This is a genomic window from Amycolatopsis sp. N2S4-7 (assembly GCF_058119595.1).
This window is the reverse complement of the sequence record NZ_CP172299.1, coordinates 1978140-2207386: the sequence shown is the minus strand read 5'-3', so window position 1 is coordinate 2207386 and position 229247 is coordinate 1978140. Positions and strand designations below refer to the sequence as shown.

Sequence of the window (229247 nt, the reverse complement as noted above, 5' to 3'; positions counted from 1 at the left end):
GACACGTCACGGAAAGAGCGATTGAAATGACCCACACCCTGGAACGCCCGCCGACCCGGCCGCCCAAGGCCGCCGAACCGATGCTCGCGGGCGAAAAATCCGGCACCGAAACCTTCCTGGTCAAGCTGTTCGCGGTGGTGCCCCTGCTCGCGCTGGCCGCGGCGGTACCGTTCGCCTGGGGCTGGGGCCTCGGGTGGACCGACGTCGCCCTGACGGTCGGGTTCTACTTCCTGACCGGGCTCGGGGTCACGATCGGGTTCCACCGCTACTTCACCCACGGCGCGTTCAAGGCCAACCGCGGCCTGCGGATCGCGCTCGCCGTCACCGGCAGCATGGCCATGCAGGGCCCGGTGATCGGCTGGGTCGCCGACCACCGCCGCCACCACGCCTACGCCGACCGCGACGGCGATCCGCACTCCCCCTGGCGCTACGGCACGTCCGCCGCCGCGCTCGCCAAGGGTTTCTGGCACGCCCACATGGGCTGGCTGTTCGACCGGGAGAAGACCAACGCGCAGCGGTTCGCCCCCGACCTGCTCGCCGACCGCGACATCGCCCGGATCGACCGCTGGTTCCCGGCGCTCACCGTGCTCACCCTGCTCGCCCCGGCGTTGATCGGCGGCCTGGTGACGATGTCCTGGTGGGGCGCGCTGACCGCGTTCTTCTGGGCGAGCCTGGTGCGGGTGGCGGTGCTGCACCACGTCACCTGGTCGGTGAACTCCCTGTGCCACATGATCGGTGAGCGGCCCTACGCCGCCCGCGACAAGTCCGCGAACTTCTGGCCGCTGGCCATCGCGTCCATGGGCGAGTCGTGGCACAACTCCCACCACGCCGACCCCACCGGCGCCCGCCACGGCGTCCGCCGCGGCCAGCTCGACATGTCCGCCCGGCTGATCTGGCTGTTCGAGAAGCTCGGCTGGGCCACCGACGTGCGCTGGCCCCGGCCGGAACACCTGGCGCGCAAGCTCAACCCCGGCTACACCGCGGCGCCCCGCGGGTTCGGCAAGCTGGAGCGCGGTCTGTTCACCGAGACACCGGCACGGCGGCAGCCCGGCCAGGGGAGCCGGTCATGACCGCCGTTCGCGAGGAGGTCCGCCTGCAGCTGAAACCGGCGGCCGGCGGCGGGTACGTCGACGGAGCGTGGTGGCCGCGCTCCCGCGACGCCGGCGCCGAGTTCGCCGACCTGACCACGGCGGTGCGCGACCAGGTGGGCCAGGTCGAGCGGATCAGCTACCCGCTGGGTGACGGCTGGGAGATCACCCGCCGCAAACTCGTGGTGGACGGCCGCCTCGTGCGGCTGGAAGGGTTCCACGCCATGCCGGCGCACACCCTGGCTCTCATCGGCACCCAACAGCGGCGGCTGACCCTGCTCGTCATCGCACCCGACACCCCGCAGGACACCGCCACCACCGCCCTGAAGACGGCCGCGGAGCCGGACAACACCGCAAGTCCCGAGGACATCCTCGCCGCGCGGAGCAGGGCGCCGGAGCGGGCAAACGGGTAGCGAGCCCCGCGTTGCCCGGCACCGGAGCAGGGCGCCGGAGCGGGCAAACGGGTAGCGAGCCCCGCGTTGCCCGGCACCGGCGCATAGACTGGGCACAACGCCCCAGACCTCGGCGATCCTGGTTTTCCCGGCACCGGCTTCCGGCCGGCGCCCGGCCCGGACGGTGAGGCGCACGATGGTGGGACGCGTGGTGGTGGCCGTTCTGCTCGGCCCCGTCAGTGCCCTGGCCGCGATCGGTGCGCTGACCCTGCCGGGGGACGTCCTGTTCGGCTGGATCCTGCTGGGAGCCGGCGCGGGGATCCTCGTCGCTTTCGGCGCTTCGCGGCTCCGGCGTGGGCGGGACACGGCGAGCGGTCCCGATCTCCCGGTGGGCGCGGCCACGGCGGCGGCGTTCGTCACGGTGTGCCTGGTCCTCGCCGGCTTGCTCGAGACCGCGGGTGGCGCCCTGACCGCGACCGTCCTGGTCCTGCTCGTCGCCGTCGGCCTGGGGGCCGGCTACCACCACCGCGTCGCGCCGCCCACCGCACCCGAGCCCCACGACCGCTCGGTCCCGAGTCCCGTGCCGCCCGCCCCGGTGGCCGACCTGGCCACCGAGGACCTGTGCGTGGCCTGGCGGCGCAGTTACTTCCTCCTGCTCCTCGCCGCCGACGAGCAGGCGCGCCGGCGCGTCGTCCAGCGCCGGCAGGAGTTCCTCGACGAGATCGAACGACGGGACCGCCGCGGGTTCCTCCGCTGGCTCGACAGCGGCGCCGAGGCCGGCAGCGATCCCAGCCCGTACCTGACCACGCGAAGCTGACGACCGGGAAGGACATCATGTGGGTCGACGGCGTACTCCTGGCGTCGGCGGTGTCGGGCGACCGCACCGCGACGGGCGCGTTGCTGGGTCTGCTGCACCCGGGCGTGCTGCGGTACTGCCAGGCCCGGCTGGGGGAGTTGCGGCACCGCGACAGCGACGCGGACGACTGCGCCCAGGAGGTCCTGATCGGCGTGCTGCGCGCGCTGCCGGGCTACCGGCACGGTGCCGGCAAGTTCCTCGGTTTCGTCTACGGCGTCGCCGCGCACAAGGTCGTCGATGCGCACCGGCGCCGCGGTGCCGACGTCAGCCTCCCGGTTCCGGAGTTCGCTCCGGAACCCACCGGACAGCGGGGACCGCTTCGCCACGTCGAAGACCTCGAGCGGCGGCAGCGGCTGCACCACCTGCTCGACCTGCTGGCGCCGCAGCAGCGCGACGTCGTGGTCCTGCGGGTCATGGTCGGCCTGTCCGCCCCCGACACGGCCGCGGTGCTCGGGGTCGCCAGCCCGGGCGCGGTGCGGGTGAGCCAGCACCGGGCGTTGACCGCGCTGCGCCGGCACATCGCCGCCGCGCCGGTGCCGTGATGGCCCGGCCCAGCCCGCTGTTGCGGGTAGGGTGGGTGACCGCAGCCGCGACAGCGGCGCTGATCCGGACCTGGTCGTGTCCGAGTTGGTGTGGCGATCACGAACGCCGACTCGGAAGGAAACCGATGCTGGAACGCGTTGTTCGGAGGTCGTGGGCGCCCGGTGGCTGAGGTCGAGGTCCTGCGCGCGAGCGTGCTGGCGGCCCTGGGCGAGGTGGGTGCCGACAGCGGCGTCGACGTCGTCGGGCGGGTGTGCCGGGCGTGTGTGCGCCTGCTGCCGGTGGACGGCGCGGCGGTGTCGGTGATGGTCGACGCCGGGCACCGCGAGATCGTCTACGCCAGCGACGCGGTGAGCACGGCGCTGGCGGAGCTGCAGTTCTCCTTGGGTGAAGGGCCGTGCTTCGAGGCGTACACGCTCGGTGGCCCGGTGCTGGTGCCGGATCTGGCGGCGGGACCGCCACCGGCGTGGCCGGTGTTCGCCGCCGAGGCCGCGGCCCACCCGGTGGCGGCGTTGTTCACGTTCCCGGTGCAGATCGGTGCGGTCCGGGTGGCCACCCTCGACACCTACCGTTCGACGCCGGGCTCGCTGAGCCCCCGCGAGCTCTCGACGGCGCTGCAGGTGGCCGACATCTCGGCGCTTGCCCTGTCGGGACTACGCGCCGGAGGCGGACTTTGGCTCGACGGGGACGGGCGGTGGATGGCGGGCGCGGGGATGCGGTACCGGGAGGTGCACCAGGCCACCGGGATGCTCATCGCGCACCTGGACCTGCCTGCGTCCGCTGCCTTGGCCCGGCTGCGGGCGTACGCGTTCGGGCACGGCCGTTCCCTGCTCGAGGTCGCGGCCGACGTCGTGGCCGGGCGGCTGCGGCTCGACGAGGAGTTCGGGTGAGGATCACCATGGAAGCAGTCGACGAACCAGGAGATGGTGGGCATGGCCGACCGTGAACGACAGGTGACCCGGGCGTTCGTCGCGTTGGCGGACACGCTGGTCGACGATTACGACGTCGCCGACCTGCTGCACACACTGGTGCAGCAGTGCGTGGAGCTGCTCGACGTCGCCGCGGCCGGGCTGACCCTGGCCGACGAGCGGGGCGGCTTGCAGCTGCTCGCGTCCTCCACCGAACAGGCGCGGCTGCTGGAGCTGTTCCAGCTCGACATCGACGAAGGGCCGTGCGTCGAGTGCTTCACCACCAGCACTCCGGTGCTGGTGGCCGACATCGCCGCGCAGGCCGCGCGGTGGCCGCGGTTCGCCACCGAGGCGGCCAAGGACGGATTCGCGTCGGTGCACGCGGTGCCCTTGCGGCTGCGCAAGCAGACGATCGGGGCGCTGAACCTCTTCGGGCAGAACCCCGGGGAACTGTCGGCCGACGACGTCGCCCTGGCGCAGGGCCTGGCCGACACCGCGACCATCGGCATCCTCCACGAACGAGCCTTCCGCCAAGGCGAGGTCCTCTCCGTGCAGCTGCAGACCGCGTTGAACAGCCGGGTGATCATCGAGCAGGCCAAGGGGGTGCTCGCCGTCAGCGGGCAGCTGAGCATGGACGCGGCCTTCCGGGCCCTGCGCGGCTTCGCCCGGCGGAACAACCTCCGGCTCAGCGACGTCGCGCGCGCGCTGGCCGACCGCGATCTCGCTCCCGCGGTCGTGCTGGCCCCCTCGGAGACGAGCCACCTTCGCTGACCGGGGTCCGGTGCGGGCACCGCTGAAAGGTGCCGGACGGTCCACCCCGCGGTGACCAACGGCCCTCGTGCCCCGGACGCGGTGCCGTGATGCTGGAGGCGGCCGACCGGCCTTCGACCCCCGGGAGTTCCCATGCGGTTCCGTGATCGCCGGGAAGCCGGCGAGCGGCTGGCCCTGCGGTTGCGACCGCTGCGCGGTGACCCGGCCGTGGTCCTCGGCCTGTCCGAGGGCGGGCTGGTGGTGGCCGGCGAGATCGCCGACGTCCTCGGTGCGCCGCTGGACATCCTGCTCACCGGCCGGATCGAGGCCGCGGGACCGCCGCCGACGACGCTCGGCGCCGTCGGCGAGGGCGGCTTGGTCGTCTGGGACCACGACGCCATCCGCCGGTTCGACATCGAGCCGGCGGAGCTCGCCCGGCTCCTCGGCGAGGCGCGGGCCGGACTGGCCCGGCAGGTCGCCGTCTACCGGCGCACGGTGGCACCGGTGGCGATCGCCGGCCGCACGGTCGTCCTCGCCGACGACGGCGCCGCCACCGGCACGACCGCGCACACGGCGATCCGCGTCCTGCGGGCCCGTCAGGTCCGCCGGATCGTGCTGGCGGTCCCGGTCGCCCAGACCGACGTCGCCGACCGGCTCGCCCGCGAGGTGGACCAGTTCGCCTGCCTGCGCCCGGTGGCCTGGCTGCACGCCGTCGGCAACAGTTACCGGAAGTTCTCCGCGGTGGCCGACACCGAGGCGCTCGAACTGCTGCACCGCGAACCCCGCCTGCCGACCGAGGTCCACCGCTGACGTCCACAGTGGACTGAGAGTCAGCCCGGGAGGCGCACGGCGATTTCGTCGCCCAGCGCCGCGCCACCCGCCAGCTCGAGGTCGTCGCCGCTCCAGAACCGGCCGGCGTCGTACCAGTTCGGCCGGCGGTCCCGGGGCAGCAGGCCCATGGCTTCGTAGGTCAGGGCGACGATCTCGGCGCAGTAACCGCTCTCGAGGTCGGCTTCCCGGGTGTCCCGCTTGCGGCGGGGCAGCCGGCCGCCGAGCCAGCGCGACGCGAGGCGCGCGGTCGACGGGAACGGCGTGCCGTTCAGCCGCGCGATCGTGCGCAGGACGGCGTCCTCCGCCTCCCCGGTGACCGGGTGGTCGAGCTGGCGCAGCCAGACCTGCTGGTGGTACTTCTCGGCCCACACGAGCACCGCCCGGCGCAGGTCGTGCAGCTGGGCGCCCCGCTGGTGGGTCCCGGACCAGACGTCCGGCAGGGACCGCCCCAGCTCCGCGTGCCACATCAGCGGCGGCAGGTCCTCGATCACCACGGCCATGCCGACGTGGTTGACCGGGCTGTTCGTCACGACGCGGATCGTGCGGTCGGCCGCGGACCGGCCCCGGAACAACCACAGGTCACCCGTGCGCGTCACGGCCACGGCTTCGTCGAGATCCAGCTGGTTCCCCGGCACGGGCAGTAGCCTAGGCCGATGCGCTGGTGGAAGACAGTGGGACTGGCCGGGCTCGTCGGGGTCGCCGCGACCGGGGTGGTGATCGCCCGCGAGGAGCGCCGGCGGCGGGCCTACACCCCGGACGAGATCCGCGAACGGCTGCACGCCCGCCTGGATGCCTCGGCACCGGCGGCCGACGACCGCACCGGCGGCTGACCGGCTTCCCGGCGCCGCGCGGACGTCATTCCGGGGAGCGGGCTTCCTCTTCCGCGTCGGCGGACCGGTTCCGGGCGTTCGGGCCCGTCAGGCCGGGGCGGAACGGGATGCCCAGTGCCGCGAAGACGCCGAGCATCTTCGCGTTTCCCGCGTCCACGTCGGCGACGAGCATCCGCACGCCTTCGTGTTCCGCCGAGACGACGAGCTGTTCGAGCAGCAGGGCCGCCACCCCGAGCACCGGGCCGTGGCCGTCGACCACCAGCGCGACCTCCGCCTCGGCCGGGTCGGCGAGAACGTCGTAGCGGGCGACGCCGGTCAGCCGGGAGTGCACGAAGCACCCCACCGCGGTGTGCCCGACACCGGAGCTGTGGGACAGCTGCGTCGAAAGCTCGGTCAGCGCGGCCACGCCGAGACCGAAGAACCGCAGGTGCCGGTCGCGCCCGGAGAGGCGGCCCCGCAGCGCGAGGACCGCGGCGGCGTCGCGAGCTTCCAGCTTGCGCACCCAGGCGACTTCGCCGTCCGGGAGCAGGGCTCGTGCCGGTGGGGTGGCGGTGGACATGGACTCTCCTCACGGGCCCGGGTCCACAGTGCTCTGTCCTTTTCGCACAGAACACTGCGGAGTCCGTGGGCGCGGGTCAGTGCTCTTCGGCCCGGGTTCCGTTCACGGCCGCTTTCGGCGGCACGATCGGGGCCGTGGCAGCCGGTTTCGGCTGCGTCGCGGCGGCGCTCTCGCGGGCCAGGAAGGAGCCCAGCTCGCCGATGGTGCTCATCAGCGGGGCGGGGAACACGACGGTGGTGTTCTTGTCCACGCCGATCTCCACCAGGCTCTGCAGGTTGCGCAGCTGCAGCGCGAGCGGGTGCGCCATCATCGTGTCCGACGCGTCGCCCAGTGCGGCGGCGGCGAGGGATTCGCCTTCGGCGCTGATGATCTTGGCGCGCTTCTCGCGTTCCGCTTCGGCCTGCCGGGCCATCGCCCGTTTCATCGTGTCGGGCAGCTGGATGTCCTTCAGTTCCACCAAAGTCACTTCCACTCCCCAATCGAGCGTGGTGACGTCCAGGATCCGGCGGATGTCGACGTTGATGCTGTCGGTCTCGGACAGCGTCTCGTCCAGCGTGTGCTGCCCGACGACCTTCCGCAGCGTCGTCTGGGCGATCTGGTCGATCGCGGCGTAGACGTTCTCGATCGCGACAACCGACTTCACCGCGTCGCGCACCCGGAAGTAGGCGACCGCGGACACGTCGACGCTCACGTTGTCACGCGTGATGATGCCCTGGGACTGGATCGGCATCGTGATGATCCGCAACGGCACCCGGCGCAGGACGTCGACGACCGGGATGATCAGCCGCAACCCCGGCTCGCGCACACCCACCACCCGGCCGAGCCGGAACAGGACACCCCGTTCGTACTGCTTGACGATCCGCACCGCGGAGGCCAGCAGGAGCAGCAGCGCGGCGGCGATGACGATGATCACGAGAACGTTCATGGTGCTCCAGACTTCGCGGCTTCGCGCGGGAGAAGGTTCAGCCCGACAGCTTCACCTGGTTGTCGACCGCGGTCACCCCGGGGCCGAACCACGCGGTGTGCTCGGCCGAACGGCGTTCGGCCGGGGTGAGGACTTGGCCGGTCAGGGTGACCTGGCCGTCGTCGATGCCGACCTCGACGTGCTGGGCGAACCCCGGCGCGTGCCGGGCGAGCGCCGCGATGATCTGTGCCTTGGTCTCGGCCGCTGTGACTCCCGGTGAAGGCCGCAGTGTGATCAGGTTCCGCACGCCGGTGACACCGGGGAGCACGGCCACCGCCCGGCGGGCGGCTTCGCGCTGGTGGTGCCAGTCCACCGAGCCGCGCAGGGTGACCACCCGGTCGCGCACGTCGACCTGCACCGAGTCCTTCGGCACGAGGACCGTGTGGCGGTCGAACACGGCCATGGCGTCCCGGGCGAGATCCGCGTCCGCGGGAGCGTCGGGGCCGTGCCGGACGAGGATCTTGTCCGCGGTCGTGGTCACGCCCTGGACCCGGGTCGCGGCGCGCAGCGCCTCTTCCTTCTCCGGGTAGGTGCCCACGTGTCCGGACAGCGTCGCGACACCGCCCGAGACGGTCACGCCGATCCCTTCGGCGTTGACGCTGGGCGTCCAGGCGAGTTCATCGGTGACAGCGGTCTTGAGGTGATGATCGGGCCTGTGCTGGATCTCTGTCATCCCTCGAGCGTGGTCCGCCCGCGCCGCGCGGCCTAGTGCCGCCGGACCTTTCTCGCGGGGTCGTTCGGCGCGGGCGGGCGTAGCCTGGGGGAGTGGATGACCGCACGAAGCACGACCTGCCCGTCATCACGGTCTTCCTGGTCGACGACCACGAACTCGTTCGGCGCGGGGTCGCCGAACTCGTCGACGACGAACCCGACCTGACCGTCGTCGGGCAGGCTTCCTCGGTCGCCGAGGCCATGGCCAGGGTCCCCGCGCTGCGCCCGGACGTGGCGGTGCTCGACGTGCGGCTGCCCGACGGGAACGGCGTGGAGCTGTGCCGCGACCTGCGCGTGGCGCTGCCTGGTCTCCGGTGCCTGATGCTGACCTCCTTCACCGACGAAGATTCGATGGTCGAAGCGGTCCTGGCCGGTGCCGAGGGGTACGTCATCAAGGATGTGAAGGGGTTGCAGCTGGTCGACGCCATCCGCCGGGTGGGGTCCGGCGAGACCCTGCTGGACGCCCGGGCGGTCGCCGCGCTCGTGACCGAGCTGCGGGCGAAGACCGGGAAACCGGGCCCGTTGGCGGGGCTGAGCGAGCAGGAGCTCGTCCTGCTGGACCTGCTCGGGGAAAGCCTGACGAACCGGCAGATCGCCGAGCGGATGTTCCTCGCGGAGAAGACCGTCAAGAACTACGTGTCCCGCCTGCTGGCGAAGCTCGGCCTGGAGCGGCGGTCCCAGGCGGCGGTGCTGGTCACCGGGATCCACGACGCGGAGCGCCGTCCCGGCGGCTAGCGGCGAACGGGTGCTCGTCGCTGATCACGACGTCCTCGAGCGGTGTCCGCGCGGAGGAGGGCACCGCGGTGCCGTGGCCGAGGCGCAGCATGATCTGGGGCCAGAGCCCGCCGCCGAGCAGCTGCCGCAGTTCACGCCGGGTCGCCGGCAGCGCCATCGCCTGCGAGGAGAGGGCCGCCGAGATCCCGGCGGTGGCGGCCGTCAGCAGCACCCGCTGCATGGCCTGGCCGGCCTGGAGCCGGCCGAGAGCGGTGTCGTGCAGCGACCCGATGACCACGACCAGCCGGTCGGGTTCGAGGTCGAGGTCACTCCCGCCGCCGGGCCCGGGCGTCGCCGGCGGGACTTCCGTGTGGCGCATGATGTCGCGCAGCTGCGGCACCTGGTCGGCGGTGATGGTGGCCAGCCAGGCGCGTTCCACTTCGGCCGCCCGCCGGAGCTGCCGCTGCACCGCGTCGGGGACGACGGCGGCGGTGAACGGACGCCGGTTGCTCTGCCGGCCGGCGATGGCCGCCACGAGGTCCCCGTCGTGCGGGGCGATCGTCTCGTACCCGTGCGGCCGCACGACGGCGAGCAGGTCGGGCCGCCCCGCCGTGGGGAACAGCCGGACGTCGGCGTGGCTGCCCTGCGCCTTGATCGCCAGCCGGAGGTTGAGCAGGGCCGCGCCGCAGTCCAGCATGCGTTCCCGCTGCTGGCTGTCGGTGCCGGTGGTGAGCGGATCCGCGTACAGCTCGACGGAATCCGGGGTGCACTGGAACCGCCACGGCCGGGCGGACCGCAGGGGCGGGGGAGCCGTGGCCGCGAGGAGGACGGCGTGCACCTGGCTCGCGCTCAGGTGGCCGACGGGCATGACACCGGTCTTCATGGACAGCTCCGAACTGTGGGACTACTGGTTGCACTTTCACCGTCTGCCCGGGCCGCGGGCTCCGCCAAGTGCCGAACGGCCTCCGCCGCCGGGCGAAGGTCGCCGGTTGCGAACCGGTTCGGTCCGGCCGGATCCGCCCCCGCGCCGGGCCGTTGTGTCACAGTGGTGACATGCCCGAGGAAACGACGTCGGGCCGGGACCGGATGGACGCGCTGCCGACGGCAGTCCTCGCCTTTTCCGCCGGTCTGGAGCTCGAGACGACGCTGCACCGGATCGTCACCGCCGCGGCCGGCCTGGTCGGCGCGCCGTACGGTGCGCTGGCCCTGCTCGACGAGGACGGCCGGACGACGGCGTTCGCCGTGACCGGCGTCGACGACGCCACGCGGGAGCGGATGGGGCCGCCACCGGACGGCCACGGGCTGCTCGGCGCGCTGGTGACCGGCCGGGCTCCGGTGCGCCTGGCCCACCTGGGGGCCGGTGGGTTCCCGCCGGAGCATCCACCGATGCGGGCGTTCCTCGGCGTCCCGTTGCTGGTGCGCGGCGAGATCCTCGGACGGCTGTACCTCGGTGGCGAGCAGCCGTTCACCGCCGACGACGAACGGGCGACCGTGGCACTGGCGGCGGCGGCCGGGATCGCGGTCGACAACGCGCGGCTGTACGAGGAGAGCCGGAGCAGGCAACGGTGGCTGGAAGCCACCGGGGAGATCTCCGCCGAGCTCCTGGGCGGCACGGACGTCCACGAGGTGCTGCACCTGATCGCGACCCGGGCCGCCGAGCTCACCGGCGCCGACGACGCGCTCATCGCGCTGCCCGAGTCGCCGGGTGGGGCACTGGTCGTCACGGTGTGCGCCGGCCCCGACGCCGACGTGCTGGCCGGCCGCCGGATCCCGCTCGACGGGTCGACCTCGGGCGCGGTACTGCGCGACCACGTGCCGCGCAGCGTGCCGAACCTGGCGTTCGACCTGGCCGACGGTCTCGGCGTGGACCTCGGGCCGGCACTGGTGGTGCGGTTGCGGTCCGGCTCGAGGTCGGGCGCAGCGGTGCTCCTGGCGATCCGCGGCCGGGGGGCGGCGCGGTTCGCCGAGCACGAGCTGCAGCTCGTGTCCGCCTTCGCCGACCAGGCCGCGCTGGCGCTGCGGGACGCCGAAAGCCAGGCCGGCCGCCGGGAGCTGGACGTCGTGGTGGACCGCGACCGGATCGCCCGCGACCTGCACGACCACGTCATCCAGCGGCTGTTCGCGGTGGGCCTGGGGATCGAGGGCACCCGCCGCCGGTCCGATTCGCCGGCGGTCACCGGCCGGCTCACCCAGCACATCGACCAGCTCCAGGACGTCATCGAGGAGATCCGCAGCGCGATCTTCGCCCTGCACGCGCAGCCGGGAGCCGGGCAGGGCCTGCGGGCGCGCCTGCAGAACGCGATCACCGACACGACCGCCGACTCCGCGATCCGCACGACGGTGCGGCTGTCGGGAGCGTTCGACCGGGTGCCGGCCGGACTGGCCGAGCACGCCGAGGCCGTCGTCCGCGAAGCGGTCACCAACGTCCTGCGGCACGCGCGGGCGGCCGAGCTGGGGGTCACCGTGTCCCTGGACGACAACCTGGTCGTCGAGGTGTCGGACACGGGGATCGGGATGCCGGAAGCCGTGGCGCACAGCGGGCTCCGCAACCTCGAGCAGCGCGCCGCGGAGGCGGGCGGATCACTGCGGCTCGACCGCCCGGCCGGCGGCGGCACCCGTCTGCTGTGGACGGTCCCGGTGCCCTGACGCCGGGCGATCCGTGGACGGCACCAGCCGGGTGGTCCGCCCAGGGTGTGGTCACCCGAGCTGCAGGTCAGGTGCCGGACGCTCCGCGTTGTCGTGGTCACCGCGGCCCACGATCGCGAGACCGGACTCGTCGTCATGAGCCCGCCACGGTCGTCAAGCCGTCGGGGCCGGTTGCCTGTCGATCGGCGAAAGGGTCCGCCGGCGCGGGGTTCCCGGTGACCGCCACCGCCGTGACCGCGGCCAGGAACCCGACCGCGGCGAAGATGTAGAACCCCCACGGAGAGGCGACACCGGCCGACAGCAGCGCGCCACCGATCAGCGGTCCGCAGATCGCGCCGAGGCGGCCGGTGCCCGCGGTCCAGCCGAGTCCGGTCGCCCGGTTCTGCTCCGGGTAGACCTGCCGGGTGCAGGTCGACGTGTGGCAGTCCAACGACGACGGCTACTTCGCAGAGCGGACCGGGCCGCCGCCCGGTACCCGGGCCGTGCCGGCCGCGCGTGACATGCTCGGCACCGACATCGGGCTGCTGGTCCCGCGGGTGGCCCTGGCGTGCGTCGTCGGAGCGCACGGCATGCAGAAGCTGTTCGGCGGCACCGGGATACCCGGCTTCGCCGAGGTTCTCGCGGGCTACGGCTTCACCAGCCAGCCCACGTTGCCGGCGTGGGTCACGGGGCTGAGCGAGACGTTCGGGAGCCTGCTGTTCCTCTCCGGGCTGGCCAGGCCGCTGGGCGCGCGGCAGTGCTCGGCGTAGCCGTGAACATCGTCTACATCCGCGCGCCGACAGGCTTCTTCCCAGCCGGTACGAAAGGCGGGTTCGAGTTCCAGCTCCTCCTCGACGCGGTCGCGCTGGGACTCCTGTTCACCGGGCAGGCCGGTACTCGGCCGGCGCCGTCCTCCCGGGGGGACGGCTTCCGCTCCGCTACGCGGTCGCCGGCCTGGTGCTTTCGGTCGTCACCTCGGCCGGGGTCGTCGTCCTGTTCCGGTGAGCCGGCTCGCGCGGTCCGGCCGTCCTCGAGCACCTCGGCGAGCCCGCGGTCAGGTGATCCGGATCAGGTTCCAGGACAGTGGTGGCAGCGTGATCGCCAGCTCGCCGCCGTCGACGGGACCGCCTTCGGCCGTGTGGGGCACTACCCGGGTGGGGTTGTCCTCCGTGTTCGCGGCCAGCGGATCGCCACTGCCGAGGTACGTGTGGGACGCCCGGGACAGGGTCGGGAGGGCTCGTACCTCGACGGTCAACCGCAAGGGTTCCCGCTCGTCGCGGTTGACCGCGAACACCACGACTCCCTCGTCGTTGCGGACCGCCACCGCGTCCAGGACCGGCACCTCGCCGAACGCCGCGGTCTCGTAGCTCGGTGACGTGATTGCCGGCCGCAGGACCAGGCCGCGGCCGTGGTGGCTTGTCAGGGCGAACGGGTGGAAGATCGTCTGCCGCCAGGCGGGACCGGCCGGTTCGGTGCGGATCGCGCCGATCGCGTTGACCAGCTGGGCCAGGCAGGCGATGCGCACCCGGTCGGCGTGGCGCAGGAGGCTGATCAGCATGGTGCCGACCACGACCGCGTCGACCACGTTGTACTGGTCTTCGAGCATGCGTGGCGCCTGTTCCCAGCCGCGCTCCACGGCCGTGTCCTGCGAGTACCACACGTTCCACTCGTCGAAGGCGAAGTCGATGCGTTTGCGATGACGCCCTTTCGCGCGCACGTGGTCCGCCGTCGCGATGGCTGCGTCGAGGTAGGTGTCCATTTCGGTCGCGCAGGCCAGGAAGCTCGCGCGGTCACCGCCCCGCTCCTGGCTGTAGGAGTGCAGGGAAAGGTAGTCGACCTGCTCGTAGCAGTGTTCGAGCACGGTGGCGTCCCACGCGGGGAACGTCGGCATCCGCGCGCCGGACGAGCCGCACGCGACGAGTTCGATGTCCGGATCCACCAGCCGCATCGCCTGTGCCGTGCGGGCGGCCAGCCGCGCGTACTCCTCGGCCGTCTTGTGCCCCAGCTGCCACGGGCCGTCCATTTCGTTGCCCAGGCACCACACCTTCACCGCGTGCGGGTCGGCCGTTCCGTTCGCGCGCCGCCGGTCCGACCAGTACGTCCCGCCGGGGTGGTTGCAGTACTCGACGAGGTTCGCCGCCTCCTCCGCGCCGCGGGTGCCGAGGTTCACCGCGAGCATCGGTTCCGCGCCGACCCGGCGGCTCCAGGCGCAGAACTCGTCGGTGCCCACCGCGTTGCTCTCCACCGACTTCCACGCCAGGTCGAGCCGGGTGGGCCGCTGCTCCCGAGGGCCGACGCCGTCCTCCCAGTGGTACCCGGACACGAAGTTCCCGCCCGGGTACCGCAGGATCGGCACCCCCAGCTCCCCGACGAGCTCCGCCACGTCGCCGCGGAAACCGTGCTCGTCGGCCGTCGCGTGCTCCGGCTCGTGGATGCCGGTGTAGACGCAGCGGCCGAGGTGCTCCACGAACGAGCCGTAGAGCCGCGGGTCGACTTCGCCCACGGTGAAGGCCGGATCAACCACGAGACGCGCTTGGGACATGGGTTTCCTTCCGCTGGACGACGAACGCCGGACGCCTCATCCCGCCTGCCGCACCGACATCACCGCCCACGGCGGGAGGTCCGTGTCGATCTCGAGCGTGCCGTCGGCGGACGCGGTGAGCGTGAACCTGCGGAGCGAGCCGGCGACGCCGCGCAGGTACTCGCTCTGCGCGCGGGACAGGTTGACGGGCGAGCCGAGCCGGTACCAGGCTTCGGCGACGTTCCCGTGCTCCCAGTCCAGGACCTCGACCAGGAAAGGGGTTCCGGGCTCGAGCCCGCTGATCGAGTGCCGGATCCGGCGAGCCGGTCCGCGGTCCGCCAGCGCGCGGGTGGCCGGGTAGGTGCCGGCCGAGCCGGCGGACTTCATGGCCATCTCGTCCGGGTAGTTGAAGAACAGTGCCGACACGGCCGAGGTCCGGCTGTCCCGGGTCACCACGCCGTCGGCCGTCGCGAGGAGCAGCCGGTCGCCGAGCCGCCCGAGCATCCGGAACGCGTGGAACGTCGGCTTGGGGATGCCGTTCTCGTTCACGAGGCCGAAGCCGCCGTGGAACGGCCCCAGCCCGGCACCGCCCTCCTCGAACACGTCGGTGAAGGTCCAGTAGGAGATCGAATCGGCGAGGGTGGCGCACTTCAGGTACGCCCGCGTGATGAAGGTCGCGGCGAACAGCGTGTCGTGGATGAAGTCGCGGGCCGACGGCGACGTCGACCACTCGGTGATGTGGATCTCCGCGTCCGGGTACGCGCTGTTCGCCACGAGGTCGCGCAGCAGGGTCAGGTCGTCGAACGTGGCGTCGGCGTACCGGGCGATCTGGACGGCCTCGCCGTCGGCGCCGTAGGCGAAGTCGGTCGGGTACAGGTGCGTCGAGATGAAGTCGACGGGCAGCTCGCGCTTGGCGCACCAGTCGATGAAGTCCTCGACCCACACCGGCCGCCAGTCGAGCGAGTCCACATCGGACGCACTGGCGGTCGCGTGCATCGCCGAGCGGTCCTCGACTTCGCCCGAGTAGCGGTCGTCGGGCACGAAGACGCTCGTCGCGGGCCCGCCCACCTTCAGCTGGGCATCGATCTTCCGGATCGCCGTCACGGTCTGCTCGTAGAGCTCGAAGTACTCCGTCTTCGTCCCGGTCCAGAAGTGCGGGACCAGGTTCGGCTCGTTCCACACCTCGAACCGCCATTCGCGCACTTCCTCGAGCCCGTACCGGTCGATCCAGTGCTCGACCGCCCGCGTGACCAGCTCGACCCAGCGCGCCATGTCCTTGGGCGGGCTGCAGTGCGCGCCCCACCAGAACACCGTCTCGGTCACCGTCGCCAGCTCGCGCGGCATGAAACCCAGCTCGACGAACGGACGGGCACCGGTCTCCAGGATGAAGTCGAACACCTTGTCCACGTAGCTGAAGGTGTACACGGGCTCGGGGAGGGGCGCGTTGCCCCCGAATCCGTGACCGTAGCTTTCCCGGTACACGAACATGTCGTCGTGGAAAACCCCGTGGAAGCGCAGGTAGCGGAAGCCGCAGGCGTCGACAACCTCGCCGAACTGCCGTTGCCAGTCCGCCCGCAGTGCCTCGTTCGCTCGTCCGGCGCCGACGCACTCCGCCCAGACGTGGGGGAGCGCGGTCTCTTCGGGCAGGTCACCGTCGATCCGGTAGCGGGGGTCGTGGGTCATGGCCTCACTTTTCTTTGTCGAGTCGGTGGTGACGACGTGCTAGCCCTTGACCGCGCCGAGCGCGACGCCCGACTGCCAGTACCGCTGCAGGCACAGGAACGCGATGATCAGCGGGATGATCGTCAGCAGCGCGGCGGTGATCACCAGGTTCTGGATCAGCGCGCCGTTCCCGGCCGTCGAACCCAGCTTGTTCCACTCGTTGAGCCCGATGGTCAGCGGATACCAGCCGGGGTCCTTGAGCATGATCAGCGGCAGGAAGTAGTTGTTCCAGATCGAGACGAACGAGAAGAGCAGCACCGTCACGCTCGCCGGAGCGAGCATCGGGAGCGCGATCCGCAGGAAGGTCCGGAACTCCCCGGCGCCGTCGACCTTCGCGGCTTCGAGCAGTTCCGTCGGCACGGCTTCCGCCGCGAACACCCACATCAGGTACAACCCGAACGGGTTGACGAAACTCGGGACCAGCACGGCCCACGGGGTGTTGGTGAGGCCGAGCTTCGCGAACAGCAGGAACTGCGGGATCGCCAGCGCGATGCCGGGCACCGCGATCGACCCCAGGATGACGAACAGGAGCAGGCGCTTGCCGCGGAAGTGCAGTTTCGCCAGCGCGTACCCGCCGAGGGCCGCCAGGAAGGTCGAGACGACCGCGCCGACGACGACGTAGAGCACGGTGTTGAGCAGCCAGCGGACGAAGATCCCGTCCTGGTAGCGGAAAACACCGGTGATGTTGTCCCACAGGGCGAACCGGCCGCCGGGCGCGAGCCCGAACGAGGAGACGAAGTCGGCCTGCGACTTCGTCGCGTTGACGACCAGCCACACCAGCGGCAGCAGGCTGTACAGCGCGAACAGCCCGGTCACGGCGGTCAGGGTCACGCTCTTCTTCGGGTTCTCGACGGTGTGCAACCGCCGGGTTCTAGGTGTCGAGGGCATTCCTCAGTCCTCTGATCTGGACGACGTAGGCGACCGCGATCGTGAGCGCGGCCATGACGAGCGCGAGCGCGGCCGCGTAGCCCTGCTGGGATCCGGTGAACGCCAGGTTGTACGCGTAGAGGTTGGGGGTGTAGTGGGTGGTGATCCCGCTGGTGGCCACCATGGACGGCAGGATCTGCGGCTCGTTGAAGATCTGGAACGTGCCGATGATCGAGAAGACGACCGCGATGACCACGGACCGCCGCAGGGCGGGCAGCTTGATCCGCCACACCACCTGGAACTCGTTCGCCCCGTCGAGCGCGGCGGCCTCGTACAGCTCGCGCGGGACGGCCTTGAGCACCGCGTGGAAGATCAGCATGTTGAAGCCGGTGAACGCCCAGGTGACCATCACGCCGATGGAGATGAGCGTGGTGCCCGGGGTGAAGGGGTCGAGGTCCGTGCCCAGCGCCTCGTCGAGGCTGCCGAACAGGCCGTACTTGACGCCCAGCAGGAAGCCCCACATCAGGGTGGACACCACGGCCGGCACCGCGTACGGGAGGAAGATCGACACCCGCAGGAACCGGGTCCCGTGCAACCGCCTGGAGTCCAGCGCCAGCGCGAGCGCCATGGCGAAGATCAGCATGAGCGGCACCTGGACGAGCGTGAACGCCAGCACCCGGCCCACGCTGTCCCAGAACTGCGCGTCCCGGAACAGCTTGGTGTAGTTGGCGAAGCCGGTGAACCGGGTGCCGCCGACGAGCTTCCGCTGGAAGAGGCTGAGGAACGCGGCGTAGATCACCGGGATGACGTACACGAGCGTGAACAACAGCGCGAAGGGCGCGATGAACACCAGCCCGATCTGCTTCTTGCCGCGTTTCCGGGCCGGCACCCGGTGTCGTCTCGTGCCCGGCGGCGCCACGGCCGTGGCGGTGGCGGTGGATGGGCCCATGTCCGCGGTGCTCCTTTCGGTCCGGGGAAGCCGTCAGTCCACCTGGAAGCCCTGTTCGTTGCCGTAGGCGATCATGCGTTTCTTCCACTCCTCGAGGATCCCGGCCAGCGAGCCCTGGCCCGTGGTGTAGAGCGGCGCGACGATGTCGCTGTAGGTCGACCGGGCCCACTCGAAGAACGGCGGGTACTGCCAGCCGCTCGCGACGGTCTTCGAGGCTTCGGCCAGCACGGGACCGACCTTCTGGCCGCCGAAGTACTGGTCGACCTTGCCCGGGGTCTCCGAGGTGAGCACCGCCGTGTTCGGCACGAAGGCACCGGCGTCGACGCGCGGCGCGAGACCGCCGCCGTGCGTGAAGTACTCGAGGAACTTGAACGCCGCCTCCTTGTTCCCGGAGGCCGCCGGGATGCCGAAGCCGCTTCCGCCGTTCTCGGCGCCGACTTTTTCGCCCGGCTGCCACTGCGGCATCAACGCGACCTTGAACCGGCCGGCGGCCTGGGGCGCGCGCTGCGGCAGGGACGAGGTCAGCCACCCGCCCATGGTCTGCGAGGCGAGGCTGCCGTCGTTGAGCGTGCGGTTCCAGTCGTCGGACCACGCCGTGACCTTGGTGTTGAGCAGGCCCTCGTCGAGCATCTTCTGCCAGAACGCCACGGCTTTCGTCGTGGCGGGCTGGGTGAAGTCGATGTGCACCTTGGTCCCGTCCACCCGGAACGGGCGCCCCCCGGCCTGCCAGATGAGCGAGAGCAGGAAGAAGAGGTCCCCGGTGTCCTGGGCGATGTAGTGGTCGCCGCCGAGCGCGCGGATCTTCTTGGCGGCCTCGTAGTACTCGTCCCACGTGGCCGGGGGCTGGTGCAGACCGGCCTTCGCGAAGGTGGTCTCGTTGTAGAACAGGACCGAGGGACCGTAGTCGGAAGGCAGCGCGAAGACCTTGCCTTCGACCGTGACGTCGTTCCACGCGGCCTCGACGTAGTCCTTCTTGAGGTTCTCGGCGCCGAGCCCGCCGAGGTCTTCGAGCTTGCCGGGGATGGCGAAGTAGGGCACCGCGAAGTACTCGAACATGGCGAGGTCGGGCACCCCCGAACCGGCCTGGATCGCGTTGTCGAGCGCGGTGTACTCGTCGAACGACGAGCCGGCGTTGACCACCTTGACCTTGATGCCGGGGTTCGCCGCTTCGAACCCTGGCACGGTCTTCGCGACGGTGTCGTCCCAGCTCCAGACCGTGAGGTTCGCCGGACCTGCACCGCCGCCGCCCTCCGGCCCGCTCGAGCAAGCGCCCAGTACGAGCATCGGCACGAGCGTCACGGCCAGGATGCGGGCTTTCGTGGGGACCCTCATGAGCCGCCTCCTCCTTGAGATGACTCGAAAATGTTTCGCATCATTTTCGGATGCTGGAGGCAAGCTACCCGGCATTTTTCTGCCCCGTCAAGGCTTGTCTGGGCGGCAGGTTGTGTCCACTCGACGGCTGTGTAATCTGGGCCGGGTTCGAAAAAGTTTCGACGAGACGGAGTCATGATGAACGGGCGATCTCGGTCCGAGCGGGCCACCCTGGCGGACGTCGCCCGGCTGGCCGGCGTCTCGCCGGCGACCGCCTCGAAGGTCCTCAACGGACGCAGCGACGTGGGGCCGGGCACCCGGGACGTCGTCCTCGCCGCCATCGCCGAACTCGGCTACAAGCCGACGACGGCCCGGCGGGACCTGCAGCGGGAGCGGACGCTCGTCACCGTGCTCGACATCGTGGAGTCGCGCTACGCCGGGACGGTGCTCCAAGGCATCCTCGTCGCCGCGACCGCCGCTCAGGCCGAGCTGCTCCTGCGCCTGCCGCCCCCGGACTGGACCGGTACGAGCCGGACCGCGGCCCGGGCTTGGGTCGCGGAGCTGCAGGCGTCCGGGGTCGCCGGCGTCGTCGCGCTCGCCGTCGCGGTGCCCGACTCGGTGCTCGTCGCCGCGGAAGAGGCGGAGCTGCCGGTGGTGACCATCGACCCGATCGACACGACCGACTCCCGGGTCGTGAGCATCGGCTCCACCAACTGGGCGGGCGGTCGCTCGGCGACCGAGCACGTCCTCGGGCTCGGCCACCGCCGGGTCGGCTGGATCGGCGGTCCGCTCGGCTCCGCCCCCTCGGCGGAACGCTTCCACGGGTACCAGGCCGCGCTGCACGCGGCGGGCCTCACGCTGGAGCAGGCGTTGATCCGCCACGACGCGTTCTCCGTCGAGGCGGGACTCCGGCACGGCCGCGAAATGCTGGCGCTCGGCGAGCGGCCCACGGCGATCGTCGCGGGCAACGACGAAATCGCCGTCGGCGTGCTCGCCGCGGCCCGCGAGCTCCACATCGCCGTTCCGGAGGAGCTGTCGGTGACCGGCTTCGACGACACCCCGCAGGCGCAGTGGACCACGCCCCGGCTGACGTCGGTCGGGCAGCCGCTCGCCGGGATGGGCCGGATGGCCGTCGAGACCGTCCTCGGCATGGCGGGCGGCCTCCGGCCCGCCTCCCGGCACCTCGAGCTGGCGACGACCCTCAACGTCCGCGACTCCACCGGCCCCGCGTCACCGGCCTGATCGCCCAGGGTGCGTTCCGGCGGTCGTGGCGGCGGCTCATCGCGGGGCGAACAGCTGCTGGGCCACGTTCATGCAGACATCGGCCCCGTACCGGTGCTCGGTGCCCTGGTCCGGGTAGTGCACCATGACCGCGAGCACCCAGTGGTCCCAGATCGCCAGGCAGTTCACCGCCCACCAGGTGCCGTGCCGCGTCCAGCCGTTCTTGACCGCCAGGCGCTCGCCCGCGAGGGCAGGCGCTTCCGGGATGCCGAACGCGTTGCCCGCCTCGACCGACCGCATGAGCTCCAGCAGCTTGGTCCGCCACGGTGGGCCCACCCCCGGGCCGCGGGCCACGCACCGGCCCAGCAGCGTCGCGTCGGCCGCCGACATCGTGGTCTTGGACCACCAGCCCGGGTGGCTCCGCGTCTCGTGCAACCCGCAGGTCCGGATCATCCGCCCGATCGAGTCGTCCCCGCCGAGCCGCAGGTACAGCGTCTGGGCGGCGTGGTCGTCACTGACCCGGATCATCCGGGTCAGCAGGCCCTCGTCGTCGGCCGAAAGCCGCGACTCGCGTGAGGCCAGGAAGTCCACGGCGAGCCAGATCTTGACCATGGATTCGGTCGTGTTGCGCGAGGTTCCGTCGCCGACCACGACCCCGGAGCCGAGCTCGCGCAACGCCCACGACCACTCGCCCCGGACCTCGACCGCCACCTCGGCGTCCTTCGGGCTCGGCGCGGCCGGACGCGTCATCGAGAACTGCGGCGAGGTGTTCGACGGCGGTGGCGAGGACAGGGGTCCCGGCGCCGCGGTCACGTTCGCGGGACGGAGGCAGATCGCCGCGGTGAACGCACCGACGATGACGGCCAGCAGGACGACGATCACGGCAGTACGCATCGAAATTCCTTCGACAGGGCGACACGCGACGGTGGTGAGACGACGAAGGGGCGCTGCCGCGCCCCTTCGGCTATTCCGCTGAACCGGGAATGGTCACCGGTTCAGCCGCACCGAATCCAGCAGCTCCAGTGCGGCCTGTTTGTTGGCCGGCGAGCTGTCGAGTTCGATGGTGTAGGCGCCGAGCGTCCGGCGCTGGTGCACGGGGAGCGGGTCCCCCGGGGAAGCGCTGTCCGAGGCCCGGCTGCTCAGCGAAACGAACATGGAGAAGCACCGGCTGTCGAGCGGGGCCCTCACCGCGTCGGCGTCGGGGCAGAGGACGAGGGTGTTGGTCTCGGGCTCGCTGGTGAACGTGACGACCTTCTGCCCGTCAGGGACGTGCACCGACTTCAGCGGCGAGGCGATCACCGGCGGGGTGGTCCCGACCTTGCCCAGCAGGGCGAGCATCTGCTCGGCCGTCACCGGTTTCGTGGTCCTCGCCCAGATCCATCGACCCGGCCCGTCCTGCCACATGACCGACTGCGGCTGGGAAATCTGGCCGGCGGTCGAAGGCTTCGCGGTCAGAGCGCTCTTCGGTGCGGTGCTTTCCCGGACTTCGATTTCGAACGCGTACTCGTGGTCCTGCCCGTAGTGCAGGCTGGCGAAGTGCGGCTGGACGGCCCAGTGCACCAACTCCCAAGAACGGTCCTCGAGACTCACCGGCGGCGCGGCCGGGGGCACCTTCTCGCCGGCCGGTGGCTCGGCCGGCACGGCGGGCAAGCGGCTCGCGGGCGTGGCCGGTGCCGGGGTGTCCCGGTTCAGCACCCCGAAGGTGCCCGCACCGATGGCGGCCACCGTGAGGGTCACCGCGGCGACGCCCACCGTCCGGCGCCGCCGGATCCGGCGGGTGGCGACGGTGAGCACGTCGGCGGGATCGGGCGCCAGGGATTCCTGAGCGCGCAGTGCGCGGCGCAACTCGTCGAGGTCGGTCAACCCACGTTCTCCTTGTCTTCGTCGAGCTGGATGCGCAGCGAGTTCAGGCCGCGCGAAATGTGGCTGCGCACCGTTCCGGTCGCGCAGCCGAGCACCGCCGCGATCTCGTCGTCGTCGCGGTCCTCGTAGAACCGCAACACGATCGACGCTCGTTGCGCGCGGCTCAGCCGTGCGAGCAGGCCGGTGAGCTGGTCGGCGTCCGCGATCCGCCGCGCCGGATCGGGCGCGGCCGGCTCCCGGAACCGGGCCACGTCCGAGGTCGGCTGCACGGACCGCTGGTACCACTGGCGGTGCCACGAGAGGTAGCCGTTGACGACCACCTTCCGCAGGTACAGATCGGGCCGATCCGCCGCCGCGATCCGCCGCCAGCTTTTGTGCGCGCGCACGAGAGCGTCCTGCACCACGTCCTGAGCCAGTTCCCGGTCACCGGTCAGGACGGCGGCGAAGCGCAGCAGGCTGGGCAGTTGTTCCCGTGCGAACTCTTCGAAGAGCACACCACTTAAGATGCCGCCCGCTCGCGATCTGTTGCAGTTGCGCCCGAGATCTCGGGCTCGCGCTGTGAGAACAGCCACCGTGTCGGAACGGGGCCGTGGTGGGTACGCCCCACGGGACGTGCGGCGAAAGGGAGGACACGCGTGTTCGACGGGTGGGGGCGGCTGGTGCCCGCGGTGGTCGTCGCGGCGACGGCGTTCGGGCTCTCCCTCGTGGTCGAGCACCTCTTCCGCCGGGTGGTCCGGCGGCTGGGCCGGCGTTCCGCGGTGCTGGCCGAGCTGACCGTGCACGCCCACCGGCCGCTCCTGTGGTTCGCCGCGGTGGTCGCGGTGCGCAGCGCCGCCGCCTTCGGCCTGCCGGACGGGCCGTGGCGGGAGCCGGTGAGCCACGGGCTGGGGCTGGCGTTGATCGGGGCCGGGGCGTGGCTCGTCGCCGGGACCTTGACGTCGCTCGAGCGGGCCGCGCTGTCGCGGCTGCGGGTCGACGTGCCGGACAACCGGCACGCCCGCCGCCTGCAGACGCAGGTCACCCTGGTCCGCCGGATCACCGTCGCCGGTGTCGCGCTGATCGCGTTCGGGGCGATGCTGATGACCTTCCCGGCCGCCCGTGCCGCGGGCACCAGCCTGCTCGCCTCGGCCGGCGTCGTCGGCGCGGTGGCCGCGCTCGCCGCGCAGTCCTTGCTCGGCAACGTGTTCGCCGGGATGCAGATCGCCTTCAGCGACGCCATTCGCCTCGACGACGTGGTGATCGTGGAGAACGAGTGGGGCCGCATCGAGGACATCACGTTGACCTACCTGGTGATCCACCTGTGGGACGACCGGCGGCTCGTGATGCCCACGTCCTACTTCATGTCCCAGCCGTTCGAGAACTGGACCCGGCGCGAAGCGGCGCTCCTCGGCACGGTCGAGCTGGATCTGGACTGGTCGGTACCGGTGGAGGAGATGCGCGAGGAGCTGCGCCGGATCCTGGGCGAGACCGACCTCTGGGACGGCCGGGTCAGCGTGCTGCAGGTGACCGACGCGGTGAACACGCTGATCCGGGTCCGTGCGCTGGTGAGCGCGGCCGACGCGCCGACGTTGTTCGACCTGCGCTGCCTGGTCCGCGAACAGCTGGTGCAGTGGGTCCGCCGGACCCATCCGGACGCGCTGCCCCGCCTGCGCACGGAACACCTGCAGGCGTCGCCGGCCCCGAAACCCGCCGAGCCCGCCGATCCCGCCCCGGGCCGGGGCTCCCGCCTCTTCGGCGACAGCGCGGACGGCAGAACCCGGGAGCGCACCTTCAACGGCCGGTGACGGCGGCCGTCACCGAAGACGCGCCGAGGAGAGCCAGCTTGTCGGCGTCCGAGGAGCCCGCTTCGGGGTGGTAGATGACGAGGCTGAGGCCGTCGGTTCCGCTGATCGCGAGCCGCTCGCGGTGCAGGCGCAGCTCGCCCACCTGCGGGTGGGCGAACGGGACCGAGGCGGCGCGCTGGGTCGCCACGTCGTGGCGGTTCCACAGCGTGCGGAAGCGTGGGCTCGCCACCGAAAGCTCGCCGATCAGCTCGGCGAAGCGCTGGTCGTCCGTGTCGGTGCCGACCGACTGGCGGAGGCCGGCGGCGTAGCACGCCGTGGTCCCGTCCCAGTCCAGGTGGAGCGCCTGCTCCGCCGGGTCGAGGAACAGGTCGAGCAGCTGGTTGCCGCCGGCGGCCAGACGCGGGGACAGCGCAGTCGCCAGAGGGTTGGCGGCCAGAATGTCGAAGTAGCGTCCCTCGACGAACGCCGGGTGCGGCAGGGTCGGCAGGAGCCGCAAGGTGCCGTCCGGCACGGTCTCCGGCCGCGGTCTCCGGCGGGGCTTCTCGGCAGCGAGGCTCAGCAGGTGGGTCAGCTGGTTGTCGTCGAGCTGCAGGACGCGGGCGAGGGACTCGAGGACCTGCACGGACGGGTGGCGGTCGCGTCCTCGCTCGAGGCGCAGGTAGTAGTCGACGCTGATGCCGGCGAGCATGGCGACCTCTTCGCGCCGCAGGCCGGGGACCCGCCGACCGCCGAGATCGGGGAGACCCGCCTGTTCGGGCGGGACGAGCTCGCGGCGGGCGCGCAGGTATTCACCCAGGTGGTTGGGCTTGCCGGTCATGAAATCCACCGTAACCGGCCGGTTCCCGGGGCTGGGAGGACCTGGCACTACCCGGGTCCGCCGGGGCACTGGTCCGGTTCCGGAACGCCGGGTTCCCTCGGCAGCGGCAGCAATCGTCCTACTCCCGGGAGAACAAGCATGAGCTCGCAGGTGAACCGGCAGATCGTCCTGGCCGCACGGCCGCACGGCATTCCGAAGGCGAGCGACTTCGAGATCGTGGAGTGCCCCGTGCCGGTGCCCGGCGCCGGGCAGGTGCTCGTCCGGAACGTCCTGGTGTCGCTGGACCCGTTCAACCGCATCTTGATGGGGAACGCGAACAGCGACCAGCCCCCGATCGAGCTCGGTGACCCGATGTTCGGCTTCACCGTCGGGGTCGTCGAGCGGAGCGACCACCCGGGCTTCCCGGTCGGCGTCCACGTCGCCGGCAGCACCGGGTGGCAGGACTACGCCGTGTCCGACGGGGCGGACCTGCGGGTGGTCGATCCGGACGCGGCGCCGTTGGCGGCGCACCTCGGCGTGCTCGGGGTGACCGGGCTGACCGCGTGGGTCGGGTTGACCAAGATCCTCGACCCGAAGCCGGGCGGAACGCTCGTCGTCACCGGCGCGGCCGGCGCCGTCGGTTCGGCCGCGGCGCAGCTCGGGAAGCTGCGGGGCCACCGGGTTGTCGGGATCGCGCGCGGCCCGGAGAAGACGCGTCACCTGCTCGAGGACCTCGGCCTGGACGCGGCCGTCGACCACGCGGCGCCCGGCTTCGCCGAGCAGCTCGCCCGCGCGGTGCCCGGCGGGATCGACACGGTCTACGACAACGTGGGTGCTTCCCTGCTGCCCGCGGTGCTGCCGCACGTGAACCGGGGCGCGCGGCTCGCCGTGGGCGGCGTGATGTCGCAGATCACGCGAACCGGCGCCGACGGAGGACCGGACCACCTGCCGGACCTGCTGCGGGCGGCGCTGTACAGGACGCTCACCATCCGCGGCTTCGACGTGACCAAGTTTTACCACTGCTACCCGGAGTTCCTCGCCGACGTCAGCCCGGCGGTCGCGGCGGGGAAGCTCCACCACCGGGCTCACGTCGTCGAAGGGCTCGAGACCATCCCCGTCGCGTTCCCGGACATGTTCACCGGCCGGATCGCCGGCAAGATGATCGCGAAGCTCCGCTGAGGCGCGTTCAGTACGGGTTGCCGGGCACGTTGAGGCGTATCTGGTAGAGACCGAAGGCGCCGGAAACCCCGGAGGTGAGGTACAGGGTCCGCCCGTCCGGTCCGCCGAACGCCGCGTTGGTGGTGTTGCGGCCGGCGGAAATGGTGCCGAGCTGGGCGCCCGACGGCGAGAAGACGTGGACGAGCCCTTCGTCGTAGGAGGCCCAGTACAGGTTGCCCGCGCAGTCGATCGTCGCGCCGTCGGGGGTCCGCATGCTCGCGAACGTCGTGCGGTTGCCGGTGGTGCCGTCGGGGAAGACGGTGTACTTCACGATCGCGTCGGCGCCGGTGGCCCCCACGTAGAGCGTCTTGCCGTCGGGGGACAGGACGACGCCGTTCGGCTGCGGCAGCGTGTCGTCGACGAGGCTGACCACGCCGTCGCGGACGCGGAAGACGCTGGTGCGGCCGCCTTGCTCGTCGGCGCGGTTGCCCCGCTGGTAGTTCGGGTCGGTGAAGTAGGTGGTGCCGTCCCGGCCGGTGGTCAGGTCGTTCGGCGAGTTGAACGCGCGGCCGAGGTAGCCGGCCGCGACGGTCGTCCGGCTGCGGTCGGCCAGGCTGTAGGAAGAAACGGTGCGGTTGTCGTGGGTGGCGGCGAGCACCCGCGTGCCGTCGGCCGTGATCGCCAGTCCGTTGCTGTCCGAGCCGTCGATGAACGTCTCGAAGGTGGCCGGCGGCGTGTACCGGAGCACCGCCGACGGCTGCACGCCCTGGGGACCGGTCGGGTTCTGCATGTGCGACAGCAGCAGCGTGCCGGTCCGCCGGTCCCAGGTCGGTCCTTCGAGGAAGGTGAACCCGCTCCGGATGAGCTGGGACGCCACCGCCTGGCCCGGCAACGGCGGACCGTAGGTCCCGTCCGGTGGGCACGGCGAGGCCGTGGTGGTGCCGGACGCGGCGGGCGGCACCACGCCCGCGATGACGATCGCCGCCGCCGTCACCGTCCACATGCGACGGGGTGTCCTGCGGTGAGCCATGACGGCTCTCCTTCCGTGAGGGGGGTTCACCGTCCGAGCTCGACCTTGAAGATGCTTTCGTTGCTGTTGTCGGCGATGCTGTCCTTGTCGCCGTAGTTGCTGGTGGTCAGCCACAAGCCGCCGTCGGCGGACGGTTCGACGGTCCGCAGCCGCCCGTACGTGCCGTTGAGGTACTGCTGGACGTCGGTCAGGCTGTCACCGGAAATTTCGGCCCGGTACAGCCGTGCTCCGCGCAGGCAGGCGATGTACAGGGCGTCGCGGACCACGGCGATGCCACTGCACGAACCTTCGGCGACGGGGTACGTGCGCTTGGGCGCGATGAAGCCGGCTTCGGCGCAGCTGCCCGTGGTGCCTTCGCAGCGGGGCCAGCCGTAGTTGCCGCCGCGGACGATCAGGTTGGTCTCGTCCATGACGTTGTTGCCGAATTCCTGTTCCCACAGCCGGCCCTGGGAGTCGAAGGCCAGCCCCTGCGGGTTGCGGTGGCCGTAGCTCCACACCGGGGTGCCGAAGGGGTTGTCCGCCGGAATCGTGCCGTCGGGGTTGATGCGCAGCACCTTGCCGGCGAGGTTGGCGAGGTCCTGGGCCCACTCGCCGTTCTGGCCGTCGCCGGTCGAGATGTAGAGCTTGCCGTCGGGCCCGAAGCGCAGCCGGCCGCCGTTGTGGTACTTGTTGCGCGGGATGCCGGTGAGCAGCACCTGCGGGGTGCCGCTGAGCACACCGCCGGTGTAGCGGACGCGCACCACCCGGTTGTCGGTCGAGCTGGTGTGCATGACGTACAGCCACGGGTCGGCCGCGAAGTCGGCGGCCACGGCCAGGCCGAGAACCCCGCCCTCGCCGTCGGTTCCCGCCACGCCCGGCATCCGCCCGGCCACGGTCTTCGTACCGGTGGCGGGGTCGAGGCGGACGATCTCGAAGGCGTCGCGGCGGCCGTAGAGCACCTGTCCGTCGGGCAGGGTGGTCAGGCCCCACGGCAGGTCGGTTTCGGTGGTGACCTTGGTGACCGAGCACAGCGCCGTGGCGCAGGAGGTTCCCGTCGTCACGGTGACCGCGGTGCTCGCGGCCGAGCGGTTGGCCTGGGCGTCGCGCGCCCGCACCTGGTACCGGTAGCGGGTGTTCGCGGCCAGGCCGCTGTCGGTGAACGACGTCGTGGCCGCGCCGCTGGTGGACCCCGCCGCGGTGCCGTTGCGGAGCACCTCGTAGCCCGTGACGCCGACGTTGTCGGTGGAGGGCGACCAGCGCACGGTGACGGTGGTGCCCGACGCCGTCGCCGTCACGCGGGTGGGAGTGGTGGGCGGCTCGGTGTCGGCCTGGCACTGCGGCACGGTGACGGTGACCGTGGTGCTGGCCTGGGAGACGTTGCCCGCGGCGTCGCGGGCGTTGACGTACAGGCCCCAGGTGGCTCCCGGCACGGCGGTCAGCTGGGCCGACAGCGCCGTGCCCGGCACCGAGGTCATGAACTGGCCGTCGTGGTAAATGTCGTAGAAGGCCACGCCGACGTCGTCGGACGACGCCGACCACGAGAACGTCAGCCCGGTGCACGTCAGGTTCGAGGCGCGGGGGCCGGCCGGCGTGGTCGGGGGCGTGGTGTCGGCGTCGGCGGCCGAAGCGACCGGCGACGGAAGCACGACACCCAGGCCCAGCAGCACCACTGTGGTCACCGCGCGGAGGCCCGTGCGGTTCCTTCTCGGAGTAGCTCGCATGGTGTTCCTCTCTCAGGGACGCGAAGCCACTGGGAGCGCTCCCAGGCACCGTAGCGCAAATCGTTTGCCGCCGACAAGGCCGGTGAGCGGGTATCCAACCACGCTCAGATCCAGCCACGCCGGGTGGCTTCCATCGCGATCTGGAACCGCGTCCGGGCCCCGGTCCGCTGCATCAGCTTGGTGACGTGGCGCTGCACCGTCCGTTCGCTCCAGCCGAGCGCCCGGCCCACGGCCTTGTCGGTCACCCCGGAAGCCAGCAGCGCCAGCAGTTTCGACTCGTCCGCGGAGAGCTCGCCGGGATCGGCGGTGCCGAACCGCACCGGCACGCTGCGCGTCCACACCGACTCGAACAGCGCGATCAGCGCGTCCAGCAGCGGTGACGGGTGGATGAGGTACGACGCGGTGAGCGCGGGATCGCCCGGGCGCATCAGGGGGATGATCGCGAGGCGGTTGTCGGCGATCGCCAGCTTCATCGGGACGTCGCCCGCGATCCTGGCCTGCTCGCCGTGCCGCACCCCCAGCTCGATGTCGTCGAGCAGCCCCGGCAGCTCGACCGCGCTCTTGTCGTAGACCACGCGGTACTTGACCCCGCGTTCCAGCAGCGCGAGCTCCACGTGGTTGGGCTCGCCGTGCCCTTGCGGAGCCGCGTACGGCGGCCGGTCGAACCCGCGCATCTGCACCCGGATGTCCTGCTGCATGCTCGTCCAGCGGTCGTTGACCTCGTCCCGCCCGGAGATCACCTCGACCAGTTCGCCCGGGTGCGCGAACCGCGTGCTCGCGCGGTAGGTCTCCATCAGCGTGCCGATGTGGCGGCGCGTGTCGCGCAGCGCGGCCTCGCGCTCGCGAAGGACCGCCTCGATGGCCCGGTCGGGCGGCACGACCACGTACCGGGTCGGGCGTCCGGCGGAGCGCGTCGCCAGGCCGGCCTCGACGAGTGCCTGCAGCGCCCGCCGGGTCGCGGGCAGCGAGCGGTGCGTGTCCTGGGCGAGGTCGGGGGCGGTCGCCTGGGTGCGCCGGACGAGCGCGTTGTAGGTCGCCTCGTCCGCGCCGCTCAGCCCGATCGGCTCCAGCACCGTCGTCGCCCCTCCCTTGTGTCGGGTTTCCGACACCTGACCGGAATCCGCCGCCTCGGTGAGCTTGTCACGCGGTGATCATTCCTGCACCGTTTGGAAGTCGACGGCGCGCAACCTCACACGGGGCGCGCCGTCTCGCTTGTCCGCCGCGAACTGACGGAACGAAGGAGTCTCCCCATGTCCCTGTCCGCCGTGCGGACCCGTGGCCGGCACCTGGTGCTCGCGGTGCTCGTCACCGCCGGGGCCCTCGGTGCCGGGCCGGCGGCGGCCGCCGCCGGCCCGCCGCCCGCGGCCGCCCACTCGAAGATCGCGAAGGAACTGCTCGACCGGATGGCCGGTGCCCGATCCGGCCCGGAGGCGAAGTTCGAGGCGGTTGTCGTCCTCAAGGACCGCGGTCTGCGGCCGTCGGCGCCGGCGGCCGCGCGCAAGGCGCTCACGGATTCGGCGACGGCCATGCAGGCCCCGGTCGTGGACCTCGTCGGGGCCCGCCGGGACCAGGTGGTGGGCACCTTCTGGCTCAAGAACATGGTGCTCGTCCGCGCCACCCCGGACACCCTCGCCGCGGTCGCCGCGTTGCCGCTGGTCGACCGCGTGATCCCCAACTTCACGCTGCACTCGCCGACCGAGCCCCGGAGGCCGCAGGCGGCGGCGGACCCCGCGGTGGCCTGGGGCGTGCAGAAGATCGGCGCCGACAAGGTCCAGCGGGACGGCGGCACCGGCGCCGGGGTACGGGTGGCGATCCTCGACACCGGCATCGACACCCAGCACCCGGATCTGGCGGGCAAGCTCGTCAGCGCCGATCCGGCGAACCCGGAGCACCCGGGTGGCTGGCTCGAGTTCGCCGCCGACGGCTCCCCGGTCCACTCCACCCCGCACGACAGCTCCTACCACGGCACCCACGTGGCGGGCACCATCGCCGGCGGGCACAGCTCGGGCACGCAGATCGGTGTCGCCCCCGGCGCGGAACTGATGGCGGGGCTCGTCATCCCGGGCGGCACCGGCACCCTCACCCAGGTGGTCGCCGGGATGCAGTGGGCGATCGCGCCGTACGACGCCGACGGCAAGCCGGCGGGCGAGCCCGCGGACGTCGTGAGCATGTCGCTCGGCGAAGAGGGCTACAGCAGCGAGATGGTCGAGCCCGCCCGCAACATCTACCTGGCGGGCGCGTTCCCGGCCTTCGCCATCGGCAACGAGTGCGTCGCGGGCGGTTCGGCGGCGCCCGGCAACGTCTTCGAAGCGACCGGCGTCGGCGCGACCGACGCCGACGACAACGTGCCGGACTTCTCGTGCGGCGGGGTCGTGCGGAAGAAGGACTGGGCCGACGCCCCGGCGAACTGGCCGGACAGCTACGTCGTGCCGGACCTGTCCGCGCCCGGCGTCGACGTCCTGTCGTCGCTGCCCGGCGGTGAGTACGGCCTGCTGAGCGGCACGTCGATGGCGACCCCGCACGTCTCGGGCACCGTCGCGCTGATGCTGCAGGCGAACCCGCGCCTGACCCCGGACGAGACAGTGGACATCCTGACCGGCACGGCGTTCTTCGACGACCGTTACGGCGCGCGGCCGAACACCCGCTTCGGCGCGGGCCGGATCGACGCGGCCGCCGCCGTCGCCGAGGCGCGCCTCGCCAGCGGCATCACCGGGACGGTCACCGCGGACAAGCCCCGGGATCCGTTGCGGGGCACGACGATCACCGTGGCGGCCACCGGCCGGTCGTACACCAGCGACGCCGAGGGGCACTTCAAGATCCGCGTGCCCGCGGGCACCTACGACCTGACGCTGTCCCGCTTCGGGTATCACGACCAGCGCGTGCGGGCCGTGGTGACCGGCGGGAAGCTGACGGACCTGCGGGTCGCGCTGAAGCCGACGCCACGGGGCGTCATCACCGGCCGCGTCACCTACGGGCCGACGGGCTCGACGGTGCCGGGCGCGACCGTGCGGGTGGCGGACGTGCTCGACGAGCTCACCGCCGTCTCGGACGGAAACGGCCGCTACACCATCAAGGACGTGCCGGAAGGCAGCTACCGGGTGGCCGCCTCGGCAGCGGGGATCTCCGCCGCGAACCCGCGGCAGGTCACCGTGAACCCGAGGTGGCCCGCCGCGGCCGATTTCGCGCTGCCGCGGCCGCCGTCGACGCAGCGGGCCTCGGTGACCCGCGACGGCGGGCAGGTCCACGCCGAGACCTTCTGGCCCGCCATGAGCGGCGACGGCGGGGTGATCGCGTTCGCCAGCATGTCCGGGGAGATCGCGCCCGGCGAGGCGAACGACGACATGGACGTCTTCGCCAGGGACACCCGCACCGGCGTGATCGAACGGATCTCGGCCGCGGCGGACGGCACCGGCGCGGACGCGTGGGCGATCAGCCCGACGATCAGCCCGGACGGGCGGTACGTCGGCTTCCTCAGCGGCGCGACCAACCTCGTGCCGGGGGACGTCAACGGGGTGCCCGACTCCTTCGCGCACGACCGGCGGACGGGGGCGAACGAGCTGATTTCGGTGTCCTCCGACGAGCGGCAGGCCGACGGTCTGTCCGGGCAGCCGGTCTTCAGCGCCGACGGCCGGTACGCGGTGTTCCTCAGCCAGGCCACGAACCTGGTGCCGGGGGACACGAACGGCAGGCAGGACGTCTTCCTGCGCGACCGGGTGGCCGGGACGACCGAGCGCGTCTCCGTGGGTGCCGCCGGCGTGCAGGCGGACGGCGACTCGCTGGAACCGAGCGTCAGCGCCGACGGGCGGTTCGTCGCGTTCGAGAGCGGAGCGGAGAACCTGGTGCCCGGCGCCGCCAACGACCACCGGGACGTCTTCGTGCGCGATCGGCGGACCGGGACGACGGAGGTGCTCCCGGCGCCGGCCGGGGTGGCGGTGACCCAGCCGTCGATCAGCGCGGACGGCCGGATGGTGGCCTACGCGAACAGCGGCCCCGACGCGCCTTCGCAGGTCTCCGTGTACGACCGGCAGACCCACGCGAGCACGCTGGTGTCGCAGGCGGCGAGCGGGACCGGCGGGGCGGACGCGTACACGGCGAGCCCGAGGATCAGCGGTGACGGGAACTACGTCGCGTTCTTCAGCTTCGCCGCCAACCTCGTCCCCGGCGACGACGGCACGTCGGACGTGTTCGTGCGCGACCTGCGGGCGCGGACGACGGCCAAGGTGTCCGGCGGGCTGGGTGGCGGGCTGGGCGACGCCTACAGCGACTTCCCGTCGATCAGCACCGACGGCAAGTACGTCGCGTTCGAAAGCGAGGCGACGAACCTCGTCGAGGACGACACGAACGGCTACTCGGACATCTTCGTCCACGACCGGGCACCCGGTCCGGAGCCGCGGTTCGCGGTGGCGGACCTCCACACCGAGGCCGGCCACGGCCGGGCACCGGTGCGGATCACGGCGTCGGTGAAGGACGTCGGCGAGGTCGCGGGGACGTACCAGGCGGTGCTGTGGATCGACGGCGCGGTCGCCGCCGAGCGTGCGGTGTCCGTGCGGAGGGACCAGACCAGCCGGGTCTCGTTCGAGGTGCGCGACCTGCCGCGCGGAACCCACGCGGTGCGGCTCGGCACGCTCACCGGCTCGGTGACCGTGGGCCGGTGAGGGAGAGGAGCCGGGAGAGCGGTGCCGCGCTCCTGGCTCCTCCTCTCACCACCGGCGGAGGCGGTGGCCGGCGTCACCCCAGAACGAGGTGAGCCGGACACCGTCTTCGGTGACGAAGAACCAGGCTCCGACGACCACCCCGCCGAGACCGAGCACGTTGGTGAGCACCGGCAGCACGTACGGCAGCGTGTCCGTGCCGCCGAGCGTGTCCAAGGCGATCAGGCGCAGGGTCGACGGCGTGGCGATCAACGCCCCGAGCAGGACCAGCCCGAGCCAAGCCAGCTTCCACCGCCGGCGCCCGGCGGCGCTGAACACCCGCACGCGCAACCGGCTCTCGCACGAGCCGCAGGCCACCGCGGCTTCGGCTACGCCGGTGGCGGGCCGCGGGACCGGGATGTCGCTCAGCGAGTACCGGACGGTGGTCGTGGCCACGACGACGTACTCGCGATGCCGCTCGCCGTGGATGCAGGCCAGCCGCACCTGCGGGTACTCGCCTGTCCTGGCCACTGCTGCCTCACCACCCCCGTGCTGCGCGATGCTCGGCAGTATCGGGCGGGATCCCGGGGACCCGTCCCCGGCCACGCGCCCCATGCTCGGCGCATGCAGCTGGAGGGTGCGCCGGCCACCACGGGGCGGAGCAGGATCGGTTTCGGAGCCGCGCTGGCTCGCGCGGTGCGCCTGAGCTTCCGGTTCCGGGGCCGGGCCTCGCGGCCGGAGTTCTGGTACTTCTTCCTGGCCTACGCGGCGCTGTTCCTGGCGATCGGGAGCATCGAGGCGGCCTCGGGCGAGGAGTGGGTGTACACGGTCGGCACCGTGCTCTACCTGCCGTGGCTGGTGCCGTTCGTCAGCGTCGGGGTCCGGCGGCTGCACGACGTCGGACGCACCGGCTGGTGGAGCGTCGGCATCGTCTCCTGCATCGGCTGGCTCTTCCTCCTCGCGTTCTGGAGCGAGCGGGGCAAGCCGGGGGAGAACCGGTTCGGCCCGCCGCCGAGGTGACGCGGGGTCAGCGAGGTGTCACGGCGTTTCGTAGACTGCTCGCGTGCACAAGGGGCGAGTCGTGGCCGGCCGTTATCGGTTGGAGGAGGAGCTCGGCCGCGGTGGCATGGGCGTCGTGTGGCGGGCGGTCGATCTCGAGCTCGGCAGGCAGGTGACGCTCAAGCGGGCGCTGGGTGAGGACGCGGGGCAGATCCGGCGTGAGGCGCGGATCGGGGCCGGGCTGCTGCACTCGAACGTCGTCACGGTCTTCGACACGGTCGTCGACGGGGACGACCGGTGGCTGGTCACGGAGTACCTGGCCGCCCGGAGTCTCGAGGAGCTCGTCGACGACGGCGGGCCGCTGCCGGAGGACCGCGTCCGGCGGATCGGCGCGCAGCTCGCCGCGGCGCTCGCGGACATGCACTCCCGCGGCATCGTCCACCGCGACGTCAAGCCGGGCAACGTCCTGGTGACCGCGGACGACGTCGTCAAGCTGACCGACCTGGGCATCGCCCGCTGGACCGAGGTCACCCGCACCGGCGGCGCCCAGCTCACCGGCACCCTGGGGTACGTCGCGCCGGAGGTGGCCGACGGCGCCGAAGCCGGGCCCGCTTCGGACGTCTTCTCCCTGGGGGCCACCCTCTACGCCGCGATCGAGGGGCGGTCACCGTGGGGCTCGGGCGAGGACGGCCCGTTCGCGCAGATGCGCCGCGCCGCCGCCGGACGCCCCGCGCCCGCCGAGCGCGCGGGACGGTTCGCGCCGGTGCTCGCCGCGCTGATGGCCCGGCACCCCGCCGACCGGCCCAGCGCCGCCGAGGCGGTCGCGCTGCTCACGGCGGACGCGCCCGTGCCTCTACGTCGACCCGGTGGCCGTCTGCGCCGCCGGCTGCTCGCCGGGGCCGCGGTGGCGGCCGTGGCCGCGCTGGTCGCCGGGTTCGTCCTCGGCCGGCCCCTGTGGACGACCACCGACGGCGCAGCGGCCGGGCCGACCACCCACGGCGCACCGGCCGGGGCGAACACCCTCGGCGCCGACCCGGCCGCGACCGACCCGTGCGCGGCGATCTCGCTCAACTCGCTCACCGCGTTCGGGGAGCCGTTCGTGGACCCCGAGGTGCTGAACTTCGGCAGCTGCGTGGTCACGACCACGCTGGTCGGCAAGAACGGGCAGGTGCAGACCCGGCTCGATCTGACCGGCCCGCTGCGGTACCCGCCCCGGCCGCCGGTGCCCGGCAAGATGGGCGAAATCGAGTATCCCGAGATGCACGACGGCTCCTGCGAGCGCGCCATTTCGCTGGCCGACGCCAACCGGATCGTCGTCACCTCACACCCGCTGGACGACCGCGCGAAGGACGCGCCGCTGTGCTCCTTCTCGGAGTCGGTGCTGTCCGGCGTGCTGACCACGCTCGCCAACGGGCCCCTGCCGCGGCGCGCCCAACCGCTCCCGGACTGGTCGCTGGTCCACGTCGACGCCTGCGGCCTGCTCGACGACGCCACGACGTCGGGCGTGCTGGGCCAGGCCAAGAAACCGGACCGCGGGTTCGGCGGCTGGGGCTGCACCTGGGAGCACGATCCGCGCACGATCAGCGTGGAGTACAGCCGGGAATGGCCGATCGAGGCGGACGAGGAGGTCCCGGGCGACCGGATCCGCGTGGGGAACCGCAACGCCGTCGTCGCGCCGGTGGCGGGCGGGCACCCGGAGTGCGCCGTCATGGTCGTGCACCACGTCTACACCCCGGCGCTGCCGGTGCTGAACGGCACCCCTCCGGAGCGGGAGGAGGTCGCCAAGGTCTCCGTCGAGGACACCGCGGCGGCGGGTGGGGACGCGCTGTGCGCGACCGCGCGCTCGCTGGCGGAGGTCCTCGTCCGGCAGCTGCCGTGAACCGGGGACCGGTCCCCGGTGGCCTCGGCTAGAAAGGGGCGGAGCCGGGAACCGGCGCGGGAGGGACGGGACGAGAAGTGGCGATGCGGGTGCTGGCCGGTGTGGCGCTCCTGGTGGTGGCCGTGGCCGGTCCGACGGCCGAGGGGGCCGCCGGACCGGTGGCCCGGACCTGGCGGGTCGGGCCGCACGGGCAGTACGCAGGAGTCCAGGCCGCCGCCGACCGGGCCCGCCCGGGTGACACGGTCGCGATCGAGGCCGGCACCTACCCGGGCGGGCTGACCGTCCGCCGCGACGGCGCCCCGGGCCGCCCGATCCGGTTCACCGGCACCGGCGGCACCGCGGTGCTGACCGGCGCCGGCGGCCTGGCCGTGGGCGGGCACAGCTGGCTGGAGTTCACCGACGTGACCGTGGCCGGCTCGACCGGGTTCGCCGTGTACGCCGAAGGCGGGCACGACCTCGTGTTCGACCGCTTCGGCGTCGACGGCTCCCGTGACGGAGGGCTCGTGCTGGTCGGGACCCGGCGGGTGCGCGTCGCGCACTGCGATATCCGCGGCACCAACTCCCGCGGCACCTCGGCCGACCACGAGGCGCTGAGCATCGCCTCGGGCTCGTCGGACGTCGAGGTGTCCGGCTGCCGCGTGCACGACAACGGCGAGGAAGGCATCGACGTCAAGTACGACGACGCCGCCCGCGTGAAGATCCACCACAACGTCGTCACCGGCAACCGGGGCCCGGACATCTACGTCGACTCTTCGTCCACTGTGGACGTCTATGCCAACGTGGTCCGCGGGACCCGCGAGGCCACCAAGGCCGGGATCGGGCTCGCCGTCGAGGACTACTCGGAAACCAGGCTGCTCTCGGACATCCGGGTCTTCGACAACCTGTCCACCGGCAACGCGCAAGCCGGGCTGAGCCTGTGGGTCGAGTCGACCGGGACCATGCGGAACCTGGAGATCGTCAACAACACCTTCGCCGGCAACGCCCGCGGTTCCCTGCTGATCGACGCCGACCGGTTCGCCGGGAGAAACACCCTGCGCAACAACGTGTTCGGCGACGGGCCGGTCGAGGGCGGGCCGTTCGCCGCCGACCACAACTTCACCGGGGACCCGGGCTTCGCCGATCCGGTCCGCGACGATTACCACCTCGCGGCGGGTTCGGCCGCGGTGGACGCCGGCAGCCCCGAGCACGCCCCCGCGTTCGACCTCGACGGCGTCGCCCGGCCCGTCGGCGCGGGTTTCGACATCGGCGCCTACGAACGGAGGTGGCCGTGACCACCGAACGCCTCGACCCGCACCGCCGGCGCAGCCTGCGCCACGGCGTGGCCGGGACCGTGCCGGGCACGCTGAGCGCGCTCACCGTCACCGGCGGCGTGGCCGTGCCGCCCTCGCCCGGGAGCCGGGTGACCTTCGGGCGCAACCGGCTGGAGGTCGACGTCTGCGTCGGCGAGGAGGACGTGCGGATCAGCCGGGTCCACGGGCAGCTCGTGCGCGAACGGGACCGCTGGTGGCTCAGCAACACCGGCCGCTCGCCGATCCGGCTGTCCGACAGCGTCCTGCTGCACCGCGACAGCGAACCGCTGCCGCTGGCCGACGGCTACACCGCGCTGTTCCTGCGCGGCACCCGCGAGCACGTGCTCGAGCTGCTCGTGTCCGACGGCGAGGCGGGCGTCGCCACGCGCCGCCCGACGCACCCGACGGCGCCGCCGAAACGCTGGCGGCTGTCCCCGGAGGAGCACCTCGTGCTGGCGGTGCTCGGGCAGCGTTACCTCGGCTACGACCCCCAGCCGCTGCCGCTGTCCCGGCAGCAGGCGGCCGCCGAGCTCGCCGAACGGCGGCCCCACGAGAACTGGACGGTCAAGCGGGTCGAGCACCTCGTTTCCCGGGTCCGGCAACGGCTTTCCGACGCCGGCGTGCACGGGCTGCGGCGCGAGGAGGTGGGGGAGCCGGTGGGGCTGACCCTGACCGTGAACCTGCTTCGCGAGCTGGTGCTCTCGACGACGCTGGTGCCGATGGACCTGGAATGGCTCGAACTCCCCGAACCACCGCTGTTCCCGGGATGACGGCGGCGGGAGTTCCCCGGCTTCGCGACGGCCGGCACCGCCTTGCGGCCGGCGTCGTGGTGTCAGCCGGGACCGGCGGGGCGGGCGTGCCCACCACCCCCGGCTTCCTCAACACCCGGCCCCCGTCGCCGAGAGGGGACCGGCCGCGGAGACCGTGGTGCGGCCTGCGCCGGGTGTTCCAGGCCCCGCGCGTCACGTACCTCCGAGCACTGGGTCCGGCGCCGGCCGCGCTGAACCATGTTCGGCCCGGCGGAAATATCCCGGCGTGTGCCAGCGCACCACGCCCACCACGGCGGCGGAGTTTCTCACCCGCCCCGCTGATCGGTCCGCCCGGCCTGGCCGAGGAGGTAACCGGTGCCGCGGACCGTGTGGATCACCCGTGGTTCGCCGAGCTTGCCCCGCAGCTGGGCGATCAGGACGTCCAGGACGTTGGTGGCCGGGGGAACGAGCTCGTCCCAGGCGGCGGCCAGCAGGTCGGCGCGGCGGACCGGTTCGCCCGGGGTGGCGAGCAGGCGGCGCAGCACGGCGAACTCCTTGCCGGTCAACGTGAGCAGAACGCCGCCGCGGCGGGCTTCGTGACGGCCGGTGTCCAGCTCGAGGTCGGAGAACCGGAGGACGGGGGCCGGGCCGGTGCCGCTGCGCCGGCACAGGCTCCGCACCCTGGCCAGGAACTCGGCCATCGCGAACGGCTTGACCAGGTAGTCGTCGCCCCAGGTCAGTCCGGCGATGCGGTCGTCCACGGTGTCCCGCGCGGTGAGGAACAGGACCGGCACGTCCCAGCCGCTCCGGCGGCGGCCCGCCACGTAGGCCAGCGAATCGCCGGCGGGCAGCATCCGGTCGAACACCGCGCAGTCGTAGGCGTTCACGCTCACCGCTTCGTCGGCGTCCGGCAGGTCCGCGACGACGTCCACCGCGAACCCGGCCCCCCGCAGGGATGCCTCCACGGCCACCCGGAGATCCTCGTCGTCTTCGGTGACCAGCACACGCATGGGCGAAGCGTAGCGTGACCGGCCGTTCAGCTCACGTCGACGAGCCAACCGCGATCGGCCGCCTTCACGCCGGCCTGGAACCGGCTTCGCGCGCCGAGCCGGTCCATGATGCCGGAGACCATCCGGCGCACCGTGCGGACCGAGATGCCCAGCCGCACCGCCGCCGACTCGTCGGTGTAGCCGGCGGTGAGCAGCGCGAGCAGCTGCCGTTCCCGATCGCTCAGGCCGTTGTCGATGCTCATGGCTCAGGCGACCTTCCCGGGTTCGCGCTGCCGGATGGTCCACAGTGGATGGACCGGGCGCGTGGCGGCTTCGCGCAGCGCACCCGGAAGGCCGTGGCAGCGCCGCACGGCCTCGGCGACGGCCGGCTCGTCCGCGACCGCACCGCGTTCTCCGGCCGCCGCGCGGAACAGCGCCGCGGCCTCGGCCGGGGACAGCGGCCCGAGCCGCACGCGGACGGCGCCGTCGACGTGCAGGCTCCCGGCCCGGCCGGTGATCAGCGCCGCGCTCGAGCCGGTCGCGGGCAGCAGCGGCTCGACCTGCGCGGGATCCGCGACGTCGTCGAAGACCAGCAGCACCCGCCGGAACGCGAGTTCGGAGCGCCACAGCGCGGCCCGTTCGTCCACATCGGACGGGACGAGGGCGGGCGGGATGCCGATGCCGTGCAGCAGCCTGGCCAGTACCGTCGCGGTCGGCACCGGTGTGCCTGCCGCACGCAGGTGGACGTAGAACTGGCCGTCGGGGAACCGCGCGGCCAGCCGGTGTGCCGCGTGCACCGCGAGGGCCGTTTTGCCGGCCCCGGCCGGGCCGGTCACGACGGCGACGCGCGGGGTGCCGGTGCACGCGGCGGCCAGGAGCTCGAGCTCGCGGCCGCGGCCGCTGAACAACGGCGTGTCGCGGGGCAGCTCGCGCCGGGGCGGCCGCTCGGCGGGCCGTGCGCCGCTGTGCATCGCCCGGAACGCCTCCGCCAGCTCCGGCCCCGGCCGTACTCCCAGCTCGGCGGCCAGGATGCGGCGTGCCTCGTGGTACGCGGCGAGGGCCTGGGCCGGCCGCCCCAGCACGTGCCACGCCCGGACCAGCCGCGCCCACGCGTCTTCTCGCAGCGGGTCGTCCGAAGTGAGGGAACGCAGTGTCGTGACGGCGTCGGCCGGGCGGCCGAGCTCCAGCTGCGCCTCGGCGAGGCACGCCCACAGCTCACGGCGCAGGTCGTCGAGCCTCGCCACGGCGTCGCCGAGGTCGAGGCCCAGACCTTCGTACGGTCGCCCGCACCAGCGTCCCAGTGCTTCCGTGGCCAGTTCGAACGCCGTCGCCGCCGCGCCTTCGGCCAGTGCGTGCCGGGCGGCGTCGGCCGCTTCGGCGGCGCACTGGGCGTCGAGCTCGCCGGGGGCGACCCGCAACCGGTAGGCGCCGGGCCTGCTCTCGATGCGCGCGCCGCCGTCGTGGCCGGGCAGCAGCCGCCGCAGCCGCCACAGGTAGGTCTTGAGGTTGGCCTCGGCCGACGCCGGCGCGTCCTGTTCCTGCCAGGTGACTTCGATCAGCCGGTCCACCGCGACCCACGCGTTGGGCTGCACGAGAAGTGCGGCCAGTACCGCGACGGGCTTCCCGCCGAGCCGGCACGCGAGACCGTCGTGGCCACGCACCTCGAGTGGCCCCAGGACCTGGAAGAGCACCATGCTCACACCCCCGCTCAATCTGACTCCCACGATCGCGCCCCGCACATGAGGTTCCGATGACAGCCGCGCGGGTGCTGGTGGTGGAGGACGACGAGGACCTGCGGGTGGCGGTGACCACCGAGCTGGCCGCGTCCGGGCTGCGGGTCGGCCAGGCGGGTGACCTCGCCCGCGCGCACGCCGAGCTGGCGGGCGCGGACTACGACTGCGTGGTCTTCGACCGGATGCTGCCCGACGGCGACTCGATCGGCTACGTCCACCGGCGCCGCCTGGAGGGCTGGGCGGTGCCGGTGCTGTTCCTCACCGCCCGCGACAGCCTCGACGACCGCGTGGCCGGTTTCGAACACGGCGGCGACGACTACCTGGTGAAACCGTTCGCCGTGGCCGAAATGACCGCACGGGTGAACGCGCTGTGCCGCCGTTCCGGCTCGGGGCGGCCGTCCGTGCTGCGCCACGACAACCTGGAAATGGACTGCGCCCGCCGCGAAGTCCGCCGATCCGGGGCGCTGCTCACCTTGAGCGACAAGGAGTTCGCCGTCCTCGAGGTCCTGCTGGCCCGGCCCGGGCAGGCTGTCGGGCGGGACGAACTGATCGAGCACTGCTGGGACAGCCGGACCGATCCGATGTCCAATGTGGTCGACGTCGTGGTCCGGAGGCTGCGCCTGAAGCTGCGCGAACCCGGGCTGATCCACACCGTGCGCGGGCGCGGGTACCGGCTGGCCGCCCGGTGAGGCGGTCGGCGACCGACCGGCTGCGCCGCCTGCGCCGGCTGCTCACCTGGCTGTTCACCGGGCTCAACGCGGCAGGCCTCATCGTGTTCGCCTGGCTCGCGGTCCAGGCCGACACGCAGCAGCGCGAGGTACGCCTGGACGGCCGGACCAGCCGGGTCACCGCGGCGGTCACCCGGCTGGTCAAGGAGGGCGACGAGGTCGTCACCGGGCTGGTCGGCCAGGACCCGGTGAACAACCAGTGCCCCCAGTTCGTGGTCCTGCCCGTCGACGCGGGCCGGTTCACGGACTTCACCAGCGCGCGGACGTGCGTCCCGATGGACTCCGCCAAGCTGCGTGCCTGGGCCAACCAGGCGGTCCGCAGCGAAGCCGTCCTCACCGGCTACGGCAGCGGCACCGGCGGGGAGCTGGTGAGGATCGGCGCGGAACCCTTCCGCAACACCGCCGGCCAGTACGCGGGCGCGGTGGTTGTCGTCGCCGACGCCCGGGGCGAGGAGGCGGACCACGACCGGCTGGTGCTGTTCGTCGTCGGCGGTTGCGTGCTGCTCGTCGCGGTGCTGGCGGTCGCGGGGCACGTCCTGTCCGGGCGCGCGATCCGGCCCGCGACGGCCGCACTGGAACAGCAGGAGGTCCTGCTCGCGGAAACCGCGCACGACCTGCGCACGCCGGTGGCGGCGTTGCGCGCGCTGGCCGAAACGGCCTTGCGGAACCCCGCGGACCGCGCCGACCTGCTGCCGCGCACGGTCCGGCTCGCCGGGCGGATGGGGAGCATCATCGACGGCCTGCTCGTGCGGGCCCGGCTCGCGGCGGGTGTCGAGTCACTGGCCATCCAGCCGGTCTGGCTCGACCAGCTGGTCACCGGCGTGGTCGACGAGACGCCGAAGGAAGAGGCCCAGGTGACGGTGACCGCGGCCCCGACGAAGGTGCTCGCGGACCCCGCCCTGGTCCAGCGGGCCATCGGGAACCTGCTGGACAACGCGATGCGCCACGGGCGGCGGCCCGGAGCCGAGGCGATCGTGCACATCACCGTGGCGGGCGGCCGGGTGACGGTGGCCGACCACGGGCCCGGCATCGACGCGGCGGTCGCCGAGGAGACGTTCGACCGGTTCACCAGCGGTGCCGGGTCGAGCGGGCTCGGGCTGTCCATCGTCCGGTGGGTCGCCCAGGCGCACGGCGGTGTCCTGCGGGTCTACAACGCCGAAGAGGGCGGCGCGATCTTCGAACTGAGTTTGCCGGAGGCATGAATGTCACGTTCGGTACGCACCCGAGCAGGGAATGTATTCGAAAGGGCCGGTTCGTGTACCGGGCTCTTCTACGATCGGCGGGTGGGTAAGAGGGGACTGCGCCGGCTGCCGATGACCGCGCTCGTCAGCGTCTGCGCGGTGCTCGCCGGGGTGGCCCTGTCCGGGGGCGCTTCGCCGTTGCCCGGGCTGGAGCTCTCGCAGGCCGGGCACTGGATCGCCAGCCCGGCGCTCAACCTGGTGCTGTTCGTCAACGGTTCCGCCAAGAGCGTGGACGCCCAGGTGCCCGTCGCCGGCCTCGAACCGGGCAGCCAGGTGGTGCAGGGACCGACGAGCGGGTACGTGATCGGCAAGTCCGCCATCGTCGAATTCGGCAAGTCGACCCTGTCGGTGGACCGCACGCTCACCCCGCCCTCGGGCGAGCGGCCCGCGATCGTGGAAGCCGCCGGCGGCCCGTACCTGGTGTACCGGGAAGCGGGCCGGGTGGTCCGGCTCGGCAGCGGGCTCACCACGCTGCCCGCGGGCGGTCCGCTCGGGGCCCCGGTGGCCACCCCGGACGGCACGCTCTGGCTGAACCGCCTCGACTCCGGCGCGCTGTGCCGGCTGGCGAAGGACTCGGACACGGTGGCCTGCCGGGACAACCTCGGCGCGGGCCACACGGGCGGGCTCAGCACCGTCGGCGACCGCGCGGTGTTCGTCGACACGACAACCGACACGATCCGGCAGGTGTCCGGGGACAAACCCGGTGCACCGGTGGCGATCGGGACGGACCTTTCGCCCGCGGCGCAGATCGCCCCCGCCGACGCCGACGGCCGGATCGCCGTGCTGGAGCAGGAGAAGCGGCAGCTGTACCTGCTCGACGCCGGCGTGCCCGACGCGGGGCGCCCGCCCGCGCAGCCGATCGAGGTCGGCCTGGCCGACGGCGTCTATTCGAACCCGACGGCGAGTGCGTCCTCGGTCGTGCTCCTCGATCTGACCCGCCACAAGGTGCTCACCTACGCGCCGGACGGCAACCCGCGCCAGACCACGGCGATCCCGCCGGAATCGGGCACCCCGCAGCTGGTGCGTGGCGACGACAAGCGCGTCTACGTGGACGGCGGGGAAGGCAAGCACGTCCTGGTCGTCGACCCGGACGGCCAGGTCAGCCAGGTGCCGGTCGCCGCCGACAAGGCGCCGGCCCCGGCCACCTCACCGCCGCAGCCGCCGCCGACCCCGCAGCCACCGGCTCAGCAACCGCCGAAGGCCCAGCCCGACGTGCGGGCGGACGGCCCGAAGCAGCCTCCGCCGGTGCGGAAGACCGCTCCTCCGGTGACGCAGCAGCAGAAACCCATCCCGCCGAGCCCGCCGGGGATCCCGGCCCGGCTCAGCGCGCGGTTGCAGGGCAGCGATGCGCACGTGACCTGGGGCGCGGCAGCCGACAACCGGGCCGCGGTCACGGCGTACCACGTGACGTGGAAGCCGGCGTCCGGCGCCGGAGCGGGATCCGCCGAGCTGGGCGGCACCGCTCGGTCCACGGTGATCCCCGGGCTGCGCGCGGGGATCACGTACACGGTCACCGTGGTCGCGGAGAACAGTGCCGGGCGCGGGACCCCGGCGACGGCGAAGGTGACCGGCCCGGCGATCCCGAAGCCGACGATCACCGTGACCCGGGGGAAGACCGGGACCTACGAGCCGGAACCGGAAGAGTGTTCGGCACCGGACTGCGCCAAGATGCACGTCGTGGTGCGCGGGTTCGCGCCCAACACCGAGTTCCACTTCACGCCGCACTGCGGTTGCGAGTACTCGAACGGGGGCCGCTCGTACACCACCGATGCGAACGGTGCCGTCACGTTCGAGGCGTTCGACTTCGGTGCGGTCGGCAAGCAGGCCTGGGTGACCTCGGACAACGGCGTCTCGTCCGCCAAGTACACCTGGCCGCCGGGCTGAGCTGAACCCTTACTGCGTGCAGCGTGCGTCGCGGATGCCCTGCGGTGCGCTTTGGACCGTCGTCACGCCGTCGGTGCCCTGGATGACGAAGCAGTACTTCAGGGACGGCTCCACGTTCACGCGGTGACTCGTCGCGCGCCGCACGTACTCGGTGTGGTTCGGCTTGCCCTCCGGGGCGACGACGACGGCGTAGTCGAGGCCGGGCGTGCCGCTGCGCCAGCTGAGGTCCACAAAGGTGTCGTGGTCGGCGGGCGTCGCGAGGTCGACCTGGGCGGTCACCGGCGACGGCGCCGGCCGGGACGGCGTGGGCACCGGCGCCGGGGGCACGCTCAGTTCCTCCGGCCGGTTCGTCAGGACGAACGCCGCGGCGACGGCGAGCGCGGCCGCGCCGGCGACGGCCGCGACGGTCAGCGCGGTGCGGTGCCTGCGAGGCTTGCCGGTCGTGGGTCCGTACTCGGCCACCAGCTCGCCGAGCGGTCGCGGCCGAGGCGGGAGCGCGGTTCCGGAAGTGGTCGGTGCGGGGTGGGTTCCGGGGACGGCGGGGCCGGTCATCGCGCCGAGCCGGGTGACGACGAGGGCGGCGTCGATCGGCCGCGCGTCCGGGTTGCCGGTGAGCAGTGACGACACCAGGTGGGCGAGCCCGGCGGGCAGATCGGGCCGGTCCGGCGGCGGAACGTCGCCGCTGAGGACCCGGAGGGTCACCGCGTCCGCGGGCTCGCCGGGGTGGCCCTGGTGCGGAGACCGCCCCGACAGCGCGAGGTACAGGACAGCGCCGAGGCCGTACAGGTCGGTGCGTTCGTCGATGGTGCCGTCGCGCACGGTTTCGGGAGCGAGGTATTCGACGCCGTGTTCGAGGTCGCGGGGGAAGGCCTGGCGCAGGGTCAGGCCGAAGTCGGCCAGCACCGGGGCGCCGGATGACCGGAAGAGCACGTTGCCCGGCGTGACGCCGCCGTGGACGAGCCCGGTTTGGTGCGCCTCGGCGAGTGTCGAGGCGAGGGCTTCGCCGAGCGCCAGGGTGTCGGTGATCGACAGCGGCCCGAACGCGGCGACCAGTTCCGTCAACGACTGCGCGCACAGTTCCATCCGGATCCCGCAGCGGCCGTCGGTGAGTTCCCAGACCTCGTCCGGCACGAGCGCGGTCCCCAGCTCGCGCAGTTCGGCGAGCGCGGCCAGTTCCTTGTCGAGCTCGTTGCGGGTCCGGCGATCCAGCTTGCCCGGGTACACCTTGAGCGCGAACGCCTCGCCGGTCGTGGCGTGCACCCCCGCCAGCACCCGGGCGACCGGGCCCTCGCCGAGAGGCACCAGATCGCCGTGTTCCGTGTCCGCCATGGCTTGCTCGCCCTCGCGCTCGTGCCGATGCCCGGCGTCGCGCGGGCGTGCACTTCCCATTCTAGGAATGCCGCCCCCGCGGCGCGCCCCGCGTGGCAGGTTGTGGCCATCGGCGCTTCACCACGGCGGACTTCGGCCGCGAATGTATCGCCGGTGTATTCGTGCTGGACCTCCTCGGGTGATCGTTGCGGCGTGGCGGCGACCGGTCGCCGATGACCAGCGAGGTGAGGAAATGAAGCGGAATCTCAAGCGGGCGGCGGTTTACGGGGTGGCGGGTCTCGCCACCGCGGCGATCGGGGCGTCGACGGCGAGCGCACTCGCCGAAGACGGCCAGGAAAACCACGACGTGAAGCCTGCCCAGGCCGCGCCTCAGGCGGCTCCGGTTCCGGTTCCGCCCGCCGCCGCCGCTCCGCCGGCCAAGATCGCCAAGCCGCAGCACCCGGTCGACGAGCCGAAGAAGCCGGAACCGCGGCACGTGGTGCCCGCGGCGCCGCACCGTCCGGCCGTCGCGGTGGCGCGACCGGTCCTGCCGAAGCAGCCGCCCGCGAAACACGCCAAGTCGTCGTCGCGGCCCCGCTCGTCGGCGGTGCAGAAGAAGGTCGACGCGGCGAGCACGCGGTACGTCGTGCGGGCCGCGGTCCAGGACGCCACGCCGGTCGTCGTGAAGCAGGAGGTCCGGCGGACCGTCGCGACGACCGATCAGGGTCTCGACGAAGCCGTCAAGGCGGTCGGCGCCGCGCACCAGGCCGTTCAGGACGCGGAGAAGAACTTCGACGAGGCGGGCAAGGCGCTGACCAAGGCGAAGGACACGCTCGGCAAGGCGAAGACGGATCTCAAGAAGATCCGCGACGGCCTCAAGACCAAGAAGGGCCCGTGCGACGACGCGCCCGTGCGGAAGACCGACCACGAGAAGCGGACGCACGGCAAGCACGGCACGGTGGTCTCGAAGACCGCGTCCGCCTCGTCCGGCGGCGTGTCTTCGACGTCGACCGCGACGTCGACCAACGGCACCGTCTCCGCGACGGCGTGGTGACGCCGTGAGCACGGCATTGGCCGAGGATCCGGCGCTGGACGACGCTTACTACATCGTGATTCCGGACCACGTGTGGTTCGGGCAGGAGGCGCCCGTCGAGCCGCGGGAACGCGACGAGGAGGATTCCGAGACGTATTACCTGCCACCGCTCGAGGCGAGGACACCGCTCAGCCTCGGCGCGGTCACGGGAATCGGTGGTGTCTCGGGCTCCGTGGTGTTCGGCGTGGTCGCCGGCGCGCTCGCCACGTCGCCGGTCGGTCTGGTCATCGGCGTCACCGCGGGAATTTTCGGCGGCCTGATGGGCAGTTCGCTGGCCGAGGAGCTCCACGACCGGTCGAGGGGGAGGGAATGAACCGGGTGCTGTCGCCGTGCCCTGCGCTGCCGGGAGAACCGGCCGCCGGCGAGGTGCTCGGTCCGGGGATCGATCTGCGCCGCGCGGTGCTGTACTCGCTTTCGGGTGGTTTTCTGGCCGTGGCCTTCGGCGTGTTCGGCTGCGAAGCGGCACAGGCTGCGCCGATGCCGGTGGACAGCGATGGGGTGTCGCACGCGCGGACGGAGGGTGTCGCGCGACCACCGGCCGGCACCGGGAGCGGGAAAACGGAAACCGCCAAGAACACCAAGAGCAAGTCGGCTCCGGGTGGCGGCGACAGCGGCAAGCAGCAGAAGGCGACGCCGAGTGGCGACTCCGGCGACCAGAACAAGAGCTCGAAGAACAAGGGCCAGGATTCGGATTCCTCGAAGGCTCGGGAGGCGGCCGCGAAGGCGGCGCAGCCGAAGTCGCAGGGTTCGGGGGAGAGCGCGAAGCAGAGAGCGGAAGATCGGCAGGCGCAGGTCTCGGCAAAGGCCAGTGCCAAGGCAACCGCAGTGGGGCAGCCGAAGAGCCTCCGCGAGCAGATCGGCGCGGCGATGGAGGAGGCGGATGAGTTCATCGATTCGGGGTTGCGGAGTTCGCGGCAGCTGGCGCAGAAGCAGATCGACGAAGAGAAGAACGATCCGAACAAGGCTCCCGATGTGGGCACGACGGCCCGGAGGCTGGCCGCCGGCGCTTACGCGGCAGTGCACGACAACGTGACTTCGACCGCGGAACTCCTCAATACGCTCGAAAAGTCCGCTCAGGGCGACGAAAAGGCGTCGCGCAAGGTCGAGCAGACCGCCGGTGACATCGCGGGTGGGGTGGCGGACACCGTGCACGACCCGAAGGCGGCGGCGAAGAAGGCCGTCGCGGCCGGGGAGCAGGCTTGGGAAGGGTTCAAGGAGGCCCCGGTTTCCGGCATCGGCGAAGTCATCGCGAACGTCGCCGGCGCTCGCAAGATCACCAGATCCGGATCGGCGGGGGACGAGGCGGTGGCCTCCCACGCGGAAGCTCACCCGCCCAAGCACGCCGGGACGCCGGACACCGGCGCGGGACGCACCACGGGCGCCTCCGGCTCGAGCACCCCGGCGACCGGCGGGGGCAAGGCGCGGCCGAGGACCACCGTCGCCCCGACCCCCGCGACGGCCGTGCCCGCGGTCCCCCAAGGGAAACCGAAACCGAAACCGAAATCGAAGGCGAAGGCGAAGGCAACGGGGGCGACGGGGAGCCCGAAGGTCAACCTCAAGCGCACCGAGATCGACGGCACCAAGTACCCGGAATCCGCCCAGCACATCATCGACAACCTGAAGCCCAACGCGAAGGGGAAGTACCGGTACGACGCCACGGTGGACCGGCCGGGAACGAAGGGGCGCCGCAAGGCGTCGCTGCGCGGCGTGCCCCGCAAGCTGTTCAAGGATCGGGACGAGTGGCCACAGGCGGTGTTCAAGGAAGGTGGCAAGGGGGCCAGCGTCCGGCACATCGGTCGTTCGGACAACAGGGGTTCGGGCGCTGCGCTGGGCAATCAGCTGCGCGGCAACAAGGCGGGTGACTACCGGATCGGCGACGGCACCAGGATCCGGGTCTTCGTCAAGCCGCCGACGGCACCTGCGCCCTGACGAGTGAGCCCGACGCCGGCATCGGTCCGGCAGGCCGGCGAACGGTCCTTACGCGGTCCGACGCGAAAGGACCGTTCATCAGCCACGCGTGGCTCAGGACTGCTCCACCGTGGTTTCGAAGCTGAGCCAGCCCAGCAACGCCATGGTGCCGAAGGTCCCGCACAGGCCGGCCTCGTTCGTGCCGGGCTTTTTGCCCGGTTCGCCCAGGCCGTACAGCCCATCTGCCGCAGCAGGTCCATCGATTTCGAGAGCTGGCCCGCGGCCTCCCGGATCTTCGGGAAGTCCTTGCCGGGCATGGCCTTGGCGAGCGTGACCAGGAACCCGTCCACGGTCCGGCGAATCGCGTCGAGCTGCTGCCCGCACGCGGTGTCGGTCGGCGCGCGGTGGCGGAAGCAGGCCGTGCCCATGGTCGCGGACGTCGAGCGAATGCGGTAAAGCCGGAAGATGTCGATCGGACGGGTTTGCACCGGCGTCGTCGAAGGAGCGGCAAGCGGCGCGCGCGACGCGACGGCGTGAGCCGGGGACTCCTCGTCCCCGCATCCGGCCAGCGCCAGGCCGGCGAGCAGAGTCCCCGCGACCGCGCTGCAGATCCTGGTCTTCTTCCCGTTGCTGTGCAAGGACATCTGTGCCCGCCCATCCGACGATCCGGTCGTTGCGCGGTCACCGTCGCACCCGGGACCTGAGGTTTCGATGACAAGCGCGGTGTTCCCCGGGACCGGTCCCGGGCGACCGGGGATACGGTCGGCGGGATCTGCACCTCGGGGAAAGAGGGCTGGTGCGTGAGGTTCGACGAGGTGGGGAGTCACCATGGGTGAGTCGAGGGCCGGAGAGGCCTACGCGCTGATCGCACGGAACATCCAGGGGGTGATCCGCGGTAAGCCGGAGGTGGTCCGGCTCGCCGTCGCCGCGTTGTTCGCCGAGGGGCACCTGCTGATCGAGGACGTACCCGGCCTCGGCAAGACGACGCTCGCCCGGTGCCTGGCGCGCAGCATCGGGGGCAGCTGGAGCCGGATCCAGTTCACGCCGGACCTGCTTCCCGGCGACATCACCGGCGTGACCGTCTACCACCAGAAGGACGAGCGGTTCGCCTTCCACCCCGGTGGGGTGTTTTCGAACATCGTCGTGGCCGACGAAATCAACCGCGGCACGCCGAAAACGCAGTCCGCGCTGCTGGAGGTGATGTCCGAGCGGCGGGTCACCGCCGACGCCGTTTCCCACGACGTCCCGCGGCCCTTCCTCGTCATCGCCACCCAGAACCCGATCGAAATGGAGGGCACCTACCGGCTGCCCGAGGCGCAGCTCGACCGGTTCCTGATGCGCCTGTCCGTCGGTTACCCGGATCTCGACGCCGAGGTCATGGTGATCATGAGCGACTGCGCCGGCGTCTCACCCGACGACCTCCCGGCCGTGGTCGACGTCCCGATGCTGCTCGACGCGATCGCCGAGGTCCGTTCTTCACACCTCGACAGGGCGGTCGTCGAGTACGCCGCACGTCTCGCCGCGGCGACCCGCGAACACGCCGCGGTGCGGTTCGGGGTGAGCCCGCGCGGGAGCATCGCCCTGGTGCGGGCCGCGCAGGCCATGGCCGCGACCGAGGGCCGCGGGTTCGTCACGCCGGACGACCTCAAGGACGTGGCCGTGCCGGTCTTCGCGCACCGGCTGGTGCTCACCGCCGAGGCCGAACTCGGCCTGCTCGGCGCCGCCGACGTCGTGGCCGAGGTCCTGGCCAGGACACCGGCTCCGGCGATGAACCACGCGGGCCGCTGACCATGCGGCTGACCCCGCGCGGTGTCGCCGTCCTCGTGGTGTCCGTGCTGCTGGTCGCGTCGGCGGAGTGGGCGGGGTACCCGCTGTTCCGCGTGCTCGGCGCGACCGGGCTCGGCGCCCTGCTGGCCGCCGTCGCCGTCACCGCCCGCGGCATGCGGGTGGCGGTGTCCCGGGTCGTCTACCCGGACCGCGTCGAGCGAGGCCGTCCCGCCCTGGCGAAGCTGCGGGTCCGCAATCTCGCCGGCCGGCCCCAGCCCGGCTTCGCCGCGTGGGACCACGCCGGCGGGAGTACCCGGACGGTCCAGGTGCGTGCGCTGGCCGAGGGCGCGGAAGCGACGTACCAGTACGAGCTGCCGACCGGTGCCCGCGGGCTGATGGCCGTCGGGCCGCTGACGCTGCAGCGCGGCGATCCCTTCGGGCTCGCCCGCCACCGGCATCCGGCGGGCGAGACCGCGACGCTGTGGGTGTACCCGCGCCGGTACGCGGCGCGCGCCCGGACCGGCGGCTTCCCCCGGCATCACCACGACGGCGCCACCACCGACGACTCGCTGAGAGGCTCGCTCGACCTGCGCGACGTCCGTGAGTACCAGCCCGGCGACGAAGTCCGGCACCTGCACTGGAAGGCGACCGCGCGGACCGGCCGGATGATGGTCCGCGACTACGCCGACCCGGAGCAGCCGCGCTTCACCCTGCTGCTCGACACCCGAGGCGATGCGTTGCCGCCGGCCGTCTTCGAGGAAGCCGTCGATCTCGCGGCGTCACTGCTCGCCGCGTCCGCCACCGCCGGGCACCACAGCAGGCTGGTCACCTCGGGTGGCGTCGACCTCGCGACGTCCGGTGGCCCGCTCGCGGTCAGGCAACTGCTCGACGAGCTGTGCCGGGTGCGTCAGGACTCCGGCGCCGAGCAGGCGCTCGTGCCGGGCGTGCTGTCCGCCGTCCGGCACCAGGGTGGCTGCCTGACGGTCGTGACGTCGGGAGCCGGCACGCTCGGTGGGCTCGCCGGGCTGCGCGCGCGGTACTCGTCGTTTTTCGTCCTGGGCCTGGGTTTCGGCGGTGTCCCGCCGGTGATTCCCGGCGCGCGGGTGCTCAGCGCCGGCAGCGCCGCGGACGCCGTGCGCCGGTGGAACGAGGTGGTGTGATGCCCGGCCGGTTCACCGTGCTGTGCGTACTGCTCGCCGCCGTCGTCGCGGGCCTGTTCTTCGTGCCGGTGTTCGGGGTGGCGGCGTTGCTCGCACCGCTCCTGGTCCCCGCCGTGGTGCTGTTCGGGGTGGCCCGGGTGTGCGCGCGCACCGAGGTGCTCGCCGCGTGGCGCCCGCTCCTGCTCCTCGGGGCCGGACTGCTCGCGGTCGTCGAGACCGTGCTCTTTTCGACGACGGCAGCCGGGCTGCCGACCGGCGAGACGTTCTCCGCGCTGGCGTCCGGGATCACCGGGTCCTGGCGGCTGACCCTGCAGTCGACCTGGCCCGCGCGGCCGTCGCCGGACCAGCTGCTGTTCGTCCCGTTGCTGGCCCTGGCGGCCGGGATGCTCGGAACCGAACTGGTGCTGCGCTCCCGCAAGCCGCTGGTGGCGCTGATCCCGAGTTTCGCGGTGGTCGTCGTGAGCCAGCTCTACGTCGCGCTGTCCGGACTCGCGGCCGTCGCCGCCGGGCTCGGTTACGCGGCTGTCGCGGGAGCGCTGTTCGCCCTGACCCGTCCCGGCGAAGAAAAGCCGGCGGGCCGTGCCCGCCGACGAGCACCGGCGTTCGTGTCCGGGGCGCCGGTGGTGGTCCTCGGGCTGGCGGCGGCGGCCGCGGCCGGGACGCTGCTGCCGGCTCCGGGCCAGGCGTACTCGCTGAAGCAGGACCAGCCGGCACAGGTGAGCGGGCGGGTGGCCGGGCCGCTGGACGACATCGCCGGCCGGCTGCAGCATCCCGACGTGCCGGTGTTCTCCGTCCGCGGCGACGCGCGTCCCGACCGGTGGCCGCTGGTCGTGCTCGACACCTTCGACGGGGTCAACTGGACACCGGGCAGCCACTACCGGCGGCTCGGCGCGGAGCTGCCGCAGAACCCGTTGGTGACCTTGCCCTCCCGGGAACGGACGGCGACGATCCGCCTTCGCGACCTCGGCGGGCCGTGGCTGCCGAGCCAGACCTGGCCCGCCGCCGTCAGCGGAGCCGATCCGCTGGTCGAGGAGGCGCAGGGCTCGCTGTGGCTGCCGCGTCCCACCGGGGAGTACCGGCTGAGCTGGTGGGAACCGCAGGTTCCGGTCGCCGACCTCGCGGCCGCCGCGATCGACCAGCGGGCACCGGGTGGGCTCGGCGCGATCGGCGAGCCACCCGCGGAAGCCGAGGCGATGGCGCGGGCCGCCGTCGGCGGCTTGCGTCCCAGCTTCCAGGCGGCGCTCACGCTGGAACGGTTCTTCCGCGAGGGCTACCACACGGCGGCGGGCACCGGCCTGCCGAGCGGCCACGGCTGGCCGCAGCTGCGGAAATTCCTGTTCGAGACCCGGCGTGGGACGAGTGAGCAGTTCGCGGCGGCGTACGTCGCGCTCGCCCGCATCGTCGGCATCCCGGCCCGCTTGGTCGTCGGCTTCCGCAGCCCGGCCGGCTCGGACGCCGACGGGGGCTACACCGTCCGCAACGGCGATGTCCTGGCGTGGCCCGAGGTGGCGGTCGCCGGTGCCGGCTGGGTGCCGCTGGATCCGACCGGGACCACCCGCCTCGGTGGTGCCGGTGGCCCCGCCGGTCTCTCGGAGGTCACCGCGCAGGCTCGTGCACAGCTGCCTCCGGCGACGCAGCAGCACGACGCGCCGGTCGCGCCGGTCAAGGGCGCCGGCGACCCGGGTGGGGCGGACACAGGTGGCCGGTCGTTCCCGGTGCTCTGGGTCCTCGCCGGGCCGGCGGCACTGCTGCCGGCCTGGCTCGTGGGGGTTCCGCTGGCCAAGTCCCTCCGTTCGTGGCGGCGACGGCGCAGGGCGGGTGCCGGCGCGGTGCTCGGCGCCTGGCTCGAGGCCCGCGACCGCCTCCGCGACCACGGTGTCCCGTGGACGGCCGGGATGACGGCTCGCGACCTGGCGGCGGCCGCCGGGGGCATCGGCAGTCCCTCCATAGTGGACGGTCTGCGCGCACTGGGTGTCACCGTGGACCAGGTCCTGTGGTCCGGCCGAACCCCCGGCGCGCAGGAGGGTCCTCGGGCCTGGGCTGCGGTCCGCACCGTCCGGCGCGGCCTGGCCGGTCGCGGCCTGTGGCTCCGCCTGCGCGCAGCTCTCGACCCCCGCACCCTCCGCGGATGAGCCAGGCGGACAGTGCCGGTCACGTTGCCGATGTACCGGGAATGAACCGCGTGTGTACCGCCTCGGCGCAGACTCTTCCTCCACCAGTGATGGGAGGTAAGTGTGCGAGAAGTCGAGACGGGGCTGGGCCGTGCGGTCCTGTACACCCTTTCCGGAGGCTTTGTGTCGGTGGCCTTCGGAGTGCTCGGTGCCACGGCCGCGCAGGCGAAGCCGATTCCGGACAACGGCGGCGGCGGTGGTGGTGATCCGGTGTCCGCGATGAAGATCGCGGGCAACGTTCCGGGGATGGGTGTGCTCAAGGGAGCGGCGGAGGCCGTGGAGAAGGTGGCCAAGAGCACCGGTGGTTCGAAATCCGAGGGAGCGGCTCAAAAGCCTTCGCCGGACAGTGGTTCTCGTTCGCGCGAGGTGGCGAGCGAGAAGGAGCGGCACGACTTCGCGCAGGAGTCGAAGCGGGTCTCGAAGGGTGATGATTCCGGACCGGACAAGGAGAACTCGAAGAAGACCGGCCGTGATTCGGATGATCGCGAGTCGTCTTCGGGCCGGGACCGGGAAGCCACGCAGAAGGTGCTGAGGACTGTGGGCCTGCTCCCGGGAACGGGCGCGGTCAAAGTCCTGAACGACGCGAACGAGAAGGTGGAGAATGCGAAGCGGTCGCGCGAAGAGGACCGGAACACGCATCGCCCAGGGCTCGCGGAAGTCGACAAGCCGTCGAACGGGAGGGCGTCCCGTGCGGCCGATCGGAACGACGAACAGCGGTCCAAGGCCCGCGAGGTGGCGCCTCTGAAGCTGTCGGACGTGCCGGTGGTCGGTGGGTACGGGAGGCTTGCTGATTCGGTGAAGGACGCGGTAGGGAGGGCTGGACGTGAGCGGGGTCAGGCCCGCGAGGCGGCGCCTCTGAAGCTGTCGGACGTGCCGGTGGTCGGTGGGTACGGGAGGCTTGCTGATTCGGTGAAGGACGCGGTAGGGAGGGCTGGACGTGAGCGGGGTCAGGCCCGCGAGGCGGCGCCTCTGAAGCTGTCGGACGTGCCGGTGGTCGGTGGGTACGGGAGGCTTGCTGATTCGGTGAAGGACGCGGTAGGGAGGGCTGGACGTGAGCGGGGTCAGGCCCGCGAGGCGGCGCCTCTGAAGCTGTCGGACGTGCCGGTGGTCGGTGGGTACGGGAAGCTTGCTGATTCCGTGAAGAACGCGGTCGCGAAGGCGGGACGTGAGCGGGGTCAGGCAACGACCGCGGCGCCTCTGGCGTACTTGGATCTGCCGATCGTCGGGGGCTACGCGAAGCTGGCCGACACCGCGAAGAAGCTCGAGACGCAGGCGAATGTGCGCCGCGCCGCGGGCGCTGTGCCGGTGGCCGGGGCCATGCTGAAGGTCGCGGACGCGGCCAATGCGCCTCGTGCCCGAGCGGACCGGCCGCAAGGGGTGACAGGTCAAGCGACGAACGCCGCGTTGGTCGGCAAGGGTTCCGCACCGGCGCAGTGGGACGACGATGGTCCGCTCGTCCACTGGTTCTGGTGTCCCACCCGGGACTGCGACCGCGCGATGAAGTATCTCTTCGGCAGGAGCCCGCGGCTGGTCGAAGAACCGGCGGGAGGTGAAGGCAGAATCATCGGACCGGAAGGCGACGTTCTCGGTGGCGCCGAAGGTGGTTACTACGTCCGCAGGTCGAAGGTCGTTACTCCTGACGGTCACGACCTCGGCGAGATCACCGTCGGTGCGGACGGCAAGGCGCTGGCCACGCGTACGCCCGACGGCGGGATCAACCTCACCGCCGAGGGCTTCGCCGGCATCCGCTCCACCGGGGCCGAGGTCTCGACCCCCACGGGGCCCGTCAGCGTCTCCGGTGTGCCGGTGGGGAATTTCGGGTTCGCCGGTCACGCGGAATTGGAGGCCACCCCGACGAAAGGGGTGAAGGCCGGCGGTGGAATCGGTGCGGAGGCGAAAATCCAGGCTCCCGAATTCGGGGTCGATCTGTGGCCGCTCAGGGTCAAGATCCAGCCGGAGGGACGAATCGGCGTCGGTGTGGAAGCGGAAGGCGGCCTCGTCCGGGAGGAGGACGGCAAGTGGCACATGAAGGGTAAGGCCGGATTTTCCTCGGCTCTCGGCACGGGGTTGGGCTTGGACATCTCGATGGCGGACTGACCCGATCCGACGGGTGAGCCTTGCGTGTACGCGATCCCTCCACAGATGCGGCCCGGCCGGATGTTGTTCCGGCCGGGCCGCAGGTGCTAGACAGACAGCTGCCCGGTGTCGCGACGACGCGATGCCCCGAGCGAGCGGAGTGTCTGGTGGCCAACCGTGCTTTGCGCTCATCCACCGTGGTGGCGGCCCTGACCGCGCCGCTCCTCCTGCTGGGGACCGCGACCGCCGTGGCCGCTCCACCAGGGCGGCAGCTGACGATCGAGACGGTGTCGAACCCGCGGCCCGCGCTCGTCAGCGGGGGACAGGTCCTGGTCAAGGTCGTCCCGCCGCAGCGAACCCAGGGACGGGTGAGCGTCAGCGCCAACGGCCACGACGTGACCTCGAGTTTCCGCGCCCAGCCCGACGGCAGCCTGCTCGGCCTGGTCACCGGCCTGCGTGACGGCGCCAACGACCTGAGCGCCAGGACGAGCCCGGGGCAGCGGGCGAACCTGCGCGTCACCAACCACCCGATCACCGGGCCGGTCTTCTCCGGCTCGCAGCAGCGCCCGTTCTACTGCGAGACCCAGGCGTTCGGCCTGCCCGCGGCGTCCCAGCCGCTCTGCAGCGCGCCGACCCAGGTGAGCTACCAGTACCGGACCACCGCCGGGGCGTTCGCGCCGCTGGCGGACCCGGCGACCCGGCCCGCGGACCTCGCGACGGCGACGGTCGACGGGCACGCGGTGCCCTACGTGGTCCGCGTCGAGCGCGGCACGATCGACCGCGCGGTCTACGAGATGGCGGCCCTCTACGACGGCGCGCCGTCACCCGTCGCGCCGGACGCCGGCTGGAACGGGAAGCTGGTCTACACCTTCGGCGGCGGCTGCAACGCGGGCTACCACCAGGGCAATTCGACCGGCGGGGTCGTCAACGACCTGTTCCTGGCCCGGGGCTACGCGGTGACGTCGTCGAGCCTGAACGTGCTCGACAACAACTGCAGCCCGATCATCTCGGCCGAGGCGGCGATGATGGTCAAGGAACACTTCGTCGAGACCTACGGCCCGGTCGCCCACACCATCGGCTGGGGCGGCTCGGGCGGGGCGATCCAGCAGTACGACATCGCCGAGAACTACCCCGGCATCGTCGACGGCATCATCCCCGGCGTCTCGTTCCCGGACCCGCTGAGCACGGGCGGCCCGGTGTCGGACTGCCGCCTGCTCGAGCGGTACTTCGCCGGGCCTGGGTCGTCGTTCACCGCGGCGCAGAAGCAGGCCGTCGCGGGCTTCGCCAGCTACGACACCTGCGTCTCCTGGGACAAGACCTTCGCCAGCCGCGCCACCGCGACCGGCAGCTGCAACGCGGCCATCCCGGTCGCGGCGCGGTGGGATCCGGTCACCAACCCGGGCGGGGTGAAGTGCAACTCGAACGAGCAGCTGGTCAACCAGATCGGGCGGGACCCGAAGACCGGGTTCGTGCGCAGCCCGCTGGACTCCACCGGTGTGCAGTACGGCTTGGCCGCGCTGAAGGCCGGGACGATCACCGCGGCGCAGTTCGCCGACCTCAACGCGAGCATCGGCGGCCTCGACCACACCGGAGCGCCGGTGGCGCAGCGGATCGCGGCCGATCCGAAGGCGCTCAACACGGTGTACGCCGACGACCTGGTGAACTCGGCGTCGCAGGGCTTGCGGGAAACGCCGATCATCGACCAGCGGACCGATCTCGACCTCGCCGGGTTCGGCAACGACATTCACACCACCGAGTGGTCTTATGTGATGCGGCAACGGCTTCTGCGGGCCAACGGCACCGCGGGCAACCAGGTCATCATCGAAAACCACCCCACCGCAGCCGAAGCGGCGGCCGCCAGCGTCTACGAGCTCGACGCGATGGACCGCTGGCTGACCGCGATCGACGCCGACGGTTCGCATCGCAGCCTTCAGCAGAAGGTGCTGGCGAACCGGCCGGGCGATCTCGGCGACGGTTGCTACCTCTCCGCGGCGTCGCGGATCACCGAGAAGCTGACGTACCCGGCGAGCGGCCAGTGCGGCGCGCAGTACCCGGTGGCGGCCAACACCCGGATGGTCGCGGGGGAGGGCCTGTCCCTGGACGTGCTGAAGTGCCGGCTGAAGCCGCTGGACTTCCGCGACTACCCGGTCACCTTCACCGCGGCGGACCGGCAGCGGCTGCGGGCGGCGTTCCCCGGCGGCGTGTGCGACTACAGCCGTCCGGGCGTCGGGCAGCGTCCCCCGCTCGGGACCTGGCTGAGCTACGGCGACGAACGGACCGGCACCACCCCGCCGACGAAGGTGTGGTGACGGACTCTTGAGCGGCCTGGCACCGGGCGGCGGCGACCGGGCGGCGGCTCACCGCCCGGCTCCGGCTCGCCGGAGCTGCCCGGGTGCGGTGCCGTGGTGTCGCCGGAAGGCCTTGGCGAAGGCGAACTCCGAGGTGTAGCCGCTCTTTCCCGCGATCACGCGCAGCGGGGCGTCGGTGTCGCGCAGCAGCCGGGCGGCGAGGGTGAGCCGCCACCAGGTCAGGTAGGTGAGCGGTGGCCGGCCGGTCTTCTCGGTGAACCTGCGCGCGAACGGCGCCCGGGACAGCCCGGCCCGCGCGGCGAGGCTCGCCACGGTCCAGGGGTGCGCCGGGTCGCTGTGGATCGCGTGCAGCGCCGCGGTGATCGCGGGGTCCCGCAACGCCGCGGCCCAGCCGGTCCCGGCCGTCGTGGCGTGCTCGTCGAACCAGGCGCGCAGGAGGTACAGCAGCAGCGCGTCCAGCAGGGCCGGGATCAGCGCGTCCGTGCCGAGCCGCGGGTGTTCCAGCTCGGCGCACAGCAGCTCGACCACGGCCCGGAGGTCGTGGTCGAGCCGGTCGGGCAGGTGCACGACTTCGGGCAGGCTCGCCAGCAACGGGTGCACCTGCGCCGGGTCCAGCCGGTACGCGCCGCAGAGCGTCACGGTCTTCGGGCCCGTGCCCGTCTCCGGCCGGTTCGCGTAGCGCTCGGCGAACCCGGGGTCGTCCGGGTCGCAGGCCTGGGTGTCGACCGGCGTCGACGGGCTGTCGGCCAGGGCGTGTCCGTGCCCGTGGGGCAGGAAGACGACGTCGCCGGCGGTCAGCGGCAGCGGCTCCGCGCCCGTCCGGATGAGCCAGCAGGTTCCCTGCAGGACCACCTGGAACCCCGCGGCGCCCGGCACCGGCGCGAACCACTGCCCCCAGGGCGCGTTCCACACCACCCGGGCCGAGCGCGGCTCACCGGTGCGCATCACGGCGAGCACGTCGCTCAGGACATCCACAGTCTCCCCCGCGAGACGATCGGACAAGGAATGAGGACTCCGACGCATGGAGTGTCTCCCCGGCCCGATCATAGGGTGATTTCCATGAAGAGCGCACGGATCCACCGCCACGGCGACCCCTCGGTCATCGAGATCGACGACGTCCCGATGCCGCTCCCCGGCGACGGTGAGGTGCTGGTCGAGGTCGCGGCGACGTCGTTCAACCCGACCGAAACGGCCCTGCGCTCCGGGGCCCTGCGGGCGCTGTTCCCGATCGACCTGCCCTGCACCCTCGGCTGGGACGTCGCGGGAACGGTGGCCGGCCGCCCGGTCATCGGCTGGCTGGAGCGGGGAGCGGCCGCGGAGTACGCCGTCGCGCCTCGCGGACGTCTCGTGCCCGCGCCCACCAGCATCCCGCCGGCCGACGCCGCGGCCATCCCGCTCGCCGGGCTCACCGCGTGGCAGGTGGTCTTCCCGCACGTGTCCGCCGGACAGCGCGTCCTGGTCAACGGCGCGGGCGGCGGGATCGGCGGGTTCGCCGTCCAGTTCGCGAAACGCGCCGGTGCCCACGTCATCGCCACCGCGAGCCCGCGCAGCGTCGACGCCGTCCGGCGACACGGCGCCGACGAGATCATCGACTACACCAGCGAGTCCGTCGCGTCGGCGGTGGAGCCCGTCGACGTGCTGATCCACCTGGTCGGCACCCCACCGCCCTGGACCCCGCCCGTGCGCCGCTCGGGCAAGATCATCTCCGCGGCGGCGCCGGTGACAGCGCCGCCCGGGGTGACGTCGACCCACGTGGTCGTCCGCTACGACCCGGCCCAGCTGACCGAACTGGTGAACCTCGTGAACGCGGGCGCCGTGACGGTCGACGTCACCGAGACGCACACCCTCGACGGGCTTGCCGAGGTGCACCGCAGGAGCGAGGCGGGCGAGATCCGGGGGAAGGTCACGATCCTTTGCCGCTGACGGGAAAAGCTGCGAAATCCCCCGCGACGCGTGGTCGCTGGACGAAGCCCTCGAAACCACGTTGGGCCGCTCGTCCGGCTTCGCCGTTGTCGAGACGCGTGACACGGCTTCCGACGATCCGGACGCGGTGACGATGCACCTCGTCTTCCAGGTGCACGACTTCGGCACCCAAGACGAGTGGTTCCCCCAGGAGCCCGTGACGGCTTGCTACGACGTCGGCTTCACCTTCCGGGGGCTGGTGGAGGAGCCGCGCCGGCGGGACTGTCCCGCCGGCGCGACACCGTTGAACCCGCCGCAAATCCCGCCCTCGGAAGTGCCGGAGGGCTTCGACCCCGCCCTGCAGTCCGTGCTCACCGCGCTCCCCGCGTCCGTGACCGAGGACGTCTTGCTCGCCCGCCTGACGCGCTCGATGCCGACGCGGTCCGTCAACCCGGACAAGGACCTCCCGTGGCAAGCGCCCGAGCAAGACGTTGCCCTGCGCGGGAACGACGTCGGTGTCGCCTACCGGGCGGGCGATCGGTCGACCGGCGGGATCGACTGCCTCCTGGGCTCGCGGGTGCAGGGCGGGACACTGGTGTGGCGGCCCACCTTCGAGCAGGTCCAGCCCGGCGAACTCCCGTGCACGGCGCAGACCGCCCTGGATCGGCAGGGTGTCACGCCGCCGCACTGACCGTCAGGCCACCTGACGGATCGGCAGCACCAGCGCCGCGCCCAGCAGCCCGGCGACGGCGCCGAACACGAAGAGCGCCGCGAAGTTCTGCGGCGCCTCCGGAGTCGCGCCGATCGCGAGGACCGCCGGGGCGAGCGCGGGCACCAGCGAGCTCCTTCGCCGGGTTGGCCGGGTCCGGCACGAGCTGCGTCACGAGCGCGATGTCCACGCTCAGGTACACGCCCTGCCCGAGGCCGACCACGCCGACGGCGACCAGGAACGCCGGGCACGAGTGCGCGACCGCGGCCAGCAGCAGGCCCACGGCGAAGATCAGCGCGGCGGCCACCACGAACGGCTTGCGGCGGCGGACAGCTTCCCCGCGATCGGGGCGAACAGCACAGCCGCCGCCGTCAAGACCAAAGTGGACAGGAAAACCGCGCCGGCGACCCGGTCCGGCGGGAAGTGCAGCACCAGGATGAGGTAGAGGGTGCCGGTGAGGTCGAGGTCGATGTCGGCCCAAAAGGTCTTGGCTGGGTGGTCGCGATCGCTTCCTGGGTGGAGATGTTTGGCGAGTATTCGCTGCGCGGTAAGACGGACCTCCTGCTCCTGTGTCACTTGATCGTCAAGGCTGGAACGCGTCGAATGTTGAGCGTGGTCGCCGTACCTGATACTTGTGGATGCCGCCTTGCTGCGTGCGCGGCTGACCAGCGGTCGACGTATCCCGGGCCGGCGAGGTGGACGGTATTCGGCGGAGGAGTGGAACGGGGCCCGTAGGTATGCGCACACCACCGTGACAACAGTCTGCCGTTGATCTTTGTTGTTCTGTGCGACGCGTTCCAGGGCGTGGAGGCCACCGTGTCGGACGGCGGCCTTGTCGGAACCGAGTTGTTCCACGGCTTTGAGATACAGTTCGGTGAGGCGGCGTTCAGTCGCGTCGTGCTCGGTGAACCACTGACGACGCCCGTTCAGGACGAGCGCGACCACGCCGCCGGCACCTACACCTACGGCCAGCCCGGTCTTGATCAGCTCGATCTGGTTCTTCGGGTCACCGGAGTCGACGAACACGAGTAGCACGGTTACTGCAACGCCCGCGATCACGGCGATCGGAATCACGACCACAGCGATCGCCCACGGCCACGTCCCTCCGCGTTGCCGCCACTGTCGCCTCGCCGCCTCGCGGCTCCTTGCCATCATGCTGACCAAGTCGTTCGGCCTGGTCTCGTCGCTACTGTGACAGTTCACCCGCGGCGAAAGGCCACACCGCCTGGCAAGGGATCAACGCGTGCTTCACCAGTAGTCCGGGCGCACGGCGACGAGCGGGGAACGCCACCCCGCACCCGTCGCCTGACGGTGACAACGCGGCGTCACCCCCGGCGCTCACCCTGCGGCGACGATGCGCCACCGCTGGTTGGTGCTGCTGCTGTCCCCGTACTGGCCGATGTCCGCGCCGTCCGTGGTGCGGCCCATGCTGTCGAGGTACTCGCCCGTTGCGCGGTTCCTGATCCGGACGTTGCCGGCGTCCGTCACCACCGACCACTGCTGGTTGGGGCTGGTGCTGGCCGCGTACTGGCTCAGCGCGGCCCCGTTCGTCGTGCGGCCCGCGCCGTCGAGGTACAGCCCCGTGGTGCGGTTCTTGACGCGCACGTAGTTGCCGTAGTTCTCGACGATCCACTGCTGGTCGTAGCTGCTGTCGCCGCTGGCCTGGCCCACGGTGGAACCGCTCGCGGTGCGGCCCATCCCGTCGACGTACCGGCCGGTGGCGGCGTTGACGATCCGGACGTAGGTGCCGCCGCCGTCGCCGGTTCCCCATGCGTACTTCAGGCGGGTCAAGCCCGTCGGGTTCACCAGTGACAGCTTGATGCCGGAGCCGGTGCCGGTCTTGGTGGTCAGGCTGTACCAGTCGCCGTCGCGCAGGCCCGGCCAGTACACGCTGCCCATGCCGAGGCTGCGGAGCTTGCCGCTGACGCCGCGGAGGTAGTCGGCGAAGTACGAGCCGCTCGGGATGCTGTAGTCGATGGTGTCGTAGTGGACGCCGTTCTTGCTGCCGGGCGCCATCGGGCCGCCCCACTCCGTGGCGATCGTGCGGTCGGCGTACGCCCCGATGTGGTCGGCCCACTCGGTTTCGCTTTCGTAGCCGGCGAAGAACGAGTAGTCGTGCACGGCCAGGAGCGTGCCGTCGAGGCGGGTGTCGCCGCCGACCGCGGAGACGTTCTGCGCGTAGCCGGCGCCGTCGAGGATCACCCGGCCGCGCGGCACGGCGGGGTACCTGGTCAGCCAGTCGTGGTAGAACGTGCCCAGGTCGCCGGTGCCGTACGGCTCGTTGATGACCTCGAAGTAGGCGTTGGGGTTGCTGCCGTACTTCGCGACGACCTTGTCCCACATCTGCTGGAACCCGGCCGTGCTCGCCGGTTTGCCGTTGCTGTACGCCCAGTAGGCGAGGATCACCTTGCCCTTGCCCAACGCCGCGTCGATCGCCCCCGTGTAGGTCGTCCAGTAGCTCGACACGGTGGGCTCGTTGATCGGCATCCGCACCGTGTCGGCGCCGGTCGTGGCGTACAGCCGGCCGATCACCTGATCCGCCGCGGCGGCGGCCGAGGAATACGTGTCCGAGGAACTCAGCCCGGACACGTACAGCACCCCGTTGACGAAGTTGTCCCTCGCGTCGGCCCAGTTGACGCCCTTGAACCCGGCCGTGGACGCCCGGGCCTGGACCGGACCGGCCGTCACCATCGCCCCGGCGAGCACGAACACCGCCAGCACCTTGAACAGCGACCTCATCGGCTCGCCCCTTCCCAGCCTTCGTGCCCCAATACGGGTCCGATTCCTACAGGTAACAGATGAGGCATCGGCATTCCAGAATTGCGAAACAAAACGCTCAGGACCGGTCAGGTTCGATCAGCGACCGCAACGTCCTCGCCTCGCCGGCCAGCACGGCGGGATCGTCGCCGGGGACGAACTCGAGGAGCAGGTCCACCGGAGGGACCAGCGAAAACACTTGCCGCCAAAGGTGTTCGCGGCCGGTGAGGGGCAGCCGCTGCCGGTCCGGCCACCAGGAGAACACGTGGATCGCGCTCAGGTGGTCGAGGACCGTGCGCAGCCCGGCGAGGGCCGGTGCGTCCCCTTCCCCGACCGGCGGCTGCCAGTAGGTCGACAACGCCGGGTGCGCCGCTTCTTCGAGCAGCCGCGCGGTCGAGGCCGCGGTGTCGGTGAGGGTCCCGTCGTGGAACTCGGTGGCGACGCCGATCCCGTGTGCGGCGGCGATGTCCGCCGCCTCGCGCAGGGCGCCGACAACCCGTGACCGGGCGCCGGCCGGGGTGACCGCCGATCCTTCGGTGCCGGCCCAGACCCGGATGCGGGGTGCCCCCAGGGCCGCGGCCGCTTCGGCGATCGTGGTGAAGTCCTCGGGCGCGTCCCGCCCCGCGCGCCAGTAGGAACCGTACGAGGAGACGGCGAGCCCGGCGTCGCGGGTCCGGTCGCGCAACCGGCGCAGGGCGGCGGGATCCTCGGGGGTGGCGTGCCCGTCCGCGCCCCATTCGAGCAGGTGCAGCCCGGCCGCCGCCGCCGCCCGGATCACCCGGCCGGGCGGCAGGGACCGGAAGGTGACCGAGCACAGCCCGGTCCGGGCGATCGCGGCGGGCATCGTGACCTCCGGTGGCAACGTCGTCAGGGCAGGGGAACGGCGGTGTCGAGGCCGTCCGGCCAGGTCACCGTGATCCGGTGGCCCCCGTCGTCGTCCGGGACGACGGCGACCCGCACGACCGGCGCGTCGGACTCGCCGCGGTCGAGGACGACCAGCACGGCGAGCACTTCGCCGGACGGTACACCGTCCCCTGTGGACAGCCAGGGGGTCGCGGTCCAGGCCCCCAGCGGCGAAGTGCCGTGCTCGACGGCGACGCCCGCGGTCGTGCAGCCGCGCAGGCCCCGCAACGCCGACCGCAGCGCCGGCGTGCGGGCGGACGCGCTGACGTCCGGGCCGGTGCGCGTGGCCGGGCGGGTGGCGGCCGCCACCGGCCAGCCGCCGAGCCGGACACTCCGCCCGGACGCGCCCGGGGCGTCGTCGACGCGGGCCAGCCGGACCTCGAACCCGTCGCGCACCACGGAAGCGATCGTGACGACCGGTCCCGGCACCACCGGACCGCGGCGGCCCGACCCGTGGTCCGGCGAGTCGTCGCCGGTGCCGACCCAGCGGACCCGGCCGGAGGACGCGGCGGCGGCGACCCCGCCGGGGAGCTCGATCGCGTACCGGGTTTCGAAGCCCGCGCGGTGGCTCGCCCGGCCTGCCTCGTCGAGCACGACCACGGAGTTGTCGAGCGGGTCCGCGACCGAGTCGCCCGTCAGCGGCGGGACGGTGGCGGTCGAATAGCCGAGCCGGGCGTAGAGCGGCGAGTCGGTGCGCTGGTCGCCGGGCTTCGCGTGGTCGGTGCCGTGGTTGAGCACCACGGCGATCCCGTCGCGACGGCGGGCGGAAACCAGCCAGCCCGGTGCGGCGAGCACGCGGACGACGTCCGCGGTTTCGACCGGCAGCGGCTGTTCGACGTCCGTCCACACCGGATGGCCGGCGGGCAGCAGCAGGCCGAGCAGGCCTTTGGCGGCCCAGTACGGGGAACCCGGTCCGGAGTAGGACTGGCGCATCGCGGGCCAGGCGTGGTGCCAGCCGAGCCGCAGCAGCCCGTCCGGTTCGAGAGCGTGGTGGTCGGCGAAGTGCCGCACGACGCCACTGGTCACCCGGCGGGTGAGCCCGGGAGGCAGCCCGCCGTCGCCGGTGAGCGCACCGGCCCAGAACGGCGCGGCGGCGGCGAACCGGTAGACCAGGCTGCGGCCCTGCAGCAGCGGCGAGCCGTCGGCGCCGACCAGCCGGACGGCGTCGCCGAGGTAGTCCCGGAGGTCCTGCGCCCACCGTTCCCGCAGTCCGGGCGGGCACAAGGTGCCGGTGACGTCGAACAGGTGCGTCCACAGCGCCGGGTACAGGTGCAGGGCCCAGCCGGTGTAGTGGTCGTACGCGCGTTCGTCGCCGTCGCTGAGCCAGCCGCCGGGCCGCCGCAGCGACGCGTGCACCGCGAGGTCCTCCTCGACGTCGGCGGCCGACCACGGACCGCCGGCCTCGCGCAGGAACGATTCGACGACGATCCGGAACCACACCCAGTTGATCGGCGGGTAGGGCTGCCCGACCACGGTCCCCAGCCAGGCGACAACCCGGTCGCGGACGGCGTCGTCGAGCCGGTCCCACAGCCACGGGCGGGTCAGCTGGAGCACCAGCGCGATCGACGCGGCCTCCACTTTGGACTGGCCGAGTTCGTCGGGCCGGGGCCACGCCTCGGCGGACCCCGGATCGGTGCCGGCGGCCAGCCCGCGCGCGTAGTGCTCCAGGAGGCCGTCCGGGTCCGCGCCACGCTCCCCGGCGATGCGGAAGCCGGCGAGCAGGAACGTCCTGGCGAACCCCTCCAGCCCGTCGGAGACGCGGCCGTTGCGGCTCGCCGGGCCGGGCAGGTCGATCCGGGCGCCGGCCGGGGAGCGGTACCGGCCCGCGGCCGCGAGCAGCCGGTCCGCCAGCGCCGTCCAGTGCCCGCGGGTCCAGCCCGTGTACGGCGAGAGCCGCCGGTCCTCGGCGGGGGTCACGCCTGCACGGCCAGGGTCTGCCGGGTCACCGGGGCCCGGGGCGGGAGTCCCGCGGCGTAGCGCTCGAGTTCCCCGATCGTCTCGGCGCTCATGCGGCGGGTCTCCGAGCCCAGCGAGCCCGCCACGTGCGGGGTCAGCACCACGTTGGGCAGGTCGTAGAGGGGCGACCCGGCCGGCAGCGGCTCCGGCTCGGTGACGTCGAGGACGGCGTGCAGCCCGTCGGCGGCGCAGGCGTGTTCGAGGGCCGCGGTGTCGACGAGCGCGCCCCGCGCGGTGTTGACGAGCACCGCGCCGGCCGGCAGGGCGGCCAGTTCCGCGGCGCCGATCAGGTGCCGGGTCTCCGGCAGCGACGGCGCGTGCAGGCTCAGCACGTCCGCCTGGGGAAGCGCCTCGGCCAGGGTGGCGGGCTCGGCACCGGCCGCCCGGATCTCGGCGGGATCGGCCACCGGGTCGACGACGAGCACCCGGCCCAGGCCCACCAGCCGCAGCAGCGCGGCGACCCGGCGGCCGACCCGGGAGAAGCCGACCAGCACGACCGTGCGGTCCCGGCCGGACAGCTCGCCGCGGGCGTCCCGGTAGCGCCAGTCCTCCCGGAACGCCCGGGCGTCGGCAGCCAGGAAGGGCACCTTCTTGAACGCCCACAGGACTGCGCCCAGGGTGTACTGGGCGACCGGTTCGGCGTTGGCCCCGGCGGCCGTGGTCACCAGGAGCCCCCGGTCGAAGACCGCGGCGCCGACGTGCTCGCGGACGCTGCCCGCGGCGTGCAGCACGGCCCGCAGGTTCGGGGCGGCCCGCAGGACCGCGTCGTCGAGCGGGGGACAGCCCCACGACGTGATCAGCACCTCCACCTCCGCCAGCCGCGTCCGCACCGGCGCCGAGGCGAGTTCGCCGGTGCACCACGGCTCGCCGAGCCGGGCCGTGGCGCGCAGCCGCGCCAGTTCCGCCTCGCCGAACTGCAGGCGCACCGTCTCGGGGGCCATCACCAGCAGGGTCTCCGGGCGACGGGTCACTTGACGCTGCCCGCTGCCAGCCCGGACCGCCATTGCCGGTGCAGCAGGACGAACGCGACGACCAGCGGCACCACGGCCAGCAGCGAACCGGTGACGACGAGCGGGCTGTACTGCGGGAACTGCGGCACGCGCGTGCTCCACTGGTACAGGCCGAGGCTCATCGGGAACAGCTTCGGGTCGGTGAGCATCACCAGCGGCAGGAAGAAGTTGTTCCAGATCCCCACGAACTGGAACAGGAAGATCGTCACCAGGCCCGGCCGCATCATCGGCAGGGCGATGGTGAAGAACGTCCGCAGTTCGCCGGCACCGTCGGTCCTGGCGGCCTCGAGGACTTCGCCGGGCACGGCGGCGTCGGCGTAGACGCGCGCGAGGTACACGCCGAACGGGTTGGTCAGCAGGGGCACGAACACCGCCCAGAACGTGCCGACCACCTGGAGCTGGGAGGCCAGCAGGTACAGCGGCAGGGCCAGTGCCGTGGTCGGCACCAGGACCCCGGCCAGGGTCGCCGCGAACAGCGCGCGCCGTCCCGGGAAGTCGAGCTTCGCGATCGCGTACCCGCACGCCGCGCAGATCAGCGAACCGAGCACCGCGCCGAGACCGGCGTAGAGCAGGGAGTTGCGGATCCACGCGAGGAAGACGCCGTTCTCCTGCGTGAACAGGGCACCGAGGTTGGTGCCGAGGTTCCACTGCCCGAACTCGAACGCGCCGGTCGTGGAGAAGTCGCCGACGGATTTCGTGGCGGAGGTGACCAGCCAGACCAGCGGCAGGACCGCGTACAGCGAAGCCAGGACCAGCAGGACGTGCACGACCGTGCGTGACGTCCACCGCGAAGCGGCTTTCCGGTGGCTCCGGGTGGTGGAGCCCCCGGCCCGAGGCGAAGCCTCGGGTGTCGCAGCGGCGGGGGACAGGGTCACCGGGACCTCCGGGCGGACAGGCGCATGACCAGCGCCGAGAGCAGGGCGGAAACGAGGGCCAGCAGCACGGACGCGGCGGCGGCCCGGCCGTAGTCGTTCGCGATGAACGCGGCCTCGTACACGTAGAGGCTGGGGGACCAGGTGCTCGTCACCGAACCGGTGAACCCGCGCAGCACCAGGGGTTCGGTGAACAGCTGCAGGGAGCCGATGACCGTGAACACCAGCGCGACGAAGAGGGTCGGCCGGACCATCGGGACCTTGATCGACCACGCCGTCCGGATGCCGCCGGCCCCGTCGGCGCGCGCGGCCTCGAGGACGTCGCGGGGCACCGCCTGCAGCGCGGTGTAGAAGATGATCATGTTGTAGCCGACCCACTGCCAGGTCGCGATGTTCACGATCGAGGGCAGGACGCCGGACTTGCCCAGCGGGTCGAACGGCAGCAGCGCGGACAGCCCGGAGTTCGGCGTGTACAGGTAGGCCCAGATGAGCCCGGTGATCACGGCCGGGACGGCGTAGGGCAGGAAGACCGCCAGCGACCAGACCCGCTTCAGCCGCACGACGGCGGAGTCGATCAGCAGGGCGAGCCCGAGCGCCAGGCCGAGCATGATCGGGAGGTGGACGAGGACGAACGACGCCACGTTGGCCAGGCCGGCGTGGAACGCGCTGTCGGTGAGGACGTCCACGTAGTTGCCGAACGCGATGAACGCCTGCCGCGGACCGGAGAACCCCAGGCCGGACAGCCGGTCGGTGAACAGGCTGAGGTAGAGCGCGTACCCGATCGGGACGAGCACCGTGACGGTCAGCAGGAGCGCGAACGGCGCCGCCAGCGCGAGGCCGGCGCGGCCGCGGCCAGGCCGGCCCCGGACGGCCGCGTCGGGGCGCCCAGCCGGCGCCGGGACGCTCGCGGCCCGCTCGGGGGTGAGGACGGTCATCACGATTTCCCTTCCAGCACGGTCAATCCCCGCTCGCGCAGCCCGGCGACGGTGTCGGCCTGCGTCTGCCGGACGGCGGCGGCGAGGGTCGAGCCGCCCGTCTTCACCCCGCCCATGCGGTCGACGACGGTCGAGAAGATCCGCAGGGCGTTGGGCCCCCACGTCCAGTCCGGGACGCGGCGGGCGGCCTCGTCGAGGACGTCGTACACCGGGGCGCCGAGGAAGAAGCCGCCCCGGTACTCCTTCCTGGCGACGTCCCGGCTCGGCAGGTAGCCGGGGAAGGGGGTGGTGAACGTCGTGCCTAGCTTCGCGACGGCCGGGTCGGTGCTCAGCCAGCGCAGGAACTTCACGGCGGCGCCGGGCACCTCGCTCTCGGCCGAGACGGCGAACGCGCTGCCGCCCTGCACGCCGTTGGCCGGCACGCCGTCCCAGGTCGGCATCGTGGTGACCGCCCACCGGTCCTTGTCCCGCGGGATGGACTTCACCAGGGTGCCGACGCTCCAGGACGCGCCGAGCAGGCCCCACAGCCTGCCCTGGTGCATCGCCCCGATCCAGTCCTGGTCGCCGGTCGGGATCGTGGCGACCAGGCCGTCGCGGATCATGTCCTGCCAGTAGCCGGCGGTGCGGAGGGTGCCTTCGCCGTCGACGTTCACCCGCCACGCGCCGTCGTCGACCCGCCACCACGGATCGCCCGCCTGCCAGCACATCCCGGCGAAGAACGAGCCGTCGTTGAGCGGGAACGTCGTCACCCGCGCCGCCGGGTCCGCCTTCTTCACGGCCTGCGCGGTGGTGCGGAACTCGTCCCAGGTGCGCGGGACCGCGATGCCGTGCCGGTCGAAGAGGTCCTTGCGGTAGTAGAGCACCATCGGCGCCAGGTCCATCGGCACCGCCCAGGTGCGCCCGCCGGGGCGCACGCCCTGCCAGGCGGCGGGGGAGTAGCCGCGCTCCAGGTCCGCCAGGTTGTCGGTGAGGTCCCGCAGGCCGCCGGTGGTGAGCAGCTGCGGCAGGCCCTGGTATTCGGCGTGCAGGATGTCCGGCGTGTTGTGCGCGCGCAGGGCGTTGGTCTGCTGGGCGTAGCCGCCCTTGAGGCCGGACGCGATCACCTCGAGTTCCACCGAGACGTCCGGGTGCGCGGCGTTGAACGCGGCGACGTACTTGTCCATGCCGGTCATCCAGGACCAGATGCGCACGCGGGCGGCACCGGATGCGGTCGTCGTCGACGACCCGCAGCCGCCGAGCAGGCCCCCGGCCGCGAGCCCCGCCGAGGCGGCCAGGAACCTCCGGCGGTTCAGGCCCGCCGATCCCCGAAGCGTCATTGCTCCTCCGTCGCTGTGGTGCCTGCCACTGTCAGCGTGTGCCATAGTTCGAGTCAACAATTTACGTCAAGAACGATCACAAACGATCAGAATCGAAGGGGGCCCGCGGTGCCGAGCCTGCGCGAGCGCCTGCGGCGCGAAGCCGACCTCCGCGTTCTTGCGCCGTTCGCGCGGGTGGAGCGTTCCGCGGGTTCGGCCGGCGCCTACCCGGCACGCCCGCCCCGGCTCCGGTCGGTGCGGCTCGTCCGCCCCGCCCGGGTCCGGCTGGGGCGGGCACCGTGATGCTCGCTTCGGAACGGCACCGGATCATCCTTTCGCTGCTGCGCGAGCAGGGTTCGGTCCGGCTCACCGAGCTCGTGGACCGGCTCGGCGTCACCGCGGTCACCGTCCGCCGGGACGTCACCGAGCTCGCCGACCGCGGTCTGCTGACGCGGGTGCACGGCGGGGTCACGCTGACCCGGCCCCGCGGCGGCCAGCCGGAGCCGGGGCGGGCCGCGCCGGCGGTGTTCGGCCCGGCCGCCCCGGGCGCGCTCGTCGGCATGGTCGCCCCGTCGGTCGAGTACTACTGGCCGCCGGTGGTCCAGGGCGCCCAGTCCACCGTGGCCGCGGCGGGCGGGCGGCTGGTCCTGCGCGCGTCGAGCTACGACGCGGCGGAAGACCGCCGTCAGGTCACGAAGCTCCTCGAGCGCGGTGTGCAGACGCTGCTGGCCGCCCCCGCCACCAGCGGGCGCGGCGCCCTGGACCTGTTGCGCTGGCTGGGATCGCTGAGCGTCCCGGTGGTCCTCGTCGAGCGCCTGCCCCCGCCGGAGCTGCCCACCCTGGCCATGGACGCCGTCACGACCGCCCACGCCCTCGGCGCGGGCCTGGCCGTCCGCCACCTGGTTTCCCTGGGGCACCGCGGGGTCGGGCTCGTCACGTCGCGGTCCAGCCCGACCAGCCGCGCCGTGCGCGCCGGCTGGCGCGAGACGATCGAATCCCTCGGGCTGGACGCGGGCACGGCGCTGGACCTCGACGTCCCGGCGTACGGCTCGGCGGGCTGGACGGCGGAGTACGACACGCTGCTGGCGCGGTGCCGCCGGGCCGGGGTCGGCGCCCTGCTCGTGCACTCCGACCGGGAGGCCATCGGCCTGATCGAACGGGCCCGCGACGGCGGGATCGCGGTGCCCGGCGAGCTGGCGGTGGTCTCCTACGACGACGAGGTCGCGGCGGCGTCGGACCCGCCGCTGACCGCGGTGTGCCCGCAGAAGCACCGGCTCGGCGCGGTGGCCGCCGAGCTGGCCCTGGCCCGGCTCGCCGACACGACCGACCGTCCCGTCCACCGGCTGCAGCTCTGGCCGACGCTGGTGGTGCGCGAGTCCTGCGGCGGCGCGCCGGAGTCTTCCGAACAGTAGACAGCCGCGGCCGGACATTTCCCCGGCCGGGCGACCCGGGAAGTGTCCCTCCTACCGGTCGCGCGCGTCGTCCAGGCGGCGTGCCTCGGCGGCCTGCTCGAACGGCGTGTCGCCCGCCGGGTGGCGGTCGCCGAGCTCGGCGAACAACGCCGCCACCTCGACCGAGTCGTGGTGGGACGACAGTTCCGCCAGCGCGGGGTCGGTGGCGGCCAGCACCTGGCGGAACCGGAGCTCGGCGAGGGGGCCGAGCCGGTCGTAGATCTGCAGGAACACCTTCTGGGCCCGGTCGCGCGCCCAGCCGGCCGGGAGCAGTTCGGCGGGCAGGTCGGGGTCGGTCTCCGGGAACCGGCGCCAGTCCACCCGCAGCTCGGTGCGGGTCCGCAGGGCCTGCGCCGGGCTGATGAGCCCGGCCTCCAGCCCGGAGAGCACCTGTTCGTAGCGGTCGGCGAACTGTTCGTACTCGCGGGCGAGGGGCTCGAGGTCGAACGCCGTGGCCGCCGCGGCCGAACCGGGGATCTCGGTGGCGCGGAAGACCGTCGCACTGCGGAGATCGAGCTCGCGCAGCGCCGCGAGGGCGTCCTCGGCGAGGTCGTGCGGGCTGACCCAGACCCCGTCGTAGAGGGCGGCGAACCGCAGCACCCGCAGCCGGGACCGCAGCGCCGTGCGCAGCCCGCGGTCCTGCTCCGGCACGGAGAAGGTGACCACGGTCCAGTGCCCGTCCCAGCCGGGTGCGGTCGTGCCGAAGGTCAGCATCCGGTGCGTGCGCTCGATGATCACCTCCGACGTGCGGGCGGGGATGCCGTACGCCGTCGTCCGGCCGCTGCGGGACACGGTGAGCAGGCCGCGGGCGGCGAGCCGGCGGATCGCCGCCCGCGCGCTCGCCGGGCTGATGTCGAACTCGCCGAGCAGCTGCACCAGGGCGGCCGACGGGATGTGCTCGTCGCGCCAGTACCAGAAGTCGCCGAGCAGGGACGTGAGGAGCAGCTGCGGTTCGGCGCCCTGCTGGGAGCGGGGCAGCGGGCCCGTGGTCATCGCGCGCCTGCCTCTTCCGGGGTCGGTCCCGGCGGCCGGTCCGCCGCGGGGGTCCATGGTGGCAGTTCCGGCCGGGCGGGTGAATCGAGGGGTTGAATCACGCGACACATCATGCGACGATCGGCGCCCAGATAGCAACCAATCGTTCTCCCAGGTTTCCTCGCCCTCCGCTCCGGACGGCCTCCGCAGGAAGAAAACGACATGGGTTCCTCACTTCGTCAATGGCGTCGAAGCACGCTCGCCGCGGCCGTCGCGGGTCTCGCGCTGGCCGGCTGCACGGTCGACGACGGCGCGGCGTCCGCGCCCGGCGCCGCGGCGCTCACGGCCGTCCCGGCGCTGCACGACCAGCTGCCCCAGGCGGTCAAGGACGCCGGCGTCCTCCGGTTCGCCGGCGACTCGCACCCGCCGTACCGCACGGTCGGCGCGGACGGCAAGACGGTCACCGGCATCGACCACGACTTCCAGCAGGCGCTCGGCCAGCTCCTCGGCGTGCGCACGGAAACCAGCATCGTCAGCGGTCTCCCGGCCGCGCTGCAGGGCATGCTGAGCGGCCGGTACGACGCCTTCAACGGGCCGGTGAAGGCCACCGCCGAACGCGAGAAGCAGTTCGACACCGTCACCTGGATGACCACGCGCACCTCCTACGTGGTCCCCGCGGGCTCCGCCGCCGGCATCAAGCAGGCCGCCGACCTGTGCGGCAAGCGGGTCGCGGTGGTCACGGCGAGCGTCGTGGAGGACCAGCTGGGCAAGCTGTCCGCCTTCTGTGAACGCTCACAGCGCCCGGCCGTGCAGGTCGTCGGGCTGGACGACACGAACGCGACACTGCTGGCCGCGAAGTCCGGCCGCGCCGAGGCCGCCGGGATGACCCAGGCCGCCGCGATCGACGTGACCACCCAGCAGAAGGGGCAGTACGAGTACGTGACGCAGACCGAGGAGCAGGGCGCCACCAAGGACAACCTGGCGCTCTACACCCCGAAGTCCGCGAAGCTCGGCCCGGTGCTGCAGAAGGCCTTCGAGGAGCTGTTCCGCAACGGCACCTACGCCCGGATCATGCACCAGTGGGGCCTGGACGAGGTCACGGTCCCGCAGCCGCTGTTCGACGTGGCCACGGCGAAATGACCGCGATGTCCACAGTGGAGGAGACGACGGCGGCGCGCGACGACGTCGCCGAAGCCCGCGGCCGCTTCCGGCCGCTGCGCTGGCTCTTCGTGCTCGTCCTGGCGGTGCTCGCCGCGCAGCTGATCGTGTTCCTCGTCGGCAACTCCCGCTTCCAGTGGGACGTCGTGGCGAAGTACCTCTTCGAGAAGAGCGTCATGGCGGGTCTGGGCACGACCGTGCTGCTGGCGGTCGCCGCGATGGTGCTCGGGTCGCTGGCCGGTGGCGTGGTCGCGGCGATGCAGTTGAGCGGGTTCGCGCCCGCGCGGTGGGTGGCGACGCTGTGGGTGGGCCTGTTCCGCGGCATCCCGCCGCTGGTGCAGCTGATCTTCTGGTTCAACCTCGCCTACCTGCTGCCGAAGCTGTCGATCGGCATCCCGTTCGGCCCGGTCTTCGGGACGTGGGACGCCAACACCGTCATCACGCCGCTGACCGCCGCGGTGCTCGGCCTGTCGCTCGTCGAGTCGGCGTACCTGGCGGAGATCTTCCGCGCCGGGGTGGCGTCGGTCGACCCCGGCCAGCGCGACGCGGCCCGCGCGATGGGCTACCCGCCGGGCCAGACGCTGGTCCGGATCGTGCTGCCGCAGGCCATGCGCGTGATCATCCCGCCCGCGGGCAGCCAGTTCATCAACGTCCTCAAGGGAACGGCGCTCGTGTCGGTCATCGCGATGTCGGACCTGCTGCACTCGGTGCAGGTGATCTACAACCGCACCTACGAGATCGTCCCGATGCTGCTGGTCGCCTGCTTCTGGTACCTGGTCGTGGTCACCGTCCTGACGGCGGGACAACGCAGGCTCGAACGCCGGTTCTCGCGCGGCCACCGGAGTGCCCGATGAGCGCCCCGGTGCTGCGGATCAGCGGCGTCCGCAAGGAGTTCGGCGCGGTGACCGCGTTGGCGGGGGTGAGCCTCGACGTCTGCGAAGGGGAGACGGTCGTCGTGATCGGGCCGTCGGGGTCGGGCAAGTCGACGCTCGTCCGCTGCGCCCACCAGCTCGAGCCCATCGACGGCGGCGCGATGTACCTCGACGGCGAGCTGCTGGGCCACCGGCGTTCGCCGGGCGGCCTGCGCGCGCTGACCGAGCGGCGGATCGCCGCCCAGCGCCGCCGGATGAGCATGGTCTTTCAGCAGTTCAACCTCTTCCCGCAGTTCACCGTGCTGCGCAACGTGACCGACGCGGCGATCCGCGTCCACGGGCGTGATCGCTCTGCTGTGGAGGCCGAGGCACGAGAACTGCTCGAGCGCATCGGCCTGGCCGGGCGCGAGGACCACTACCCGCGGCAGCTCTCGGGCGGGCAGCAGCAGCGCGTCGCCATCGCCCGTGCCGTGCTGGTCCGGCCGCGGATCATGCTGTTCGACGAACCCACCAGCGCCCTCGACCCGGAACTGGTCGACGAGGTCCTGGCCGTGCTGCGCGACCTCGCCGCGGCGGGCACCACGATGGTCGTCGTCACCCACGAGATGGCCTTCGCGCGCGAGGTCGCGGACCGGTGCGTGTTCATGGAGGCGGGCCGGATCGTCGAAGAGGGGCCGCCGGACGAGCTGTTCACCCGGCCGCGGACCGACCGGCTGCGCGCGTTCCTGTCCCGTCATCTGTCCGAAAAGGAAGGTGCTTCGTGATCACTGTCGGCGCGGTCGGCGACCTCATCCTCGACGAGCCGGACCCGGAGTTCTTCCTCGCCCCGGCCGCGCCGGTGCTGCGCGGGATGGACCTGGCCATCGGGCACGTCGAAGTCCCGCACTCGACCACGGCGGTCCAGCGCAGCACCGACGTCCCGGCACCCCCGGCGGACCCGGCGGCGCTGAAAGCAGTGGCCGGCGCGGGCTTCGCGGTGGTCACCCTGGCGGGCAACCACGTCTGCGACGCCGGCGACGGCGGCCTGGCCGACACCATCGCCTATTCCCGCGCGGCGGGCATGGAGACGGCGGGCGCCGGGCCGGACCTCGCGCAGGCCCGGCGCCCGGCGATCGTCGAACGCGGCGGCCTGCGGATCGGCGTGCTGTCCTACAACTGCGTCGGCCCGCGTGACTCCTGGGCGACTTCCCGCAAGCCCGGCTGCGCGTACGTGCACGTCCTCACCCACTACGAGCTGGACCACGCGAGCCCCGGCGGGCCGCCGAAGATCTACACCTTCGCCGATCCGGACAGCCTGGAAGCGATGGCCGACGACGTGCGCCGCCTGCGTGCCGAGGCCGACGTCGTGCTCGTCTCGCTGCACAAGGGCGTCGGGCACACCCCGGTCGTCGTCGCGATGTACGAAAGCCCGGTCGCGCGCGCCGCGATCGACGCCGGGGCCGACGCGGTGTTCTCCCACCACCCGCACATCATGCGCGGCATCGAAGTCCACAGAGGACGCCCGATCTTCCACGGGCTCGGCAACTTCGCCACGGTCACCCACGCCCTGACCCCGGGAGCGGGTGTCGGTGCCGACGAGCTGCGCGCGTGGGCCGAGCGGCGGACGAAGCTGTACGGCTTCGCGCCGGACCCCGACATGCCGTTCTTCCCGTTCCACCCCGAAAGCCGCAACACCGCCATCGCCTTCTGCCGCTTCGACGGGACCGGGCTGCGCGAAGCCGGGTTCGTCCCGTGCTGGATCGACGACCACGGCCGCCCGGTCCCGGTCGGCGGCACGCCCGAAGGCGAGGCCGTGACGAAGTACGTCGAGGACATCACCCGGGGCGCCCGGCTCAACGGCCGGTTCACCACCCGTGACACCGAAGTGCTCGTCGATCTCTCCGAGGGGGTTCCCGCATGACCGACCAGCCACTGGCCGGCCGCACCGTCATCGACCTGACCACCGCGCTCGCCGGGCCGTACGCGACACTGCTGCTCGCCGGGCTCGGGGCGACGGTGATCAAGGTCGAGAACCCCGCCACGGGCGGGGATTCCTCCCGCAACAACGCGCCCTACGTCGGCCGCGACGGGCTGAACCTCGCCCGGCGCCACGACGACGACCTGTCGGTGTCGATGCTGCTGCGCGGCCGCAACAAGCTGAGCGTCACGCTCGACCTGAAGAACCCCCGGTCACGGGCCGTCTTCACCGACCTCGTCCGGGACGCCGACGTGCTGGTCGAGAACTACAGCCCGGGCGTCACCGACCGGCTCGGCATCTCCTACGACCGGGTCCGAGAGCTCAACCCGCGGCTCGTCTACACCTCGATCAGCGGGTTCGGCGCCCAGGGCGGCCCGGGTTCGGGCAAGGCGATGGACTCGATCATCCAGGCGCTGAGCGGGGTGATGATGACCGCCGGCGAGCCCGACGAGGGCCCGGTCCGGTTCGGCCTGCCGATCGGCGACCTCCTCGCGCCGCTGTTCGCGGTGGTCGGCACGGTTTCCGCGCTGCTGCAGGCCGAGCACACCGGCGAGGGCCAGCACGTGGACGTGTCGATGCTCGGCGCGCTGACGTCGCTGGTCGCGTGCGAGCCCTTCGACGCCTTCGACGCGGTCGGCCTGCCGCAGCGCACCGGGTCGATGGTGCCGCGGCTGGCGCCGTTCGGGATCCTGCCTGCTCTGGACGGTCATCTCGCCCTCTGCGCGCCGACCGACGCCTTCGCCCACGGCGTGCTGCGCGCGATCGGCCGTCCGGAACTGGCCGAAGACGACCGCTACCGCACGCGGGACCAGCGGGTCCGCGCCGCCGACGAGCTGCACGGGCTCATCCGCGAGTGGTGCCGGACGCGGCCCCTGGAAGAGATCCTCGCGGCGTTCACCGCCGAAGGCGTGCCCGCGGCCGAGGTCCGCGAGCCGCGCGAGGCCGTCCGAGACCCCCTGGTCCTGGCGCGCGAAGAGGTCGTACCGCTGCGGCACCCGCGGCACGGCGAGGTGGCCGACCTGGCCGGGACCGGGGTGCCGATCCGGTTCTCCGCCGCCCGCGTGTCCCTCGACCGGCCCGCACCGGCGCTCGGCGAGCACAACGAGCACGTCTACCGCGAACTCCTCGGCTACACCGAACAGCAGCTCGCGGACCTCGTCGCGGAGGCGGTGATTTGAGCACCCCGGTCGTCGGGTACGTCGGCGCCGACGTCCCGGTCGAGCTGATCACCGCGGCGGGGCTGCTGCCGAAGCGCCTGGCCGGGAAGCCGGGCGAGGACAGCACGCCGGGCGAGCGCTACCTCGGCCGGGGCGTGGACCCGGTCGCCCGGTCGATCCTGACGCGGATCCTCACGGGGGACTACGGGCCGCTCGAAGCCATCGTGGTCTCCCGCGACTGCGAAGCCTCGTTGCGTCTGTTCTACGCCTTGCGCGAGCTGCACCGGGTCGAGCCGGAGCTGCGGCTGCCGGCGGTGCGCCTGGTAGACGTCCTGCACCTGCCGCACCACACGACCACGCGGTACGTCCACGCGAAGATCGCCCAGCTGCGCGAGTGGCTGGGGCAGTGGCGGCGCATCGGCGACGACGACCTCGCCGCGGCCATCACGGCCCACGACACCCTGCGGCGGTCGCTCTCCCGGGTCGCCGCCCTGCGCCGGGAGAACCGGTTGAGCGGCACCCGGTTCCTCGAGGTCGTCGCCGCGACCACCGCCTTGCCGGTCGCGACGGCCATCGCGTCCGTCGATCGGCTGCTGGCCGAGGACTTGCCCGAGGTCGACGGGGTGCGCCTGTTCCTCACCGGGAGTTCGCACGACTCCCCGGGCGTGTACGAAACGGTGGAGCGCAACGGTTTTCTCGTCGTGGGGGAGGACCACGACTGGGGCGAGCTGCTCTTCGCGCGGACCTGCGCGGCACCGACCGAACTCGCGCTGGCCGAGCGCTACCAGCACAACGGCCCGGCCGCGCCCCGCGCGTCGATCCGGCAGCGCGCCGCGCACACCGCCGCGGCCGCCCGGGCCTGCGGCGCGGAAGTCCTGTTCTCCTACGCGCGCATTCACGACGACGCCCCGCCGTGGGACTTCCCGGAGCAGCGGGCCGCGACCGGACTGCGATCGGTCCTGGCGGAGCGGCAGCCGTACGGCGAGCTGACTCCGGAAGCGCTGGCGGCGCTGGTCCCGGCGGGAGCCGCGGCATGACCGGCCGCCTGGCGTCGGCGACCACCGCGACCGCCTACCAGCGCGAGTGGTTCGCCCGGATGCGGGAGGAGGTCGCCGGGGGCGTGCCGCTGGCGCTGGTCAACGCCGACGCGCCCCAGGAGATCTTCCGCACGATGGGCATCCCGTACGTCGTCAACCAGTGGTGGGCGTCGATCGTCGCGGCGAAACGCCGGACCCAGCGCTACCTCGGCCTGCTGCGTGAGCGTGGTTATCCCGACTACATCGAGCAGTACAGCGCCACTTCGCTGGCGTCGACGTTCGAGGACGACCCCGGCCAGGCGCCGTGGGGCGGGCTGCCGACGCCGTCGATCGTGCTCGGCGAGACCACCGGCGACGCCTCGCGGAAGATCTTCGACGTCTGGGACGCGCAACCCGGCGTCACCTCCTACCCGCTGGAAAGCGCGGCGGAGAACGCCGTGCCCGAGCGGTGGTGGGAGCTCATGCCGCACCGCTGGGAGGAGGCGATCGGGACCGACCGCCTGGACCTGCTCGCCGGCGAGCTGACGGGGCTCATTCGGTACCTCGAGCAGACGACCGGCCGGGTGTTCTCCGAGACCCGGTTCCGCGAGGTGCTGGCGCTGGTCAACGAGCAGCAGGAGTGGAACCGCCGCACCCGCGACGTGATCGCCGCCGCCCGGCCGTGCCCGATCGCCGTCACCGACGGCATCCCGAGCGTCATGGTGCCCCAGTGGCACCGCGGCACGGAGTGGGCGCGCGATGCGGCCCGCGCGTTCCACGACGAGGTGCGCGACCGGATCGACGCGGGCGTCGCGGTGTGCCCGGACGAGCGGCTGCGGCTGATGTGGATCGGCCGCGGCCTGTGGTTCGACCTCGAGTTCTACCAGCGGTTCCAGGAGTCGCACGGCGCGGTGTTCGTCTGGTCCATGTACCTCGCCATCGCCGCCGACGGCTACCTGCGCTACGGCGACGACCCGCTGCGCGCCCTGGCGGCTCGCTTCGCCGCCTTCAGCGACCAGCTCTACACGCCGCCGTGGTCGGCCGAGTGGTACGTCAAGGAGGCGCGCCACCACGGCGTCGACGGCGTCGTGCACCTCGTCTCCGACGACGCCCGCGGCAGCTACTTCACCACCCGCGCCCTGCGCGCCGCGGGCATCCCGGTGCTGGAACTGCACGCCGACAACGTCGACGCCCGCACCGGAGAAGACCTGACCACGCGGATGACCGCGTGGCTCGACGAACTGACCTGACCACCGGAGAAAGGGGCCTTGTGCGATCTCCGCTTCGCCGGCGAAGCCGAAGGGCGATCCTCGCTGCCCCCGGGCTGGCCGCCGCGGGGTGCACGGCCGGGATCACCCGGCCCGAGGACCTCCGCGGCCAGCGCGTCGCGGTGGTGACCGCCGGCGTCGTCGAAGACCGGCCGAACAGGCTTTCCCGGTTCTCCTGACTGTCCAGAAAGGAATCTCCATGGCCTTGCTCAAGCCTGCCCTCGTCGCCGCCGCGACGGCCCTGGTCGCGGTGACGACGGCGGTCGTCGTCCCCGGTTCTCCCGAAGCGGAGGTCGCGGCCCCGCCCGCGCCGCCCGCGTCCGCGGTGTTCCACCCGGTGGTCCGCGAAGCGGCGGCGGCGAAGAAGGGGGACTACGCCGCCGAGTACACCGTCTACCGGCCCGCGGACCTGGACGCGGTGCCCGGCCGCCTGCCGGTCGTGGTGTTCGGCAACGGCGCGTGCCGGCACACGAGCAACGACGAGCTGCTGACGCTGGAGACGCTGCTCGCCGCGCACGGGTTCGTCGTCGTGGCCGTCGGCGGGTTCGACGAGCCGGCGCTCACGGAGAACGGCAGCCCGGAACCGGAAGTCATCACCGACGCGATCACCTGGGCCGAACGGGAGAACGGCCGCCGGGGGAGCGCCCTGCGGAACCGGCTCGACCCCCACCGGATCGGCGTCGCCGGCCACTCGTGCGGCGGCATCGAAGCCCTCGTCGCCGGTGCGGACCCGCGGGTGAAGTCGGTGCTGTCGCTCGACAGCGGGTTCTTCGCCGACGGCACCCTCGGGTACGACCGGGAGAACCTGACGAAGCTGCACACGCCGGTGTTGTTCGTCGACGGCGGCCCGAACGACGTCGCGTACCCGAACAGCGGGGCGAACTACGACCTCGTCACCGTGCCCGCCGTCCGGGCGACCAACCCGGCCGCGGGCCACACCGGCTTCGTCTACGGCCAGCGCGCCGAGGTCCCCGACCCGAGCGTCCGCGAGGAAGCCGTCCGGGTCCTGACCGCCTGGTTCGACTTCACCCTCACCGGCAACCGGTCGGCACGCGGCTATTTCCTCGGCGCGGGCTGCGGTCTGTGCGCCACGCCGGGCTGGACCGTCACCAGCAAGAACTTCTGACAGGAGCGATCCATGCGGAGCAGATTCACCGTTCTGGCCGCGGTCGCGGTCCTCTTCGCGGGAGTACCCGCGACCGCCCACGCGGCGGACGGCGGCACGCCCTGCCCGGCCTCGGCGACGTGCGCCGACGGGCAGCTGACCGACGGAACGCCGTACACCTTCGCCAAACCGGGCCGGTGGAACGGCGCCGTGCTGGTGGACCTCGACTTCGCCGCCGGGGGCCTGTCGAGCCCGCTCACCGCGAGCCTGCTGCAGCGCGGCTATGCGGTGGGCGGCACCACGCGGACGATCAGCAGCTGGAACATCGCGCGGGCCATCGACAACCAGGCGGAAGCGCTCGGCCGCTTCGAAACCGCGTTCGGCCGCGCCCGGTACGCGATCGCCGAGGGCCGCTCGATGGGCGGGATGGTCGCCGCCGGCGTCGCGCAGGTGTACCCGGGCCGTTTCGCCGCGGCGATCCCGATGTGCGGCGGCCTCGGCGGCGCGGTGGGGCAGTGGAACCAGAAGCTCGACACCGTCTTCACGGTGAAGACGCTGCTGTTCCGCGACTCGGCCCTGCCGGTGACCGGCATCCCGGCCGACGTCCCGGGAACGCAGCAGCAGTGGCTCGCGGCGATGGGGGCGGCCCAGGCGACCGCCGCCGGGAAGGCCCGCATCGCGCTGGCGGCCGCGATCGGGCAGGTGCCGGGCTGGGGCCTGGCGCCCGACGGCACGCCGACCCCGGTGCCGGACGGCCGCGACGCCGACGGCGTCGAGCAGGGGATGTTCCTGGCCCTCGCGGGCGGCCCGCTGCCGTACCTCGGGCAGGCGGTCAGCAGCCGGCGGACGATCGAGCAGCTCGCGGGCGGCAACCCATCGTGGAACACGGGCGTCGACTACGCGCGCCAGCTGGCATCGGCGGCACCGGAGCAGCGGAACGCGGTGCGCCGGCTGTACTCCCGCGCGGGCCTCGACCTGCGCGCCGACCTCGCCCGCCTCGCCGCCGAACCCCGCGTCTCCGCCGACCCGGCCGCGGTCGCGTACCTGGAGCGGGGCATCGTCTTCACCGGCGACCTGCGAATCCCGGTCCTGACGGTCAACGGCACGGGCGACCAGATTTCCACGGTCGCCCAGCAGCAGTCCTACGGCGCGCTGGCCCGTCAGTCGGGCACCGCACCCCTGCTCCGGCAGACGTACGTCCAGACGGCCGGACACTGCACGTACACCACAGGCGAACAGCAGGCGGCAATCGACCGGACGCTGATCCGGCTGCGCACGGGCCACTGGCCGGACACGGCACCGGCCACGCTGAACCGCCTGGCCGCGGCCGTGGACGGGTCGGTGGGGCGGTATGTGAGCTACTCGCCGCCGCACTTCAACCGGAGGTACCCGGCCGAGACACCCAGGTGACGTCGGTGGTGCGACGAAAACCCGATTGCCGCCACAGCGAGGGCTTCGAGGATCAGCGACCACGGTGAGGAAACCAGCGCAGAGCAGGAACACGGCTCCCGCGGCGGCCGCGCCGGCGACAGCCGCGGCCAGCACGCCGGTCGGGGCGGTCGGTCGACAACCGCAGCGGACGTGTTGCTGCCCCGTCGACCGTCCAAAGGGGCAAGACTGGCTCCGGTTCCTCAGCCATCGTGGACGGTGATGCACGCCCACCTTCCCGCCGAAGGGGCGCGGCCCGCCGAACCACGGGCGCCGCGTCGGGCGGAGCACGCCCTGCTGGCTCTGCAGCGTGCTGCCGGTAACCGGGCCGTTGGTGCGTGGGTTGCGCAGCGCTCCTACGGTGACCCGGCCCTCGACCAGGCGGCCGCCGGGAAGCTCACCGAAGCCCTCGGCTGGCTCGGCGGGCAGAGCATGACGGCCCTCATCGCGATCATGAAGCGCGCCCGGGCCAAGGGCCTGCTGCCCGCTCTGCTCACCGGGCTCACCGGGGACGAGGCCCATCTGGGTCCCGCGGGCGTGACGCGGATCGAGGCGGTGATCCGGGCCGTGCAGTTCCAGGCCAAGGCGTCGACCGGGAGCGACCGGATGCAGCTGGTGCTCCTGATGGACGCCGCCGCTTTGCCCGCCGACCAGCGGGCCGAGCTGGAGGCGCTGCTCCGGCGGCCGGGCGGCGGGGCCGGCGACGGGCTGGAGGCCAAGCTGGCCGAGGGCGAGTTCGGCACCGCCTTCGCGATGCTCAACGGCATGAACATGGCCGGCATGCTCGCCCGGCTCACCCGGCTCGGCCGCGCCTGGCACAGCTACCTCGTCGCCAACGTCTCCGCGGCCGATCCGCTGGGGCCGCACAGCCGGGCGCGGATCGAGATCGCCCTGGTCGCCGTCGACCGGGCCATGGTGGGCCGGGCGACGGCCGACGACCTGCTCCAGCTCAGGAACCGGATCACGGAGATCGGCCTGCCCGGCGACCAGCAGCAGGAAGTGCTGGCCGTGGTGCCGCGGGCCACCGGCGGGGACGCGGAGTCCGTCGCCGGCTACTTCGAGAACGTCGGGCTCGCGCCGCTGCTGCTGCCGCTGGCGGTCGCCCGCTCGTTCCGGCTGCTCGACGGCAGGACGCCCGAGCAGATCGCGCTGACCGGCGAGAAAGTGTCGGAGGAGATCCTCCGGGCCCTGCTCGCGCATTCCCGCCGGGCCGAGGCGCAGAACGCGGAGGCGATCCGGCAGGGCCTGCAGCGGGCGTGGACGAGCCGGTTCCCCGGCACACCGCCGCCCTGGGACGTCGGCCTGCCCGCGTCGGTGGCGGACATGGCGGCGGCCGACAAGCTGGTCAAGGCCCTGGACGCCGCGCTGAAGCACCTGGGCCCCGAGTTCGGGGCGAGGCTCCAGGAGCTCAAGACGCCCGAGTCGATCGCGATGATGGCCGGCTTCACCACGGTCTACGTCGCCTCGCAGCTCACCCCGGCCGGCTGGGTGGCCGACGTCCTGGTCGCCGGCCTGGTGGTCGCCGGCGTGGTCATGGGCGGCATGGAGGCGCTCGAGATCATCCGGCACGTCGCCGCGTTCCTGTCGACCGCCGTCAACGCCGGTTCCGAAGCCGACTTCGACGCCGCGGGCAACCACCTGGCCATCGCCGTGACCAAACTCGGGGTCGACGTGGTGACGGCGATCCTGCTGCACCGGGTCGGCAAAGGCGTCACCGGCGTGGCGAAGCGGGCGATGGCCTCGCCGGGACTGCCGGGGCTCGAGCTGGGGCTGGTCACCCCGGACGGCACGGTGATCGCGGACCTGCCGCCGGAGACCCTGCAGACCAAGGGCGGCGGCGCCGGCGGCCCGAAGAAGGCCCCGGCCGGCGGGCAGGTGCTCTTCGAAGGCACGCGGGCCGACGGCACCACGGTGATCCGCAGCCGGGTCGGCCGCTCGCCGGGCCGGCTGGGCACCGAAGACCTGTTGCCGTCGAGCGTGGAAGTCAACGTACCGGGCTGGGAACGGGCGCACAGCCAGGGCAACATCACCGGGGCGGAGAGCGGGCGCGGCATCCGCTACGCGCCCAAGGAGGTCAACCAGCAGCTGCAGCGGCTCGGTATCGAGCGGGCCATCCGCGACCTGTTCGCCCAGAAGGCCCCGGACGTCGAGGTGATCATGACGACCGAGACCCGGGCGCACCCGGGCAGCCTGCGGCTCGCCGAGATCGCCTACCGGATCGACCTGAAGAAGCCCACCGGCGCGACCGTCCGGGTCTACGAGGCCGCGATCGAGGTGCAGAACACGACGTCCTCGCCGCGCTGCACGCCGACGGTCGACCCGATCGGCTGGCCCCTGCTCGAGTCGGGCGGCTGGCTGAAAGCCGTGCCGGGGAAGCCCTAGGGAACCGTTGTCGCGCAACGGAATCCTCGACAACCTGCCTCAAACCACGGCCGGCGGCAGCACGATGCCGACGAGGTGCCTGATCCGCTCCAGGTCGACGTCCGCTTCCAGCCGGCTCTCCTCCGGCAGCTCGTCCGCGAACGGGTCGATCCCGAACACCAGGCGGGGGAGCGCCGGGTGGATGACGAGGCCGATCAGCTCGTTCGCCGTCGCCTCGGCGTCGTCGGTCGTGAGCCCGAACGTCGTCGCCAAGTGGACCGCCAGGTCCCTGGCCGTGATGGCGAAGACGACGTCGTAGAGGCCGGCCGCCAGCTCCGGCAGCCGGTCCGCCTCGGCGATGCCGAGGCGGAGCATCCTGGCGACCGAGGACCACCGCAGCAGCTGGACGAACCGCCCGCAGTACCGCACGACCGCTTCCGACGGCTCCCCGGAGTACTCGGCGGGGGTGCGCATCCGGGCGCCGAACAGGGCACGGACGCGCTCGACGACGGCCAGGAAGAGCGCGTCCTTGGTCGGGAAGTGCGCGTACAGGGAACGCTTCGACGTTTCCGCGCGCGCCGCGATGGCGTCCATGGAAGTCCGCTCGAAGCCGTCCTCCAGGAACGCGAGCTTCGCCGTGTCGAGGATGTGCTCGCGCAGCGCTTCGCCGCGTCGGGCCATGGCGTCCACCTCAAAGTATACGGTACGGTAGAGTTTACTTTGTCTCGCTCGTCTCGATCGGAGTCATCATCCATGATCGTGCTCACGGCCCCGACCGGGCAGATCGGCAGCAAGCTCGTCGCCGCGCTGCTCCGGCAGGGCGAACCGGTCCGGCTCATCGTCCGGGAGCCCGGGAAACTGCCGGCCGAGGTGCGTGAGCGTGCCGAGATCGTCGCCGGGTCACATCGCGATCGCGACGTCCTGGACCGTGCGCTCGACGGCGCCGACGCGCTGTTCTGGCTCATGCCGGCCGGCGCGACCGCGAGCAGCCCGTACGAGGCGTACGTCTCCGCCTCCATCCCGGGCGCCGACGCCGTCGTGCGCCACGCCGTACCGCGCGTCGTGGTCATCTCCGCGCTCGGCCGCGGATCGCAGATCTACGGCGGCCACGTCTCCGCGTCGCACGCGATGGAGGACCTCTTCCGCAGCACCGGCGCGCACGTGCGCGCGCTGGCCCTGCCCACCTTCATGGACAACATCCTCCGGCAGGCGGCCACGATCCGGAACGGCGTCGTCTCCGGCACCCTTCCCGCCGGATTCGCGATGCCGTGGATCGCGACGAAGGACGTCGCGGCGCTCGCCGCGAAGTACCTTCTCGACCACACCTGGACCGGGCAGGACCCGGTCGAGGTCCTCGGCGGCGAAGACCTTTCGCACCGCGACATCGCCGGCATCCTCGGCGACGTCCTCGGCGCGCCCGTCCGGTACGAGCTCGGAGACCGTGCTGCGGTCAAGCAGTTCCTCGTCGGCCGTGGGTTCTCCGACGCGATGGCCCAGTCCATGATGGACATGGACCTCGCCGGCGAACGCGGCATCAACAACGCCACGCCGCGCACCGCCGAGAACACCACGCCCACCACCTTCCGCGAGTTCGCCGAAGAGACGATCAAGCCGGCGCTGGCCGGCTGAGCGGCGCCGGACGACGGCTTTGTCCCCCGTGCGAGCTACGCGCAAGTGTCCACTTCGGGGGGACGATCCCGGCGACGCGGCCCCATAACCTTCGGGGCCTTGCAGTGCGGGCTGCGAAAGCCGGCTCGGCTGACGTCGAACGAACCACTCATGGAGTACTGATGTTCCGCAATGTCAAGGCAACCGCGGTCGCCGCCCTGGTCCTCGCCGTGGTCGCGCCGGTGCTGGCCGGCTGCGACGAGGCGCCGGAACCTGAGGAAGGCGCCCCGGCGGCCCGGCAAGCCGACCCGGGCCCGATTTCCGGCACCGTGAAGATCGCCGTGGACGGCCGGTCGGTGAACGTGTCCTGTGCGGGTGCGGCGGTCGAAGACCGGCCGGTGGTCGTGCTGCTGGCCGGGCTGGGCGACGGCCTCGACAAGCTGGCCGGTTTCCAGAAGACGCTCAGCGAGAAGGGCCGGGTCTGCTCCTACGACCGGCTCGGCGAGGGCGCGAGCGACCAGCCGAACGGCCCGCAGACCTTCGACAGCACCGGAAAGGTCCTGACCGGGGTGCTGGACCGCGTCGCCGGCCACCACCCGGTCGTGCTGGCCGGGCACTCGCTGGGCGGGCTGATCGCCGCCCGGTACGCCCCGGCGCACCGGGACCGGGTCGCGGGGCTGGTGCTGCTGGACGCCACGCCGTCGACCATCGTCGCCGACACCACCGCGTCGATCCCGGAGTCGGCGACCGGCCCGGCGGCCGAGCTGCGCGGGCAGAGCGTCGCCGTCTACGGCGGCCAGAACCCGGAGAACCTGACCATCCAGGACGGGGAAGTGGGGTCCGCCGGGGACATCCCGGTGGAGGTCGTCCAGCACGGGCAGCCCTACCTCGAGGCCGCCGTCCCCGGGTACGGCGCCGCCCTGGAGAAGGCGTGGGCGGAGGGGCAGCACAAGTGGCTCGGGCTCTCGAGCCGCGCCACGGCGGCCACCGCGGAGGCCAGCGGCCACTACATCTACGTCGACCAGCCCGACGCGGCCGTGCAGGCCGTCCAGCGCGTCACCGCGGCGGCCGAGTAGCGGCGGCGCCGTCGCGTAAGTTTCGCCGGCGCGAGGCCCGGCCCGTCATGCGGGCGGGCCTCGCGCCACGCGGGAAATCCCCGCACCGCAAGAGCGCCGGCGGGTATCGCCGAGACGACTGGGGCGTGACAGACGGCGATGTTAGCGCTAACGTCCCCGAGTGCGTTTCCCGCCTGGTCGAGGGAAGGAAGTTCCGGTGTCCGCATCGTTCACCCGCCGTCGGTTGCTGCAAGCTGTCGGAGTCACCGCGGTCGCCTCCGCGGCCGGACCGGTCATCGGCCGGGCTCCCGCCACGGCGGCGATCGCTCCGGCGCGCGCCGAGGCCGGGGTGACCGCGGTCCCGTTCGAGCTCGGCCAGGTGCGGCTGACCGCGAGCCGGTGGCTGGACAACCAGAACCGGACGCAGAACTACCTGCGGTTCGTCGACGCCGACCGGCTGCTGCGCAACTTCCGGGCCAATCACCGGCTCTCCACCAACGGCGCCGCCGCCAACGGGGGCTGGGACGCGCCGGACTTCCCGTTCCGCGGCCACGTCCAAGGGCACTTCCTGACGGCTTGGGCGCAGCTGTGGGCGGTCACCGGCGACACCTCCTGCCGGGACAAGGCCACCTACGTGGTGGCCGAGCTGGCCAAGTGCCAGGCCAACAACGGCGCCGCCGGCTTCGCCACCGGCTACCTGTCCGCCTTCCCCGAGTCCGACTTCGACAACCTCGAGGCCGGGCGCCTGTCGAACGGCAACGTGCCGTACTACTGCATTCACAAGACGCTGGCCGGCCTGCTCGACGTGTGGCGCCTCATCGGCAGCACGCAGGCCCGCGACGTGCTCCTGAACCTCGCCGGCTGGGTCGACCGGCGGACCGCCCGGCTCTCCTACAGCCAGATGCAGTCGGTGCTGAACGTCGAATTCGGCGGCATGAACGCGGTGCTGACGGACGTCTACCAGGCCACCGGCGACACCCGGTGGCTGACCGCCGCGCAGCGCTTCGACCACGCCGCCGTGTTCGACCCGCTGGCGGCGGGGCGGGACCAGCTCAACGGGTTGCACGCCAACACCCAGGTCCCCAAGTGGATCGGCGCCGCGCGGGAGTACAAGGCGACGGGCACCACCCGCTACCGCGACATCGCCACCAACGCGTGGAACCTCACCATCGGCGCGCACACCTACGTCATCGGTGGCAACAGCCAGGCCGAACACTTCCGCGCGCCCAAAGCCATCGCCGCCTACCTCAACCAGGACACGTGCGAGAGCTGCAACACCTACAACATGCTCAAGCTGACCCGGGAACTGATGGCGCTGTACCCCGACCGCGTCGACCTGGCCGACTACTACGAGCGGGCACTGCTCAACCAGATGATCGGCCAGCAGAACCCGGCCGACAGCCACGGGCACATCACGTACTTCAGCTCGCTCAACCCGGGCGGCCGCCGCGGCGTCGGCCCGGCGTGGGGCGGCGGCACGTGGAGCACCGACTACAACTCGTTCTGGTGCTGCCAGGGCAGCGGCCTGGAAACCCAGACCAAGCTCGCGGATTCGATCTACTTCCACGACGACACGACGCTGATCGTGAACCTGTTCCTGCCCTCGGTCCTCACCTGGGCCCAGCGCGGCATCACCGTCACGCAGACCACGTCGTACCCGGCCGGCGACACCACCACGCTGACCGTCACCGGGACCGCGGGCGGGACCTGGGCCATGCGCGTCCGGATCCCGGCCTGGACCAGCGGGGCGACCATCAGCGTCAACGGTGTCGCGCAGAACGTCGCCACCACCCCCGGCAGCTACGCCACCCTGAACCGGGCCTGGACGTCCGGGGACACGGTCACCGTCCGGCTGCCGATGAAGATCGACGTGCGGCCGGCCAACGACAACCCGAACGTCGCGGCGATCACCTACGGTCCGGTGGTCCTGGCCGGCAACTACGGCACCAGTTCGCTCAGCGGCTTGCCGGCCCTCGACCGGAGCTCGATCACGCGGACCAGCAGCAGCACGCTCGCCTTCAGCGCCAAGGCCAACGGCGCCACGGTCGGCCTGGTGCCCTTCTACGACGCGCAGGGCTTCAACTACACCGTCTACTGGAACACCGGCGGCCAGAGCGGGACGACCTGGCGGCTGGTCAACGCGGGCAGCGGATTGGTGCTGGGCGTGGAGAACATGTCCACCGCCGACGGCGGCCGCGCGCTGCAGTGGTCGGACAGCGGCACCGCGGACCACAACTGGGAGATGGTCACCGACGGCAGCGCCGTCCGGTTCCGCAACGCCAACAGCGGCAAGGTCCTGGGAGTGCGGGACATGTCCACTGCGGACAACGCGCAGGTTCTCCAATGGTCGGACAACGGCACCGCCGACCACCGCTGGACGGTCGTCGACCAGGGCGACGGAACGGCGAAGATCCGCAACGCCAACAGCGGCAAGCTGCTGAGGATCGAGAAGAACTCGACGGCCGCCGGCGCGTTCGCCGTCCAGGGCCCGGACGACGGCGCCGCCGCCACCCGGTGGCGGATCGTGCGCAACGGCTGACCGGCGGTCCCGCCCGGGGCGCCTAGGGCGTGTCTGACAATGCCTTGGTCCAGGTGATCACGGCGTGGAGGACGACCGCTGATCGGTAGACGATGGCCAGCTTGTCGTAACGAGTCGCCAGGCCACGCCACTGTTTGAGCAGGTTGAACCGGCGCTCGACGACGTTGCGACCGCGGTAGTCCACCGAGTCGAAGGCGGGTGGTCGCCCGCCGCGGGAACCGCGGCGTTTGCGATGCCCGGCCTGATCAGCTGGCTCGGGGATCACCGCGATGATGCCGCGGTCACGCAGATACCCGCGGATCGCCCGCGAGGAGTAGGCCTTGTCACCGCGGACACGGTCAGGCCGGGTCCGAGCCCGGCCGCGCCCAGCCCGGCGGATGCGCAAGTGCCGCATCAGGTGCGGGAACATCGGCGCGTCCCCGGCCTGCCCAGGCCCGACCAAAGCCACCAGCGGCCGGCCGTTCCCATCGACGAGATGGTGCACCTTGGTGCTCCAGCCACCGCGGGAGCGGCCGATCGCATGGTCAAGCGGCTCGGTCAGCAGATCCGTGTAGTTCGACCCAGCCCCCTGTGGAGCGGGTGATGTTCGTGGCGTGCTGATGCGCCCGCGCGATCGTGGAATCCACCGACACCGACCAATCAACCAGGCCGGCCGCGTCAGCGTCGGTAAGCAGGCGCTGCAGCACGATGTCCCAAGTGCCGTCACCGGCCATCCGCCGATGCCAAGTCCAGATCGTCTGCCACGCACCGAACACCGCCGGCACATCCCGCCACGCCAGCCCGCACCGATACCGGTAGATGATCCCCTCGACCATCGCCCGCGCGTCCGAGAACGGACGACCACGCCTACCGGTCCGGACCGGCAGCAGATCCTCGATCAACGCCCACTGATCATCGGAGAGCAACTGAAACCGCGACACGACCAGCAGCATCCCAGCTACAAGCCGAGACTTTTGTCAGACACGCCCTAGCCCGGTTCGGCGTCGGCCATCAGGGTGCGCAGGCGGGCGCCGTGGCCGGCGACCTGGCCGAGCAGGTGGTGGCCGGCTTCCTCACCCCACAGCTTGCCGACCAGCTGCCGGTACTCCGACAGCCGCGGCAGTTTGCTGTCCAGGCGGAAGAGGATGGCCAGGGGCCGCCGCTGCCACCACCGGCGGATCCAGTCGACCGGTTGCGTCACCAGGAGGGCGCCGTAGTTCGTCGGCAGTGCCGGGCCGCCGGCGGCTTTCACGGCCTTCTCGGTGAGGTTGAGCATCTCGGTCAGTGACACGATCTCGCGCTCGGGACCACTGGCTTCGGCCAGCAGTGCCTGGTACTTGACCAGCAGCTTCCGGCGTTCGCGGACGGTGTCGGCGGTGCGCAGCGCGGCCTTGAAGTCGCCGAAGTAGCGGCGATAGCGGCGGAATTCGTCGCGCACGCGCAGCAGCTGCTCCGGGACGTCGTCGAGCGACGAGGCGCGTGAGAGCACCAGCGCGCTGATGGGCGGGATCGGGATGGTCGACATCGCCGCCCACTCGGCAACGAGATCACCGCCGTTGAGCGGCTCGTCGAGCGATTCGGTGACCTTGTCGTAGAGCTGACGCGGCAGCGAACGATAGGTCTTCTGCAACGTGCCCGCGACGAACGGCACCCGGTCGAAGTCCGGGAAGTAGTCCAGGCCGTGCGCCGCGGCCACGATGAGGTAGCCGTTCCCGCGGTACATCCGCTCCTTGACCGTGCAGTCCCCGCAGCTGGCGTACCCGCCGAGCGCGTCGACCTGGCTGAGGAGGTTGTTCAGCCCGGTCGTGTAGTCGAGGCCGGTCACCGCGCCGGTCTCGTCGACCGCGTGCTCGTGGCCGCCGGCGTCGAGGGTGATGCGTTTCGCGAGCTCGTCCGGCAGCCGCAGCATGACGCGCCGGAGTTCGTCGGGGGACAGGGTCGGGTGGAACGTGCGGTAGAGGCCTTCCCCGCCGAGGCGCCCGCCCAGGACGGTGTGGCACTCGTCCGCCGCGCCCAGTGCTTCCAGGCGGTCGAGGAGCACCACGGCTTCGCAGAGGGCGCACAGGTCGAGGAACCGCGGCAGCGTGAGGGCGTCCGGCCGGCTCAGCACGGTGCTGGCGTTGGCGACCAGGGTCTGGGTCACCAGCGCCACGTTTTCCCCGGTTTCGGCCACGTCGCCATTCTATGCTGGGGCGGTGACGTTCCTCCTCGAGCTCGGTGCGGCGCGCGTCGAAGCGACCGAGTTCGCCGGCACCGACCTGCCGGCCGTGCGCGAGCTGGTGGAGCGCGGCGAGATCGTGCTCCTGCGCGACGAGATCCCGAAGGACGGCACCCTCGACCAGTGGCCGCGGGACGTCGCGGAGTCGATCGGCGAGTGTGCGGTGGTGCCGCTGTCGTGCCTGACCGGGGCGGGCGGGCCGCGCTACCCGCTCGTGGTGGGCCGGCGCGAGAGCATCCGGTTCCTCTGCTCGTACGCCGATCGCGTGCCGCCGCAGCCGTTTCCCTGTGAGGCGCAGCCGGTGGTGACGGACTACCGCGAGTTCCGGCACCTGTGGGTCGCCGCCCCGCTGGAGGCGACGCTCGACCCGGACGGTTTCGCGATCGGCACCACGCTCGCCCAGCTGCACGCCCGCAACGTCCTGCACGGCGACGCCCACCGCGGCAACTGGCTGTTCGACCGCGACGGCGTGGCGCTGGTGCACGACCCGCGCCCGGTGTTCCTGCACTGCCGGCCGAGCGCGGAGCAGTGCGCGACGGACATCCGCCCGCTGCTGCCGGACCTGACCTCGGACGGCTGGCAGAGTTTCCGCCTGGGCTACCGCCGGTCCTGGCCGGAGGAGGGCCGCGTGATCGACCTGATCCAGCTCGGCGACCGGACCGGCTGGGCGGCCGCGTTCCGCACCGGCGACTTCGCCCGGGCCGTCGAGCTGACCGCTCGTCAGCTCGACGCCGAAGACACCCCGATCGTGCGGGTCATGCTGCTGGCGAACCGGGCCATGGCGCTGAGCCGCACCGGCCGCCACGACGAGGCGTTGGGTGACTGCCTCGCCGCGTTGAAGCTGGCCAGGCAGCGCTGCCCCCACGTGGCCGACGGCCTGGGTCTCGCCTTGGCCGTGGTGCTGTCCGGCCAGGGCCGGCGGGCGGAAGCGGTGAACGCCCTGCGCGCGGTGAGCCATCAGCCGGAGGAGCTGCTGGGGCGGATGGACCGCCCCGGCGCTCAGCTGCCGATCATCAACCTGTGAACGGATTCCGCCCGGCTAGCGGGTGAAGGTGAACCAGTTGATGTTCACGAAGTCCGACGAACTCCCTCCGAAGGTCAGGTACACGTCGTGCACTCCGGTCGCCGCACCGACGACGTTCGCCGGGACCGTCTGCCACTGCTGCCAGCCGCCGTTGTCGGCGAAGTCGATCTCGGCCAGTACCGGGCCGGACTGGCTGTCCAGGCGGGCCAGGATCGCGCCGCTCACCCCGGCCGCTGCCCCCGAGGCGAGGCGGGCCACGAACTGCCGGGGGAGCTCGAGCCGAAGTCGATGGCCGGGTACTTCAGCCAGTCGCCGCTGGAGATCCAGCCGACGTCCACGCCGCCGCCCGTGTCGCCGCACGCCTCGGTCTGCGTGCCGCTCTGGGCCGTGAACGATTCCGCCTGGATGGTCGAGTACGCGCTCACCCCGCCTCCGCCCGGCGGGGTCGTCGTGCCGCCGCCCGCGCCCAGTGACACCGTCCAGGACGTCGGCGCCGGGTCCTGGAGGTGGCCGTCGACCGGCTGCGCGCCGGTCGGGCCCACGTCGTCGTACGGGAAGGCGTAGCCGATCGACGCGTGCTGGTGCACCAGGCGCGCGTAGTGGTTCGTGGTCGGATCCCGGTAGTACTGCGACGGCGGGACGCCGTCGGGCTGGTTGTTGCCGCCGGCGACCAGCAGGCTGCTGCGGTTGAGCGCGGCCGCGAGGCGGGCGGCGATCGCGCCCCGCGCGTCCCCGCCGGAGTTGTACAGCGGTCCGCTCGCGCAGCCGAAGATGTCCACCGCGCTCGGCTTGGTGAACGGCACGCCGTTGGTGTTCAGGCCGGCGAACACCAGCGTGTCCCCGCTGACCGTGCCGGTGTAGGAGCCGATGGCGCCCTGCCCGTTGATCGTCAGCGGTGTCGTGCGGTAGTGGTCCCAGACGGCGTTCAGGTAGCCGGTCCAGTAACCGCCGAAGTCGGTGGGGGAGTGGCCGGGCGCGAGCACCCGCACGACCTTGCCGGCCGCGTCGGTGACGACGAGCCGGTCCCACGGCGCGCCGTCGGTGTTGTGCTGGGCGCGCAGCCCGTCGGCGATGGCGCCGAGCGCGCCGTCCGGCAGCGGGCTGACCGACTGCGAGCCGGCCGCGCCCGTCGTGGCCATGGACACCGGCAGCGCCACCATGTCGACGTAGCTGATGTTCGCGTAGAGGTTGGCGCTGTTGTAGGTGAACTCGCAGAACGTCCAGTTCGTCTGCCAGTTCGGGTCCGAACTGGTGAAGCCGGGCTGCACCAGGCCGGGACCGGGGTTGACGAAGAACTGGATCTTCCGGTCCACCGAGAACCACACCCGGCCGCCGATGAGGTAGTCGTTCAGCGGCACCGTGACCTGGGCCCCCGAGCCGGTCAGCGGGATGGCGTAGTCCGGGATCGGCGTCACCGGCGAAGACGGGTTGGCCAGCCGCTGGAACTGGCCGCCGGCGGTGACGAAGCCCGGCCGGCCCGAGGTGTCCGCGCCGCTGACGTAGGCGTAGACGGTGCCGCTGCCGGAGTTGTTCTTCAGCGTCAACGGCAGCGAGGCGGCGGCACGGGCCCGGGGCGCGGTGACGGCGGACCACAACGGGGTTCCGGCCGCCGCGGCGACCAGGCCGGCGGTGATGAAGGTACGCCTGGACGGCATGGCACCTCCTCGTGAAGGGGCGGAGGTCACTGGTTCAGACCTTTCCGCCAGGGTGGCCGAACGGTAGGGACGCGGGTCCGGCCCGGTCAAGGTCCGGCGGCGGGGTTGGGGGACGAACGGCCCTCAAGGGTGCCCTTTCGGAGCAGGCGACGCGGGGAACCGGAGGCGCGAACCGGACGGCACAGCAGGAGTCGGGTGTTACATCGCCAACGCGGGATGTCACTCGAGCGGGGAGGAACGCGGTGGGTTTCGAGGTCGATGTAGCGGACATCAGCAACGCCGCCGGCAAGCTCGGCGCGGGGAAGCCGCCGACGCTGACGCCCGGGGGTTCGCCGAACGTCGGCGGCACCGACCGGGCCGCCGGCTTCGCGGGCGACTACGACGTCTGGCTGCTGACCCGGCAGGAGGACCCGCAGGCCGCGCAGCTGCAGGTCACCAGCCTGGTCGAAAGCATCCAGACCGCCGCGAAGAGCTACGACAGCAGTGACGCCGCGGCGTGCGACGTCTTCCTGAAGGCCCTCGACGGCGGCTTCGAAAGGATCGATCGGTGACGTCGGTCTTCGACAAGATCCGGCACCTCGCCGACAAGGTGGAGAAGGGCAGCACGACCGAGCTGGACGACCGGGCCCGGGCCTGCCGCGCCACTCGGGAAGCGGTCCTGGACGCTCTCCCACGGCAAGGGCAACATCGTGTTCGCCTGGCGCAGGACAAGGCCATCAAGGCCCGGGCGCTCGTCGTGCTGGCCGACCTGGAACGGGTCGTCCTCGGCTACGACGCGGTCCTGCTCGCCGAGGGGCTGAAGCTGCGCACCAAGCCGGGGCAGGTGTGGGAGCTCGCCGGCTCCGGCAAGCGGAGCCTGCCGGAAATCGGCGCGCTCATGCTCCGTGAGGTGCCCGGCCTCGCCGCGCTGGTGGCGAAGGACCCGAGGCTCGCCATCGTCCTGCGCACCGGCAACTGGGAACTGCTCCTGCAGAACCGCGAGATCGCGCAGAAGATCTACGACTACCTCGGCTTCAAGTACGTCGAGGGCGGCGACTTCTACACGACCGGCGAGCAGTACCGGCTCGAGCTGTGGAAGAGCAGCTACGGGTTCGGCGGCGAAGTCGGGTTCTACACCCGCGAAGCCGGTTCCCAGGACCCTTCCGGCTACTACGCCGCCGCCCGGGGTGACGACCAGATCAAGGTCACGCAGCAGATCTACGACAAGAAGAGCGGCGAGGTCTCTTCACCAGCACCTCACGGTCAGGAAGGTGTCCGACGCCCCGCCCGTCCTCAGCTACGACTGGCAGAAGTGAGCCGCGCTCACCCCGAGGTCACCGGCCTGAACTCCCACGGCTCGTCGTCGTGGTCGGCCCGGCGGACCTTCCTTTCGCGGTCGGTGAGGCCGGCGAACACGCCGTCGACGTCGATCAGGCCGGCGACCTCGTCGGCGACCTGCGGGCCGTGGCGCGCCTCGATGTCCTCCAGTCCCTCGCGCAGGGCGGTGGTCGCGGCAGTCCTGGCCGTGGCCCGCAGTGCGCGGGCCAGCTCCTCCGGCTCACTCATGGCTCCACTGTAGGGGTCGCCGGGCGGGCCCGACGCCGGCGAAGCCGGTTTTCCCGCGGTCGTCCGCGAATGCATTCCGCGGACCGTTGTCCTCTCCGGAATGCCGACGCCGTGATCATTGCGTCGCCGCGGAGGCCGGCGGCGGCGATCGGGTGAGTGCCCTTGACTCGATCTTGTTCCGGGCGGGGTGTGCCGGCCGTTTTCCTTGTCGATCAAGAAAAACCCTGCCACGCGGGGAAGTTCGCATTATCATTTCCGGTACGCGCTCGGCAAGTCGGTTACCCGTACCAATCTTGTTCCAGGTGAACGGAACGCCTGCATCTGGAGTATTTGACCCATTAATCCCGCCAGCTACAATAAGCAAAGCTGGGGTTGCGAGTTGTGCGGGGGGTGTCGGCTGGGCCTCCTTCCCGTGGTCAAGGGGAGGAGCGGGGGAGGATCCGCGACGGGCTCGACCGAAAATCGGACATACCGGACGAAGCTGCGACTCCGGCGAGCCGGCGGCGTGCCCGCGGCGCTCACGACCGTGATCAATGGGGACGCGGCCGAGACCTCCATGTCCTGAACGCACTGATCTGGGGTTGGATCATTATGTCCCTGGGGGACCATGTGATTAACGGCGATGATGAGGAGATCACGCCGATTCTGGCCAGAACGACCGGAAAGGGGGAACCGGTCCCGATCGATTCCTTGTTGCCGCCGGCCGAACTCCTGCGGTCCGGCGAAAGCACTGAATACATCAGTACGCTGGCGGAAGCGGAAGAGGCCCTGCCGCCGATCGTCGTGCACCGCGAGACGCGGCGGGTCGTCGACGGAATGCACCGGCTGTGGGCCGCCCGCGCCCGGGGCGACGAGGTGATCGAAGTCGTCTACGTCGACGGCTCCTCGGCCGACTTGTTCGTCCTCGCGGTCGAGTTGAACCGTGCGCACGGCCTGCCGTTGACCATGGCCGAGCGCAGGTCCGCCGCCGAGCGGATCATGGCATCGCACCCGCACTGGTCCGACCGCCGGATCGGCCGGACCGCCGGGTTGGCGGCCAGCACGGTCGCGTCGCTGAGGCCGTCGTCCGTGACCGGGCACCGGACCGGGCAGGACGGCCGCAGCCGGCCCGTGGACGGTGCGACCGGACGGCAGCGGGCCAGTGAACTGCTGGCCCGGAACCCGGACGCGTCGGTCCGCGAGGTGGCCAAGGCCGCGGGGATCTCGCTGGGTACCGCCAGTGACGTGCGTGCCAGGCTGCGGCGAGGCGAGCCGGCGATGACCGCCCGGCAGCAGGCCGCGGCCCTGAGGCCGCGTGCGATCGCGGCGACGCGGCGGACCAGGGCGGACCTCGGCCGCGTGCTGCAGAGCCTGCGCGAGGACCCGTCGCTGCGGTTCACCGACGTCGGACGGCGGTTGCTCCGCCTGCTCGGCGGCGCCCCCGGCGGCAGCGTCGAGCAGATCGAACAGATCGCGCAGATCGCCGACAGCGTGCCGGAACACTGCCGGACCATGGTGATCGACATGGCCCGCGAGTCCGCCGCCGCCTGGCAGCGGCTGGCCGACCAGCTCGCGGGCCGCAGCGCCGAGCGGCGGAGAAAAACGGTCTGAGTTCGGGGCCGCGGGACGTTCAACTGCTCGAACCCTGCGGTTGAACACCCGCGGCCGAACCCCCGGCCGCCGGGCTCCCGGCCGCCGGCCGGGCCCGGGTAATGCACGTCCGACAATATCTGGAGAGGTATTCGCGGTGGCGACGAACCCTTTCGACAACCAGAACGGCGTCTATCTTGTGCTGGCCAATGCCGGCGGCCAATATTCGCTCTGGCCTTCGTTCGCCGATGTTCCCGGTGGCTGGACCGTCCTGCTCGACGCGGCATCGCGGCAGGAGTGCCTCGATTACGTCGACGAGCGCGGGACGGACCCGCGCCCGGCGGGGAACGGGTGACGAGGAAGAACGGATCGGTCGAACGCTTTACGGCAGAACCACGGCGTGCTTGAATCGCGTTCAGCTCGACTTCCCGGTTTTTTGGCATGGCGCCGCGATGGTTGTCCGGCGAACCATCCCGGGAATCACCGGCACGGGTGGCTTTCCCGCCGGTCGTCCGGGAACCATGTGCCAATGGCATGGAGACTTCACCGTGGCACGGCCACGGTGATATTCAACAGGGGGCGGTTTGTCCAGCACCGGACTGAACAAGGTTTCTGATCAGTCGGCGACGACAAAGACGGCACCGGCCACACTGGCCGAACTGTGGGAGCGGACGGTACGCAGCCGGCCGAACGGCCCGGCGATCGTCTCCGCCGGCGAGGTCCTGACCTACGACGAGGTGAACGCCAGGGCGAACCGGCTGGCCCGGCTGCTGCTCGCCGAGGGCGCCGGCCCGGATCGGCTGGTGGCGCTGGCGCTGCCCCGGTCGAGCCGCATGGTGATCAGCGTGCTCGCCGTGGCCAAAGCCGGGGCGGCGTTCCTGCCGGTGGATGTCAACTACCCGCGCGAGCGGATCTCGTACCTGCTCGCCGATTCCGGGCCCGCGTTGCTGTGCACCGTCCGGGGCGCGGTCCCGGTGCTGCCCGCCGACGACGGGGTGCCGCAGCTGGTGCTGGACTCGGCCGGCCTGACCGCCGCGCTCGACGCCCTGCCCGGCACCGACCTGACCGACGACGAACGCGGTGGCCCGCTCACCGCGGCGAACCTCGCCTACGTCATCTACACCTCCGGCTCGACCGGCCGGCCGAAGGGCGTCGCGCTGACGAGCGCCGGCTTGCCCGCCTTGGCGGAGGCCAAGGTCGCCACGATGCGGGTCACCGAGGACAGCCGGGTGCTCCAGTTCGCGTCGCCGAGCTTCGACGCCTACCTGACCGAGCTGCTGGCCACCTTCACCGCCGGTGCTGCCCTGGTGGTGCCGGGACCGGGCACGCTGGCCGGCGAACCGCTGGCCAAGGCGCTCCGGGACGGCCGCGTCAGCCACGCGGTGCTGCCGCCCGCCGCGGCCGCGACCGTGTCCCCGGACGCGGCGCCGGACCTGCGCGTGCTGGTGGTGGCCGGCGAGGCGTGCCCGCCCGGCCTGGTGCGGCAGTGGGCGCCGGGACGCGTCTTCGTCAACGCCTACGGCCCGACCGAATGCACCGTGTGCGCGACCATGACCGGCCCGCTGGGCCCGGGGGACGAGGTCACCATCGGCCGGCCGATCCCGGGGGTGTCGGTGCACGTCCTCGACGCCGAGCTGCGGCCGGCCGCGACCGGCGAGATCGGCGAGCTGTACGTCAGCGGCCCCGGGCTCGCGCGCGGCTACCTCGGCCGGCCCGGCCTGACCGCGCAGCAGTTCGTGGCCAACCCGTTCTCCGCAGACGGCGAACGCATGTACCGCACCGGCGATCTGGCCTCCCTGCGGGCCGACGGGAACATCCGGTTCCACGGCCGGGTCGACGACCAGGTCGAACTGCGCGGGTACCGCATCGAGCTGGGCGAGGTCGAGGCCGTGCTCCGCCGGCACCCGGACGTGGCGCGGGCGGTGGCCGTGCTGCGGGACGGCGCGGCCGACGGGCCGCAGCTGGTGGCCTACGTCGTGCCGGCGGACGGCGCCACGCCCTCGGCGGCCGAACTGCGTGCGCACGCCGGCCGGTTCCTGCCCGACTTCATGGTGCCGTCGATCTACGCGACGATCGACTCCGTCCCGTTGACCCCCAGCGGGAAGACGGACCGGGCCGCGCTGCCGGAGCCGGGCCCGGCCACCCGGCGGCCCGCCGGCCAGGAACCCCGCACCCCGGCCGAAAAGCTGCTGTGCGACATCTTCCGGGACCTGTTCGAGCACGACGAGATCGACATCCGCAGCAACTTCTTCGAACTCGGCGGCAACAGCATCCTGGCCGTCGACTTCATCCAGCGGGCGCAGGACGCCGGACTGGTGATCCTGCCGAGAACCGTGCTCGACCACCCGACCATCGAGCAATTGGCCGCGATCGCGACCGCCGGGGAGTGAGAGATGACCACCCGTCCCACGGTGTCCCCCACCGAACTCGAGCAGATCGACCTGGCCTCGCCCATCCTGCACGCGGAGTACGAGCTCGGTGAGGTCTTCCGCCACCTGCGGACCCACCAGCCGGTGTACTGGCAGGAGCCGCGCGGCGAGCAGCCCGGCTTCTGGGTGATCAGCCGGTACGCCGACGTGAACGACGTGTACAAGGACAAGGCGCACTTCACCACCGAGAACGGCAACGCGCTGGCCACCTTGCTGACCGGCGGTGACTCGGCGTCGGGCGCCATGCTCGCGGTCACCGACGGCGTGCGCCACCACCAGGTGCGCACCGTGCTGTCCAAGGGTTTCTCGCCGCGGATGCTCGACCTGATCGCCCATTCCCTGCGGGAAACGGTCGACGGGCTGCTGCTGGCGGCGCTGGACCGGGGCGAATGCGACGCCGCGGAGGACATCTCGGCGAACGTGCCGCTGGGCGCCATCTGCGACCTGCTGGAGATTCCCCACGCCGACCGGAAGTACCTGCTCGGCCTGACTTCGCACGCGTGGAGCACGGACTACGCGGACGAGCCTCCCGAGGAGAGCTGGGTCGCCAAGAACGAAATCCTGTTGTACTTCAGCAAGTTGCTCAAACAACGCCGTGGCGGTGAGCGGGACGACATGGTCAGCCTGCTCGCGAACTGCCGGATCGACGGCGATCCGCTCAACGCGGCCGAGCAGATCGCCAACTGCTACGGGCTGATGATCGGCGGCGACGAGACCGGCAGGCACGCCATCACCGGCACGATCCTCGCGTTGATCGAGAACCCTGACCAATGGCGCGCGTTGAAGGACGGCGACGTCGACCTGAAGACGGCGACCGAGGAGGCCCTGCGCTGGACCGTGCCGTCGCTGCACGGCGGCCGGCTGGCGACCGGGGACGTCGTGGTCAACGGCGAGCAGATCAAGGCCGGCGACGTCGTCAGCGTGTGGATCTCCTCGGCGAACCGGGACGAAACCGTCTTCGACGCGCCGGACGAGTTCACGCTCGGCCGCACGCCGAACAAGCACTTCACCTTCGCCTACGGCTCGCACTACTGCCTCGGCCACTACCTCGGCCGGATGGAGGTCTACGCGGTGCTCGACGGGCTGCGCCGGCTGGTGGGCGACCTGGAACAGATCGGCGAAGAGCGGTGGATCTACTCCAGCATCCTGCACGGGATGAGCTCCCTGCCGATCCGGATCAAGGCCTGAAGGCCAGGGGGACGCGCCCATGACGAGCACTGCCCACAAGCCCGCCGACCCGCCGGTCGCCATGGTCACCGGCGCCGGCCGCGGCATCGGCGCGGCCACGGCCGAGCGCCTCGCCGCGGAGGGCATGGCGGTGATCGTCGTGGACCGCGCCGAGCCGGACACCCGGGCCACGGTCGCGGCCATCCGCGCGGCAGGCGGACGGGCCGGCGGGTACGGCTGTGACGTCGCCGTGGCCGACGCGGTGACGGCCATGGTCGCCTCCGCCGTCGAGGAGTTCGGTCACGTCGACGTGCTGGTGAACTGCGCGGGGGTCAACCAGGACCGGCTCCTGCTCACCATGAGCGAGCAGGAGTGGGACACGGTCCTGGACGTCAACCTCGGCGGCACCATGCGGTGTTCGTTCGCGGTCGGCCGGCACATGCGCCGGCGGGGCCGCGGCCGGATCGTCAACTTCGGGTCCGTGGCCGCGCGCGGCAACGCCGGTCAGACCAACTACGCGGCCGCGAAGGGCGCGATCGCCGGGTTCACCCGCACGCTCGCGGCCGAACTGGGGCCGCACGGCGTGACGGTCAACGCGATCGCGCCGGGCTTCGTGGCCACGCCGATGGTGGCCGAGCTGACCGAACGGCTCGGCGCGGACGGGGACACGGTCCTGCGGGCGGCGGCGGAATCCGCGGCCGTGGGCCGGATCGGGACGCCCGGGGAGATCGCCGCCGCGGTGGCCTTCGTCGCCCGGCCGGACTCGGCCTACCTCACCGGGGAAACCATCCACCTCGAAGGGGGCCGTCGATGACCGGGGTCGCGGTCGTGGCCGGCGGCAGCGAGCACACCGGGCTCGCGGTCGCGCGCGGACTGGCCGCGGCGGGCTACGACATCGCGTTGCTGGACACCGAATTCACGGCGGCCGACAAGACGGTCAGGCGGATCGAGGAGTCCGGCAGGCGGTGCGTCACGGTCGAGGCCGAGCTGACCGACACCCGGTCGGTCGCCGCCGCGTTCGGCCGGGTGCGGACCGCGCTGAGCAGCCCGGCCGTGCTGGTCACCTGCGTCGGGCTGGGGCCGGTGCCGGACGGCCTGCCCGAGGACGGCTCCGCGGACGAACAGCGCTACGCCGCGGTCCGCCGGGCACTGCGCCCCGCGTTCGCCTGCTGCCAGGCCGGGGCCGGCCAGCTCCTGCGCCACCGGTGGGGGCGGATCATCGTCGTCACCGAGCCGGCCGACGCCGGCGAAACCGCCTGGCGCACCGCGCAACCCGTGCTGGCCGGGTTGATCGGGTTCACCCGGTCCGCGGCGCTGGAACTGGCGAGGTCCGGGATCACGGTGAACCTCGTCGCCCCGGCCGGCTGCGCGCCCGACAGCCGGGTCCCGGCGCACCGGCCGGCGGTCGGCGACAGCGCGGGCTCCTACGCGGACGGCGTCGCGCACGTGACGGAGTTCCTGGTCGACGACCAGGCCGGCGGGCTCACCGGGCAGGAGATCTACGTCGCCGCTCCCCCCGCGGGAGTGCCTCTACTCCACGAAAGGTAGTCACTGGTGGCGAACATGGACCACGGATCGGAGCACTACGTCGCCCGCATCCTCGGCGAGGCGGCCCGGGACGGCGCGCGACCGGTCGTCCGGTGGCGGGACACCGTGCTCACCGGCGCCGAACTGCACCGCTCGGTGCGGCGGGTCGCGGCGGCGCTGCGCGAAGCGGATGTGGCCCGCGACGACGCGGTGGCCATCCTGACCCAGGTGAACAGCCCGTGGATGCTCATCGTCCGCTACGCCGCCCACCTGCTGGGCGCCTCGGTCGTGTACATCACCGGCGCCAACCACGGCACCACGACGCACGACCTCCCGGTGACCACCCGGCTCCGGATGCTGCGGGAAGCGGGCGCGTCGGTGCTGGTGTTCGACGAGCGCAACGCCGAGCTCGCCGGGACCATCCACGACCTGGCCCCGGACAAGCTGGTGCTGTGCGGCCTCGGCCATCCGGCGTCCGGCGCGGTGACCGCCGACGGCCGGCCGGTCGAGGACGTGCCGGAGGAGTTCGCGCCCCAGCACCCGGAGCTGGCCATGGTGCTCTACACCAGCGGCACCACCGGTCAGCCCAAGGGCGTGTGCAAGCTGTTCCGGTCGTGGAACCGGGCGGTGCTCGGCCTGGCCGAGCAGCCCCCGCCGACCTACCTGGCCATGACCGCGGTGAGCCACACGGTCGGCATGGTCGTCGACATCGCGCTGGCCGCCGGCGGCAGTGTGCTGCTGAGGGAGAGGTTCGATCCCGGCGACGTCCTCCGGGACGTCGCGACGCACCGGATCACCGACACGTTCATGGGCGTGCCGCAGCTCTACGCGCTCCTGAACCACCCCGAGGTGCGCACCGCGGACGTGTCCTCGTTGCGGCACCTGGTGTACGTCGGCTGTCCCGCGTCGCCGGAACGCCTGAAGGAGGCGATCGAGGTGTTCCCCGGGGTGCTGACCCAGTCCTACGGCTCCACCGAGACCGGCCGGATCGCCATGCTCCTCCAGGACGACCACGACCACCCCGAACTGCTGGCCACCGTCGGCCGGCCGGTGCCCGGGGTGACCATCGCCATCCGCGACCCGGAAACCGGCCGGGACCTGCCGCCCGGCCAGGCCGGCGAGGTGATGGTGCACAGCCCGAACACCATGGCCGGCTACGTCGCCGATCCCGAGGGCACCGCGCGGGTGGTCGAGGACGGCTGGGTGCACACCGGCGACATCGGCTCCGTCGACGAAAACGGGTACGTGCGGCTCTTCGGCCGGATGCACGAGATGGTCAAGGTGCAGGACACCCGCGTCAGCCCGACCGAGGTGGAGAAGGTGCTCGTCGGGTTCCCCGGCGTGGTGGACGCGTGCGTGTACGGCCACCGCCGGCCGGACCTGATCGAGGAACTGCACGCCGCCGTCGTGCTCGGCGCCGACGGCGCCCCGGATTTCGCCGCCCTGCGCGACCACGTCGCGCGGGCCATGACCCCGACGCACGCGCCGAGCCGGTTCGTGCGCTGGCGGCAGTTCCCGATCAACAACACCGGGAAGGTCGACCGGCTGCGGATCCGCGAGGTCAGCGCCGAGGCCCGCGGGGAGAGCCCGGACGTGCTGGTGGACAAGTGAAGGGGGCCGGCCGATGAGAGTGCTGTTCACGAGCCTGCCCGGGAGCGGCCACCTGTTCCCCATGGTGCCGCTCGCCTGGGCGTTGCAGGCGGCCGGGCACACGGTGCTGGTCGCCACCGACCGGGAGTTCCTCCCGGTGGTGACCGGAACCGGGCTGCCCGCCGCGGCCGCGCTGGACCCGGTCGACCCGGTCGCGCTGTTCCGGTCGACCGGCCCGGGTGGCGCGGCTGGGCCGACCGGCCCGGGTGGCCCGACCGGCCCGACCGGCCCGACCGGCCCGGCCGGCCCGGCTGGCGCGGCTGGCGCGGCTGGCCGGACCGGCCTGACCGGCTCGGCAGGCCCCACCGGCGCGACCGGCGCGGCTGGCTCGGCTGGCCCGACTGGCTCGCCCGGCCCGGCTGGCCCGGCCGCCCGGCCGGTCGCCCCGGCGGAGTGGAGCGGACCTCCGCTGAGCCCGGCGGAGCGGACCGGCCGCCGGTGCGCCGAGAGCGGCCTGCGGGCGCTGCCCGCCACCCGTGCCCTCCTCGAGGTGTGGCAGCCGGACCTGGTGATCGCCGAACCCATGGAGCTGGCCGGGCCGGCGGCGGCGACGATCGCCGGCGTGCCCTGGCTGCGGCACGCCTACGGCCTGCTCCCGCCGGAGCGGCTGCTGAGCGCCGCGGTGGCCACCCTGGACACCGGGCTGGCCGTGCTCGGGCTGCCCCCGCTGGCGGAACCGGCCGGGACGATCGACGTGTGCCCCGGCAGCCTGCAGCCGCCGGACGCGGTGGCGGCCACGCCCATGCGGTACGTGCCCTACAACGGCCCGGCCGGCGTCCCCGACTGGCTGCTGGCCGGGCCGCCCGCCCGGCCGCGGGTCTGCCTGACCCTGGGCACGTCCCTGCCCCGGCGGGACCCGCGCGTCGCCCCGCTGTGGCGGCTGCTGCTGGACGAACTGCTGGCGCTGGGCCAGGAGGTGGTCATCGCGATCGAGGAGAGCCACCGGCCGCTGCTGGGTCACCTGCCCGACGGCGTGCGTGCCGCGCGGATCCCGCTGTCCTCCCTGCTGCCGACCTGCTCCGCGATCGTGCACCACGGTGGTTCCGGGAGCACCATGGCGGCGGCGGCCTTCGGCGTGCCGCAGCTGGTCGTCCCGCACTTCGCCGACCACTTCACCAACGCGGAGCGGCTCACCGCGGTCGGGGCGGGCACGAGCCTGCCGCAGGACACCGACGACCCGGCGCGGATCAAGGCGGCGTGCGAGCTCATCACCGGAGACGGCCCGCACCGCGCGATCTCCCGCGGGCTCGCCGAGGAGAACGCGAGCCGGCCGAGTCCCACCGAGGTGGCTCGGGAACTGGTTCTCGAGTACGAGAAAAAAGGAATGATCGTCGCCTGAAAAGTTCGTTCTCCGGCGGTCACATGTCAGGGCGCCTGTGTCATGCTTCGACGAGGATCCGGAACTGCCGCGAATGACGTCTCGCGAGTTCTTGCGAGCGTTTTCCGCGGCACCGCAATCGATGGGGGAAGCACGCGAGATGGTCATTGGACGCACCGGGTTCGAGCCCGTCCTCACCCGCCTGGAAACGCTGCTGGACGAAGTCTGGGATCTGCGGCCGGCCGGTGCGACGATTTCGGCCACCGCACCGCTGGTGAGCCTCGGGGTGGATTCCCTCACGCTCGCGCTGCTGCTCGAAAAGGTCGGCAAGGAATTCGGTGTCGACTGGACCACCGACACCAATCCCCGCGAAGCGATCTCGTTGCGTTCGCTGGCGGATCTCGTGGTGCGGCGCGTCGCCGGCGGCGCGACCGCCGCCGGGGCGTAGGGCGCGGCGCATGCGGACATCGGGTACGTACCTGGCCGGGATCGGAACCGTCCGGCCCGAAACGGAAAGCGTCGACGCCGCCGTGCGGCGGGGACTCGTTCCGAAGGACGCCGCCGAGGCTTCGGGTATCACGGGCGTCGCCGTCGCCGGTGACGTTTCTCCCGCCGAAAACGCGTTGCTCGCCGCCCAGCAAGCCCTCAAGAGCAGCGGGCTGAGCGCCGACGACATCGGCCTGCTGCTCTGCACCGGGGTGTGGCACCAGGGACCCGACGGATGGGGACCGCAGTACTACCTCCAGCGGAATTTGCTCGGCGACGACCTGCTCGCCGTGGAACTGCGGCACGGCTGCAACGGGACCTTCAGCGCACTGGAACTGGCCGTTCCCTATCTGCGGTGCGCACCGCACGTCCGGGGCGCGCTGATCACCGCCAGCGACAACTTCGGCACCCCGCTGATCGACCGGTGGAACCCCGGTGAGGGGCTGGCCTACCTGGGTGACGGGGCAGGCGCGGTCGTGCTGAGCACCTCCCCGGGATTCGCCGAGCTGTTGTCCTTGTGCACCACGACCTTCTCGGAGATGGAGGAGGTCCACCGGGCCGGCGAACCGCTGTTCCCGCCGGGCGCCACCACCGGCACCTTCCTGGACTACGGTGCCCGGGCCGCCCGGTTCCAGCAGAAGGCGACCGAGGACGGCAACTGGGTGCAGTGCCTGCTGGGCCACCAGAAGCACAACGTGGAGTGCGTGGGACAGGCACTCGACGAGGCCGGGGTGGCCGCCGGCGACATCAAGACCGTCGTGATCCACAGCATGCCGCGCCAGGCGGCCGCCTCCTACCTGAAGATCCTCGGGTTCTCGCTGGACCGCTCGACCTGGGAGTTCGGCCGGACGACCGGCCACCTCGGGGCCGGCGACCACCTCGCCGCCCTGGAGCACCTCGTGACGACGGGCAAGGCCGGCCCCGGCGACCACCTGCTGCTGTGCGGTTCTTCGCCGGGCGTGACGTACAAGGCGGCCGTCGTCCGGATCCTCGACACCGCGGCCTTCCGGAACCAGGAGGCCCGGCCCGATGGACTTTGACCTCACTGCCCGCCAGCACCAGCTGGTCGACGACGTCCGCACGGGCGCCGGCAAGCTGCCGCCCGTGGAACCCGGCGGCGTCGCGGGAAAGGACAGCTGGCTGGCCGCGGCCGAACTCGGCATGACCGGCCTCTGCCTGCCCGCGGAACACGGCGGCGGCGGGCTCGGTGCCCTGGACACGGCGCTGTGCCTCGAAGCGTTCTGCGCCGGCGGCGCGGACACCGGTCTCGCGTTCGGGATCGCCGCCCACCTCCTGGCCTGCGGGACCGTCCTGACCGACCACGCGGCCGACCCCGTGCGGGCCGAGCTGCTCCGCGGACTGGCTTCGGGAACCGTGATCGCCGCGAACGCGATGACGGAGGACGGCGCGGGCTCGGACCTGAGCCGGCTCGCCACGACAGCCGCGGCCGACGGGGACGGCTACGTCCTGAACGGGAAGAAGTCCTTCGTCAGCAACGCCCCGCTGGCCGACGTCTTCATCACCTACGCGGCCACCGCACCGAGCGCGGGCTACCTGGGGCTGTCGGCGTTCGCCGTCCCCCGGAGCCTGCCCGGCCTGCGGATCGGTGCCCCGCTGGCCAAGCTGGGGTTGACCGGCTGCGCCGCCGCGCAGGTGGAGTTCGGCGACTGCCGGGTGCCCGGCCGCTACCTGCTCGGCTCCGAGAACCAGGGGAGCGGCGTCTTCCAGCGCTCCATGGCCTGGGAACGCGCGTGCCTGCCCGCGATCTACCTCGGGGCCATGGAAGTTCAGCTGGCCCGGTGCGTGGACCACGCCCGGAGCCGCAAGCAGTTCGGCCGCAGCATCGGGAGCTTCCAGGCGGTTTCCCACCGGATCGCCACCATGAAACTGAGGCTGGAAAGCAGCCGCCTGCTTCTCTACCGCGCGTGCTGGTTCCTCGACCAAGGCCGAGCGGCCGTGGAGGAGGCGGCGCTGGCCAAGACGGCCGTCGCCGAGGCCGCCGTCGCCAACGCGCTGGACGCGGTGCAGGTGTTCGGCGCGCGCGGGTACCTGGCCGAGGACGGGATCGGCCAGCAGCTGCAGAACGCCCTGCCGCTGAACATCTTCTCGGGGACGACCGAAATCCAGCGCGAGGTTGTCGCGAGGAGCTTGGGATTGTGACCGACGTTTCCTACTGCGCACAGGAGCCGAAGCATGAGTGAGCGGCGCGGTCTCCACGACCTGCTGGCCGCCTCGGCGGCCCGCACGCCCCACGCGCCGGCGGTGGCCGGCCCCACCGGGGCGATGACCTACGGGGAGCTCGACGAACGCGCCGACGTCCTGGCCGGGCTGCTGTCCGGGCGCGGCATCGGCAAGGGGGACCGGGTGCTGATCTGGTCCCCGAAGTCCGCCCACGCGATCGCCGCCATGCAGGCCGTCCTGCGCCTCGGCGCGATCTACGTCCCGGTCGACCCCCTCACGCCACCTGAACGGTTCGCCGTGATCGCGCGCGAGTCCGGGGCGCTCGCCTTGTGCGCTCCGGGCGGCCTGTCCGCGCGGATCCCCGGCCCGCTTCGCGACCGTCTCGTCTGTGTCGACCTGGACGCCGCGCCGACGTCCGACGCAGTCCCGCGGACACCGGTGAGCCCGAACGTGGAACCGGACGACCTCGCCTACATCCTCTACACCTCGGGGTCGACCGGGACGCCGAAGGGCGTCTGTATCAGCCACCGCAACGCCCTGGCCTTCGTCGACTGGGCCGTCGCGGAACTCGCTCCCGGCCCGCGGGACCGCTTCGCCAACCATTCGGCGTTTTCGTTCGACCTGTCCGTGCTCGACCTCTACGCCGCCTTCGCCGTGGGCGCGGCCGTGGTCCCGATCCCGACCGAGTTCGCGTACGCCCCGGAACGGCTGGTCGAATTCCTGCACCACGAGCGGATCAGCGTGTGGTACTCCGTGCCTTCCGTGCTGATCCTCATGCTGCGTGACGGCGGCCTGCTCGACCGGCCCGCACCCGGATCGCTGCGGGCGCTGCTGTTCGCCGGCGAGCCGTTCCCGATCGGCTACGTGCGCACGCTCGCGTCCTGGTGCGACGCCCGGCTGCTCAACCTGTACGGGCCCACCGAGACCAACGTGTGCACCTTCCACGAGGTCCGGCCCGCGGACCTCGCGCGCGAACTGCCGGTCCCGATCGGCAGGCCGTGCAGCGGCGACCGGGCCTGGGCTCGCCGTCCCGACGGCGCGGAAGCCGGACCCGGTGAGGAAGGCGAGCTGGTCGTCAGCGGGCCGACCGTCTTCGCCGGGTACTGGGGACGGCCGCCGCAGGAGGGTCCGTACGCGACCGGGGACCGGGTCAAGGTCCGGCCCGACGGCTCGTTCGACTACCTCGGGCGCCGCGACGACATGGTGAAGATCCGGGGACACCGGATCGAACTCGGCGACGTGCTGGCGGCGCTGCACTCCCACCCGGGGGTGGCCGAAGCCGCCGTCGTCGCCGTGGGGGAGGGGCTGGACCGGGGTCTGGCCGCGTTCATCGTCCGGGGCGAGGGCAGCGCTTTCGGGAACGTCGCGCTGCGCCGGCACCTGGCCGGCCGGCTCGCGCCCCACATGATCCCCGGTGACCTCCGCTTCGTCGACCAGCTGCCGCTCAACGACCGGGGGAAGGTCGACCTCGCGGCGCTGCCGGCACCACGCCCAGCCGCACAGAAAGTCCGAGGGTGAGACATGACGACCCAGACCCGAGAAGACATTTCGGCCGAGCTGCTCACCTTCGTCCGCGAAAGCTTCCTGGCCGGGGATCCGGAGGGTGAGCTCGAAGTGGACACCCCGCTGCTCGAGCTCGGGATCCTCAACTCGCTGAACACCGCCCTCCTGATCGCGCACCTGGGGGAGCGGTACGGCGTCAACGTGCCGCTGAGCGACGTCACGGCCACCACGTTCAAGTCCGTGCGCAGCCTGACCGAGACCGTGTACGAGAACTGGATGCCCAAGTGAACCTGACCGCGGACATGTTCCTGCTGCACGCGCCCAGCGTGTACGACTTCCGAGAGCGTGACGACATCCTGTTCGCCTACCTGAGCGACAGCGACAGCGTCAACGTCACGTCCGTCTACGAGATGTTCCCCATCGGCTGGTTCTCGATCAAGCAGCAGCTGGCCGACCACGACTTCGACTGCCGGATCGTCAACATCGCGTCGCTGATGCTGACGCACCCGGAGCTCGACGTCGAGCGGCTGATCGCCCGGCTGGAGGCGCCGATCTTCGGCTTCGACCTGCACTGGATGACCCAGTGCAACGGCGCGGTCGAGCTGGCCAAGGTGGTGAAGCGGATCCACCCGGAGGCGCTGATCGTCTTCGGGGGCATCTCGGCGACCTACTTCGCCCAGGAGCTCATCCAGTACCCGCAGGTGGACGTCGTCGTCCAGGGCTACGACACGCTCGCGCCCGTCACGCAGCTGGTCGAGACGGTGATCAAGGGCGACCGGGACTTCAGCGGGATCCCGAACCTGCTCTACAAAGGACACAACGAGGTCGAGACCACCGGGTTCAGCCACAAACCCGCCACCGGCTACAACAACGTCCGCAACGACTGGTCGTACTACCGGACGACGCCGGTGACCCCGCTGTCCAGCAAGCTCATCATGACGCTGCCGAACACCGGGTGCGCCCACGACTGCGGCTGGTGCGGCGGCTCCAAGTTCGCCTACCGCAACATCATGGAGGTGAACAAGACCCTGGTGCAGAAGGACAACGACCTCATCCTCGAGGAGCTCAAGACGATGGGCGAGGCGGCCAAGCACACCTCCATCTACGCCCTCCAGTGCTATTCGGAAGGCAAGACGAGGATGCACGCGTACCTCGACGCCGTGCACGAACTCGGGTACCGGAGCGTCTTCTTCGAGCAGTTCAACCTGACGCCCGCCGACACGCTGAAGAAGATGGGCGAGGCCACGGATTCGTACATCATGCTCTCGCCCGAGTCGCACGACCCGAAGATCAGCAAGGCGGCCGGCCGCGGCACCTACACGATGGAAGAGATGGAGGACTGGATCCCCCGCGCGCTGGACGCCGGGGTCAAGGGCGTGATGATCTGGTTCTTCATCGGCATGCCGTACCAGGACGCCCAGTCCGTGCGCGACACGGTCGCGTACTCGGAACGCCTGATCCGCAAGTACGGCGGGTCGTCGGCGGTCCTGCCGCTCATCTGTCCCATGGTGCCCTTCCTGGACCCCGGCTGCCGCTTCTTCGAGGAGCCCGGCAAGCACGGCTACCGGATCCACCACCGCACCCTGGAGGAACACCGGCAGGCCATGGTGGAACCGCTGTGGTACCGCCGGCTGAACTACGAAACCGACTGGCTGAGCCGGCGCGACATCCAGGACGTCTCCTACGAGGCGATCGAGCGGCTGGTGACCATCAAGGGTGAGCACGGTGTCCTGTCGAGCGTGTTCTGCGACGCGGTGCTCAAGACGATCGACCAGACCAAGCGGCTCCTCGCGGAGATGGATCACGCGCTCACCCTGGACGGCAGGCTGCCTGCCGCCCTGCGGGACGAAATGCGCGCCTACAACCGCAAGATCCTCGCCTATTCCAGCGACCAGATCCTGCCGATCCCGCGCCCCTTCGGCGGACGGTGGTTCGACGACGTCACGGTGCCGGAGGAGATGCTCCGCGAGCTGTCACCGGCCCGGTGAACCCCCGGCGGCAGGACGTTCCCGACAGCAGAGAGGAAACCGAGCATGGCGAACAACGCACTGGAGGTGCGGAGCCTGAAGGTGCCGGGCGCGCGCCTGCACTACGAGATCCGAGGCACGGGCCCCCTGCTCGTCGTGGTCGGTCTGCCCATGGGCTGCAAGGGGTTCGCGCCGATCTCGCGGCCGCTGGCCGAGCGCTTCACGGTGGTGACCTTCGACCCCCGCGGGGTCCACAGCAGCCCCGCGGACGACCCGAACCAGGAGGCGGACCCCGAGCTGATGGCCGACGACGTGCACCGGCTCATCGCGGAGCTCGACGCCGGGCCGGCGTACCTGTTCGCCAGCAGCGGCGGCGGCGTGACCGCCCTCGTGCTGGCCGCCCGGCACCCCGAACAGGTGCGGGCCCTGGTCGCCCACGAACCCCCGCTGCTCGAGCTGCTGCCCGACCGCGAAGAGCTGCGCGCCGCCATCGACGAGATCTGCGACCTGTACCGCGAGGACCGGCCCACGGCGTTGCAGAAGTACCTGGCCCTGGCCGACATCCGCCTGCACCGGCCGACCCCGGAGCCGCCGGGGCCGAATTCGTTCACCGCGCCGTGGGACGTCTGGACCATCCTCGACCGGCTCTTCACCTTCACGCTGCGCCCGACCACCCGCCACCGGCCGGACATCGCCGCGTTGCGGACCATCGCCGACCGGATCTTCATCGCCGGCGGGGCCAAGGGCCAGGGGGCGCTCTTCCACCGCACCGCGGTCGCGCTCTCCGAGCAGCTCGGCACCGCGCTCGTCGAATTCCCCGGCGACCACACCGGCTTCCTGACCGATTCGGAGGCCTTCGCCCAGGTGCTGTTCGAGGTGTTCACGAAGGCGCCCGCATTCCAATAGAGTCAGCCGAAATCTGTCCGAAAAGGGGCATCGAAATGAAGATCGAACCGATTCTGGGCGCCGACGCCGAAGCTTTTCACCGGATGGGCTCCCGCGCGTTCGAAAGGTACAACGAGTTCGTCGACCTGCTGGTCGGTGCGGGCATCGAAGACGGCCAGACCGTGGTCGACCTGTGCTGCGGCTCGGGGGAGCTGGAGGTCATCCTCAGTTCCCGGTACCCCGAGCTGAACCTGGTCGGGGTCGACCTCTCGGAGGACATGGTCCGCATCGCCCGGGAGTACGCCGCCGAGCAGGGCAAGGCGCTGGAGTTCCGGCACGGGGACGCGCAGTCCGTGGCCGGCATGGAGGACCTGCTCGGGAAGGCCGACCTGGTGGTCTCGCGGCACGCGTTCCACCGCCTCACCCGGCTCCCGGCGGCGTTCGACACCATGTTGCGCCTGGTCAAGCCGGGCGGGGCGATCCTCAACGTCTCCTTCCTGCACCTCAGCGACTTCGACGAACCCGGGTTCAAGACGTGGGTCCGGTTCCTGAACGAGCGGCCGTGGGACGCGGAGATGCAGAGCGTCTGGGCCCTGGCCCACTACCACGCGCCCCGGCTCGACGAGTACCGCGCGGCGCTGGCCCGGGCGGCCGAGGAGACGCCGGTGTCCGAACAGCGGATCTGGGTGGACGACGGGGGCTACGGCGTGGCCACGGTCAAGTGCTTCGCCCGTCGCGCCGCCGAATGATTCCGTAAACCTTTCGCGCCGAGAAATCTAGACCTGGATGGGAGCGGCATCTACCGTGGCTCAGGTGGCACGAACACTGTCTCAAGAAAATTCCGAAGGACCAGCGCAAAGCGCCGACGCCTCGCTGTATCTGGACCTCATGGTGAAGGTGCTGACCGGCACCGTGTACGAGGATCCCGCGCACCGGGAAAACTTTTCCCACCGCGATGCGACGTTCCGGGTGGAGGTCCGCAACGAGGGCCGCGACTGGCCGGCGAACGCGCACACGATGATCGGTGTCAAACGCCTCGAAAACATCCGGCAGTGCGTCGAGGACGTCCTCGGCAACGGGGTCCCCGGCGACCTGGCGGAAACCGGGGTGTGGCGCGGGGGAGCGTGCATCTTCATGCGGGCGATCCTGCGCGCCCACGGCGTGCGCGACCGGACGGTGTGGGTCGCCGACTCCTTCCAGGGCATCCCCGACGTCGGGGAGAACGGCCACGCCGGCGACCGGAAGATGGCGCTGCACCGGCGGAATTCGGTGCTCGCGGTGTCCGAAGAGGAGGTCCGGCGCAACTTCGCCAACTACGGCCTGCTCGACGAGCAGGTCCGGTTCCTCCCCGGCTGGTTCCGGGACACCCTGCCCGCCGCGCCGATCGACGCGCTCGCCGTCCTGCGGATGGACGGGGACCTGTACGAGTCCACTTGGGACACCCTGACCAACCTCTACCCGAAGGTGTCCGTCGGTGGCTACGTCATCGTGGACGACTACCTGATGTGCCCGCCGTGCAAGGACGCGGTGGACGAATACCGCGCGAAGTACGGCATCACCGACGAACTGGTGACGATCGACCGCGACGGCGTCTACTGGCAGCGCACCGAATAGGCCGCGGCGGCGCCGCGAACACCCGAAATGCGTTTTCGTTCACCGGAGGTGCGTGATAACCACGTCAACCATGGGAGTGGTGCACCGAGTTGCCAACTCTCTCAGCTTCTACTACAAGCATCTGCTCGTGGCCAGTGAGCGCATCGACACCACGTGGGCCAGTACCGGTTCCTGGTTCGAACCGAGCTGGCAGATTCCGGAACTCGGCCCCGAACTGGACGAGTTCTTTTCGGTGAGCGGGATCGCGGCCGGCGAACTGGGTGAATACCGGGGCCGTCGCCTGCACTTCCTCGACCTGACCGGGAACCCGGGTACCCGGACCACCAAGACGTTCGGCTCGTCGGTGATCGTGGCCCGCGCGGTGCGGCACACGGAGCTGACCGGCGAGCCGGTGCTGCTGGTGACTCCGTCGGCGGCCAACAAGGCGGTGGCGCTGCGCAACGCGGTGCTGCGCGCCTACCAGGTCGGCCTGTCGGACCCGAGCAGGCTGCGCGTGGTCACCGTGGTGCCCGCCAGTTCACTGCCCAAGCTGTGGGCCTCCGGCCTCGACGCCGATCCGGCGCTGCGGGCGGCGAACCCGATGGGCGTCTATTCCGGGCCGGAGCGCGAACACGTGAAGAAGATGACCACGGCCGCCGTCGACGCGCTGACCGCGCAGGATTCCGTCCTGCGCGGGTTCCGGGTCTGGTACACGCTGAACCCGAAGAACTACATGGTGGCCGACTTCATCCGGGCCCTGTTCGAGTACGAGTACTTCCCGCCGTCGGGCGAGCGGTGGCACACCCACGCCGTCTCGAGCGCCTACGGCTTCCTCGGTCACGACCTGGGCCGGCAGATGGCGGCCGAGGACGGCGTCCGGTTCGACGTGCCGCAGCGCTACCTGCTGGTCCAGCACCTGGAGACGCCGGACCTGGTCAGCGCCATCACCGGCATCGATGTCGCGTCCGCGGTCCGGGAGCTCTACGAGGCCGGCGATGACGGCCTGCTGACCCGGCCGGCGGACGCCGACCCCCGGTTGCCCGCGTACTGCTATTCGACCGGCGAGCGGCTGGAGCGGACCTTCTACACCCGCAACCCGCCGACGACGGACGCCGTCCGGCGGCTGGTGGCCGACCGCGGTGGCGACGGGATCGTGGTTTCCCTGCCGGAGTGCCTCAACCGGTACGCCTTCGTCCGGGACCTGCTGCGCGGCGCGGACTTCCACCGGCTGCCGGAGGACCCGCGGTGGCTGCGCGAGTGGGCCATGGTGATGTCCGCCGTCGGCGGCCTCACCGCGATCGACCGGGACCTGATCCCCGAGGGCGCCGACGTGGTCGTCCACGGCTCGGGCGCCTACTCCGAAGGCGAGTTCGACCAGATCGACCGGAGCCGGCTGGTCGAGGTGGACACGCCGGAGGACGTGCGCGCGCTCATCGGCGGAGCCATCCGGGCGGACGGCGGATGAGCACCTCGGTCGCCCGGCCGGCGCAGGACGTGGCCGGCCGGCTCGCGCGGACGCTGCTGGCCGCCCGGTCCGGGCCGTTCCTGGGCACCCCGTGCGGTGTCCTCGCCCCGCTGTACCGCGAGCTCGACGCCGCGTGCGGGGTGCGGACCATCGCGCGGGAGGACTCCGCGGTCGGGGTCGCGGCCGGCGCGGCGCTGGCCGGGCGGCAGCCGGTGGTCCTCATGCAGAACTCCGGGTTCGGCCAGTCGGTCAACGCCTTCGCGTCGCTGGTCGTGCCCTGCCGGCTCGACGTCGTCACGGTCATCAGCGTCCGGGGCATCGCCCCGGACAACACGGAGGAGAACACCGCTATGGGCACGCTCACACCGGCGATCCTGGCCGGGCTGCGCGCGGACGTCCGTTCGCTCGCCGAGGGCGCCGACCTGACCGGGGACACCGCGGCCTGGCTCGCGGCCGAGGCGGCCGGACCGCGGTTCCTGCTCATCGCGCCCGGGCTCTTCGGCTGGCGCCCGTGACGATCCGCATGCCGTCGCCGCACCCGCCGCGGACCAAGGTGGCCGCCATCGCCGAGATCATCGGCGCGGCCGGGGACACGCCGATCGTGTTCACCACCGGCTACGCCTGCCGCATCGCGAACGACGTCCAGGACCGGCCGGGGAACTTCTACATGGTCGGCTCGATGGGCCTGGCCGGCTGTGTCGCCGCGGGCGTCGCGGCCGGGCTGGCGCGGCCGGTGATCGTCGTCGACGGGGACGGCGCCCTGGCGATGAATCCCGGCGCGCTGCTGCTGGCCGCCGAGTTCGCCGCGTTGCCGCTGATCCACCTCGTGCTGGACGACGGCGCCTACAGCTCCACCGGCGCCCAGCCCACCCCGCCGGTCGGGGACATCGAGTCGTGGGCGGCGTCGCTCGGCTACGTGGTGCTGCCCGCACCGGCGGCGGGCGGGGCCGGCCCGGTGGTGGCCGGGCTGCTCGCCGGCGAGTTCACCCGGCCGCACCTGGTGCGCCTTCCGGTCGCCCCCGACGGGCAGCACGTTCCCGGCCGGATCGACGGTAGCCTGGCCGGCTACGCGGCCCGGTTCCGCGCGCACTGCCGAGGGTTGCGCGCCCGTTCCGGTCTGCCGGTCGGATAAGCGGCCGGCGGGAACGGGACGGTCGATGCACCCGGTGGAGAGCGGACGCGGACGAGCGGTCGGCACCTGCGGCGAGCTCGTCCAAGGCACGGTCGACGGCCGCGAGCTGATGGTGACCTTCCCCGTCGACTGGTACAGCGACGTCGTCGTGCGCGGCTCCTACCTGCCCGGCGTCCGGGTGTGGCCCCGCTCGAAGGTCAAGGTCCGCCGGATGTGCGATCTGCTGCTCGACCGGCTCGTCGGGGCCACTTCCGCCGACGTCGGGCTGGACGTGCTGGTCAGCTCGATGATCCCGGAGGGCCGCGGGCACGCGAGCAGCTCGGCGGACCTGACGGCGCTGTGCCGGGCGATGGCGCGGTGGCTCGGCGTCCCGCTCATCGACGACGACATCATGCGGCTGTGCTGCGAGCTGGAGCCGTCCGACGCGGTGTGCCACCCGGTCCCCACCCTGTTCGACTTCATCCGCGGCGAGGTGCTGTTGCGCTACGACGACCCGCCGCCGATGGCGGCCCTGGTCCTCGACGAGGGGGGCTCGGTCGACACCGTGACCATGCGGCGGCTGCCCTTCACCGAGGCCGAAAGCGAGCGGCTGGCCGTGGCGTTCGACCTGGCGGACCGGGGCTTCCGGCTCGGTGACCTCGCCCTGGTCGGCCAGGCCGCGCTGATCAGCGCCGAGGTCAACCAGCGGCGGGTGTACAAGCGGAACTTCGAGGTCGCCAGGAGGGTGGCGGAAGCCTGTGGCAGCTACGGGGTTTCGGTCGCCCACAGCGGGACGACCCTCGCCCTGCTGTTCGACCAGCACGAGGTCGAAGGCGTCCGCGCGGCCGCCGCGGCGCTGAGCACCGTCGCCGCCGGCTGCGAACTGTTCCTGCTCAACGCGGTCGTCCCGACGCGGCGGCCGGCACCCGATCTGACCGAACTGCCCAGTCGCTGACTTCTCCGGGGGGTGTCCGTGGGGGCGATCAGGTTCGCGCTGCCGAAGCGAACGCGGCCGATCAGCATCGCCGGTTACCGGGCGGCTGCCCGGCGGGTGCTGCCCGATCTGGTGTGGGCGTTCGTCGAGAACGGCGCCGACGACGGCGTCACGGTGGCGGCCAACCGGTCCGCGTTCACCCGCTGGTCCCTGCGTCAGCGGGTGCTGCGCAGTTCCGCCGAGCGGAAGCTGGCGGCCCGGTTCGGGAACACCGAGCTGGCGATCCCCGTGCTGGTTTCGCCCACCGGCGTCAACGGGCTGGTGCACGGGCGCGGCGAGCCGGCCACCGCGGCCGGTGCGGCCGCGGCGGGGACCCGGATCGTGCTGAGCACGGCGGCGTCCTATTCGATCGAAGAGGTCACCGAAGCGAGCCCCGCCGGGCACTGGCTCCAGGTCTACCCGTGGCGCGACCGCGAGCTCGTGGACTGGCTGCTGGACCGCGGCCGGCGAGCCGGCTGCGCGGCGCTCGTGATCACGGTCGACGCCCCGGTGTTCGGGAACCGCGAACCGGAACGGCGGCACGGCATGAGCATCCCGCCCGTGCTCACGCCCCGGCACGTGGTGGACGCCGCGCTGCACCCCCGGTGGGCGTACCGCGTCCTGCGTCACCAACGGGTGTACCCCGGCAACCTGGTCGGGATGGACGGGATGGCCGCCGACGCGCTCGCGGCGAAGGTGCGCCGGGAACGGGCGCGGGCCTGCGAGCTCACCTGGGACGACTTCGCCAGGGTCCGCGCGCGGTGGCCGGGGCCCTGCTACGTCAAGGGAATCCTGGACGCCGACGACGCGGAACGCGCGGTTTCGCTCGGCGCCGACGGGATCATCGTGTCCAACCACGGGGGCCGGCAGCTGGACGGCGCCCCGGCCACCCTGGACGCGCTGCCCGCGATCGCCGACCGGGTGGGCAGGCGCGCCACGGTGCTCCTCGACGGCGGGATCCGCCGGGGCACCGACGTCGTGAAGGCCCTGTGCCTCGGCGCGGACGCCTGCCTGATCGGCCGCCCGGCGCTGTACGGACTGGCCGTGGGCGGCCAGTCCGGGGTCGAGCACGTGCTCGGCATCCTGCGCGAGGAAATCGACCGCACCCTGGCACTCATGGGCTGCTCGGACATCGCGGACCTCGGCCGGGACTGGCTGATCCCCCGGTAGCACCGCCGGTGCCACCGGGGGACCGCGCTCAGCTGGGCCGGTCGCCGACGGCGGCCGGGGTGCCGGGCTGCTGCGCGTCCCGCCGCGGCCGCGTGAGCAGCAGGGCGACGACGGTGATCAGCAGGGTGGCCGCGATCGCCACGGCGGAGCCGAGCAGCCCGTCGGAGGCGGCGCGGAGGTAGTCGCCGCGGGAGGCGGTCAGGGAGCCGAAGTACAGCGCGCCGATGACCGCGATCCCGATCGTCGACCCGATGCGCTGCCCGGTCTGCAGGACCGCGCCGGCGGCACTGCCCTCCCGCAGCGGAACCGTCTGCAGGGCCAGCGTCAGGTTCGGGCCGATCACCAGCCCGCTGCCCACGCCGGCCAGCAGCAGCGGCCCGGCCACGAGCAGCCACACGAGCCCGCCGGCGTGCTGCCCGATCAGGGCGACCAGCCCGGCGGCGCCCAGCGCGACGGCGGCCAGGCCGATGACGACGAGCCGGCGGCCGACCCGGTGGACCACGCGCCCGGCCAGCGGCGCGCTGATCGCCGCGCCGAGCGCGGTCGGGGTGCCGACGACGCCGGCGGCCAGTGCCGAGTAGCCCAGCCCCTGCTGGAAGTACAGCGACACCACGAACGGGATGCCGACGAAGCCGACGAAGTAACCCATGCCGACGAACGCGCTGATCGCGTAGTCGCGCTGGCGCAGCATCGCGAGGTTGATCAGCCGGACCCCGCCGGTGCGCGTCCGGTGCTGCTCCCAGAGGACGAACCCGGCCAGCAGCACGGCCGACACCCCGAGCAGGTACCAGGGCACCGACGGCTGCCGCTGCTCGGCCGCGATCAGCGGCAGGATCAGCGTGGCCACCCCGGAGCCGAGCAGCACGATCCCGAGCAGGTCGAGCCGGACCCCGCGGACCGGCTGCCGGTCACGGGGGAGCCACCGCAGACCCAGGGGGAGCGCCACGGCCGCGACGGGCACGTTGACCAGGAACACCCACCGCCAGCCGGTCTCCGGGCCGGCGGCCTGGATCAGCAGACCGCCGACCAGCGGGCCGACGGCCGTCGTCGCGGCGATCATCCCGCTGTACGCCCCGGCCGCCTTGCCGAGCTCCGGGCCCCGGGCGAACAGCTGCTGCATCAGGCCGACCACCTGCGGCGTCACCAGCCCCGCGGCGAGGCCCTGCAGCAGCCGGGCGGCCACGAGCCACCAGCCGGTGGCCGCCAGCCCGCAGGCGAGGCTGCCCAGCGCGAAGACGGCCAGCCCGGCCATCAGCACGCGGCGCCGTCCGATCTGGTCGCCCAGCGCGCCCGCGGGCACCAGCACCACTCCGAAGGTCAGGGTGTAGCCGAATGCCGCCCACAGGACCTGCCCGGCCGACAGGTTGAGCCCGGCCTGCATCGTGGGGACAGCGACGTTGATGACGCTGACGTCCAGCAGCGTCACGAACCCCGCCAGCAGGCACACGGCGTAGGCGTACCAGCGCCCTGGCTGCATCGGTTCGGCGACGTCGATCTCTGGCATACCGGCCCTTCCCTCTTGGTTGTGACGTCTCCAGTCCAGCGGTCGGCACCAGTGCCGATCAATGACCGAAACGGTCATGGAACAATCACCAAAAGGAATCGATCGAGGAGGGCGGCCGTGGTGGAGGTCCGGCAGCTGCGCTACTTCGTCGCCGTCGCCGAGCACGAGCACTTCGGCCGGGCGGCCGAGTCCCTGCACATCGTCCAGGCCGCGGTGAGCAAGCAGGTCGCGCGGCTGGAACGCGAACTCGGGCTGACGTTGTTCGACCGGTCCCACCGCCGGGTCCGGCTCACCCCGGACGGCCAGGCCTTCCTGGCCCACGCCCGCCGCGCGCTGCGCGGCGTGGACCGCGCCGCCGCCGCGGCCGCCGACCTGGCCGCCGGCAACACCGGCCTGCTGCGCATCGGGAGCAGCATCGGCCTCGGCCCGCGCGTCGAGGCCGCGCTCGCCGCCGTCCGCGATGCCTACCCCGGCATCTCGCTCCAGGTGACGACGTCCGCCTCGACGACCGGTCACCTCGCCGCCCTCGTCGACCACGACCTCGACGCCGCCTTCGTGGCCGCGCCGGTGGCGACCCCCGGCGTGCGGGTGCACCACCTCTGGGACGAGCCGCTGCTCCTGGCCGTCCCCGCCGCCCGCGCCGGTACCGCCGGCGATCTCGGCACGCTCGCCGAGCTCCCGCTGGCCCGCTACGCCCGCGCGGACAGCCCCGGGACCGACAACCTGGTCACCGCCGCCTGCCGGGCGGCCGGGTTCACCCCTCGCCAGGGCCCGACCCTCACCCGGGCCCAGGACCTGCTCACCGGGCCCGTTTCCGCCGGCGACTGCTGGGCCGTGCTCCCCGCCGACCTGCTCCACCACGTCCCCGCCGCGGTCGCCCTCGTCCCGCCCGACCCGCCGATCCTCGTGCCCACCGCACTCGCGCTGCCGGATCCGGTGCGCCGGGCCGTCGTGCTCAACCTGCTCGCCGCGGCACAGCCGGGGACCGGCTAGATCGGCGCGCCCGTCGATAAACATCCACGGTCGCATTCGCCTTGACAAAAACGGCGGCCGAGCTGGAAGCTGAGCTGGTGAACCGGTGGTTAGTTACTGGTGCGGCAGGAATGCTCGGGCGGGATTTGGTAGCAATTCTACGGGGGTTGGACGAACCGGTGGTCGCTGCCACCCGGCAGGATCTCGATATCGCCGACCGCCATTCGGTCCGGGCCGTTGTCTCCCGGTGTCAGCCGACGGTGATCGTCAATTGTGCGGCGTGGACGCGGTTTCATGAAGCGGAAACCAGCGAGGCGGCGGCCTTTCTGGTCAACGGAAAAGGGGTCCGGGAGCTGGCTTCGATATGCCGCGAGCGCTCGATACGGTTGATCCACCTTTCCAGTGATTACGTTTTCGACGGCGCGAGCAACCTGCCCTACGCCGAAACCGCGGCCACCAGCCCGATCAACGCGTACGGCCGGACGAAGCTGGCCGGTGAGCGGGCGGTGCTCGAACTGCTGCCGGACGACGGGACGATCGTGCGGACCGCCTGGCTGTACGGGCGGCACGGCACGAACTTCGTCCGCAAGATGGTCCGGCTGGAACGGTCGCGCGAGACGGTGGACGTGGTCGACAACCAGTGGGGCCAGCCGACGTGGACGGTGGACCTGGTGCACCAGATCGTGGCGCTCGTCCGGAACGGCGCGTCCGGCGTGTTCCACGGGACGAGCTCGGGCGAGACCACCTGGTACGACGTGGCCCGGACGGTTTTCCGGCTGCTCGGCGCGGATCCCGGGCGGGTCCGCCCGGTGCGCAGCGACCAGCTCGACGGCGTCGGGCTGCGCCCCCGCTACACGGTGCTGGGGCACGCCGCCTGGCGCGAGGCCGGCCTGGCACCGATCCGGCACTGGGCCGCCGCCCTGACCGAGTCGTTTTCCCTGCTGGTCGAGGACGAGTTCTCCTCGAGCGAGAGAAAGAGGTACCGCGTATGAGACTTCTGGTGACGGGCGGCGCCGGCTTCATCGGCTCGGAGTTCGTCCGGGCCACCTTGCGTGGTGTTCTGCCCGGCTCATCGGGAACCCGCGTCACCGTTCTGGACAAGCTGACCTACTCCGGCAACGAGCTCAACCTGGCGCCGATCGCGGACCTGGAGAACTACCGGTTCGTGCGGGGCGACATCTGCGATCCGGGCCTGGTGGACGACGTGGTGGCCGGCCACGACGCGATCGTGCACTTCGCGGCCGAGACGCACGTGGACCGCTCGATCGACAGCGCCACTTCGTTCGTCCGCACGAACGCCGTCGGCACGCAGGTGTTGCTGGAGGCGGCTTCCCGGCACGGGCTGGGGCGGTTCGTCCACGTGTCGACCGACGAGGTGTACGGCTCGATTCCCGAAGGCGCCTGGGCCGAGGACTCCCCGGTGGCCCCGAACGCGCCGTACGCGGCGGCCAAGGCGGCGGGAGACCTGCTGGCGCTGGCCTGGCACCGGACCCGGAAGCTCGACGTCGTGGTCACCCGGTGCACCAACAACTACGGCCCGTACCAGTACCCGGAAAAGCTGATCCCGCTGTTCACGACGAACCTCCTGGACGGCAAGCAGGTCCCGGTCTACGGCGACGGCCACCACCGCCGCCAGTGGCTGCACGTGTCCGACCACTGCCACGCCATCCAGCTGGTGCTGCTCGGCGGCCGGGCGGGGGAGGTCTACCACATCGGCGGCGGCACCGAGCTGACCAACCTCGAGCTGACCGAACACATCCTCGCGGCCTGCGGCGCCGGCTGGGACATGGTGCAGCACGTCCCGGACCGGCTGGGGCACGATCTGCGCTATTCGCTGGACACCACCAAGATCCGCACGGAACTCGGGTTTTCCCCTTCCGTCGCGTTCGCCGACGGGCTGGCGGAGGCGGTGGCGTGGTACCGCGAGCACCGGGGCTGGTGGGAACCGCTCAAAGACAAGGAATCAGCCGCCTGAGACCGGCGGATCGCGTCCCGTGAGGGGGAATGAAATGCAGGACATCGTGCGGCCCATCGCCGAATGCCGGGTGTGCGGGCACAACGACTGGCTCGACGTGATTTCGTTCGGCTCGACCCCGCTGGTCGGGAACCTGCTGAACGCGGAGGACGACCCGGCGGGCGAGCCCCGGTTCCCGCTGGACGTCGTCGTGTGCCGGAAGTGCTGGCTGATGACACTGCGCCACGTCATCGAACCGGACGTCCTTTTCGGACACTACCTCTACGTCGCCTCGGACGCGGGCTCGATCATCGACCACGTGCGCCGGCTCGTCGACCTCTGCGTCGAGCGGATCGGCCTGACCGGCGACAACCTCGTCGTGGAGTTCGGCAGCAACACCGGCGCGCACCTGGAGCTGTTCCAGAAGGCCGGCACCCGGGTGGTCGGCGTCGATCCGGCGCGCAACCTCGCCGAAATCGCCAACGAGCGCGGCATCGAAACGATCGCCTCCGGCTTCACCGCCGAAGCCGGCCGGAAGATCGCGGCCGAACACGGCCCGGCGCGCCTGGTGTTCGGGCGCCAGTGCTTCGCCCACATCCCCGACATCCACGAAGTCCTCAACGGCGTCTCCGCGGTGCTGGCCCCGGACGGCCTGTTCTTCGTGGAAGTGCCCTACCTGGTGGAACTGCTCGCGAACAACCAGTTCGACACGATCTTCCACGAGCACCTTTCCTACTTCTCGCTCGCCGCGCTGTGCACGCTGTTCGAGTCGCACGGCCTGCGCGTCGTGGACGTGCACACGGCCGAGGTCCACGGCGGCTCGATCGTGGTCTTCGCCGCCCCGTCGACCGCCGGTTACGAGGTGCGGCCCGCGGTGGCCGAGATGCTCGCGGAAGAGCGGCGCCAGGGCATCGCCGAGGAGCGGACGTACCGGGAGTTCGCCGAGCGCACGGAACGGGTGCGCACCGAGATCCGCGACCTGGTGCGCGGCCTGGTGGCCGAGGGCAAGACGGTGGCGGGCTACGGCGCGCCGACGAAGGGCAGCGCCCTGCTGGACGCCTGCGGGCTGGGGCACGAGGAGATCCGCTTCTGCAGCGACACGACGACCCTGAAGCAGGGGAAGGTCTTCCCCGGGTCCAGGATCCCGATCTGGTCGCCGGAGCAGGCGAGCGAGCAGGTGCCGGACTACTACCTGCTGCTGGCCTGGAACTACGCGCCGGAGATCATCAGGAAGGAGAAGTCCTTCTTGGACAACGGCGGCCGGTTCATCGTTCCGATCCCCGAGCCGCGGGTGATCTCGGGGTCGTAGGTCCGGCACAGGGCGGCGCCTGCCGAGGAGCGGACCCCGCCCCCGTTTCCAGCCTGGCGGCGGGGTCCGACGCACCCGGCTTCGGCGAAGCCGCGAGCGGCAGCTCGAAACCCGGCCGGCGCCGGGTTCCGCACCGCCCCGGAGCCGCTCTGGCCCGCGGCCGTCTCCGGGGCGGCCGGTACCGAGCCGCCCCGGCGCGGCCGTCGAGCCGGGCGCTCCCCGTGGGCCCGGCGTGTCGCCGGGGAAGACGCGCGGACTGTCCCCGATCGGGTGGTTCCCGGCCGGATGCCGGGCCGTCGCGCGGGGTGGTGGTGACACTCCTCCTGATCCACCCGTCCGGGGATCGCCGGGGCGAGCGCCCGGATCCGGGTGGGTACCCTGGATCCGGGGATCGGAGGAGGTTGCGATCTGCATGGCTGACGAGCCTGCGCCCCGGCGGCCCGAGCAGGCGGACAGGCTCGCTGCCGAGTGGGCGACGCACCGGCCCGCGGTCTTCGGCGTGGCCTACCGGCTGCTGGGGAGCGTGGCCGACGCCGAGGACGTCGCCCAGGACGTGTGGCTGCGGGCGGCCGCGGCCGACCTGCGAGAGGTCGACAACCTGCGGGCCTGGCTGGTCACGGTGGCCGCGCGGCGGTCCTACGACATCCTCAAGAGCGCTCGCGTGCGCCGGGAGGAGTACGTCGGGCCCTGGCTGCCGGAACCGCTGCTGACCGGGCCGGACGCGTCGGAGCAGGTGCTCGTCGACGAGTCCGTCAGTGCGGCGATGCTGCTGGTCATGGAGAAGCTGAGCCCGCCGGAGCGGGTGGCCTTCGTCCTGCACGACGTCTTCGGCCTGGAGTTCGGCCGGATCGCCGAGGTGCTGGACGTCTCCGCGCCGGCCGCCCGGCAGCTCGCCTCGCGGGCGCGCCGGCGGGTGGCCCAGGCGAAGGAGTCCACGCCGCAGGCACCGAAGGCCGAGCGCGAACGGGTGCTGGCGACCTTCCGCGCCGCCTACGAGTCCGGTGATCTGGCCGGCCTGGTCCGGCTGCTGGACCCGGACGCGATCTACGTCACCGACGGCGGCGGCAAGGTCTCGGCGGCACGCAAGCCCATCCACGGTGGCGAGCGCATCGCCGAGGTGATGGTGCGGGTGGGGCGTCAGTGGAGTTTGGACCGCATCGACCTCGTCGAGGTCGGCGGCGAGCTCGCCCTGGTGTGCTACCGGCAGGGCCGCGTCTACTCCGTCGACACGGTGCAGATCTCGAACGGCCTGATCACCGAGTACCGCAGGGTCATCAACCCAGACAAACTTTCTCACCTCTGAGCTGTCACACCCGGAGGGGCTGCCTCGTCTCCCTGTCGAGAACGGAAAAGGGACGACGAGGGAGTGCTCGCCTTCGAGCCATTCCCCCTGCCGGTGAGGAAGTACATGCACACCATCAAGCCGGGGATCGCCGCCGGCGTCCTGGCCGTCGCCGCGCTGGCCGGGACCACGGGCTGCGCCGCCTCGGGACAGCCCGCCACCGCCGCGGCCCCGCCACCCGCGGAAACCCTGACCCCCTTGGTCCAGCAAGCGCTTCCGAAGGTGCCAGGCAAGACCTTCACGTCGGCGATCGTCGACCTGCCGCCGGGCGCCCGCGCGGCGCCGCACCGGCACGGCGACGCTTTCCTCTACGCCTACGTCCTCGAAGGCGCCGTGCGCAGCCGGCTGGACGACAACCCCGTCAGCACCTTCCGCGCGGGGGAGAACTGGGTCGAGCAGCCGGGGACCCACCACGTCCTCACTGAGAACACGAGCTCGACGGACCGGGCCCGGCTCCTGGTCGTGTTCGTCGCCGACACCGGGGCCCGGCTCAAGGTCGACGACCCCCACCAGTAACCCGAACCACGAAACCGGAGAAGCCATGACGAACACGCACCGCGTCAGCATCGACAAGCAGCACCCGGCCGCCTACAAGACCCTCATCGCCCTTTCCGCGGAGGTGGGGAACGCCGCCGCGGCGGCGGGCCTCGACCCGCTGCTGGTCGAGCTGCTGAAGATCCGCGCGTCCCAGATCAACGGCTGTGCGTTCTGCCTGCGCATGCACACCGGCGATGCCCTCAAGAAGGGGGAGAACCCCGACCGGATCGCCGTGCTGCCCGCCTGGGCGGAGACGGGTTACTTCTCGGAGACCGACCGCGCGGCCCTGCGGCTGACCGAGGCGATCACCAAGGTGTCGGACGGCCACGTGAGCGACGAGGACTACGACGCCGCGGCGGCCGTGCTGACCGCGGACCAGATTTCGGCCGTCGCCTGGCTCGCCACGGTGATGAACGCCTTCAACCGCGTCGCGATCACCAGCCGGTACCCCGTCGCCGGCTGACCCTTCGACCGGCGGAAAGCGCATTCCTGCACTCGGTGCTCGCCGCTGGTGTGCCCCGGGTTGAGGCACTGTGGCGAATCCCACTCCGCCGCAGCGGAACAGCGGGGCCAGGCGTGTGGTGATCATGAAACTGAGAACCAAAGTATTCGCTGCCCTCGCTTTCGCACTGACCGCGGTCCTGGCCGGGGCCACGCCGGCGCCGGCCAGCCCGGCCCAGACCGTGGAGCTCCCCGCGCCGGCGGCCAGCGGCCTTCCGCCCTACCTCGCCCTCATCAAGCCGGTCACCGCCGAGCGGCTCGGGTCGAGCTGGCACGAGGGCTGTCCCGTCGGTCCCGGCCAGCTGCGGCTGCTGAGCCTGTCCTTCCTCGGCTTCGACGGTGCGGTGCACCGGGGCGAACTGGTCGTCCACGCCGATCGGGCGATCGAGGTCGCGTACGCCTTCGCCGACATGTACTTCGGCCGGTTCCCCATCGAGCGCATGGAAACCGTGGAGAAGTACAACTCGGACGACGACGCGTCGATGGCGGCGAACAACACTTCGGCGTTCAACTGCCGGGCGATCACCGGGGGTACCGCCTGGTCCAACCACTCCTACGGGCGCGCCATCGACATCAACACGGTGCAGAACCCGTACATCTCCGGCAGCGGCGCGGTCTACCCGCCCAACGGCGCGCCGTACGTCGACCGGACCCGGACCGCGCCGGGCATGATCCACGCGGGCGACGTCACCGAGCGGGCGTTCTCCACCCGCGGCTGGACCTGGGGCGGCTCCTGGGACACCCCGATCGACTACCAGCACTTCGAGAAGCCCTGACCCCGGCCGGATAACCGGGCGTGGCCCAGGATCGTCGCCGGCGGGACCGGCGGCGATCCTGGGCGGGCGTCGTTCCCCCGGCGGCGCGGTGGTCAGCGGCGCCCGGCGGCCAGGATGACGAGGAACTGGCCGCCGCCGGGCTCGACGGTGGCGGTGACCGGCAGCCCCGGGACCAGCCGGGAGAACCGGTCCACCAGCCAGTCCGCCGCTTCCCGGGCGTCCTGTTCGGTCGGGGAGCGGGCCACCAGCTCGCGGCCGCCCTTGCGCTCCAGCCGTCCGGCCACGGTGATCAGCGGCGCGGGCTCGGCCACGTGCAGGCGGTCCGGCCAGGCGATGACCACCTTGACCGCGCCCTTGCGGGTGTTGCACCCGCGGTGCGCGAGCCGCTCGGCGACCTTGGCCTTCCGGTCGGCGGTCCGGCTGTCGACGCTCGGCCCGCGCGGGTCGTTCACCGACATGCCGGGGTCGACCGGTTCGTCGCACACCCAGCACCGCCAGCCGTCGCGCTCGGCGACGTCATCGAGGAGACTCATCCGGGCAAACTAGCCTGCCCCGCGCGCCGCCCCGCACCTCGGTCGCGAAGCCGGCGGAACACATCCGCCGATTCGTCGGTTGAGCGTGGCATGACCCCACTCGTGGACCGCACGATCGCCGCCCTCCGCGCCGAGCACGACGTGCTCGCCGGCCTCGTCCGCACCCTCACCGACGACCAGCTGGCCACCACCAGCGGCGCGGCGGACTGGACCGTCGCCCAGGCCCTTTCCCACCTCGGCAGCGGCGCGGAGATCGGCCGCGCCCCCATCGCCCGGGCCGCCGGCGAGACCGTCACGGCCGAAGACAACCAGACGATCTGGGCCCGCTGGGACGCGTCCGCGCCGCGAGCGCAGGCCGAGGGTTTCCTGGAGCACAACGGCCGCTGGCTGGAGCTGGTCGAGGCGCTCACGCCCGAGCAGCGCGCGTCGCTGACCGTCGACCTCGGCTTCCTGCCGGAGCCGGTCCCGCTGCTGACCGCGGTGGGCATGCGGCTCAGCGAGGTGGCCAACCACTCGTGGGACGTGCGCGTGGCGTTCGCCCCGGACGCGGGAGTGGACCCCGGCTCGGCCGAGGTGCTCGTCGAGCTCCTGACCGGACCGGTGGGGTTCATGCTGAGCTTCCTCGCGAAGCCGGCCGAGCTCGCGAACCCGGCGTCCATCGCGTTCCCCGGCGGCGCCCTGGTGATCGACGACGCGGTCACGGTGGTGAGTGAACTCGAGTCCCCGTCCGCGACGTTCAACGGCCCGGCGGAGGCGTTCGTCCGCCTGATCAGCGGCCGTCTCAAGGAGCCGTACACCAAGGGAGTGACCGTGGACGGCAACGTGACGCTCGACGAGCTGCGCCGCGTGTTCCCCGGCTTCTGACCGGGGCAGTGTTCTCGAGGTGCCGATGACGCGGAGGAACCGGGGTTTCCCCGCGTCATCGGTTCTCCAGGAGTTCTGGTACAGCGCGGTCGACGACCCGGCTGTCTCGAAGCGTGCGCGAGCCCGCTTCCAGGGCGCGAGCGCGTCACTCGGAACCCGCCGGCGAGCGCTGTCTCCGGCTTGTCGCCGACGGCCATCTGCGGCATCGCCTGCTGTGGCGCCGAAGCCGCCTTCGGACCGGCGGCCAAGGTCGTTGACGAAGCCGGGTGATCTCCGCGAACGCGCGAGCCGCCACCGTGGTTCAGGCCTGGGCCGGAAAAGCCCGCCCGGCGCACCCTGGACAGCGACACCCTGCAGGTCCAGTAGCCCGGACACCGGCTCACCCCGCGGCCCGGGGGCGGACCAGGGTCTCCAGGTTCACCCGGGCGATCCGCTTGCGGAATTCACCCTCGTAGGACGCGTCACCCGAGTTGTGCACCGTCTCGGTCATCCAGACCGCGGACGCCTGACGCCGCCAGATGTGGTCCAGGCAGGTGTCGGAGTAGCTCTCGAGCAGGCTCGCGTCGTCCTTGCCGACGTACTCGACGACCGCGCGCGCGAGCACGTCGGCGTCGTGCAGGGCCAGGCTCATCCCCTCGGCGCTCATGGGGGAGATGAGGTGGGCGGCGTCCCCGACGAGGTGGAGCCTGCCGTGGCTCATCGGGCTGAACACCACCCCGCGGAGGGGCACGACCTCCTTGCTCACGATCGGTCCGGTGCGGGCGGGCGGAGAACCGAACCGGGCTTCCAGTTCGGCCCAGACGCGTTCGTCCGGCCACTGGCCGACGGTGTCGGTGACCGGGCACTGCAGGTAGATGCGGCTCGCGCCGGGGCCGCGGGTGATCTGCGCCGCGAACCCGCGGGAGTGCACGGCCAGCACCGCCGGCGGGTTCGCGGGGACTTCCGCGAGGATGGTCAGCCACGCGTAGCCGAACTCGTGGGTGTGGCGGTTCAGGACGTCTTCCGGGATCGTCGGCCTGCTGACGCCGTGGTAGCCGTCGCTGCCGGCGACGACGTCGCAGTCGATCACCGTCACCGATCCGGCGGGATCCCGGTAGCGCACCGAAGGACGCTCGGTGTCGATGTCCACTATGGACACGTCCGCGGCTTCGAACCGGAGGTCGCCGCCGTCGCGGAGGAACACCTTGATGAGGTTGCGGACGAGGACCTGCTGCGGGCAGAAGGCCGCGTCCGCGTCGTCGTCGGTCTTCCAGAGGCGCTTCTCGCCGTCGATGAGCAGTGGCGCCTCCGGGGCGTCGTCATCGCCGGTGCTCGCTTCCACGACTTCTTCGACGCCCCAGCGCCGGAGCAGGCGCACCCCGTGGGCATCCAGCGCTCCGGCGCGCTGCCGGTTTTCGACGTGTTCGCGGCTGTGCTTTTCGAGAATCGTGCAGCCGACGCCGCTGCGCAGCAGGAAGGTGCCGAGCGCGACGCCGGCGACTCCGCCGCCCACGATGACCACGGTCGTGGTCTCGTTCCCCTGTGCCATCTGGTTCCTTTGCTCGAAGATCGCTGTCGAGCACCACTGTGGATCCCCGAGCCGATTGCCGACAACCGATAGCCGGTCACCCGATAACGGAAACCCGCCACGATTCCTGGCGCAGTTCGGCCTGGTACCGCCCCGGCGTCTGGCCGACGACGGCGGTGAACGCTTCGATGAAGGTCGACGGGTTGGACCAGCCGCAGGCGATCGCGGTGTCGGTGACCGACCGGCCCTCGGTGAGGTGGAGGACGGCGTGGTGGATGCGCAGGATGGTGCGCCACCGCTGGAAGCTCATCCCGAGCTCGGCGTGGAACAGGCGGCTCAACGTGCGTTCGCTCGCCCCGGCGGCGCGCCCGAGATCGGCCAGCGTCGCGCTCCGGCCGGGATCGGCGTGCAGCATCCCGGTGACGGCCAGCAGCCGGTCATCCCGCGGTTCGGGCAGGTGCAAGGACTGTTCGGGGGCTTCGACGAGCTCGTCGATCAGCACGGCACGCAGCCGCCGTTCGGCGCCGGGAGTCCGCCCGCTGTCGCTCGTGAGGGCGAGCAGCGCCTCGCGGACCAACGGGTTCACCGCGAACACGCCGGGACGCGGCACGAGCTCACGGCACTCGTCGGCGGGGATGGCGAGCAGACGGGCGTCGGTGTCGCCGTAGAAGCGGTGGGCGTGCTCGAAGCCCGGCGGCGTCCAGGTGACGCGGTTGGCCGGCGCCACCCAGGTGCCGCGTTCGGTCGTGGTGGCCAGGACGCCTGCTGCCGCGTACACGAGCTGGCCTTCGGGGTGGGAGTGGGCGTCGAGGTGGTAGCCGTGCGGAATCCAGCCCGCTCCTCGCGGTGTGGCTCGCACCGAGTCGGACGGGAGTTGGCTGGTTTTCTGCATCGGGGCTCAGTTTACCGGTGATGCGACTTCGGTGCATGGGTGCTCGGGGCACGCCCGCAACCGCGCGTCCGGACGAGCCGCCGCCGGCACTGGCGTCGCTCGCTGGTGGTCGGAACCGCATCGCCGGGCGCCGGTGCCGGCCTACGTCGACGCGACGATCACGCCCTGATCATGCCTCGACGGGGGAGCCCGCTCGGTGGAGGATCTCGACGAATCCCCGGTCGGCGTCAAGCCGGAGCCGGTCGCCGGTGCGGAGGACCTCGACCGGGTCGCGGTCGAGGTCGCTGAGCGCGGGCACCCGGGTCACCACCGCGCCCAGCGCCACCTTCGTCGTCACGACCGTGAAGATCATGCCCAGCGGCGCGGTGCCCAGCAGGCGGGTCGACTGGAAGAACCCCGACCAGCCCGAAGATCCCTTCGCCCCGGGGAAAACGAGGATCTTCCCGGTGAAGCACACGCCGTGCAGTTCGTGACGGCGCTCGGTGATCGTCCCGGTGGCCGGGTCGATGCCGCCCCAGCCGGAGATCGTCTCGTGCGAAACCAGCGCCTCGCCCTCGACGACGCCGGGCACGACGGTCCGCCCGCGCAGGATCGTCATCGCAGGTCACCCCGCCAGCGCCCGGTGACCGCGGCGTCCACGCAGTCCTCCAGGGAGCCGAACCACGCCTCGATCCCGAGGATCGCGGGCAGGTAGTGCGCCTGTTTCGCCGAGTCGGTGGCGAAGACGCGGGTGCCCGGCGGCGCGACCCGGGACATGGCCGGGCACGAGTCGGCGAGCAGCTTCCCGCCCGCCTGCTCGATCACGGCCGTGTAGCCGCTGCGGTCCGCCACCGCCTTGAGCGCCCGGGGCACCATGATCCACAGCTGGGTCCCCGAATGCAGCCGCTTGCCGTCCAGCGCGCGGGCGGCGGCCCGGATCTGGTCGATCGACGCGTGCGGGCAGCCCAGCAGCACGAAGTCGACGTCGGTCGACCGGCCCTGGTCGTTCAGCGTCTCGTACATTTCACGCCGTTCCCGGAGTCCATAGTGGACGGGCGACGGCGCGCGGCCGCTGAAGGCCGCTTCGACCGTCGGCGCCTCCGGGGTGATGCCCGGCAGGTGGTAGAGCTCGACCCCGCCGGAGGACGCCGCGGCCGCGCCGAAGTGCTTGAGGTCGACGAGGTCGGGGCGCGGGAACGCCCCGGTGAGCACCGGCCGTTCGTCCTGGACCAGCCCGCCGGCGAAGTAGCCGAGCATGCCCCAGTCCATGAAGTCGCGGACGCCCGCGTCGACCTCGATCAGGTGGGTCCCGAACCGGTTCTCCGCCAGGTGGTTGCCCCAGCACGGGATCTTCCCGGTCAGGGACGCCGCGCCGGTCGACGTCCCGCCTTCGCAGTTGGTCCGCGCGCCCAGCACGGAGTTGCAGTACACGACCGCGGAGGACTCCATCCACGCGCAGTGCTCGCCGCGGACCGGGAGGTTCCCGACCTGGTAGGGCGTGCAGGTGGCGAGGATGTTCACCCCGCGCCTGCCGTAGAACGCCTCGGCGTCGCTCTGCAGCTCGACGAACTCCTTGGGGTAGGGCACCACGCCCACCGAGTCCGGGCCGAAGCCCTGTTGCAGCTGGCAGGTGGGGACCCGCATGTCGGGGATCTCGACGACGTCGTCGCAGTCGAGGTTGAGCACCGCGAAGGCCTTGTTCCAGCCGCCCTCGGCCACGAGCTTCGCCTTCACCGGGGACGGCTGGGTGCTCGTCCCGGCCACGTTCCGCGTGTCGCACAGCCGTGGGGCGCCCAGGGCGTCGCCGTAGCGGATGAGCAGGTCCATCGCCGCCGCCACGGCCGGCCCGTCGGCGCCGTCGCGCATCGCCTTCTCGTCGTCGGTGAGGATCACCGCGCGACCTCCTGCTGCGAGACCGCCGGGACCGGGTCGGCGACGCCGTTGGTCTCCGGGCCCCGGCGCACGGCCGCGAACATCAGCAGGCCGCCGAAGACGATCAGCGCGATCGGGGTGAACTCGTACGGCATGATCGAGCTGAGCCCCAGCAGCCAGAAGGTGTAGAGCCCCGGCAGGATCAGCCCGAACATGTAGCCGATGCCGTACCCGGTCGCCCGCACCGAAGCCGGGAACCGTTCGTTGAGGTACACGAGGATGACGCCGAGCGGCGCGGACGGCAGGACCTTCGCCACGACGGCGATCAGGCCGATCACCCACGCCGGCGCCCCGGCCCGGGCGGCCACCGCCAGCAGGGCGAACGCGCCGCCGACGACGAACGTGAGCACGAGGGCCCAGCGCATCAGCAGCGCGCGCCGCCCGATCCGCTGGCCGACCGCGGACAGGACCAGGATCAGGACGATCGTGAGGACCGAGCTGATGATCTCGACCGTGGAGGACAGCCGGGGGCTCTGGTCCAGCACCTGCACGAGCAGGGTCGGCAGGAACGACACCGACATCTGGGTGGCGAACCAGTAGCCGCAGGTGAACAGGAAGACGCTGAAGAACAGCGCCCGGTGCGTGGTGAACAGCTCCGCGATCGGCTGCCGCCCCTTGCGGCGCCCGGCGAACACCGAGTCGTCCTCCTTCACCCCGCGGTAGTGCCACAGGTACACCAGGCCGAGCACGAAGCCGAGGAGGAACGGGATCCGCCAGCCCCAGGCCAGGAACCCGCTGTGCGGCACCACGTCGAGCAGACCGAGCAGGAGCAGGTTGATCACCAGGAACGAGCCGGGTGCCCCGACGCCGATGAGCCCGCCGACGCGCCCGCGCCGCGCGGGGTCGGCCTGTTCCAGCGCCAGCGGGATGGGGGCGGCGTACCCGCCGGCGAGGAAGATCCCCCCGATCAGCCGGAGCACGGCGAACACGGCGATCGCGCCGTAGTCCCACGTGGCGTAGCCCGGCAGCAACCCGATGAGCAGCGTGACGATCGTGAATCCCCAGCCGCTGATCATGGTGACGGGCTTGCGGCCGATCCGGTCGGACAGGTTGCCGAAGATGACGCTGCCGATCGGGCGCGCGAGCAGCCCGATCGTGAACAGCAGCGTGGTGAACGTCGCCCGGATCGCCGGCGACAGGTCCGCGGGCATGAAGTACGCCATGGCGGCCGGCAGGACGAGCGCGGGCAGGTAGACGTCGAAGCTGTCGACGAACATCGAGAACGCGCCGCCGCGGGCGGAGCGCCGTTCGTCGGCTTCGGTGATGACGGTGGACGGGGGAACATCGGGCAGCGCCATTGCCGGCCTCCTGGTCGTGGGGGTGCTGGTGCTCGGGGGTCAGGGGCGCAGCACGGCGCCGTGGCCGAGCGGGCGCACGGTACGCCGGTAGATCGACAACCAGCCGGTTTCGTGGTGGTCCTGGACGGAGACCGGTTGCCTCGCGCCGAGTTCGGCCGCGTCGACGCGCAGCTCGCAGACCCGCCCGGGCAGGTCGATGTGGACGGTGTCGCCGTCGCGGACGAGGGCCAGGGGACCGCCGTCGGCGGCTTCGGGGCGGACCTCGCCCACCACGATGCCGCGGTTGACGAGGCCGGACAGCTGGCCGTCGGTGACCACCGCGACCTCGCCGGTGAGCCCGGCGCGATCGAGGGCGAAGACGATCTGCGACGCCATGCCCATGCCGGGCCGTCCCCGCGGGCCGAGCCCGCGGACGACCACGACGTCTCCCGCGGTGATCCGCCCGTCCGCCAGCGCGGTGACCGCGTCCTCCTGGCTTTCGAAGCAGCGTGCGGGCCCGGTGAACGCGGCCGGGCGCTCGTCGCCGACGGCGAGCTTGACGATGCCGCCGTCGGGGGTCAGCGAACCGCGCAGGACCACGATCAACGGCTCGGCGGCGAACGGATTGCCGGCCGGGCGGATGACCTCGGGGTCCGCGACGCGGGCCGAGGAGACGTTGTCGCCCACCGTGCGGCCGCTCACGGTCAGCGGTGCCGGGTCGATCAGGTCGCCGAGCTGTTTCAGCACCGCTCGCGCGCCTCCCGCGGCCTCGAACTGCTCGATGAGGTGCGGCCCGTTCGGCCGGACCGCCGACACCACCGGGGTTTCCGGGCCGAGCTCGGCGTAGAGGCCGAGGACGTCGACGTCCACACCGGACTCTTCGGCCACCGCCTGGAGGTGCTTCACGGTGTTGATCGAGGCGCCGACGGCGAGGGCCACGCGGACGGCGTTGCCGAACGCGGCCGCGGTCATGATCCGGCGCGGGCGGAGGTCCTCGTCCACCAGCCGCACGATGCGCTCGGCGGCGGCGTCGGCCGCGGCCCACATCGACGGTGAGTTCGCCGCGACGGGCGTGGTCCCCGGCAGCGCCATGCCGAGTGCTTCGGCGACGACGTGCATCGAGTTGGCGGTGCCCATGCCCGGGCACACGCCCGGCCCGCCGACGGCGGTGTCGCTCATCTCGGCCAGTTCGTCCACTGTGGACGTCCCGCAGGCGTGGAGGAAGACGTCCTCGATGTCGCAGTGGCCGCCGCGGAAGCAGCCGCTGGGCTGGTAGCCGCAGGCGACGAGCAGGGTCGGGACGTCCAGCCGCCCGGCGGCCATCAGCTGCGCCGGTGCGGTCTTGTCGCAGCTGGCGAGGCAGATCATCCCGTCGAGTTGCGCGCCTTCGACCCCGACCTCGATGTCGTTCACGATGAGGTCCCGCGCCGAGAGGATGTACCCGCCGCCGTGCCCGGCGGAGTGGATGAAGTCGCTCGGCGCGGTGGTGCGCACTTCGAACGCCAGCCCGCCGGCGGCGGCGATCCCCTTCTTGACCCGCGCCGCGATCTCGTCGAGGTGGCTGAAGCAGATCGCCAGGTCCGACGAGGAGTTGACGACGGCGATCTTCGGCTTGCGGAGGTCTTCGTCGGTGAGCCCGAGTGCGCGCCACTGGGCGCGCCGGGTGGCCCAGCGGACCGTGCCGGGCGGGAAGTCGCTGCGGACCATCGCTCTTCCTCCGTTCAGTTCTCGAGGTTGCGGACCAGCCGGCCGGCCAGCTCGCCGTGGTCGATGTCGTGCACGCTGTCCTTGCCGGCCAGCTCCAGGGCGTGCGCCGCGGCCATGCCCATCGCCCCGCAGGGGCCCATCACGCGCACGCTCGACAGCGCGGCCGCGTCCCCGTCGACGCACCGGCCGGCGACCAGGACGTTGTGGACGTCGGGCGGGGTCATCGAGCGCAACGGGACGTAGTGCACGTGCTCGGGACCGAACGTCTCCCACACGTAGCCTTCGGGGCTGTCGTGCAGCTCCACCGGCCACGCGGTCCGCGCGACGGCGTCGGGGAAGCGGGTGCCGGCCCGCACCTCGTCGAGGGTCAGCTGGTGCACGCCCTGCGCCCAGCGGGTCTGCCGCCGGCCGGGGAACCCGTAGGCCCGGACGCGGGCGCGCCCGAACGCCTCGGGGAACTCCGCCCGCAGGAACGCCACCACCCGGTCGGCCTGGGCCTTCCCTTCGAGCTGGGCTTGAGCCGCGGCGATCGGCTCGAGCGGAGCCTCGATGTGCGTCATGTTGAGCACGGCGGTGCCCCGGCCGGGGAAGTGGAACGCGAGCCCGTCGTGCCGGCGCAGGCCGTACTGCCCGGCTTTCGCGCCGACCCGCTCGGCCAGCTCGTCCGCCTCGGGCGCGTGCTCCTCGGCGACGTGCTCGACGACGAGCTGCTGCGAGCCGTAGATCTCCCGCTCCGGCAGGCGGCACGGCAGCCCCGCCTCCCAGATCAGGGCGGCGTCGCCGCTCGCGTCGACGAACCCGGTGGCGTCGACGTCGACCGCGCCGTAGCGGGTCGCGAAGGTGACCGACTCGATCCGGTCGCCGCTCCGGACCACCCCGGTGATGGCGGCCCCGGTGATCACCCGGATGCCGTGCTCCCGGACGGTGTCCTCGACCCACCGGCCGAGCACCACCTCGTCGTAGCCGACGGTGAGCGTGTGCCGCCGCTGCCGGAAGAGGTCGCCCGTGGCGCCCAGGTCGCGGAAGATGTCGTCGAAGATCCCGTGCGTCAGCTGGCGGTATTCCGGGGCGTTCCCGAAGACCCCGCAGAACAGCCCGATCAGCGAGTTGACCATCTGGCCGCCGAGCACCGGCAGCGCGTCGACGAGCACGACGTCGCGGCCGAGCCGGGCCGATTCGACGGCCGCGGACAGCCCGGCGATGCCGGCCCCGACGACGCAGACGTCGGCGGTGACCTGGTGGGCGCCGGCGCCGGCGGGTTTGCGGACGGTGCGGACCTGGAGATCGGTGAGGGGGTGCGGCATGGCTCACACGCTAGGTCGCGCTCCCGGGCCGCCGGAAATAGACAATCGCGCTGCGGAACCATCAGGCTGGGTTATACCTGCTGGTCAGAGGTCCCGGCTGAGGTCGGTCAGCGCGGCCCTGAGCCAGCGGTGGGCCGGGTCGCCGTCGTAGCCGGCGTGCCACCAGAACCGTTCCACGATCGGTTCCGGGTCGCCGGGACACGGCAGGACGCGCAGGCCGAGCCGGTCGGCGACGCGCGTGGCGAGGCGTTCCTGCAGCAGCGCGACCCGGTCGGTCCCCGCGACGAAGTGGGGCACGGCCTGGTAGCTCTCGACGCGGACGCGGATCTTCGGCTGGATGCCGAAGAGCGCGAGCTGGCGGCCCATCGGAGCGGCCGGCGGGAACCCGCGGTCCGGCTGGAACGGCGCGACCCACGGCATCGCGGCGAGCTGTTCGAGGCTGAGCTCACCGCCCCGCACCTCCGTGTTCGCCGCGTCGACCACGCAGACCCAGCGGTCGGTGAACAACGCGACCGACCGCACGTCGGGCAGCTCGAAGCGGCTGGCCGGAGGGGCCACCATGCCGTCGATCAGGCGGATCGTGTCGGTGATGTCGCTCGCGAACGCCTCCCTGACGAGCCGCACGTGCAGCTGGACGTCCGGGGCCTGGTCCGCGAGCAGCGCGGACAGCCGCGAGCCGAGCACCTCGATCGTGTAGTCCGCCATGAACAGCGTGAACTCGCGGACCGACGTGCCGGGGTCGAAGTCGTGGCCGGTGCCGAAGAGCCGTTCCGCTCCGGTGCACACGGCTTCGACCTGGTCGGCCAGCTGCGTCGCCAGTGCGGACAGCACGTAGCCGTTCCCGGACCGCGCCAGCAGCTCGTCGCCGAAGTGGCGGCGCAGGCGCGCGAGCGCGGCGCTCGCCGCGGGCTGCGACACGCCGAGCCGGGCCGCCGCGCGGGTGACGTTCCGCTCGCGGAGCAGCTCTCGCAGCACCACCAGCAGGTTCAGGTCCAGGTTCGCCAGGTGGACCGCGGAGTGCCTCGCCACGCGGGGACTATAAGTCAGGCTGACACCCCGCCGCGCGCCGGGAGAGCGTGGCCGGGGCCGCGTCAGCCGGTGGCGGTGTCGGCGTAGTTCACGGTGATGTTCTTGAAGCCGAGTGACTGCAGCAGGCCGGTCAGCATCGTCTTGGTGTTCCTCTCCGCGTCGGCCACCAGGGTGCTCTTCGCGGCCGCGGCCTGGATCTGCTTCTGGGCGAGCTCGTAGAGCGCCTGCTGGGAGTTCGGGTTCCCGCTGAGGAACTCGTTGACCCGGGTGAACAGGCCTCGCTGCTGCGCGTACACGTGGGATTCGTGCACGTCCAGCGTCGCCGGTTCCAGCTGCGCGTGCCCCAGCGTGATCGTGGCCGACTGGCGGTCGTCGGAGACGCGGACGGCGTTGTCCTTCAGCTTCGAGAAGTCGACGAAGGCGTTGTCCTTGCCGACGCCGATGAACAGCGTCTCGCTGCCCACGAGGAAGCTGGGCAGGATCGAGCTGGTCGTGATGTCGACGACCACCTGGAACGAGCCGCTGGCGGCCTCGTAGCGGGAGAGCTCGACGATCGACTGCAGCAGCACCGGGCCGGAGTGCTCCTCGGTGTGCTGGGCGAACGGGTTGCGCAACTGGGGTAGCAGGTGAACCGCCGATGCGACGAGTACGGCGGCGGCCAAAACCACCACGGCCACAGCGATCGCGACGAGCCGCTTGCCCCATTTACCCATGCCGGGAGGATTACCCAGGCGGCCGCCGGGCTAAGCGGTCCGGCCGGCGCCGGTCATCTCCCCGCCTGCGGCCCGATCATCGAGTTGACGTCGATCGGCGACGGGATGGCGCCGAGCTGCAGCAGCAGGTCCGGCACCCGCTGCAGGCGCCGCGCGTCCAGGATCGAGCCGTACCCGGGCAGGGTGAGCAGCTTGGCGGTGTCCTCGTCGATCTTGGCGAACCGCACCAGCAGGGGCTCGACCTTGGCGCGGTCGTTCGTGGCTTCGTGGGTGCCCTTCTGCATCGCCCGCTGGAACGCGGCCAGGGTCTTCGGGTTCTCCCGCACCCACTTCTTCGTCGCGCCGTAGCCGGTCAGCGGGAAGTCCTGGGTCGCGCCGGTGTTGATGTCGATCACGGGAATCGCGCCGGCGGTCTGGGCGGCCTGCGTGATGTACGGCTCCGGCAGATAAGCGGCGTCGGCCTGACCCTGCTGGAGTGCCGCGGCGATGTTCGGCAACGCGATCAGCACCCATTTCACGGTGCCGAAATCCACGCCGTGGTCCTGCATCACCGAGCGGGTGAGAAGATCCGACGCGGTGTTCTTCGCGGTGATGGCGATCTTCTTGCCCGCCAGGTCGAAGATTGTTTTCACCGGCGAATTCGGAACGGTGACGATCGCATTGGACTTCGCGTTGACCGACGTCGCGTCGGCGACCAGCTGCATGTCCGCGGCGCCGGTGCTCTTCGCGGTGAAGAACGGGGGATAGGTCGAGAACGCGATGTCGGCGTCACCCGAGATCGCCTTCGTCAACGAGGCCTGCCCGCTGGGGGCGACGACGGACTCGACGGTGAGGCCCTCGGCCTCGAAGAAGCCGCTGTCCTGGGCCAGCCAGAAGGGCGCGAGGTCCGTGGTGGGCAGGATCGAGACCTTGAGCGTCGGCTTTTCCAGGCCGCTGCCGCTCGCCGCGGCGTTCGAGTCGTCCGGATCCAATGCGCCGCAGCCGGTGACGGCCATGACGGCCGCGACGGCGAGCGCGGCATGGCGAGCGCGCGCCCGGCCGCCGCTCCTGGCGATTCCAAACAAGGCCTGCTCCTCGGGCGGAGATCACGGTTGACGGACCGAATCCGGGGAAGGTGTGTGAATCATTACCCGGAGTCAGGCAGGCCACTGTAGGGACCCCGACTTCGCTTGACAACGCGTGCGTGGACCCAAGCCGGGAATTCACCAGAATGGCGGCACGAATACTTGATCGACGATCTTGTTTTCGGCCATCGGGCCGAGAACGGTGCTACGAATCGCTGTGGCCGAAAAATGACGGGCCCCCGATTTCCCGGACGCGGGGAGACCGCGATCGCGGATTCGCGCGAGGCCCTCGGCGTTCGATGGCGGGGTTCGGCCGGTCGGGGGACGTCACTCACGGCAAGCGTCCGCGCGTCGGTGGTCTGGACCGCGTGTCCTCGGCCGGTCGTGGGTCACGGTTACCGGGCGGAGTGCGGAAAACGTGGCCCGAGGGCGCCCGTCAATGCGGAAAACAACGGATCGGCCGTGCCGCCCCACGGCGGCGAACCCGGCGAGTTCACTTAATCGAAACCCCGCCGCTCTTGCGCGCCACGTCTCGTCACCGACGCGGTTCGCCGGGCGATCACGCTCGCATTCCCGGACGGCGTCCGAGGCCACCGGCGAGACACTGGACGCGGCGTTGTCGAAATCCTCGAATGCCTCGCCCGGTGGATGCGGAACGGCCGTGACCCGGAAACCACCCCGGCCGTGGTCGTGGGGACGATGCCCGTGGTGGCAACGGGTTTCTCCGGGTGAGACGGCTGTCGTCCCTCGTTCGTCCGGCCGGAAGACGCTGACGGGCTCCGGCGCCGAGCCCTCGGCGCCGCTCGCGATCGGGGTGCCGAAGGCGCCCGGGCAGTGCGTCCGCCTCATTCCTCGCGGCGGCGGGCCCGCAGTTGAAGATCCACGAACGCCGGCGGCGGGAATCGCGCTCGGATCACGAATCGGGGCATTTCCCGAAATGGATGTTTCCCGGAGCGGGAAGTCTCGGCTATCGGCCGTCGATCCGGGTTTTCCGAGTATACCTCTTGTTGGGGAACCGGTTTTACTTCTATTATCTCCGTGTGCGACCGCTCACGGACGGTACCGAGCTGCTGGTCGGCCGGGACGGTGAGCTGTCCCGGCTGGCCGCCTGGATCCGTGATGTGGCCGAGGGTCGCGGCCGAGCCGTCCTGGTCGACGGCGAGCCCGGCATCGGCAAGTCCGCGCTGGTCCGGGCCGCCTGCGCCGCCGCCACCGAGGCGGGCTGCCAGGTGTACTGGGGAGCCGGCGACGAGCTCGGGCAGGCGCTGCCGCTGCTGCCGCTCCTGGACGCCCTGGGTGTCTCACCGGTCACGCGGGATCCCCGTCGTGACGCCATCTCCGAGCTGCTGGGCGGCGGAGCCGTCGCCGGCAAGGGCACCGACCTCGCCGCCGCGGCCGCCGAGCAGCTGATCGCGCTGGTGGACGAGCTCTGCCAGGACGGACCGGTCATGCTGGTCGTCGACGAGCTGCAGTGGGCCGACCGCACGACGGTGGCCGTGTGGAGCCGGCTCGCCCGCTCGGTCCGGCAGCTCCCGCTGCTGCTGGTGGGCGTGCTGCGGCCGGTGCCGCGCCGCGACGACCTGCGCTCGCTCTTCCGGTTCGTCCGGCCCGGCGAGCGGCTGCGGGTCGGCAGGCTGCCGGAACCGGCGGTGCTCGAGCTGGTGGCCGCGCTGGCCGGCGGCAAACCGGGCGCCCGGCTGGAGGAGCTGGCCGCCGGCGCGGCCGGGAACCCGTTGTACCTCACCGAACTGGTCGACGCCCTGACCAGGAGCGCGTGCCTGGAGGTCGACACCGCCGGCATCGTGGAGCTGACCGGCACGGCCACCCCCGATTCCCTGCCGGAGGCGATCGCGGACCGGCTGGGTTTCCTGTCCGAGGCGGCGCGGACCGTGCTGCGGGCGGCGGCGCTGCTCGGGGACGGCTTCGCGGTCGCGGACCTCGGGACCGTGACCAACTGCTCGCTCGCCGACCTGCTGCCCGCCCTCGACGAGGCCCGCGCCGCCGGCGTGCTGGTCGCCGCGGGTGACGACCTGGCCTTCCGGCACCCGTTGATCCGCCGGGCGTTGTACGACGAGATGCCGACGGCGGTCCGCGTCGCCTGGCACCAGGCCGCCGCGTGGGCCCTGGCCGAGGCGGGCGCGCCGGTCGAGCGGGTGGCGCGGCAGCTGCTGCCCATGGTGTCCACAACGGACAGCCGGGTCCCGGTGCCGCCCTGGGCCGTGCGGTGGTTGCTCGAGGTGGCCACGCCGTTGATCGGCCAGGCACCGGTGGCCGCCGTCGCGCTCCTGAGACGCGCGGTGCGGGACACGCCGCTCGACGACGCCGTGACCGGCGCGCTGGCCTGCCGGCTGGCCGACGCGTACTACGGGGTCGGCAACGTCGCCCACGCCGAACGGATCGCCTGCCGCGCGCTGGGCCGCGTCCGCGATCCCGACGTGCTCGTCGACCTGCACACGACGGTCGTCCAGTGCCGCGCGACGACCGGCCGCTCCGCCGGGTACCTCCCCGCGCTGAACGACGCCTTGACCCGGCCGGGCCTGCAGGCCCGGCACCGGGCCCGGTTGCTGGTGCTCATCGCGCGCACGCACCGCTACCTCGGTGAGGTCGACACCGCGGACCGGGTCGCCACGCAGGCGCTGACGGAGCTCGGCGCGCTCGAAGACCGCTGGGTGAGCGGGTGGGCGCTGCACGTGCTGAGCCTGGTGGCGATGGCGCGGGGCGAGTGGACCGGCGCGCTGCCGCTGTTCGAGCGCGCGATGGCCATCGTGCGGGGCGATCCCGGGCTGATCGACCTCACCCTGCAGCTGCGCATCAACCAGGCGGTCACCTTCGGAGCGCTCGACCGCCACGCCGACGCGCTCGCCGCCGCCGGGCAGGCGCGGGAACTGGCGGACCGCACCGGCAGCGCCGTGCGGCTGACCCAGGTCCAGAGCGCGCTCGGGGAGCTGATGCTGCGCGCCGGCCGGTGGGACGACGCGCTGGCCGAAGTCGACGTCGTCCCGGACGACCGCAAGGACCCGGGCGTGGTGTGCTGCGACCACGGCGTCGCCGCGATCATCCACTTCCACCGCGGCGAGGCGGCCGCGGCACGACGCCACCTCGACGTCGTGGCGCCGTACTCGGCCCGCATCGGCGACCGGCTCGTGGAATCGATGGTGCTGGCCCGCAGTCTCGCCCTCGAGCACGCCGGCGCACCGGGACCGGCGCTCATCGTGCTGACCGACGTGCTGGCCGGCGAGGACACGGCGGAGGACCTGCTGGGGGACGCCGCCCGGCTGGCCGCGATGATCGGCGACGTGCGGACCGCGGCGGAGATCGAGGCCCGGGTGCGCGCGATCGCCGCCGGGTCCGCGGTGCCGCACCGCCAGGCGCTGGCCCTGTACTGCCGGGGCCTGGTCGAGCAGGACGCGACGGCGTTGCTGCGGGCCGCCGACGGCTACCGCGACGCGGGCCGGCCGCTCTGCCGGGCCAAGGCGCTGGAAGCCGCGGCGATCGCGTTCGCCGAAGCCCGGGCCGAAGACCGGGGTTCGGCGCGGGCCGCCTTCACCCACGCCATCGACCTCTACTCGGAGCTGGACGCCCAGTGGGACGTGGCGAGGCTGCGCGCCCTGTTCCGGGCGTTCGGCATCCGCCGCGGCCCGACGGTGAAGCACCGCCAGGCCACGCACGGCTGGGACAGCCTCACCCCGACCGAGGGGAGGATCGCCGCGCTCGTGGTCGAAGGCCTGTCGAACCCGCAGATCGCGGCCCGCCTCTACCTGTCGCCCCGCACGGTCGGCACGCACGTCTCGCACATCCTGACCAAGCTCGGGGTGCATTCGCGCATCGACATCGCCCGGGAAGCCGCCCGCCACCAGTCCGCCTCGGGCTGACGGGCCGGGCAGGCGGCTTCCCGTCAGCCCGGACCGCGAGTGCCCGGAGTGGAGCGGCCGGGCCGTGGCGGTCAAATCCCGACGCCCGGGGCGTTCCGCCGGGGGTGCAGGGCGAGGAACGGCGGCACCGGCCGGGCCGGAGCCGGGCGCGCCACCGCGACGTGGCCGCTGGCGACCTGGCCGGCGAGGATCACCAGGACCAGCAGCAGCGGCGTGTGCCAGGTGCCGGTGTAGGTGTGCAGCCACCCGCAGGCCAGCACGCCGAAGCCGGCGATGACGTAGCCCACGCCCTGGACCACGGCGGACAGCCCCAGCGAGCTGCCCTTGCTGCGCAACGAGATCGTCGTCAGGACGAACGCGAGCGCCCCCATGCCCGTGCCGGTGGCCGCGGCCCACAGCCAGGGCGCGGCCGCCGGCGCGACGAGCAGGCCGGTCACCCCGATGAAGTTGGGCGTGGCCAGTGCGACGACGAGCAGGGTCTGGTTGCGCCAGCGGCGCGTCCAGCCCGGCACCAGCCACATCATCGGCAGCCCCATGGCCATCGACAACGCCAGGCACGCGCCCGCGGTCGCCGGCGGGACCCCCGCGTCGCGCAGGATGCCGGGGAGCCAGCCCATGACCAGGAACGTCACCGTCGAAATGAGTCCGAAGTGGAGGGTCAGGGCGGAGGCCGGCGCCGCTCCGGAGGCCTTCCGGGGCGACACGAACTCGCCGCGGGTGCGTTGCCACACGTGCAGGGCCAGCAGCGCCACGACCGCCCACAGGCCGAGGGCGACCCGCCACGACGACGACGTCACCGCCGTGGGCGTGACCAGCGCGCCGGCCGTGCTGCCGAGCCCGAGCCCGAGGGTGAAGGCGGCCGACCCCGCGGCCAGCAGCGGCAGCATGGTGCCGAGCACGGCGATGGACAGGCAGGCCAGCGCCGTCCCGACCAGGAGCGGCCACGAGCCCCCGAGCACCCGCCCGGCCAGCGAAGCCACCAGCCCGACGAGGCCCACGGTGACGGTCCGGTGCGTCCCGACCCGGCCGCACAGCCACGGCGTCGCCCAGCCGCCGAGACCGATCGCCCACAGGGGTAACGCGACGAGCACGGCGGCGACCAGGTCACCGGCCACGGAGATGTCCGGCAGGGCCGCACCCAGGCTCGTCACGGCCGGCCGCAGGTTGATGGCCAGTACGAAGATCACCAGGGTGGACACGGTGGTGGTGGTAGCACGGGACATCGCTCCTCCTCGGCGTCGAGGCCGGAGCGGCGGGCTCCGTGGAACAATGTTTCGCGGTGGGCGGACATCAGACATCCGTCAGCTGACGGATGTACGAAGTTTGTTGTCCCTCAAGGGTTTGCGGCGTTCCGATGGCCCTGCGGATGGGCGTGCATCGGCACGGCCGGACGGGTCGCCTGTCGGCTCTTGCAGGTCGTCCGGAGGCGGCTGACCGGGCCGGTTGATGCGGGCGGACCGCCTTCGGGGCAGACTGTCGGCATGGCCGAAATCGAGGGAATCGACGTCACCGCGCCGCCGAGCGGCACAGGCTGCGCGGAGTGCCTGGCCGCGGACGGCTGGTGGGTGCACCTGCGTCGCTGCGCCCAGTGCGGTCACATCGGCTGCTGCGACAGCTCACCGGCCCAGCACGCGACGGCGCACTACAAGGCGACCGGGCACCCGCTGATCCGCAGCTTCGAGCCGGGTGAGGACTGGTTCTACAGCTTCGAGACGGGCGAGGCCTACGACGGCCCCGCTCTGGCGCCCCCGGAGCACCGCCCGGTCACGCAGCCGGTGCCGGGCCCCGCGGGCCGGGTGCCGGACGACTGGCAGTCGCACGTGCACTAGCGCGGTTCCGGTCCTCCGCGTCCCCGGACGAGGAGGACCGTGGCGTGCTCACGGGCGCCCGCGGCTCACCGCCGCCTTGCCGGCCAGCTCCAGCAGCTGGTCGAACACCTCGTTCGCGATGTCGGCGAGGGAGCGTTCTTCGCCTTCGCGAAGCCACTGGACGAACGCGATCCCGAACACGGTGGCGCCCGACTCCGCCGCCAGCGTGGCCGCGGGTTCGTCGACACCCCGGGTGCGGAGGGCATCGGCGACCGTCGTGGCCAGGGTGGTCATCTTGTGCTGCTCCCGTTCCTGGAGCGCGGGGTTCCGCTCGATCACGGACTGGCGCGTGCGGGAGTGCGGGCGGCGCTCGTCCGGGAAGCGGCTCGAGGCCGACCGCAGGGCCGAGGCGACGACTTCGAGCGGTGAGGCGTCCGGCGGGGCGGCGGCCACGCCGTCGAGGAACGCCTGGACCAGCAGCTGCTGGCCGTGGAAGAGCACCTCGCGCTTGTCGCTGAAGTGGCGGAAGAAGGTGCGCTCGGTCAGCCCGACCGCCTGCGCGATCTCCGCCGCGGTCGTCTGCTCGAACCCGCGGGTGGCGAACAGTTCGAGCGCGGCCTTCTGCAGCCGCTCCGGGGCTCCCGGTTGCCAGCGCACCATGCGGACAGTCTAGTGATGACAGCGGCTGACATGTGGGCGTATGGTGCCCATGTCAGTGACTGACGTCTGTCGCTGACATCATCGAAGTGCTGAAGGAGTTCACGCCATGCGCGTTTTCGTCACCGGAGCCTCCGGCTGGATCGGCTCCGCCGTCGTCGACGAGCTGCTCGCGACGGGCCACGAGGTCACCGGGCTGGCCCGGTCGGCCGCGTCCGCCGGGAAGCTCGAAGCGAAGGGTGCCCGCGTCCGCCGCGGCGACCTCGACGACCTCGGCGGCATCCGCGCCGGCGCGGAAGAGGCCGACGCCGTCATCCACCTGGCGAACAAGCACGACTTCGCGAACCCGGCCGTGTCGAACGCGGCCGAACGGGGCGCCGTCCAGACCATCGGGGAGGCCCTTTCCGGCAGTGGCCGTCCGTTCCTGCTGGCATCGGGCATCGCCGGCATCACGCGGGGCCGGCCGGTGACCGAAACCGACCCGTCCCCGTACCACGGCCCGGACGCGCCGCGCGGCGGCAGCGAAAACCTCGCGCTCGAGTTCGCCGGCCGCGGCGTGCACCCGGTGAGCCTGCGGTTCTCGCCGACCGTGCACGGCACCCGCGACCACGGGTTCATCGCGGTCCTCGCCGCGATCGCCCGGGAGAAGGGCGTCTCCGGCTACCCCGGCGACGGGACCAACCGCTGGGCCGCCGTGCACGTGACCGACGCGGCGCGGATGGTCCGGCTCGGCCTCGAGAAGGCGCCCGCGGGTGCCCGCCTGCACGCCGTCGCCGAGGAAGGCGTGCCGACCCGCGAGATCGCGGAGGCGATCGGCCGCGCGTTCGCCGTGCCCGTCGCCTCCATCCCGGCCGGCGACGTCCCGGACCACTTCGGGTGGATCGGCACGTTCTTCGCCCTGGACCTCGCGGCGACGAGCACCGCCACGCAGGAGCTGCTCGGCTGGACCCCGGCGGGGCCGACCCTCGTGGAGGACCTCGCCGCGGGCGCGTACTCGGCGGGTCGGTAGCCGCTTACGCGACCGGGTGCGCGCACCCCATCGCCTCGTCGGCGGCGGTCTCGCCGTGGGTGTGCTGCAGGTGGACCTCGCCCCACGCCCGCACGCTCTCCACGACGGGCAGGACGGTGGTTCCGTACGGCGTGAGGCGGTAGATGACGGGCGCCGGGATCGGTCCGGTGACCACGCGCTCGACGAGCCCGTCGGCCTCGAGCTCACGCAGCTGTTCGGCCAGCACCTTGGGCGTGATCGGCGCGCCTCGACGGCGTAAACCGGCGAAGTGGGACTCGCCGTGGGCGAGCCAGTACACCAGGGTCAGTTTCCACTTCCCGCCGATCGCGGCGAACGCCGCGGCCATCGGGCAGCCGGGCAGCGGATTGGGGCGCGCGAGCGAGAGGTTACCTGCAGGTGCCTTCTTGTCCATGGTCGTGCTCCGTCAGATAGTCGCCGTCATGAGAATCCGCACGCTGCTCACCGTGCCACACCGACGAATCCTCCTCGTGTGCCTCGCCGTCCTGGCGCTGGCCGCGCCGGCGTCGGCGTCCGGCGACACCTTGCCGACGTCACCGGCCGGCGCCGAGGACGGCCAACGGGACTTCGACTGGGAAATCGGCGCCTGGCACACGGACGTCCGGGTGCTCGCCGACCCGCTGTCGGACACGGAGGACACCTGGCTCTCCTTCGCGGGCACGTCCGTCGTGCGTCCGCTGCAGGACCGGCGGGCGAACGTGGTCGAGCTCAAGGTCGCCGGGCCGAACGGGCGGATCGACGCGCTCAACATGCGGCTCTACGAGCCGCAGGCGAAGCGCTGGAGCCAGACGTTCATCAACATGCGCGACGGCCTGCTCACCCCCTCGATCTACGGCGGGTTCCACGACGGAACCGGCGAGTTCCACGGCGACGACCAGCTCGGCGGCCGCCCGATCAAGGTCCGCTTCCTCATCACCCGCCAGGGCCCGGACCGGGCGAGGTTCGAGCAGGCGTTCTCCGGGGACGGCGGCGCGACCTGGGAAACGAACTGGATCGCGGTCGACCGCCGCATCGTCGCCTCGAGCTGAAGGAGAAGCAGGCGAGAGATCCGCCGGCCGCCGGATGTCCCCCGGGGCCGGCGATCTTTCGTTGGTCCGCGTGGTTCCGCGCCGGGGATACTGCTGTCCGTGAGCGAACGCGTCGGCCCACCCGGAGGAGCTGCCATGACCGGCGAGGAAATCGTGCTCGGACCGCTGCCGAAGGGGATCACGCCCGCCGGGGAGGGGAAGGTGTGGAACGTGCTCGGCCACACCTACTCGCTGAAGGCGGCGAGCGGGTCGAGCTTCGCGTTCGAGACCTACGACCCGCCCGGCACCGGCGTGCCGCCGCACGTGCACCCGACCCAGGACGAGCACATCTACGTCCTGGACGGCGTGTTCACCCTCTACCTCGACGGCCAGTGGGAAACCGCGGGGCCCGGCGACACCGTGCGGCTGCCGAAGGGGCTCCCGCACGCCTACTACAACCGCGGCGAAGGGGTCACCCGGGGACTGTTCTGGGTGAGCCCGGCCGGGCGGCTGGCGCAGCTGTTCGACCGGCTGCACAACCTCGAGGACCCGGCCGAGGTGGTCCGGTTGTCGGCGCTGCACGACGTCGACTTCCTGCCGCCGGGTTCGGTGGAGGGCGCCTGACCGTCCCACCCGGCCCTACTGTCCGAAGTGGACGAACTGGGCCCACTTGGTCGGCTCGTAGGGCCACTGGCGCCGCAGGTTGTCGACGGCTTCGTGCAGGGCGGCCGCCGCGCCAGCCGGGTCGAGGGTGCCGTCCGGGCCGGTGAGGGACAAATACACGCCGGCGGTCACCGTGGCCGCCGTTTCTTCGCCGATGGCCCACAGCGTCGAGACGATCTGGCGGAACCCGGCGATCTGCAGGGCCGCGGCGAGGTGGCCGGCTTCGTCGGGCAGAGCGGCGTCGGGCATGGCCGTGTGGCACGCGGACAGCACCGCGAGGTGCGCGTCGGCGAGGTCGAGCCGGCCGAGGTCGGTGGTGGTGAGCGGGCCGTCGGTGAGGAACAGCGCGGCGTCGCCGGCCGGGGCCGTGCCGCCGTGGCACGCGAAGTGCGCGCACGTGTGCCGGGTCAGCAGGTCCGTCACGTTCCGGGTGGTCGCGGCCGCGCCGGCCAGCGTCGTGCCGCCGGGGAAGAGGGCGCTGAGGACCTCCGCTTCCCGGGCGGCGGCGGGCAGGTCGGGCAGGCCGGTGACGTACGCGGGACGCTGCTCGCACACGACGGCGAGCGGCTCGTGCCGGACCGGCCGCGCCGGGCGGCGGGCGTGCCGCAACGCCCGGATCGTCGGGGTGCTGGAGGAGACCACGCGGTCGAGCACCGCCTGTCCGGGCGGGTCCTCCGGGTCGTGGTACCCGGCCGCGTGCAGCGGGCTCAGCGCGAGGGGACCGGTGGGACACCACCACAACCGCGACCCGGGCGGCACCCGGACCTCGTCGAGCACGGGCCGGGCCACGACGTCCCACAGCCACTCCAGGTACCCCAGCAGCACCTGCTCCCGCGGCCCGGACGAAAGCCCGCCGGTGCCCTTCTTCGCGGTCACGGCGAGGTACGCCTGGGTGCGGTCGTGCGCCTCGGCGAACGTCAAGCCGTCCAGCGGGATGACGTGCGCGCGGTCCGGCGCGAGCACGATGGCGTCGCAGCGGATCCGGCTGACGTTCACCAGCACGACCGGGCCGGCCGCCGCGGCTTCCGCGAGCTCCGAAAACGGCGTCGGGCGCAGGAAGTTCCCGAACCCCGGCCGGGTCCGGACCTCCGCGACGGTCCGGTCCCACTCGGCCGCCGCGGCCCGCCGGTCCGGGGCGTCCGGGTCGACGGCGCTCAGCCGGTCGGCCAGTTCGGGGTGGGCCGCCCGCAACCCGGTCAGGTCGGCCCGGCGGTCCAGGACCTGGCCCCACCACAGGGAACGGCCGTGCTCCAGCAGTTCCACGGCCCGCTCCGGCCGGCCCGCGGCCAGCGCCGCCGCGGCCGCGTCGGCGGCGAGGCCGGGCCGTTCCCCCACGAGCTTCTCGCGGTCGGTCGCGCCGAGCCCCCGCCACACCAGCCGGGGCAGGAGCTCCACGGCCTCTTCGTAGAGGTCGGCGACCTCACCCGCGTCGTCCCCGCGATCGGCGCGCAGGTCCGCGAGCATCACCAGGGCCCGCATCCGGTCGAAAGACCGGCCCCCGGGCAGGGCGGAGAGGACGGCGATCGCGTCGTCCGGGCGGCCGAGCGCGGTGTAGGCCTCGCCGAGGCCCTCGAGCGCGACGGTGTGCAGCGGTGCCTGTTCGCCGGTCGCCGCGCGGACCGCCGTGAAGGCGGTGACGGCGTCGAGCAGGTCCTGCCGGTGCGCGCGGGCCCGGCCGCGGTCGGTCAGGGCCAGGCCGAGGTTGAGCCGGGCGTGGACGTCGTCCGACCGGCGCAGGGCGGCGTCGAGGTGCCCGATCGCCGCGTCGATGTCCGCCGGTTCCCCGGTGGCGAGGAAGCGCTGCCGCAGCCGGTTGCCGAGGTTGGCGTGCGCGGTGGCGAGCCAGAGGGGACTCCCAGGGGCCGCCACGACCCGCTCGCCGACGGCGATCGCCTCGTCGAGGTCGTGGCGCCGCCCGAGGTGGCAGTAGCGGTAGAACAGCGCGCTGCCCAGGATGAACAGGCTGTTGCTGCCGTAACCGTCACTGAGCTCCGCGGCCCGGCGGGTGAGGGTGATCGCCTCGTCGAGATCGGCGCTGTCGCGGTCGCGCAGGAACCGGTTGACCAGCGCGGCGGCGAGGTTGCCCAGCTCCTCGAGGAGGTCGTCCTGGCTGTCCACGGGCCGGTCGATCGCGGTGCGCTGCAGCTCGATCGCGTCGTCCAGATCGGCCCGGTCGCCGGTGGTCTCGTACCGGAGCATGAGGGCGGGGCCGAGGCGGATCTCGACCAGCCACCGGCTCGGGTGGTCCGGCGGCAACGCGGCCAGCATGGCCTGGCCGTCGGCGCAGACGCGGTCCAGCACGGCGCGGTCGCGCGACTCCTGGTACTCGCCGAGCAGGCGGGAGAGCCGGTTCCCGTGCCGCACCAGCTCGGAGTGGTCCGCGGCCACCTCGGCGGGCGGCCGTCGTGGTTCCTCGTTGCCGGCGACGTACTCCAGCTTGACGCCGGGCGGGAGCGTGAATTCCCGCTCCGGGCCGCGTGCCTCCAGCACGCTCGCCAGCCCGCGCTCGGCCGCGGCCCGCAGGTCCGCGTCCGGCGCGTGCTCGATGGCCTGCCGGAGGTAGTGCGCCGCCGTGTCGAGGTCGGCGACGTCGCCGGTGAGCTCGTGGCGCTCGCGGTACAGCTGGCCGATGTTGTGCACGGTCATCGTCCACACCGCGTGCCCCGGCGGGTAGACGTCGACGACGTGGCGTTCCGCCTCGAGGAAGGCGTCGAGGGTGGCCGGGGTCCGGTCGAGGTCGTGCCGGAGGCGGCGGACGTCGGCGGACAGGGTGAGGAAGGGACGGCGGTTGCCGTCGCCCGGCGGGCACAGCCGGAGGGCGCGGTCGATCTCCTCCTCGGCCTCGTCGAGGCGGGCCACGTCACCGGTGCCGTCGATGTGGTGGATCAGGGCTCCGCAGCGCATGGCGCCGATCGCCGCCCGGTCGGGGTGGTCGCCGGGCAGCACTTCGAGTGCGCGCTCGAGCAGCTCGATCACCAGGGCGAACACCCCGACGGCGTGGGTCGACTCGGCCAGCAGGTGCAGTTCCCGGGTGGCGAGCACCGACTCTTCGGCGCGGGAGCGGTCGCGGGTGAGCACGCTCAGGCGGAGCGCGGTGTCGGCGATCGTGGCGAGCGCGAACGGGACCAGGCCGGGCTGCTCGGCCTGCACGAGCGGCAGCAGTGCGCGGTAGTGGCCCAGCGCCTCTTCGACGTCGGCCACCGAGCCGGTGACCTGGTACCGCCGGGTCCGCGCGTCGCCGAGGAACATCAGGGCCGCGGGCCGTTCGGGCGCGGTGGGGTCGCACCGCGCCAGCGCGGCCGTTCCGGCGGCGATCGCCCGGTCGAGGGCGGCGGGATCACCGGAGGTTTCGAAGGTGGTGAGCCACCCTTTGCCCTCCCACAGCGCGCTGCCGACGAAATCGTCGTCCGCCTGACGTTTCTGCCGCCCGAACACTTCGCCCCCCTCGTGGCCGGTTGACCACCGATGGTAGTGCGCGGTGGCTATGCTCGGTGATCGTTCGACGTCGGACAGGGAGGGATTTCGAGGTGGACTCCGAAGCCGATCACCTGGCGCTGTGGTGCCTGCTGCTGCCCGAGCTGCGGACGGCGGCGCGCCAGGGCGGGGTGCTCGATCGGCTCGACCGCGACGCCGACCGGGTGAAGCAGGGCGGGCCGGCGAAGACCGCGTTGAAGAAGTGGGGGCCGGTGGGTCCCGACGGCGCGCCGCGCAGCTGGGCGGACCGGCCGGCGCTCGGGATCGCGGCGCTGCCGGGCCGGGGCCGCGCGCCCGGCGTCGGCGCGGGGGAGTACGGCTGCCCGCTCGACCGGTGCGGCCGCGAGGGTGCCCGGGACGAGCACGGGCACCCGCCGCGCTGCGCCGCCTTCGACGCGCCGATGCGGCCGAAGTGACCGGCTTCCTGACCGAGGTGGGCAAGCGCCTCGGCAACCGCTGGGTCACCGCGATCCTGTTGCCGGGCCTGCTCCTCGCCGGCGTCGTGGTCGCCGCCTCGGTGCTCGGGCACGCGCACGCGTTCGGCTTCGCCCGGCTGTCGGCGGCGGCCGAGCGGGCGGGCCGCGGGTTCTCGGCGCAGCCCGGGCGGCTCGTGGTCTTCGCCGCGGTGGTGCTCGCCGCCGCGGGCCTGGCGGGCACCGCCGCCGGCGGACTGGGCCGGCTGGTGCTGCGCTGGTCGCTGCGGGAACGGTTCCTGACCGGCCGGCTGCTCCAGCGGTCACGGTGGTCGCGGCGGTCCCGGGCGATGGCCGCGGCGCAGCGCGACGGCACCACGGTCGTGCCGGCCTACCTCCCGCAGCGGCCGACCTGGCTGGCCGACCGGGCGCGGCTGGTCGAGGTCCGGGTCCGGGCGCAGTACTACGTCAGCGCCGTCCTGGTGTGGCCCCGGTTGTGGCTGCTGCTGGACGAAGACGCGCGGCGCCCGATCAGCGACGCCCGCACCCGCTACGCCGAAGCCGGGACGCTGGCCGGCTGGGGCCTGCTGTACCTGGTCCCCGGCGTCCTGTGGTGGCCGGCGCTGCTCGTCGCCGCGGGGACCCTGCTCACGGCGTGGGGCCGGCTGCGCGAAACCATGGCGGAGTTCACCGACCTGGCCGAGGCCGCGATCGACCTGTGGCTGCGTGACCTCGCCGGGAAACTCGGCTTCACCCTCGGCGCCGAGGTGGGGCCGGCCGAGGGCCGGGCCCTCGACGACCTCCTCGGCAAAGCCGGCTGACCGTCTGCAAAGGACTTCCGCATGGGACTGTTTTCCCGGCGCCCCAAGGCGTTGCCCGCCGATCTCGAACGCCGCGCCCGCGCCGCGGGGGCGATGTTCGACGCGGGCCAGTTCGCCGCGGCGGAGCTGAGCCTGGGCTCCCTGTTCACCGACTGCGAGACCGTCGTCGGCCCCGAACACCCGGGCACCCTCGCCGTCCTCGACCTCCTCGGCTCCACCGAGTTCCGGCGGGAGCGGCTCGCCGAGTCCGCGGGCCACCACCGGGAGGCCCACCGCCGGGCGGTCTCGGCGCTCGGGCCGAACCACCCGGAAACCCTCAAGTACGGCCACAACCTCGGCTGCGCGCTCGCGGTGCTGCGGGCGTGGGACGAAGGGCTGCCCGTCCTGCGGGACGTGCTCAGCCGCCGGACGCGGAAGCTGGGGGAGAAGCACCCCGACACGATCGACACGGCCAAGACACTGGGTGCGTCGCTGTACATGGCCGGGCAGAAAGAGGCCGCCGTGACCACCCTCAGATCGGCGCACACCGCGGCGCTGAAGGCGTTCGGGGCCGGGGATCCGCTGACCCAGGAGGTCGCCGACAACCTGGCCATCGTGCTGCGCAACTGAGCCGGCGCGAGGCAGGGAAACAACTTGTAGCCCGGTCAAGCTTGATTGGTTTGCATGTCGATAAGGTGTCGACGGACATCGGTGGCCCTGTTGGGATAGCCGGCCTCGTCGTAAAGCGCAGCGGCCTGCCGCCAGCAGTCGACGGCCTTGCTGACGTGACCGAGTCGGTGCAGGCAGTTCGCGAGGACCTCCAGCGGCTCGGCGGTGGTCGCGTGGCGGCTGCGGGGACTGCGTCGGCCGAGGGCGATCGCGTCCTGGCACAGCGAGATCGCTGTCTGGAAGTCATTCAGGCCGCGCCATGCGCGTGCCAGTATGGTCAACGCCACTGATTCGCCTTCGAGGTCTCCGACTTGCCGACGCAGGTGCAAGCCGCGCTCGCCGTGTTCGAGCCCACGTTGGTAATGGCCGATGCCGGTATAAGCGGCACTGAGGTTGCCTTCCACTACAGCCTCCCAGCGTCCGGTGTCGATTCCCCGGGTGAGGGGCAATGCTGAACGGAACCACCGGGCTGACTCGGGAAATCTGTCCTGCCAGAGGAACAGCAGACCGCGGTTATTGAGGAGGTACACCTCCAGCTCGACGTTGTCGAGTTGCTCAAGAAGGATGGCCGCGCGGTCAAGGTCTCCGCTCACCTGATCCCAGCGGCCCAGCAGCAACGCGATGTCCGCACAGCTCAGGAGAAGAAGAGCTTCCAAAGTGGGGTTGCCGGCCCGGTGCGCGGCGACGACGCCGACGAGGGTGGCATCGAGCCTCTCTTGTGGACTGCCCACGGAGGTCAGAAAGCGGGTGGCGTGGGCGAGCGGGACGGTGTGGTGGTCGAGTTGGTGAAGGGCGGCGTGCTGGAGTGCGGCGACGATGTTGGTGCGTTCGGTGGTGAGCCACGCCCACGCCTCGTCGAAATCGGCGACGGGATTGGGGTGGGCCGGTTCGGCCACGACCGCGGGCATCCGGACGTAATAGGGATGGACCCGGCGGTCGGCAGTGTAGGTGGTGTGGGTGTACCAGGTCAGCACGGACTCGAGGGCACGGTCTCGCTCTTCGGGGGTGTCGTGGCGGTGCGCTTGGTCGGCTGAGTAGGCGCGAAGCAGGTCGTGGAACCGGTACCGGCCGCCGGGGGCCGGTTCGATCAGGTGCGCGGCCGCCAGAGCGGCGAGCAGGGGGCGGACCTCTGCGAGAGGTAGCTCGGCGAGCGCGGCGGCGGCGGAGAGGGACAAATCAGGGCCGGGGTGCAGCCCGAGTCGCCGGAACAGGCGAGCCTGTCGGACGGACAGGCGTCGGTAGGACCAGTCGAATACGGCGCGGACGGCGGATCGTTCGTCCGCGGCTTCGCTGAGGATGTCCAGCCGGGTTTGGTCGTCAGTCAGTTCGGCGACGACATCGGCGACTGAGACGTGCGCATGGGCGGCGACGCGGCTGGCGGCGATCCGCAGGGCCAGCGGTAGCCGAGCGCAGTGACGGATCAATTCGGTGGTGGCGCCGGGCTCGGCGGCGACGCGGTCGGCACCGATGATGCCGGCGACCAAGTCGTGAGCTTCGGGCGGGGTGAGCAGGTCGAGGGTCAGCCGATGGGCGGCGTCGGTGACGACGAGGCCGGTGAGGCTGTCGCGGCTGGTGACCACGACCATGCAGCCGGGGGTGCCGGGCAGCAGGGGACGAATCTGTTCGGCACTGTGAGCGTTGTCCAGCACGAGCAGCAGCCGCTTGCCCGCCATCAGCGAGCGCAACAGCGCGGCCTGCGCGTCGATTTCGTCGGGGATTGCACTGGGCGCGACGCCGAGGGCACTCAAGAATCCGCTCAAGGCGTCGCTCGGGGTGGCGGGATTGCCGGGTCCGTAGCCGCGCAGGTTGACGTGCAGTGTGCCGTCAGGGAAACGGTCCTGAACGCGGTGCGCCCAATGCAGGGCGAGGGTGGTTTTGCCGATTCCGCCGGCGCCGTCGACCGCGGTGATGACGACAGACTGCGCCGCTTGCCGTTCGTTGTTCCCCGCGGGCTCGGGCGGGATCAGCGCGTCGAGTGCGGCCAGCTGCTCGATCCGCCCGGTGAAGTCCCGCACTACTGCGGGCAGCTGTCGCGGCACGACCTTGGCTAAGTTCCTGCGTGCTCGCCCGGCCGGCTGGGCGGCGACATCGGCTGCCGCGGCTGGGGCGAGAAGGTACGGATGGTCGGGCAAAGTGACCCAGCCGTTTGTGTTGGCTTCCTTCACTTCGACGGTGACCGTGCGCCAGGACGTGGGGGCAGCGGCGGGGATGTGCCGGACGACGTCGTCGAACAACCGATCCGACGCGATCACCGCCAGAACACCGGGTGATGCGGCCAGCGCCGCCTTCAACGCCGGCGCGTCGCACAGCCGGAACGCCAGGATCAGTGAGGCGGAGGTGACTCCATGCGCGTCGTAGCCGACTTCCCCGGCGTGCATGGCGACCCGCAGCCGGATTCGCTGCGCTTCAGGGTGGGTGTCGTTGTGGATCCGCAGGCGCGTCACCAGTGCAGGCAGCGCCGTTTCCACGAACACCGCCTTGTCCGCCTCCGCCGGCACAAGCGCGAATACGGCGTCCCCGGACACCTCGCGATAGCAGTCTTCCCAGCTCAGGTCGGCCGCGGCGAACGCTGCTCGCATGACCGCGTCGAGCCCGTCTCGCACAGCCCGCAGATCTGGTCCCGTCCGACGCGGGTTCCCGAATCCCTCGATATCCGCTACCACGATCAAGTGGTGCCGCAAACCTGGACGATCCACCATCGTTGCCCCTCTCCCGGGCTGCCAACCAGGTGAAACCTGATCAGCGTCTCAAGAAAGCCGTTGTGCGAGAAGGGCACCTGACCTGCCGGCACTCAGATTGCGGAGTGGGTCGAGTGACGTCTGATCGTGCCCGCGTCAGGTCTGGTGGTGCCGCACCAGGGGCAGGAAGAGGTTGTCGACGATCGACTCGACGCGGGCCGGCTTCGGGGGCTGGAGGTCCATCAGGAGGTCGAGGCGCAGCAGGTCGTACGGCAGGTCGAGCACCGCCGTGGGGATGCGGTCCAGGTCGATCTCGCCGCGGTCGTGGGCGCGCTGGTAGAGGAGCCGTCCGTGGGGGAGGGGCCGGCCGCCGGTGAGCTGGTCGCGGACCTGGGCCGGGGTCAGGCCCGTGTCGGCCAGCAGCCCCGAGAAGGCCGTGGCCGCGGCGATGGCGAAGAAGCCGGCGAGGGCTTCCCCCGCGGTGGTCAGCTGGGCGATCAGGTCGCCGCGCAGGGCGCCGGTGTCGGGGAGGGCGACCGGGTGGGCGCTGCGGTGGTGTTCGAGCGCGGCGAGCACGAGCTGGTCCTTGTTGGCCCAACGGCGGTAGAGCACGGCCTCGCTGGTGCGGGCGCGCACGGCGACCCACTCCATCGTCAGGCGGGCGTACCCGACCTCGACGAGACCGTCCCAGGCGGCGGTGAGCAGCGCGGATTCGAGCTGCTGGCCGTGACGGCGACGGCGGACGGGTTCTGACGTGACCACCGCCCCAACTTAGATAGGTTTGCCTTTCTTAGCAAGGCGCCCTACGCTGGTTAGAAAGAGATTCCTTTCTTACTCGGGGGCGAGAATGCTGAGACTCGAGGAGCCGGTGGTGCTGATCGCCGGCGCCGGGCCGACCGGGCTGACGCTGGCCTGCGAACTCGCCCGCAGCGGCGTCCCCTTCCGCCTGGTCGAGGCCGCTCCCGGCCCGCAGCCCGGCTCGCGCGGCAAGGGCGTCCAGCCGCGCACCCTCGAGGTGTTCGACGATCTCGGCGTCGTCGAGCGCGTGCTCGCCCACGGCCGGATCGCGATGCCGATCCGGTCGACCGCTCCGGACGGCCAGGTGACGCTGAGCGAGGCGCCGACCGGCGAAGATCGCCCCGACGTCCCCTATCCGGCCGGCCTGATCACGCCCGAATGGCGGATCGAGGAAGCATTGCGGCTGCGGCTGGCCGAGCTCGGCGGCGCGGTGGAGTTCGGCACCGCGCTCGACGGCTTCGAGCAGTCGGACGAGGGCGTGTCGGCGGTGGTCGTCAAGGGCGGCGAAGCCGAGACGGTGACCGCGCGCTGGCTGGTCGGCTGCGACGGCGGCCACAGCGTCGTCCGCAAGCGGGCCGGGATCGCCTTCGAAGGCGAGACCCGCGAGGCGGTGCGGATGATCGTCGCCGATGTCGGGGTCGACGGCCTCGATCGCGACGCCTGGCACATGTGGCGGCACGAGGAGGGGCCCGTCAACCTCTGCCCGCTGCCCTCCACCGGCGTCTTCCAGTACCAGGCCGGCATCGCGCCGGGGCAGGATCCCGGGCTGGGCCTGGCGAACCTGCAGGCGATCCTCGAGCGGCGGAGCGGCCGCACCGACATCCGCCTCCACGAGCCGGAGTGGTCGTCGTTGTGGCGCGCCAACATCCGGCTCGCCGGCCGCTACCGCGAGGGCCGCGTGTTCCTCGCCGGCGATGCGGCGCACATCCACTCGCCCGCCGGCGGCCAGGGGATGAACACCGGCATCCAGGACGCGCACAACCTCGGCTGGAAGCTCGCGGCGGTCGCGAAGGGTGCCTCACCGGCGTTGCTCGACAGCTACGGCGCCGAGCGGCGGCCGGTCGCGGCCGGCGTGCTCGCGCTCTCGGACGCGCTCCTCGCGCAGGCGCTCGAGCAGAAGGGCATCGTCATCCGCCGCGACGCGAGCACGACGCAGCTCGGCGTCGGGTACCGCGGCTCGGCCTGGGTGCGCGACGACCGCGACGAGACGGCCCCGCTCCGCGCCGGCGACCGCGCCCCCGATGCGACCGAACTCCAGACGTGGCAAGGGGAACGCCGGCTGTTCGACCTGACGCGCGGGGGAGGCTTCACGCTGCTGGGCTTCGGCTCCGCGCCCGCGATCGACGCGGCCGGCGTCAAGACTCTCCGCGTCGTCGCGCACCCGGACGGGCCCGGCGACATCGCCGACCCCGAGGGGCACCTCGCCGACGCCTACGGCGCGGGCGACCGCACCCTCGTGCTGATCCGTCCCGACGGCCACATCGCGCTGATCTCCGACGCCGGCGACGTCTCGGCGGTGTCGGACCGGCTCGCCGCGATGGTTCCGGTGCGGCAACACTGATTTCCGCGCGGAAAAGCCCGGGCCGGGCCGGCCCGGGCTTCTTTCCGCATTCCTAGCCGAAGTTCACGTCACTGCACCACATGTAGGTCTGGTCCAGGTGGGAAGCCTGCCAGATCGTGAACACGACGTGGTGCCCCCGGTAGGCGCCGGAGGTCTGGACGGAGAACGTGATGTCCTTGGCCGGGGCGTACCTGCCGGTCTGGGTGATGAAGTCGAGGTTGCCCCATCCGAGGCGCTGGGTGGCCGGGTCGAAGCCGTTCTTGCTGACGTACACCCGGAAGTAGTCGGCACCGTGGCTGGCCTGGTCGTACAGGTGCATCGAGAAGGTGCTGCCGAGGCTGGTGGTCTTCCACGGGCCGGGGGTGTTCAGGGAGTTGTTGCGCGCGAGGGCGTTGCTGCAGAGCTGTCCGTCGGGGGTCGACCCCTGGAAGTTGCCGCCGAGTCCGTCCCGCAGCGCGCTCATCCAGTTCCACATGGTGTCGGCGTTGGCCTGGAAAGCCTGCCAGCACATGGGGTCCTGCTGCTGCATGGCCGGGTTCGTGTGTTGGCTGCCCCAGTCCTGCCAGCACTGGTAGGCGCGGGTGGCGGGGCCGACGATGGTGCCGTGCGCCGAGGCCGGCGGCACCCCGACGAACATCCCGGCCAGCACGGCGACGAGCACTGCGAGGATGCTCCGCCGTCCGGTGAGGGACCTGGAGATACTACGCATACGCATGGATGGGCCTCCATTCTCGGGATGAGCGGTGGTGGTGATCCATGTGGGAGCGCTCCCAGCGTGAAGGGGAGCTTATACGCGACCTCGCGAAACTTCAACCAATCGTCGAGTGTGGTGGTCTATTTCGTCCCCGTCGAAACTTTCGTGGAACCGTGTTCCCGCGCTTATCCTGGCTGCTCTCGTTCCCTCGCGAAAGGGTCCCCGCCATGGCACAACCCGAGAGTCACGAAGCCGCTCCGGCAACCGCCGACGGGGTGAACCGGCGAAGCCTGCTCGCCGGTGTCAGTGGTCTTCTCGCCGCCGGGGGAGTCGCCTCCGTGCTCGCCCCGCCCGCCGCCGCGGAGCCCGCCGCCCCGCCGGAACGGGACGGACGGGTCGAGGCGTTGCTCAAGAAGATGACCCTCGCCGAGAAGCTCGGCCAGCTCCAGCTCGTCGGCACCGAAGCCGCCGCGCAGGCCGCGCTCGCGACCGGGCAGCTCGGCGGCGTCTTCTCGGTCGTGGGCGCCGCGAAGCTCAACGCGCTGCAGCGCATCGCCGTCGAGCGGACGCGGTTGCGCATCCCGCTGATCTTCGGCCTCGACGTCATCCACGGCTACACCACGAACTTCCCGATCCCGCTGGCCCAGGGCGCGAGTTTCGATCCCGGTGTGACGGCCGCCGACGCGACTGTCGCCGCGAAGGAGGCCCGGCGCAGCGGGATCCACTGGACGTACGCCCCGATGATGGACGTCACCCACGAGCCGCGCTGGGGGCGCATCGCCGAGGGCTACGGCGAAGACCCTTACCTGGCTTCGAAACTGGCCGTCGCGAAGGTCCGCGGTTACCAGGGTGACGACTATTCGTCCCCGGACCGGCTCGCCGCCTGCGCCAAGCACTTCGTCGCCTACGGGGGAGCGGAAGGCGGCCGGGACTACAACACCGTCGACGTCTCGCTGCAGCGGCTGCACAACTTCTACCTGCCGCCGTTCAAGGCGAGCGTCGAAGCCGGCGTCGCGACCGTGATGGCGAGCTTCAACACCATCAGCGGGGTGCCCGCGCACGGCAACGGCTACGTCCTGCACGACGTCCTCAAGGGGGCCTACGGCTTCCGCGGGTTCGTCGTCAGCGACTACACCGGCGTCGAGGAGCTCATCCTGCACGGGCTCGCCGGAGACGGCGCGGACGCGGCGGCGGCCGCGCTGCCGGCCGGGGTCGACATGGAGATGGTCAGCACGAACTACGTGCGGTTCGGCGAGCGGCTGCTGGCCGAGCGGCGGATCACCCTCGGTCAGCTCGACGACGCCGTGCGCCGGATCCTGCTGGTCAAGGTCCGGCTGGGCCTGTTCGAACGCCCGTACGTCGACGAGTCCGGCGAGGTGAAAGCGCCTTCCCCGGCCGCGCTCGCCGCGTCCCGGCAGGCCGCGGGGCGGTGCATGGTGCTGCTCAAGAACGACGGACCGCTGCTGCCGCTGGCGAAGACGGTCGGTTCGGTGGCCGTCGTCGGCCCGCTCGGCACGGCCACCTACGACCTCAACGGCACCTGGGCGGGCCTGGGGACGGGGGCCTTCACGACGCCGCCGGTGACCGTGGTCGACGGGATCAAGGCCGCGGCGCCCGGTGCCACGGTGACCTACGCCGCCGGCTGCACCGTCGACGGCACGGACACCAGCGGGTTCGCCGCCGCGCAGCAGGCGGCCCGCGCGGCCGACGTGACGGTCGTCGTGGTCGGGGAAACCGCCGCGATGAGCGGGGAGGCGGCCGCGCGCAGCACCATCGACCTCCCCGGGGTGCAGCAGCAGCTGGTGGCCGCGATCAAGGAGACCGGGAAGCCGTTCGTGGTGGTGCTGGTCAACGGGCGGCCGCTGACGATCCCGTACCTGCACGACAACGCGCCCGCCGTCCTCGAGGCGTGGGCACCGGGCGTGCAGGGCGGCCACGCGATCGCGGACGTCCTGTTCGGCACGGTGAACCCGGGCGGCAAGCTGCCGGTGAGCTTCCCGCGCGCGGTCGGCCAGATCCCGATCTACTACAACCACGAGAACACCGGACGGCCCGCCGACCCGGCCAACAAGTACACGTCGAAGTACCTCGACCTGGCTTCCGGGCCGCTCTACGAGTTCGGCCACGGCCTGTCGTACACGAGCTTCCGCATCGACGGCCTGCGCCTGTCGGACGCGCGGATGCCGGCGCGCGGCGGCCGCATCCAGGTGAGCGCGCGGGTGACCAACACCGGCGGCCGCGCGGGCGACGAGGTCGTCCAGCTGTACCTGCGGGATCCGGTCGCGAGCATCGTGCAGCCCGTGCGGCGCCTGCGCGGGTTCGAACGGGTCACGCTGGCCGCGGGCGCGTCGAAGACGGTGTCGTTCACCCTCACCCCCGAGGACGTCGGCTTCTACGACAACACCGTCCGGTTCCGCGTCGAGCCCGGCAAGATCGAGGTCTACGTCGGCAGCAGCTCGGCGGCCACGCTGACCGCGAGCTTCACCGTCACCTGACCGTCGCGGCCGGGCTGCTGCCGGGGTCCGCCGGGGTGGCGGCGTGACGACGCCACCACCGGCGCGACGCCAGCGCGGCCAGCCCGGCGCCGGCGGCGTTGAGCAGTACGTCGTCCACAGAGGACACCCGGTCCAGCCGCAGGAGGTACTGCGCGACCTCGACCAGCACCGAGCAGCCCGCCGCGAGCGCCAGGATCCGCGGTACCGACGCGAGCGCCTCGAACCGCACCGGGGCGAGGAACCCGAGCGCCGCGAACACCAGCAGGTTGCCGCCGAGCTGGACCGCCGCCGTCCCCGGTCCGGCCGCGACGATCGAGAGCAGGTCCCGCAGCGGTACCAGGCTCACCCGCCCGGGGACGGTGCCGGCCCGGCTGCCCGGCAGCAGGATCAGCCACACGCACGGCACCGTCCCGTGGACGATGCCCACCTCGGCCAGCGACCTCCGCCACGCCCACGCCGCCGGCGTGCCGCCGGCCCGCCGGCGCCGGGCCAGTGTCCACGCCGCGAGCGCGGCCACCGGCAGCGCGGCCACGGTGATGACGGCTACGCCGGTGAACGTCCCGAACCAGCCGTGCCAGCCCCTGATCACGCTGCCTCCGCTTCCGTGTGGTCCCTCCACCGAAGCCGGGCGGCTGTTGCGGCGGCGTATGCGGTTTTCGATACGCCCGCGATACGTCAGTCAATCATGTGGTTGATTGACTAAATTAAGCAAATGAGTGATCCTGGGTCTTCCACTACCGGGGAAGAGGGGTTCACGATGACCGGACCGCACGACCACAGGACGTCCGTGCTCGTCGTCGGAGGAGGCATCACCGGCCTGTCCGCGGCGTTCTTCCTGGCGCGGCAAGGGATCCAGGTGACGCTGGTCGAACGGCACCCGTCGACGGCGGTCATGCCCCAGGCGCGGGCGTTCAACGCCCGGTCGATGGAGATCTTCCGGACGTTCGGGCTCGAAGAGGAGATCCGCGGGCGTCAGTCCGTGCTGGCCGGCCTGCCGGAGATGATCGGCGCGGACACCCTGGCCGGCGAAGAGCGCTTCCGCGTCGACATGCTGTCCCGGGTCCGGCCGGGCGGGATCAGCCCGGCCGGCTGGGCGATGATCGATCAGGACGAACTCGAGCGCGTCGTGCGCGCCCACGCCGAAAAGGCCGGCGCGGACGTCCGGTTCGCCTGCGAGCTGGTGTCCTTCGAGGACGGTGAAGACGGCGTGACCGCGACCGTGCGCGATCTCGGCGGCGGCACCGAGTCGCGGATCCGCGCCGAGTTCCTGATCGCCGCGGACGGCAACCGCGCGGGCGTCCGCCACCGGCTGGGCGTCGAGGCCGACGGGCCCGGCGTGCTCGGCCACTCCGCGCACTTCCTCTTCGACGCCGACCTCGACCGGGTGCTGCGCGGCCGGCGCTTCATGCTGGCCTACTTCGACCGGCCGGCTACCGGCACCGTGCTGGTGCCGCTCGGGCGGGAAGGCCGGTGGATGCTCGGGGTGCCGCTCCGGGCGGACGAGGAGCGCATCGAGGACTTCACCCAGCGGCGCTGCGCCGAACTGGCGCGCGCGGCGGTCGGCGTTCCGGACCTGGAGGTCACGCTGGTGCCGCCGGTGCCCGGGTGGAGCCGGCTGCTGATGGACGTCCGGATCGGCGCGATGGTGGCCCGCCGCTTCCGCGCCGGGCGGGTGTTCTTCGCCGGCGACGCCGCCCACGTGGTGCCGCCGACCGGGTCGTTCGGCGCGAGCACCGGCATCGCGGACGCCCACAACCTGGCTTGGAAGCTGGCCGCGGTCCTGCACGGGCAGGCCGGACCGGGGCTGTTGGACACCTACGACGCCGAACGTCGCCCGGTCGCGCGGACGACCATGGACACGGCGCTGCGGATCCTCGAGTCCCGCCACCACGGCGCGGGCGACGACGCCACCCGGATCGACGAGGTGACGATGGCCCACGGCTACCGGTACCGGTCCGCGGCGGTGCGCACCGAGCCCGGCACGCCCGGCGAGCCGGTGGAGGACCCGCGCACGCCCAGCGGCCGCCCGGGCCTGCGGGCCCCTCACGTGTGGCTGGCGCGCGCCGGGACCAGGGTGTCCGCTTTGGACCTCGGCGCGGGAGCGTTCACGGTGCTCGCCGGGCCGGACGGCGCGGCGTGGACCGGCGCGGCGCGGACGGTCGGCACCGAGCTGGGCATCGACGTCGACGCCCACCGGGTCGGCGACGGGGTGCAGGACCCGGACAAGCGCTTCCTGGACGCCTACGGGATCACCGCCTCGGGGGCGAGCCTGGTCCGCCCGGACGGGTTCGTCGCGTGGCGCGCGGCCGAGCAGCCGGCCCGGCCCGAGCAGGAGCTGCGGCGGGTGCTGACGGAGATCCTGGCCCGGTGACGTCGCTCAATCCACTGCCCGGTTGACTGAGTCTCCTTGCCTGGTGGCAGCGTCAACCGCGGGTACGATAAGCCCGTGCCCCCGCCGAAGCCGCGTCGTTCGCCCAAGCCGCAGGAGCGCCGGCGCGATCCTGAACGCACTCGGCGGCTGATCGTCGACGCCGCGGTGGCGGAGTTCGCGGCGCACGGTTACGCGGGGGCGCGCACCAGCGCCATCGCGGCCAGGGCCGGGGTCAACCAGCAGCTGATCTCGTACTACTTCGACGGCAAGGAAGGCCTCTACCAGGCCATCTCGGAGCGGTGGCGGGAACGCGAGGGCGAGCTGCGGGCGGAGGCCACGGCACTGCCCGAGCAGATCCGGTTGTACGCGCTCGAGGCGCTGAAGAACCGCGACGGTGTCCGGCTGCTGGCCTGGGGCGGCCTGGAGTACACGGGCCCGGATTCGGACCTCGACCACACGACGCGGCCGGACCGGCTGCGGCACACCGTCGACCGGCTTCGCGCGCTGCAGGCGGAGGGCCGGCTCTCGCCCGAGATCGACCCGGCGTGCCTGACGATCATGCTGATGGGCGCGGCGATGGCGACCACCACGCTCCCGCACGTCATCGAGGGCCTGTGCGGGACCGACCCCGGTTCGGCGGAGTTCATCGAGCACTACGCCGACCAGCTGGCCGTGCTGGCCCGCCTGCTGGGCCTGGGCGACGAACCGCCCGGCCGTCCCCTCGACGATCGGGCTTGACCAGGATCCCGCCCGGTCACCGGCCGCATCCGGGAATCGCTCAGCTCACCGGCAGTTCGACCCGGACGCAGGTGCCTCGGCCGTCCTCCGGGGGCTCGAAGCGGACGGTTCCGCCGTGGGCCGCGACCGTGCCGGCGCCGAGCCCCAGCCGGGCGCGGCGCAGCACGGCGATCACCTGGACCCGCCACCGAGCCGGTGTTCAGGTGATCGTGCGGGTGAAGGTCACGTGCGTGACCCCGCTCGGCGAGGACGTGGCCTCGACCTGGTAGTCCTTTTCGAGGCCCTCCAGCCCGTCCCAGAGGTGGACGCCCCGGCCGAGCAGGATCGGGACGACCGTGACGTGGAGGTGGTCGACGAGCCCGGCGGCGAGGAACTCGCGGACCGTGGTGGGGCCGCCGCCGATGCGGACGTCCTTGCCGTCCGCGGCTTCGCGGGCCACGTCGAGCGCCTCGGCGGGGGAGGCGTCGAGGAAGTGGAACGTCGTGCCGCCCTCCATCTCGATCGGCGGGCGCACGTGGTGGGTGAGGACGAAGACGGGGGTGTGGAAGGGCGGGTTCGCGCCCCACGCGCCCTGCCACCCCGGGTCCTCGTGCCAGCCGGGGTGGCCGAACTTGCCGGCGCCCATGATCTCGGCGCCGATCCCCGGGTCGTGGCGCTGGACGAAGGCGTCGTCGACACCGCCGCTCCCGCCGGCCTGCCACCACCGGGTGGTGAACATCCATTCGTGCAGCCGGTCCCCGGCGTGCCCGAAGTGCGCTTCGGCGGTTTGCCCCTCGCCGGTGCCGTAGCCGTCGAGGGAGACGGAGAAGTTGTGGACGCGTGTCAAGGTCATGCCCCAGAGCCTGCGACGGATCGGCTCGTTCGTCCAATGGCAATCTTCATGCCGTTCCATAGATAGAGTCGATGCATGCTGGACGTCACCAGGCTGCGGGTCATCGACGCGCTGGCGCGGCTCGGATCGGTCACCGCGGCGGCCAAGGAGCTGCACTACACGCAGCCGACGGTCAGCCACCACCTCGCCCGGCTCGAGGCCGAGACCGGCGCGCAGCTGCTGCAGCGGGCCGGACGCGGGATCCGGCTCACCCCCGCCGGGCAGCTGCTGGCGTCCCGGGCGGCCGAGATCCTCGGGCGGATCGACGCCGCCGACGCCGAACTTTCCGCCCACGTCGGGTTGAGCGCCGGGCGGGTGCGCGTGGCCAGCTTCTCGTCCGTGATCGGCTCGCTCATCCCGCGGGCGGTCGCCGCGCTGACCGGCAAGCACCCCGGCCTGGTGATCGGCCTGACCGACACCCAGCCACCCGAGGCACTCGAACTGCTGCGGACGGGCAAGATCGACGTCGCGATCGTCTTCCGCTACGACGACACCGAACCCGAGCCGCCGGACGTCCGCCTGCACCACCTGCTCGACGACCCGCTGTACCTGCTGTCGGCCAAGCCCGGGCAGACGCTGGCCGGCCTGCGCGACGCCACCTGGATCGCCGGCTGCGACCGGTGCCGCGTCCACCTGCTGTCGCTGTGCGCCGCCGAAGGGTTCGAACCCCGGATCGGCTACACCTCCGACGACATGGTCGTCATGCAGGCGCTGGTCGTCGCCGGGCTGGGCGTGACGACCAGCCCGGGACTGGCCCTGCGCGCCCACCGCGCCGAGGGTGTCGAGGCGAGCGAACTGCCCGGCTCGCACCAGCACATCTACGCGGCGACCTACGGCGAGCCCCCCGACCCGCCGGCCACCACCGCGCTCCTGGCGGCCCTCACCGAAGCGGCGGCGACGATCGGCGACGGCCCGCTGGGCTGAGGGCGTTCAGCCCGCGAGGTCGACGGTGTGCGCGGTGAGCCGGTCGCTTTCCTGGCGGCCAGCTGGGCTGAGGGCTTTCAGCCGGCTTGCGTGGCTTCGAGGCTTTCGCGGTGGGCGCGGTTCGCGGCGATGAGGCCGTCGAGGGAGTCGCGGGTGCGCGCGAGTTCGGCGATGTGCGCGGTGAGCCGGTCGCGCTCCTGCATCATCCGCTCCAGGGCGGCGTCGGAGTTGCCCTCGCTGGGCGCGTCGACGCAGGGGAGCAGCTCGGCGATGGTGCGGCTGGTGAGCCCGGCGGCGAACATCCGCTGGATGAAGTCGACCCGCTCGACGTCGCCGGTGGTGTAGTGCCGCTGCCCGCTCGCGCTGCGGGTGCTGGCCAGCAGGCCCTGCTGCTCGTAGTAGCGCAACGACCGGACGCTCACCCCCGCCCGCGCCGCCAGTTCACCGATCCGCACTGCACTCTCCCCGCTGTGACTCCGCCACGGAGGCTTTCCCCTGACACTGATGTCAGATTTTAGCGTGAGTGGCACGCCCGCTCCTACGCCGCGCCCTCGACGCCGGGTTCGACGGCGTCGAGCGGCACGGCGCCAACGGTTACCTGATCTCGCAGTTCCTGTCGTCGAACGCCAACCTGCGCACGGACCGGTACGGCGGCTCGACCGCGAACCGGATCCGGTTCGCGGCGGCCGTCGGCGGGGCTGCGCCGGGGCTGGCCGGGCACGCTCGTCGTCGACCCGGCCTGAGCCGTCACGAATAGGTCCAGTGGCCGAGCCAGGATTCGCGCCACGCCACCGTCAGCTCACTGACACCGTCCACACCGGACTGGTCCACGTGCGCCTTCCACGCCTCTTCCAGTGACGCGCAGAGCTTGGACGCGGGCAGTTCGACGCCGCCCGAGGAGAACTGGCGCAGGACCGACTTGGGGACGGCCAGCTTCGCCTTGCCCCGGACCACCGACTGCTCGGTGGCGCGGCAGATGAGGTACTCGACGGTGGCCAGGTCGCCCGCCGAGGCCGTGGTCTCCGCGGTGGGCACCTGGGGCGCGATCTGCGCCAGCGCGCGGTACAGGCAGTCCAGCGGAGCCGCGAGCCCCTTGTGCTGGCGGGCGATCTCCCACGAAACCCACACGGCCATGCAGTCCGGCATCTGGTAGGGCCGGTAGGGAAACGCGGGGCCGGTGAAGGTCTGGTAGTCGCTCGTCGGGTCGGGTGCGGCCGAACCCGGCCCGTCCGGGTCGGGTGGCAGGCCGAGCCGCTTGAACAGCTCGCGCAGCAGCTTGTGCGGCCGGGCCGGGGTCGAGGACTCGCCGAGCAGCTTGCCGAGGATGCGGTTGAGCCGGTCGGCGGCCACGCCGTGGATCGCCAGCTGCAGGTGGACGAACGCCACGTCCGACAACGTCGTGCCCGCGCAGCCGACCACCCCCACCTGGGGATAGCGCTGCAGGAAGGAGACGATGGCGTGCGTGGAGCCGATCCGCGCGGGTCCGACGAAGGTCACCGGCAGGCACGTGCCGATCCGCTGGCGGGACCGGAGGTCGCCCTTGTACAGCGGCGAAAACTCGCCGTCGGCGTGGTAGACCTCGAACCAGTTGCCCTGCCGGTGACCCGGGCGCGTGTCGGCGAGCCAGAAGCTGTACCCGTGCTTCTCGCACAGCTCCCGGAACCGGTCGGCCAGCTCGAACCGCGCGGCGACGGAGACGTCCCGCAGCGCGATCGCGAACCGGACGGCCAGCGACGCGCACGGCGGCGCGACCTCCTTGCGGGTGCGGAGATCGTGGTTGCGGGTCTTCACGATCGTCGGCAGCTGGGCCGGGCACTGCAGCGACAGCAGCGGCGCGTCGATGAGCGAGGAGGCCGCGTCCGAGATCTCCTTCACCAGGTCGCGGATGGCCAGGCCGTGCCACTCGCACACCTCGCGCGCCGCCGGGTCGATCGCGATCAGGCCCTCGAAGGTCTGCGCGGACTCGTAGATGAACGTCGGGTTGGGCGAGGTCGTCTGGTGGAAGACCCAGCCGCCCGCGTTCTGCTGCGGGCGTTCCGCCGGCTGCTGGCCGTCGACGCGCTCGACCACCTCGGTGCCGTCCAGGGGCTTGCGGGTGCGGGTGCCGATCACGACGCCGGCGCCGTTGGTGGCCGAGCACAGCGTTTCCAGGAAGACCGCGCTTTCGGAGCCCGTGGTCACGAGTTCGCGCAGGTAGCCGTGGCGGGCCATCGCGTGGTGCACCTCGAAGTCCACTTTGGTCACCGGCTGCCGCGCTATCTCGAAGCCGGCCCGGGCCAGGTCGGCCACGTTGCGCACGGAGATCCGCTGGGTGCGCATCCTCACCACCCCCCGGACGAGTCGAACCGCACGTCGGCTTCCAGCGGCTCGCGGCGGTCCCGTGACCCGTTGCCCGCCCACCGCGGCACCCCGATGCGGGACAACGGTGTCGCCGATTCGCGCCACGACGCCCGGCTGAACAGCACGAGCGCGGCGAGCACCGGCAGTCCCACCGCGATCGTGAGCGTGACCTGCACGACCTCGCCCCGGCTCTGCGCCGCGACGGACGCGGCGAACCCGGCGACGGCCGCGATGCTCAGCTGGACGAGCGCCTGCGGCAGCGTGCCCAGGTAGCCGAGCACGGTGCGGCGCGGCGGCAGCGACAGGCGGCTGTAGAGGAAACCCGGCAACAGCAGCAGCATGGTGATCACGGACTGGCCGTCGCCGATGTGGCCGAGGGCCTCGGTGGCGGCCCGGCCGTACGGCCACGGGCTGCCCACCAGCAGCCAGCCGAGCACGAACGAGACGGTCGCGACGGCCAGCGCGTAGAACGTCACGTTGAGCGGGCCGGACTTCGTGGAGTCCTTGAGCACGAGCGTCGCGCGCACCCGCACGTGGTCGCCGCGCGGGTCGCGGCCGCCGGACCGGCGCCAGTACGCCCGCGCTTCGTTGTCGGCGATCCCGTTGACCAGGACGAGGTCCTGGCCGAACTCCCGGTCGGTCAGCTCCCGCGCGGCCTCGCGGAGGTTCGCGGCGGTGAACTCCGGGTGCCGCCGCAGGGAGTTGTCCAGCTCGCCCGAGTCCGTCCGCACCGCCTCGCCCGTCGTGGCCGCGGCGGCGAGCCGGTGGCAGGCCGGCAGGGCGCGCGGGGACAGTTCGACCCCGGACTGGCCCGCCTCCCACTTGCGCCGGCGGACCAGGTCGGCGAGCCGGCGCAGCACGGTCTGCGCCTGCAGTTCCAGGATCTTGTGCCGGGCGCCGTCGGCTTCCTGCAGCGGGGCGGCGTCCTGCCGTTCGGCCAGCGAGACCAGGTCTTCGGCCAGGCCGTCCACCTGGTGCTGGTCGGCGTCGGTGGACAGGTACATCCGGGAGATCTCGGCCTCCGGCGCGGTCCGGGCCACCAGGTGGTAGGACTTCAGCGTGGCCGGGATCATGGTCTCGTAGCTCACGACGTACCCGCGGCGGCTGGAGGCCAGCCGCCGCCACTGCTCCTTCGCCAGCGGCTGGCGCGCGTCGACGTGCAGCGGGGTTTCGTAGCTGAGCCGGTGTTCCTCGACCGAGTCGTCCAGGGCCACGACGAGCATGTAGTCGCGGACCGCGACGTTCAGCAGGTACGCGTATTCGACCAGCAGCTCGGAACAGCCGGTGAGGATGTCCAGCGCCAGTTCCCGGCACTGCCGCCCGTACCCGGGAACCGTGCCGCCGGCCGGGGCCAGCGCGAACTCCTGCTCGGGGTGGTTCCGCTCGGTGAGCAGCGTCAGCAGCGCCTGCTGGATGAGCCAGCGCGGTTCGTGCACCTGGAACAGGAAGGTGTTCAGCTCGTGCTTGGCGGTCTGGGCGTTTTCGTCGCTGGCGAGGATCCCGCGCAGCAGCCGGTAGAGCCCGGCGGCGACCAGCCGGGACGCCTCGTGCTGGGTGAGCCGCGGCAGCTTCTGGCCCGCGCTGTCGAACACGTCGATGGGGGAGACGTCCCGGCGGGGCAGCCGGGCCAGCGGCACCCACAGCGAACGGTGCCGTGCCGGCCTCGAGGCGGCGCGCTCGCCGTGTTCCTGGCCGATGAGGTCCTGCAGCTGCGCGGTGGCCTGGCGCTGCCCCTCGTCGAGGAGCTTGAGGCTGACGTCGACCTCGGTGCTCCGGCGTGCCGTCCCGTGCTCGACCACGGTCAGGCGCTCGGTCAGCCGGCGCACGTGGTTGAGCCGCAACGAGGTGTCCAGGAGCGCCAGCCCGACGGCCGCGCCTTCCCGGGACAGGCGGGGCGGGGCGCCGGGAATGGGGATCGTCTCGATGGCGTGCCGGAGACTGTCGATGCCGTCCACACCACTGAGAGTAAGAGGTGGTGCGCTGGGAGACAGAGAGTTGGCGAAACGCGCCGAAATACCCTCGAATGCCGCAACGGGTGAGCCGGACGACCGCGCGCTCAGGAATGTTCGGGCACGATGCCGAACGCCCGGATCTTGCGGTAGATCGTGGCCCGGGACATGCCGAGGTCGGCCGCCGCGCGCTCCTTGTTGCCGCGGTGGGCCGCGAGGCTGCGCACGATGGCGTCGCGCTCGATCGTCTCCAGCTTGGTCAGCTGGCGCCGGGTGAACGTCCGGCACTCCGCGGGGAGGTCGGCGACTTCGATCGTCCCGGTCCGCCGCTGCCGGGCCGCCTCGGCCAGCACCTGGTCGAGCCGGCGGACGTTGCCCGTCCACGGCAGCCGCATGAGCCGGCGCAGGCAGGCGTCCGAGACCGTGAGGGCTCGGTTGTTCGCGTGCCGGGACAGCAGGTGCGGCACGAGGAGGCGCAGGTCCTCGATCCGGTGGCGCAGCGGGGGCACCTCGACCGTGTGCGCGAAGAACGGCATCAGCGATCCCCGCACGTCGGCTTCGGCCGGGCCGTCGCCCAGGGTGACCGCGACCCAGGCCGGTGCCCGGTCCGGCGGAGCTCCCTGCCAGGTGGTGAACAGGTCGGTGAGCCGCTGCAGCCCGTCGCCGGTGAGGGCGTCGGCGTGCTGCAGGACCACGGCCGGCGGGTTCCCGCGGGTCACGTCGTCGGCCAGGGCGTGCACCCACTCGTCGTGGTCGCCGGCGGCCGCGCAGTCGACAACCAGCGGGCGACGTCCGTGCCGGAGCGCGACGGCCCGCGCCACGGTCGTCTTCCCGGTGCCGGGCTCGCCGCTCAGCACCAGCCAGTCCCCGGCGGCGAAGCTCGCGTCGGCGGCCGCGCCCGCCTGGCGCCACTGCGGGCTGGTGCCGACCACGCCCGGCAGCTGCAGGTCGGCGCGCCAGGAGGGGCGCCGCGAGGCGGCCTGGTTCTTGACCCGGAACACCCCGCCCGCGAGCGTGGAGCCGCTGTACACCGGCCGGTACTCCAGCCGGGCGACCACGCCGGAGGGCAGGTCGGCCACGATGGTCGCGGGCTTCGTCGACCCGGCCATGTCCGCCGTGTGGGTGAGCAGCGCCGCGCGGTCGGTCACGTCGTAGAGCTCTTCGGCGTGGCTGTTGACCATGACGACGTCCTGGTTGACGGCCATGATCGCCCCCGAGCCGCGCTGGCAGGAGGCGAGGTACTCGCGGAAGAGGCTCAGTTCGCGGGCCCCGGTGCTGGCCAGCATCGCCTCCTCGATCCGCTTGGCCGTCGTCCGCGCCAGGGTCAGCAGCAGCGGGCCCGACGTCTCGGCCCAGGAAGTCAGGTCGAGGACCCCGACCAGGTGACCCCGGATCGGGTGAATGATCGGCGCTCCGGCGCATTCGAAGTCCGTGAGGCTGCTGTTGAAGTGCTCGAAACCGGACACGAGTACCGATTTCTGGCACTCCAGCGCGGTGCCGATCCCGTTGGTCCCCACCGAGTTCTCGGCGTAGCTGTACCCCGGGGCGAGCGAGACCCCGTCCAACCCGGAGTTCAGGGCCCGGTCCGTGCTGAGCCGGCTCACCACCAGGCCGTTCGCGTCGGTCAGCAGGATGGCGACGGGGTGCGTGGCGAGCTCGGCGGACAGGTTCGCCAGCACCGGCTTGGCGCTGTGGACCAGCAGGCTCTCTTCGTCGTGGTCGGAGACGAAGACCGGATCCGGCTGTTCCGCGTCGACCTGGTGCTCGAGGGCCCGGCGCCACGACGCCGTGATGACGTCCCGCACGCCGGGGACCTCGGGCAGGGGGCGCGACAGGAACATCTCCCGCAGGTCGCGCATCGGCTGCTCGCCTCGCGTCGTCACCACCACCGTCTCCTTCGACGTCCGGGGCCGGGGGCTCGGCTCTGGGCCACCCGCGGGGTCATCGTGCCCCGGTTCCGCGGATCGCTTGGTCTCACATTGAGACAGAAGGCGGGTGCGATCCGCAACACACTCTGCCGGTCAGACACACGGCCGGGCTGAGAGACCCCGGTTTCGAGGAGGCCGATTTTGAGCAGGCAGAGTCTCACCAAGGCGCACAACAAGATCACGGAACTGTCGTGGGAGCCGACGTTCGCCACGCCGGCGACCCGCTTCGGCACGGACTACACGTTCGAGAAGGCGCCCAAAAAGGACCCTCTCAAGCAGATCATGCGGTCCTACTTCCCGATGGAGGAGGAGAAGGACAACCGGGTCTTCGGGGCCATGGACGGCGCGATCCGGGGCAACATGTTCCGGCAGGTGCAGCAGCGCTGGCTCGAATGGCAGAAGCTGTTCCTCTCGATCATCCCGTTCCCGGAGATCTCCGCCGCCCGGGCGATGCCGATGGCCATCGACGCGGTGCCGAACCCGGAGATCCACAACGGACTCGCGGTGCAGATGATCGACGAGGTCCGGCACTCGACGATCCAGATGAACCTCAAGAAGCTGTACATGAACAACTACATCGACCCGGCCGGGTTCGACATCACCGAGAAGGCGTTCGCGAACAACTACGCGGGCACCATCGGCCGCCAGTTCGGCGAGGGGTTCATCACCGGTGACGCGATCACCGCGGCGAACATCTACCTCACGGTGGTCGCGGAAACGGCGTTCACCAACACGCTGTTCGTGGCGATGCCGGACGAGGCCGCGGCCAACGGCGACTACCTGCTGCCGACGGTGTTCCACTCGGTGCAGTCCGACGAGTCCCGGCACATCAGCAACGGCTACTCCATCCTCCTGATGGCGCTGGCCGACGAGCGCAACCGCCCGCTGCTCGAGCGCGACCTGCGCTACGCGTGGTGGAACAACCACTGCGTGGTCGACGCCGCCATCGGCACCTTCATCGAGTACGGCACCAAGGACCGCCGCAAGGACCGCGAGTCCTACGCCGAGATGTGGCGCCGCTGGATCTACGACGACTACTACCGCAGCTACCTGCTGCCGCTGGAGAAGTACGGCCTGGTCATCCCGCACGACCTGGTCGAGGAGGCGTGGAACCGGATCACGAACAAGTTCTACGTCCACCGCGTCGCGCAGTTCTTCGCGACCGGCTGGCCGGTGAACTACTGGCGGATCGACGGCATGACCGACACCGACTTCGAGTGGTTCGAGGACAAGTACCCGGGCTGGTACGAGCAGTTCGGCAAGTGGTGGGAGGCCTACAACCGGCTGCGCTACCCGGGCCGGAACAAGCCGATCGCGTTCGAGGACGTCGGCTACGAGTACCCGCACCGCTGCTGGACGTGCATGGTGCCCGCCCTCGTCCGGGAGGACCTGGTGGTCGACAAGGTCGACGGGCAGTGGCGGACCTACTGCTCGGAGACCTGTGCCTGGACGGACAAGGTCGCCTTCCGGCCGGAGTACGAGGGCCGGGACACCCCCAACATGGGCCGCCTCACCGGGCAGCGCGAATGGGAGACCCTGCACCACGGCCGGGACCTCGCCGACATCGTCAAGGACCTCGGCTACGTCCGCGACGACGGGAAGACGCTCATCCCGCAGCCGCACCTGGACCTCGACAACCCGAAGAAGCTCTGGACGCTCGACAACCTGAAGGGCATCCAGTTCGGCAGCCCGAACGTGACCCTCAACCAGATGACCGACGCCGAACGCGAGCAGTGGGCCGCGGCCTACCGCGCCAACCGCAACGTCGCGCACGCCTGACGGTTTTGTGGACCAGCGGCCGGCGGGCGGCGGCCACCGACCTCCACCGGGTCGCCGACGGCCCCCGCCGGCCGCTCCCGAGAATCGAGAGACCCCATGGCCGACAAGCATCGCATCTCCTTCGAACCCGTCGACATCGAAATGGAGGTCGGCGAGGACGAGAAGATCCTCGACGCGGCGTTCCGCCAGGGCATCCACCTGATGCACGGCTGCCGTGAGGGGCAGTGCTCGGCGTGCAAGTCCTACGTCCTGGACGGCGAAATCCAGATGGAGCGCTACTCGACGTTCGCCTGCAACGACGCCGAGGTCCAGGAAGGGTACGTGCTGCTGTGCCGGGCGCACGCCTTCAGCGACTGCACGATCGAGCTGCTCAACTTCGACGAGGAGGAACTGCTCAACTCCGCGCCGCTGCAGGAGGTCCGGACCGAGGTCGTCGAGATCGTCGCGCACACGCACGACATCGTGGGCCTCAAGCTCAAGCCGGTCGACCCGGCCGGGTACGAGTTCAAGCCCGGTCAGTACGCCGACCTGACCATCCCGGGCAGTGACGAGCACCGGTCGTTCTCGATGGCGACGACACCGTCCACTAAGGACCACATCGAGTTCGTCATCAAGAAGTACCCGGGCGGCCGGTTCTCGTCGTTGCTGGACGACGGGCTCGCGGTCGGCGACACGATCGAGCTGACCGGGCCGTACGGCAACTTCACGCTCAAGAACGGGCACGCCCTGCCCCTGGTGCTCATGGCGGGCGGGGCCGGCATGGCGCCCGTGCTCGGCCTGCTGCGGCACCTGAGCGCGACCGGTGACCCCCGCCGGATCCGGTTCTACTACGGCGCCCGCACGCCCGCGGACCTGTTCTACCTGGACGAGATCCGCGCGCTGGGTGAACGGCTCGCGGACTTCGGGTTCGTCGTCGCCCTCTCGGAGTCCGGGGAAGGTGCCGCCGGGCTCGGCGTCCGCGCCGAGCGGGGGATGGTCACGGACGTCGTCGAAGCCGCGGAGCCGGAGCTGCACCGGAGCGAGGTCTACCTGTGCGGGCCCCCGCCGATGGTCGACGCCGCACTGGCTCTGGCCGCACGCCGGGGAGTTCCGGACGACCAGGTGTTCTACGACAAGTTCACGACCTCGGTCCACGACGAGTAAGAGGAGACAGCACATGGCAACACCCGCGCCCAAGGTGCGCAGCTTCCCGAAGGTGGAGTTCACCGACTCCGAAGCCGGCGCCCTGGAGTTCCCCAGCTCCAAGAGCCGGACCTTCACCTACTTCAAGCCGGCCAAACTGCGGGCGACCGTCTACGAGGACGTCACCGTCGACGTCCAGCCGGACCCCGGGCGGCACCTGTCCCAGGGCTGGATCTACGGCTTCGGTGACGGGCCCGGCGGGTACCCGCCGGAGTGGACACGGGCGAAGTCCGCCGACTGGCACGCCTTCCTCGACCCCAACGAGGAGTGGGAGCAGACCATCTACCGCAACAACTCCGCGGTGGTGCGCCAGGTGTCGCTGGGGCTGGAGAACGCCAAGCGCGCCGGCGCGTACGGCAACTGGAACCCCGCCTGGCAGAAGTTCATCGCCCGCAACCTGGGCGCGTGGATGCACGCCGAGAACGGGATGGCGCTGCACGTGTTCACCTCGATCCAGCGCTCCGGCCCGACGAACATGATCAACACCGCGGTGGCCGTCAACGCGGCGCACAAGATGCGGTTCGCCCAGGACCTCGCCCTGTTCAACCTGGACCTGTCCGAGTCGCTGGACACCTTCGACGGCGGGGTCCACAAGGAGGTGTGGCAGTCGGCCGAGGAGTGGCAGCCGACCCGGCGGGTCGTGGAGGAGCTGACCGCGGTCGGCGACTGGGCCGAGCTGCTGTTCGGCACCAACGTCGTGTTCGAGCAGCTGGTCGGGCAGCTCTTCCGGTCCGAGCTGGTGATGCAGATCTCGGCCAAGAACGGCGACTACATCACGCCGACCATCGTCGGCACCGGCGAGTACGACTACAGCCGCGACCTCGCCTACACCCGGTCCCTCTTCCAGCTGCTCACGCGCGACGAGCAGTTCGGCGCCGGGAACAAGGAGCAGTTCGGGCAGTGGCTCTCGACCTGGGTGCCGCGGTGCCTGGACGCCGCGCTCGCGCTGCAGCCGATCTGGTCGCAGCCGGCGGAGAAGGCGCGCACGTTCGCCGACTCGTTCGCCGCGACCAAGGAGAAGTTCGCCCAGCTCCTCGAGGAGATCGGGCTCGACGTTCCGAAGGAGTTGGACCAGTGAGCGGTTCCCTGCAGTTCGGTGCGCAGACCGCGTCGTCGAACATGTGCGGCGTCACCCTGATGAACACCCCGATCGGCCGCGTGGTCGCCGACGTGATGGGCGCCAAGGACGGCGTCACCCTCGTCGAGTACCCGTCCATGATCCGCGTGGACGGCACGAAGGTGCTGGAGTTCGACTACGACGAGCTGACCGACGCACTCGGCCAGCCGTTCGACGGCTCGATCTTCGAGGAGATCAGCTCGACCCACTACGGGCGCATGGTGCACCTGGACGACCGCACCCTGCTCTTCGCCAACCCGGAGGACGCCGCCGAGTACATCGGCTTCGACCTCCTCGCCCACGGCTGACCGCCGGAACCGTTCCGACCGTGGTGGCGGGAGCCCGGGAAAGCCCCGCCACCACGGTTCCCCACCACCACCCCCAGCACGCCGAAGGACGAGGATCTCCGATGTACGAAAAAGCGGGCGAGCAGTACTACGTCGTCGACGCGCACATTGCGCTCTGGGACGGCCGGGCCGAAAACCAGCTCAACGTCCACGGCAAGCAGTTCATCGACTGCTTCTACGACTACCACCGCAACCTCAGCCCCGAGGACGTCGTCTGGGACTACGACACCTACACCTACTACGGCGGCGACCGCCTCATGAAGGACCTGTTCCAGGACGGCTACGTCGACCACGCCATCTTCCAGCCGGCGCGGCTGGGCGAGTTCTACAAGAACGGGTTCGGGCAGACCGAGGAAGCGCTGGAGCTCACCGCGCGTCACCCGGACAAGCTGACCTACAACCACAACTGGGACCCGCGGTTCGAGCAGGCGGGCCTGGAGCAGCTGCGCCGCGACGCCGAGCGGATGAACCTCAAGGGCGTCAAGCTGTACACGGCCGAGTGGCACGGCGACTCGCGGGGGTACAAGCTCGACAACCCGTGGTCGCGCCGCTACCTCGAAGAGTGCCTCGCGCTGGGCATCAAGAACATCCACGTCCACAAGGGACCGACGATCCGCCCGCTCGACCGGGACGCCTTCGACGTCGCCGACATCGACAAGGTCGCCACCGACTACACCGAGCTGAACTTCATCGTCGAGCACGTCGGCCTGCCGCGCCTGGAGGATTTCTGCTGGATCGCGACCCAGGAATCGAACGTCTACGGCGGGCTCGCGGTCGCGATGCCCTTCATCCACACGCGGCCGAAGTACTTCGCGCAGATCATCGGCGAGCTGCTGTACTGGATCGGCGAGGACAAGATCCTCTTCTCGAGCGATTACGCGCTGTGGACGCCGAAGTGGCTCATCGAGAGCTTCGTCGACTTCGAGATCCCCGCGGACCTGCCCGAGTACCCCGCGCTCACCGTCGAACAGAAGAAGAAGATCCTCGGGCTCAACGCGGCCGCGCTGTACGACCTGGAGGTCCCCCGGCAGCTGCGGCTGCCCGCCGCGGCGGGTGCGCGATGACCACCGCGGTGTCGGTGGAGGCCGAGGTGCTCGCGGCACTGGCGACCGTGCTCGACCCCGAGCTGGACCAGCCGGTGACCGAGCTCGGTTTCGTCCGCTCGGTGGCGATCGACGACGGGGGGGTCGAGGTGCACCTGCGGCTGCCGACCTCGTTCTGCGCCCCCAACTTCGCGTTCCTGATGGTCTCCGACGCCTACGACGCACTGGCCGAGGTGCCCGCCGTCGGCCGGATCCGGGTGTTCCTCGACGACCACCACGATTCCGAGAAGATCAACCGGGGGCTGGCCGCCGGGGCCGGTTACGTCGGCACGTTCGGCGTCGAGGCGGAGAACGACCTGGACGAGCTGCGCGGCACCTTCCGGCGCAAGGCGCACTTCGCGGCGATGGAGCGGTGCTGCCGGGCGGCGCTGGCGGGTGGGGCCTGGACGCTCGAAGAGCTGCCGCTGCTGGAGCTGTTCGACCTGCCCGAAGACCCGCTGAAGTCGGCGCTGCTGCGGCGGCGCGAGGCCATCGGCCTGCCGACGGACTCGCACGCACGCGTGTTCGTCGGCCACGACGGCGAGCCGATCGCGAAGCCGGATGCCGCCCTGTGGCTGCGCCTGGCCGCCGCCACCCGCGTGTCCATCGAGGGCAACGCGCACTTCTGCCGCGGGTTGCTGGCCACCCGCTACGACGAGGCCGGCCTCGTCGTCACCAACACCAGGAGCCGCTCGTGAAAGCCGTCCAGGTCACCGGGTACCACCGGAACCTCGAACTCCGCGACGTCGGGGAACCCAAGATCACCGGCGCCTTGGACGTCGTGGTGAAGGTGGGCGCCGCGGGCGTGTGCCGGACCGACCTCCACATCCTCGAAGGCCAGTGGGCGGAGAAGTCCGGCGTCGGCCTGCCGTACACGATCGGCCACGAGAACGCCGGCTGGGTGCACGCGATCGGGGACGCCGTGACGAACGTGGCGGTGGGGGACAAGGTGATCCTGCACCCCCTGATCACGTGCGGTCTGTGCCGCGCCTGCCGGCTCGGCGACGACGTGCACTGCGAGAACTCGCGGTTCCCCGGGATCGACACCCACGGCGGGTACGCCGAGTACCTGCTGACGTCGGCGCGCTCCTGCGTCAAGCTGGCCGACAGCCTCGAACCCGCCGACGTCGCCGCGCTCGCCGACGCCGGGCTCACCGCCCAGCACGCCGCCGCGAAGGCCGCGCGGGTGCTGCGCCCGGGCGACGTCTGCGTGATCATCGGCGCCGGTGGGCTCGGGCACATCGGCATCCAGTGCCTGAAGGCGATGAGCGCGGCGACGCTCGTCGTCGTCGACCGGAACCCGGCCGCGCTCGCGCTGGCCTCGGAGGTCGGCGCCGACGTCACCGTCGTGGCCGACGGGTCCCATGTGGACGCGGTCCTCGAGCTGACCGGCGGGCACGGCGCGGAGGTGGTCCTCGACTTCGTCGGCGAAGGCGGATCGACGTCCGAAGGCGTCCGGATGCTGCGTCGCGCGGGGAACTACTACGTCATCGGGTACGGCGAAAACCTCGACGTGCCGACCATCGACGTCATTTCCACGGAAATCAACTTCGTGGGCAACCTCGTCGGCTCCTACGCGGATCTGCAGGACCTGATGGTGCTGGCCGCGCAGGGCAAGGTGAAGCTGCACACCGCGCGGTACCGGCTGGAGGACTTCCAGCGGGCGATCGACGATCTGAGCGCGGGCAAGGTCCGCGGCCGGGCAATTCTCATCCCCTGAAAGGAAAGAACATGGCGAAGGAGCTGCGGTTCAGCGTCGACGCACGGCGCCAGCTCGAGCTGGGCGTCAACACCCTGGCCGACGCGGTGAAGGTCACCCTCGGCCCCAAGGGCCGCAACGCGGTGCTGGAGAAGCTGACCGGACCACCGACCATCACCAACGACGGCGTGACCATCGCCCGGGAGGTCCAGTTGCGGGAGCCGTTCGCCAACATGGGCGCCCAGCTGGTCAAGGAAGTCGCGATGAAGACCAACGGCGTGGTGGGGGACGGGACCACCACCGCCACCGTCCTCGCCCAGGCGATGGTGCGGGAGGGGCTGGCCGCGCTCGGCGAAGGGGCGAACCCCATGCGGGTGCGCCGGGGCATCGAGGAGACCGTCGAGGCGATCGTCGAGTACCTGCGCAAGTCCGCCAGCGCGGTCGCCGGCGAGGCCGAGCTGGAGCGGATCGCGACGCTCGCGGCGAGCGACGACGAACGGATCGGCGGCGTGATCGCGCAGGCGCTGGCCGCCGTCGGGCGGGAAGGCGTCGTCGAGGTCGAAGAGTCCGACGAACCGGGGCTGAGCGTCGAGCTGGTCGACGGGATCGAGTTCGACCACGGCTACACCTCGCCCTACATGGTCACCGACCGGGACCGGATGGAGGCGAGCTTCGACAACCCCGTCATCCTGCTGACCAACAAGAAGATCAGCCAGGTGCAGGAGCTGATGCCCACCGTGGAGGCGGCCCGGCGCGCCGACCGGCCCCTGGTGGTCTTCGCGGAGAACGTCGACGGCCCGGCCCTGCAGATGATCGTCGCCGGGAACGTGCACGGCACCTTCCCGGCGGTCGTGGTCCGCGCCCCCGGCTTCGGGCACCGCCGGCTGGCCGAGCTGGAGGACCTGGCCGCGGCGCTCGGCGGGCGGGTGGTCAGCGAGGACTCCGGCGTCACCCTCACCGACGTCACGGAACGCGACCTCGGCCGGTGTGAGCACATCACGATCACCGAGGACACGACGACGATCATCGGCGGCGCCGGCGACGAGGCGGCCGTGCGGGCCCGCATCGGCCAGCTGGAGAAGCAGCTCGGCCGGGCCCGGATCGAACACGACCAGGACAGCCTCCGGTTGCGCATCGCCCGGCTTTCCGGCCGCGTCGCCGTCGTCCGGGTGGGTGCGGCGACCAGCGTCGAGCTCAAGGAGCGGATGCTGCGGGTCGACGACTCCCTGGCGGCCGCCAGGGCCGCCCTGGAGGAAGGGGTGGTCGCCGGCGGTGGTGCGGCGCTGGCGCAGGCCGCGACGGCCGTCGACCTGCCCGGCCTCGACGGCGATGCCGCGCAGGGGCGCGAGATCGTGCGCCGGGCGCTCGGGGAACCGCTGCGCTGGATCGCGGCCAACGCCGGCTACGACGGCGCGGAAGTCCTCGAACGCGTCGCCGGCATGGAGAACGGCCACGGGTTCGACGCTCTCGCCGGGGAGTACGTCGACCTCTTCGCCGCGGGTGTCATCGACCCGCTCAAGGTGACCCGGTCGGCCCTGGAGAGCGCCGCGTCCATCGCGGCGCTGCTGATCACCACGGAGACCGCGGTCGTCGAAGAGGTGCTGGTCAACCCGGGCGCGATCATCGCACCGGGCGTCGGCGACCTCGCCGAAGGCATGGTCCGCCCGTCGAACATCTACTAGGAACCCGAACGCCGGGTGCGTCCCTCCGCGGGGCGCACCCGGCGTTTTTTCGTGTTCGCCGCCGCTACCCGGCGATGGCGGGGACGTGGCCGGCCAGCCGCACGGCGAGGTCGAGCAGGCGGGCGGGGGAGCAGTGGAGCTCGACCAGCCCGGCGGCCACGGCCGCCTTCGGTGGGAGGGGCCTCGCGTGGGACGGGGGCCGGACGACACCGCCGGACACGATCCGGACGCCGGCCGCTGCGGCCAGGGTGTAGCCCGCCCCGATCGCGTCGCCGTTGAGGGCGGCCACGACGGGCAGGGGATGGGCCCGCAGGAGACCGGCGACCTCCGGCAGGCGGCTCAGAGCTGCGGTCCGGGCCGGACCGGGCACCGGGTCGACGTCGGGGGCGAAGACGCCGCCGGTCCCGGTGAGGACGATCGGGCGGCGGGGGCCGATGTAGCCGACGGCCGCGGCCAAGGCGTCCAGGAGCTCGAGGTCGAGCACCCCGGGGGTCGCGGCGCGAAGGCGCACCACGATCGCCTCCCGCCGGTACTGCAGATCGAGCACGACGGCCTCCTTGGGAAAACCCTCCCCGGTGCTGCATCGGGGAAAAGCCTAGTGAGGCACGCGGAATTCGCTGTCTCACATTGAGACGTCCCCGCGCGGCACCAATACTGTCGGCGGGGGCGACCCACGCCGCGAAGGGAACGCGTGACATGACCACTCACCCCGACGTCACCCAGGTCGACGCCATCGCCGCCGAACTGGTCGAGGAAGCCCGCCGGCACGACGCCCACCGCGCGGCCCGGACGCTCGTCACCGGCCCCGCCCAGCGGGCCACGCTGATCGCGCTGACCGAGGGCGCCCAGCTCGCCGAGCACGACTCGCCGCCGGCCGCCACGCTCTACGTCGTCACCGGCCGCGTCCGGCTGCACACCCACGACCGGACGTGGGTCCTCGAGCGCGGCCAGCTCGCCCGCATTCCGCCGCAGCGGCACGGATTGACCGCGCTCGGCGACTGCGCGGTCCTGCTCACCGTCGCCCTGCGCTGAAGCGTGTCTCGTAGGATGTGACGGTGAGTTATTCGGCGGATCCGCGGGCGGCGCGCAGCCGGGAGGCGATGCTCGCCGCGGCCCGGCGGCTGCTGGCGGACGAGGGCCTCGACGCGGTCACGCACCGGCGGGTCGCCCAGGAGGCCGGCGTGGGCCGGGCCACCGCCTACCGCCACTGGCCGCGGGGGGACCAGCTGCTGCTCGACGCCATGGGAGGCGCCGACCTGCCGCTGTTCCGCGACCCGGAGGTGCCCGTCCGCCCGTGGCTGGGCCGGCAGCTCCGGCAGCTGGCCGACGAGCTCGCCATCCCGGCGGCCGCCGCCGTCTCGCTGACGCTCGCGCAGTCGGCCCTGTCGGACGCGCAGGCAGCGCACCGGCAGGACGAGTCGGTCAGGACGATCACCGAGCGGATCCACGCGGCCGTCCGCGCGGCGATCGCGGCCGGCGAACTGGAGGCCGACGTCGAGCCGGCCGACCTGTCGGCGATGCTGGTGGGGCCGATCGTCTACCGCACGACCATGCAGCGGGGCCTGGTTTCCGACGGCTTGATCGCCCGGCTGGTGGACAGCGTGGGCACCTGGCGCGGTTAGAGCGGGTTGGTCGTCCCGGCGATGGCGGTGACCGCGAAGGCGAAGTGGGCGACCATCGCCGCGACGCGGAGCCGATCGGTTCGCCGCAGCCGGGCGATGGCGGCTCCGTCGGCGGTTTCCCGGATGTGGAGCTGGATCGGGAGCTGGATCACGGCGAACGAAAGCCAGGACGCCGCCAACGCCGCCAAACCGGCCCAGAGGGGCCAGGCCGGGACCGCGTCCGGCGCTCCGACCAGCATGACGATCACCAAGGCGGTCAGCAGGACCTTCGGGACCACGTACACGAGGCCGCTGCCGTGGCCCTGGGTCGTCTGGACCGACCGGAACTCCGCCGGACCGACGGCCGTCCAGCCGGAAAAGACGGCGAAATGCTCCATCAGGCAGCCGGCCAGGCAGTAGGCGGAGAGCATGCCGTACCCCAGCAACCACGTCTCAACGGACAACGAAGATCTCCTCGGTGCGAACTGTGAGACAGCTGTCTCGCAGAACGCATGCTGTCACGCCCGCCACTGTGGGTCAACGGTCTCATAGCCGAGGGGGGCGCGGGTCGGCACGCGGTGCCGGGGATCGGCGCCCTGGCCTGGTCAAAGCCGGCTCGCGCCGGATCCGCCGAGACACAGCTCCCTTTGCCTCCGACCTTACTTACTTGTAAGTTAGCTCCATGACGACGAGCGGAATCGACGTGGCCGCGGCCGAGGAGCTGGGCGACCGGTGGGAGCAGGCGTGGAACACCCGTGACGCCGACGCGGTGGCGGCGATGTGCGCGGACGACCTCGTCTACGACGAACCGGCGGTCGGCGCCACGGCGCACGGCCCGGACGCCATCCGCGAGTTCGTGACCCGCATGGCGAAGGCCTACCCGGACTACGCCTTCACCCGCGAAGGGCTGTACGCCGAGGTGACCCGGCGCGCCGTCCTGGTCGCGTGGCACTTCACCGGCACGCACGCCGGCACGGGCCGGCGCGTCGCGTTCCACGGCGACAACCGGCTGGAACTGGGCGCGGACGGGCTGATCCACGCCTACCGGTGCCTGTACGACAACAAGTTCGTGCTGAGTCAGCTCGGCGGCGGCCCGGAGGAGGGGTGAGCGACGCGGGCCGTGGGGCTCGCCTGCCCGCCGCGGCGCGCCGGGCGGGGATCATCGAGGCGGCCGACGTCGAGTTCGCCGCGAACGGGCTGGCGGGCACGCGCCTGGAAGCCATCGCCGGCCGGGCCGGGATCTCGCACCCGCGGATCGTGCAGATGTTCGGGTCCAAGCAGAAGCTCTTCCTCGAAGTCGTCCACGCCGCCTTCGACAAGATCGAGGCCGTGTTCGAACGCGCGGAGCCGAACCTGATCGCGCTCGGCACCGCGTACGTGCGGCTCCTGCAGCAGGAGCGGACCGTCGGGCTCGTCGTCCTGCAGGGCTACGCGGCGGCGGCCGACGAGACCGTCCGGGAGGCCGTGCGGCGCCGTCACCTCGGTCTCCTGCGGTCGGTCGCCGCGTTGACCGGCGCGGATCCGTTGCAGGTGCGGACGTTCTTCGCCACGGGGCTCGTCCAGACGATCTCGGCGGCGCTCGAACTGCCGGGACAGCGCGCCGACACGGCCTGGAGCGCGTGGATCCTCGGGCTCGCCGACCCGGCGGGGCCGGAGGACCGGGACGGCGGGTCGCCCGACGTCGCCGGAGGAAGGGACAACTGATGCCGGCCATCAACCGGACCGTCGAGGTCAACGGGATCCACCTGCACTTCGCCGAGCGGGGGGAGGGCCCGCTGGTGCTGCTGCTGCACGGCTGGCCCGAGACCTCGCACTCGTGGCGGCACCAGCTCGCGCCGCTGGCCGACGCGGGCTACCGCGTCGTGGCCCCGGACCAGCGCGGCTACGGCCGCACCGACAGCCCCGCCGGCGTGGAAAAGTACACGCTCCTGCACCTCGTCGGGGACGTCGTCGGGCTGATCGACGCGCTGGGCGAGCGGCAGGCGATCGTGGTCGGGCACGACTGGGGCGCGCCGGTCGCCTGGCACACCGCGTTGCTGCGGCCGGACCTCGTCCGCGGCGTCGCCGGGATCAGCGTGCCGCCTTCCCCGCGGGCGCCGGCGCCGCCGCTGAGCCTGCTGCGCGACCACTTCGGCGAAGGGTTCTACCAGCTCTACTTCCAGCGACCGGGCACCGCCGAAGCCGAGTTCGGCGCGGACCTGCGCACCACGTTCCGGAAACTGCTCGGCGGTTCCGCCGCCGACCCGGTCGTCCGCGCGGGTGAGGGTTTCCTGGACCGGTTCACCAGCCCCGGCGCGTTGCCGGCGTGGCTCGAGGAGAACGACCTCGACGTCGCCGTCGAGTCGTTCGCGCGGTCCGGGTTCACCGGCGGGCTGAACTGGTACCGCAACATCGACCGCAACTGGGAGCTGCTGGCGCCGTGGCGGAACAAGCCGATCACGCCGCCCGCGTTCTACCTCTGCGGGGAAACGGACATCACCCGCGCCTTCACCGACAACGCGAGCATCGCCAAGGCCGCGTCGGACGTCCGCGGCATCGTCGACGTTCCCGGCGCCGGTCACTGGGTGCAGATGGAACGCCCGGACGAGGTCAACGACGCGCTGCTGGGGTTCTTCAAGCAGCTGTGATCGTCGCGGCCTCGCCCAGGTGGGCGGCGTAGAAGCCGGCGAGCTTCTCGATGGCCGGATCGATGTACTGCTTCCGGTCGTACAGGTCGACGTGGCTGGCGCCCTCGATCCAGTGGAGCTCCTTGGGGCCGGTGGCGCGCTGGTGGACCTCGACCGCCATCCAGGACGTGACGGCGCGGCTGCCGACGATCTGGAGCAGCGGGCGGTCACCGAGGAGCGGAACGGCGTGGAAGGCGTCGAAGAAGGCCAGCTTGTCGATGCTGGGCCAGGCCAGGGACTTCGCCGAGCGCTCGTGCTCGCCGCGCGGGGTGCAGTAGTACTCGAAGCCCTCGACGCCGTGCTCGCCGCCGAGCGCGCCGGCCTGCTCGGCGGTCTCGGGGAACATGGTCAGGACGCCGGGGTCGTCCCCGCGGGCCGCGGCCGTGCGGGCCTGGGCGGCGGCGTCGAGCAGGCTCCGGAAGACGGCCGGGTCCTGGGTGCCGTCGGCGCCGAGGCGGAACTGGCGGGCGACGTCGACGCCGGAGACGGTGGCGACGGCCTTGACCCGGCGGTCCCCGCCGGCCGCGGAAAGGGAGTAACCGCCGGAGGCGCAGATGCCCAGCAGGCCGATCCGGTCGGCGCCGACCTCGGCGCGGGTGGTGAGGTAGGAGACGGCCGCCTTGAAGTCCTCGACGCGCTGGGCGGGATCCTCCAGCCCGCGGGGCAGCCCGCCGGACTCACCCTGGTGGGCGGCGTCGAAGGCGAGGGTGACGAACCCGCGCTCGGCCATCAGCCGCGCGTAGGTGCCGGAGGCCTGTTCCTTCACGCCGGTGCCGGGGTGGCCGACCACGAGCGCCGGCCACGGACCCGGCGCGGGCGTGTCGGGCGTGTAGAGGTGGCCGGCGAGCGGGATGCCGGCGCTGTCGAACGTGACGGTGGTCCTGGCCATGGGGCACTCTCCTGAGACGGTGGTGGTGCACCCGTTCCGCCGGGTGCCGTTCCACCTTCCGTCAGGCTCGCCGCGCGTGGCAGAGCAGTTTTCAGCCTGGGAAAGAACGTGCCCCCGTACAGCGCCTTCCGGTGCTGTACGGGGGTGCCGGTCAGGCGTTCTGCCAGCCGGAGCAGTACCAGGTGGGCGTTTTCTGGCAGACCCGGAAGATGGTGATCGGGTTGGCCGACGTGCCCGGGGTCTTGGAGCTGCAGCCGGAGCTGCTGCCGTTGGCGTCGTCCACGCCGCCACCGCCGCCGCTGCGGGTACGCCACTCCGTGCGGAAGCCGTAGCCGTCGCTGAAGGTGTCGCAGGCGTACACGCGGGTGTGGCTGTTGGTCACGCCCCCGTAGCCGCACCGGATCGCGCCCTGGTAGCTGCAGTTGTAGACCTCGGCGATGGCATCGTGCGCGGACGCGGCGGGCGCCACGGCGATCGCCCCGGCGGCGGCCAGCAAAGTGGCCCCGGCGAGGGTGGGGAGTCGGTGTTTCAGCACGCTTCCTCCTGACGGCTTCGGGTGGGGAGCGTGCAGTCCACTCCGGACACCGGGGACCGGTTGGCGCCGGGACGCGGATGTCACCCGTTCGGACCAGTCACGGCGGGTGCGGTCTACTGTGGACGGTGTGGGGTGCCGCGTCGCCTCGGCTCTCGCGTGCCGGCCGTCTTCGGTTTCGCCGGGTCGCGGCGGTGCGTAGAATCGGCCTGGTGATCGAGCTGGTGCTGGGGACGCTCGACCTGGCGAAGGTGCGGTTCGCCCGTTCGCCGATGGAGGAGCTCCGCAACAGCGTCTACGTGCTGGCGGGCCGCCGGGGTGCGGACCTGCACCGCCCGTGGGTGTCGATGGCCCGGGCCCGGCTGGCCGGGCTCGACCTCACGGTGCTGTTCACCCTGCTCTCGATCGACCACGGCTTCCCCGGGTTCCTGAATCCGCTGACGGAGGCCGGCGAGACGTTCGACGACCAGCTCGGCCGCGTGCGCGCCACCGACGACGCCGGTGTCCGGTGCTACTTCGAGGCGACCTGGGCGCCGGAGGAGATCCCGGCGGTGCTGCGGCCGCTCCACGACGATCCCGGGCGCGCGCTCGGGCCGTTCTGCGACCTGCTCGCCCGGTACTGGCGCGCGGCGATCGAGCCGGTGTGGCCGCGGCTGTGCGCGTTGCACGAAGCCGACCTCGTCCACCGGTCCGCGACGCTCACCGGCGGCGGGCTCGCCCGGCTCTTCGACGACCTCCACCCGCAGGTCGAGTACGCGGGCGACCGGATCCGCGTGCTGCTGCCGCACCACGACGTCCGGCACACGGTCAACGGCGTGGGCGTGCTGCTCAAGCCGAGCGCGTTCATCTGGCCGCGGATCAGCGTCTGCGACGGCCACGACCAGGTCTCGATCGGCTATCCCGCGCGCGGGATCGGCCGGCTGTGGGAGCAGGCGCCGCCGGTCGTGGGGGCGCCGCTGGCGGACCTGGTCGGCCGCAGCCGGGCGGCGCTGCTCGCGCTGCTCGACCTGCCCCGGTCGACGACGGAGCTCGCGGAACACCTCGGCGTCACACCCGCCACGGTCAGCGAGCACCTCGCCGTGCTGCGGCTGAACAACCTGGTCCGGTCCCGCCGCGCCGGCCGGGTCGTGCTCTACGAACGGACACCGCGCGGTGCCGGCCTGCTGCACGACGATTCGGTCCTGCCCTAATCGTCGCGTCCGCGCGCCCCGCGTGGCGACGATGGGGGCACGGAGCGGAATGCGGGGGAGGGCCGGGATGCGCGGGACGGACAGCCGGGCGGACGTGGCGGACGCGGTCGTGCGGATCATCGCGCGGGACGGCCTGGCGGCGGTGACCGCGCCCGCCGTCGCCGCGGAGGCCCGCCGGCCGGCGGAGTGGGTGGCGCGCCACGCCACCGCCGAAGAACTCTTGGTGCGCCTGACTCTCACGGCCACCGTCGACGCCGTGGACCGCCGCATCGCCGCCGCGCAGCGAGAAGCCGGCCTGCTCGGCACGTTGGCGGGGCAGCCCGTGCCGGACCTCGCCGCGCACCGGCCGTGGCTGGGCATGCTGGTCCGCTCGGCGGCGGGGCCGGACCTCGCCGACCCGCTGCGCCACCGCTTCGGCGCGACCCACCGTGACCTCCGCGCCCGCCTCGCCACGACCGAACCGGGGGCCGGCCGCCGGGAGCGCGCGACCTCGGCACTGGTGGACGGTCTGACGGCCCACATCCTGATCGGCGCGTGCACACCGCACGAAGCGGCGGAAGCCCTCGCGGCGCACTGGGCAGGTTGAGGCTCAGCTTCCGTGGAAGACCTGGCCGACGATCACCGCTGCCGTGATGCCTACCGTGCACAGCAGCACCAGCACCACGATCAGGCCCCACGGGATCCGGCGCGGGGGCCGTGCCTTCGCCGCGGGCTCGGGCATCGCGCGGGGCCGGGGCGGCGGCGACGCCGGTGACGCTTTCGGCCGCGGCAGGCTGTGGGGGCCCGGCACCTGCCGCGCCGGAGGCCGCGCCGGAGCTGGCGCCGGAGCAGGCGCCGAATCGGGCGGCGGAGGGGGAACCGCAGCAGGCGTGGTCACCGACCGCAGAGCTCGGGGCGTGCTCCGCGGCCGGGAAGACACCGGCCGATGCCGTGGCGGGTCGAAGGGCGGTCCGAACGGCGGGTCGAAGGGGGCCCCGAACGGCGGGTCGAAGGGAGGCTTGATCGGCGGTTTGACCGGTGGCAGCTGCTCGGCGAAGCCCTCGGTGAGCAGGTCGGCGCGCGAGGGTGCCAGCTCGGTCAGCGCCAGGGCCCGGCACGCCGCCAGGACGCCGTCGGCGGTCCAGACCTGCGGCTGGGCGCGGTAGCGGTGCAGCACCCGGCGGAGGCTGGTCGGGGTGGCCAGCGCGACGTCGATGCCCTTGCCCGCCAGGTCGGTGCCCTGCGGAAGGTCGATCGTGCCGGTCGCGACCAGCACGACCAGGCCGCGGACGAACCCGTCCCCGCCGCCCGGGATCCCGGCGAAGGTCTCCTTCGCCGCGTACACCCCGGCCTTGACCTGCTCGCCGGGGTTCGGCAGCCCGGCCAGCGCGTGGATCGCCGCCGGTTCGTCGCCGACCAGCCACGGCCCGTTCGGCGGGAGCACGAGCTGCCCGGACTGCGGTGCCGTGAATCCCTTCACCTCGAGCACGGCCAGGCCGGTCGGCAGGAACAGCAGCCCGTCGACCTGCCGGGTCGTGCCTTTGTGCGGAACGTTGACGTTCAGCAGCGCGAACCCGCCGATCGCGTGTTCCGTGCCGTGGGCCCAGCCGGCCAGCAGGTCGTGCACCTTCGCCTCGGCGCCGGAGAGGCCGTTCGCGTGCTGCCCGGCGCCTGGCTGCACCCGCACCAGCATTTCCGACCTCCTCGCGCTCGCCTGGTGAACGACGCTACGAGCAGGCCGTCCGCCTCGGCTGCCTCCAATCGGGTAGGCCTGCGGGGTCATCCGGGCGGCGGACCGGCGAGCCGGCCGTGCTCGTCATTGACTTCCGCTTCGGCCGCATAGTAGCGTCACCGCGGCAGGTTTATGAAACCTTTCAATTCGGAGATCGCGATGCTGCGACAGGAGCCGGGTCCGGTGCCCCTTCCCGCCCTAGGGCAGGACTTGACGCCGTAGGTCGCCCACCAGCTTCGAAGCCGTCGCTCTGCTGGGGCGGTGTGTTCCGGATCGAATCCCCTTCCTTTGTTCAGAGCACAAACGTCCCGCAGAGTTGAAACGATTCACTGTTGAATCCAGGAGCTGATGTGCGCCACAGACCCCGCCGTCTCCTCGCCGCCCTTTCCCTCGCGACGCTGGCGATCACCGGCACCGCCGCACCCGCAGCAGCCGGAGCCGACGGCGGAAGCCGCCGCTTCACCGCCACCGATCTCCGCTCGAACCACCTCGACCGTCCACTGGGGACGGACGACCCCACCCCCGAGCTCAGCTGGCGGACCGAAGCCCGGAACCAGACGGCGTACGAAGTCCAGGCCGCCACTTCGGAAGCGGGACTGGCCCGCCCCGACCTCTGGGACACCGGCCGCGTCACCGGCACCACGACCGCCCTCGACTACACCGGCCGCGCCCTCGGGAGCCGCCAGCGCGTCTACTGGCGGGTCCGCGTCTGGTCCGGCGCCATCCCCGCCGCCTGGAGCGCCCCCACCTGGTTCGAAACCGGCCTCACCAGCCAAAAGGACTGGTCCGCCGGCTGGGTGACGAACAGCCAGTGGCAGCTCGGCGCCCAACCCGCGAACCCGGTCGTCGTGACGCTGCCCCCGCAGACGGCCCGGTACGTGAAGCTCGACGTCACCAAGCTCGGCCTGCCGCTGGCCGAACAGCCCCTGGACAGCCAGAACCGCATGGTCACCGCCGGCGACGCCCGCCGCTTCCCCGACCTGACCTACCGCGTGCAGCTGGCCGAGCTGCAGGTGCGCGACTCGGCGGACCCGGGCGTGAACTTCGCCGCCGGCCGCCAGAAGTACGTCACCGCCTCGGAAACCCAGACCGTGCGCAAGGAGTGGGAGCCCGGCCTCATCGCCGACGGCCTGACCACGTCCAACCCCGAGGACGCCGGGAACGCCGGCTACCAGAGCGCCGCCCACCCCGGCGCGGACGCCGACGTCTCGCTCACCATCGACCTCGGCGCCACGCACGCCTTCGACCAGGTCGTGCTGTATCCGCGCACCGACACGCTCACGGCCGACGGCAGGACACCGAACTTCCCGGTCGACTACACGGTCCAGACGGCCACGGACGGGCCGTTCACCGTCGCCAAGGCCGTGACGGACCAGCCGGCGCCCGCCACCTGGCTGCCACCCGCGCTTCCGGTGTTCGCGAAGGACTTCTCCGTCCACGGCCGCGTCGCCGGCGCCCGCTTGTACGTCAGCGGCCTCGGCGTCTACGTGCCCAGCCTCAACGGCACCCGCGTCGGCGACGCCGTGCTGGAGCCCGGCGACAGCGACTACGCCGACCGCGTCACCTACGCCGCTTACGACGTCACGAAGCAGATCCGCGGGGGCGCCAACACGATCGGCATCGCGGTCGGCAACGGCACCGCGGACGCGCTGCACACCTCGGGCCGCTACCGCAAGTTCGCGCGCACGGCGAGCGACCCGCAGATCATCGCGCAGCTGGAGTTGACGCTCACCGACGGCACCGTGCAGCGGATCGGCACCGACTCCAGCTGGCGCACCACGCTCGGCGCCACCACGGCGTCGAACTGGTACGGCGGTGAGGACTACGACGCCCGCCGTGAGCTCCCGGGCTGGGACAACCCCGGCGCCGACCGCACGACCTGGTCTCCGGTGGTGCCCGCGACGAGCACGGCGAAGCTGACCGCCCGCCGGAGCGAGCCCGTCCGGGTCGTGGAACAGCTGCCCGGCAAGGAGATCTCGCGCCCGGCCCCCGGCGTGCGCGTCTACGACGTCGGCCGCAACATCGCCGGTCTCCCGCAGGTGACGCTCACCGCGCCGAAGGGCACGGCAGTCCGGATCTATCCGGCGGAGGCCTTGCGGGACGGGCACGTCGACCAGTCGATCAGCAACGTCGGCGCGCCGATCTGGGACAGCTTCACGAGCAAGGGAACCCCGCAGACCTGGCACCCCGACTTCACCTACCACGGCTTCCGCTACCTCGAGGTCGTCGGCGTCCCGGAAGACGCGCAACTGGCGGTCGCCGGCCTGCGCACGATGGCGGACAACGACTCCGCGGGTGACTTCGACTCGTCGGACGCGACCCTCGACGGCATCCACCGGCTCACCCGCGCCGCCGTCGAGAACAACATGCAGAGCATCCTCACCGACTGCCCGAGCCGCGAAAAGCTCGGCTGGCTGGAGCAGGACCACCTCGCCTTCGACGCGATCGCCCGCAACTACGACGTCGAGGCCTACCTCGGCAAGATCGTGCAGGACATGGCCGACGGGCAGGAGGCGAGCGGCCTGGTGCCCAGCACCGTGCCGGACCACGTCTCGCTCGCCGGCGCGTACCGCGACGACCCGAACTGGGGCGGCGCCCTGGTCCTGGTGCCGCTCAAGGCGTACCAGACCTACGGCGACAAGGAACTCCTCGAGCGGTACTTCCCCGCGATGCGGCGCTACCTCGCCTTCCTCCAGGGCCAGCCCACGCGGTGGACCGACGGCGTCTACGACTACGGCCTCGGCGACTGGATCACCACCGAGAAGCCGGTGATGCCGCGCCCGATCGTCAGCTCCTTCGGTGTCTGGGCGGTCGCGGACGGGCTCGCGAAGGTGGCGACGGCGCTCGGCCAGGACGCCGCGCCCTACCGCACGCAGGCCGACGCGCTGGCGAAAGCCGTGTGGGCGAAGTACTACAACCCCGCCACCGGGCTGTTCGGCGGCGGCGGGCAGGGCGCGACGGCGCTGGCCCTCGACATGGGCGCGGTGCCCGCCGACCTGCGGGCCGCCCAGACCCAGCACCTGGTCGACACCATCGAGGCCGCCGGCCGGCACCTGGTGATGGGGGAGATCTCGTTCCCGTCCGTGCTGCGGGTGCTGTCGAACGCGGGCCGCGACGACGTCGTCTACCGGATCGCCGCGCAGACCACGAGTCCCAGCCTGGGCCACCAGGTGCAGGCCGGGCTGACCGCGCTGGGGGAGACCTGGGACGGCGGCAGCGGCCAGTCGCAGGACCACTTCATGCTCGGCGCGCTGGACGGCTGGCTCACCACCCGGCTGACCGGCATCGGGCAGGCCCCCGGCTCCGTGGGCTTCCGGAACCTGGTGATCGATCCGGCGGTCGTCGGCGACCTGACGTCCGCGTCCGGCAGCTACGAGAGCCCGCAAGGCCGGATCGGCACGGCCTGGACGAAGTCCGACCGCGAGTACCGGCTGACCGTCACCGTGCCGCCGGGCAGCACGGCCGAAGTGCACCTGCCGCAGGGGGACGCCGTCTTCCGCGTCGGCTCGGGCACCCACACGTTCCGTTCCCCCATTCCGCGCGGCTGAAGGGCAATCCCATGCGCAGGACAGTGACGTCCCTCGTGCTCGCGGCGGCCACCGCCTTGAGCCTGACCACTCCGGCCACCGCCGGGCCCGGCCCCGGCCCGGCCGCGACGACCACGCTCGCCCGCTTCGACCCGGCCGCCTTCGCGAACCCGCCGAAGGACAGCCGCCCGGCGATCTACTGGTACTGGAACAACACCATCACGGCCGACGTCACCGACCGGCAGATGGCCGAGATGCGCGCCAAGGGCATCCACGAGGCGGTGATCTTCCCGCTCGGCGGCGACTCGATGAAGCCGGTCTTCCTCAGCGAGGACTGGTTCACCCTGGTCGGCCACGTGCTGCGCGAGGCCCAGCGCACCGGCATGAAGATGTGGTTGTTCAACGACAACAACTTCCCGAGCGGCCGCGGCGCGAACTACGTCGTCAACGGCGGCACGCTCGGCGACCGGACGCTGCCCGCACGCCCGGAGCTGCGGCTGAAGGGATTGCTGCGCTCGACGCGGATCGTCACCGGCCCGTCGACGCTGAAGCTCGCGGAGACCTCGGGGCTCAGCGTGGACACCGGCAAGCTCGTCGTCGACCCGGCGGCCGCGCCGGGCGCCGCGCCGCTCACGCCCGGGGCCGGCTGGACCGACTACACCGTGAGCGGCAAGGTCACGCTGAACACCGGCGGTGTCCAGCTGGCGGTGCGCTCGGACGGCACTCACGGCTACCTCGTCGACGTGGACGTCAAGGGTGCGGCCAGTGTGTACAAAGTGGACGGTCCAACCCGGACGCGGCTGACCGCCGGCGTCAACACACCCGGCTTCACCCCGACCCACGTGCAGACGGTGAGCGTCACCGTCTCCGGGAACACGATCACCCCGAAGATCAACAACACCGTCCAGCCCGCGGCCACCGACACGAGCTACCCGACCGGTGCCGCGGCGGTGTCGGCCGAGGGGACGCAGCGCTCGCTGTGGGACGACCTGACGGTGACCGCCCCCGGCGGCGCCAAGCTGTGGTCCTCGACCTTCGACGACGCCACCGCGCTCGCGGACTTCCCGCAGGGCCGCGTGAACCTCGCCGGTGTCACGGCGGCGGCCGCGCGGCCGGTGGGCACGACCGCCGCGGTGGAACCGACCGGGGACACCTGGCAGGTGCCCGCGGGCCGCTGGCAGGTCGACGTCTACTCGCAGGTCCTCCTGCGCGACGACTCCAGCGGGTACGTCCGCGGCTACCTCGACCTGCTGGACCCGAAGGCGACCGACGCGTTCCTGAGCATCGCGCCCGAGGAGTACGTCCGCCGCTTCCCGTGGGCGATGGGCACGGTCGTGCCCGGCTTCTGGGACGACGAGCCGTTCCTCGCCTCGGCGCAGCCGCACCCGTTCAAGCGCCTGCCGTCCTCGCCCGGGCTCGCCGACGCCGTCCGCGCGGCCGGCGGCACCCCCGGCGTCGCCTACACCGCGGCCGCCGACGGTCTCGACGCGGTCGCCGACCGGGCCGCCGGGACGTACTGGCGGGCCGTGAACACCCTCTTCGCCACCAGCTACTACCAGCGCGAAGCGGCCTGGATGGCCCAGCACGGCCTGAAGCTGATCTCCAACCCGCTGCTCGACGAGCAGGGCCCGCAGCAGCGGATGAACTCGACGGGCGACCTGGCCAAGGACAACCAGTGGGCGCAGGTCCCCGGCAGCGACATGATCACCACCGACTACACCGCCGGTGAGCAGACCACCTTGGCGCGCAACGCGTCCTCGGCCGCGCACCAGAGCGGCGCGCCCCGGTCGCTGATGGAGACCTTCGGCAACGCGGGCTGGCAGGTGGCGCCCGACTACATGCACGCCACTGTCGGCGCGCTGGCCACCCGGGGCGTCAACCTCACGTTCCTGCACGCGATGTACACCGACGAGGTGTCGGTGACGTTCGCGCCGCCGTTCGGCCCGCGCAGCACGTTCTGGGAGGACATGCCGGACGTCGACGCGTGGATCGGCCGCGTGATGGAGCTGGGCCGGGGCACGAACCTCGCCCGGACGGCGATCGTGCAGCCGCAGCGGGCCGCCGAGCAGACCCGGAAGTCCGACGCGGCCCACCAGCTCGACAGCGACCTCTCCGCCACGGCGTTCGCGCTGGAACGCGGACAGGTCGACTTCGACCTGCTGAGCGACTCCTCGCTCTCCGGCGACCCGGCCGCGCGCTTCCAGGCCCAGCCGCGCGGCGGGACCCTGCGGGTCGGCCAGGCGGACTACCGGCTCGCGGTGCTGCCGCGCACGCCGGTGCTGGATCTGGCGACCGCACAGACGCTGTCGAAGTTCGTGCAGGACGGGGGACACCTCGTCGCCGTGGGTCCGCTGCCGACGCGGGAGGCGACCGGCCGGGACGCCGACCTGGCCCGGGAGCTGCGGAACCTGTCCGGCGGCTCGTCGTGGACCCGGCGTGGCGCCGGGGCGGTCGCGCTCGTCACCGGCGTCGACGCGATCGCGGGCCTGGCGCAGAACGCCGGGTTCGGCGCGGCGCGGCTGCAGCCCGCGGCGGACGCCGTCCGGGTGCAGCGCACCGGCCGCGGCGCGGACACGGCGTTCCTGCTGAACAACGAGAGCGACGCCGTGGTGACCACCACGGCGACCTTCCCGGTCGACGGCACGCCCGAGATCTGGGACCCGCGCACCGGCACGGCGAAGGTCGCCACGGCGTACACCACGGGCCGGACCACCACGGGCGTCCCGGTCACGCTCCAGCCGTACGAGACGCTGGGTGTGGTGTTCCGCAAGGGTGTGCGCGACACCGCGCACCTGACCGACGGCACCCTGCCCGCCACCTCGGTAACCCGGACCGGGCGCGACCTGCGGGCCGCCGTCACGGCGACGGCACCGGGCACCTACGCACTCACCGGGCAGGCGAACGGCCGCACGTACCGCGGCACTGCGCAGGTCACCGACCCCCTGGCGCCGATCGCGCTGAACGGGCCGTGGACCGTCCGCTTGGAGCAGGACGGCGCCGTCGCCGCCGAGCGGCCGCTGGGCTCCTGGACGACCTTCGCGCCGACGTTCTCCGGCAGCGCCGTCTACACGACGACGGTGACACTCACGCCGGCCGACCTCGCGAACCGCGAGCTGGTTCTCGACCTGGGCGAGGTGCACGACCTCGCCACCGCGACGGTCAACGGCACCGAACTGCCCGCCGCCCTCTGGCACCCGTACACAGTGGACGCCACGAAGGCGCTGCACCCCGGCGTGAACACGATCAGCGTGCGCGTCACCAACACCCTGGCCAACTCGCGCAACAAGATCCTCGCCTCGGGCCTCGCCGGCCCGGTCGCGCTGCGCCCGCAGGCCACCCTCACCGCCCGGCTGGAGGCCACCCGATGACAGTCAGCAGACGCACGGTGCTCACGATCGGCGCCGCACTCGGCGTCGGGGCCACGCTCTCGTGGGCCCCACCGGCCCTCGCCGCCCCCGGGAAGCCGTTCGCCCGCCGGTTCGCGAAGCCGGACGCCTCGACGGCCGCCAAGTTCCGCTGGTGGTGGCCGCACGGCCTGGTCGACCTCACCGAGATCGCCCGCGAGGTGGACCAGATCGCCGACGCCGGGTTCGGCGGCGTCGAGATCCAGGACGTCCACCACAGCGTCCAGACCGTGATGGACCCCGAGCACCACGGCTGGGGCACGCCCGCGTGGCTCGCGGCGGTGGAGACGGCGCTGCGCCGGGCGAAGGCCCGCGGGCTGACCGTCGACCTCGCGATGGGCCCGTGCTGGCCGACCGCGGTCCCGACCATCACGCCCGACGACGTCGCGGCGAGCAAGGAACTGGCCCACGGCGTCGTCACCGTCAACGGCACCTACACCGGGCCGCCGCCGGCCGCGGTGGTGCCCGCCGAAGAGGGCGTGGGCAAGCAGGAACTGGTCGCCGTCCAGGCCGCGCAGGTGATCGGCTCGCCCACCGCGGCCACGGTGACGCTGGACCCGGCGACCGTGCGCACGGTGGACGTCCACAACGGACAGGTCGACTGGACCGCGCCGGCGGGCACGTGGATGCTGTTCGCGTACTGGGCGCGTGGCTCGGCGCAGCAACCGGAAGCGGGCCCGCACACCACGCCGCTCGCCTACGTCGTCGACCACTTCGGTGCGGCGGGCACGCGGGTCGTGCTCGACGAGTGGAACTCGACCATCCTCACCCCGGCCATCCGGCGCCTGCTGAAGGACGTCGGCGGCGACCTGTTCGAGGACTCCCTGGAGATCGAGACCGACGCGACGGTCTGGACCCCGGGCTTCCTCGCCGAGTTCCGTCGCCGGGCGGGCTACGACCTCCTGCCGTACCTGCCGGTCATCGTGCAGCGCAAGGGCAAGTACCTGTTCGCCTTCGACGCCGACACGTCCAACCACGTGCGTGACGACTACAACCAGGTGCTCTCGGACCTCTACCACGAGAACCACCTGATCCCGGTGCGGGACTTCGCGCACCGGCTCGGCATGACCCTGCGCGTGCAGCCCTACGGCCTGCAGACCGACGCCATCCGCAGCGCCGCGCTGCTGGACGTGCCCGAAAGCGAGTCGCTGGGGTTCAAGAACCTCGACGACTACCGCGTGCTCGCGTCCGGCCGCGACATGGGCGGGCGGCAGCTGCTGTCGTGCGAGTCCGCCGCGTACGCGAACGGCGCGTACAACACCACCTGGGACAAGGTCCTGCAGACGATGGGCAGCGTGTTCGCGGGCGGGGTGAACCAGGCCGTGCTGCACGGCTTCGCCTACGCGATGGCACCCGGCGCCGAATGGCCCGGCTTCGCGGCCTTCTCGCCGTACAACGGCACCGGCATCGGGTACGCCGAGGCGTGGGGCCCACGCCAGCCGACGTGGGGGCACGTGCCGGACATCGCCGGCTGGTTCGCCCGCACGCAGCTGGTGCTGCGCACCGGACGGCCGCAGACCGACCTCGCCTTCTTCCGCCAGAAGGGCTGGACGTCCACCGGCATCGGCGCGCCGTGGGCGACGAACGACGGCATCCCGGTCGGCTGGACCCACGGCTTCCTCAGCGAGGCGGTGCTGGACCTGCCGAGCGCCGTCGTCCGGCACGGCAGGCTCGCACCCGGCGGGCCGGCGTACAAGGCGATGATCCTCGGCGGCGACCAGTTCCACGGCAGCGAGCACACGCTGTCCGTCCCGGCGGCGCAGCGGCTCCTGGACTTCGCCCGCGCGGGCCTGCCGACGATCGTCATCGGCGCCTGGGCCGACGTCCACGCCGAAGGCATCGCACAGCCGGGGGAGAACGACCGGGTGCGCGGGCTGGTCACGTCGTTGCTCGCGCAGCCTTCGGTGCGCGTCGTCGCCGACGCCACCGGCATCCCGGCCGCGCTCGCCGAACTGGGCGTCACGCGCGATGTCGAGCACGACCGGTCGACCGTGATGAGCGTGCACCGCGTCGACGGCGACACCGACTACTACTACCTCTGCAACGCCCGGCACGCCGAGAACCGCAAGATCACCGCCGTCACGCAGGACGTCTGGCTGACCGCGCGGGACCGCGACGCCCAGCCGTTCGTGCTGAACGCCTGGACCGGCGAAATCGAGCGGCTCGGGGTGTTCACCCGCTCCGGCGACAAGATCAAGATCTCCGTGTCGCTCAACCCGGGCCAGTCCGTCATCGTCGCCCTCGCGCCCGACCGCGGTCCGCACGCGGTGGCGACGGACGCGCCCGAAGTGCGGTACCTCGACGGCAAGCTCGTGGTGCGTTCCTCGGCCGCGGGTACCTACTCGACGACGCTGTCGACCGGCCGCGTCGTGCGAACTCCGGTCGCCGCGCCACCCGCGCCGATCGCCTTGCCCGCTTGGGATCTGGAAGTCGAGGACTGGCAGCCGGGCGCGACGCCGACGTCGACGCTCAAACCGCTCCGGCGGCTTTCGCTGACGGCGCTCGCGCCGTGGCCGTCGATCCCCGGGCTGGAGGACGTCTCCGGCGTCGGCCGGTACCGCACCACGGTCGACCTGGGCCGGTGGGACCGGGACCTGGGTGCGTACCTGGACTTGGGGGAGGTGTTCGACACCTACCGCGTGCGGGTCAACGGCACCGCGCTGCCGCCGTCGGACGTGCTCGACACCGTCGTCGACGTCGGGCCGTGGCTGCGGCCCGGGCGCAACAGCCTCGAGGTGGAGGTCGCCACCACGCTGAACAACCGGCTCCGGGTGAGCCGTCCCGCCGTGTTCGCGGTCGCGGCTCGGCAGGCCTACGGGCTGGCCGGGCCGGTGCGCCTGCTGCCCTACCGGCAGGAGGAGATCCGATGAAGAGCATTCGCGGCGCCGGCGCGGCCCTCGGCCTGGCGGCGGCCCTTCCCGGCGGAGTGGAGGCCCGGTGAACATCACCCGGCGCACCGCGCTCGGCCTCGGTGCCGCACTCGGGCTCGCGGCCGCGGCGCCGTGGAGCGCTTCGGCTTCGCCGGGCGCCCCGGTGCGGCCGGTCGCGCTCGGCGGTGTCCGGCTCCTCGAAAGCCGGTACCTGGCGAACCTGCGCCGGACCGTGGCGTACCTGAAGTTCGTCGACCTCGACCGGCTGCTGCACACGTTCCGCCTGACCGCCGGGCTGCCCACCGCGGCCGAGCCGTGCGGTGGCTGGGAGGCGCCGGACAGCCAGCTGCGCGGGCACACCACCGGGCACCTGCTGTCCGGCCTGGCGCTCGCGGCCGCGAACACCGGCGACGCCGAACTGACCGCGAAGAGCACGCGGCTGGTGGCCGCCCTGGCCGAATGCCAGGCGGCGTCCGGCTACCTGTCCGCCTTTCCCGAGCAGGCCTTCGCCGACCTCGAGGCCGGGAAGTCCGTGTGGGCGCCGTACTACACGATCCACAAGATCCTCGCCGGGCTGCTCGACCAGCACCGGCTGCTCGGCACCGGCGGCGCCCTCGACGTCGCCCGCGGCATCGCGCGCTGGATCGACGCGCGCACGGCTCCGCTCTCGCACGACGCCATGCAGAAGGTGCTGCACACGGAGTTCGGCGGGATGAACGAGGCACTGGCCAACCTGTACGCCGTCACGAAAGACCCGTTGCACCTCACCCTGGCCCGGCGGTTCGACCACGACGAGATCTTCACGCCCCTCGCCGCGCGCCAGGACACCCTCGCCGGGCGGCACGCCAACACCGACATCGCGAAGATCGTCGGCGCGGCGGCCGAGTACGACGTGACCGGCGAGCAGCGCTACCGCACGATCGCGACGTACTTCTGGGACCAGGTCGTGCACCACCACAGCTACGTCATCGGCGGCAACGCCGACGCGGAGTTCTTCGGGCCGCCGGACCAGGTCGTCAGCCGGCTCGGCGAAAACACTTGCGAGAACTGCAACAGCTACAACATGCTCAAGCTCGGCCGGCTGCTGTTCCTGCAGGACCCGAGCCGGACCGGGTACCTCGACCACTACGAGTGGACGCTGCTCAACCAGCTGCTGGGCGAGCAGGACCCGGACTCGCCGCACGGGTTCGTCACCTACTACACCGGGCTGGTCCCGGGCGCCGCGCGCAAGGGCAAGGAGGGCGTCGCCTCCGACCCCGGCACGTACAGCAGCGACTACGGCAACTTCACCTGCGACCACGGCACCGGCCTGGAGACGCACGCGAAGTACGCGGAGAACATCTACTTCACCGCCGGCGACACGCTGTACGTCAACCTGTTCATCCCGTCCACAGTGGACTTCCACGGCGTCTCGGTGCGGCTGGAGACCGAGTACCCCTACGACGAGACGGTGCGGCTGCGCGTCGACGGCTCCGCCGCGTTCGCCCTGCGCGTCCGGATTCCCGCGTGGGTCTCGGATCCCCGGCTGACGGTCAACGGCGCGCCGGTGACCGCGTCCCCCGGCCGGTTCGCCACGATCCGACGGCAGTGGCACCGGGGCGACGTCGTCGAGCTGCACCTGCCGATGACCCCGCGGTGGCTGCCCGCGCCGGACAACCCCGCGGTGCGGGCGCTGACGTACGGCCCGCTGGTGCTCGCGGCCCGGCACGGGGACGCGGTCCCGCCGGTCATCCCGACGGTGGACCCGGGCACGCTGCGACGCGAGCCAGGGCGGGCGGAGTTCAGCGTGCTCGCCGGTGCGGAGCGGGTGCGGCTGAGCCCGTTCCTCGACGTCCAGCACGAGCACTACAGCGTCTACTTCGCGTCGCCGCCGGCCCGGCCCGCGCCGAAGACCGTGGCGGTGTACCCGCTGGGCGCGAGCCTGGCGGAGGGTCTCGGGCGTTGGCCGGACGCGGTGCTCGCCCGAGGTGCGGCGCCGGGGGAGCGGGGCATCGAGCTGGACGGCGTCAGCGGGCACGTGCGGCTGGCGCCGGGGCTGCCGGCGAACCTGACCGAGCTGACGGTGTCGATGTGGGTCCGCCCGGACACGATCGTCAACTCGGCGCGGGTGTTCGACCTGGGGTTCAACGCGCAGTCGTCCCTGTTCCTGACCCCGCGCACGGGCCTGGGCGTGGCCCGCTGCGCGATGAAGCTGGGCGGCATGGAGACGGAGGACTTCGTGGACGCCGCCGTCGCGCTCCCGGCGGGGGTGTGGACCCACGTGGCGGTGACGGCGGGCGCCGGCCTGCGGCTGTACTTCGGTGGCTCGCTGACGGGGGTGAACCCGGCGCCGCTGATGAGCCCGCTCCTGCTGGGCGCCACCCAGCTGAACTACCTGGGCCGTTCCCAGAACCCGAAACACCCGTACCTCAAGGGGGCGGTCGCGGACTTCCGGCTGTACGGCCGGGCGCTGGGCGAAGCGGAGGTGCGGGCCCTGGCGGTTTGAGCCCGGCTGCCCCACCGGGGCGGCTACCCTGGCCCGGTGGTGCAACGCTCAGGCCGGGAGCAGCCCGTCGTCACGCTGGTTCACGGGACGTACGCCCGGAAGGCAGCCTGGACGAAGCCCGACAGCGCGCTCAGCAAAGCTTTGACGGATGCCGGCTGCCGGGTGGCCCCGTTCACGTGGTCCGGCCGGAACTCCCATCGTGCCCGGACCGTGGCGGCCCGCGATCTGGCCGAGCACCTGCGCCTGGAGGCGGCGAAGAACCCGAAGAGCCGGCTGTGGATCCTGGCGCACAGCCACGGTGGCAACGTGGCCGTGCACGCGACGGCCGAACTGCGCCGGGCGAAACGCGCCCGGCGCGTCTCGACCATCGCATTCGCCACGCCGTTCATCCACTCGCGCGTGCGGAAGCCCCCGGGCTGGCTGATCTTCATCCAGCTGCTGTTCGGTCCGCTGCTCCTGCTGGCCGCGGGGGAGAAGGTCGTGACCGGGCCGCGGGGGTACCTGGACTGGGTGCTGATCGTCATCGGCGGGTTGTTCGCCCTGGCACTGGTTCTCTGCGCGGCCGGCGCCCGGATTCACGGAGGCGACCGGCGCACCCTGCTCGACGCGGTCCACGCACCGGCGATGGGCCGCGACGAGCTGTTCGTCGTCCGTTCGGCCGGCGACGAGGCCTCGGCCCTGCTCACGACCGGCCAGTTCGTCGGCTGGGCGGCGGGAGTGCTGTGCCGTCCGCTCGCGAACCTGCTGTTCTGGGCTTTGTTCTTCGTGTTCGTGAACGCGTCGGTGCTGGTTTCGGCCGTGCTCGGGATTCCCTTCGGCGTGACCGTGCTCCTGGACGTGTTCCCGCTCCCGGGGTACGCGGTGATCACGGTCGTGACGGCGATGCTGCTGGCGTCCCTGGTGTTCGGCCTGGACGGCCCGTTCGTGTGTCTGTTCGCGTTCAGCTCCGCCGAGCCCGCCCCACCCGGACACGCGACCCTCCTGCAACTGGAACCCTTCGCGGCGGGGACGGGTGGTTTGGCGCATTCCCGCGTCCACGGGGAGGAAGCGGTGATCAAGTCGGTGATCACCATCATCCGCGGGCAGGCTTCGGGCTGATCGCGGCCCGGCACCGCACCGACCCCGACGGCCGATCCGGCGTGCCTAACGCTCGTAGGCGGGGATGGCCGCGAGCACCGCGCCCAGGCTGGGGAGCCACCGGCGGTGGGGGTCGGGGGCGGTGAGCCATTCGGTCGCGACGTCCGTGCGCCCGGAGCCGGCCGGCAGCGGGAGCAGTGTGCCCCAGGCGAGCACCTCGACGTTCTTGGGGAGGGTGTCGCGCGGGGGGATGAGGCCGTCGGTCTCCGCTAGGACGGCGACCCGCGGACCCTGGCGCGTCGGGAGGATCATCGCGGGACCCTCGCACCCGGTGGCGGCGAGCCGGGCGAGGACCGGTGCCGCGTTGAGCTTGGGCAGCGTCACGGCGCAGATCCCGTTCTCCAGCGCCAGTGCCGGGTGCGGGCCACGCCACTTCACGGGCCAGCCGAACAGCCGGCCGTAGTAGACGTCGAGCCGCTCGCCCGCGACGGCGGAACCGATCGGCTGCAGCTGCTGGTCGAGCGACATCGTCGACGCCTTCCGCTCGGCGGGGTGGGCCGTGGCGGCCCGGGCTTGCCGCTCAGCGTAACGGCACTCAGTGCCGCTAGCAAGCCGGGCTGCTACGGTCCCGGTCATGACCGACCTGCCGCGCCGCGCGCCGGCCACCCGGGCCGGAGCGACCCCCGCGGGCCGGCGGAAGCTGCGCCGCGCGCTCGCCTCCGCGGCCGTGGACCTGTTCGTGGCCAACGGCTACGAGGCCACCACGGTGGACGAGATCGCGGCGGCCGCGGGGGTCGGGCGCCGCACGTTCTTCCGGTACTTCGACGCCAAGGACGACGTGCTCTTCGCCAACCACGACGAGATCGTCGCGGAGATGGAGGAGGCCTTCGCCGCCGCGGACCCGGCGCGCGACCCGGTGGAGGTGGCCTGCGCGGCGGTCGGCCTGGTGCTCGATTCCTACGCCGCCGACCTCGACATCTCGCTCAAGCGCTTCACGCTGACGCGCAAGGTGCCTTCATTGCGGGACAAGGAGGTCGCGACGGTCGACCGCTACCAGCGCGTGCTCGCGCGCTACCTGCAGGCGCGGTTCGAGGAGCGGGGCGACGAGATGGCCGGCCTGCGCGCGGCCGTCGCCGCCGCGGCGATCGCGGCCGCCAACAACCACGTGCTCCGGCGCTGGCTGCGCAGCGGCGGCAAGGACGACATCACGGCCAGCGCCGCGGAGGCGTTCGCGCTGGTGATCGACGCTTTCCGGCCCGGAAGCGGCCAGGAGGGCACGGTGGTCGCCGTACTGAGCACGGCGACGCCCCTCAACGAGGTCATCGCCCAGGTGAGCGCGGCCCTGCGCGGAACCGGTCAACCAGGCGGCTGACGGCGCTGGCACTCAGTGTCATAAGCGAAGCCGGGTCCTTCAGGTGGCGATCCGGTACCCCACCCCGAGCCGGTCGATGTCCTCCAGGTCCTCCGGGTACAGGCCCCGGCCCGTGAACCGTTCCACCGCCACCAAACCCTTCTCGTCGCGGTCGCGGTAGTTCTCCAGGTCGAGGCCCGCCAGTGCCGCCGTCACCTCGGCGGCCGCGGCCGGTTCCTCCAGGCCCGGCTCGAACGCCGACAGCAGCTCGCCGTCGCGGGCGAAGGACAGCCTGCTCAGCCCGTTGACGTTCCAGAACATGCTCGCCGCCCGGCCGGCCCGCGACACGGGGGTCAGGACTTCCTGCCACGAGCCGTAGTAGCCGTTTTCCTCGATCGCCAGCACGACGCCGTCGAGGTCCAGCACCGCCAGCCACGGCTCCGCGAACGTCTCCCGCAGCTCGTCCAGTGGCTCGGGGTTCGCGGGGTCCGCGCCGAAGCCGCGGAGCACCTCCTCCACCGGCAGGCCGGTGACCACCGTGACCGTCGCCGCCGTCACCAGCCGGGTGCGCTTGAGCCAGCGGTAGCGCAGTTCGGGCCGGTCGGCGAGCGGCGGCTCGGCCTCGCCGCGCAGGCGGTGACCGAGGCGGTCGGCGCGGGCGTGCACCACCGGCGGCTCGGCGGGCGCCGCCCAGACCCAGACGTCGTAGCCCTCGTCCTCCGGGTTGTCGCGGCCGTACGCGTGCACCCGGACGCGGTAGTCGCCCGGCCACGGCGGCGTCTTCACCCCCTCCCCGTGCGACGGCGCCAGGCGGGCCGAGCCGTGCTCCGCCCGCCAGCTGAGGTCGAGGACCTCTTCCCAGCCCAGCGTCTCCACCGTCTCGGGCGGCTCGGCCAGGACCCGGACGCCGACCCGCACCGAGCCGTGCTCCGTGCCGGTGCGGATCACCACGCCCCCGTCGACGGCCTCCGCGAGCCCGTTCTCCGCGAAGTCGCCGGACGCGGGGAACTCGCCTTCGGTCAACGCGAAAACGTGGTCGCGAACCTCCAGGTGCGTGCTCCCGGACTGCGGCAGCCGGTACTCCGCGCGCTCCTTCTCCCGCAACGCCACTTCGTATCCGGCGGGCATCGGAGCCGACCGGAGCAGCCCGGCCGCCACGCCGAGAGCCGTCCCCGTGATGGCCGCGACACCGGGCTGGGCGGTCTCGCGCGCCGCGATCGCCGCCGTCACCAACGCGATCGCGAGGTAGGTGGCTCCGTGCGCGGCCGCGATCGCCGCTTCGTCGCCTTCGGCGGTCAGAAGCGGCGCGAGCGCGTCGTCGGCCACCAGGCCGGCGGTCAGGTCCGTCACCAGCTCGAGCAGACCCGGCCGGACGTGGACCAGCAGCCGCGTTTCCCGCAGCGCCTCCGTTTCGTGGTCCGAAGTGAGGAAGCCGAACGCCCCGGACGGCGGCGGCGCCAACCCTGCCGTCACCTTCGGCGCCTCGATCGCGAGCGCGGCGAGGGGCAGCTCCACGGCTCCGTGCACGCGTTCGACCACCCAGGACGGCAAGCTCCGCAGCGACCGCACGACCTCGGGCTCCGCGTGCTCCGGCCGGTCCGGGAACCGCGGCGGCTCCGGCCCGAAGGACAGCCGCCCCAGCACCGCGGCCGGCGTGGGCGGGATCAGGGCCCGCACGGCGGGCACGGCAGCGGCCACGGCGGCGGCAAGGTTTTCCCCCATACCGCCACTTTGCCAGCCGTGCCCGGCGCCCGTGCCAACGCCCGGCCGGAGTCCGCGACGAATTCGGGCGGCGGGCCGAATCCGTTCGACCGAGTGGGTGATCCGACGACGATTACGGTGCGTTCCGGGTGAGAGTGCGTTCGGGTTGTCTTCGCGCGTCGGTCCCGTTCTCCGGCCCGGCAGGGTAGACAAGGAAGTCCGGGAGGCGCGGGGGTGTGGCGATGCACAGCGCCGGTGAGTGCGGAACGGCTCGTCGGTGACCGGGGGAAAGGGATCCGGCGAACCGTTCACCGCGGCGCGGGATTCCGGCATTCCGGCTCAGCAGAACGCCGCGAACCGCGGTGCGGCACCGACGTCATCGGCTGTTCCGCGCCGGCTGCCGCCACCACCGGCGGATTTCCTCGGCCGGGCCGGCGAACTCGAAGCGATGGACACGTCGACCGCACCCCGAAACGAGAGTGAAACCCGGGCACGGCTGGTGGTTGTCGTCGGTCCCGGTGGCGTGGGCAAGACGGCGCTGGCGGTGACCTGGGCGGCCGCGCACGCGCACCGCTACCCCGACGGACAGCTCTTCGCCGATCTGCGGGGTTTCTCGGCGGAGAAGGCGGTGGTGCCGGACGAGGTGCTGGGCGCGTTCCTGCGCGCCTTGGGCGTCGCGCCGGAGCGGGTCCCGGCCGGCCTCGCGGAGCAGGCCGGGTTGTACCGGACGGTGACCGCGGGGCGGCGCCTGCTGGTCGTGGTGGACAACGCGGTTTCGACGGCCCAGGTGCGTCCCTTGGTCCCGGCTTCGGCCGGTTGCGCGGTGCTGGTGACCAGCCGGCTGCGGCTGGACGGCCTGTTCGCCGACGGGGCGCGGTTCGTCGACGTGGCCCCGTTGCCGCGGGACGACGCGGTCGCGTTGCTGGCCCGGACGGTGGGCCGCCGCCGGGCGGAGGCCGAGCCGTCCGCACTCGCGGAGCTGGCCGGCCAGTGCGGCCGGTTCCCGATCACGCTGCGGGTGGCGGCGGCGCGGCTGGCCGCCCGTCCGCGCTGGCCGGTTTCCCGGGTGGTCGCGCAGCTGCGGGACGAGCGGTCGCGGCCGCTGACGTTGTCGCGGCTCTCGGAGGCGGACGACTCGGTGACGGCCGCCTTCGACTGGTCCTACCGGGAGCTGCCCGAGCCCGTGGCGCGCCTGTACCGGTTGACGGCCGAGCTCCCGGTCGCGGAGTTCGGCACGAAGCTGGCGGCCGCGGTCACCGGGGTACCGGAGCGCGAGGCGGCCGAGGCGCTGGAGGTGCTGGTCGACCGCAGCCTGCTGGCGGCGGCCGACCTCGACCGCCACCGCTTCCACGACCTGGTCCGGCTGCACGCGCGGGCCCAGCGCGACGACGGGCGGTTCGAGGTCGTCCCGCGCGCGGCCGGCTGGTACCTGGGGGAGATGACGCGCGCGAACCTGGTGGTGATCCCGCTGCGCCGGCGGTTGAGCCCGGTCGCCGGACAGCTGCGCGACGAGCCGGCGTCGTTCGCCACCGACGGCGAGGCGCTCGACTGGCTGGCCGGCGAACTGCCCAACGTGCTGTCGCTGCTGGACGAGGCGGTGGACGAGCGGCACGACGAACTCGCGTGGCAGCTGTGCGAGGCGTTGTGGGAACTGTTGTTGTACCGCAAGCACTATCCGGAGTGGCTGCGCTCGCACGAGCTGGGGATCGCGGCGGCCCGGCGCTGCCGGAACCGGCCGGCGGAGGCGCGGCTGCGCTCCCAGCTCGGGCGGGCGTACCTGGATCTGGGGCAGTTGCCGGAGGCGGAACGGGAGTCCCGCTGGGCGGCCGAGCCGGCGCGCGAGGCGCAGGACCGGCGCAACGAGTCCGCGGCGCTGGAACAGCTCGGCACGGTCCTGCAGCGCCGCGGGGACGTCGGCGCCGCGGCCCCGCCGGACCGGCGAGGCGGGACGTGAGACGAGCGCGACGCGGAAGCCGGCGACGGCCGGGGAGGCGAGCGCCGGCACGGCGGAATCACCGGAGCGGCGAGGTGAGGCGTGAGACGACCTCTTCGTGGAAGCCGGCGACGCCCGGGTAGGCGAGCGCCGGCAGGGGCACGGCGGAATCGCCGAGCACGCAAGGACGTCGGTGGGATTCGGGCGGGTCACGCGCCCGGGAGGCGAACCCAGGCGCGTGCCGCGGCTACTCCTGCCCGGTGAGCAGGTTGATCAGGCTCTGGGGTGTCTTGTCGCCGAAGCAGAGTTCGAAATCGCGGGTGGCCTCGGTGACTCCCTCCGCGCTTCGGGCGAACAGTGCGGCCTCGTACTCCGCGAGCGCGGCTTCGGTGTCGCCGGGGTGGGCGGCGAGGGCCTGGCCCAGCTCCGCGCCGTCGTCCATGGCCGAGTTGGCGCCTTCGCCGTTCGGGACCGAGAGGTGGGCGGCGTCGCCGAGGAGCGTCACTCCCGGCCGCCGCTCCCAGCGGTGGCCGACCGGCAGGGCGTGGATGGGGCGCAGGACCGGCGCGGTCTCGCCGTCGGTGATCAGCGCCGTCAGCTCCGGGGCCCACCCGCCGAACTCCTGCGCGATCCGCGCGGTGGCCGCGGCGGAATCGGTGAAGTCGATGGCGGCGAACCAGTCCTGCGGCTGGGACAGCACCACGTAGGTGTGGAGGTTCCCGCCGCTTTCCCGGTGCGCCATGATCCCCTTGCCCGGCTCGAGCGCGTACAGGGCCCCGCCGCCGACGGCCTTCGCGGCGGCCGGGTGGCGCGTGTCGGCGTCGAAGAGGTACGTCTCGACGAACGAGGTGCCGACGTATTCGGGCACCGCGGCGGAAACCAGCGGCCGGACGCGGGACCACGCGCCGTCCGCCCCGGCCAGGAGGCTCGTGCCGGCCGTGGTGCCGTCGGCGAAGGTCAGCTCGTGGCGGCCGTCGCCGAGCTCGCGGACGCCGGTGACCTTGTGGCCCCACCGGACGGTGCCGGCCGGGAGCGCCTCGAGCAGGATGCGGCGCAGCTCGCCGCGCTGCACCTCGGGACGGACGCCCGTGCCGTCGTCGGGTTGGTCGAGCAGGACGGTCCCGTCCCGGTCGAGGATCCGCGTGGCCTCGCGGCCTTCCAGGATGAGCTCGCGGAACTCGTCCAGCAGGCCGGCCGCCTCGAGGGCCCGCCGGCCGTTGTGGTCGTGGATGTCGAGCATCCCGCCCTGCGTGCGCGCCGCCGGCGAGGGCTCGGCCTCGTAGACCGTGGCCGGGATGCCGTGGACGTGCAGGACGCGGGCGAGCGTGAGGCCGCCGAGGCCGGCGCCGACGATCGTGACGGGGGTGGGCATGGGTGGCTCCTTCGGGCCGGAGGCCGGTGAGCCTCTCTGGAATGTCGTTCCAATATTGGAACGGCGTTCCAGATGTGTCAAGATGGGGCATGGCAACGCGGACGCACCGGGCACACCGGCGCGCAGAGGCGCTCTCCCGCGAGCGCATCGTCGAGGCCGCCGTCGAGCTGCTCGACGCGGACGGCGAGGGCGGGCTGACGTTCCGGGCGCTGAGCCGGCGCCTGACCACCGGGCCCGGGGCGATCTACTGGCACGTGGCGAACAAGGACGAGCTGCTCGGCGCGGCGACCGACGCCGTCGTGGCCGCCGCGCTGGCCGCCGAGCCCGCCGGCCCGCCCGGCTCGCCGCAGGAGGAGATCCGCGCCGCCGCGCTCGGCCTGTTCGCCGCGATCGAGGACCACCCGTGGCTCGCCACGCAGCTGTCGACGCAGTTCTCCCGCAGCCCGTGGGGCTCGGTGACCCCCCGGATCTTCGAAGCCATCGGCCGTCGGGTCCGCGCGCTGGGGGCGCCCGAGGACAGCTGGTTCACGGCGACGTCGGCGCTGGTGCACTACATCCTCGGCGCCGCCGGCCAGAACGCCGCGAACGCCCGCGTCCCCGAGGCCGGCGCGCGCCGCGCCGAGTTCCTGGGCGCGGTGTCGAAGGCGTGGGAGGAGCTCGACCCCGGCGAGTACCCGTTCATCCGGGCGGTCACGGACCAGCTGCGCGAGCACGACGACCGGGAGCAGTTCCTCGCGGGGATCGATCTCGTCCTCTCCGGCATCGCCGCGCTGCCCTCGGACCGCGAATAAGGACCGCCGCCGTATTCTGCCGGTGCGACGAGTTTCCGAGGAGCGTCCGTGCGTCACGCCACCTGGTCCACTTCGGACGTCCCACCGGGACAGGCCGCCGGTTACTGGCGCGACCTGGTGTGCGCCACCTTCGTGCGGGTCCGGGTGGAGCCCCTTGCCGACGAGGGGTTCGCGGGCACCGTGAGCCACCGCGACCTGGGCCCGCTGGGCGTTTCCCGGCTGCGGGCCGACGCGCAGAAAGTGCGCCGGGACCCCGCGTTGATCACCGCCGGCGACGAGTACGTGCTCGCCAACATCCAGCTCGACGGGCACGGCTTGGTGACCCAGCACGGCCGGACCGGCGTCCTCGCGCCCGGTTCACTGGTGTTCGTCGACAGCACCGAGCCCTACGCGATGGAGTTCGCCGGCCCCTTCGCGCAGCTGGTCGTCCGGGTCCCGCAAACCCAGCTGCCACGCCGCGACCTGAGCGTGGCGACCGCGGTGGCACTACCGGGCGCGGGCCCGGCCGGGGTCGTCACGGACTTCCTCGCCGGGCTCGCGCGGCTCGACCCCGCGGACGCCCGCGGGCTCGCGCTCCACGCCGTGGCGCTGATCGACACCGCGCTCGGCTGGGCCGCCCGTCCTGCGTCCGCCGGCGACGGCGGGCTCGCCTTCGTGCGCGAACGGATCCAGCGGTTCCTGCGGCGGAACTTCACCGATCCCACGCTGGACGCCGGCGCCGTGGCGGCCGCGTGCGGGATCTCCCGGCGCACGCTGTTCCGGGCACTGGCCGGCGGTGAGTCGTTCGGCGGCCAGCTGCGCCGGCTGCGCGTCGCCCGCGCCCAGGAGCTGGTGCGGGCCAAGCCGTCCTGGCCACTCGAGCTGGTGGCGGGGGAGTGCGGGTTCGGCGGCGCGGTCCAGCTGCACCGCGCGTTCAAGGCGCTCACCGGCACCACGCCCGGGGACTACCGCGATGGCACTCGCCGTCAGGAAGCCGGGCACTGATCGTCGGTCCGGGACGGCCGCGGCCGGGGACGCTCGGTGCCATGTCCGAAAACCCCGCCTTCGACGGCCGGCTGCTGATCGGCGCCGCCGGCTCGGCCGCCGTCGCCCTGCTGCCCGTGTTCGTTTCCGCGCTGCGCGCTTCCTTCACCGGAACGGTGTCGGTGCTCATGACCCCCACCGCGACGAGGTTCGTCCCCGCGTCGACGATCGCGCTGTTCGCCGACCGGGTCGTCACCGGCGACGACCCGGCGACCTGGGCGCGGGCGAACCACCAGAGCCTGGCGGCGGAGAACGACCTGCTGGTGGTCCTCCCGGCGACCGCGAACCTGCTCTCGGCCGCCGCTTCCGGTGCCGCGCCCCACCTGCTCGGCGCGGCGATCCTGGCCACCACCGGGCCGGTGGTGTTCTTCCCGGTCATGTCCGCCGAAATGTGGGCGAACCGGGCGGTGCGGCGCAACGTCGCACGGCTGCGCGAGGACGGCCACGTCGTCGTCGACCCGGCGACGGCTCCCCGCTACGACGTGGCCGCCGGCGGGTTCGTGGAGAGCCCGGCGCCGCCCGCACCACCCCGGTTCGTCGAGCTCGTGCGGGAGCACCTCACCCGGTGAACAGCGTCCAGTTCTCCGCCAGGGCGAACCCCATCTGCTCGTAGAGCGGCACGCCCAGCGGGCTGGCGTGCAGGAACGCCGTCCGCGCGCCCAGGGCGTACCCGTCCCGGAGCACGGCCGCCGTCGCGGCGCGGCCGTAGCCGCGGCGGCGGTGCTGCGGCGGCACGCCGATGTTGAACACCCCGACCATGTCGTCCACCATGACGCCGAAGGACGTCGCGACGGCGACGTCGTCGAGCTCGGCGACGTAGGCCCGCATGGTCGGGTGGTCCAGCACGGACGGCCGCGCGAAGACGGCGAACAGCGCGTCCGGCCCTTCGTACCCCGCGGCCATCGTGGTCCGGTAAAGGTCACTGTCCACACTGGAGACGTGCCGCACCTTGAGCCCGCCGGCCTCGGTGCCGCGGGCGTCGCTCGCGTCGAGGTCCTTCAGCATGAAGGGCAGGAGCATCCGCCGGCCCAGGCCGTGGGCCGCCGCGGTGGCGACGATCCGCTCGTCCACCGCTTCGCCGCGGACCTGCACGCTCCACGCGACGGACGCCAGCCGCGGCGACCCGGCGAACTCGGCGACCTCGCCGGGGGCCGGCTCACCGGCGACGCTGACGACCCCGTTCAGCAACGGCATCGGCGCCCCGCTGACGAGCTCGGCGGTGCCGGCGGTGCCTTCCCGGAAGAACCCACCCGGCTGGGTTTCGGCGAACAGCGCCATGGAGCGGATCCAGGCCCGCGCGGCCCGGTCGGTTCGTTGGTCGGTCATGCGGCGATTCTGCAGGGGCGACATCGACGTCCCGCAGACGAACCGCATCCGGCGTGAGCCCGGTCACCGGGCACCTGGGGCACGCGTTTCCCTGCGGCAACTTCGCCCTCGACTTCGCGGGCACGCCCGCGCCCGGGCCCGGCTCCTCGGCCCTGTGCCCTTGCCTACCTCGACATCGCCTGGTTCGCGGCGCGGGTGGTGCGCGGTGCCCACCCGCGGAGACAAGCTGAAGCCGCCGCGCTCGGGTGTCACAAGAGCGGCGCCGCCGGTGTCTGGTGGGCGTTCCGATCCCGACACGAGTGAGGACAAGCCATGGAATCCCGCATCGACCTGTTCGCCACCGAGACCGGCGCCCGGCTCGGCAAGCGGTTCGCCGGCCTCGGGCAGGTGATCGAGCGGTCGCCGCTGCCGAAGAGCACCCAGGAGCTGGTCAGCCTGCGGGCCAGCCAGATCAACGGGTGCGGCTGGTGCCTGGACATGCACACCAAGGAGGCCGCGGCCGCCGGGGAGACGGCCGTCCGGCTGCACCTCGTCGCCGCGTGGCGGGAGTCGACCGTGTTCACCGAGGCCGAGCGGGCCGCGCTCGCGCTGGCCGAGGAGGGCACCCGGCTCGCGGACGTCCACGACGGCGTCTCCGACGCGACCTGGGCCCGGGTGCGCGAGCACTACGACGACGAGCAGGTCGCCGCCCTCGTCGCGCTGGTCGCCCTGATCAACGCGGCCAACCGGCTCGCCGTGATCGTGCACCAGAAGGGGGGTTCCTACGAGCCCGGGATGTTCGCCGAACTCGCCTGAGCACCGGGAAAGGCGCCCCCGTCGAGGGGCGCCTTTCCGGCCGGGGTCAGACCGGCCGGCGGTTCAGCAGCGCGGCGAGGATCGTGCCGAGCACCACCACCGGGGTGATCCAGAGGAAGGCGCCGCCGATGTTCCCGGCCACGTCGTCGCCGAGCAGGCTGCCGAAGACGGCGACCCCGAACGCGGCCCCGATCGAGCGGGCGAAGGTGACGACCGCGCTCGCGGCCCCGATGTCCGCGGCCGGGACCGCGTTCTGCGCCGCCGTCAGCGCCACCATCGGGACCATGCCGATGCCGACGCCGGCCACGAGGAAGTACGCGATCAGGGCGAGCTGCGCCGTCCCGGGCGCCAGCGTGCTCAGCAGCAGGAGCCCGGCGACGTTCAGCGCCATGCCGGTCACCAGGATCACCCGCAGGCGCGCCGGGTTCGCGACCCACCGCCCGGCGAACGACTGGCTGACCACCAGCCCGAGCACCAGCGGCAGCATGTGGACCCCGGAGAGCGTGGCCGACACGCCGTCGACGACCTGGAGGTACGTCGGCAGGTACACCAGGACGCTGAACATCGCGACGTTGGCGACGAACCCGATGAGCGACGCGAGCACGACCGTGCGCGAGGCGAACATCGACAGCGGCAGCACCGGGGCCGCGGCGCGGCGCTCGACCGGGATCACCAGTCCGATGAGGACGATCGCGACGGCCGCGAGCGCCAGGGTGCCCGGGGACGTCCAGCCCCACCGCGGCCCGAACGACGTGATCAGGACCAGCGCGGTGGCCGCGCCGGCCAGGAGCAGCGCGCCGGGGTAGTCGATGCGGGCGGCCGGCTTCCGGGCCGCGGCGGGCAGCGCCCGTGCGGCGAGGACCAGTGCCACCAGCCCGACGGGCACGTTGATCAGGAACGCCCACCGCCACGAGAGCTGGTCGGTGAACAGCCCGCCCAGCAGCGGGCCGGCGATGCTCGCGACGCCGTACACCGAGCCGAACCGGCCCTGGTAGCGGCCGCGCTCGGCGGGTTCGACGATGTCGCCGACGAGCGCGAACGCACACACGATCATCCCACCGCCGGCCAGGCCCTGCAGGACGCGGGCGGCGATCAGCTGGGGCAGGTCCTGGGCCAGGCCGCACAGGGCGGAGGCGACCAGGAACGCGGTCGTGGCGACGAGGTACAGGCGCTTGCGCCCGAGCATGTCGCCGAGCTTGCCCCACAGCGGCGTGGCGGCGGTCGAGGCGAGCAGGTAGGAGGCGGTGATCCAGGCGATGTCGCGGAACCCGCCGAGGTCGGCGGCGATCCTGGGCAGGGCGGTGGCGACGATGGTCTGGTCCAGCGCGGCCAGCAGGACGGCGAGGACCAGGGCCGCCATCGCCGGGCGCACGGCGGGGCCGACGGGTCTGGCGGGGGTGTCGAGAGTCATCGGTCTTTCTTTTCCGGAACGGTGATGGTCTTGTATTCGGTGTAGCCGCCGAGCCCGGCGGCGCCGTATTCGCGCCCGAGGCCGCTGGCCTTGAACCCGCCGAACGGGCCGTCGAAGCCGATCGGCGCGCCGTTGACGGTGACGGTGCCGGTGCGCACCCGGCGGGCGACGTCCAGCGCGTGCGCCGGGTCGGCCGACCAGACGCCGCCGGACAGGCCGTACTCGGAGTCGTTGGCGATGCGGACGGCGTCGTCCTCGTCGTCGTAGGCGATGACGACCAGGACCGGGCCGAAGATCTCCTCCTGCGCGATCCGCATCGAGTTGTCGACATCGGCGAACACCGTCGGGGTGACGTAGTTGCCCTTTTCCAGCCCCGCCGGGACTTCCGGGCCACCGGTGACGAGCCGCGCGCCCTCTTCGATGCCGATGCGGACGTAGTCGAGGACCCGCTGCTGCTGGTCCCGGCGGATCATCGGGCCGATGAAGGTCGCGTTGTCGGCCGGGTCGCCGACCCCCAGGGACTCGACCAGGTCCTTCAGCCCGGCGACCACCTCTTCGTAGCGGCTGCGCGGCGCGAGGATGCGGGTCTGCGCGATGCACGATTCGGCGTTGTTGAGCAGGGAACCGAACTTGAGGCCCTGGACCGCCGCGTCGAGGTCGGCGTCGGGCAGGATGATCGCGGCCGACTTGCCGCCGAGCTCGAGGCTGACCCGCTTGAGCTGTTCCCCGGCCAGCGACGCGATGCGGCGCCCGGCGCGGGTGGACCCGGTGAAGGCGATCTTGTCGACGTCCGGGTGCTTGACGAGGTACTCGCTGGTCTCGCGGTCGGCGGGCAGGACGTTGATGACGCCCTCGGGCAGCCCGGTTTCCGCCAGCAGCTCCGCGAGGAGGTTCATGCTCAGCGTGTTCTCGGGCGAGACCTTGAGGACGACGGCGTTGCCCGCGAGCAGCGCCGGGACGATCTTGGCGAACGCCGACGAGAACGGCGAGTTCCACGGGATGATCGCGGCGACCACGCCGACGGCCTCCCGGCGCACGACCGACCGGAACGGCGCGGCGGGGTCCGACGGTTCGAGGGTCTTCTCCCAGTCGAACTCCTCGGCCGCCTTCAGGTAGGCGTTGGCCTGCCGGGTCAACCCGGGCTGGCCGGCCTTGGTGAACCACAGCGCCGAGCCGTTCTCCGCGGAGATGAGCGCCGCGATCTCGTCCGCGCGCTTCTCGCGCAGGGCGGCCAGCCGGCGGAGGACCGCGATCCGCTCCGCGGGCGGGGTGTGCGGCCACGGGCCTTCGTCGAAGGCCTTCCGGGCGGCCGCGACGGCGCGGTCGACGTCGGCGGGCAGTGCCTGCGCGGCGCGGCCGATGACCGTGTTGTCGTGCGGGGAAACGATGTCCAGCAGCTCGGTGCCGCTCGGCGTGGTCCACGCGCCGCCGATGAAGAGCTGGGTGTGAGTGCGCACTGCCTACCTCCTGGTCGCTTGGTTCTGTCTCATCAATGTAGCACTTGATGACTGGAAGGAGCGCATCTGTGAGGCGCTGCACAAGAGGCGCACCGGTGACGTACACGCACTGCGTCACCCGACGCTCGCGGGCGCGGTCCGGCCAGGCCTACGTTCGCCGGTATGGACCGCCGGGCGCCCGTGGACGGACAGTGCCGGTTCACCGTCCTCGGACCGCCGGGACTCGCCTGCGGTACCGGGGAACCGGACCTGGGCGCGCCGCAGCAGCAGGCCGTGCTGATGGTGCTGCTGGCCCACCGCGGCCGGTTCGTGCGGATCGGCGAGCTGATCGACGGCCTGTGGGGCGAGCGCGCGCCGGCCACCGGGGAAGCCGTCGTCCGCACCTACATCTCCCGCCTGCGCCGCGTGCTCTCCGAACACGGCCTCGGCTCGGCGATCCGGTCCCGGTCCGGCGGGTACCTGCTCGACCCGGCGCTGTTCGCGCTCGACGCCGCCGACTTCACCCGGCTGGTCGAAGCCGCCCGGCAGGAACGCGCGGGCGGGAACGTGCCGGCCGCCGCCAAGCACCTGGAGGAGGCCCTCGGCCTCTGGACGGGCACCGCGTTGGCCGGGGTGCCGGGCGAGGCCGCCGAACGCGAACGCGCCCGCCTGGAACGGCTGAAGCTGATCGCCACCCAGGAACTGTTCCGGCTGCGCCTCGAGCTGGGACGGCACGCCGAGGTGGCGGCCGAGGTCCCGCTGCTCATCGAGCTGAACCGGTTCGAGGAGCCGTTGTACGAGATCCACCTCCTTGCCCTGCACCGCAGCGGCAGGCGGGCCGAGGCGCTGGAGGCCTACCGCACGGTCTACGACCTGTTCGGCCAGGAGCTGGGGGTGAGTCCCGGGCCGCGGCTGCGCGAGATCCACGAGCAGATCCTGCGGGCCGGCACCGAGGACGACCCGGGTCCCGAGCCGCGGACGCCGGTGGCCCGCCCGGCTCCGGAGCGAGGCCTCGAGCCGCCGTTCGTCGGCCGGGACGTCGAGCGCGCCGCCTTCGGCGCCCTGCTGCGGCGCCGTCCCGGCGAAGGACTCGAAGTCCTCTTCGTGTGCGGAGCCGCCGGAATCGGCAAGTCGACGTTGCTGGGCCGGTTCGCCGGCGACGCCACGGCCGCCGGGCGGACGGTGTGGCACCTGCGCGGGCTGCCGACCGCCCGGCTGCGGGAGCGCCTCGACCGGCTCGCCGGGGACGGGCCCGCCGGCCCGGTCGTCCTCGTCGACGAGTTCGAGCGGCACGGCGAACTCGAGCCGTGGCTGCGCGAGGACCTCCTCCGGCGGCTGCCGGGCGACGCGGTCGTCGTCGTGGCCGGCCGGCGCGGCCCGGGCGTCGCCTGGCTCACGGACCCGGCGTGGTCCGGGGCGATGGTGGTCCGGCGGCTGGAGGCGCTCAGCGCCCTGGAGTCCGCGGTGCTGGTCGAAGCCCGCGGGGTGGATCCCGCCTTCGGTGCGTCCATAGTGGACTTCGCGGCGGGCCACCCGCTCGTCCTCGCGCTGGCCGCGGAGGTCGGCCGCGGCATGGCGGCCACCGGGCAGCCGTCACGGCGCGAGGCCGTGCGGTACGTCGTCGACACCGTCCTGGACCTGCTGGTCGGCGACGTCCCGACGCCCCGGCACCGGTGGGCGCTCCACGTGTGCGCGCACGCCCGCTACACCACCGAAGACCTCCTGCGCGCCGCGATCCCGGAGGGCGATGCCGCCGAGCTGTTCGACTGGCTGCGCGCGCAGCCGTACGTCGAGACGCCGGGGCACGGCTTGGACGTCAACGGTGTGCTGCGGGAGGCCCTCGACGCGCACCTGCGGTGGCGGGACCCGGTCGGTTACGAGCGGATGCACCGGCGGATCCGCCACTACGCGCTGAACACCCTGCTGCGCGACGCCACCGAGCCGCGGGCGGGCGTGGCGGTCATGCGGACCGTCAGCCACCTGCGCCGCGGCGGCGGGGTGGTGGCCCGCTACGTCTCGATGGTCGGCGACGAGGACGTGCGGGCGGCCGGCGTGACCCCGGCCGACCACGACGAGCTCGTCACCCTGGCCCGCGAAACCCACGGTGAGTTCACCGCCGCGTCCGTCCGGTTCTGGCTGGACCGCCGGCCCGAGGCGTTCACCGTGCTGCGGTGCCGCCGGAGCAACCGGTTGCGCGCCTTCATGAGCTGGCTGACCCTCCGCGCCCCGTCGCGGGAGGAGCTGGACGGCGACCCGGTCGTCGCCGACGTCTGGGCGGACGCGACCCGCCGGACGGCCCGGCCGCCCGGCGCGCACGTCGCCGTCGCGCGGCACCTGATCTGCCCGGCCCACGAGACCAAGCCGAACCCCGTCACCGACGTGTTCCTGGCCCGGATGATGCGCTGCTGGCTGCACGAACCGGACCTGGCGGCTTCGTACCTGGTCGTCGCGAACCGGCAGCAGTGGGCGCCGCTGATGGACTACCTGGGCCACTTCGAGCCGGCGTGCTCCGGCGCGAACTACCCGTACGCCGTCTTCGGGCACGACTGGCTCGCCGATCCGCCGTCGCGGTGGCAGGACCACCACCTGGACGAGGAGCTGTGGGCCCAGCGCCTGGCCCTGTTCAGCCGAACGTGAAGGAATAGGCCCGCACGCCCGGGCTGACCGTCAACGTCAGCTCGCCGCGTCCGGAGTGACCGTCCAGCACCGTGTACAGCGTCGGCGGGCCCGAAACCGGGATGGTCTTCGTGCCGTCCACGGTCACCGTGCCGGTGCCGCCGAGTACCCAGTGGACGGACGTGGCGTGGAAGTCGAGCCGCAGCCGGGCGTCCGGGCCCGCGGTCAGGTACTCGCCGTCCGAGGTCCACGTGCCGTCGAGGGCGAACGTGTCGGCGTCGAGGGCGGCCGGGAAGGTGTAGTCCCGGGTCTGGCCGGCCGCGACCCGGCCGCCGCTCGTGGCCAGGGGAGCGTGTTCGGCCCCGAGGTAGGTTTCCGGGGTCAGCGAAGCACCCGGGGTCGTGTCGGGGACGTCGGTGGCGTGGGGGAGCCGGGGTGTTCCGGCATCGGTGAGCGCGGTGCGGATCTGCTGTTCGAAGTCCGCGTAGCCACCTTCGCCGAAGCTGGTCCGCCGGACCTGGCCGGTCGCGTCGATCAGGTAGGCGGCGGGCCAGTAGTGGTTGCCGTAGGCGTTCCAGGTCGCGTAGTCGTTGTCGACGGCGACCGGGTAAACCACGCCGAGAGCCTTGGCCTGGTCGGCGACGTTGCCCGGGTCGTGCTCGAACGCGAACTCCGGGGTGTGCACGCCGACCACCTCGAGGCCGGCGTCGCGGTAGGTGCGGTACCACTGCTCGAGGTGGGGCAGCGCCCGTTGGCAGTTGATGCAGCTGTAGGTCCAGAAGCTGACGACGACGACCTTGCCGCGCAACGCCCGCAGCGACACCGGTTGCCCGCCGGGGGTGTTGAGCCAGGTGCTGACGCCGGTGAACTCCGGGGCGTGGGTGAGCTGGTCGAGCTGGCCGGTGCCGACGGCCCGCTGCGCGGCGGCGGTGTAGTCCGGCACGGTGCGCTGCAGCGGGGCGGCGAGGTCGAACGCGGTGACGGCGGCGACCGCCACCAGGGCGGCGCCGGTCGTGACGCGCAGGCTCCGCGCGTGCGTCCGCAGGAACCGCGCGCGGCGGGCCAGCGCGCCACCCGAGGCGGCCAGCACGAGCAGCGGGATGCCCGTGCCCACCCCGAAAGCCGCGGTCAGCAGCAGGCTGCCGAACCCGACCCGGTGCGTCGCCCCGACCACGGCGATGGTGGCCAGGACCGGACCCGCGCACGGCACGTACACCAGCCCCAGCGCCAGCCCCGTGACGAAGCCGCCGCGGCCGGGAGCGGCGGCCCGGCCGCGGAGCCGGGCGAACGGCCGTTCCAGCAGCTCGCCCGCGCGCGGCACGAGCAGCCCGATGCCCAGCAGGACCAGCGCCGCGATGCCCGCGTTCCGCAGGAGCCCGGCGGGCAGATCCAGTGCGTCCAGGACGAGCGAACCGAACAGCGTGGCGAGGCTGAAGCTCGTCACCAGGCCGCCGACGACACCCCAGGGGCGGCGCGCGCCCGCCGTCAGCACGACGGGCAGGACCGGCAGCACGCACGGCGAGACGCTGGTGACGATCCCGGCGAGCAGGCCGGCGAGGAGCAGGGTGGGCATGCGATCGACCGTATCCGCGGGGACGACTCCCTTGGAGGACAAGGAAGGAGCGGTAAGGGTCTCGTCATGGATTCCGCCTGTCGGCGAGATGTATAGGTCCGGCGCGTAGTTTCCGCGATGCAGGCGCGGGGGTTTCCTGTCCATTGAGGACTTCGGTGCGTCCGTGAGCGTGCGGACCGAGCCGGACACCGCGGGCCTCGTGGCCGGGCGTGGCGCCGCTGAGGGCGGCGCGGGCGAGAACCCGCGGCAGCGCCTGGTGCCGGTCTCCGCGCCGGTCGCAGCCGGCCCGGGCCGTGGCCCGCGGGGTGGTCGCGATCCTGCCGCACGCGACGTCGGCGCCGGAGGTGGCCGTCCGCGGGCGGTCGTGGCCGCCGCGAACCACGGGCGGGCTGACGCCGCGCGAGCTCGACGTGCTGCGGCTGCTCGCCGACGGCCACGACACGGGAGCCGTCGCCGCCCGGCTCGGCTTCTCGGAACGGATGATCAAGAAGATCGTCCAGGGCGTCACCCGGCGCCTGCGGCTGCGCAACCGGACCCACCCGTCTCCTGCGCCCTGCGCGCGGGCGCCCGCTAACTGACACACGATTGAGTCAATACCTGTCGTCGTCGTCACAACAAGTCGAATAGGGTGGCATTATCTGCTGTAATTGCCACATTGAAGACGCACTTAGACGACGGGAGTCGAGCGATGAACAGGACCTGGTTGATCACCGGAGCGGCGCGGGGCTTCGGACGCAGCCTCACCGAGGCCGTCCTGACGGCGGGTGACTCGGTCCTCGCCACCGCGCGGCGGCCCGAGCAGCTCGACGACCTGGTGGCGAAGTACGGCGCGCGGATCCGCCCGTTCGCCCTCGACGTCACCGACGCCGGTGCGGCGGTCCAGGCGGTGCGGGAGGCCGCGGAAACCTTCGGCCGCCTCGACGTGGTCGTCAACAACGCCGGCTACGCGAACAGCGCGCCGATCGAGGAGATGGCCGAGGACGACTTCCGCGCCCAGATCGAGACCAACCTCTTCGGCGTCGTGAACGTGACGCGCGCCGCGCTGCCCGTCTTCCGCGCCCAGCGTTCCGGGACCTTCGTGCAGTTCTCCTCCATCGGCGGCCGGGTCGGCGGCACCCCCGGGATGGGCGCCTACCAGACCGCGAAGTTCGCGGTCGAAGGCTTCTCCGAGGTTCTCGCGAGCGAGGTCGCCCCCTTCGGCGTGAAGGTGATCATCGTCGAGCCCGGGGCCTTCCGGACCGACTGGCAGGGCTCGTCGATGACCCGGCACGCCGTCGGAGCCGACTACGAGGAGACGGTCGGCGCCATCCACCGCTACCGGGACGAGCACGACGGCAAGCAGCCGGGTGACCCGGTCCGCGGCGCGCAGGCCGTCGTCGACGTGGTCGGCGCGGACAACCCGCCCCGGCGGCTCATCCTCGGCGGCGACGCCGTCGTGGCCGCCCTGAAGGCCGGCGAAGAACGAGCGGCGGAGACCGAGCGGTGGGCCGGGGTGAGCCGCTCGGCGGACTTCCCGGCCGACGCGCGGTGAGCTCCACTGTGGACTGCCGGCCGCCTCGGCGGCGTGGCGGTTGACGATCCGAACGCGACACCGAAGGGTATGTTGAGGACGTGAGAGCCGACGCCGCGCGCAACCTCGAACTCCTGCTGACGACGGGCGCCCGCATGCTCGCCGAAGACCCGGCCACGAGCATCGCGGCGATCGCCGCGGAGGCGGGCGTCGACCGCCGCACGGTGTACCGGCGGTTCACCGGCCGGGAAGAGCTGCTGGCGGCGGTGTACCAGGCCCGGCTGGACGCGATCGAGGCGGCGATCGAGGCGGCCCGGCTGCGGGAGGCGCCGGTGCCGGTGGCGCTGCACCGGTACGTCGAGGGGATCGTCGGGGTGAACCGCACGTGGCCGACCGAGGTCAGCCGGATGCGCTCGGACCCGGAGATCTGGGCGCGGCGCCTGCGCGCGGTCGACGAGGTGGAGCTGTTCCTCCAGCGGGCCACCGACGAAGGGTTCCTCCGGCCGGGGCTGCCCGCCCGCTGGCCGAGCAACGTGCTGGGGCAGCTGGTGCACCTCTCCTCGCGGGAATTGCCCGAACTGAGCGACGCGCAGGCCGCGGACGTCATCGTCGACACGTTCCTGCGCGCCTTCGGAGCCGGCCGGTAAGCACGGGCCGGCATCGCGAGGCCCGTTAGGACAGTCCCGTGCACCGACTCGGCAGCCGGACCGCGGGTCGACTGTGGAATTCCCCTCCGGACGAACGGATCACTGCCGAAGTCGTTGCTGTGAAGGTGATCCGCTCACCCCCGCGGCCCGTCGACGACGACGGCCCGGGCGGACTGGTTCGCGCCAGGAATGGCCGCTCAACCAGCGGATCACCCGGAAGCGTGCTAATTGGTCATTATGAGTGAATCAGCGAACCACCCGAACTATCCCCATTCCGCGACGTCCGACCAGCCGGTGGCGGCCGCGCGTCCCGGCACCATCGAAGGCGCTTTCTGGGCGTTCATCGCCTCGACGGTCATCGGTCTGGTCGGCGGGCTGATGATCTTCGGCAACCGCGACACGATCGCCGGCGCCGCGCGCACGTCGAACAGAGAGCGCGGCGGCAACCTCACCGACGCGCAGATCGACCAGGCGGTCAACTTCACGATGATCACCGCCGTCGTCATCGCGGTGATCATCGCCGCGCTGTACCTCCTGTTCGCCTTCAAGCTGCGCGCCGGCCGGAACTGGGCGCGCATCGTGCTCACGGTGCTCACCGCCCTGCAGCTGGTCTCCCTGCTGACCGGGGAAAGCACGATCGTCAGTTACGTCTCCGGGCTCGCGGCCGTCGCCGGCGTCGTGCTGTCGTTCATGGCCCCGTCGAACGCCTACATCGCGGCGGCCAAGGCACGCCCGTAGTCCCGGCGGCGGTTGACACGCGGCTCCCGTCATTCATACATTCGATGTCTGTTTGTATGAATGACGGGAGTTGATCCGCATGCGGCTCGGCAAGACCGCCGTCGTCCTCGGGGGCAGCGCCGCCGGCCTGTGCTCGGCCGGGGCGCTCGCCCCGCACTTCGACCGGGTCCTGGTACTGGAACGCGACGAGCTCCCGGCCGAGGCCGAGCACCGCCGCGGGGTGCCGCAGAGCAAGCACCCGCACTTCCTGCTGAACTCGGGCCGTCGCGCGATCGGCGCCCTGTTCGCGGGCTTCGAAGACGACCTCATCGCCGCGGGCGGGCTGCACCTGATGCCGTCCCTGGACGCCGCCTACCTCGACGGCGAAGGCTGGTCGGCGCGCAAGCGCGGTTCGATGACGATGGTCTACAGCTCGCGGATCCTCATCGAGCGGGTGCTGCGCGACAAGGTGCGGGCCCTGGCCAACGTGACCATCCGCGAAGGCGTTGCGGTGACGGGGCTGACGGCGCGGGGCGGCGGCACCCGCGGCGGGCGGATCACCGGGGTCGGCTTCACCACGGCCGAGGGCGAGGAGCACGTCGACGCGGACTTCGTGGTGGACGCGCTGGGCCGCGGTTCGCCGGTCGGGAGCTGGCTGGCGGCGGCGGGCTGGCCCGAGCCCGAAGTGCGGACGCTCGACGCCAAGGTCACCTACACCTCGCGCTGGTACGACCTGCCCGCGCCGGCGGAGCGCCCCGCGTCCTGGTGGTGGCGGCACCTGGTGATCATGCCGACCCCGGACAAGGGCGAGCACCCCGCCGAGCACGAGTTCCTGGTGAACTTCTTCCCGATCGAGGGCGACCGCGTCATCGCCTGCATGGGGTCGTGGGGGCTCGAGATGCCCCGCACGACCGACGCGTTCGTCGAGACGGCGCGCCGGGTGCGGACGCCGCTGTTCGCGGCCGCGATGGACCGGTGCGCCCCGACGTCCGAGGTGCACCTGACCCGGTCGACCGGCAACAAGTGGCGACGCTACGACCGCCTGCGCCCGCTGCCGCAGGGGCTGGTGTTCGTCGGCGACTCGATCTGCGCGTTCAACCCGTTCTACGCCCAGGGCATCAGCTCCGCGGCGGCTTCGGCCCTGCTGCTGCGCGAGCACCTCGACCGCGCCCGGGCGCTCGACGCGAACTTCTCCGCCCGGTTCTTTGCCGGGCAGCGGAAACTCCTCGGCGTGCCGTGGCGCCTGGCGATGGCCAGGGACCAGGGCTACGCGTGCGCGACAGGCACCGAGAAGCCGCCGGAGTGGCGGCGCCGCATCGTCGCGGCGGCTTCCGCTCCCGCGTTCAGCCTGATCGTCGGGGCCGCGCGGGAGGACGACGTGGTCGACGAGCACTTCGCCAAGGTGTTCAACCTCGACGAGTCGCTGGGGGAGATGCTGCGGAACCCGCGGGTGCTCGCGGGACTCGTGCGCTACCGCGTCCGCGCGGCACTGGGGCGGCACCGGATTCCCTTCGGCTTCGACCCCCAGGCCGAGCCGCCCGCGACGGACTACTCGCCGGAGGCCCGCGCCGCGACGCCGGCGGGCGCGCGGTGACCGCCGGGTGCGGACCGGACGCCGAAGCCGTCACCCGCGGCCTGGGCTTCGACTGCCACGACGTCTCGCCGGTCGTGTCGGTCCGGTTCCCGTGGGACCTCGCCCACTGGACGATGCCGCTGCTCGAAGTGCTCATCGTGGGCGGTGCGGTGTTCGCGCTGGTGCACGCGATCCGCCGGTACCGCGCGGGCGACCCGGTCAACCTGGCGCTGTGGTGGGCTTCCCTGGTCTACCTCTTCGTGACCGAACCGCCGCTGTACTTCCCGGAGTGGTTCGGGCTCGACCGGCAGTACGGTTTCATCTTCGCCCACAACCTGTTCACCGTGCAGTTCATGGCGGATCGGCTGCCGCTGTACATCGTGGCGTTCTACCCGGTGATCAGCCAGCTCGCCTACGAGCTCGTGCGGTCCCTCGGGATCTTCCGGCGGGGTGCGCTGACCGGGGCGGTGGCCGTGGCCTTCGCCTGCCAGGTGTTCTACGAGGTCTTCGACCACCTCGGCCCGCAGCTGAAGTGGTGGGCCTGGAACGCGGGCAACGACATCGTCAACCACCCGGCGCTGGCGTCGGTGCCGATGACCAGCATGCTGCTGTTCGCGTCCGTCTCGATGGGCGCGATGACCTGGCTGGTCGTGCGGCTGACCGGAAGTGGCCCGCGTCGCGGGTGGCCGCTGGTGCTGCGCACCCTCGTGGCCGGTGTCCTGACGCCGCCGACGATGGCGATCGCCGGTGTCCCGTCGAGCCTCTTCGGCGGGAACACCGCCGCGCGGGCGTGGGTCCTCGGCATCGAGCTGGCCCTGCTGTGGCTGGCCGGCGCCTGGATCGTCGTGCGCTACCGGGAGCGCGCGCCGGACGAGCCGCTGTCCGCGTTCGTGC

204 protein-coding genes and 2 pseudogenes (1 of these 206 only partly in view) are annotated in these 229247 nt (G+C 72.2%); 128 read left to right on the top strand and 78 right to left on the bottom strand.

The window, feature by feature from the left end:
- Positions 1-26: 26 nt before the first annotated feature.
- From ACH54P_RS10205 to ACH54P_RS10175, 7 genes are all read left to right on the top strand, one after another.
- Positions 27-1070, top strand: coding sequence for an acyl-CoA desaturase (locus ACH54P_RS10205; RefSeq protein WP_489912111.1), 1044 nt, complete (start codon positions 27-29; stop codon positions 1068-1070).
- Positions 1067-1501 (top strand): DUF5994 family protein, encoded by a 435-nt coding sequence (locus ACH54P_RS10200; protein WP_489912110.1) that lies wholly within the window; start codon positions 1067-1069, stop codon positions 1499-1501. Before ACH54P_RS10205 ends, ACH54P_RS10200 begins: the two co-directional genes overlap by 4 nt.
- 187 nt (positions 1502-1688) lie before the next feature.
- Positions 1689-2297, top strand: coding sequence for a hypothetical protein (locus tag ACH54P_RS10195; protein WP_489912109.1), 609 nt, complete (start codon positions 1689-1691; stop codon positions 2295-2297).
- Positions 2298-2314: 17 nt separating this feature from the next.
- Positions 2315-2878 (top strand): sigma-70 family RNA polymerase sigma factor, encoded by a 564-nt coding sequence (locus ACH54P_RS10190; protein WP_489912108.1) that lies wholly within the window; start codon positions 2315-2317, stop codon positions 2876-2878.
- Between the two features lie 162 nt (positions 2879-3040).
- Positions 3041-3766 carry a GAF domain-containing protein gene (locus tag ACH54P_RS10185; RefSeq protein ID WP_489912107.1) on the top strand — a complete coding sequence of 242 codons (726 nt, stop codon included), beginning with the start codon at positions 3041-3043 and terminating at the stop codon, positions 3764-3766.
- A 42-nt stretch (positions 3767-3808) separates the two neighbouring features.
- Positions 3809-4555: a GAF and ANTAR domain-containing protein gene (locus tag ACH54P_RS10180; protein ID WP_489912106.1), complete on the top strand. Its 747-nt coding sequence runs from the start codon at positions 3809-3811 to the stop codon at positions 4553-4555.
- Positions 4556-4687: 132 nt separating this feature from the next.
- Complete coding sequence (locus ACH54P_RS10175) at positions 4688-5344, top strand: phosphoribosyltransferase (RefSeq protein WP_489912105.1); 657 nt, start codon at positions 4688-4690, stop codon at positions 5342-5344.
- Positions 5345-5364: 20 nt separating this feature from the next.
- Here the strand turns inward: ACH54P_RS10175 and ACH54P_RS10170 are convergent, their stop codons facing one another.
- Positions 5365-6000, bottom strand: a complete 636-nt coding sequence (locus ACH54P_RS10170) for a hypothetical protein (RefSeq protein WP_489912104.1) — start codon at positions 5998-6000, stop codon at positions 5365-5367.
- 18 nt (positions 6001-6018) lie between these two features.
- Between ACH54P_RS10170 and ACH54P_RS10165 the strand changes: the two genes are divergently transcribed.
- Complete coding sequence (locus ACH54P_RS10165) at positions 6019-6195, top strand: hypothetical protein (protein WP_489912103.1); 177 nt, start codon at positions 6019-6021, stop codon at positions 6193-6195.
- Between the two features lie 25 nt (positions 6196-6220).
- Here ACH54P_RS10165 and ACH54P_RS10160 read toward each other — a convergent pair whose 3' ends face one another.
- From ACH54P_RS10160 to ACH54P_RS10150, 3 genes are all read right to left on the bottom strand, one after another.
- Positions 6221-6754, bottom strand: a complete 534-nt coding sequence (locus ACH54P_RS10160) for a GNAT family N-acetyltransferase (RefSeq protein WP_489912102.1) — start codon at positions 6752-6754, stop codon at positions 6221-6223.
- A gap of 76 nt (positions 6755-6830) precedes the next feature.
- Positions 6831-7679, bottom strand: a complete 849-nt coding sequence (locus ACH54P_RS10155) for a slipin family protein (protein ID WP_489912101.1) — start codon at positions 7677-7679, stop codon at positions 6831-6833.
- 37 nt (positions 7680-7716) lie between these two features.
- Entirely contained in the window at positions 7717-8391 is a 675-nt protein-coding gene (locus ACH54P_RS10150) for a BON domain-containing protein (RefSeq protein WP_489912100.1), read from the bottom strand.
- Between the two features lie 92 nt (positions 8392-8483).
- Between ACH54P_RS10150 and ACH54P_RS10145 the strand changes: the two genes are divergently transcribed.
- Positions 8484-9164, top strand: coding sequence for a response regulator (locus ACH54P_RS10145; protein WP_489912099.1), 681 nt, complete (start codon positions 8484-8486; stop codon positions 9162-9164).
- On the opposite strand, the gene ACH54P_RS10140 is transcribed toward ACH54P_RS10145, so the two are convergent.
- Positions 9124-10026, bottom strand: a complete 903-nt coding sequence (locus ACH54P_RS10140; protein WP_489912098.1) for a nitroreductase family protein — start codon at positions 10024-10026, stop codon at positions 9124-9126. The genes ACH54P_RS10145 and ACH54P_RS10140 overlap by 41 nt on opposite strands.
- Positions 10027-10196: 170 nt before the next feature.
- Between ACH54P_RS10140 and ACH54P_RS10135 the strand changes: the two genes are divergently transcribed.
- A complete protein-coding gene (locus tag ACH54P_RS10135) occupies positions 10197-11789 on the top strand; it encodes a GAF domain-containing sensor histidine kinase (protein ID WP_489912097.1) in 1593 nt (530 codons plus the stop codon).
- Positions 11790-11922: 133 nt separating this feature from the next.
- Here the strand turns inward: ACH54P_RS10135 and ACH54P_RS10130 are convergent, their stop codons facing one another.
- Complete coding sequence (locus tag ACH54P_RS10130) at positions 11923-12219, bottom strand: MFS transporter (protein WP_489912096.1); 297 nt, start codon at positions 12217-12219, stop codon at positions 11923-11925.
- Here ACH54P_RS10130 and ACH54P_RS10125 point away from each other — a divergent pair.
- Positions 12194-12538 (top strand): DoxX family protein, encoded by a 345-nt coding sequence (locus tag ACH54P_RS10125; protein ID WP_489912095.1) that lies wholly within the window; start codon positions 12194-12196, stop codon positions 12536-12538. The two genes, ACH54P_RS10130 and ACH54P_RS10125, sit on opposite strands and share 26 nt — an antisense overlap.
- Positions 12539-12822: 284 nt before the next feature.
- On the opposite strand, the gene arfA is transcribed toward ACH54P_RS10125, so the two are convergent.
- From arfA to ACH54P_RS10100, 5 genes are read right to left on the bottom strand one after another with little or no spacing between them, the layout of a single operon-like run.
- The gene (gene arfA / locus ACH54P_RS10120) at positions 12823-14310 is read right to left on the bottom strand and encodes an arabinosylfuranosidase ArfA (protein WP_489912094.1); all 1488 of its coding nucleotides are present in this window, start codon (positions 14308-14310) and stop codon (positions 12823-12825) included.
- Positions 14311-14346: 36 nt separating this feature from the next.
- Positions 14347-15972 carry a GH39 family glycosyl hydrolase gene (locus tag ACH54P_RS10115; protein ID WP_489912093.1) on the bottom strand — a complete coding sequence of 542 codons (1626 nt, stop codon included), beginning with the start codon at positions 15970-15972 and terminating at the stop codon, positions 14347-14349.
- A gap of 39 nt (positions 15973-16011) precedes the next feature.
- Positions 16012-16872, bottom strand: coding sequence for a carbohydrate ABC transporter permease (locus ACH54P_RS10110; RefSeq protein WP_489912092.1), 861 nt, complete (start codon positions 16870-16872; stop codon positions 16012-16014).
- 10 nt (positions 16873-16882) lie between these two features.
- Positions 16883-17827: a carbohydrate ABC transporter permease gene (locus ACH54P_RS10105; protein ID WP_489912091.1), complete on the bottom strand. Its 945-nt coding sequence runs from the start codon at positions 17825-17827 to the stop codon at positions 16883-16885.
- A 33-nt stretch (positions 17828-17860) separates the two neighbouring features.
- Complete coding sequence (locus ACH54P_RS10100; RefSeq protein ID WP_489912090.1) at positions 17861-19159, bottom strand: ABC transporter substrate-binding protein; 1299 nt, start codon at positions 19157-19159, stop codon at positions 17861-17863.
- Positions 19160-19336: 177 nt separating this feature from the next.
- Here ACH54P_RS10100 and ACH54P_RS10095 point away from each other — a divergent pair, with 177 nt between their 5' ends.
- Positions 19337-20380 carry a LacI family DNA-binding transcriptional regulator gene (locus ACH54P_RS10095; protein WP_489912089.1) on the top strand — a complete coding sequence of 348 codons (1044 nt, stop codon included), beginning with the start codon at positions 19337-19339 and terminating at the stop codon, positions 20378-20380.
- 36 nt (positions 20381-20416) lie between these two features.
- Here the strand turns inward: ACH54P_RS10095 and ACH54P_RS10090 are convergent, their stop codons facing one another.
- The 3 genes from ACH54P_RS10090 to ACH54P_RS10080 all read right to left on the bottom strand — a co-directional run bounded on the left by ACH54P_RS10090 (position 20417) and on the right by ACH54P_RS10080 (position 22716).
- Positions 20417-21253, bottom strand: coding sequence for a serine hydrolase (locus ACH54P_RS10090; RefSeq protein ID WP_489912088.1), 837 nt, complete (start codon positions 21251-21253; stop codon positions 20417-20419).
- Positions 21254-21346: 93 nt separating this feature from the next.
- On the bottom strand, positions 21347-22222 hold the full coding sequence (locus ACH54P_RS10085; protein WP_489912087.1) for a hypothetical protein: 876 nt from the start codon (positions 22220-22222) through the stop codon (positions 21347-21349).
- Positions 22219-22716 carry a SigE family RNA polymerase sigma factor gene (locus tag ACH54P_RS10080; protein WP_489912086.1) on the bottom strand — a complete coding sequence of 166 codons (498 nt, stop codon included), beginning with the start codon at positions 22714-22716 and terminating at the stop codon, positions 22219-22221. The genes ACH54P_RS10085 and ACH54P_RS10080 overlap by 4 nt, the downstream gene beginning before the upstream one ends.
- A 141-nt stretch (positions 22717-22857) precedes the next feature.
- Between ACH54P_RS10080 and ACH54P_RS10075 the strand changes: the two genes are divergently transcribed.
- Positions 22858-24006 (top strand): mechanosensitive ion channel family protein, encoded by a 1149-nt coding sequence (locus ACH54P_RS10075; protein ID WP_489912085.1) that lies wholly within the window; start codon positions 22858-22860, stop codon positions 24004-24006.
- On the opposite strand, the gene ACH54P_RS10070 is transcribed toward ACH54P_RS10075, so the two are convergent.
- On the bottom strand, positions 23993-24823 hold the full coding sequence (locus tag ACH54P_RS10070) for a helix-turn-helix domain-containing protein (RefSeq protein ID WP_489912084.1): 831 nt from the start codon (positions 24821-24823) through the stop codon (positions 23993-23995). The two genes, ACH54P_RS10075 and ACH54P_RS10070, sit on opposite strands and share 14 nt — an antisense overlap.
- Before the next feature lie 138 nt (positions 24824-24961).
- Between ACH54P_RS10070 and ACH54P_RS10065 the strand changes: the two genes are divergently transcribed.
- Positions 24962-25981: an NADP-dependent oxidoreductase gene (locus ACH54P_RS10065; RefSeq protein ID WP_489912083.1), complete on the top strand. Its 1020-nt coding sequence runs from the start codon at positions 24962-24964 to the stop codon at positions 25979-25981.
- A gap of 7 nt (positions 25982-25988) precedes the next feature.
- Here the strand turns inward: ACH54P_RS10065 and ACH54P_RS10060 are convergent, their stop codons facing one another.
- The 3 genes from ACH54P_RS10060 to ACH54P_RS10050 all read right to left on the bottom strand — a co-directional run bounded on the left by ACH54P_RS10060 (position 25989) and on the right by ACH54P_RS10050 (position 29763).
- Entirely contained in the window at positions 25989-26990 is a 1002-nt protein-coding gene (locus ACH54P_RS10060) for an SMP-30/gluconolactonase/LRE family protein (RefSeq protein ID WP_489912082.1), read from the bottom strand.
- 26 nt (positions 26991-27016) lie between these two features.
- A complete protein-coding gene (locus tag ACH54P_RS10055) occupies positions 27017-28648 on the bottom strand; it encodes a PQQ-dependent sugar dehydrogenase (RefSeq protein WP_489912081.1) in 1632 nt (543 codons plus the stop codon).
- Positions 28649-28794: 146 nt separating this feature from the next.
- Positions 28795-29763 (bottom strand): helix-turn-helix transcriptional regulator, encoded by a 969-nt coding sequence (locus tag ACH54P_RS10050; protein ID WP_489912080.1) that lies wholly within the window; start codon positions 29761-29763, stop codon positions 28795-28797.
- Between the two features lie 177 nt (positions 29764-29940).
- On the opposite strand from ACH54P_RS10050, the gene ACH54P_RS10045 reads away from it, so the two are divergent.
- Positions 29941-33345: a S8 family serine peptidase gene (locus tag ACH54P_RS10045; protein ID WP_489912079.1), complete on the top strand. Its 3405-nt coding sequence runs from the start codon at positions 29941-29943 to the stop codon at positions 33343-33345.
- Between the two features lie 45 nt (positions 33346-33390).
- Here ACH54P_RS10045 and ACH54P_RS10040 read toward each other — a convergent pair whose 3' ends face one another.
- Positions 33391-33852: a hypothetical protein gene (locus tag ACH54P_RS10040; protein WP_489912078.1), complete on the bottom strand. Its 462-nt coding sequence runs from the start codon at positions 33850-33852 to the stop codon at positions 33391-33393.
- Positions 33853-33945: 93 nt separating this feature from the next.
- Here ACH54P_RS10040 and ACH54P_RS10035 point away from each other — a divergent pair, with 93 nt between their 5' ends.
- From ACH54P_RS10035 to ACH54P_RS10020, 4 genes are all read left to right on the top strand, one after another.
- Complete coding sequence (locus ACH54P_RS10035) at positions 33946-34341, top strand: DUF805 domain-containing protein (protein ID WP_489912077.1); 396 nt, start codon at positions 33946-33948, stop codon at positions 34339-34341.
- A 43-nt stretch (positions 34342-34384) separates the two neighbouring features.
- On the top strand, positions 34385-36199 hold the full coding sequence (locus tag ACH54P_RS10030) for a serine/threonine-protein kinase (protein ID WP_489912076.1): 1815 nt from the start codon (positions 34385-34387) through the stop codon (positions 36197-36199).
- Between the two features lie 83 nt (positions 36200-36282).
- Positions 36283-37470: a right-handed parallel beta-helix repeat-containing protein gene (locus ACH54P_RS10025; RefSeq protein WP_489912075.1), complete on the top strand. Its 1188-nt coding sequence runs from the start codon at positions 36283-36285 to the stop codon at positions 37468-37470.
- A complete protein-coding gene (locus ACH54P_RS10020) occupies positions 37467-38258 on the top strand; it encodes an FHA domain-containing protein (protein WP_489912074.1) in 792 nt (263 codons plus the stop codon). Before ACH54P_RS10025 ends, ACH54P_RS10020 begins: the two co-directional genes overlap by 4 nt.
- A gap of 305 nt (positions 38259-38563) precedes the next feature.
- On the opposite strand, the gene ACH54P_RS10015 is transcribed toward ACH54P_RS10020, so the two are convergent.
- From ACH54P_RS10015 to ACH54P_RS10005, 3 genes and pseudogenes are all read right to left on the bottom strand, one after another.
- A complete protein-coding gene (locus tag ACH54P_RS10015; protein ID WP_489912073.1) occupies positions 38564-39247 on the bottom strand; it encodes a winged helix-turn-helix domain-containing protein in 684 nt (227 codons plus the stop codon).
- A gap of 26 nt (positions 39248-39273) precedes the next feature.
- Positions 39274-39471: pseudogene (locus tag ACH54P_RS10010) on the bottom strand (helix-turn-helix domain-containing protein); the annotation flags it as partial.
- 21 nt (positions 39472-39492) lie between these two features.
- Entirely contained in the window at positions 39493-40920 is a 1428-nt protein-coding gene (locus ACH54P_RS10005; RefSeq protein WP_489912072.1) for an AfsR/SARP family transcriptional regulator, read from the bottom strand.
- Between the two features lie 56 nt (positions 40921-40976).
- On the opposite strand from ACH54P_RS10005, the gene ACH54P_RS10000 reads away from it, so the two are divergent.
- The 3 genes from ACH54P_RS10000 (at position 40977) to ACH54P_RS09990 (ending at position 44812) form a co-directional block, all read left to right on the top strand.
- Positions 40977-41648, top strand: coding sequence for a winged helix-turn-helix domain-containing protein (locus ACH54P_RS10000; RefSeq protein ID WP_489912071.1), 672 nt, complete (start codon positions 40977-40979; stop codon positions 41646-41648).
- Positions 41645-42889 carry a sensor histidine kinase gene (locus ACH54P_RS09995; RefSeq protein WP_489912070.1) on the top strand — a complete coding sequence of 415 codons (1245 nt, stop codon included), beginning with the start codon at positions 41645-41647 and terminating at the stop codon, positions 42887-42889. The genes ACH54P_RS10000 and ACH54P_RS09995 overlap by 4 nt, the downstream gene beginning before the upstream one ends.
- Before the next feature lie 81 nt (positions 42890-42970).
- On the top strand, positions 42971-44812 hold the full coding sequence (locus tag ACH54P_RS09990; RefSeq protein ID WP_489912069.1) for a fibronectin type III domain-containing protein: 1842 nt from the start codon (positions 42971-42973) through the stop codon (positions 44810-44812).
- A 9-nt stretch (positions 44813-44821) separates the two neighbouring features.
- On the opposite strand, the gene ACH54P_RS09985 is transcribed toward ACH54P_RS09990, so the two are convergent.
- On the bottom strand, positions 44822-46201 hold the full coding sequence (locus ACH54P_RS09985; protein ID WP_489912068.1) for a serine/threonine protein kinase: 1380 nt from the start codon (positions 46199-46201) through the stop codon (positions 44822-44824).
- A gap of 172 nt (positions 46202-46373) precedes the next feature.
- On the opposite strand from ACH54P_RS09985, the gene ACH54P_RS09980 reads away from it, so the two are divergent.
- Genes ACH54P_RS09980 through ACH54P_RS09970 form a run of 3 tightly spaced genes read left to right on the top strand, consistent with a single transcriptional unit; the run spans position 46374 to position 49142 of the window.
- Positions 46374-47174, top strand: a complete 801-nt coding sequence (locus ACH54P_RS09980) for a hypothetical protein (RefSeq protein ID WP_489912067.1) — start codon at positions 46374-46376, stop codon at positions 47172-47174.
- A gap of 16 nt (positions 47175-47190) precedes the next feature.
- Positions 47191-47526, top strand: coding sequence for a hypothetical protein (locus ACH54P_RS09975; protein ID WP_489912066.1), 336 nt, complete (start codon positions 47191-47193; stop codon positions 47524-47526).
- Positions 47523-49142: a hypothetical protein gene (locus ACH54P_RS09970; RefSeq protein ID WP_489912065.1), complete on the top strand. Its 1620-nt coding sequence runs from the start codon at positions 47523-47525 to the stop codon at positions 49140-49142. The genes ACH54P_RS09975 and ACH54P_RS09970 overlap by 4 nt, the downstream gene beginning before the upstream one ends.
- Here ACH54P_RS09970 and ACH54P_RS09965 read toward each other — a convergent pair.
- On the bottom strand, positions 49076-49765 hold the full coding sequence (locus ACH54P_RS09965; RefSeq protein ID WP_489912064.1) for a hypothetical protein: 690 nt from the start codon (positions 49763-49765) through the stop codon (positions 49076-49078). The genes ACH54P_RS09970 and ACH54P_RS09965 overlap by 67 nt on opposite strands.
- Positions 49766-49949: 184 nt before the next feature.
- Here ACH54P_RS09965 and ACH54P_RS09960 point away from each other — a divergent pair, with 184 nt between their 5' ends.
- The 5 genes from ACH54P_RS09960 to ACH54P_RS09940 all read left to right on the top strand — a co-directional run bounded on the left by ACH54P_RS09960 (position 49950) and on the right by ACH54P_RS09940 (position 58604).
- A complete protein-coding gene (locus tag ACH54P_RS09960) occupies positions 49950-50909 on the top strand; it encodes an AAA family ATPase (RefSeq protein ID WP_489912063.1) in 960 nt (319 codons plus the stop codon).
- Between the two features lie 2 nt (positions 50910-50911).
- Positions 50912-52048 carry a DUF58 domain-containing protein gene (locus ACH54P_RS09955; protein ID WP_489912062.1) on the top strand — a complete coding sequence of 379 codons (1137 nt, stop codon included), beginning with the start codon at positions 50912-50914 and terminating at the stop codon, positions 52046-52048.
- Positions 52048-54180 carry a transglutaminase TgpA family protein gene (locus ACH54P_RS09950; RefSeq protein ID WP_489912061.1) on the top strand — a complete coding sequence of 711 codons (2133 nt, stop codon included), beginning with the start codon at positions 52048-52050 and terminating at the stop codon, positions 54178-54180. The genes ACH54P_RS09955 and ACH54P_RS09950 overlap by 1 nt, the downstream gene beginning before the upstream one ends.
- Positions 54181-54282: 102 nt before the next feature.
- Entirely contained in the window at positions 54283-56316 is a 2034-nt protein-coding gene (locus tag ACH54P_RS09945) for a hypothetical protein (RefSeq protein ID WP_489912060.1), read from the top strand.
- Between the two features lie 146 nt (positions 56317-56462).
- The gene (locus tag ACH54P_RS09940; RefSeq protein ID WP_489912059.1) at positions 56463-58604 is read left to right on the top strand and encodes a DUF6351 family protein; all 2142 of its coding nucleotides are present in this window, start codon (positions 56463-56465) and stop codon (positions 58602-58604) included.
- A 48-nt stretch (positions 58605-58652) separates the two neighbouring features.
- On the opposite strand, the gene ACH54P_RS09935 is transcribed toward ACH54P_RS09940, so the two are convergent.
- Positions 58653-59579 (bottom strand): AraC family transcriptional regulator, encoded by a 927-nt coding sequence (locus ACH54P_RS09935; RefSeq protein ID WP_489912058.1) that lies wholly within the window; start codon positions 59577-59579, stop codon positions 58653-58655.
- Positions 59580-59663: 84 nt separating this feature from the next.
- Here ACH54P_RS09935 and ACH54P_RS09930 point away from each other — a divergent pair, with 84 nt between their 5' ends.
- Positions 59664-60527, top strand: coding sequence for an NADP-dependent oxidoreductase (locus ACH54P_RS09930; RefSeq protein ID WP_489912057.1), 864 nt, complete (start codon positions 59664-59666; stop codon positions 60525-60527).
- Positions 60528-60654: 127 nt separating this feature from the next.
- Positions 60655-61197 carry a hypothetical protein gene (locus ACH54P_RS09925; RefSeq protein WP_489912056.1) on the top strand — a complete coding sequence of 181 codons (543 nt, stop codon included), beginning with the start codon at positions 60655-60657 and terminating at the stop codon, positions 61195-61197.
- 3 nt (positions 61198-61200) lie between these two features.
- Here ACH54P_RS09925 and ACH54P_RS09920 read toward each other — a convergent pair whose 3' ends face one another.
- The 9 genes from ACH54P_RS09920 to ACH54P_RS09880 form a co-directional block, all read right to left on the bottom strand.
- Complete coding sequence (locus ACH54P_RS09920) at positions 61201-61341, bottom strand: hypothetical protein (RefSeq protein ID WP_489912055.1); 141 nt, start codon at positions 61339-61341, stop codon at positions 61201-61203.
- A gap of 165 nt (positions 61342-61506) precedes the next feature.
- Entirely contained in the window at positions 61507-62289 is a 783-nt protein-coding gene (locus tag ACH54P_RS09915) for a hypothetical protein (protein WP_489912054.1), read from the bottom strand.
- A 264-nt stretch (positions 62290-62553) separates the two neighbouring features.
- On the bottom strand, positions 62554-63954 hold the full coding sequence (locus ACH54P_RS09910) for an RICIN domain-containing protein (protein WP_489912053.1): 1401 nt from the start codon (positions 63952-63954) through the stop codon (positions 62554-62556).
- A gap of 97 nt (positions 63955-64051) precedes the next feature.
- Positions 64052-64816, bottom strand: coding sequence for a sugar phosphate isomerase/epimerase family protein (locus tag ACH54P_RS09905; protein WP_489912052.1), 765 nt, complete (start codon positions 64814-64816; stop codon positions 64052-64054).
- A gap of 23 nt (positions 64817-64839) precedes the next feature.
- Positions 64840-66792: a DUF2264 domain-containing protein gene (locus ACH54P_RS09900; protein ID WP_489912051.1), complete on the bottom strand. Its 1953-nt coding sequence runs from the start codon at positions 66790-66792 to the stop codon at positions 64840-64842.
- Complete coding sequence (locus tag ACH54P_RS09895; protein WP_489912050.1) at positions 66789-67802, bottom strand: hydroxyacid dehydrogenase; 1014 nt, start codon at positions 67800-67802, stop codon at positions 66789-66791. Before ACH54P_RS09895 ends, ACH54P_RS09900 begins: the two co-directional genes overlap by 4 nt.
- Complete coding sequence (locus ACH54P_RS09890) at positions 67799-68608, bottom strand: carbohydrate ABC transporter permease (protein ID WP_489912049.1); 810 nt, start codon at positions 68606-68608, stop codon at positions 67799-67801. Before ACH54P_RS09890 ends, ACH54P_RS09895 begins: the two co-directional genes overlap by 4 nt.
- 104 nt (positions 68609-68712) lie before the next feature.
- Positions 68713-69648: a carbohydrate ABC transporter permease gene (locus tag ACH54P_RS09885; protein ID WP_489912048.1), complete on the bottom strand. Its 936-nt coding sequence runs from the start codon at positions 69646-69648 to the stop codon at positions 68713-68715.
- Positions 69648-70964 carry an ABC transporter substrate-binding protein gene (locus ACH54P_RS09880; protein WP_489912047.1) on the bottom strand — a complete coding sequence of 439 codons (1317 nt, stop codon included), beginning with the start codon at positions 70962-70964 and terminating at the stop codon, positions 69648-69650. Before ACH54P_RS09880 ends, ACH54P_RS09885 begins: the two co-directional genes overlap by 1 nt.
- Positions 70965-71072: 108 nt before the next feature.
- On the opposite strand from ACH54P_RS09880, the gene ACH54P_RS09875 reads away from it, so the two are divergent.
- Complete coding sequence (locus tag ACH54P_RS09875; protein WP_489912046.1) at positions 71073-71246, top strand: hypothetical protein; 174 nt, start codon at positions 71073-71075, stop codon at positions 71244-71246.
- The gene (locus ACH54P_RS09870; RefSeq protein ID WP_489916379.1) at positions 71246-72355 is read left to right on the top strand and encodes a substrate-binding domain-containing protein; all 1110 of its coding nucleotides are present in this window, start codon (positions 71246-71248) and stop codon (positions 72353-72355) included. The genes ACH54P_RS09875 and ACH54P_RS09870 overlap by 1 nt, the downstream gene beginning before the upstream one ends.
- 51 nt (positions 72356-72406) lie before the next feature.
- On the opposite strand, the gene ACH54P_RS09865 is transcribed toward ACH54P_RS09870, so the two are convergent.
- Entirely contained in the window at positions 72407-73387 is a 981-nt protein-coding gene (locus tag ACH54P_RS09865) for a PaaX family transcriptional regulator (protein ID WP_489912045.1), read from the bottom strand.
- Between the two features lie 201 nt (positions 73388-73588).
- On the opposite strand from ACH54P_RS09865, the gene ACH54P_RS09860 reads away from it, so the two are divergent.
- The 10 genes from ACH54P_RS09860 to ACH54P_RS09815 all read left to right on the top strand — a co-directional run bounded on the left by ACH54P_RS09860 (position 73589) and on the right by ACH54P_RS09815 (position 85709).
- On the top strand, positions 73589-74506 hold the full coding sequence (locus ACH54P_RS09860) for a transporter substrate-binding domain-containing protein (protein WP_489912044.1): 918 nt from the start codon (positions 73589-73591) through the stop codon (positions 74504-74506).
- Between the two features lie 5 nt (positions 74507-74511).
- The gene (locus ACH54P_RS09855) at positions 74512-75378 is read left to right on the top strand and encodes an amino acid ABC transporter permease (RefSeq protein ID WP_489912043.1); all 867 of its coding nucleotides are present in this window, start codon (positions 74512-74514) and stop codon (positions 75376-75378) included.
- Positions 75375-76160, top strand: a complete 786-nt coding sequence (locus tag ACH54P_RS09850; protein ID WP_489912042.1) for an amino acid ABC transporter ATP-binding protein — start codon at positions 75375-75377, stop codon at positions 76158-76160. Before ACH54P_RS09855 ends, ACH54P_RS09850 begins: the two co-directional genes overlap by 4 nt.
- On the top strand, positions 76157-77296 hold the full coding sequence (locus ACH54P_RS09845) for a CapA family protein (protein ID WP_489912041.1): 1140 nt from the start codon (positions 76157-76159) through the stop codon (positions 77294-77296). The genes ACH54P_RS09850 and ACH54P_RS09845 overlap by 4 nt, the downstream gene beginning before the upstream one ends.
- Entirely contained in the window at positions 77293-78531 is a 1239-nt protein-coding gene (locus ACH54P_RS09840) for a CaiB/BaiF CoA transferase family protein (RefSeq protein WP_489912040.1), read from the top strand. The genes ACH54P_RS09845 and ACH54P_RS09840 overlap by 4 nt, the downstream gene beginning before the upstream one ends.
- Positions 78528-79547, top strand: coding sequence for a 2-hydroxyacyl-CoA dehydratase (locus ACH54P_RS09835; RefSeq protein WP_489912039.1), 1020 nt, complete (start codon positions 78528-78530; stop codon positions 79545-79547). The genes ACH54P_RS09840 and ACH54P_RS09835 overlap by 4 nt, the downstream gene beginning before the upstream one ends.
- Positions 79544-80776, top strand: a complete 1233-nt coding sequence (locus tag ACH54P_RS09830) for a 2-hydroxyacyl-CoA dehydratase (protein WP_489912038.1) — start codon at positions 79544-79546, stop codon at positions 80774-80776. Before ACH54P_RS09835 ends, ACH54P_RS09830 begins: the two co-directional genes overlap by 4 nt.
- Before the next feature lie 217 nt (positions 80777-80993).
- Positions 80994-81920, top strand: a complete 927-nt coding sequence (locus ACH54P_RS09825) for a poly(ethylene terephthalate) hydrolase family protein (protein ID WP_489912037.1) — start codon at positions 80994-80996, stop codon at positions 81918-81920.
- A 12-nt stretch (positions 81921-81932) separates the two neighbouring features.
- Positions 81933-83309, top strand: a complete 1377-nt coding sequence (locus ACH54P_RS09820) for a DUF6351 family protein (RefSeq protein WP_489912036.1) — start codon at positions 81933-81935, stop codon at positions 83307-83309.
- Between the two features lie 240 nt (positions 83310-83549).
- Positions 83550-85709 carry a polymorphic toxin type 4 domain-containing protein gene (locus tag ACH54P_RS09815; protein ID WP_489912035.1) on the top strand — a complete coding sequence of 720 codons (2160 nt, stop codon included), beginning with the start codon at positions 83550-83552 and terminating at the stop codon, positions 85707-85709.
- A gap of 39 nt (positions 85710-85748) precedes the next feature.
- On the opposite strand, the gene ACH54P_RS09810 is transcribed toward ACH54P_RS09815, so the two are convergent.
- Positions 85749-86369: a TetR/AcrR family transcriptional regulator gene (locus ACH54P_RS09810; RefSeq protein WP_489912034.1), complete on the bottom strand. Its 621-nt coding sequence runs from the start codon at positions 86367-86369 to the stop codon at positions 85749-85751.
- A 72-nt stretch (positions 86370-86441) separates the two neighbouring features.
- On the opposite strand from ACH54P_RS09810, the gene ACH54P_RS09805 reads away from it, so the two are divergent.
- The 3 genes from ACH54P_RS09805 to ACH54P_RS09795 all read left to right on the top strand — a co-directional run bounded on the left by ACH54P_RS09805 (position 86442) and on the right by ACH54P_RS09795 (position 90890).
- On the top strand, positions 86442-87317 hold the full coding sequence (locus tag ACH54P_RS09805) for an NmrA family NAD(P)-binding protein (protein ID WP_489912033.1): 876 nt from the start codon (positions 86442-86444) through the stop codon (positions 87315-87317).
- A gap of 161 nt (positions 87318-87478) precedes the next feature.
- The gene (locus ACH54P_RS09800) at positions 87479-88372 is read left to right on the top strand and encodes an alpha/beta fold hydrolase (RefSeq protein WP_489912032.1); all 894 of its coding nucleotides are present in this window, start codon (positions 87479-87481) and stop codon (positions 88370-88372) included.
- 196 nt (positions 88373-88568) lie between these two features.
- Complete coding sequence (locus ACH54P_RS09795; protein WP_489912031.1) at positions 88569-90890, top strand: beta-L-arabinofuranosidase domain-containing protein; 2322 nt, start codon at positions 88569-88571, stop codon at positions 90888-90890.
- 22 nt (positions 90891-90912) lie between these two features.
- On the opposite strand, the pseudogene ACH54P_RS09790 reads toward ACH54P_RS09795, so the two are convergent.
- Both ACH54P_RS09790 and ACH54P_RS09785 read right to left on the bottom strand, forming a co-directional pair.
- Positions 90913-91822: pseudogene (locus tag ACH54P_RS09790) on the bottom strand (IS5 family transposase).
- A gap of 35 nt (positions 91823-91857) precedes the next feature.
- On the bottom strand, positions 91858-93042 hold the full coding sequence (locus ACH54P_RS09785; RefSeq protein ID WP_489912030.1) for a hypothetical protein: 1185 nt from the start codon (positions 93040-93042) through the stop codon (positions 91858-91860).
- A gap of 22 nt (positions 93043-93064) precedes the next feature.
- Between ACH54P_RS09785 and ACH54P_RS09780 the strand changes: the two genes are divergently transcribed.
- Entirely contained in the window at positions 93065-94111 is a 1047-nt protein-coding gene (locus ACH54P_RS09780) for a BUD32 family EKC/KEOPS complex subunit (protein ID WP_489912029.1), read from the top strand.
- Positions 94112-94126: 15 nt separating this feature from the next.
- Here the strand turns inward: ACH54P_RS09780 and ACH54P_RS09775 are convergent, their stop codons facing one another.
- Both ACH54P_RS09775 and ACH54P_RS09770 read right to left on the bottom strand, forming a co-directional pair.
- On the bottom strand, positions 94127-94336 hold the full coding sequence (locus ACH54P_RS09775) for a carbohydrate-binding protein (protein WP_489912028.1): 210 nt from the start codon (positions 94334-94336) through the stop codon (positions 94127-94129).
- Positions 94333-95766 (bottom strand): beta-1,3-glucanase family protein, encoded by a 1434-nt coding sequence (locus tag ACH54P_RS09770; RefSeq protein ID WP_489912027.1) that lies wholly within the window; start codon positions 95764-95766, stop codon positions 94333-94335. The genes ACH54P_RS09775 and ACH54P_RS09770 overlap by 4 nt, the downstream gene beginning before the upstream one ends.
- Positions 95767-96008: 242 nt before the next feature.
- Between ACH54P_RS09770 and ACH54P_RS09765 the strand changes: the two genes are divergently transcribed.
- The 24 genes from ACH54P_RS09765 to ACH54P_RS09650 all read left to right on the top strand — a co-directional run bounded on the left by ACH54P_RS09765 (position 96009) and on the right by ACH54P_RS09650 (position 120305).
- Positions 96009-96317, top strand: a complete 309-nt coding sequence (locus ACH54P_RS09765) for a hypothetical protein (protein WP_489912026.1) — start codon at positions 96009-96011, stop codon at positions 96315-96317.
- On the top strand, positions 96314-97324 hold the full coding sequence (locus tag ACH54P_RS09760; protein WP_489912025.1) for a hypothetical protein: 1011 nt from the start codon (positions 96314-96316) through the stop codon (positions 97322-97324). The genes ACH54P_RS09765 and ACH54P_RS09760 overlap by 4 nt, the downstream gene beginning before the upstream one ends.
- A 677-nt stretch (positions 97325-98001) precedes the next feature.
- Entirely contained in the window at positions 98002-98901 is a 900-nt protein-coding gene (locus ACH54P_RS09755) for a ParB/RepB/Spo0J family partition protein (protein WP_489912024.1), read from the top strand.
- A gap of 136 nt (positions 98902-99037) precedes the next feature.
- On the top strand, positions 99038-99235 hold the full coding sequence (locus ACH54P_RS09750) for an MbtH family protein (RefSeq protein WP_489912023.1): 198 nt from the start codon (positions 99038-99040) through the stop codon (positions 99233-99235).
- A gap of 229 nt (positions 99236-99464) precedes the next feature.
- Positions 99465-101270, top strand: a complete 1806-nt coding sequence (locus ACH54P_RS09745) for an amino acid adenylation domain-containing protein (RefSeq protein ID WP_489912022.1) — start codon at positions 99465-99467, stop codon at positions 101268-101270.
- Positions 101271-101273: 3 nt separating this feature from the next.
- Positions 101274-102497 carry a cytochrome P450 gene (locus tag ACH54P_RS09740; protein WP_489912021.1) on the top strand — a complete coding sequence of 408 codons (1224 nt, stop codon included), beginning with the start codon at positions 101274-101276 and terminating at the stop codon, positions 102495-102497.
- Between the two features lie 19 nt (positions 102498-102516).
- Positions 102517-103290, top strand: coding sequence for a 3-oxoacyl-ACP reductase FabG (fabG, locus tag ACH54P_RS09735; RefSeq protein WP_489912020.1), 774 nt, complete (start codon positions 102517-102519; stop codon positions 103288-103290).
- Positions 103287-104024, top strand: a complete 738-nt coding sequence (locus tag ACH54P_RS09730; protein ID WP_489912019.1) for an SDR family NAD(P)-dependent oxidoreductase — start codon at positions 103287-103289, stop codon at positions 104022-104024. The genes fabG and ACH54P_RS09730 overlap by 4 nt, the downstream gene beginning before the upstream one ends.
- A 15-nt stretch (positions 104025-104039) precedes the next feature.
- On the top strand, positions 104040-105614 hold the full coding sequence (locus ACH54P_RS09725) for a class I adenylate-forming enzyme family protein (protein ID WP_489912018.1): 1575 nt from the start codon (positions 104040-104042) through the stop codon (positions 105612-105614).
- A gap of 13 nt (positions 105615-105627) precedes the next feature.
- Positions 105628-106992, top strand: coding sequence for a nucleotide disphospho-sugar-binding domain-containing protein (locus tag ACH54P_RS09720; RefSeq protein ID WP_489912017.1), 1365 nt, complete (start codon positions 105628-105630; stop codon positions 106990-106992).
- Between the two features lie 73 nt (positions 106993-107065).
- Positions 107066-107419, top strand: a complete 354-nt coding sequence (locus tag ACH54P_RS09715; protein ID WP_489912016.1) for an acyl carrier protein — start codon at positions 107066-107068, stop codon at positions 107417-107419.
- 10 nt (positions 107420-107429) lie between these two features.
- The gene (locus ACH54P_RS09710) at positions 107430-108497 is read left to right on the top strand and encodes a ketoacyl-ACP synthase III family protein (protein WP_489912015.1); all 1068 of its coding nucleotides are present in this window, start codon (positions 107430-107432) and stop codon (positions 108495-108497) included.
- Entirely contained in the window at positions 108487-109617 is a 1131-nt protein-coding gene (locus ACH54P_RS09705) for an acyl-CoA dehydrogenase family protein (RefSeq protein ID WP_489912014.1), read from the top strand. The genes ACH54P_RS09710 and ACH54P_RS09705 overlap by 11 nt, the downstream gene beginning before the upstream one ends.
- Before the next feature lie 33 nt (positions 109618-109650).
- The gene (locus tag ACH54P_RS09700) at positions 109651-111156 is read left to right on the top strand and encodes an amino acid adenylation domain-containing protein (RefSeq protein ID WP_489912013.1); all 1506 of its coding nucleotides are present in this window, start codon (positions 109651-109653) and stop codon (positions 111154-111156) included.
- Between the two features lie 3 nt (positions 111157-111159).
- Positions 111160-111429 (top strand): acyl carrier protein, encoded by a 270-nt coding sequence (locus ACH54P_RS09695; protein ID WP_489912012.1) that lies wholly within the window; start codon positions 111160-111162, stop codon positions 111427-111429.
- Positions 111426-113129, top strand: coding sequence for a cobalamin-dependent protein (locus ACH54P_RS09690; protein ID WP_489912011.1), 1704 nt, complete (start codon positions 111426-111428; stop codon positions 113127-113129). Before ACH54P_RS09695 ends, ACH54P_RS09690 begins: the two co-directional genes overlap by 4 nt.
- Before the next feature lie 45 nt (positions 113130-113174).
- Positions 113175-114014 carry an alpha/beta fold hydrolase gene (locus ACH54P_RS09685; RefSeq protein WP_489912010.1) on the top strand — a complete coding sequence of 280 codons (840 nt, stop codon included), beginning with the start codon at positions 113175-113177 and terminating at the stop codon, positions 114012-114014.
- A gap of 35 nt (positions 114015-114049) precedes the next feature.
- A complete protein-coding gene (locus ACH54P_RS09680; protein ID WP_489912009.1) occupies positions 114050-114742 on the top strand; it encodes a class I SAM-dependent methyltransferase in 693 nt (230 codons plus the stop codon).
- Positions 114743-114779: 37 nt separating this feature from the next.
- Complete coding sequence (locus ACH54P_RS09675; protein ID WP_489912008.1) at positions 114780-115607, top strand: TylF/MycF family methyltransferase; 828 nt, start codon at positions 114780-114782, stop codon at positions 115605-115607.
- Positions 115608-115677: 70 nt separating this feature from the next.
- Positions 115678-117051: a DUF6002 family protein gene (locus ACH54P_RS09670; protein WP_489912007.1), complete on the top strand. Its 1374-nt coding sequence runs from the start codon at positions 115678-115680 to the stop codon at positions 117049-117051.
- Positions 117048-117566, top strand: coding sequence for a hypothetical protein (locus tag ACH54P_RS09665; protein ID WP_489912006.1), 519 nt, complete (start codon positions 117048-117050; stop codon positions 117564-117566). Before ACH54P_RS09670 ends, ACH54P_RS09665 begins: the two co-directional genes overlap by 4 nt.
- Positions 117563-118183 (top strand): thiamine pyrophosphate-dependent enzyme, encoded by a 621-nt coding sequence (locus tag ACH54P_RS09660; protein WP_489912005.1) that lies wholly within the window; start codon positions 117563-117565, stop codon positions 118181-118183. The genes ACH54P_RS09665 and ACH54P_RS09660 overlap by 4 nt, the downstream gene beginning before the upstream one ends.
- A gap of 25 nt (positions 118184-118208) precedes the next feature.
- Positions 118209-119117 (top strand): GHMP family kinase ATP-binding protein, encoded by a 909-nt coding sequence (locus tag ACH54P_RS09655; protein ID WP_489912004.1) that lies wholly within the window; start codon positions 118209-118211, stop codon positions 119115-119117.
- 18 nt (positions 119118-119135) lie between these two features.
- Positions 119136-120305 (top strand): alpha-hydroxy acid oxidase, encoded by a 1170-nt coding sequence (locus ACH54P_RS09650; RefSeq protein ID WP_489912003.1) that lies wholly within the window; start codon positions 119136-119138, stop codon positions 120303-120305.
- A 28-nt stretch (positions 120306-120333) separates the two neighbouring features.
- Here the strand turns inward: ACH54P_RS09650 and ACH54P_RS09645 are convergent, their stop codons facing one another.
- Positions 120334-121809 (bottom strand): MFS transporter, encoded by a 1476-nt coding sequence (locus ACH54P_RS09645; RefSeq protein WP_489912002.1) that lies wholly within the window; start codon positions 121807-121809, stop codon positions 120334-120336.
- 117 nt (positions 121810-121926) lie between these two features.
- Here ACH54P_RS09645 and ACH54P_RS09640 point away from each other — a divergent pair, with 117 nt between their 5' ends.
- From ACH54P_RS09640 to ACH54P_RS09605, 8 genes are all read left to right on the top strand, one after another.
- On the top strand, positions 121927-122802 hold the full coding sequence (locus ACH54P_RS09640) for a LysR family transcriptional regulator (RefSeq protein WP_489912001.1): 876 nt from the start codon (positions 121927-121929) through the stop codon (positions 122800-122802).
- 77 nt (positions 122803-122879) lie between these two features.
- Entirely contained in the window at positions 122880-123773 is an 894-nt protein-coding gene (gene rfbD, locus ACH54P_RS09635) for a dTDP-4-dehydrorhamnose reductase (RefSeq protein ID WP_489916377.1), read from the top strand.
- Positions 123770-124756: a dTDP-glucose 4,6-dehydratase gene (gene rfbB, locus ACH54P_RS09630; RefSeq protein ID WP_489912000.1), complete on the top strand. Its 987-nt coding sequence runs from the start codon at positions 123770-123772 to the stop codon at positions 124754-124756. Before rfbD ends, rfbB begins: the two co-directional genes overlap by 4 nt.
- Positions 124757-124790: 34 nt before the next feature.
- Positions 124791-126044 (top strand): class I SAM-dependent methyltransferase, encoded by a 1254-nt coding sequence (locus ACH54P_RS09625; protein ID WP_489911999.1) that lies wholly within the window; start codon positions 124791-124793, stop codon positions 126042-126044.
- A gap of 412 nt (positions 126045-126456) precedes the next feature.
- Positions 126457-127347, top strand: coding sequence for an RNA polymerase sigma factor SigJ (sigJ, locus tag ACH54P_RS09620; RefSeq protein WP_489911998.1), 891 nt, complete (start codon positions 126457-126459; stop codon positions 127345-127347).
- 105 nt (positions 127348-127452) lie between these two features.
- Positions 127453-127902 (top strand): cupin domain-containing protein, encoded by a 450-nt coding sequence (locus ACH54P_RS09615; RefSeq protein WP_489911997.1) that lies wholly within the window; start codon positions 127453-127455, stop codon positions 127900-127902.
- A 25-nt stretch (positions 127903-127927) separates the two neighbouring features.
- Positions 127928-128386, top strand: coding sequence for a carboxymuconolactone decarboxylase family protein (locus tag ACH54P_RS09610; protein ID WP_489911996.1), 459 nt, complete (start codon positions 127928-127930; stop codon positions 128384-128386).
- 124 nt (positions 128387-128510) lie between these two features.
- Positions 128511-129200, top strand: a complete 690-nt coding sequence (locus ACH54P_RS09605) for a M15 family metallopeptidase (protein WP_489911995.1) — start codon at positions 128511-128513, stop codon at positions 129198-129200.
- A 92-nt stretch (positions 129201-129292) separates the two neighbouring features.
- On the opposite strand, the gene ACH54P_RS09600 is transcribed toward ACH54P_RS09605, so the two are convergent.
- Positions 129293-129733 (bottom strand): hypothetical protein, encoded by a 441-nt coding sequence (locus ACH54P_RS09600; RefSeq protein ID WP_489911994.1) that lies wholly within the window; start codon positions 129731-129733, stop codon positions 129293-129295.
- A 90-nt stretch (positions 129734-129823) separates the two neighbouring features.
- On the opposite strand from ACH54P_RS09600, the gene ACH54P_RS09595 reads away from it, so the two are divergent.
- Positions 129824-130597: a maleylpyruvate isomerase family mycothiol-dependent enzyme gene (locus ACH54P_RS09595; RefSeq protein ID WP_489911993.1), complete on the top strand. Its 774-nt coding sequence runs from the start codon at positions 129824-129826 to the stop codon at positions 130595-130597.
- 379 nt (positions 130598-130976) lie between these two features.
- On the opposite strand, the gene ACH54P_RS09590 is transcribed toward ACH54P_RS09595, so the two are convergent.
- The 10 genes from ACH54P_RS09590 to ACH54P_RS09545 all read right to left on the bottom strand — a co-directional run bounded on the left by ACH54P_RS09590 (position 130977) and on the right by ACH54P_RS09545 (position 142001).
- Positions 130977-132125, bottom strand: coding sequence for a 4-hydroxybenzoate 3-monooxygenase (locus tag ACH54P_RS09590; protein ID WP_489911992.1), 1149 nt, complete (start codon positions 132123-132125; stop codon positions 130977-130979).
- A gap of 76 nt (positions 132126-132201) precedes the next feature.
- The gene (locus ACH54P_RS09585; protein ID WP_489911991.1) at positions 132202-132996 is read right to left on the bottom strand and encodes an AraC family transcriptional regulator; all 795 of its coding nucleotides are present in this window, start codon (positions 132994-132996) and stop codon (positions 132202-132204) included.
- Positions 132997-133165: 169 nt separating this feature from the next.
- The gene (locus tag ACH54P_RS09580; protein ID WP_489911990.1) at positions 133166-133594 is read right to left on the bottom strand and encodes an aconitase X swivel domain-containing protein; all 429 of its coding nucleotides are present in this window, start codon (positions 133592-133594) and stop codon (positions 133166-133168) included.
- Complete coding sequence (locus tag ACH54P_RS09575; protein WP_489911989.1) at positions 133591-134868, bottom strand: aconitase X; 1278 nt, start codon at positions 134866-134868, stop codon at positions 133591-133593. The genes ACH54P_RS09580 and ACH54P_RS09575 overlap by 4 nt, the downstream gene beginning before the upstream one ends.
- The gene (locus tag ACH54P_RS09570) at positions 134865-136205 is read right to left on the bottom strand and encodes an MFS transporter (RefSeq protein WP_489911988.1); all 1341 of its coding nucleotides are present in this window, start codon (positions 136203-136205) and stop codon (positions 134865-134867) included. Before ACH54P_RS09570 ends, ACH54P_RS09575 begins: the two co-directional genes overlap by 4 nt.
- 39 nt (positions 136206-136244) lie before the next feature.
- Entirely contained in the window at positions 136245-137891 is a 1647-nt protein-coding gene (ilvD, locus tag ACH54P_RS09565) for a dihydroxy-acid dehydratase (RefSeq protein WP_489911987.1), read from the bottom strand.
- 14 nt (positions 137892-137905) lie between these two features.
- Complete coding sequence (locus ACH54P_RS09560) at positions 137906-139195, bottom strand: FAD-dependent oxidoreductase (protein ID WP_489911986.1); 1290 nt, start codon at positions 139193-139195, stop codon at positions 137906-137908.
- Positions 139196-139279: 84 nt separating this feature from the next.
- Positions 139280-140224, bottom strand: a complete 945-nt coding sequence (locus ACH54P_RS09555) for a LysR substrate-binding domain-containing protein (RefSeq protein WP_489911985.1) — start codon at positions 140222-140224, stop codon at positions 139280-139282.
- Positions 140225-140286: 62 nt separating this feature from the next.
- A complete protein-coding gene (locus tag ACH54P_RS09550; protein ID WP_489911984.1) occupies positions 140287-140937 on the bottom strand; it encodes a DUF4230 domain-containing protein in 651 nt (216 codons plus the stop codon).
- A gap of 53 nt (positions 140938-140990) precedes the next feature.
- Positions 140991-142001: an ABC transporter substrate-binding protein gene (locus ACH54P_RS09545; RefSeq protein ID WP_489911983.1), complete on the bottom strand. Its 1011-nt coding sequence runs from the start codon at positions 141999-142001 to the stop codon at positions 140991-140993.
- Between the two features lie 1040 nt (positions 142002-143041).
- Between ACH54P_RS09545 and ACH54P_RS09540 the strand changes: the two genes are divergently transcribed.
- Positions 143042-145873, top strand: coding sequence for an AAA family ATPase (locus ACH54P_RS09540; protein ID WP_489911982.1), 2832 nt, complete (start codon positions 143042-143044; stop codon positions 145871-145873).
- 71 nt (positions 145874-145944) lie between these two features.
- On the opposite strand, the gene ACH54P_RS09535 is transcribed toward ACH54P_RS09540, so the two are convergent.
- Entirely contained in the window at positions 145945-147096 is a 1152-nt protein-coding gene (locus tag ACH54P_RS09535; protein WP_489911981.1) for an MFS transporter, read from the bottom strand.
- A 258-nt stretch (positions 147097-147354) separates the two neighbouring features.
- Between ACH54P_RS09535 and ACH54P_RS09530 the strand changes: the two genes are divergently transcribed.
- Positions 147355-147702 (top strand): UBP-type zinc finger domain-containing protein, encoded by a 348-nt coding sequence (locus ACH54P_RS09530; RefSeq protein ID WP_489911980.1) that lies wholly within the window; start codon positions 147355-147357, stop codon positions 147700-147702.
- A 48-nt stretch (positions 147703-147750) separates the two neighbouring features.
- Here the strand turns inward: ACH54P_RS09530 and ACH54P_RS09525 are convergent, their stop codons facing one another.
- Positions 147751-148341: a TetR family transcriptional regulator gene (locus ACH54P_RS09525; RefSeq protein WP_489911979.1), complete on the bottom strand. Its 591-nt coding sequence runs from the start codon at positions 148339-148341 to the stop codon at positions 147751-147753.
- Positions 148342-148447: 106 nt separating this feature from the next.
- Between ACH54P_RS09525 and ACH54P_RS09520 the strand changes: the two genes are divergently transcribed.
- Positions 148448-149347 carry an SDR family oxidoreductase gene (locus ACH54P_RS09520; protein ID WP_489911978.1) on the top strand — a complete coding sequence of 300 codons (900 nt, stop codon included), beginning with the start codon at positions 148448-148450 and terminating at the stop codon, positions 149345-149347.
- Between the two features lie 4 nt (positions 149348-149351).
- On the opposite strand, the gene ACH54P_RS09515 is transcribed toward ACH54P_RS09520, so the two are convergent.
- A complete protein-coding gene (locus ACH54P_RS09515; protein ID WP_489911977.1) occupies positions 149352-149759 on the bottom strand; it encodes a winged helix-turn-helix transcriptional regulator in 408 nt (135 codons plus the stop codon).
- Between the two features lie 28 nt (positions 149760-149787).
- On the opposite strand from ACH54P_RS09515, the gene ACH54P_RS09510 reads away from it, so the two are divergent.
- A complete protein-coding gene (locus ACH54P_RS09510) occupies positions 149788-150393 on the top strand; it encodes a hypothetical protein (protein WP_489911976.1) in 606 nt (201 codons plus the stop codon).
- A 135-nt stretch (positions 150394-150528) separates the two neighbouring features.
- Positions 150529-150996, top strand: a complete 468-nt coding sequence (locus ACH54P_RS09505) for a cupin domain-containing protein (RefSeq protein WP_489911975.1) — start codon at positions 150529-150531, stop codon at positions 150994-150996.
- A 15-nt stretch (positions 150997-151011) separates the two neighbouring features.
- Here the strand turns inward: ACH54P_RS09505 and ACH54P_RS09500 are convergent, their stop codons facing one another.
- A complete protein-coding gene (locus ACH54P_RS09500; protein ID WP_489911974.1) occupies positions 151012-154470 on the bottom strand; it encodes a CHAT domain-containing protein in 3459 nt (1152 codons plus the stop codon).
- Between the two features lie 92 nt (positions 154471-154562).
- Between ACH54P_RS09500 and ACH54P_RS09495 the strand changes: the two genes are divergently transcribed.
- Genes ACH54P_RS09495 through ACH54P_RS09485 form a run of 3 tightly spaced genes read left to right on the top strand, consistent with a single transcriptional unit; the run spans position 154563 to position 156352 of the window.
- Positions 154563-154925, top strand: a complete 363-nt coding sequence (locus ACH54P_RS09495; protein ID WP_489911973.1) for a hypothetical protein — start codon at positions 154563-154565, stop codon at positions 154923-154925.
- On the top strand, positions 154922-155743 hold the full coding sequence (locus tag ACH54P_RS09490; RefSeq protein WP_489911972.1) for a hypothetical protein: 822 nt from the start codon (positions 154922-154924) through the stop codon (positions 155741-155743). The genes ACH54P_RS09495 and ACH54P_RS09490 overlap by 4 nt, the downstream gene beginning before the upstream one ends.
- 21 nt (positions 155744-155764) lie before the next feature.
- Positions 155765-156352 (top strand): tetratricopeptide repeat protein, encoded by a 588-nt coding sequence (locus tag ACH54P_RS09485; protein WP_489911971.1) that lies wholly within the window; start codon positions 155765-155767, stop codon positions 156350-156352.
- Positions 156353-156387: 35 nt separating this feature from the next.
- Here the strand turns inward: ACH54P_RS09485 and ACH54P_RS09480 are convergent, their stop codons facing one another.
- Together ACH54P_RS09480 and ACH54P_RS09475 are read right to left on the bottom strand one after the other, a co-directional pair.
- Positions 156388-158994, bottom strand: coding sequence for an ATP-binding protein (locus tag ACH54P_RS09480; protein WP_489911970.1), 2607 nt, complete (start codon positions 158992-158994; stop codon positions 156388-156390).
- A gap of 231 nt (positions 158995-159225) precedes the next feature.
- Positions 159226-159831 carry a TetR/AcrR family transcriptional regulator gene (locus tag ACH54P_RS09475; RefSeq protein WP_489911969.1) on the bottom strand — a complete coding sequence of 202 codons (606 nt, stop codon included), beginning with the start codon at positions 159829-159831 and terminating at the stop codon, positions 159226-159228.
- 85 nt (positions 159832-159916) lie between these two features.
- Between ACH54P_RS09475 and ACH54P_RS09470 the strand changes: the two genes are divergently transcribed.
- Positions 159917-161428, top strand: coding sequence for an FAD-dependent oxidoreductase (locus tag ACH54P_RS09470; protein ID WP_489911968.1), 1512 nt, complete (start codon positions 159917-159919; stop codon positions 161426-161428).
- Positions 161429-161480: 52 nt separating this feature from the next.
- On the opposite strand, the gene ACH54P_RS09465 is transcribed toward ACH54P_RS09470, so the two are convergent.
- A complete protein-coding gene (locus ACH54P_RS09465; RefSeq protein WP_489911967.1) occupies positions 161481-162143 on the bottom strand; it encodes a lytic polysaccharide monooxygenase auxiliary activity family 9 protein in 663 nt (220 codons plus the stop codon).
- A gap of 206 nt (positions 162144-162349) precedes the next feature.
- On the opposite strand from ACH54P_RS09465, the gene ACH54P_RS09460 reads away from it, so the two are divergent.
- Positions 162350-164617, top strand: a complete 2268-nt coding sequence (locus ACH54P_RS09460) for a glycoside hydrolase family 3 N-terminal domain-containing protein (RefSeq protein WP_489911966.1) — start codon at positions 162350-162352, stop codon at positions 164615-164617.
- On the opposite strand, the gene ACH54P_RS09455 is transcribed toward ACH54P_RS09460, so the two are convergent.
- Positions 164610-165206, bottom strand: a complete 597-nt coding sequence (locus ACH54P_RS09455; protein ID WP_489911965.1) for a VanZ family protein — start codon at positions 165204-165206, stop codon at positions 164610-164612. The two genes, ACH54P_RS09460 and ACH54P_RS09455, sit on opposite strands and share 8 nt — an antisense overlap.
- Positions 165207-165374: 168 nt before the next feature.
- Between ACH54P_RS09455 and ACH54P_RS09450 the strand changes: the two genes are divergently transcribed.
- Together ACH54P_RS09450 and ACH54P_RS09445 are read left to right on the top strand one after the other, a co-directional pair.
- A complete protein-coding gene (locus ACH54P_RS09450) occupies positions 165375-166988 on the top strand; it encodes an FAD-dependent oxidoreductase (RefSeq protein ID WP_489911964.1) in 1614 nt (537 codons plus the stop codon).
- Positions 166989-167063: 75 nt separating this feature from the next.
- Complete coding sequence (locus ACH54P_RS09445; RefSeq protein ID WP_489911963.1) at positions 167064-167726, top strand: TetR/AcrR family transcriptional regulator; 663 nt, start codon at positions 167064-167066, stop codon at positions 167724-167726.
- Positions 167727-167766: 40 nt separating this feature from the next.
- On the opposite strand, the gene ACH54P_RS09440 is transcribed toward ACH54P_RS09445, so the two are convergent.
- Together ACH54P_RS09440 and ACH54P_RS09435 are read right to left on the bottom strand one after the other, a co-directional pair.
- Complete coding sequence (locus ACH54P_RS09440; protein WP_489911962.1) at positions 167767-167892, bottom strand: hypothetical protein; 126 nt, start codon at positions 167890-167892, stop codon at positions 167767-167769.
- 33 nt (positions 167893-167925) lie between these two features.
- Positions 167926-168558, bottom strand: a complete 633-nt coding sequence (locus tag ACH54P_RS09435; RefSeq protein WP_489911961.1) for a dihydrofolate reductase family protein — start codon at positions 168556-168558, stop codon at positions 167926-167928.
- 75 nt (positions 168559-168633) lie between these two features.
- On the opposite strand from ACH54P_RS09435, the gene ACH54P_RS09430 reads away from it, so the two are divergent.
- The gene (locus ACH54P_RS09430; protein WP_489911960.1) at positions 168634-169521 is read left to right on the top strand and encodes a LysR family transcriptional regulator; all 888 of its coding nucleotides are present in this window, start codon (positions 168634-168636) and stop codon (positions 169519-169521) included.
- A gap of 77 nt (positions 169522-169598) precedes the next feature.
- Here the strand turns inward: ACH54P_RS09430 and ACH54P_RS09425 are convergent, their stop codons facing one another.
- Positions 169599-169976, bottom strand: a complete 378-nt coding sequence (locus ACH54P_RS09425; RefSeq protein ID WP_489911959.1) for a MerR family transcriptional regulator — start codon at positions 169974-169976, stop codon at positions 169599-169601.
- A gap of 68 nt (positions 169977-170044) precedes the next feature.
- Between ACH54P_RS09425 and ACH54P_RS09420 the strand changes: the two genes are divergently transcribed.
- Entirely contained in the window at positions 170045-170278 is a 234-nt protein-coding gene (locus tag ACH54P_RS09420) for an oxidoreductase (RefSeq protein ID WP_489911958.1), read from the top strand.
- Here ACH54P_RS09420 and ACH54P_RS09415 read toward each other — a convergent pair.
- The 3 genes from ACH54P_RS09415 to ACH54P_RS09405 all read right to left on the bottom strand — a co-directional run bounded on the left by ACH54P_RS09415 (position 170269) and on the right by ACH54P_RS09405 (position 175696).
- On the bottom strand, positions 170269-171840 hold the full coding sequence (locus tag ACH54P_RS09415) for a hypothetical protein (protein WP_489911957.1): 1572 nt from the start codon (positions 171838-171840) through the stop codon (positions 170269-170271). The genes ACH54P_RS09420 and ACH54P_RS09415 overlap by 10 nt on opposite strands.
- Before the next feature lie 2 nt (positions 171841-171842).
- Positions 171843-173816, bottom strand: coding sequence for a hypothetical protein (locus ACH54P_RS09410; protein WP_489911956.1), 1974 nt, complete (start codon positions 173814-173816; stop codon positions 171843-171845).
- A gap of 101 nt (positions 173817-173917) precedes the next feature.
- The gene (locus ACH54P_RS09405; RefSeq protein WP_489911955.1) at positions 173918-175696 is read right to left on the bottom strand and encodes a sigma-54-dependent Fis family transcriptional regulator; all 1779 of its coding nucleotides are present in this window, start codon (positions 175694-175696) and stop codon (positions 173918-173920) included.
- Positions 175697-175879: 183 nt separating this feature from the next.
- Here ACH54P_RS09405 and ACH54P_RS09400 point away from each other — a divergent pair, with 183 nt between their 5' ends.
- The 8 genes from ACH54P_RS09400 to groL all read left to right on the top strand — a co-directional run bounded on the left by ACH54P_RS09400 (position 175880) and on the right by groL (position 184626).
- On the top strand, positions 175880-177517 hold the full coding sequence (locus tag ACH54P_RS09400) for a ferritin family protein (RefSeq protein ID WP_489911954.1): 1638 nt from the start codon (positions 175880-175882) through the stop codon (positions 177515-177517).
- A 96-nt stretch (positions 177518-177613) separates the two neighbouring features.
- On the top strand, positions 177614-178660 hold the full coding sequence (locus ACH54P_RS09395; protein WP_489911953.1) for an FAD-binding oxidoreductase: 1047 nt from the start codon (positions 177614-177616) through the stop codon (positions 178658-178660).
- Positions 178661-178673: 13 nt separating this feature from the next.
- Positions 178674-179777 (top strand): aromatic/alkene monooxygenase hydroxylase subunit beta, encoded by a 1104-nt coding sequence (locus ACH54P_RS09390; RefSeq protein WP_489911952.1) that lies wholly within the window; start codon positions 178674-178676, stop codon positions 179775-179777.
- The gene (mimD, locus tag ACH54P_RS09385) at positions 179774-180124 is read left to right on the top strand and encodes a propane 2-monooxygenase effector subunit MimD (RefSeq protein ID WP_489911951.1); all 351 of its coding nucleotides are present in this window, start codon (positions 179774-179776) and stop codon (positions 180122-180124) included. The genes ACH54P_RS09390 and mimD overlap by 4 nt, the downstream gene beginning before the upstream one ends.
- 101 nt (positions 180125-180225) lie before the next feature.
- The gene (locus ACH54P_RS09380; RefSeq protein ID WP_489911950.1) at positions 180226-181227 is read left to right on the top strand and encodes an amidohydrolase family protein; all 1002 of its coding nucleotides are present in this window, start codon (positions 180226-180228) and stop codon (positions 181225-181227) included.
- Positions 181224-181943: an iron-sulfur cluster assembly protein gene (locus tag ACH54P_RS09375; RefSeq protein WP_489911949.1), complete on the top strand. Its 720-nt coding sequence runs from the start codon at positions 181224-181226 to the stop codon at positions 181941-181943. Before ACH54P_RS09380 ends, ACH54P_RS09375 begins: the two co-directional genes overlap by 4 nt.
- Complete coding sequence (locus ACH54P_RS09370; protein ID WP_489911948.1) at positions 181940-182965, top strand: NAD(P)-dependent alcohol dehydrogenase; 1026 nt, start codon at positions 181940-181942, stop codon at positions 182963-182965. Before ACH54P_RS09375 ends, ACH54P_RS09370 begins: the two co-directional genes overlap by 4 nt.
- 11 nt (positions 182966-182976) lie before the next feature.
- Complete coding sequence (gene groL, locus ACH54P_RS09365; RefSeq protein ID WP_489911947.1) at positions 182977-184626, top strand: chaperonin GroEL; 1650 nt, start codon at positions 182977-182979, stop codon at positions 184624-184626.
- A 64-nt stretch (positions 184627-184690) separates the two neighbouring features.
- Here the strand turns inward: groL and ACH54P_RS09360 are convergent, their stop codons facing one another.
- The gene (locus tag ACH54P_RS09360) at positions 184691-185173 is read right to left on the bottom strand and encodes a Clp protease/crotonase-like domain-containing protein (RefSeq protein WP_489911946.1); all 483 of its coding nucleotides are present in this window, start codon (positions 185171-185173) and stop codon (positions 184691-184693) included.
- A 149-nt stretch (positions 185174-185322) separates the two neighbouring features.
- Here ACH54P_RS09360 and ACH54P_RS09355 point away from each other — a divergent pair, with 149 nt between their 5' ends.
- Together ACH54P_RS09355 and ACH54P_RS09350 are read left to right on the top strand one after the other, a co-directional pair.
- Entirely contained in the window at positions 185323-185658 is a 336-nt protein-coding gene (locus ACH54P_RS09355) for a cupin domain-containing protein (protein ID WP_489911945.1), read from the top strand.
- Positions 185659-185681: 23 nt separating this feature from the next.
- Positions 185682-186248 carry a TetR/AcrR family transcriptional regulator gene (locus ACH54P_RS09350; RefSeq protein WP_489911944.1) on the top strand — a complete coding sequence of 189 codons (567 nt, stop codon included), beginning with the start codon at positions 185682-185684 and terminating at the stop codon, positions 186246-186248.
- Here the strand turns inward: ACH54P_RS09350 and ACH54P_RS09345 are convergent.
- The gene (locus ACH54P_RS09345) at positions 186245-186691 is read right to left on the bottom strand and encodes a hypothetical protein (protein WP_489911943.1); all 447 of its coding nucleotides are present in this window, start codon (positions 186689-186691) and stop codon (positions 186245-186247) included. The genes ACH54P_RS09350 and ACH54P_RS09345 overlap by 4 nt on opposite strands.
- 218 nt (positions 186692-186909) lie before the next feature.
- Between ACH54P_RS09345 and ACH54P_RS09340 the strand changes: the two genes are divergently transcribed.
- The 3 genes from ACH54P_RS09340 to ACH54P_RS09330 are packed head-to-tail and all read left to right on the top strand — an operon-like array spanning position 186910 to position 188854.
- Positions 186910-187335, top strand: a complete 426-nt coding sequence (locus tag ACH54P_RS09340; RefSeq protein ID WP_489911942.1) for an ester cyclase — start codon at positions 186910-186912, stop codon at positions 187333-187335.
- Complete coding sequence (locus ACH54P_RS09335; protein ID WP_489911941.1) at positions 187332-187931, top strand: TetR/AcrR family transcriptional regulator; 600 nt, start codon at positions 187332-187334, stop codon at positions 187929-187931. Before ACH54P_RS09340 ends, ACH54P_RS09335 begins: the two co-directional genes overlap by 4 nt.
- Entirely contained in the window at positions 187931-188854 is a 924-nt protein-coding gene (locus tag ACH54P_RS09330) for an alpha/beta fold hydrolase (RefSeq protein WP_489911940.1), read from the top strand. The genes ACH54P_RS09335 and ACH54P_RS09330 overlap by 1 nt, the downstream gene beginning before the upstream one ends.
- Here the strand turns inward: ACH54P_RS09330 and ACH54P_RS09325 are convergent.
- Complete coding sequence (locus ACH54P_RS09325) at positions 188841-189782, bottom strand: alpha/beta hydrolase (protein ID WP_489911939.1); 942 nt, start codon at positions 189780-189782, stop codon at positions 188841-188843. The genes ACH54P_RS09330 and ACH54P_RS09325 overlap by 14 nt on opposite strands.
- 151 nt (positions 189783-189933) lie before the next feature.
- On the bottom strand, positions 189934-190317 hold the full coding sequence (locus tag ACH54P_RS09320; protein WP_489911938.1) for a hypothetical protein: 384 nt from the start codon (positions 190315-190317) through the stop codon (positions 189934-189936).
- 209 nt (positions 190318-190526) lie between these two features.
- Between ACH54P_RS09320 and ACH54P_RS09315 the strand changes: the two genes are divergently transcribed.
- Together ACH54P_RS09315 and ACH54P_RS09310 are read left to right on the top strand one after the other, a co-directional pair.
- On the top strand, positions 190527-191504 hold the full coding sequence (locus ACH54P_RS09315; protein WP_489911937.1) for an ArsR/SmtB family transcription factor: 978 nt from the start codon (positions 190527-190529) through the stop codon (positions 191502-191504).
- 67 nt (positions 191505-191571) lie between these two features.
- Positions 191572-192090, top strand: coding sequence for a hypothetical protein (locus tag ACH54P_RS09310; RefSeq protein WP_489911936.1), 519 nt, complete (start codon positions 191572-191574; stop codon positions 192088-192090).
- Positions 192091-192093: 3 nt separating this feature from the next.
- Here the strand turns inward: ACH54P_RS09310 and ACH54P_RS09305 are convergent, their stop codons facing one another.
- Entirely contained in the window at positions 192094-193176 is a 1083-nt protein-coding gene (locus ACH54P_RS09305) for a nuclease-related domain-containing protein (RefSeq protein ID WP_489911935.1), read from the bottom strand.
- Positions 193177-193565: 389 nt separating this feature from the next.
- On the opposite strand from ACH54P_RS09305, the gene ACH54P_RS09300 reads away from it, so the two are divergent.
- From ACH54P_RS09300 to ACH54P_RS09280, 5 genes are all read left to right on the top strand, one after another.
- Positions 193566-196763, top strand: a complete 3198-nt coding sequence (locus ACH54P_RS09300; protein ID WP_489911934.1) for a family 78 glycoside hydrolase catalytic domain — start codon at positions 193566-193568, stop codon at positions 196761-196763.
- An 11-nt stretch (positions 196764-196774) separates the two neighbouring features.
- On the top strand, positions 196775-200110 hold the full coding sequence (locus ACH54P_RS09295; RefSeq protein ID WP_489911933.1) for a glycosyl hydrolase: 3336 nt from the start codon (positions 196775-196777) through the stop codon (positions 200108-200110).
- Positions 200107-203016: a glycosyl hydrolase gene (locus ACH54P_RS09290; RefSeq protein WP_489911932.1), complete on the top strand. Its 2910-nt coding sequence runs from the start codon at positions 200107-200109 to the stop codon at positions 203014-203016. The genes ACH54P_RS09295 and ACH54P_RS09290 overlap by 4 nt, the downstream gene beginning before the upstream one ends.
- A 67-nt stretch (positions 203017-203083) precedes the next feature.
- Positions 203084-205501, top strand: coding sequence for a beta-L-arabinofuranosidase domain-containing protein (locus ACH54P_RS09285; protein WP_489911931.1), 2418 nt, complete (start codon positions 203084-203086; stop codon positions 205499-205501).
- 36 nt (positions 205502-205537) lie between these two features.
- Complete coding sequence (locus ACH54P_RS09280; RefSeq protein WP_489911930.1) at positions 205538-206599, top strand: esterase/lipase family protein; 1062 nt, start codon at positions 205538-205540, stop codon at positions 206597-206599.
- A 45-nt stretch (positions 206600-206644) separates the two neighbouring features.
- On the opposite strand, the gene ACH54P_RS09275 is transcribed toward ACH54P_RS09280, so the two are convergent.
- Entirely contained in the window at positions 206645-207106 is a 462-nt protein-coding gene (locus ACH54P_RS09275; protein WP_489911929.1) for a glycogen operon protein GlgX, read from the bottom strand.
- 106 nt (positions 207107-207212) lie between these two features.
- On the opposite strand from ACH54P_RS09275, the gene ACH54P_RS09270 reads away from it, so the two are divergent.
- A complete protein-coding gene (locus ACH54P_RS09270) occupies positions 207213-207950 on the top strand; it encodes a TetR family transcriptional regulator (protein ID WP_489911928.1) in 738 nt (245 codons plus the stop codon).
- Positions 207951-207989: 39 nt separating this feature from the next.
- Here the strand turns inward: ACH54P_RS09270 and ACH54P_RS09265 are convergent, their stop codons facing one another.
- On the bottom strand, positions 207990-209651 hold the full coding sequence (locus tag ACH54P_RS09265) for a DUF6461 domain-containing protein (RefSeq protein ID WP_489911927.1): 1662 nt from the start codon (positions 209649-209651) through the stop codon (positions 207990-207992).
- A gap of 478 nt (positions 209652-210129) precedes the next feature.
- Between ACH54P_RS09265 and ACH54P_RS09260 the strand changes: the two genes are divergently transcribed.
- Positions 210130-211584, top strand: a complete 1455-nt coding sequence (locus tag ACH54P_RS09260; protein ID WP_489911926.1) for an ATP-binding protein — start codon at positions 210130-210132, stop codon at positions 211582-211584.
- A gap of 226 nt (positions 211585-211810) precedes the next feature.
- Here the strand turns inward: ACH54P_RS09260 and ACH54P_RS09255 are convergent, their stop codons facing one another.
- Positions 211811-212935, bottom strand: a complete 1125-nt coding sequence (locus tag ACH54P_RS09255) for an FAD-dependent oxidoreductase (protein WP_489911925.1) — start codon at positions 212933-212935, stop codon at positions 211811-211813.
- A gap of 89 nt (positions 212936-213024) precedes the next feature.
- On the opposite strand from ACH54P_RS09255, the gene ACH54P_RS09250 reads away from it, so the two are divergent.
- The 3 genes from ACH54P_RS09250 to ACH54P_RS09240 are packed head-to-tail and all read left to right on the top strand — an operon-like array spanning position 213025 to position 215318.
- Positions 213025-213726, top strand: a complete 702-nt coding sequence (locus ACH54P_RS09250) for a TetR/AcrR family transcriptional regulator (protein WP_489911924.1) — start codon at positions 213025-213027, stop codon at positions 213724-213726.
- Between the two features lie 48 nt (positions 213727-213774).
- Positions 213775-214710 (top strand): AraC family transcriptional regulator, encoded by a 936-nt coding sequence (locus tag ACH54P_RS09245; protein WP_489911923.1) that lies wholly within the window; start codon positions 213775-213777, stop codon positions 214708-214710.
- Positions 214711-214751: 41 nt separating this feature from the next.
- Complete coding sequence (locus ACH54P_RS09240; protein ID WP_489911922.1) at positions 214752-215318, top strand: flavoprotein; 567 nt, start codon at positions 214752-214754, stop codon at positions 215316-215318.
- On the opposite strand, the gene ACH54P_RS09235 is transcribed toward ACH54P_RS09240, so the two are convergent.
- Positions 215308-216075: a GNAT family N-acetyltransferase gene (locus ACH54P_RS09235; protein ID WP_489911921.1), complete on the bottom strand. Its 768-nt coding sequence runs from the start codon at positions 216073-216075 to the stop codon at positions 215308-215310. The genes ACH54P_RS09240 and ACH54P_RS09235 overlap by 11 nt on opposite strands.
- A gap of 312 nt (positions 216076-216387) precedes the next feature.
- On the opposite strand from ACH54P_RS09235, the gene ACH54P_RS09230 reads away from it, so the two are divergent.
- Positions 216388-216870, top strand: coding sequence for a carboxymuconolactone decarboxylase family protein (locus ACH54P_RS09230; protein ID WP_489911920.1), 483 nt, complete (start codon positions 216388-216390; stop codon positions 216868-216870).
- A gap of 46 nt (positions 216871-216916) precedes the next feature.
- On the opposite strand, the gene ACH54P_RS09225 is transcribed toward ACH54P_RS09230, so the two are convergent.
- Both ACH54P_RS09225 and ACH54P_RS09220 read right to left on the bottom strand, forming a co-directional pair.
- Positions 216917-218281, bottom strand: a complete 1365-nt coding sequence (locus ACH54P_RS09225; protein WP_489911919.1) for an MDR family MFS transporter — start codon at positions 218279-218281, stop codon at positions 216917-216919.
- Positions 218278-219738, bottom strand: coding sequence for an aldehyde dehydrogenase (locus ACH54P_RS09220; protein WP_489911918.1), 1461 nt, complete (start codon positions 219736-219738; stop codon positions 218278-218280). Before ACH54P_RS09220 ends, ACH54P_RS09225 begins: the two co-directional genes overlap by 4 nt.
- A gap of 162 nt (positions 219739-219900) precedes the next feature.
- Between ACH54P_RS09220 and ACH54P_RS09215 the strand changes: the two genes are divergently transcribed.
- Complete coding sequence (locus ACH54P_RS09215) at positions 219901-222354, top strand: AfsR/SARP family transcriptional regulator (RefSeq protein WP_489911917.1); 2454 nt, start codon at positions 219901-219903, stop codon at positions 222352-222354.
- Here the strand turns inward: ACH54P_RS09215 and ACH54P_RS09210 are convergent.
- The gene (locus ACH54P_RS09210; RefSeq protein WP_489911916.1) at positions 222341-223906 is read right to left on the bottom strand and encodes a cytochrome c biogenesis protein DipZ; all 1566 of its coding nucleotides are present in this window, start codon (positions 223904-223906) and stop codon (positions 222341-222343) included. The genes ACH54P_RS09215 and ACH54P_RS09210 overlap by 14 nt on opposite strands.
- A 293-nt stretch (positions 223907-224199) precedes the next feature.
- Here ACH54P_RS09210 and ACH54P_RS09205 point away from each other — a divergent pair, with 293 nt between their 5' ends.
- The 6 genes from ACH54P_RS09205 to ACH54P_RS09180 form a co-directional block, all read left to right on the top strand.
- The gene (locus ACH54P_RS09205) at positions 224200-224484 is read left to right on the top strand and encodes a LuxR C-terminal-related transcriptional regulator (RefSeq protein ID WP_489911915.1); all 285 of its coding nucleotides are present in this window, start codon (positions 224200-224202) and stop codon (positions 224482-224484) included.
- Between the two features lie 110 nt (positions 224485-224594).
- Positions 224595-225437: an oxidoreductase gene (locus ACH54P_RS09200; RefSeq protein WP_489911914.1), complete on the top strand. Its 843-nt coding sequence runs from the start codon at positions 224595-224597 to the stop codon at positions 225435-225437.
- Positions 225438-225517: 80 nt separating this feature from the next.
- A complete protein-coding gene (locus tag ACH54P_RS09195; RefSeq protein WP_489911913.1) occupies positions 225518-226063 on the top strand; it encodes a TetR/AcrR family transcriptional regulator in 546 nt (181 codons plus the stop codon).
- Between the two features lie 237 nt (positions 226064-226300).
- Positions 226301-226801 (top strand): hypothetical protein, encoded by a 501-nt coding sequence (locus ACH54P_RS09190; protein WP_489911912.1) that lies wholly within the window; start codon positions 226301-226303, stop codon positions 226799-226801.
- A gap of 79 nt (positions 226802-226880) precedes the next feature.
- The gene (locus ACH54P_RS09185; protein WP_489916375.1) at positions 226881-228374 is read left to right on the top strand and encodes an FAD-dependent oxidoreductase; all 1494 of its coding nucleotides are present in this window, start codon (positions 226881-226883) and stop codon (positions 228372-228374) included.
- Positions 228371-229247: the 5' portion of an enolase-like domain-containing protein gene (locus tag ACH54P_RS09180; protein ID WP_489911911.1), read on the top strand. Its footprint extends 182 nt past the window's final position; 877 of the gene's 1059 nt are visible here — the first part of the coding sequence; the start codon lies at positions 228371-228373; its stop codon lies off the right edge, out of view. Before ACH54P_RS09185 ends, ACH54P_RS09180 begins: the two co-directional genes overlap by 4 nt.

Excerpts from the sequence above, each read along its gene's own strand:
- ilvD (WP_489911987.1), bottom strand. The coding sequence starts at position 137,891 with ATGGTCCGCAGCGACTTCCCGCCCGGCACGGTCCGCTGGGCCACCCGG.
- ACH54P_RS10105 (WP_489912091.1), bottom strand. The coding sequence starts at position 17,827 with ATGGGCCCATCCACCGCCACCGCCACGGCCGTGGCGCCGCCGGGCACG.
- ACH54P_RS09460 (WP_489911966.1), top strand. The coding sequence starts at position 162,350 with ATGGCACAACCCGAGAGTCACGAAGCCGCTCCGGCAACCGCCGACGGG.
- ACH54P_RS10065 (WP_489912083.1), top strand. The coding sequence starts at position 24,962 with ATGAGCTCGCAGGTGAACCGGCAGATCGTCCTGGCCGCACGGCCGCAC.
- ACH54P_RS09190 (WP_489911912.1), top strand. The coding sequence starts at position 226,301 with ATGAGTGAATCAGCGAACCACCCGAACTATCCCCATTCCGCGACGTCC.
- ACH54P_RS09430 (WP_489911960.1), top strand. The coding sequence starts at position 168,634 with ATGCTGGACGTCACCAGGCTGCGGGTCATCGACGCGCTGGCGCGGCTC.
- ACH54P_RS09905 (WP_489912052.1), bottom strand. The coding sequence starts at position 64,816 with ATGCCCGCCGCGATCGCCCGGACCGGGCTGTGCTCGGTCACCTTCCGG.
- ACH54P_RS10045 (WP_489912079.1), top strand. The coding sequence starts at position 29,941 with ATGTCCCTGTCCGCCGTGCGGACCCGTGGCCGGCACCTGGTGCTCGCG.
- ACH54P_RS09720 (WP_489912017.1), top strand. The coding sequence starts at position 105,628 with ATGAGAGTGCTGTTCACGAGCCTGCCCGGGAGCGGCCACCTGTTCCCC.
- ACH54P_RS09215 (WP_489911917.1), top strand. The coding sequence starts at position 219,901 with ATGGACCGCCGGGCGCCCGTGGACGGACAGTGCCGGTTCACCGTCCTC.
- ACH54P_RS09230 (WP_489911920.1), top strand. The coding sequence starts at position 216,388 with ATGGAATCCCGCATCGACCTGTTCGCCACCGAGACCGGCGCCCGGCTC.
- ACH54P_RS09930 (WP_489912057.1), top strand. The coding sequence starts at position 59,664 with ATGAAGAGCGCACGGATCCACCGCCACGGCGACCCCTCGGTCATCGAG.
- ACH54P_RS09725 (WP_489912018.1), top strand. The coding sequence starts at position 104,040 with ATGGACCACGGATCGGAGCACTACGTCGCCCGCATCCTCGGCGAGGCG.
- ACH54P_RS09825 (WP_489912037.1), top strand. The coding sequence starts at position 80,994 with ATGGCCTTGCTCAAGCCTGCCCTCGTCGCCGCCGCGACGGCCCTGGTC.
- ACH54P_RS09595 (WP_489911993.1), top strand. The coding sequence starts at position 129,824 with ATGACCCCACTCGTGGACCGCACGATCGCCGCCCTCCGCGCCGAGCAC.
- ACH54P_RS09470 (WP_489911968.1), top strand. The coding sequence starts at position 159,917 with ATGCTGAGACTCGAGGAGCCGGTGGTGCTGATCGCCGGCGCCGGGCCG.
- ACH54P_RS09435 (WP_489911961.1), bottom strand. The coding sequence starts at position 168,558 with ATGACCTTGACACGCGTCCACAACTTCTCCGTCTCCCTCGACGGCTAC.
- ACH54P_RS10070 (WP_489912084.1), bottom strand. The coding sequence starts at position 24,823 with ATGACCGGCAAGCCCAACCACCTGGGTGAATACCTGCGCGCCCGCCGC.
- ACH54P_RS09680 (WP_489912009.1), top strand. The coding sequence starts at position 114,050 with ATGAAGATCGAACCGATTCTGGGCGCCGACGCCGAAGCTTTTCACCGG.
- ACH54P_RS09255 (WP_489911925.1), bottom strand. The coding sequence starts at position 212,935 with ATGCCCACCCCCGTCACGATCGTCGGCGCCGGCCTCGGCGGCCTCACG.
- ACH54P_RS09525 (WP_489911979.1), bottom strand. The coding sequence starts at position 148,341 with ATGGTGCGCTGGCAACCGGGAGCCCCGGAGCGGCTGCAGAAGGCCGCG.
- ACH54P_RS10035 (WP_489912077.1), top strand. The coding sequence starts at position 33,946 with ATGCAGCTGGAGGGTGCGCCGGCCACCACGGGGCGGAGCAGGATCGGT.
- ACH54P_RS10165 (WP_489912103.1), top strand. The coding sequence starts at position 6,019 with ATGCGCTGGTGGAAGACAGTGGGACTGGCCGGGCTCGTCGGGGTCGCC.
- ACH54P_RS10025 (WP_489912075.1), top strand. The coding sequence starts at position 36,283 with ATGCGGGTGCTGGCCGGTGTGGCGCTCCTGGTGGTGGCCGTGGCCGGT.
- ACH54P_RS09550 (WP_489911984.1), bottom strand. The coding sequence starts at position 140,937 with ATGGGTAAATGGGGCAAGCGGCTCGTCGCGATCGCTGTGGCCGTGGTG.
- ACH54P_RS09485 (WP_489911971.1), top strand. The coding sequence starts at position 155,765 with ATGGGACTGTTTTCCCGGCGCCCCAAGGCGTTGCCCGCCGATCTCGAA.
- ACH54P_RS10200 (WP_489912110.1), top strand. The coding sequence starts at position 1,067 with ATGACCGCCGTTCGCGAGGAGGTCCGCCTGCAGCTGAAACCGGCGGCC.
- ACH54P_RS09700 (WP_489912013.1), top strand. The coding sequence starts at position 109,651 with ATGAGTGAGCGGCGCGGTCTCCACGACCTGCTGGCCGCCTCGGCGGCC.
- ACH54P_RS09910 (WP_489912053.1), bottom strand. The coding sequence starts at position 63,954 with ATGAGGTCGCTGTTCAAGGTGCTGGCGGTGTTCGTGCTCGCCGGGGCG.
- ACH54P_RS09210 (WP_489911916.1), bottom strand. The coding sequence starts at position 223,906 with ATGCCCACCCTGCTCCTCGCCGGCCTGCTCGCCGGGATCGTCACCAGC.
- ACH54P_RS09580 (WP_489911990.1), bottom strand. The coding sequence starts at position 133,594 with ATGACGATCCTGCGCGGGCGGACCGTCGTGCCCGGCGTCGTCGAGGGC.
- ACH54P_RS10005 (WP_489912072.1), bottom strand. The coding sequence starts at position 40,920 with ATGGTGCTCTTCCAGGTCCTGGGGCCACTCGAGGTGCGTGGCCACGAC.
- ACH54P_RS09450 (WP_489911964.1), top strand. The coding sequence starts at position 165,375 with ATGACCGGACCGCACGACCACAGGACGTCCGTGCTCGTCGTCGGAGGA.
- ACH54P_RS09200 (WP_489911914.1), top strand. The coding sequence starts at position 224,595 with ATGAACAGGACCTGGTTGATCACCGGAGCGGCGCGGGGCTTCGGACGC.
- ACH54P_RS10160 (WP_489912102.1), bottom strand. The coding sequence starts at position 6,754 with ATGTCCACCGCCACCCCACCGGCACGAGCCCTGCTCCCGGACGGCGAA.
- ACH54P_RS09275 (WP_489911929.1), bottom strand. The coding sequence starts at position 207,106 with ATGTCGCTCGACCAGCAGCTGCAGCCGATCGGTTCCGCCGTCGCGGGC.
- ACH54P_RS09865 (WP_489912045.1), bottom strand. The coding sequence starts at position 73,387 with ATGACCACGGGCCCGCTGCCCCGCTCCCAGCAGGGCGCCGAACCGCAG.
- ACH54P_RS09295 (WP_489911933.1), top strand. The coding sequence starts at position 196,775 with ATGCGCAGGACAGTGACGTCCCTCGTGCTCGCGGCGGCCACCGCCTTG.
- ACH54P_RS10060 (WP_489912082.1), bottom strand. The coding sequence starts at position 26,990 with ATGGCTCACCGCAGGACACCCCGTCGCATGTGGACGGTGACGGCGGCG.
- ACH54P_RS09585 (WP_489911991.1), bottom strand. The coding sequence starts at position 132,996 with ATGCAGAAAACCAGCCAACTCCCGTCCGACTCGGTGCGAGCCACACCG.
- ACH54P_RS09535 (WP_489911981.1), bottom strand. The coding sequence starts at position 147,096 with ATGTCCCGTGCTACCACCACCACCGTGTCCACCCTGGTGATCTTCGTA.
- ACH54P_RS09605 (WP_489911995.1), top strand. The coding sequence starts at position 128,511 with ATGAAACTGAGAACCAAAGTATTCGCTGCCCTCGCTTTCGCACTGACC.
- ACH54P_RS09390 (WP_489911952.1), top strand. The coding sequence starts at position 178,674 with ATGGCAACACCCGCGCCCAAGGTGCGCAGCTTCCCGAAGGTGGAGTTC.
- groL (WP_489911947.1), top strand. The coding sequence starts at position 182,977 with ATGGCGAAGGAGCTGCGGTTCAGCGTCGACGCACGGCGCCAGCTCGAG.
- ACH54P_RS09330 (WP_489911940.1), top strand. The coding sequence starts at position 187,931 with ATGCCGGCCATCAACCGGACCGTCGAGGTCAACGGGATCCACCTGCAC.
- ACH54P_RS10135 (WP_489912097.1), top strand. The coding sequence starts at position 10,197 with ATGCCCGAGGAAACGACGTCGGGCCGGGACCGGATGGACGCGCTGCCG.
- ACH54P_RS10155 (WP_489912101.1), bottom strand. The coding sequence starts at position 7,679 with ATGAACGTTCTCGTGATCATCGTCATCGCCGCCGCGCTGCTGCTCCTG.
- ACH54P_RS09240 (WP_489911922.1), top strand. The coding sequence starts at position 214,752 with ATGTCCGAAAACCCCGCCTTCGACGGCCGGCTGCTGATCGGCGCCGCC.
- ACH54P_RS09715 (WP_489912016.1), top strand. The coding sequence starts at position 107,066 with ATGACGTCTCGCGAGTTCTTGCGAGCGTTTTCCGCGGCACCGCAATCG.
- ACH54P_RS09305 (WP_489911935.1), bottom strand. The coding sequence starts at position 193,176 with ATGCTGGTGCGGGTGCAGCCAGGCGCCGGGCAGCACGCGAACGGCCTC.
- ACH54P_RS09515 (WP_489911977.1), bottom strand. The coding sequence starts at position 149,759 with ATGGACAAGAAGGCACCTGCAGGTAACCTCTCGCTCGCGCGCCCCAAT.
- ACH54P_RS10175 (WP_489912105.1), top strand. The coding sequence starts at position 4,688 with ATGCGGTTCCGTGATCGCCGGGAAGCCGGCGAGCGGCTGGCCCTGCGG.
- ACH54P_RS10000 (WP_489912071.1), top strand. The coding sequence starts at position 40,977 with ATGACAGCCGCGCGGGTGCTGGTGGTGGAGGACGACGAGGACCTGCGG.
- ACH54P_RS09885 (WP_489912048.1), bottom strand. The coding sequence starts at position 69,648 with ATGACCGTCCTCACCCCCGAGCGGGCCGCGAGCGTCCCGGCGCCGGCT.
- ACH54P_RS10140 (WP_489912098.1), bottom strand. The coding sequence starts at position 10,026 with ATGAAGACCGGTGTCATGCCCGTCGGCCACCTGAGCGCGAGCCAGGTG.
- ACH54P_RS10090 (WP_489912088.1), bottom strand. The coding sequence starts at position 21,253 with ATGCGTACTGCCGTGATCGTCGTCCTGCTGGCCGTCATCGTCGGTGCG.
- ACH54P_RS09710 (WP_489912015.1), top strand. The coding sequence starts at position 107,430 with ATGCGGACATCGGGTACGTACCTGGCCGGGATCGGAACCGTCCGGCCC.
- ACH54P_RS09800 (WP_489912032.1), top strand. The coding sequence starts at position 87,479 with ATGTTCCGCAATGTCAAGGCAACCGCGGTCGCCGCCCTGGTCCTCGCC.
- ACH54P_RS09675 (WP_489912008.1), top strand. The coding sequence starts at position 114,780 with ATGGGAGCGGCATCTACCGTGGCTCAGGTGGCACGAACACTGTCTCAA.
- ACH54P_RS10015 (WP_489912073.1), bottom strand. The coding sequence starts at position 39,247 with ATGCGTGTGCTGGTCACCGAAGACGACGAGGATCTCCGGGTGGCCGTG.
- ACH54P_RS09695 (WP_489912012.1), top strand. The coding sequence starts at position 111,160 with ATGACGACCCAGACCCGAGAAGACATTTCGGCCGAGCTGCTCACCTTC.
- ACH54P_RS09395 (WP_489911953.1), top strand. The coding sequence starts at position 177,614 with ATGGCCGACAAGCATCGCATCTCCTTCGAACCCGTCGACATCGAAATG.
- ACH54P_RS09570 (WP_489911988.1), bottom strand. The coding sequence starts at position 136,205 with ATGGCGCTGCCCGATGTTCCCCCGTCCACCGTCATCACCGAAGCCGAC.
- ACH54P_RS09310 (WP_489911936.1), top strand. The coding sequence starts at position 191,572 with ATGCGCGGGACGGACAGCCGGGCGGACGTGGCGGACGCGGTCGTGCGG.
- ACH54P_RS10115 (WP_489912093.1), bottom strand. The coding sequence starts at position 15,972 with ATGACCCACGACCCCCGCTACCGGATCGACGGTGACCTGCCCGAAGAG.
- sigJ (WP_489911998.1), top strand. The coding sequence starts at position 126,457 with ATGGCTGACGAGCCTGCGCCCCGGCGGCCCGAGCAGGCGGACAGGCTC.
- ACH54P_RS09380 (WP_489911950.1), top strand. The coding sequence starts at position 180,226 with ATGTACGAAAAAGCGGGCGAGCAGTACTACGTCGTCGACGCGCACATT.
- ACH54P_RS09740 (WP_489912021.1), top strand. The coding sequence starts at position 101,274 with ATGACCACCCGTCCCACGGTGTCCCCCACCGAACTCGAGCAGATCGAC.
- ACH54P_RS09590 (WP_489911992.1), bottom strand. The coding sequence starts at position 132,125 with ATGGCACAGGGGAACGAGACCACGACCGTGGTCATCGTGGGCGGCGGA.
- ACH54P_RS09805 (WP_489912033.1), top strand. The coding sequence starts at position 86,442 with ATGATCGTGCTCACGGCCCCGACCGGGCAGATCGGCAGCAAGCTCGTC.
- ACH54P_RS09770 (WP_489912027.1), bottom strand. The coding sequence starts at position 95,766 with ATGCCGTCCAGGCGTACCTTCATCACCGCCGGCCTGGTCGCCGCGGCG.
- fabG (WP_489912020.1), top strand. The coding sequence starts at position 102,517 with ATGACGAGCACTGCCCACAAGCCCGCCGACCCGCCGGTCGCCATGGTC.
- ACH54P_RS09290 (WP_489911932.1), top strand. The coding sequence starts at position 200,107 with ATGACAGTCAGCAGACGCACGGTGCTCACGATCGGCGCCGCACTCGGC.
- ACH54P_RS09685 (WP_489912010.1), top strand. The coding sequence starts at position 113,175 with ATGGCGAACAACGCACTGGAGGTGCGGAGCCTGAAGGTGCCGGGCGCG.
- ACH54P_RS09270 (WP_489911928.1), top strand. The coding sequence starts at position 207,213 with ATGACCGACCTGCCGCGCCGCGCGCCGGCCACCCGGGCCGGAGCGACC.
- arfA (WP_489912094.1), bottom strand. The coding sequence starts at position 14,310 with ATGTCCCAAGCGCGTCTCGTGGTTGATCCGGCCTTCACCGTGGGCGAA.
- ACH54P_RS09185 (WP_489916375.1), top strand. The coding sequence starts at position 226,881 with ATGCGGCTCGGCAAGACCGCCGTCGTCCTCGGGGGCAGCGCCGCCGGC.
- ACH54P_RS09730 (WP_489912019.1), top strand. The coding sequence starts at position 103,287 with ATGACCGGGGTCGCGGTCGTGGCCGGCGGCAGCGAGCACACCGGGCTC.
- ACH54P_RS09235 (WP_489911921.1), bottom strand. The coding sequence starts at position 216,075 with ATGACCGACCAACGAACCGACCGGGCCGCGCGGGCCTGGATCCGCTCC.
- ACH54P_RS09820 (WP_489912036.1), top strand. The coding sequence starts at position 81,933 with ATGCGGAGCAGATTCACCGTTCTGGCCGCGGTCGCGGTCCTCTTCGCG.
- ACH54P_RS09850 (WP_489912042.1), top strand. The coding sequence starts at position 75,375 with ATGAGCGCCCCGGTGCTGCGGATCAGCGGCGTCCGCAAGGAGTTCGGC.
- ACH54P_RS09840 (WP_489912040.1), top strand. The coding sequence starts at position 77,293 with ATGACCGACCAGCCACTGGCCGGCCGCACCGTCATCGACCTGACCACC.
- ACH54P_RS09665 (WP_489912006.1), top strand. The coding sequence starts at position 117,048 with ATGAGCACCTCGGTCGCCCGGCCGGCGCAGGACGTGGCCGGCCGGCTC.
- ACH54P_RS09880 (WP_489912047.1), bottom strand. The coding sequence starts at position 70,964 with ATGACGCTTCGGGGATCGGCGGGCCTGAACCGCCGGAGGTTCCTGGCC.
- ACH54P_RS10205 (WP_489912111.1), top strand. The coding sequence starts at position 27 with ATGACCCACACCCTGGAACGCCCGCCGACCCGGCCGCCCAAGGCCGCC.
- ACH54P_RS09510 (WP_489911976.1), top strand. The coding sequence starts at position 149,788 with ATGAGAATCCGCACGCTGCTCACCGTGCCACACCGACGAATCCTCCTC.
- ACH54P_RS10095 (WP_489912089.1), top strand. The coding sequence starts at position 19,337 with ATGAACGGGCGATCTCGGTCCGAGCGGGCCACCCTGGCGGACGTCGCC.
- ACH54P_RS10100 (WP_489912090.1), bottom strand. The coding sequence starts at position 19,159 with ATGAGGGTCCCCACGAAAGCCCGCATCCTGGCCGTGACGCTCGTGCCG.
- ACH54P_RS09355 (WP_489911945.1), top strand. The coding sequence starts at position 185,323 with ATGACCACTCACCCCGACGTCACCCAGGTCGACGCCATCGCCGCCGAA.
- ACH54P_RS09250 (WP_489911924.1), top strand. The coding sequence starts at position 213,025 with ATGGCAACGCGGACGCACCGGGCACACCGGCGCGCAGAGGCGCTCTCC.
- ACH54P_RS09655 (WP_489912004.1), top strand. The coding sequence starts at position 118,209 with ATGCACCCGGTGGAGAGCGGACGCGGACGAGCGGTCGGCACCTGCGGC.
- ACH54P_RS09610 (WP_489911996.1), top strand. The coding sequence starts at position 127,928 with ATGACGAACACGCACCGCGTCAGCATCGACAAGCAGCACCCGGCCGCC.
- ACH54P_RS09465 (WP_489911967.1), bottom strand. The coding sequence starts at position 162,143 with ATGCGTATGCGTAGTATCTCCAGGTCCCTCACCGGACGGCGGAGCATC.
- ACH54P_RS09615 (WP_489911997.1), top strand. The coding sequence starts at position 127,453 with ATGCACACCATCAAGCCGGGGATCGCCGCCGGCGTCCTGGCCGTCGCC.
- ACH54P_RS09225 (WP_489911919.1), bottom strand. The coding sequence starts at position 218,281 with ATGACTCTCGACACCCCCGCCAGACCCGTCGGCCCCGCCGTGCGCCCG.
- ACH54P_RS09600 (WP_489911994.1), bottom strand. The coding sequence starts at position 129,733 with ATGAGTCTCCTCGATGACGTCGCCGAGCGCGACGGCTGGCGGTGCTGG.
- ACH54P_RS09625 (WP_489911999.1), top strand. The coding sequence starts at position 124,791 with ATGCAGGACATCGTGCGGCCCATCGCCGAATGCCGGGTGTGCGGGCAC.
- ACH54P_RS09960 (WP_489912063.1), top strand. The coding sequence starts at position 49,950 with ATGGGTGAGTCGAGGGCCGGAGAGGCCTACGCGCTGATCGCACGGAAC.
- ACH54P_RS10150 (WP_489912100.1), bottom strand. The coding sequence starts at position 8,391 with ATGACAGAGATCCAGCACAGGCCCGATCATCACCTCAAGACCGCTGTC.
- ACH54P_RS09520 (WP_489911978.1), top strand. The coding sequence starts at position 148,448 with ATGCGCGTTTTCGTCACCGGAGCCTCCGGCTGGATCGGCTCCGCCGTC.
- ACH54P_RS09670 (WP_489912007.1), top strand. The coding sequence starts at position 115,678 with ATGGGAGTGGTGCACCGAGTTGCCAACTCTCTCAGCTTCTACTACAAG.
- ACH54P_RS09980 (WP_489912067.1), top strand. The coding sequence starts at position 46,374 with ATGAAGCGGAATCTCAAGCGGGCGGCGGTTTACGGGGTGGCGGGTCTC.
- ACH54P_RS09645 (WP_489912002.1), bottom strand. The coding sequence starts at position 121,809 with ATGCCAGAGATCGACGTCGCCGAACCGATGCAGCCAGGGCGCTGGTAC.
- ACH54P_RS09340 (WP_489911942.1), top strand. The coding sequence starts at position 186,910 with ATGACGACGAGCGGAATCGACGTGGCCGCGGCCGAGGAGCTGGGCGAC.
- ACH54P_RS09855 (WP_489912043.1), top strand. The coding sequence starts at position 74,512 with ATGTCCACAGTGGAGGAGACGACGGCGGCGCGCGACGACGTCGCCGAA.
- ACH54P_RS09325 (WP_489911939.1), bottom strand. The coding sequence starts at position 189,782 with ATGGCCAGGACCACCGTCACGTTCGACAGCGCCGGCATCCCGCTCGCC.
- ACH54P_RS10190 (WP_489912108.1), top strand. The coding sequence starts at position 2,315 with ATGTGGGTCGACGGCGTACTCCTGGCGTCGGCGGTGTCGGGCGACCGC.
- ACH54P_RS09965 (WP_489912064.1), bottom strand. The coding sequence starts at position 49,765 with ATGTCCTTGCACAGCAACGGGAAGAAGACCAGGATCTGCAGCGCGGTC.
- rfbB (WP_489912000.1), top strand. The coding sequence starts at position 123,770 with ATGAGACTTCTGGTGACGGGCGGCGCCGGCTTCATCGGCTCGGAGTTC.
- ACH54P_RS09815 (WP_489912035.1), top strand. The coding sequence starts at position 83,550 with ATGCACGCCCACCTTCCCGCCGAAGGGGCGCGGCCCGCCGAACCACGG.
- ACH54P_RS09860 (WP_489912044.1), top strand. The coding sequence starts at position 73,589 with ATGGGTTCCTCACTTCGTCAATGGCGTCGAAGCACGCTCGCCGCGGCC.
- ACH54P_RS09265 (WP_489911927.1), bottom strand. The coding sequence starts at position 209,651 with ATGGGGGAAAACCTTGCCGCCGCCGTGGCCGCTGCCGTGCCCGCCGTG.
- ACH54P_RS09375 (WP_489911949.1), top strand. The coding sequence starts at position 181,224 with ATGACCACCGCGGTGTCGGTGGAGGCCGAGGTGCTCGCGGCACTGGCG.
- ACH54P_RS09530 (WP_489911980.1), top strand. The coding sequence starts at position 147,355 with ATGGCCGAAATCGAGGGAATCGACGTCACCGCGCCGCCGAGCGGCACA.
- ACH54P_RS10180 (WP_489912106.1), top strand. The coding sequence starts at position 3,809 with ATGGCCGACCGTGAACGACAGGTGACCCGGGCGTTCGTCGCGTTGGCG.
- ACH54P_RS09705 (WP_489912014.1), top strand. The coding sequence starts at position 108,487 with ATGGACTTTGACCTCACTGCCCGCCAGCACCAGCTGGTCGACGACGTC.
- ACH54P_RS09955 (WP_489912062.1), top strand. The coding sequence starts at position 50,912 with ATGCGGCTGACCCCGCGCGGTGTCGCCGTCCTCGTGGTGTCCGTGCTG.
- ACH54P_RS09560 (WP_489911986.1), bottom strand. The coding sequence starts at position 139,195 with ATGCCGCACCCCCTCACCGATCTCCAGGTCCGCACCGTCCGCAAACCC.
- ACH54P_RS09415 (WP_489911957.1), bottom strand. The coding sequence starts at position 171,840 with ATGCGCACCCAGCGGATCTCCGTGCGCAACGTGGCCGACCTGGCCCGG.
- ACH54P_RS09985 (WP_489912068.1), bottom strand. The coding sequence starts at position 46,201 with ATGGGAAGTGCACGCCCGCGCGACGCCGGGCATCGGCACGAGCGCGAG.
- ACH54P_RS09505 (WP_489911975.1), top strand. The coding sequence starts at position 150,529 with ATGACCGGCGAGGAAATCGTGCTCGGACCGCTGCCGAAGGGGATCACG.
- ACH54P_RS09950 (WP_489912061.1), top strand. The coding sequence starts at position 52,048 with ATGCCCGGCCGGTTCACCGTGCTGTGCGTACTGCTCGCCGCCGTCGTC.
- ACH54P_RS09870 (WP_489916379.1), top strand. The coding sequence starts at position 71,246 with ATGCTCGCTTCGGAACGGCACCGGATCATCCTTTCGCTGCTGCGCGAG.
- ACH54P_RS09970 (WP_489912065.1), top strand. The coding sequence starts at position 47,523 with ATGAACCGGGTGCTGTCGCCGTGCCCTGCGCTGCCGGGAGAACCGGCC.
- ACH54P_RS09810 (WP_489912034.1), bottom strand. The coding sequence starts at position 86,369 with ATGGCCCGACGCGGCGAAGCGCTGCGCGAGCACATCCTCGACACGGCG.
- ACH54P_RS09830 (WP_489912038.1), top strand. The coding sequence starts at position 79,544 with ATGACCGGCCGCCTGGCGTCGGCGACCACCGCGACCGCCTACCAGCGC.